Annotated in this window: 194 protein-coding genes, 6 tRNA genes, 3 rRNA genes, 2 pseudogenes and 1 riboswitch (2 of these 206 cut by a window edge); of the genes and pseudogenes, 142 read left to right on the forward strand and 63 right to left on the reverse strand. The window is 70.8% G+C overall.

From position 1 onward, the window contains the following. Together pruA and OG514_RS21090 are read left to right on the forward strand one after the other, a co-directional pair. Positions 1-651: the 3' end of an L-glutamate gamma-semialdehyde dehydrogenase gene (gene pruA, locus OG514_RS21085; protein WP_266897019.1), read on the forward strand. Its footprint begins 990 nt before the window's first position; the window shows 651 of its 1,641 coding nt (coding positions 991-1,641); the start codon falls outside the window, past its left edge; its stop codon occupies positions 649-651. Positions 652-780: 129 nt separating this feature from the next. Further along, positions 781-1,017, forward strand: coding sequence for a hypothetical protein (locus OG514_RS21090; protein ID WP_266897021.1), 237 nt, complete (start codon positions 781-783; stop codon positions 1,015-1,017). Here OG514_RS21090 and OG514_RS21095 read toward each other — a convergent pair. Further along, positions 1,007-1,900, reverse strand: coding sequence for an alpha/beta fold hydrolase (locus tag OG514_RS21095; RefSeq protein ID WP_266897023.1), 894 nt, complete (start codon positions 1,898-1,900; stop codon positions 1,007-1,009). The genes OG514_RS21090 and OG514_RS21095 overlap by 11 nt on opposite strands. A gap of 109 nt (positions 1,901-2,009) precedes the next feature. On the opposite strand from OG514_RS21095, the gene OG514_RS21100 reads away from it, so the two are divergent. Further along, positions 2,010-2,546, forward strand: coding sequence for a GNAT family N-acetyltransferase (locus tag OG514_RS21100; RefSeq protein ID WP_266897025.1), 537 nt, complete (start codon positions 2,010-2,012; stop codon positions 2,544-2,546). A 16-nt stretch (positions 2,547-2,562) separates the two neighbouring features. On the opposite strand, the gene OG514_RS21105 is transcribed toward OG514_RS21100, so the two are convergent. The 3 genes and pseudogenes from OG514_RS21105 to OG514_RS21115 form a co-directional block, all read right to left on the reverse strand. Further along, positions 2,563-3,306 carry a hypothetical protein gene (locus tag OG514_RS21105; RefSeq protein WP_266897027.1) on the reverse strand — a complete coding sequence of 248 codons (744 nt, stop codon included), beginning with the start codon at positions 3,304-3,306 and terminating at the stop codon, positions 2,563-2,565. Next, positions 3,303-3,644 (reverse strand): PadR family transcriptional regulator, encoded by a 342-nt coding sequence (locus OG514_RS21110; protein ID WP_266897029.1) that lies wholly within the window; start codon positions 3,642-3,644, stop codon positions 3,303-3,305. The genes OG514_RS21105 and OG514_RS21110 overlap by 4 nt, the downstream gene beginning before the upstream one ends. A gap of 55 nt (positions 3,645-3,699) precedes the next feature. After that, positions 3,700-3,849, reverse strand: a pseudogene (locus OG514_RS21115) (NADP-dependent oxidoreductase); the annotation flags it as partial. 4 nt (positions 3,850-3,853) lie between these two features. On the opposite strand from OG514_RS21115, the pseudogene OG514_RS21120 reads away from it, so the two are divergent. From OG514_RS21120 to OG514_RS21135, 4 genes and pseudogenes are all read left to right on the forward strand, one after another. Further along, positions 3,854-4,069, forward strand: a pseudogene (locus tag OG514_RS21120) (LysR family transcriptional regulator); the annotation flags it as partial. Positions 4,070-4,298: 229 nt separating this feature from the next. Beyond that, positions 4,299-4,430, forward strand: a complete 132-nt coding sequence (locus OG514_RS21125; RefSeq protein ID WP_266897031.1) for a hypothetical protein — start codon at positions 4,299-4,301, stop codon at positions 4,428-4,430. A 91-nt stretch (positions 4,431-4,521) separates the two neighbouring features. Next, entirely contained in the window at positions 4,522-5,562 is a 1,041-nt protein-coding gene (locus OG514_RS21130; RefSeq protein ID WP_266897033.1) for a 3-isopropylmalate dehydrogenase, read from the forward strand. A gap of 257 nt (positions 5,563-5,819) precedes the next feature. Beyond that, complete coding sequence (locus OG514_RS21135; RefSeq protein WP_266897035.1) at positions 5,820-6,908, forward strand: branched-chain amino acid aminotransferase; 1,089 nt, start codon at positions 5,820-5,822, stop codon at positions 6,906-6,908. A gap of 44 nt (positions 6,909-6,952) precedes the next feature. Here OG514_RS21135 and OG514_RS21140 read toward each other — a convergent pair whose 3' ends face one another. Next, positions 6,953-8,374, reverse strand: a complete 1,422-nt coding sequence (locus OG514_RS21140; protein ID WP_266897037.1) for a cytosine permease — start codon at positions 8,372-8,374, stop codon at positions 6,953-6,955. A gap of 133 nt (positions 8,375-8,507) precedes the next feature. Between OG514_RS21140 and ureA the strand changes: the two genes are divergently transcribed. From ureA to OG514_RS21155, 3 genes are read left to right on the forward strand one after another with little or no spacing between them, the layout of a single operon-like run. Beyond that, a complete protein-coding gene (ureA, locus tag OG514_RS21145) occupies positions 8,508-9,251 on the forward strand; it encodes an urease subunit gamma (protein ID WP_266897039.1) in 744 nt (247 codons plus the stop codon). Beyond that, entirely contained in the window at positions 9,251-10,933 is a 1,683-nt protein-coding gene (locus OG514_RS21150) for an urease subunit alpha (protein WP_266897041.1), read from the forward strand. Before ureA ends, OG514_RS21150 begins: the two co-directional genes overlap by 1 nt. A gap of 20 nt (positions 10,934-10,953) precedes the next feature. Continuing rightward, complete coding sequence (locus OG514_RS21155) at positions 10,954-11,970, forward strand: agmatine/peptidylarginine deiminase (RefSeq protein WP_266897042.1); 1,017 nt, start codon at positions 10,954-10,956, stop codon at positions 11,968-11,970. A 17-nt stretch (positions 11,971-11,987) separates the two neighbouring features. Here OG514_RS21155 and OG514_RS21160 read toward each other — a convergent pair whose 3' ends face one another. Continuing rightward, a complete protein-coding gene (locus tag OG514_RS21160; protein WP_266897044.1) occupies positions 11,988-12,485 on the reverse strand; it encodes a hypothetical protein in 498 nt (165 codons plus the stop codon). 194 nt (positions 12,486-12,679) lie between these two features. Between OG514_RS21160 and OG514_RS21165 the strand changes: the two genes are divergently transcribed. The 4 genes from OG514_RS21165 to OG514_RS21180 all read left to right on the forward strand — a co-directional run bounded on the left by OG514_RS21165 (position 12,680) and on the right by OG514_RS21180 (position 17,943). Next, positions 12,680-13,240, forward strand: coding sequence for a TetR/AcrR family transcriptional regulator (locus tag OG514_RS21165; RefSeq protein WP_266900911.1), 561 nt, complete (start codon positions 12,680-12,682; stop codon positions 13,238-13,240). Positions 13,241-13,315: 75 nt separating this feature from the next. Next, positions 13,316-14,644 carry an MFS transporter gene (locus OG514_RS21170; RefSeq protein WP_266897046.1) on the forward strand — a complete coding sequence of 443 codons (1,329 nt, stop codon included), beginning with the start codon at positions 13,316-13,318 and terminating at the stop codon, positions 14,642-14,644. 281 nt (positions 14,645-14,925) lie between these two features. Continuing rightward, on the forward strand, positions 14,926-16,542 hold the full coding sequence (cimA, locus tag OG514_RS21175; protein WP_266897048.1) for a citramalate synthase: 1,617 nt from the start codon (positions 14,926-14,928) through the stop codon (positions 16,540-16,542). 63 nt (positions 16,543-16,605) lie between these two features. Beyond that, positions 16,606-17,943: a hypothetical protein gene (locus OG514_RS21180; protein ID WP_266897050.1), complete on the forward strand. Its 1,338-nt coding sequence runs from the start codon at positions 16,606-16,608 to the stop codon at positions 17,941-17,943. Positions 17,944-17,951: 8 nt separating this feature from the next. Here the strand turns inward: OG514_RS21180 and dnaN are convergent, their stop codons facing one another. Further along, positions 17,952-19,055, reverse strand: coding sequence for a DNA polymerase III subunit beta (gene dnaN / locus OG514_RS21185; RefSeq protein ID WP_266897052.1), 1,104 nt, complete (start codon positions 19,053-19,055; stop codon positions 17,952-17,954). A gap of 180 nt (positions 19,056-19,235) precedes the next feature. On the opposite strand from dnaN, the gene OG514_RS21190 reads away from it, so the two are divergent. Then, a complete protein-coding gene (locus OG514_RS21190) occupies positions 19,236-20,402 on the forward strand; it encodes a serine hydrolase domain-containing protein (RefSeq protein WP_266897054.1) in 1,167 nt (388 codons plus the stop codon). Between the two features lie 151 nt (positions 20,403-20,553). On the opposite strand, the gene OG514_RS21195 is transcribed toward OG514_RS21190, so the two are convergent. Beyond that, a complete protein-coding gene (locus tag OG514_RS21195; protein ID WP_266897056.1) occupies positions 20,554-21,165 on the reverse strand; it encodes a YceI family protein in 612 nt (203 codons plus the stop codon). Between the two features lie 264 nt (positions 21,166-21,429). Here OG514_RS21195 and OG514_RS21200 point away from each other — a divergent pair, with 264 nt between their 5' ends. From OG514_RS21200 to OG514_RS21215, 4 genes are all read left to right on the forward strand, one after another. After that, positions 21,430-21,939, forward strand: a complete 510-nt coding sequence (locus OG514_RS21200) for a hypothetical protein (RefSeq protein ID WP_266897058.1) — start codon at positions 21,430-21,432, stop codon at positions 21,937-21,939. A 129-nt stretch (positions 21,940-22,068) separates the two neighbouring features. Beyond that, entirely contained in the window at positions 22,069-25,968 is a 3,900-nt protein-coding gene (locus OG514_RS21205; RefSeq protein WP_266897060.1) for an endo-alpha-N-acetylgalactosaminidase family protein, read from the forward strand. A gap of 458 nt (positions 25,969-26,426) precedes the next feature. Further along, positions 26,427-28,010: an acyl-CoA carboxylase subunit beta gene (locus OG514_RS21210; RefSeq protein WP_266897062.1), complete on the forward strand. Its 1,584-nt coding sequence runs from the start codon at positions 26,427-26,429 to the stop codon at positions 28,008-28,010. A 14-nt stretch (positions 28,011-28,024) separates the two neighbouring features. Beyond that, positions 28,025-28,228 (forward strand): acyl-CoA carboxylase subunit epsilon, encoded by a 204-nt coding sequence (locus tag OG514_RS21215; RefSeq protein WP_266897064.1) that lies wholly within the window; start codon positions 28,025-28,027, stop codon positions 28,226-28,228. 165 nt (positions 28,229-28,393) lie between these two features. On the opposite strand, the gene OG514_RS21220 is transcribed toward OG514_RS21215, so the two are convergent. From OG514_RS21220 to OG514_RS21255, 8 genes are all read right to left on the reverse strand, one after another. Further along, positions 28,394-28,975 carry an ATP/GTP-binding protein gene (locus OG514_RS21220; RefSeq protein WP_266897066.1) on the reverse strand — a complete coding sequence of 194 codons (582 nt, stop codon included), beginning with the start codon at positions 28,973-28,975 and terminating at the stop codon, positions 28,394-28,396. Further along, positions 28,956-29,507 (reverse strand): DUF742 domain-containing protein, encoded by a 552-nt coding sequence (locus OG514_RS21225; protein ID WP_266897068.1) that lies wholly within the window; start codon positions 29,505-29,507, stop codon positions 28,956-28,958. Before OG514_RS21225 ends, OG514_RS21220 begins: the two co-directional genes overlap by 20 nt. A gap of 93 nt (positions 29,508-29,600) precedes the next feature. Beyond that, positions 29,601-30,014, reverse strand: coding sequence for a roadblock/LC7 domain-containing protein (locus tag OG514_RS21230; RefSeq protein WP_053725133.1), 414 nt, complete (start codon positions 30,012-30,014; stop codon positions 29,601-29,603). A 7-nt stretch (positions 30,015-30,021) separates the two neighbouring features. Then, a complete protein-coding gene (locus OG514_RS21235; protein WP_266897070.1) occupies positions 30,022-33,264 on the reverse strand; it encodes a nitrate- and nitrite sensing domain-containing protein in 3,243 nt (1,080 codons plus the stop codon). A 340-nt stretch (positions 33,265-33,604) separates the two neighbouring features. After that, positions 33,605-34,186: an ATP/GTP-binding protein gene (locus OG514_RS21240; protein ID WP_017235981.1), complete on the reverse strand. Its 582-nt coding sequence runs from the start codon at positions 34,184-34,186 to the stop codon at positions 33,605-33,607. Then, on the reverse strand, positions 34,167-34,571 hold the full coding sequence (locus tag OG514_RS21245; protein ID WP_030206207.1) for a DUF742 domain-containing protein: 405 nt from the start codon (positions 34,569-34,571) through the stop codon (positions 34,167-34,169). The genes OG514_RS21240 and OG514_RS21245 overlap by 20 nt, the downstream gene beginning before the upstream one ends. A 156-nt stretch (positions 34,572-34,727) precedes the next feature. Further along, on the reverse strand, positions 34,728-35,141 hold the full coding sequence (locus tag OG514_RS21250) for a roadblock/LC7 domain-containing protein (RefSeq protein ID WP_030325548.1): 414 nt from the start codon (positions 35,139-35,141) through the stop codon (positions 34,728-34,730). A gap of 9 nt (positions 35,142-35,150) precedes the next feature. Beyond that, positions 35,151-39,032, reverse strand: a complete 3,882-nt coding sequence (locus OG514_RS21255) for a nitrate- and nitrite sensing domain-containing protein (RefSeq protein WP_266897078.1) — start codon at positions 39,030-39,032, stop codon at positions 35,151-35,153. A 569-nt stretch (positions 39,033-39,601) separates the two neighbouring features. Here OG514_RS21255 and OG514_RS21260 point away from each other — a divergent pair. The 9 genes from OG514_RS21260 (at position 39,602) to OG514_RS21300 (ending at position 43,577) form a co-directional block, all read left to right on the forward strand. Continuing rightward, positions 39,602-39,802: a hypothetical protein gene (locus OG514_RS21260; RefSeq protein WP_266897080.1), complete on the forward strand. Its 201-nt coding sequence runs from the start codon at positions 39,602-39,604 to the stop codon at positions 39,800-39,802. Positions 39,803-39,931: 129 nt separating this feature from the next. Beyond that, complete coding sequence (locus tag OG514_RS21265; RefSeq protein WP_266897082.1) at positions 39,932-40,726, forward strand: fumarylacetoacetate hydrolase family protein; 795 nt, start codon at positions 39,932-39,934, stop codon at positions 40,724-40,726. Beyond that, on the forward strand, positions 40,719-42,194 hold the full coding sequence (gene gltX / locus OG514_RS21270; RefSeq protein ID WP_266897084.1) for a glutamate--tRNA ligase: 1,476 nt from the start codon (positions 40,719-40,721) through the stop codon (positions 42,192-42,194). The genes OG514_RS21265 and gltX overlap by 8 nt, the downstream gene beginning before the upstream one ends. Before the next feature lie 26 nt (positions 42,195-42,220). Then, the gene (locus OG514_RS21275; protein WP_266897086.1) at positions 42,221-42,943 is read left to right on the forward strand and encodes an HAD family hydrolase; all 723 of its coding nucleotides are present in this window, start codon (positions 42,221-42,223) and stop codon (positions 42,941-42,943) included. A gap of 92 nt (positions 42,944-43,035) precedes the next feature. Continuing rightward, a tRNA-Gln gene (locus OG514_RS21280) sits at positions 43,036-43,107 on the forward strand. A gap of 42 nt (positions 43,108-43,149) precedes the next feature. Next, a tRNA-Glu gene (locus tag OG514_RS21285) sits at positions 43,150-43,222 on the forward strand. An 84-nt stretch (positions 43,223-43,306) separates the two neighbouring features. Beyond that, positions 43,307-43,379, forward strand: a tRNA-Glu gene (locus OG514_RS21290). Positions 43,380-43,393: 14 nt separating this feature from the next. Next, positions 43,394-43,465 (forward strand) — tRNA-Gln (locus OG514_RS21295). A gap of 39 nt (positions 43,466-43,504) precedes the next feature. Continuing rightward, positions 43,505-43,577, forward strand: a tRNA-Glu gene (locus OG514_RS21300). A 155-nt stretch (positions 43,578-43,732) separates the two neighbouring features. On the opposite strand, the gene ndgR is transcribed toward OG514_RS21300, so the two are convergent. Then, the gene (gene ndgR, locus OG514_RS21305; RefSeq protein ID WP_015036427.1) at positions 43,733-44,449 is read right to left on the reverse strand and encodes an IclR family transcriptional regulator NdgR; all 717 of its coding nucleotides are present in this window, start codon (positions 44,447-44,449) and stop codon (positions 43,733-43,735) included. Positions 44,450-44,589: 140 nt separating this feature from the next. Between ndgR and leuC the strand changes: the two genes are divergently transcribed. From leuC to OG514_RS21325, 4 genes are all read left to right on the forward strand, one after another. Then, entirely contained in the window at positions 44,590-46,014 is a 1,425-nt protein-coding gene (gene leuC, locus OG514_RS21310; protein WP_266897088.1) for a 3-isopropylmalate dehydratase large subunit, read from the forward strand. A gap of 6 nt (positions 46,015-46,020) precedes the next feature. Then, entirely contained in the window at positions 46,021-46,614 is a 594-nt protein-coding gene (gene leuD, locus OG514_RS21315; RefSeq protein WP_266897090.1) for a 3-isopropylmalate dehydratase small subunit, read from the forward strand. Positions 46,615-46,718: 104 nt separating this feature from the next. After that, positions 46,719-46,946 carry a hypothetical protein gene (locus tag OG514_RS21320; protein WP_030325570.1) on the forward strand — a complete coding sequence of 76 codons (228 nt, stop codon included), beginning with the start codon at positions 46,719-46,721 and terminating at the stop codon, positions 46,944-46,946. Between the two features lie 143 nt (positions 46,947-47,089). Further along, a complete protein-coding gene (locus OG514_RS21325) occupies positions 47,090-47,791 on the forward strand; it encodes an HU family DNA-binding protein (protein WP_266897092.1) in 702 nt (233 codons plus the stop codon). 90 nt (positions 47,792-47,881) lie between these two features. Here the strand turns inward: OG514_RS21325 and OG514_RS21330 are convergent, their stop codons facing one another. After that, positions 47,882-48,091, reverse strand: a complete 210-nt coding sequence (locus OG514_RS21330) for a hypothetical protein (RefSeq protein WP_266897094.1) — start codon at positions 48,089-48,091, stop codon at positions 47,882-47,884. A gap of 10 nt (positions 48,092-48,101) precedes the next feature. After that, positions 48,102-48,758, reverse strand: a complete 657-nt coding sequence (gene cofC, locus OG514_RS21335; RefSeq protein WP_266897096.1) for a 2-phospho-L-lactate guanylyltransferase — start codon at positions 48,756-48,758, stop codon at positions 48,102-48,104. A 127-nt stretch (positions 48,759-48,885) separates the two neighbouring features. Here cofC and OG514_RS21340 point away from each other — a divergent pair, with 127 nt between their 5' ends. From OG514_RS21340 to OG514_RS21350, 3 genes are all read left to right on the forward strand, one after another. Further along, positions 48,886-49,638, forward strand: a complete 753-nt coding sequence (locus tag OG514_RS21340) for a 1-acyl-sn-glycerol-3-phosphate acyltransferase (protein ID WP_266897098.1) — start codon at positions 48,886-48,888, stop codon at positions 49,636-49,638. Next, positions 49,635-50,636: an NAD(P)H-dependent glycerol-3-phosphate dehydrogenase gene (locus tag OG514_RS21345; RefSeq protein WP_266897100.1), complete on the forward strand. Its 1,002-nt coding sequence runs from the start codon at positions 49,635-49,637 to the stop codon at positions 50,634-50,636. Before OG514_RS21340 ends, OG514_RS21345 begins: the two co-directional genes overlap by 4 nt. Positions 50,637-50,776: 140 nt before the next feature. After that, positions 50,777-51,916 carry a D-alanine--D-alanine ligase family protein gene (locus tag OG514_RS21350; protein ID WP_266897102.1) on the forward strand — a complete coding sequence of 380 codons (1,140 nt, stop codon included), beginning with the start codon at positions 50,777-50,779 and terminating at the stop codon, positions 51,914-51,916. A gap of 35 nt (positions 51,917-51,951) precedes the next feature. On the opposite strand, the gene OG514_RS21355 is transcribed toward OG514_RS21350, so the two are convergent. Both OG514_RS21355 and OG514_RS21360 read right to left on the reverse strand, forming a co-directional pair. After that, positions 51,952-52,431, reverse strand: a complete 480-nt coding sequence (locus OG514_RS21355; protein ID WP_266900912.1) for a DUF3515 domain-containing protein — start codon at positions 52,429-52,431, stop codon at positions 51,952-51,954. 23 nt (positions 52,432-52,454) lie between these two features. Beyond that, entirely contained in the window at positions 52,455-52,688 is a 234-nt protein-coding gene (locus OG514_RS21360) for an Lrp/AsnC family transcriptional regulator (RefSeq protein WP_015036438.1), read from the reverse strand. A 233-nt stretch (positions 52,689-52,921) separates the two neighbouring features. Here OG514_RS21360 and OG514_RS21365 point away from each other — a divergent pair, with 233 nt between their 5' ends. Continuing rightward, positions 52,922-53,884, forward strand: coding sequence for a thiamine-phosphate kinase (locus tag OG514_RS21365; RefSeq protein ID WP_266897104.1), 963 nt, complete (start codon positions 52,922-52,924; stop codon positions 53,882-53,884). Then, the gene (gene thiD, locus OG514_RS21370) at positions 53,881-54,681 is read left to right on the forward strand and encodes a bifunctional hydroxymethylpyrimidine kinase/phosphomethylpyrimidine kinase (protein ID WP_266897106.1); all 801 of its coding nucleotides are present in this window, start codon (positions 53,881-53,883) and stop codon (positions 54,679-54,681) included. Before OG514_RS21365 ends, thiD begins: the two co-directional genes overlap by 4 nt. Positions 54,682-54,817: 136 nt before the next feature. Here the strand turns inward: thiD and rpmB are convergent, their stop codons facing one another. Next, positions 54,818-55,003, reverse strand: a complete 186-nt coding sequence (gene rpmB, locus OG514_RS21375) for a 50S ribosomal protein L28 (RefSeq protein WP_015036441.1) — start codon at positions 55,001-55,003, stop codon at positions 54,818-54,820. 237 nt (positions 55,004-55,240) lie between these two features. Here rpmB and OG514_RS21380 point away from each other — a divergent pair, with 237 nt between their 5' ends. The 9 genes from OG514_RS21380 to mutM all read left to right on the forward strand — a co-directional run bounded on the left by OG514_RS21380 (position 55,241) and on the right by mutM (position 64,260). Further along, a complete protein-coding gene (locus tag OG514_RS21380; RefSeq protein ID WP_266897108.1) occupies positions 55,241-56,857 on the forward strand; it encodes a DAK2 domain-containing protein in 1,617 nt (538 codons plus the stop codon). A 59-nt stretch (positions 56,858-56,916) separates the two neighbouring features. Continuing rightward, a complete protein-coding gene (gene recG, locus OG514_RS21385) occupies positions 56,917-59,112 on the forward strand; it encodes an ATP-dependent DNA helicase RecG (RefSeq protein WP_266897110.1) in 2,196 nt (731 codons plus the stop codon). Positions 59,113-59,179: 67 nt separating this feature from the next. Further along, positions 59,180-59,764: a 16S rRNA (guanine(966)-N(2))-methyltransferase RsmD gene (rsmD, locus tag OG514_RS21390; protein ID WP_266897112.1), complete on the forward strand. Its 585-nt coding sequence runs from the start codon at positions 59,180-59,182 to the stop codon at positions 59,762-59,764. 26 nt (positions 59,765-59,790) lie between these two features. Next, positions 59,791-60,270, forward strand: a complete 480-nt coding sequence (gene coaD / locus OG514_RS21395) for a pantetheine-phosphate adenylyltransferase (RefSeq protein WP_193384147.1) — start codon at positions 59,791-59,793, stop codon at positions 60,268-60,270. Positions 60,271-60,379: 109 nt separating this feature from the next. Further along, positions 60,380-61,429 carry an ATP synthase F0 subunit B gene (locus OG514_RS21400; protein WP_266897114.1) on the forward strand — a complete coding sequence of 350 codons (1,050 nt, stop codon included), beginning with the start codon at positions 60,380-60,382 and terminating at the stop codon, positions 61,427-61,429. A 160-nt stretch (positions 61,430-61,589) separates the two neighbouring features. Then, positions 61,590-62,273, forward strand: coding sequence for a DUF177 domain-containing protein (locus OG514_RS21405; RefSeq protein WP_266900913.1), 684 nt, complete (start codon positions 61,590-61,592; stop codon positions 62,271-62,273). Between the two features lie 2 nt (positions 62,274-62,275). Next, positions 62,276-62,449, forward strand: coding sequence for a 50S ribosomal protein L32 (rpmF, locus tag OG514_RS21410; protein ID WP_015036448.1), 174 nt, complete (start codon positions 62,276-62,278; stop codon positions 62,447-62,449). Between the two features lie 20 nt (positions 62,450-62,469). Then, entirely contained in the window at positions 62,470-63,282 is an 813-nt protein-coding gene (rnc, locus tag OG514_RS21415; RefSeq protein ID WP_266897118.1) for a ribonuclease III, read from the forward strand. Positions 63,283-63,399: 117 nt separating this feature from the next. Continuing rightward, a complete protein-coding gene (gene mutM, locus OG514_RS21420; RefSeq protein WP_266897120.1) occupies positions 63,400-64,260 on the forward strand; it encodes a bifunctional DNA-formamidopyrimidine glycosylase/DNA-(apurinic or apyrimidinic site) lyase in 861 nt (286 codons plus the stop codon). Between the two features lie 21 nt (positions 64,261-64,281). Here mutM and OG514_RS21425 read toward each other — a convergent pair whose 3' ends face one another. Further along, positions 64,282-64,668 (reverse strand): helix-turn-helix domain-containing protein, encoded by a 387-nt coding sequence (locus OG514_RS21425; RefSeq protein ID WP_266897122.1) that lies wholly within the window; start codon positions 64,666-64,668, stop codon positions 64,282-64,284. A 134-nt stretch (positions 64,669-64,802) separates the two neighbouring features. Here OG514_RS21425 and OG514_RS21430 point away from each other — a divergent pair, with 134 nt between their 5' ends. Continuing rightward, complete coding sequence (locus OG514_RS21430) at positions 64,803-65,387, forward strand: flavodoxin family protein (protein ID WP_266897124.1); 585 nt, start codon at positions 64,803-64,805, stop codon at positions 65,385-65,387. 267 nt (positions 65,388-65,654) lie between these two features. On the opposite strand, the gene OG514_RS21435 is transcribed toward OG514_RS21430, so the two are convergent. Then, positions 65,655-66,620, reverse strand: coding sequence for a CAP domain-containing protein (locus OG514_RS21435; protein ID WP_266897126.1), 966 nt, complete (start codon positions 66,618-66,620; stop codon positions 65,655-65,657). Between the two features lie 201 nt (positions 66,621-66,821). On the opposite strand from OG514_RS21435, the gene OG514_RS21440 reads away from it, so the two are divergent. The 4 genes from OG514_RS21440 to OG514_RS21455 all read left to right on the forward strand — a co-directional run bounded on the left by OG514_RS21440 (position 66,822) and on the right by OG514_RS21455 (position 73,118). Continuing rightward, positions 66,822-67,103 (forward strand): acylphosphatase, encoded by a 282-nt coding sequence (locus OG514_RS21440; RefSeq protein WP_030325609.1) that lies wholly within the window; start codon positions 66,822-66,824, stop codon positions 67,101-67,103. A 389-nt stretch (positions 67,104-67,492) separates the two neighbouring features. Further along, positions 67,493-67,711, forward strand: a complete 219-nt coding sequence (locus OG514_RS21445) for a hypothetical protein (protein WP_015036455.1) — start codon at positions 67,493-67,495, stop codon at positions 67,709-67,711. A 204-nt stretch (positions 67,712-67,915) separates the two neighbouring features. Continuing rightward, entirely contained in the window at positions 67,916-71,503 is a 3,588-nt protein-coding gene (gene smc, locus OG514_RS21450; RefSeq protein ID WP_266897130.1) for a chromosome segregation protein SMC, read from the forward strand. Between the two features lie 181 nt (positions 71,504-71,684). Next, a complete protein-coding gene (locus OG514_RS21455; RefSeq protein ID WP_266897132.1) occupies positions 71,685-73,118 on the forward strand; it encodes a sugar porter family MFS transporter in 1,434 nt (477 codons plus the stop codon). Between the two features lie 133 nt (positions 73,119-73,251). Here OG514_RS21455 and OG514_RS21460 read toward each other — a convergent pair whose 3' ends face one another. Both OG514_RS21460 and OG514_RS21465 read right to left on the reverse strand, forming a co-directional pair. Beyond that, a complete protein-coding gene (locus tag OG514_RS21460; RefSeq protein WP_266897134.1) occupies positions 73,252-74,223 on the reverse strand; it encodes an LLM class flavin-dependent oxidoreductase in 972 nt (323 codons plus the stop codon). Positions 74,224-74,280: 57 nt separating this feature from the next. Beyond that, positions 74,281-75,738 (reverse strand): cytosine permease, encoded by a 1,458-nt coding sequence (locus OG514_RS21465; protein WP_266897136.1) that lies wholly within the window; start codon positions 75,736-75,738, stop codon positions 74,281-74,283. Positions 75,739-75,823: 85 nt separating this feature from the next. Here OG514_RS21465 and ftsY point away from each other — a divergent pair, with 85 nt between their 5' ends. Beyond that, complete coding sequence (gene ftsY, locus OG514_RS21470) at positions 75,824-77,029, forward strand: signal recognition particle-docking protein FtsY (protein ID WP_266897138.1); 1,206 nt, start codon at positions 75,824-75,826, stop codon at positions 77,027-77,029. Between the two features lie 126 nt (positions 77,030-77,155). On the opposite strand, the gene OG514_RS21475 is transcribed toward ftsY, so the two are convergent. Next, the gene (locus tag OG514_RS21475; RefSeq protein ID WP_266897140.1) at positions 77,156-77,809 is read right to left on the reverse strand and encodes a bifunctional DNA primase/polymerase; all 654 of its coding nucleotides are present in this window, start codon (positions 77,807-77,809) and stop codon (positions 77,156-77,158) included. Between the two features lie 426 nt (positions 77,810-78,235). Between OG514_RS21475 and OG514_RS21480 the strand changes: the two genes are divergently transcribed. The 6 genes from OG514_RS21480 to ftsH all read left to right on the forward strand — a co-directional run bounded on the left by OG514_RS21480 (position 78,236) and on the right by ftsH (position 88,165). After that, positions 78,236-79,711, forward strand: a complete 1,476-nt coding sequence (locus OG514_RS21480; protein WP_266897142.1) for a hypothetical protein — start codon at positions 78,236-78,238, stop codon at positions 79,709-79,711. Between the two features lie 513 nt (positions 79,712-80,224). Continuing rightward, a complete protein-coding gene (locus OG514_RS21485) occupies positions 80,225-81,571 on the forward strand; it encodes an ammonium transporter (protein ID WP_266897144.1) in 1,347 nt (448 codons plus the stop codon). Further along, positions 81,568-81,906, forward strand: coding sequence for a P-II family nitrogen regulator (locus tag OG514_RS21490; RefSeq protein ID WP_069170469.1), 339 nt, complete (start codon positions 81,568-81,570; stop codon positions 81,904-81,906). The genes OG514_RS21485 and OG514_RS21490 overlap by 4 nt, the downstream gene beginning before the upstream one ends. Positions 81,907-81,948: 42 nt before the next feature. Then, a complete protein-coding gene (locus OG514_RS21495) occupies positions 81,949-84,432 on the forward strand; it encodes a [protein-PII] uridylyltransferase (RefSeq protein ID WP_266897146.1) in 2,484 nt (827 codons plus the stop codon). 118 nt (positions 84,433-84,550) lie between these two features. Next, complete coding sequence (gene ffh / locus OG514_RS21500; protein ID WP_266897148.1) at positions 84,551-86,104, forward strand: signal recognition particle protein; 1,554 nt, start codon at positions 84,551-84,553, stop codon at positions 86,102-86,104. A gap of 138 nt (positions 86,105-86,242) precedes the next feature. Next, the gene (gene ftsH / locus OG514_RS21505) at positions 86,243-88,165 is read left to right on the forward strand and encodes an ATP-dependent zinc metalloprotease FtsH (protein WP_266897150.1); all 1,923 of its coding nucleotides are present in this window, start codon (positions 86,243-86,245) and stop codon (positions 88,163-88,165) included. A gap of 123 nt (positions 88,166-88,288) precedes the next feature. On the opposite strand, the gene OG514_RS21510 is transcribed toward ftsH, so the two are convergent. Continuing rightward, positions 88,289-89,014 (reverse strand): class I SAM-dependent methyltransferase, encoded by a 726-nt coding sequence (locus OG514_RS21510; protein WP_266897152.1) that lies wholly within the window; start codon positions 89,012-89,014, stop codon positions 88,289-88,291. A 383-nt stretch (positions 89,015-89,397) separates the two neighbouring features. Here OG514_RS21510 and OG514_RS21515 point away from each other — a divergent pair, with 383 nt between their 5' ends. The 17 genes from OG514_RS21515 to OG514_RS21595 all read left to right on the forward strand — a co-directional run bounded on the left by OG514_RS21515 (position 89,398) and on the right by OG514_RS21595 (position 102,440). Continuing rightward, on the forward strand, positions 89,398-89,991 hold the full coding sequence (locus OG514_RS21515) for a hypothetical protein (RefSeq protein ID WP_024755886.1): 594 nt from the start codon (positions 89,398-89,400) through the stop codon (positions 89,989-89,991). Between the two features lie 155 nt (positions 89,992-90,146). Further along, on the forward strand, positions 90,147-90,590 hold the full coding sequence (gene rpsP, locus OG514_RS21520) for a 30S ribosomal protein S16 (RefSeq protein WP_187623038.1): 444 nt from the start codon (positions 90,147-90,149) through the stop codon (positions 90,588-90,590). Positions 90,591-90,592: 2 nt separating this feature from the next. Further along, positions 90,593-90,832, forward strand: a complete 240-nt coding sequence (locus tag OG514_RS21525) for an RNA-binding protein (protein ID WP_003980229.1) — start codon at positions 90,593-90,595, stop codon at positions 90,830-90,832. A gap of 115 nt (positions 90,833-90,947) precedes the next feature. After that, a complete protein-coding gene (gene rimM / locus OG514_RS21530; protein ID WP_266897161.1) occupies positions 90,948-91,541 on the forward strand; it encodes a ribosome maturation factor RimM in 594 nt (197 codons plus the stop codon). Next, positions 91,538-92,359 carry a tRNA (guanosine(37)-N1)-methyltransferase TrmD gene (gene trmD / locus OG514_RS21535; protein WP_266897163.1) on the forward strand — a complete coding sequence of 274 codons (822 nt, stop codon included), beginning with the start codon at positions 91,538-91,540 and terminating at the stop codon, positions 92,357-92,359. Before rimM ends, trmD begins: the two co-directional genes overlap by 4 nt. Positions 92,360-92,491: 132 nt before the next feature. Continuing rightward, positions 92,492-92,842, forward strand: a complete 351-nt coding sequence (gene rplS / locus OG514_RS21540; RefSeq protein WP_053644504.1) for a 50S ribosomal protein L19 — start codon at positions 92,492-92,494, stop codon at positions 92,840-92,842. A gap of 69 nt (positions 92,843-92,911) precedes the next feature. Then, positions 92,912-93,760, forward strand: coding sequence for a signal peptidase I (lepB, locus tag OG514_RS21545; protein ID WP_266897168.1), 849 nt, complete (start codon positions 92,912-92,914; stop codon positions 93,758-93,760). Beyond that, a complete protein-coding gene (lepB, locus tag OG514_RS21550) occupies positions 93,753-94,748 on the forward strand; it encodes a signal peptidase I (protein WP_266897170.1) in 996 nt (331 codons plus the stop codon). Before lepB (OG514_RS21545) ends, lepB (OG514_RS21550) begins: the two co-directional genes overlap by 8 nt. After that, positions 94,717-95,652 (forward strand): signal peptidase I, encoded by a 936-nt coding sequence (gene lepB, locus OG514_RS21555; RefSeq protein ID WP_266900914.1) that lies wholly within the window; start codon positions 94,717-94,719, stop codon positions 95,650-95,652. The genes lepB (OG514_RS21550) and lepB (OG514_RS21555) overlap by 32 nt, the downstream gene beginning before the upstream one ends. A 75-nt stretch (positions 95,653-95,727) precedes the next feature. Next, a complete protein-coding gene (gene lepB, locus OG514_RS21560) occupies positions 95,728-96,495 on the forward strand; it encodes a signal peptidase I (protein WP_266897172.1) in 768 nt (255 codons plus the stop codon). Beyond that, on the forward strand, positions 96,492-97,091 hold the full coding sequence (locus tag OG514_RS21565; RefSeq protein WP_266897174.1) for an NUDIX hydrolase: 600 nt from the start codon (positions 96,492-96,494) through the stop codon (positions 97,089-97,091). Before lepB (OG514_RS21560) ends, OG514_RS21565 begins: the two co-directional genes overlap by 4 nt. A gap of 55 nt (positions 97,092-97,146) precedes the next feature. Further along, the gene (locus OG514_RS21570; RefSeq protein ID WP_005311352.1) at positions 97,147-97,455 is read left to right on the forward strand and encodes a DUF2469 domain-containing protein; all 309 of its coding nucleotides are present in this window, start codon (positions 97,147-97,149) and stop codon (positions 97,453-97,455) included. A gap of 120 nt (positions 97,456-97,575) precedes the next feature. Then, positions 97,576-97,941 carry a YraN family protein gene (locus OG514_RS21575; RefSeq protein WP_266897176.1) on the forward strand — a complete coding sequence of 122 codons (366 nt, stop codon included), beginning with the start codon at positions 97,576-97,578 and terminating at the stop codon, positions 97,939-97,941. A 1-nt stretch (position 97,942) separates the two neighbouring features. Then, the gene (locus OG514_RS21580; protein ID WP_266897178.1) at positions 97,943-99,565 is read left to right on the forward strand and encodes a YifB family Mg chelatase-like AAA ATPase; all 1,623 of its coding nucleotides are present in this window, start codon (positions 97,943-97,945) and stop codon (positions 99,563-99,565) included. After that, positions 99,562-100,743: a DNA-processing protein DprA gene (gene dprA, locus OG514_RS21585; protein WP_266897180.1), complete on the forward strand. Its 1,182-nt coding sequence runs from the start codon at positions 99,562-99,564 to the stop codon at positions 100,741-100,743. Before OG514_RS21580 ends, dprA begins: the two co-directional genes overlap by 4 nt. Before the next feature lie 239 nt (positions 100,744-100,982). Continuing rightward, entirely contained in the window at positions 100,983-101,819 is an 837-nt protein-coding gene (gene whiG / locus OG514_RS21590; protein ID WP_266897182.1) for an RNA polymerase sigma factor WhiG, read from the forward strand. A 54-nt stretch (positions 101,820-101,873) separates the two neighbouring features. After that, positions 101,874-102,440, forward strand: coding sequence for a TetR/AcrR family transcriptional regulator (locus tag OG514_RS21595; protein WP_266900915.1), 567 nt, complete (start codon positions 101,874-101,876; stop codon positions 102,438-102,440). 106 nt (positions 102,441-102,546) lie between these two features. Here OG514_RS21595 and OG514_RS21600 read toward each other — a convergent pair whose 3' ends face one another. Further along, complete coding sequence (locus OG514_RS21600) at positions 102,547-103,005, reverse strand: murein hydrolase activator EnvC (RefSeq protein WP_266897184.1); 459 nt, start codon at positions 103,003-103,005, stop codon at positions 102,547-102,549. 254 nt (positions 103,006-103,259) lie between these two features. On the opposite strand from OG514_RS21600, the gene rpsB reads away from it, so the two are divergent. From rpsB to OG514_RS21655, 11 genes are all read left to right on the forward strand, one after another. Continuing rightward, complete coding sequence (gene rpsB, locus OG514_RS21605; protein WP_266897186.1) at positions 103,260-104,177, forward strand: 30S ribosomal protein S2; 918 nt, start codon at positions 103,260-103,262, stop codon at positions 104,175-104,177. Positions 104,178-104,279: 102 nt separating this feature from the next. Further along, a complete protein-coding gene (gene tsf / locus OG514_RS21610) occupies positions 104,280-105,116 on the forward strand; it encodes a translation elongation factor Ts (protein ID WP_266897188.1) in 837 nt (278 codons plus the stop codon). A 163-nt stretch (positions 105,117-105,279) separates the two neighbouring features. Then, a complete protein-coding gene (pyrH, locus tag OG514_RS21615) occupies positions 105,280-106,044 on the forward strand; it encodes a UMP kinase (RefSeq protein ID WP_266897190.1) in 765 nt (254 codons plus the stop codon). A 94-nt stretch (positions 106,045-106,138) separates the two neighbouring features. Further along, entirely contained in the window at positions 106,139-106,696 is a 558-nt protein-coding gene (frr, locus tag OG514_RS21620; protein WP_055598433.1) for a ribosome recycling factor, read from the forward strand. Beyond that, positions 106,696-107,799, forward strand: a complete 1,104-nt coding sequence (locus tag OG514_RS21625; protein WP_266897194.1) for a phosphatidate cytidylyltransferase — start codon at positions 106,696-106,698, stop codon at positions 107,797-107,799. The genes frr and OG514_RS21625 overlap by 1 nt, the downstream gene beginning before the upstream one ends. 109 nt (positions 107,800-107,908) lie before the next feature. Next, positions 107,909-109,525 carry an MFS transporter gene (locus OG514_RS21630; protein ID WP_266897196.1) on the forward strand — a complete coding sequence of 539 codons (1,617 nt, stop codon included), beginning with the start codon at positions 107,909-107,911 and terminating at the stop codon, positions 109,523-109,525. A 47-nt stretch (positions 109,526-109,572) separates the two neighbouring features. After that, positions 109,573-110,679 (forward strand): 23S rRNA (adenine(2503)-C(2))-methyltransferase RlmN, encoded by a 1,107-nt coding sequence (gene rlmN, locus OG514_RS21635; RefSeq protein WP_030322331.1) that lies wholly within the window; start codon positions 109,573-109,575, stop codon positions 110,677-110,679. Between the two features lie 29 nt (positions 110,680-110,708). Then, positions 110,709-110,819, forward strand: a riboswitch (TPP riboswitch). Positions 110,820-110,916: 97 nt separating this feature from the next. After that, positions 110,917-112,011, forward strand: coding sequence for a thiamine ABC transporter substrate binding subunit (locus OG514_RS21640; RefSeq protein ID WP_266900916.1), 1,095 nt, complete (start codon positions 110,917-110,919; stop codon positions 112,009-112,011). 38 nt (positions 112,012-112,049) lie between these two features. Next, positions 112,050-113,663, forward strand: a complete 1,614-nt coding sequence (locus OG514_RS21645) for an iron ABC transporter permease (protein WP_266900917.1) — start codon at positions 112,050-112,052, stop codon at positions 113,661-113,663. Then, positions 113,663-114,691: an ABC transporter ATP-binding protein gene (locus OG514_RS21650; protein ID WP_266897200.1), complete on the forward strand. Its 1,029-nt coding sequence runs from the start codon at positions 113,663-113,665 to the stop codon at positions 114,689-114,691. The genes OG514_RS21645 and OG514_RS21650 overlap by 1 nt, the downstream gene beginning before the upstream one ends. A 114-nt stretch (positions 114,692-114,805) precedes the next feature. Beyond that, positions 114,806-115,453 (forward strand): dihydrofolate reductase family protein, encoded by a 648-nt coding sequence (locus OG514_RS21655; protein WP_266897202.1) that lies wholly within the window; start codon positions 114,806-114,808, stop codon positions 115,451-115,453. A 13-nt stretch (positions 115,454-115,466) separates the two neighbouring features. Here OG514_RS21655 and OG514_RS21660 read toward each other — a convergent pair whose 3' ends face one another. The 6 genes from OG514_RS21660 to OG514_RS21685 all read right to left on the reverse strand — a co-directional run bounded on the left by OG514_RS21660 (position 115,467) and on the right by OG514_RS21685 (position 121,697). Beyond that, entirely contained in the window at positions 115,467-116,453 is a 987-nt protein-coding gene (locus OG514_RS21660) for a hypothetical protein (RefSeq protein ID WP_266897204.1), read from the reverse strand. Positions 116,454-116,544: 91 nt separating this feature from the next. After that, positions 116,545-117,684, reverse strand: a complete 1,140-nt coding sequence (locus OG514_RS21665; RefSeq protein ID WP_266897206.1) for an LOG family protein — start codon at positions 117,682-117,684, stop codon at positions 116,545-116,547. Between the two features lie 65 nt (positions 117,685-117,749). After that, positions 117,750-118,901 (reverse strand): hypothetical protein, encoded by a 1,152-nt coding sequence (locus OG514_RS21670; RefSeq protein ID WP_266897208.1) that lies wholly within the window; start codon positions 118,899-118,901, stop codon positions 117,750-117,752. After that, complete coding sequence (locus tag OG514_RS21675) at positions 118,883-119,611, reverse strand: ABC transporter ATP-binding protein (RefSeq protein ID WP_266897210.1); 729 nt, start codon at positions 119,609-119,611, stop codon at positions 118,883-118,885. The genes OG514_RS21670 and OG514_RS21675 overlap by 19 nt, the downstream gene beginning before the upstream one ends. A 215-nt stretch (positions 119,612-119,826) precedes the next feature. Next, positions 119,827-121,206 (reverse strand): aspartate aminotransferase family protein, encoded by a 1,380-nt coding sequence (locus OG514_RS21680; RefSeq protein ID WP_266897212.1) that lies wholly within the window; start codon positions 121,204-121,206, stop codon positions 119,827-119,829. Then, positions 121,191-121,697 carry an Lrp/AsnC family transcriptional regulator gene (locus OG514_RS21685; RefSeq protein ID WP_266900918.1) on the reverse strand — a complete coding sequence of 169 codons (507 nt, stop codon included), beginning with the start codon at positions 121,695-121,697 and terminating at the stop codon, positions 121,191-121,193. Before OG514_RS21685 ends, OG514_RS21680 begins: the two co-directional genes overlap by 16 nt. A 189-nt stretch (positions 121,698-121,886) precedes the next feature. On the opposite strand from OG514_RS21685, the gene OG514_RS21690 reads away from it, so the two are divergent. The 4 genes from OG514_RS21690 to OG514_RS21705 all read left to right on the forward strand — a co-directional run bounded on the left by OG514_RS21690 (position 121,887) and on the right by OG514_RS21705 (position 125,814). Continuing rightward, positions 121,887-123,323, forward strand: a complete 1,437-nt coding sequence (locus OG514_RS21690; RefSeq protein ID WP_266897214.1) for a gamma-aminobutyraldehyde dehydrogenase — start codon at positions 121,887-121,889, stop codon at positions 123,321-123,323. 157 nt (positions 123,324-123,480) lie between these two features. Beyond that, positions 123,481-124,647: a spermidine/putrescine ABC transporter substrate-binding protein gene (locus OG514_RS21695; RefSeq protein WP_266897216.1), complete on the forward strand. Its 1,167-nt coding sequence runs from the start codon at positions 123,481-123,483 to the stop codon at positions 124,645-124,647. Between the two features lie 12 nt (positions 124,648-124,659). Further along, on the forward strand, positions 124,660-125,244 hold the full coding sequence (locus OG514_RS21700; protein WP_266897218.1) for an HXXEE domain-containing protein: 585 nt from the start codon (positions 124,660-124,662) through the stop codon (positions 125,242-125,244). A gap of 30 nt (positions 125,245-125,274) precedes the next feature. Continuing rightward, positions 125,275-125,814: a hypothetical protein gene (locus OG514_RS21705; RefSeq protein WP_266897220.1), complete on the forward strand. Its 540-nt coding sequence runs from the start codon at positions 125,275-125,277 to the stop codon at positions 125,812-125,814. Here the strand turns inward: OG514_RS21705 and OG514_RS21710 are convergent. From OG514_RS21710 to OG514_RS21735, 6 genes are all read right to left on the reverse strand, one after another. Further along, positions 125,811-126,974, reverse strand: a complete 1,164-nt coding sequence (locus OG514_RS21710) for a serine hydrolase (protein WP_266897222.1) — start codon at positions 126,972-126,974, stop codon at positions 125,811-125,813. The two genes, OG514_RS21705 and OG514_RS21710, sit on opposite strands and share 4 nt — an antisense overlap. Before the next feature lie 96 nt (positions 126,975-127,070). Continuing rightward, positions 127,071-127,790: a response regulator transcription factor gene (locus OG514_RS21715; RefSeq protein ID WP_266897224.1), complete on the reverse strand. Its 720-nt coding sequence runs from the start codon at positions 127,788-127,790 to the stop codon at positions 127,071-127,073. After that, complete coding sequence (locus OG514_RS21720; RefSeq protein ID WP_266897226.1) at positions 127,787-128,959, reverse strand: sensor histidine kinase; 1,173 nt, start codon at positions 128,957-128,959, stop codon at positions 127,787-127,789. The genes OG514_RS21715 and OG514_RS21720 overlap by 4 nt, the downstream gene beginning before the upstream one ends. Beyond that, positions 128,959-129,744: an SAM-dependent methyltransferase gene (locus OG514_RS21725; RefSeq protein WP_266897228.1), complete on the reverse strand. Its 786-nt coding sequence runs from the start codon at positions 129,742-129,744 to the stop codon at positions 128,959-128,961. Before OG514_RS21725 ends, OG514_RS21720 begins: the two co-directional genes overlap by 1 nt. Beyond that, entirely contained in the window at positions 129,741-130,466 is a 726-nt protein-coding gene (locus tag OG514_RS21730; protein ID WP_266900919.1) for a glycerophosphodiester phosphodiesterase, read from the reverse strand. Before OG514_RS21730 ends, OG514_RS21725 begins: the two co-directional genes overlap by 4 nt. A gap of 37 nt (positions 130,467-130,503) precedes the next feature. After that, the gene (locus OG514_RS21735) at positions 130,504-131,535 is read right to left on the reverse strand and encodes an adenosine deaminase (protein WP_266897230.1); all 1,032 of its coding nucleotides are present in this window, start codon (positions 131,533-131,535) and stop codon (positions 130,504-130,506) included. Positions 131,536-131,610: 75 nt separating this feature from the next. Here OG514_RS21735 and OG514_RS21740 point away from each other — a divergent pair, with 75 nt between their 5' ends. Continuing rightward, a complete protein-coding gene (locus OG514_RS21740; protein WP_266897232.1) occupies positions 131,611-132,300 on the forward strand; it encodes a DUF4190 domain-containing protein in 690 nt (229 codons plus the stop codon). A gap of 67 nt (positions 132,301-132,367) precedes the next feature. On the opposite strand, the gene OG514_RS21745 is transcribed toward OG514_RS21740, so the two are convergent. Further along, positions 132,368-132,919, reverse strand: coding sequence for an NADAR family protein (locus tag OG514_RS21745; RefSeq protein WP_266897234.1), 552 nt, complete (start codon positions 132,917-132,919; stop codon positions 132,368-132,370). Positions 132,920-133,094: 175 nt separating this feature from the next. Here OG514_RS21745 and OG514_RS21750 point away from each other — a divergent pair, with 175 nt between their 5' ends. The 8 genes from OG514_RS21750 to OG514_RS21785 all read left to right on the forward strand — a co-directional run bounded on the left by OG514_RS21750 (position 133,095) and on the right by OG514_RS21785 (position 142,837). Beyond that, complete coding sequence (locus OG514_RS21750; RefSeq protein ID WP_266897236.1) at positions 133,095-134,609, forward strand: gamma-aminobutyraldehyde dehydrogenase; 1,515 nt, start codon at positions 133,095-133,097, stop codon at positions 134,607-134,609. A 50-nt stretch (positions 134,610-134,659) separates the two neighbouring features. Next, complete coding sequence (locus OG514_RS21755; protein ID WP_266897238.1) at positions 134,660-135,907, forward strand: PotD/PotF family extracellular solute-binding protein; 1,248 nt, start codon at positions 134,660-134,662, stop codon at positions 135,905-135,907. Positions 135,908-135,953: 46 nt separating this feature from the next. After that, positions 135,954-137,123 (forward strand): ABC transporter ATP-binding protein, encoded by a 1,170-nt coding sequence (locus tag OG514_RS21760; RefSeq protein ID WP_266897240.1) that lies wholly within the window; start codon positions 135,954-135,956, stop codon positions 137,121-137,123. Beyond that, positions 137,120-138,049, forward strand: a complete 930-nt coding sequence (locus OG514_RS21765) for an ABC transporter permease (RefSeq protein ID WP_266897242.1) — start codon at positions 137,120-137,122, stop codon at positions 138,047-138,049. The genes OG514_RS21760 and OG514_RS21765 overlap by 4 nt, the downstream gene beginning before the upstream one ends. Then, on the forward strand, positions 138,049-138,843 hold the full coding sequence (locus OG514_RS21770) for an ABC transporter permease (RefSeq protein ID WP_266897244.1): 795 nt from the start codon (positions 138,049-138,051) through the stop codon (positions 138,841-138,843). The genes OG514_RS21765 and OG514_RS21770 overlap by 1 nt, the downstream gene beginning before the upstream one ends. 36 nt (positions 138,844-138,879) lie before the next feature. Further along, positions 138,880-140,298: an FAD-binding oxidoreductase gene (locus tag OG514_RS21775; protein WP_266897246.1), complete on the forward strand. Its 1,419-nt coding sequence runs from the start codon at positions 138,880-138,882 to the stop codon at positions 140,296-140,298. A gap of 129 nt (positions 140,299-140,427) precedes the next feature. Further along, positions 140,428-140,898: a hypothetical protein gene (locus OG514_RS21780; RefSeq protein WP_266897248.1), complete on the forward strand. Its 471-nt coding sequence runs from the start codon at positions 140,428-140,430 to the stop codon at positions 140,896-140,898. Positions 140,899-140,986: 88 nt separating this feature from the next. After that, a complete protein-coding gene (locus tag OG514_RS21785; protein WP_266900920.1) occupies positions 140,987-142,837 on the forward strand; it encodes a chitinase in 1,851 nt (616 codons plus the stop codon). Between the two features lie 105 nt (positions 142,838-142,942). Here the strand turns inward: OG514_RS21785 and OG514_RS21790 are convergent, their stop codons facing one another. Both OG514_RS21790 and gabT read right to left on the reverse strand, forming a co-directional pair. Continuing rightward, the gene (locus OG514_RS21790; protein ID WP_266897250.1) at positions 142,943-143,713 is read right to left on the reverse strand and encodes a phosphatase PAP2 family protein; all 771 of its coding nucleotides are present in this window, start codon (positions 143,711-143,713) and stop codon (positions 142,943-142,945) included. Between the two features lie 175 nt (positions 143,714-143,888). Beyond that, a complete protein-coding gene (gene gabT, locus OG514_RS21795) occupies positions 143,889-145,223 on the reverse strand; it encodes a 4-aminobutyrate--2-oxoglutarate transaminase (protein WP_266897252.1) in 1,335 nt (444 codons plus the stop codon). Positions 145,224-145,868: 645 nt separating this feature from the next. Here gabT and OG514_RS21800 point away from each other — a divergent pair. Together OG514_RS21800 and OG514_RS21805 are read left to right on the forward strand one after the other, a co-directional pair. Continuing rightward, complete coding sequence (locus OG514_RS21800) at positions 145,869-147,947, forward strand: ATP/GTP-binding protein (protein WP_323181662.1); 2,079 nt, start codon at positions 145,869-145,871, stop codon at positions 147,945-147,947. 190 nt (positions 147,948-148,137) lie between these two features. Further along, positions 148,138-149,691, forward strand: a complete 1,554-nt coding sequence (locus tag OG514_RS21805) for a PucR family transcriptional regulator (RefSeq protein ID WP_266897256.1) — start codon at positions 148,138-148,140, stop codon at positions 149,689-149,691. A 226-nt stretch (positions 149,692-149,917) separates the two neighbouring features. On the opposite strand, the gene OG514_RS21810 is transcribed toward OG514_RS21805, so the two are convergent. After that, positions 149,918-150,130 (reverse strand): hypothetical protein, encoded by a 213-nt coding sequence (locus OG514_RS21810; RefSeq protein WP_266897258.1) that lies wholly within the window; start codon positions 150,128-150,130, stop codon positions 149,918-149,920. 188 nt (positions 150,131-150,318) lie between these two features. Between OG514_RS21810 and OG514_RS21815 the strand changes: the two genes are divergently transcribed. Further along, positions 150,319-151,302, forward strand: coding sequence for an EamA family transporter (locus OG514_RS21815; RefSeq protein ID WP_266897260.1), 984 nt, complete (start codon positions 150,319-150,321; stop codon positions 151,300-151,302). A gap of 197 nt (positions 151,303-151,499) precedes the next feature. Further along, positions 151,500-152,945, forward strand: a complete 1,446-nt coding sequence (locus OG514_RS21820; RefSeq protein WP_266897262.1) for an aldehyde dehydrogenase family protein — start codon at positions 151,500-151,502, stop codon at positions 152,943-152,945. A 123-nt stretch (positions 152,946-153,068) separates the two neighbouring features. Here the strand turns inward: OG514_RS21820 and OG514_RS21825 are convergent, their stop codons facing one another. Next, on the reverse strand, positions 153,069-153,371 hold the full coding sequence (locus OG514_RS21825; protein WP_266897264.1) for a putative quinol monooxygenase: 303 nt from the start codon (positions 153,369-153,371) through the stop codon (positions 153,069-153,071). 134 nt (positions 153,372-153,505) lie between these two features. Here OG514_RS21825 and OG514_RS21830 point away from each other — a divergent pair, with 134 nt between their 5' ends. The 8 genes from OG514_RS21830 to OG514_RS21865 all read left to right on the forward strand — a co-directional run bounded on the left by OG514_RS21830 (position 153,506) and on the right by OG514_RS21865 (position 163,920). Beyond that, the gene (locus tag OG514_RS21830) at positions 153,506-155,428 is read left to right on the forward strand and encodes an acyl-CoA dehydrogenase family protein (protein WP_266897266.1); all 1,923 of its coding nucleotides are present in this window, start codon (positions 153,506-153,508) and stop codon (positions 155,426-155,428) included. Positions 155,429-155,498: 70 nt separating this feature from the next. Then, entirely contained in the window at positions 155,499-156,734 is a 1,236-nt protein-coding gene (aroA, locus tag OG514_RS21835) for a 3-phosphoshikimate 1-carboxyvinyltransferase (RefSeq protein WP_266897268.1), read from the forward strand. 49 nt (positions 156,735-156,783) lie between these two features. Next, positions 156,784-158,034 (forward strand): 1-deoxy-D-xylulose-5-phosphate reductoisomerase, encoded by a 1,251-nt coding sequence (dxr, locus tag OG514_RS21840; protein WP_266897270.1) that lies wholly within the window; start codon positions 156,784-156,786, stop codon positions 158,032-158,034. Beyond that, positions 158,031-159,338, forward strand: coding sequence for an RIP metalloprotease (locus tag OG514_RS21845; RefSeq protein ID WP_266897272.1), 1,308 nt, complete (start codon positions 158,031-158,033; stop codon positions 159,336-159,338). The genes dxr and OG514_RS21845 overlap by 4 nt, the downstream gene beginning before the upstream one ends. Before the next feature lie 104 nt (positions 159,339-159,442). Continuing rightward, entirely contained in the window at positions 159,443-160,600 is a 1,158-nt protein-coding gene (ispG, locus tag OG514_RS21850) for a flavodoxin-dependent (E)-4-hydroxy-3-methylbut-2-enyl-diphosphate synthase (RefSeq protein WP_266897274.1), read from the forward strand. Positions 160,601-160,731: 131 nt separating this feature from the next. Then, positions 160,732-161,577 (forward strand): GNAT family N-acetyltransferase, encoded by an 846-nt coding sequence (locus OG514_RS21855; RefSeq protein ID WP_266897276.1) that lies wholly within the window; start codon positions 160,732-160,734, stop codon positions 161,575-161,577. Between the two features lie 28 nt (positions 161,578-161,605). After that, positions 161,606-162,151: a GNAT family N-acetyltransferase gene (locus tag OG514_RS21860; protein WP_266897278.1), complete on the forward strand. Its 546-nt coding sequence runs from the start codon at positions 161,606-161,608 to the stop codon at positions 162,149-162,151. 68 nt (positions 162,152-162,219) lie between these two features. After that, positions 162,220-163,920: a proline--tRNA ligase gene (locus OG514_RS21865; protein WP_266897280.1), complete on the forward strand. Its 1,701-nt coding sequence runs from the start codon at positions 162,220-162,222 to the stop codon at positions 163,918-163,920. A 66-nt stretch (positions 163,921-163,986) separates the two neighbouring features. Here OG514_RS21865 and OG514_RS21870 read toward each other — a convergent pair whose 3' ends face one another. From OG514_RS21870 to OG514_RS21885, 4 genes are read right to left on the reverse strand one after another with little or no spacing between them, the layout of a single operon-like run. Next, positions 163,987-164,910, reverse strand: coding sequence for a slipin family protein (locus tag OG514_RS21870; RefSeq protein ID WP_266897282.1), 924 nt, complete (start codon positions 164,908-164,910; stop codon positions 163,987-163,989). 45 nt (positions 164,911-164,955) lie between these two features. Beyond that, positions 164,956-165,855 (reverse strand): aminoglycoside phosphotransferase family protein, encoded by a 900-nt coding sequence (locus OG514_RS21875; RefSeq protein WP_266897284.1) that lies wholly within the window; start codon positions 165,853-165,855, stop codon positions 164,956-164,958. A 31-nt stretch (positions 165,856-165,886) separates the two neighbouring features. Then, positions 165,887-166,303: a ferritin-like domain-containing protein gene (locus tag OG514_RS21880; RefSeq protein WP_266897286.1), complete on the reverse strand. Its 417-nt coding sequence runs from the start codon at positions 166,301-166,303 to the stop codon at positions 165,887-165,889. After that, positions 166,300-166,845: a hypothetical protein gene (locus OG514_RS21885; protein ID WP_266897288.1), complete on the reverse strand. Its 546-nt coding sequence runs from the start codon at positions 166,843-166,845 to the stop codon at positions 166,300-166,302. Before OG514_RS21885 ends, OG514_RS21880 begins: the two co-directional genes overlap by 4 nt. A gap of 179 nt (positions 166,846-167,024) precedes the next feature. Here OG514_RS21885 and rimP point away from each other — a divergent pair, with 179 nt between their 5' ends. The 9 genes from rimP to OG514_RS21930 all read left to right on the forward strand — a co-directional run bounded on the left by rimP (position 167,025) and on the right by OG514_RS21930 (position 178,701). Beyond that, positions 167,025-167,522 (forward strand): ribosome maturation factor RimP, encoded by a 498-nt coding sequence (gene rimP, locus OG514_RS21890; protein ID WP_266897290.1) that lies wholly within the window; start codon positions 167,025-167,027, stop codon positions 167,520-167,522. A 2-nt stretch (positions 167,523-167,524) separates the two neighbouring features. Beyond that, positions 167,525-168,520: a transcription termination factor NusA gene (gene nusA, locus OG514_RS21895; protein WP_266897292.1), complete on the forward strand. Its 996-nt coding sequence runs from the start codon at positions 167,525-167,527 to the stop codon at positions 168,518-168,520. A 74-nt stretch (positions 168,521-168,594) separates the two neighbouring features. Further along, complete coding sequence (locus OG514_RS21900; RefSeq protein ID WP_266897294.1) at positions 168,595-168,876, forward strand: YlxR family protein; 282 nt, start codon at positions 168,595-168,597, stop codon at positions 168,874-168,876. A 151-nt stretch (positions 168,877-169,027) separates the two neighbouring features. Continuing rightward, the gene (gene infB / locus OG514_RS21905; protein WP_266897296.1) at positions 169,028-172,144 is read left to right on the forward strand and encodes a translation initiation factor IF-2; all 3,117 of its coding nucleotides are present in this window, start codon (positions 169,028-169,030) and stop codon (positions 172,142-172,144) included. A 162-nt stretch (positions 172,145-172,306) separates the two neighbouring features. After that, the gene (locus OG514_RS21910) at positions 172,307-172,600 is read left to right on the forward strand and encodes a DUF503 domain-containing protein (protein ID WP_266897298.1); all 294 of its coding nucleotides are present in this window, start codon (positions 172,307-172,309) and stop codon (positions 172,598-172,600) included. 31 nt (positions 172,601-172,631) lie between these two features. Next, on the forward strand, positions 172,632-173,072 hold the full coding sequence (gene rbfA, locus OG514_RS21915; RefSeq protein ID WP_266897300.1) for a 30S ribosome-binding factor RbfA: 441 nt from the start codon (positions 172,632-172,634) through the stop codon (positions 173,070-173,072). After that, positions 173,069-173,968, forward strand: coding sequence for a tRNA pseudouridine(55) synthase TruB (gene truB / locus OG514_RS21920; protein WP_266897302.1), 900 nt, complete (start codon positions 173,069-173,071; stop codon positions 173,966-173,968). Before rbfA ends, truB begins: the two co-directional genes overlap by 4 nt. 202 nt (positions 173,969-174,170) lie before the next feature. After that, the gene (locus tag OG514_RS21925) at positions 174,171-177,710 is read left to right on the forward strand and encodes a serine protease (protein ID WP_266897304.1); all 3,540 of its coding nucleotides are present in this window, start codon (positions 174,171-174,173) and stop codon (positions 177,708-177,710) included. Positions 177,711-177,741: 31 nt separating this feature from the next. Further along, positions 177,742-178,701, forward strand: a complete 960-nt coding sequence (locus tag OG514_RS21930) for a bifunctional riboflavin kinase/FAD synthetase (protein ID WP_266897306.1) — start codon at positions 177,742-177,744, stop codon at positions 178,699-178,701. 52 nt (positions 178,702-178,753) lie between these two features. Here the strand turns inward: OG514_RS21930 and OG514_RS21935 are convergent, their stop codons facing one another. The 8 genes from OG514_RS21935 to eccE form a co-directional block, all read right to left on the reverse strand. Next, positions 178,754-179,767 (reverse strand): ABC transporter ATP-binding protein, encoded by a 1,014-nt coding sequence (locus OG514_RS21935; protein WP_266897308.1) that lies wholly within the window; start codon positions 179,765-179,767, stop codon positions 178,754-178,756. Next, positions 179,764-180,738 (reverse strand): ABC transporter ATP-binding protein, encoded by a 975-nt coding sequence (locus tag OG514_RS21940; RefSeq protein ID WP_266897310.1) that lies wholly within the window; start codon positions 180,736-180,738, stop codon positions 179,764-179,766. The genes OG514_RS21935 and OG514_RS21940 overlap by 4 nt, the downstream gene beginning before the upstream one ends. Beyond that, entirely contained in the window at positions 180,735-181,649 is a 915-nt protein-coding gene (locus OG514_RS21945; RefSeq protein WP_266897312.1) for an ABC transporter permease, read from the reverse strand. Before OG514_RS21945 ends, OG514_RS21940 begins: the two co-directional genes overlap by 4 nt. Continuing rightward, positions 181,646-182,707 carry an ABC transporter permease gene (locus tag OG514_RS21950; protein ID WP_266897314.1) on the reverse strand — a complete coding sequence of 354 codons (1,062 nt, stop codon included), beginning with the start codon at positions 182,705-182,707 and terminating at the stop codon, positions 181,646-181,648. The genes OG514_RS21945 and OG514_RS21950 overlap by 4 nt, the downstream gene beginning before the upstream one ends. Positions 182,708-182,710: 3 nt before the next feature. Next, positions 182,711-184,546 (reverse strand): ABC transporter substrate-binding protein, encoded by a 1,836-nt coding sequence (locus tag OG514_RS21955; RefSeq protein WP_266900921.1) that lies wholly within the window; start codon positions 184,544-184,546, stop codon positions 182,711-182,713. A gap of 192 nt (positions 184,547-184,738) precedes the next feature. Beyond that, positions 184,739-188,146, reverse strand: coding sequence for an SCO5717 family growth-regulating ATPase (locus OG514_RS21960; RefSeq protein WP_266897316.1), 3,408 nt, complete (start codon positions 188,144-188,146; stop codon positions 184,739-184,741). Between the two features lie 217 nt (positions 188,147-188,363). Further along, a complete protein-coding gene (locus tag OG514_RS21965) occupies positions 188,364-189,191 on the reverse strand; it encodes a hypothetical protein (RefSeq protein ID WP_266897318.1) in 828 nt (275 codons plus the stop codon). Next, the gene (gene eccE, locus OG514_RS21970; protein ID WP_266897320.1) at positions 189,191-190,492 is read right to left on the reverse strand and encodes a type VII secretion protein EccE; all 1,302 of its coding nucleotides are present in this window, start codon (positions 190,490-190,492) and stop codon (positions 189,191-189,193) included. The genes OG514_RS21965 and eccE overlap by 1 nt, the downstream gene beginning before the upstream one ends. A 189-nt stretch (positions 190,493-190,681) precedes the next feature. Between eccE and eccB the strand changes: the two genes are divergently transcribed. From eccB to OG514_RS21990, 4 genes are all read left to right on the forward strand, one after another. After that, complete coding sequence (eccB, locus tag OG514_RS21975) at positions 190,682-192,235, forward strand: type VII secretion protein EccB (RefSeq protein WP_266897322.1); 1,554 nt, start codon at positions 190,682-190,684, stop codon at positions 192,233-192,235. Positions 192,236-192,247: 12 nt separating this feature from the next. Then, entirely contained in the window at positions 192,248-193,552 is a 1,305-nt protein-coding gene (mycP, locus tag OG514_RS21980; protein WP_266897324.1) for a type VII secretion-associated serine protease mycosin, read from the forward strand. Between the two features lie 190 nt (positions 193,553-193,742). After that, positions 193,743-194,078: a WXG100 family type VII secretion target gene (locus OG514_RS21985; RefSeq protein WP_266897326.1), complete on the forward strand. Its 336-nt coding sequence runs from the start codon at positions 193,743-193,745 to the stop codon at positions 194,076-194,078. A gap of 53 nt (positions 194,079-194,131) precedes the next feature. After that, on the forward strand, positions 194,132-194,422 hold the full coding sequence (locus OG514_RS21990) for a WXG100 family type VII secretion target (protein ID WP_266897328.1): 291 nt from the start codon (positions 194,132-194,134) through the stop codon (positions 194,420-194,422). A gap of 78 nt (positions 194,423-194,500) precedes the next feature. Here OG514_RS21990 and OG514_RS21995 read toward each other — a convergent pair whose 3' ends face one another. Next, entirely contained in the window at positions 194,501-194,740 is a 240-nt protein-coding gene (locus OG514_RS21995; protein ID WP_323181663.1) for a DUF397 domain-containing protein, read from the reverse strand. Positions 194,741-194,961: 221 nt separating this feature from the next. After that, the gene (gene eccCa, locus OG514_RS22000) at positions 194,962-198,930 is read right to left on the reverse strand and encodes a type VII secretion protein EccCa (RefSeq protein WP_266897332.1); all 3,969 of its coding nucleotides are present in this window, start codon (positions 198,928-198,930) and stop codon (positions 194,962-194,964) included. 183 nt (positions 198,931-199,113) lie between these two features. Between eccCa and eccD the strand changes: the two genes are divergently transcribed. The 6 genes from eccD to OG514_RS22030 all read left to right on the forward strand — a co-directional run bounded on the left by eccD (position 199,114) and on the right by OG514_RS22030 (position 206,180). After that, entirely contained in the window at positions 199,114-200,592 is a 1,479-nt protein-coding gene (gene eccD / locus OG514_RS22005; protein WP_266897334.1) for a type VII secretion integral membrane protein EccD, read from the forward strand. A 181-nt stretch (positions 200,593-200,773) separates the two neighbouring features. Continuing rightward, positions 200,774-201,064, forward strand: a complete 291-nt coding sequence (rpsO, locus tag OG514_RS22010; protein ID WP_231071434.1) for a 30S ribosomal protein S15 — start codon at positions 200,774-200,776, stop codon at positions 201,062-201,064. A 283-nt stretch (positions 201,065-201,347) separates the two neighbouring features. After that, a complete protein-coding gene (locus OG514_RS22015) occupies positions 201,348-203,567 on the forward strand; it encodes a polyribonucleotide nucleotidyltransferase (protein WP_266897343.1) in 2,220 nt (739 codons plus the stop codon). Continuing rightward, positions 203,564-204,943, forward strand: a complete 1,380-nt coding sequence (locus tag OG514_RS22020; protein WP_266897345.1) for a pitrilysin family protein — start codon at positions 203,564-203,566, stop codon at positions 204,941-204,943. Before OG514_RS22015 ends, OG514_RS22020 begins: the two co-directional genes overlap by 4 nt. Before the next feature lie 26 nt (positions 204,944-204,969). After that, the gene (gene dapB, locus OG514_RS22025; protein ID WP_266897347.1) at positions 204,970-205,722 is read left to right on the forward strand and encodes a 4-hydroxy-tetrahydrodipicolinate reductase; all 753 of its coding nucleotides are present in this window, start codon (positions 204,970-204,972) and stop codon (positions 205,720-205,722) included. 5 nt (positions 205,723-205,727) lie between these two features. Continuing rightward, positions 205,728-206,180, forward strand: a complete 453-nt coding sequence (locus tag OG514_RS22030; protein ID WP_266897349.1) for a hypothetical protein — start codon at positions 205,728-205,730, stop codon at positions 206,178-206,180. On the opposite strand, the gene OG514_RS22035 is transcribed toward OG514_RS22030, so the two are convergent. Together OG514_RS22035 and OG514_RS22040 are read right to left on the reverse strand one after the other, a co-directional pair. Next, on the reverse strand, positions 206,170-206,730 hold the full coding sequence (locus OG514_RS22035; RefSeq protein WP_266897351.1) for a hypothetical protein: 561 nt from the start codon (positions 206,728-206,730) through the stop codon (positions 206,170-206,172). The genes OG514_RS22030 and OG514_RS22035 overlap by 11 nt on opposite strands. A 54-nt stretch (positions 206,731-206,784) precedes the next feature. Then, positions 206,785-207,024, reverse strand: a complete 240-nt coding sequence (locus OG514_RS22040) for a hypothetical protein (protein ID WP_266897353.1) — start codon at positions 207,022-207,024, stop codon at positions 206,785-206,787. Between the two features lie 155 nt (positions 207,025-207,179). Between OG514_RS22040 and thyX the strand changes: the two genes are divergently transcribed. The 7 genes from thyX to OG514_RS22075 all read left to right on the forward strand — a co-directional run bounded on the left by thyX (position 207,180) and on the right by OG514_RS22075 (position 216,512). Next, a complete protein-coding gene (gene thyX, locus OG514_RS22045) occupies positions 207,180-207,920 on the forward strand; it encodes an FAD-dependent thymidylate synthase (protein WP_189831016.1) in 741 nt (246 codons plus the stop codon). A 179-nt stretch (positions 207,921-208,099) separates the two neighbouring features. Then, positions 208,100-208,999: a 4-hydroxy-tetrahydrodipicolinate synthase gene (dapA, locus tag OG514_RS22050; RefSeq protein ID WP_266897357.1), complete on the forward strand. Its 900-nt coding sequence runs from the start codon at positions 208,100-208,102 to the stop codon at positions 208,997-208,999. A gap of 99 nt (positions 209,000-209,098) precedes the next feature. Then, the gene (locus OG514_RS22055) at positions 209,099-210,784 is read left to right on the forward strand and encodes a ribonuclease J (protein WP_266897359.1); all 1,686 of its coding nucleotides are present in this window, start codon (positions 209,099-209,101) and stop codon (positions 210,782-210,784) included. Between the two features lie 521 nt (positions 210,785-211,305). Then, positions 211,306-212,831: ribosomal RNA gene (locus tag OG514_RS22060) — 16S ribosomal RNA — on the forward strand. 287 nt (positions 212,832-213,118) lie between these two features. Continuing rightward, positions 213,119-216,241, forward strand: a 23S ribosomal RNA gene (locus OG514_RS22065). A 74-nt stretch (positions 216,242-216,315) separates the two neighbouring features. Next, positions 216,316-216,432, forward strand: a 5S ribosomal RNA gene (gene rrf / locus OG514_RS22070). Together the 16S, 23S and 5S rRNA genes with 1 tRNA gene alongside form the textbook arrangement of a ribosomal RNA operon. 4 nt (positions 216,433-216,436) lie before the next feature. After that, a tRNA-Thr gene (locus OG514_RS22075) sits at positions 216,437-216,512 on the forward strand. A gap of 108 nt (positions 216,513-216,620) precedes the next feature. Here OG514_RS22075 and OG514_RS22080 read toward each other — a convergent pair. Next, positions 216,621-219,266, reverse strand: coding sequence for a SpoIIE family protein phosphatase (locus OG514_RS22080; protein ID WP_266897361.1), 2,646 nt, complete (start codon positions 219,264-219,266; stop codon positions 216,621-216,623). Between the two features lie 269 nt (positions 219,267-219,535). Between OG514_RS22080 and OG514_RS22085 the strand changes: the two genes are divergently transcribed. From OG514_RS22085 to rimO, 5 genes are all read left to right on the forward strand, one after another. Then, positions 219,536-225,022, forward strand: coding sequence for a HAMP domain-containing protein (locus tag OG514_RS22085; protein WP_266897362.1), 5,487 nt, complete (start codon positions 219,536-219,538; stop codon positions 225,020-225,022). A gap of 429 nt (positions 225,023-225,451) precedes the next feature. Next, complete coding sequence (locus OG514_RS22090; RefSeq protein ID WP_266897363.1) at positions 225,452-226,126, forward strand: two-component system response regulator; 675 nt, start codon at positions 225,452-225,454, stop codon at positions 226,124-226,126. Positions 226,127-226,263: 137 nt separating this feature from the next. Next, complete coding sequence (locus tag OG514_RS22095) at positions 226,264-229,110, forward strand: DNA translocase FtsK (protein ID WP_266897364.1); 2,847 nt, start codon at positions 226,264-226,266, stop codon at positions 229,108-229,110. Between the two features lie 265 nt (positions 229,111-229,375). Next, on the forward strand, positions 229,376-230,203 hold the full coding sequence (locus tag OG514_RS22100) for a helix-turn-helix domain-containing protein (RefSeq protein ID WP_266897365.1): 828 nt from the start codon (positions 229,376-229,378) through the stop codon (positions 230,201-230,203). Between the two features lie 101 nt (positions 230,204-230,304). Next, on the forward strand, positions 230,305-230,686 hold the 5' portion of the coding sequence (rimO, locus tag OG514_RS22105) for a 30S ribosomal protein S12 methylthiotransferase RimO (RefSeq protein ID WP_266897366.1). Its footprint extends 1,127 nt past the window's final position; only the first 382 of its 1,509 coding nucleotides appear in the window; the start codon lies at positions 230,305-230,307; its stop codon lies beyond the right edge, outside the window.

Consider the following 230,686-nt stretch of genomic DNA (forward strand, 5'->3'; position numbering starts at 1 on the left):
TCCTCGCGCGCCTACGTTCCGGCCTCCATCTGGAACGACGGCTTCAAGGAGGAGTTCGCGGCCGAGGTCGACGGCATCACCATGGGTGACGTCACCGATCTGTCGAACTTCATCGGCGCCGTCATCGACGAGCGCTCGTTCGCCAAGAACAAGGCCGCGATCGACCGTGCCGCGGCCGACCCGACCTGCACGATCATCGCCGGTGGCACGTACGACGACTCGGTGGGCTACTTCGTCCGTCCGACCGTCATCGCCTGCACCGACCCGGAGAACGAGGTCTTCAAGGCCGAGTACTTCGGTCCGATCCTCGCGATCCACGTTTACGACGACAGCTCGGCCGAGAAGTACGACGAGATGCTGACCCAGATGGAGTCGGTCTCGGACTACGCCCTCACCGGCGCGGTCATCTCCGGTGACCGCGCGGCGGCCGCGTACACGATGGAGAAGCTCCGCTTCGCCGCGGGCAACTTCTACATCAACGACAAGTCGACCGGCGCCGTCGTCGGCCAGCAGCCCTTCGGCGGCGGCCGTGCCTCGGGTACGAACGACAAGGCCGGTGCCCCGCAGAACCTGATGCGCTGGACGCTGACCCGCGCCATCAAGGAGACGCTGGTTCCGCCGACCGAGTACGGCTACCCCCACATGGGCTGACGCCCCCCGCCTCTGACACGGAGGCCCCCTGACACCGCCCCCCTCCTCGGTCCCCCAACTGAGGACGGGGGCGGTTCTCATGCGGCGGGCTTACGCTGCTGGGAGGGGGCTTCGGTGAGGAGGCACGACATGCCTGGTTCGACGACGATCCGGCCGGGGCACGGGGCCGACGCGGTCGAGCACCTCGACGCGCTGCGGATGACGTCCCTGATGAAGGAGCTGGGCCGGCTGCTGACGGCGACGGGACCCGACCGGATCACCGACGCGCAGGTCGCGGCCCTGTGCGGGGGCGAGGCCGGCCGTCGGGAGGATTTCACCGACTGGGTGGAGCGCGTCGTCCGCGATCTGGAGAAGGCTACGGCCTGACCGGAACGTGCCGCGCGAGGAAGTCGCCGATCAGCGAGGCGATCTGCGGCGCGTGGGTCTCCAGGGCGAAGTGGCCCGTGGGGAGGAGGTGGATCTCGGCGTCCGGGAGGTCGCGGCGGAAGGCTTCGGCGCCCGCCGGGACGAAGACCTGGTCGCCTTCGCCCCAGACCGCGAGGAGCGGGACCCGGCTGGTGCGGAAGTACTCCTGGAAGGCCGGGTAGAGGGCGAAGTTGGACCCGTAGTCGGCGATCAGGCCGAGCTGGATGTCGTCCTGCCCTTCGCGGGCCATGAGGCCGGCGTCGTGGTGCCAGGCGTCGGGGCTGAGCAGGTCGCGGTACTCGGCCGGGACGCCGGTCTCGTACTGCCAGCGGATGCCGTCGAGGGAGCGGATGGCGCGGACCGGCTCCTCGGTCTCGGGGGTGCGCTCCTCGATCAGGGCGAGGACCGGTGCCCAGGCCTCGGCGCCGAGGCCCTCCTCGTACGCGTTGCCGTTCTGGCTGATGATCGCGGTGATCCGCTCCGGGTGGGCGAGGGCGAGGCGCAGGCCGATGGGGGAGCCGTAGTCCTGGATGTAGAGGGCGAACCGGTCGAGGCCCAGGGCCTCGGTGAACTCGGCGGTGAGCGCCGCCAGTTCGGCGAAGGTGTAGTCGAAGTCGGCCGCCGAGGGGGCGGCGCTGCGGCCGAAGCCCAGGTGGTCCAGGGCGATCAGCCGGTAGTTCCCGGCGAGCAGCGGGATCAGGTCGCGGAACATGTGCGAGCTGGTGGGGAAGCCGTGCAGCAGCAGGAGTACGGGGGCGTCGGCCGGGCCCGCCTCACGGTAGGCGATCTCGTGGTCACGGACCTTGACGGTGCGGTGGTGCGTCGGCAGCACGGTCGTCGCCATCTCTAACCCCTTAAGTGCGTGTGACTGGTTATGAGATGACTCAATCAGGTGCTGGCTAACCTGTCAATGGATTATGAGAGGTTAGTACTGGGTGTGGGAGCCTGGGCGCATGACCGTGAGGATCGCGCCCACCCATGAACTCGGGGCCGCCCGGCTCCACTCCGTACGCGAGCTGCTCGACACCGCCTTCGACGGCGACTTCTCCGACGACGACTGGGACCACACCCTCGGCGGTGTCCACGCCTGGGTCGAGGACGAGCGGGGCGTCGCCGCCCACGGCGCCGTCGTGATGCGCCGCGCCCTCCACCGGGGCCGCTCCCTGCGCGTCGGTTACGTCGAAGGGGTCGCCGTCCGCGCCGACCTCAGGCGCCAGGGGCTCGGCGGGGCCGTGATGGAGGAGCTGGAGCGGGTCATCGACGGCGCGTACGTCCTCGGGGCGCTCGGCGCCTCGGACGCCGGGGCCGCGCTCTACCGGGCACGCGGCTGGCGCGTCTGGGAAGGCCGCCTCGAAGCCATGGGGCCCGAGGGGATCGTCCGCCTCGCGGAGGAGGAGGGGCACGTCCTGCTGCGCCGGGCGGCCGGTCGGGCACTGCCCGATCCGGCCGCCGCGCTCGTCTTCGACTGGCGGGACGGCGACGTGATGTGAGGGAGAGCGGGCAGGGTCAGGAGGACTTCGAGCGGTCCTGGTCCACCCGCCCCTTGGTCGTCTCCAGGTGCGAGGTGAACAGGGCGGAGAACATCGACGCCAGAGCGACGGTGATCGCGAGCCCGCCCATGCCGAGCGTCCCGATGAAGCACATCGCCATCGCGCCGCCGACGATGACGGCCCACACCGCGAGCGCCACCTTGCCGCGGCGGCTCAGGAACAGCCACCGGTGCGGGGCGGCGGGCCGGGCCTCCAGGGCCCCCGCCGGTCCCGCCGTCGCCGCGCGCGGCCGCTTGAAGTAGCCGTACACCAGCCACTCGCCGCACAGCTCCCAGCCCTCGGGCTCCAGCTCGGCCAGGACCTTGACGCGGCGCCGGGCGCCGATGACCTCGCGGCGGTACTCCCAGCGCAGTGTCGCCGTCGCGGAGCGGCGGCAGACGAACCGGCCGAGCGAGTCCAGGGACTCCACCTCCCAGCCCTGGTCGCCGTGGACGGTGAGCATCCGGCGGTCGTTGAAGAGGTCCGCCGTCCAGGTCCAGCTCTCCGCCTTCCCGTCCGGCTCGCCCGGCAGCGGCGCGAGCCCGCCGAGCTGGGCGGCGAAGGCGGCGGCCGGCCCGAACTCCTCCTCCGGACGCGTCCCGGTCCCGGCGAGATGCCCGCGCAGGTCCTCGACGGTGGCGGCGATCTGCTCCTCCGGCACTCCCGTGGTGCGCAGCGCGTCGGTGAGCTCTCCGAAGTAGCGGTCGGATTCCGTGGTCATGTGGTGCTTCCCCCTGGGTGGAGCGTGGTCTCGACTGCGCGGTGGAAGCGCAGCCAGTCGCGGCTCTCGGTGGCGAGGTGCTCGCGCCCCTGCGCGGTGAGTCGGTAGTAGCGGCGTCCGGGGCCGCGTTCGGCGGCGCGGAACTCGGCTTCCACCAGACCGGCTTCCTCCAGGCGGTTCAGGACGGGGTAGAGCGTCCCGCCCTTGATCTCGCCGAGTCCCGCCTCGGCGAGTGCCTTGGCGATCTCGTACCCGTAGCTCTCCCCGTCGGTCAGGCGGGAGAGGACGAGCAGGTCGAGGACTCCCTTGAGCCAGCTGGATCTGCGGTCTGCGGCCATGGATGTATTGGAGCACCAGCTAGGTAGGACTGCAAACTAGATAGGTGAGCCGATCTCATCGCGCGACCAGCATCTTCCCCAGGTTCTCGCCGCGCAGCATCCCCAGGAACGCGCTCACGATCCGCTCGAAGCCCTCCACGACCGTCACGTCCAGGGGCAGCGATCCGTCGCGCAGGTGCGGGACGACCAGCTCGTACAGCTCGTCGAGGGCGGTGCTCTCGATGGTGAGCAGTGGCTTCGGGATGGCCGTGATGCCGGAACTGTCCCTTGTCGGAGCATCGCCCTCGGTGGCGATCACCGATCTCGGCGCGGCCCGCCCGACGCGCTCGGTCGGCTATGTCACCACTCCTGAGCTGGGGCGATCCCTCGCCGTCCGGGCACTCATCAGGGAACTGCGGGGTGGCGAGGGCGCGAAGGCGCGCTGATCGCCGTCTCAGATAGTAGGAAGTCCGAGTAATTGTGGAGACAGATGAGGAGAGCTGTCCTAGCTTTGTAGGAGCCGAACGTCTCGCTCCATCAGCGAATGGCGGTCGAGAGCGCGACGCCCCTGTGCAGGCAACCCCTGCGGCGACGCTCCCCGCCCCTGCCGGCGCCTTCGATCATCACTGATCTCCGCACTTCGGATCACCACTGATCTCAAGGAGTCGATCCCTCATGGCAACTCAGACCGCCCCCCGCGTCCGCCACTCCGCCAACCGTCCCAGCGACGAGGCCCGCCAGAACGCCGCCGCGGCCCTCCAGCGCGCCCTCGACCGCCGTGACAACGGCGGCTCCACCGGCCACTGACCCGCCTCCGACACGTCTTCACCCGGATGGCGCTTCGTCCACATGATGGACGTGACGTGTCAGACGATGGGACGAAGAGTAGGGTGCCGACATGTCTCACAGCATCAATCTCGCAGTCATTCCCGGCGACGGCATCGGCCAGGAGGTCGTGGCCCAGGGCCTCAAGATCCTCGCGGCCGTCCTTCCCCAGGACGTGAAGCTGGAGACCGAGGAGTACGACTTCGGCGCCAAGCGCTACCACGCCACCGGTGAGACCCTCACCGACGCCGACCTCGACTCCCTCAAGAAGCACGACGCCATCCTGCTGGGCGCCATCGGCGACCCGTCGGTGCCCTCCGGCGTCCTGGAGCGCGGCTTCCTCCTGAAGCTCCGCTTCGCCTTCGACCACCACGTGAACCTGCGTCCCTCGAAGCTGCTCCCCGGCGTGGCCACCCCGCTCGCCGGGCAGCCCGAGATCGACTTCGTCGTGGTCCGCGAGGGCACCGAGGGCCCGTACACGGGCAACGGCGGCACCATCCGCAAGGGCACCCCGCACGAGGTCGCCACCGAGGTCTCGGTCAACACCGCCTTCGGTGTCGAGCGGGTCGTCCGTGACGCCTTCGCCCGCGCCCAGGCCCGCCCGCGCAAGAAGCTCACGCTGGTCCACAAGAACAACGTGCTGACCTTCGCCGGCCACCTGTGGACGAACATCTTCACCAAGGTCGCGGCCGAGTTCCCCGAGGTCACCACCGACTACCTGCACGTCGACGCCGCGACGATCTTCCTCGTCACCGACCCGGCCCGCTTCGACGTGATCGTCACCGACAACCTCTTCGGCGACATCATCACCGACCTCGCCGCGGCCGTCTCCGGGGGCATCGGCGTCGCCGCCTCGGGCAACATCAACCCGAGCGGCGAGTTCCCGTCGATGTTCGAGCCGGTCCACGGCTCCGCGCCGGACATCGCGGGCCAGGCCAAGGCCGACCCCACGGCCACGGTCCTCTCCGTCGCGCTCCTGCTGCGCCACCTCGGCTACGAGGCCGAGGCCGTGCGGGTCGAGGAGGCCGTCGCCGCCGACCTCACCGAGCGCGGCGACAGCGTCCGCACGACGGACGAGATCGGCGACGCGCTCGCCGCGCGAGTAGCGAGCTGACCCGCGCCGACTGACATCGACAGCAGCCGCCGGGTCGCACAGCGCCCGGCGGCTGTCCCATGCGCGGCCCCGGGTGCACCCCATCGAACCTGGACCGCGTTCACCCGTTTCCCGCACCGGTCCCCGCGAGCGATAATCGAACGTGGGGCCGCGGCATGCGGGCATGCTCGGACGTCCACCTCGTCAGGGACAGCAGTCTCCGAGAGCAGGCGTGCGCGCGCGGTCCTACCCACACAACCGGTGAAGGACACGCACTCATGACGACGCCCACGATCGAGCTCAAGCCCTCCTCCAGCCCGCTGTCCGCCGCGGAGCGCGAGGCGATCCTGGCCAACCCGGGATTCGGCCGCCACTTCACCGACCACATGGTCACCATCCGGTGGACCGAGGGCCGCGGCTGGCACGACGCCCAGCTCGTGCCGTACGGCCCGCTCGCCCTCGACCCGGCCACCAACGTCCTGCACTACGCGCAGGAGATCTTCGAGGGCCTGAAGGCCTACCGCCGCCCCGACGGCTCGGTCGCCAGCTTCCGCCCCGACGCCAACGCCCGCCGCTTCCAGGCCTCCGCCCGCCGGCTCGCCATGCCCGAGCTGCCCGTCGAGACCTTCGTCGAGGCCTGTGACGTCCTCGTCCAGCACGACAAGGCGTGGGTCCCGGAGCACGGTGGCGAGGCCTCGCTCTACCTTCGGCCGTTCATGATCGCGACCGAGGTCGGCCTGGGCGTCCGCCCGGCCAACGAGTACCTCTTCGTCGTCATCGCCTCCCCGGCCGGCCCGTACTTCCCCGGCGGCGTGAAGCCCGTCTCCATCTGGCTCTCGGAGAACCGCGTCCGTGCCGTCCCCGGCGGCGTCGGCGACGCCAAGACCGGCGGCAACTACGCGGCCTCCCTGCTCGCGCAGGCCGAGGCGGCCCAGAAGGGCTGCGACCAGGTCGCCTACCTCGACGCCGTGGAGCACAAGTGGGTCGAGGAACTCGGCGGCATGAACCTGTACTTCGTGTACGGGAACAAGCTGATCACCCCCACCCTCACCGGTTCGCTGCTCGCCGGCATCACCCGTGACTCGCTGCTCAAGCTCGCGGCGGACCTCGGCCTGGAGCCGGAGGAGGGCCGCGTCTCCATCGACCAGTGGCAGGCGGACAGCGCGAACGGCACCCTGACCGAGGTCTTCGCCTGCGGCACCGCCGCCGTGATCACCCCGGTCGGCACGGTCAAGTCCGAGCGGGGCGAGTGGCAGCAGTCGGGCGGCCGGCCCGGCGAGATCACGATGAAGCTGCGCGACGCGCTGCTCGCCGTCCAGACCGGCAAGGCCGAGGACGTCCACGGCTGGATGCACGAGCTGGGCTAGTCGTACGGGTCGGCCCGGCCGGGTGAGCCGGGCCGGGCCGGTCGCTACTCCGCCTGCGCCAGGGCTTCCGGGGCCGTCACGGTCCCGGGAGCCCTGTTCGGCGTCAGGACCGCGTACAGCGCCCCGCCCACGAGCCCCGACAGCACGAAGCTGCAGTCGATGCCGCCGGTCAGGGCCAGCAGCGGACCCTCGTACAACGGCGTCGACACCCCGGCGAGGCCGACCGCCGCGCCGATCGCCCAGGAGGCGGTGGCACGCGGGTGCCAGCCCGCCGAGAACCAGTAGATCCCGCCGCGCGAGCGCCGGTTGTAGACCTGGAGCGCCTCCGGGTCGTACGACCCTCCGCAGCGCACGTGGCCGATCAGGGTGATCACCGCCCACGGCGTGCCGATGGCGGTGAGCAGCAGGACGAACGAGGTCATCGCCGACTGCGCGTCCGAGGCGAAGTGGCCGAGGAAGACGAAGGCCGTCGCGACCGCCGCGACCACGAGGGTGGCACGCGCGCGGGTGGCCTTCGGCAGGATCGCGTCGAGGTCGAGCCCCATCGAGTAGAGCATCAGACCGGCGTTGCCGACGGAGCCGGCGGTGGCCGCGATCAGCAGCGGCACGAGGTACCAGACCGGGGACGCGGCGACGAGCGGTCCGGCGTAGTCGAGGCCGCCGCGCGCCGCCAGGGCGGTGAACGTACCGAAGAGCTGGGGGATCAGCAGCCCGACGACCAGGCCCAGGCAGGTGGCCCGCCACACGGTCTTCGCGCTGTGCCGCCGCGGCGAGACGTACCGGGTGTAGTCGCCGAGCAGGGTGATGAAGGCGACCGGTCCGCTGAGGCCCGCCGCGACCGCCGAGAGCAGCCAGGTCGGCCAGAACGAGCCGAGCAGATACGGGGTGTCCGGCACCGCCGCCGTCGTGAAGTCCCCGGCGTACGCGAGGAGTCCGAGGGCCAGGAGCACGGTCATGCCGACGGCGAGCGCCTTGCTCAGCTTGAGCAGCAACCGGTAGCCGTACACCGCGGCGACCGCCGTGCAGGCGGCGAGCAGCGCGTAGACGACGGCGTGCGTGGCGCCGCCGGTCGGCAGGCCGGTCAGCCGGGCGAGCGTGCCCACCATGACGTCGCCGCCGATCCAGAGGGTCAGCGCGGTGTATCCGAGCGAGAGCAGCAGTCCGACCACCGAGCCCACCAGCCGGCCCCGTACGCCGAAGAAGGCGCCGGAGGAGGTGGAGAGGTTGGTGGCGGTGCGGAGCGACACGAGGGCCAGCGGGGCGGTGACGGCGACACCGACGAGGGTGCCGGTGACGACGGAGGTCACCGAGGCCCAGAGGTCGAGGCCGAAGGAGACCGGGAGCCAGCCGAAGACGATCACCCCCAGGCAGAGGTTGGACCCGAGCAGGATCGCGACGAGATCCCGGGGGCCACTGGTGCGTTCGGCCTCGGGGACGGTGTCGACTCCGCGCTGTTCGATCGGCATGGGGCCTCCTGGGGGCGGTAGCGGCGAGATTTAGAGTGGCGCTCAATGTGACCTGCGGCAGTGCCTCGCGTCAATGCTTGGAGAAGTGCGTCTCAACATTTAGAGTGTCGCTCAAACAGGAGGTGTTTCGGACGTGCGACTGACTCCCACGGAACGCGACCGGCTGCTGCTCTTCGGCGCCGCCGAGCTCGCCCGGGCCCGCCGGGCCCGGGGCCTGCGGCTCAATGTCCCCGAGACGACCGCGCTCATCGCGGACACGGTCTGCGAGGCCGCCCGCGACGGCAAGCGACTCGCCGAGGCGATCGAGGCCGCCCGCTCGGTCCTCGGCCCCGACGACGTCCTCCCCGGCGTCGCCGACGTGGTCACCGAGGTCCATGTCGAGGCCGTCTTCGACGACGGCTCGCGGCTCGCGGTCGTCTCCGCCCCGATCGGGGGAGGCGGTCTCGGCGCGGCGGCGCCGGGCGCACTGCTGCCCGGGCCCGGGCACCCGGAGTCCGAGCCGACGCTCACGCTCCCTGTACGGAACACGGCGACCGTCCCCGTGAGCGTCACCTCCCACTTCCACTTCTTCGAGGTCAACCCGCGCCTCGACTTCGACCGCGCCGCCGCCTACGGCATGCGGCTGGCCATCCCGGCCGGCGCCTCCTTCCGCTTCGACCCGGGCGGCGAGGCGGAGGTCGGGCTCGTACCGATCGGCGGCGCCCGCGTGGCCATCGGCTTCGCGGGCCTGGTCGACGGACCCCTCGACGCGCCCGGAGCGAGGGAAGAGGCCCTGCGGCGAGCGGCGGCCTGCGGCTACCTGGGAGTCGAGAGCGGAGACGACCGGTCCGACGGCGTTCGGTCCGACGGCGTTCGGTCCGACGAGGAGGGCAACTGATGGACCCGTACGAGTACGCATCCGTGCACGGCCCCCGCGCCGGCGACCGTGTCGTCCTGGGCGACTCCGGGCTCGTCGTCCGCGTCGAGTCGGACTCGCAGCAGCCGGGCGACGAGTTCCTGGCCGGCTTCGGCAAGACCGCCCGCGACGGACTGCACCTGAAGGCGGCGGCCGTCCGTGAGACCTGTGACGTCGTGATCAGCAACGTGCTGGTCATCGATGCCGTCCTCGGCATCCGCAAGGTGTCGATCGGCATCCGCGAGGGCCGCATCCACGCGATCGGCCGGGCCGGGAACCCCGACACCCTCGACGGCGTGGACGTCGTCGTCGGCACCGGCACCTCGATCGTCTCCGGCGAGGGCATGATCGCCACCGCCGGAGCCGTCGACACCCACGTCCATCTGCTCTCGCCCCGGATCATGGAGGCGTCGCTGTCGAGCGGTGTCACCACGGTCATCGGGCAGGAGTTCGGCCCGGTGTGGGGCGTCGGGGTGAACTCGCCGTGGGCGCTGCGCCATGCGTTCAACGCGTTCGACGCCTGGCCGGTCAACATCGGCTTCCTGGCCCGTGGTTCGTCCTCGGACCCGGCGCCGCTGGTCGAGGCGCTGGCCGAGGGCGGTGCGTCCGGCTTCAAGGTCCACGAGGACATGGGCGCCCACACCCGGGCCCTCGACACCGCCCTCCGGGTGGCGGAGGAGCACGACGTCCAGGTCGCCCTGCACAGCGACGGCCTCAACGAATGCCTCTCGGTCGAGGACACCCTGCGGGTCCTGGACGGCCGGACGATCCACGCCTTCCACATCGAGGGCTGCGGCGGCGGGCACGTACCCAACGTCCTGAAGATGGCGGGCGTGCCGAACGTCATCGGCTCCTCCACCAACCCGACCCTGCCCTTCGGCCGTGACGCCGTCGCCGAGCACTACGGGATGATCGTCTCCGTCCACGACCTGAAGACCGACCTCCCCGGTGACGCCGCCATGGCACGTGACCGGATCCGGGCCGGGACCATGGGGGCGGAGGACGTCCTGCACGACCTCGGCGCGATCGGGATCACCTCCTCCGACGCGCAGGGGATGGGAAGGGCCGGCGAGACCGTACGCCGGACCTTCGCCATGGCCGGGAAGATGAAGGCCGAGCTCGGACCCATGGAGGGCGACGGCGCGCACGACGACAACGCGCGCGTGCTCCGCTACCTGGCCAAGCTCACCATCAACCCGGCGATCGCCCACGGCCTCGCCCACGAGATCGGCTCGATCGAGGTCGGCAAGCTGGCCGACATCGTGCTGTGGAAGCCGCAGTTCTTCGGCGCCAAGCCGCAGCTGGTGCTGAAGTCCGGCTTCCCCGCGTGGGGGGTCGTGGGCGACCCGAACGCCGCCACCGACACCTGCGAACCGCTCGTCCTCGGACCGCTGTTCGGCGCGCACGGCGCCACGGCCGCCGACCTCTCGGTCGCGTTCGTCGCCCAGGCGGCCGTCGACCTCGGCGCCGACAAGATGCCGACCCGCCGCCGCCGCGTCCCCGTCCGCGGCACACGCGGCATCGGTCCGGCCGACCTGCGGCTCAACTCCCGTACCGGAGACGTCCAGGTCGACGGCGACACCGGCCTCGTCTCGCTCGACGGCTCGCCGATCCGCTCCGAGGCGGCCGACTCCGTCTCGCTCAACCGCCTCTACTTCCTCTAGTTCCTCTAGGACCCGTCACCATGACCTACCGCATGCCCGCCGAGTGGATGCCGCACGAGCGCACCTGGATGGCCTGGCCAAGCCCCAACCCCACCTTCACCAACGCGGACGAGCTCGCCGAGGCCCGCACGGCCTGGGCGTCCGTGGCCCGCGCCGTACGCCGCTTCGAGCCGGTGACGATGGTGCACGGCCCCGGCGACGCCGAGTCCGTGCGCGCCCTCCTCGGGGAGGACGTCGACCTGGTCGAGCGGGACCTCGACGACGCCTGGATGCGGGACATCGGCCCGACCTTCGTCACCGACGGCACCGGACTGGCGGCCGTGGACTGGGTGTTCAACGGCTGGGGCGGCCAGGACTGGGCCCGCTGGGAGCACGACTCCAAGATCGCCCGCCATGTCGCGGACACGGCCGGCGTCCCGGTCTTGTCCTCCCCGCTCGTCAACGAGGGCGGCGCGATCCACGTCGACGGCGAGGGCACGGTCCTGCTGACCGACACCGTCCAGCTCGGCGCCGGCCGCAACCCCGAGTGGACCCGTGAGCAGGTCGAGCACGAGATCCACGCCAAGCTCGGCACGACGAAGGCGATCTGGCTCCCCCACGGCCTCGCCGGCGACTACGGCCTCTACGGCACCCAGGGCCACGTCGACATCGTCGCCGCCTTCGCCCGCCCCGGCACGGTCCTCGTCCACAGCCAGCAGGACCCGGCCCACCCGGACTACGAGCGCTCCAGGACGTACGTGAACATCCTGCGCGGCCAGACCGACGCCCAGGGCCGCCCCCTGGAGGTCGTCGAGATCCCCGCCCCGACCGTCCTCAAGGACGAGGAGGGCGAGTGGGTCGACTACTCGTACATCAACCACTACCTGTGCAACGACGGCGTGGTCCTCTGCGCCTTCGACGACCCGCACGACGAACTGGCGGCCGAGATCTTCCGCCGCCTCTTCCCGGAACGCGAGGTCGTCCTGGTCGACGCGCGCACGATCTTCGCGGGTGGAGGCGGCATCCACTGCATCACGCAGCAGCAGCCGGCGGTGTAGCCGGCCGCCCCCTCGGATCACTCGTCCGACGGGGGCCGGCGCCTCGCCACCATGATCGCCGCGACGCCGCTGCACGCGCCTCCCACGGCGGAGATGCACGCGGCGGCGACGAGCGCGAGATCCGTCCCGCTGGTCCTGTCCTCCTGAGCGGTGCTCTCGGTGAAGGGATTCTCGGTCTCTTCTCCGGCCGGCTGGAGAAAGGTCTCGCCCGCGCTCGCGGTCGTCGCCGCGGGCACGGGGTCACTCCCGCTGGCGGCCATCGGGGCGCTCGACGGGGTGTCCGGCCACAGGCTCTCGCTCGTGTCGCTCTCGCCCGAGGTCCTCTCGGGTGACGGGCTCCCGCTCGTGGTGGCCTCCGATGACGGGCTCTCGCTCGTGGCGGGCACCGGGGGCGTCGGCGGCTCGCCGAGGTCGCCGCTCGGCGCGAGCGCGAACAGGGAGACGGCGACGCCCAGGCTCAGGGCGCAGGCGACGGTCAGCATGACGACGAGCGTCCTCGACCCTGCTCCAGCCATGACCCAGCCCTTCGACAGGCATTCCGCGGCGAACGGCAGGATCCCTACCACCCGGGGGTCGCGCCGTCCCACGCGTCACCTCCGCGGATGGGCCCGACGGCCGCATCCTGTAGAACGTACGAGTGAGTCAGAGCAGCAATCCCACCCCCTCCCACCCCCGCCGGCGCAACCAGGCCGCCCCTCCCCGTGAGGAGCTGCTCGCCGCCGCCATGGACACCATCGCCGAGCGAGGGCTCGACGGGCTGACCATGGCCGGGCTCGGGCGGCAGGTCGGGATGAGCAGTGGGCACCTGCTCTACTACTTCCGCACCAAGGACGAGCTGCTGCTCCAGACCCTGGAGTGGAGCGAGGGGCGGCTCGGCGCCGAGCGGAGTGCGCTGCTGTCCCGGCCGGGGACCGCGCGCGAGCGGCTCGACGGGTACGTGGACGTGTACGTGCCCGACGGCCCGCGCGATCCGCACTGGACCCTGTGGCTGGAGGTCTGGAACCGGTCCCAGAACGCCGACGCCGACGCCCGTGCCCGCCAGGCCGCCATCGAGGGGGCCTGGCACCGGGACCTGGTCGCGATCCTCGCCGAGGGGGTCTCGCGCGGCGAGTTCCGACCGGTCGACCCGGACCGGTTCGCCACCCGTACGAGGGCCCTCCTGGACGGCTTCAGCGTGCACGTCGCGGTCGGTGTACCGGGTACCGGTCGCGAGCAAGTCCTTTCGCACGTACGGGAGTTCATCGAGCAGGACCTGTTGCCGCGACCGTAACGCACGTAAGTACACAGGATCGTTGTCCGCTGCACCCTTGTTGACCGAAGGGCGGCTCCGGCACGGTTCCTGCCCATGGGACGAGAGCACTGGAAGAAGATCTGGGTCGGCTCCGCGGGCAACATGGTCGAGTGGTTCGACTGGTTCGTGTACGCGAGCTTCGCCACCTACTTCGCGGGGGCGTTCTTCCCCGAGGGCAACGACACCGCCAAACTCATGAACACCGCCGGCATCTTCGCCGTCGGCTTCTTCATGCGGCCCGTCGGCGGCTGGCTGCTCGGCCGGGTCGGTGACCGCAAGGGCCGCAAAGCCGCCCTCACGCTCACCGTCACCCTGATGTCCGCCTCCGCGCTCCTCATCGCCGTCGCGCCCACGTACTCCGTCGCCGGATACGGCGGCGCCGCCGTCCTCCTGATCGCCCGCCTCCTCCAGGGGCTCTCCGTCGGCGGGGAGTACGCCGCCAGCGCCACCTACCTCACCGAGGCCTCGGCCCCGGAGCACCGCGGCTTCGCCTCCAGCTTCCAGTACGTGTCGATGACCGCCGGCCAGATCCTCGGCCTCGGCCTGCTGCTGATCCTCCAGCACACCCTGTCCACCGAGGCCCTGCACAGCTGGGGCTGGCGCATCCCGTTCGTGATCGGCGCCCTCGGCGCGGCCGTCGTCTTCTATCTGCGCCGCACCATGCTGGAGACGGAGGTGTACGAGACCTCCGCCGACGACGGGGTCGAGAGCAGCCAGAAGGGCACCCTCAAGGCCCTGTGGGCGCACCGCCGCGAGGCCTTCCTCGTCATCGCGCTCACCATGGGCGGGACCGTGGCGTACTACACGTACACCACGTACCTCACGAAGTACCTCTCCAACTCGGCCGGCCTGCCCAAGCAGACCGCGACCCTGGTCTCCTTCTGCGCTCTCATCGTCTTCGCCTGCCTCCAGCCGCTGGCCGGCCGGCTCTCCGACCGCATCGGCCGCCGCCCGCTCCTCATCACCTTCGCGGTCGGCTCCACGCTCCTCACCGTGCCGATCCTGACGATGCTCAAGCACGCGGGCTCCTTCTGGCCGGCCCTCGGGCTCTCCCTCCTCGCCCTCCTCGTCATCACCGGCTACACCTCCATCAACGCCTGCGTGAAGGCCGAGCTCTTCCCGACCGGCATCCGCGCCCTCGGCGTCGCCCTGCCGTACGCCATCGCCAACGCGCTCTTCGGCGGCACCGCCGAGTACGTGGCCCTCTGGTTCAAGGACGCCGGGATCGAGTCGGGCTTCTACTGGTACGTGGCGGGCTGCGCGGCCGTCTCGCTGGTCGTCTACCTCGTGATGCGGGAGACCCGGGACATCGACCTGGGCCGGGTCGGGACGGACGGCACCACCGTGCCCGGGCAGACGAGGGACCAGCTGCCCGTATCGTGAGACCGGCGTCCCGTTGATCTTCCACCTGTGTCAGACTTCCGGCGTGCTTGCTACCACGATGATTATCGGCAGCAGCGCGCCGGTCCGCAGTGGCCACTGATTCGCGGCACAACCCCGCGGCAGTGGACACCGTGCCCCAGACCCGCGCGCAGACCTCTCGCACCCGCGAGGGGTTTTTTCGTTTTCCGGCCCCACCCACGCCGGAAGCGGACGCCGCGTGAGAATGGGGGCAAGTGGATCCATACCTTCCGGAGCCACATCCGACAGGAGCCATCACAGTCATGACCACGGAGAACGCCGAGAGCTCGCGCCTCGACGACAGCTTCCATGTCTTCGACACGACGCTGCGCGACGGGGCGCAGCGTGAAGGCATCAACCTCACCGTCGCGGACAAGCTGACCATCGCCCGGCACCTCGACGAGTTCGGTGTGGGCTTCATCGAGGGCGGCTGGCCCGGAGCCAACCCGCGCGACACGGAGTTCTTCGCCCGCGCGCAGCAGGAGATCGTCTTCAAGAACGCGCAGCTCGTCGCGTTCGGCGCGACCCGCAGGGCCGGCGGCAACGCGGCCGAGGACCCGCAGGTCAAGGCTCTCCTCGACTCCGGCGCGCCCGTCGTCACACTGGTCGCCAAGTCCCACGACCGGCACGTGGAACTCGCCCTGCGCACCACGCTCGACGAGAATTTGGAGATGGTCCGGGACACCGTCTCCCACCTGGTCTCCCAGGGCCGCCGCGTCTTCGTCGACTGCGAGCACTTCTTCGACGGCTACAAGGCCAACCCCGACTACGCCAAGGCCGTCGTCCGTGCCGCGCACGAGGCCGGCGCCGATGTCGTCATCCTCTGTGACACCAACGGCGGCATGCTCCCCGCCCAGATCCAGGCCGTCGTCGCCACCGTCATCGCCGACACCGGCGCCCGCCTCGGCATCCACGCCCAGGACGACACCGGCTGCGCCGTCGCCAACACCCTGGCCGCCGTCGACGCCGGCGCCACCCACGTCCAGTGCACCGCCAACGGCTACGGCGAGCGGGTCGGCAACGCCAACCTCTTCCCGGTCGTCGCGGCCCTGGAGCTGAAGTACGGCAAGAGGGTGCTGCCCGACGGCGCCCTCGCCGAGATGACCCGCATCTCGCACGCCATCGCCGAGGTCGTCAACCTCACCCCCTCCACCCACCAGCCGTACGTCGGCGTCTCCGCGTTCGCGCACAAGGCCGGGCTCCACGCCTCCGCGATCAAGGTCGACCCCGACCTCTACCAGCACATCGACCCCGAGCTGGTCGGCAACACCATGCGGATGCTGGTCTCCGACATGGCGGGCCGCGCCTCCATCGAGCTCAAGGGCAAGGAGCTCGGCGTCGACCTGGGCGACGACCGCGCCCTCATCGCCCGGGTCGTCGAGCGGGTCAAGGAGCGCGAGCTCCAGGGCTACACGTACGAGGCCGCCGACGCCTCCTTCGAGCTGCTCCTGCGCGAGGAGGTCGAGGGCCGGGCCCGCCGCTACTTCCGTACGGAGTCCTGGCGGGCGATCGTCGAGGACCGCCCCGACGGCACCCATGCCAACGAGGCCACCGTGAAGCTCTGGGCCAAGGGCGAGCGGATCGTCGCCACCGCCGAGGGCAACGGCCCCGTCAACGCCCTCGACCGCGCGATGCGCCTGGCCCTGGAGCGGATCTACCCGCAGCTCGCCAAGTTCGAGCTGGTCGACTACAAGGTCCGCATCCTGGAAGGCCGCCACGGCACCGAGTCCACGACCCGCGTCCTGATCACCACCAGCGACGGCAACGGCGAGTGGTCGACGGTCGGCGTCGGCGAGAACGTCATCGCCGCCTCCTGGCAGGCCCTGGAGGACGCCTTCACGTACGGGGTGCTGCGGGCCGGGATCGACCCCGCCGAGTAGCCCGCCCGATGCCGGGAGCGGCCCTCTATGTCTTGTTTGTCGTGCTTCAGGTAGCGTCGAACCATGAGGACCAGGCCGCTCTCCGTACTGTCGGCCCTCGGCGGGCTGATACTGCTGCTGCTCCTGGTCCTGGCTCCCTCCGCGGGCGCCAGGGCCACGGGGATGTCCGACGCGGCCGCCGCCCTGAAACAGGGCCCGGTGTACGTCGACCCGGGCGCCGCCGACCAGCTGTCGAAGTCCCAGGCGGACTCCCTCGCTCAGAAGATCAAGGACGCGGACAAGCCGCTGTTCGTGGCGGTCCTGCCCGCGAACGCGCAGTTCCCGCCGGACAACCTCCTCCAGAACCTGCGGACCCAGACCGGAATCACCGGCCTGTACGCGGTCCGCCTCGGTGCCGGCTTCGACGCGGGCGCCGACCGCGCGGTCATGTCCCGGCAGGCCGTGCAGAACCTGGTCACCTCCGTGAAGCAGCCGGGGGTCGACGCGGCCACCGAACTCAACAACTTCGTCGACCAGGCCCTGCCCACCCTGCGTGGCTCCGCCCCCGCGAGCTGGGGCTCCGTCGGCACCGACGACGGCGTCCCCGTCGCCGGCCTGGTGACCCTCGGCGCCGTGGTCGTCGCCGGAGGCGCGGGCGCCTACGCGGTCGTCCGCCGCAACCGGCTCCGCAAGGAGGCAGAGGAGCGCGCCGCGCTCGACAAGCTCCGGGTCGTCGTCGACGAGGACATCACCGCCTTCGGCGAGGAACTCGAACGCCTCGACTTCCACCCCGCGGAAGCGGGCGCCGACGACGTCATGCGCGGCGACTACGAACGCTCCCTCGACTCGTACGACAAGGCGAAGTCCCTGATGGCCTCCGCGGCCCGGCCCCATGACGTCCGCGCGGTCACCGAGGCCCTGGAGGACGGCCGCTACTCGCTCGCCGTCCTGGCCGCCCGCCGCGAGTCCCGGCCGCTGCCCGAGCGCCGCGCCCCCTGCTTCTTCGACCCGCGTCACGGCCCTTCCGCCGAGGACCGCACCTGGACCCCGGCCGGCGGTACCGCCCGCCAGGTCCCGGTCTGCGCCGCGGACGCGGCCCGCCTCGACGGCGGCCTGGACCCGATGGCCCGCACGGTCGACGTGGACGGCGTGCGCCGCCCGTACTGGGAGGCGGGACCGGCCTACGGCCCCTGGGCCGGCGGCTACTTCGGCGGCGGCATCCTCCCCGGCCTCCTCATGGGCACCGTCCTCGGCTCGATGCTCTCCACCCCGGCCTACGCGGCCGAGTACGGCGGCAACGACTTCTCCGGCGGCGACTTCTCCGGCTCCGACTTCAACTCCGGCGACTTCGGCGACGGCGGCGGCTTCGGTGGCGGCGACTTCGGCGGGGGCGGCGGATTCGACGGCGGCGGCGGGTTCTAGGCGGCCCGTCAGACCAGCGGCTTCACCGACATCAGCAGGTGGCGGTGGTGCGCGTCCGGGCCGTCGGTGAGGAGGGCTCTCTGGCCGGGACCCAGGAGGTGGAAGTGGACCTCCGGGCTGTCCAGGGTGGTCAGGGCGTCCAGCAGGTAGCCGGGGTTGAAGGCGACCGTCAGGGTGTCCGGGCCGGTGAGGGTGGACGGGAGGTCCTGGGAGGCCACGTCGTCCTCGTAGCCCGCCTGGAGGTGGATCGACGTGGGGGTGAAGGTCAGCTGGACCGGGCTGTCGCCCTCGGCGACGACCGCGACCCGCTTCACGGCCTCGGTCAGCGGGGCGCGGTCGGTGGTGGCCAGTGCGTGGTCGCCGAGGGCGAAGAGCTTGTCGTGGCGGGGGAGGCGGCCGTCGAGCAGACGGGTGGTGGTGCGCAGACCGTCGCTCTCGAAGCCGATCGAACCGCCGTCCAGGGCGAGCCGGGCCGGGCCCGTGCCCGCGAGGGAGCGGGCGATCTCGGTGAGACGGCGGGCCGGGACGACCACGTCGGCGGGTTCGTCGTGGCCGTCCGCCCCCGGCTTCCATTCCAGGGTGCGGACCGCGTAGCGGTAGCGGTCGGTGGCCGCGAGCGTCATGGTCGTGCCGTCCAGGGCGAGCCGTATCCCCGTCAGCACCGGCAGGGAGTCGTCCCGGCCCGCCGCCACCGCCACCTGGCCGACCGCCGCCGCGAAGGCGTCCCCGTCCACCTCGCCGCGGACTTCGGGCAGTGCGGGCGGGGCCGGGTAGTCGTCCAGGGGCAGCAGGGAGAGGCCGAAGCGGGCGTCGCCGGAGGTCACCGAGAGGCGGGCGCCCTCCACGACGAGTTCCGTGCGGCCCCGGGGGAGCACCTTGCAGATGTCGAGCAGACGCCGCCCCAGGACCAGGGCCCGGCCCTCGACGTCCGTGTCGGCCTCGACCTCGACCCGGGCCGAGGCCTCGTGGTCGAGGCCGGAGACGCGCACCCGGCCGTCCGCCGCCTCCAGGAGTAGGCCGCCGAGGACGGGCATGGGGGAGCGGGCCGGGAGGACGCGCGCGGCCCAGGTCACGGCATCGGTCAACACGCCGCTGTCGATACGGAATTCCATGCCGCCGACGCTAGCCGCCGCCACTGACAATGCCGTTGACCAGCGGTTCAGGCGTCCTGAAGCGGGACGGGACGGGGACGGGACGCGGGGCGCGTTGCGGGACGGTGCCCGGGAAGGAAAGCGCGCCCTCGATCGTTCCGGGTCTGAGACAAGTCAGCCGCTTTCAGGGGGAGTACTGCGATGAGTGACGTCCGCGTCCACGGCACGGTGGAGTCCGGATTCGAGGCCGTGAGGGAGGAGTTCGCCACGGTCGTGGCGAACGAAGCACGCGACGGCGGAGCCCAGCTCGCCGTGCACCACCACGGCCGCCTCGTCGTGGACCTCTGGGGCGGCGACGGGGTCGACGGGGACTCGCTCCTCGGCCTCTACTCCTCCTCCAAGGGCGCCATGGCCCTGGTCGCCGCCCTCCTCGTCCAGGAAGGCGCCCTCGACCTGGAGCGCGAAGTCTCCTCCTGGTGGCCGGAGTTCGCCGCCGAGGGCAAGGGGAAGCTGACCCTGCGCCAGCTGCTCGCCCACCGCTCCGGCGTGATCGGCGCCGACGGAGGTTTCAGCCTCGACGAACTCGCCGACGACCGTGCGGTGGCCGCCCGGCTCGCCGGCCAGCGCCCCTTCTGGGAGCCCGGCACCGCCCACGGCTACCACGCCCTCGTGATCGGTGCCCTGGTCGGCGAGGTCGTGCTGCGGGCCACCGGCCGGACGATCCGGGAGACGTTCGAGGAGCGGGTCCGCGCCCCGTACGCACTCGACTACTACCTCGGCCTGCCCGAGGAACTGGAGCCCCGCTTCCGTACGGCCCTGCCGATGCTGCCCACGCCCGCCGAGCAGGCGCTCCTCGCGGAGAACCCGATCGCCCCCGACAGCCTCATGGCCATCGCGTTCAACCTCCACGCGGACCCGCCGTTCGACGGTTGCGGGTACGCCAACTCCCGTACGGTACGGGCGCTGGCGCCGCTCTCCGGCGGCGGCATCGGCTCCGCGCGCGGCCTCTCCCGGATGTACGCCGCCATCGCCGGCGAGCTCGACGGGCACGCCCCGCTCCTGAAGCCGGACACCCTGGCCGAGGTCGCCCGGATCCACTCCACCGGCACGGACCTGGTGACCGGCGAGAAGAACGCCTTCGGCCTCGGCTTCGTCCCGCTGGCCACCCGGTACCCGGCCCTCACCCCGGCCGCCGTCGGCCACAGCGGCGCCCCCGGCTCCCAGGCCTTCGCCGACCCGGCCACCGGCCTCGCCTACAGCTACACCCGCCGCCGCTTCGCCTTCGGCGGCGGCCCCGGCGCCGCCGAGAACGACCGCCTGATCCCGGCGGTGGCAGCGGCGGCAGCGGCGGCCGGGAGCCGGAGCTAGGGGGTGTCTTGCCGATCAGGCCGCGAGCCCGGTCTGATCGGCGAGACACCCCCCAGGAGCGCCGCCGCGCAACGCCGAGCGCCCGCCTTCCGCTGTGGCGGAGGGCGGGCGCGCTCGTGTGACCGGGGAGGGTTCCCGGGGATGATCAGGCTCAGGCGGCGTTCTTGATCGCGGAGATGTCGAAGTTCAGCTTGACCTTGTCGCTGACCATCACGCCGCCGGTCTCCAGGGCCGCGTTCCAGGTCAGGCCCCAGTCGGAGCGCAGGATCTCGGCGGAGCCCTCGAAGCCGACGCGCTCGTTGCCGTACACGTCCGTCGCGGAGCCGTTGAACTCCAGGTCGATGGCGAGCGGCTTCGTGACGTCCTTGATGGTCAGGTCGCCGGTGATCCGGTACTTGTCGCCGCCCAGCTGCTCGGCGGTCGAGGAGCGGAAGCTCATCAGCGGGAACTGCTCGGCGTCGAAGAAGTCGCCGCTGCGCAGGTGACCGTCGCGGTCGCCGATGCCCGTGTCGATCGAGGCGATCTTGACGTCGATGGAGGCGGTGGAGGCGTCCGGGTTCGCGCCGTCCAGCGTGAGGGCGCCCTCGTGCTCGGCGAAGGTGCCGCGGACGTTGGTGACCATGGCGTGACGGACGGTGAAGCCGATGCTGCTGTGGGCCGGGTCGATGGTGTACGCGCCGGTCAGGGCGGCCAGGGCCGGGTCGACGGGGAGGGTGGCGACGGCGACGGCGGACTCGTTGCTCTTGCGGTTGAAGAGACCCATGACTGACTGCTCCTTGATCGAAGATGTGTCGTTGATCGGCACTTGTTGAACCTTCAACGAGAATGACTGTAGACGTATTCCGTTCAACTTTCAACATCTAGGGAGGATGTTCATCCGGATGAGGCGAACCGGAAGCCGACGCCCCCTTTCGGACGCGCGTAGAACTGCGGCACCATCTCCCTGCGCCACGGTTCCATCAGCGCCACCGGCACCACCTGCACTGCCGTCCCCAACCGTCACGGTCACCAGCAGGAGGCACTCCCGATGAAGTTCCGCTCCGTCCTCACCGCCCTGGCCCTCGTCCTCGGCGCCCTCTTCGCGCCCGGCGTCGGCGTCCTCACCGCCGCAGGCGAGGCCCACGCGGTCACCAAGATCAGCCACGCCACCGCGACCTCGATGTTCCGGTCCTCCGGGATCACCTGGTCCTCGTCCGGCAACTGCTCCAACCGCAACGTCTCCACCTGCACGTCCTTCGACCAGCTCAACCTGGCCACCGCCCAGGGCGCCCAGACCCTGAAGAGCGCCAGCGGCTGCGCCCTGAACATCACCGGCGGCACCGAGACGGGCCACGCGAGCGGCACGTACTCCCACTGGAACGGCTACAAGCTCGACTTCGGCAAGGCCACCTGTGTCACCAACTACGTGAAGAACACATTCACGTACATCGGTGTACGCGGGGACGGCGCGCCGCAGTGGAAGTCCGGCGCGGGCAACGTCTACGCCGACGAGGGCAACCACTGGGACGTGACCTTCTACAACTGCGGCGGCTGCTGACCGGCCGCCGGCCTCAAGGAAACCCCTTCGGTGGTCACTTGGACTAACCGAAGGGGATTCTTGGACTGGAGGGGCCCGCGCGGCTCGATCTCGTTGACGGTGCCGCCGGGGCGGGGCCAACTAGTGCGCATGTCCCTCCCCCCTTCGCGAAGAATCCGTGCAGTCTGCGCGCTCGCCGTCGCTTCCTCCGCCGTGTTCGCCCTGGCCGGGCCTGCCCTCGCCGAAGGCACCGAGGCCGGGGGCACCACGGCCGGGGGCGCTCCGGCCGGAGGCGCCGCAGCCGCCACCGCGGCCGCCGACAGCCCCGTCATCGCCTCCGGCCGGCTCTCCGTCGCCGTCGCCGAGGACTTCCCCCGCGTCCTCTCGTACACCGACCGCACGACCGGTGCCCGCCTCCTCGGCAGTACGGCCCCGATCACGGAGATCGTCCTCAACGGCACCGCCCGCACCGTACGGGCCAAGGGCGCCCCCGTCCTGACCGCCTCCTCCGCCGTGTACACCCTCACCTTCCCCGAGCTGCCCGGCGTCGAGATCGACGCGCGCCTCGGCGTCGAGGGGCGGACCACCACCTTCAAGGTGACCGCCGTCCGCGACACCGAGGCCTTCCGGGTCGGCACCCTCGACATACCGGGCCACGACCTGGTCTCCGTGGGCTCCTCGGACGCCGGCGCGGCGACCGCCTTCACCCGGCTCGACCCCGACTCCACCCGTACCGCCGATGTCTTCGCAGGGGTCACCGACGCGACCGCCGCCGACGCGAACCCGGTCGGCGCGAGCTACGCGATCGTCAGCACCGGGCAGCTCGCCGCCGCCGTCGAGTCCAACTCCAGCTACGACAAGCCCACCGGGGCGTCCGCCCGCGACGGCGCCCGCTTCTGGCACCAGGCCCGCAAGAGCGGCACCGAGACCCGCGTCGGCGTCTGGTCCGGCCAGTGGACCTACCGCGGCGAGGGTGCCCCGAAGCCCGCGAGCGGTGACGGCCTGCCCTGGGCCAAGGTCGTCGTCACCCCCGACGCCAACGCCGACGGCGCCACCGACTGGCAGGACGGCGCCGTCGCCTTCCGTACGATCGGGATCAAGGCCCCCGGCAGCGAGCAGACCCCCGACCGGGTCGTCGCCCACATCCCGTTCAACTTCGCCTCCCAGGCCACCCATCCCTTCCTGCGCACCCTCGACGACGTCAAGCGGATCTCGCTCTCCACCGACGGACTCGGCCAGTTCGCGCTGCTCAAGGGGTACGGCTCCGAGGGCCACGACTCCGCCCACCCCGACTACGGCGGCAACTACAACAAGCGGGCCGGCGGCCTCGCCGACCTCAACGTCCTCCTCAAGGAGGGCCGGAAGTGGGGTGCGGACTTCGGCGTCCACGTCAACGCCACCGAGTCGTACCCCGAGGCGAAGAACTTCAGCGAGACCCTCGTCGACAAGACGAAGCCCGGCTGGAACTGGCTCAACCAGAGCTACTACATCGACCAGCGCCGCGACATCAACAGCGGCGACCTCGCCCGCCGCTTCCAGCAGCTGCGCGACGAGACCGACCGCAACCTCTCCACGCTCTACATCGACGTCTACTACACCCATGGCTGGATCGCCGACGAGACGATGCGCGCCGTCCAGGCACAGGGCTGGAACGTCGCCACCGAGTGGTCCGAGAAGTTCGAGCGGGCCTCCCTCTGGTCCCACTGGGCCAACGACCTCGACTACGGCGGCGCCACCAACAAGGGCATCAACTCGCAGATCGTCCGCTTCATCCGCAACGGCGAGAAGGACATCTGGAACAACCACCCGGTCCTCGGCCAGACCGCCCTCGTCGACTTCGAGGGCTGGACCGGCGAGACCGACTGGAACGCCTTCACCGCCAACATCTGGCAGCGGAACCTGCCCGCGAAGTACCTCCAGCAGCAGAAGATCACCCGCTGGAACGGCAACGACCTCACCTTCACCGGCGGGGTCCGCGGCAGCGTCGAGGACGGCCGCCGCACCTTCTACGACAACGGCCGCAAGGTCCTGGACGGCGAGAACTACCTGCTGCCCTGGGACGGCGGAAAGGACGGCGCCAAGAAGCTCTACCACTACAACAAGGCCGGCGGTACGACCAGTTGGGCCGTCCCGGCCGGTGCCGGCTCGTACTCCGTCTACAAGCTCACCGACAACGGGCGGGTGAAGACCGCCACCGTGCGGCCCACCGGCGGGAAGATCACCCTCGACGCCGTCGCCGGGCAGCCCTACGTCCTCTACCCCGACCGCGCGCCCGACCAGGCCGCCGCCAAGTGGGGCCAGGGCACCCCGGTGAAGGACCCCGGCTTCAACGACGCGAAGCTCACCGGCTGGACCAAGACCGGCACCGTCGCCCGTGACACCGACGAGCAGGGCCGCAACAGCGCCAAGCTCTCCGGCACCGCCACCGCCTCGGTCCGCCAGCAGATCACCGGACTCACCCCCGGCAAGCGGTACACCGCCTCCGCCCTGATCGAGGTCGCGGCGGGCGCCACCCGGCCCACCACCCTCTCGGTCGGCGGGCGGGCCGTCACCGTCGAACGCTCCTCGCTCCAGGACCGGGTCGCCGCCTCCGACTGGAACGGCACCCGCTTCCAGCGCGCCAAGGTCACCTTCACCGCACCGGTCGGCGGCACCACCCCGCTGCGGATCCAGGCCGCGAGCGGCAGCGCCGCCACCGTCCGGATCGACGACGTCCGGATCGTCGCCAACTCCCCCGCCGGCAAGGCCGGAACGCTGGTGTACGAGGACTTCGAGGCCGTCGACCAGGGCTGGGGCCCCTTCCTCAAGGGCGACTCCGGCGGTACGACCGACCCGCGCACCCACATCGCCCAGCTGCACGCCCCGTTCACCCAGGCCGGCTGGAACGGGAAGCTGATCGACGACGTCATCGGCGGTTCCGAGTCCCTCAAGTCCCACGACGAGAACAGCGGACTGGTCTACCGGACCGCGCCCTGGACCGTCCCCATGGAGGACGGCCGCACCTACCGCGTCGAGTACGACTACCGGTCGAGCCACGCGGGCGCGTACGAGTGGGTCACCGGCTACGACCGTGCGAACGGGACCTCCGTGGAGACCCGCCGCACCCCCATCGGGCAGCAGAGGGCCGACGGGCACTTCTCCGAGACCGTCACGGCCGGCTGCGGCGACACCTGGACGGGCCTGCGCAAGCGCGGTGACGCCCCGGACGGCGCCGACTTCGTCCTCGACGCCTTCACCGTCACCGACCTCGGCCCGGCCGCCGAGCGCGCCGCCTGCGGCACGCTCACCGTCGCCGCGCCCGAGACCCTGGAGCCGGGCCGCCCGAACGAGGTCACGGCCACCTTCGCCAACGACGAGGCGGGCGAGGTCTCCGGCGCCCGGGCCGAACTCACCCTCCCGGCCGGCTGGACCGCCGAACCGGCCGCACCCGTCACCCTGGGCACGGTCGCGGCGGGCGGGAAGGCCACCGCCACCTGGCAGGTGACACCTCCGGTGGACGCGGCCTACCGGCCGTACACGCTCGACGCCTCCGTCGCCTACGCGATCGGGGGAGGGGAGCGGAAGCTCACCGCCGCCACCACCGTCCGTACGCTGCCCCCGCCGCCCACCGCCGACAGCTGGGCCAGTGACCTGGACTGGACCTCGGCCGCCAACGGCTGGGGCCCCGTCGAGCGCGACCTCTCCAACGGCGAGACGGGCACCGGCGACGGCTCCCCACTGCGCATCGGGGGAGTGACGTACGCCAAGGGCCTCGGCAGCCACGCGCCCGCGAAGGTCCGCTACTACCTGGGCGGCCGCTGCACCTCCCTCACCGCCGAGGTCGGGGTGGACGACGTCCAGACCAGCCGGGGCAGCGTCCAGTTCAGCGTCCTCGCCGACGGAACGGAGAAGGTGAAGTCCCCGGTCCTCAAGGCCACGGACACGGCCTGGTCGCTCACCGCCGACGTCACCGGCGCCACCTGGGTCGACCTGGTGGTCGGCGATGGAGGCGACAGCAACGGCAACGACCACGCGGACTGGGGGAACGCCCGCTTCCACTGCGGAAGCTGAAATGGCCGAGAAGAGCCGACGTGAGCCGAGAAGAGAGCTGACGTGAGCTGACCGGAGTGCACAGAGGAGGTCACCCGCACGGGCCAACCCGTACGGGCCTGCTCAGAGAGCACCCCCAGGGGGCACGGCGAGGCGCCGCACACGTCTCGCCGTGCCCCTTCTTCAGGGGAGCGGGGGTGCCGCGGTCGATGGCCCACCCGGTCGGCGGCGCCGCGGAAGATGCCATGCTGGTGCGGAGCACGGCCGCGGCGATCCGCCGCCCACGCGCATGACGGGCAGTGCCCGAATCATCCCGACTCGCTGAGGTCGGTGTCGGAACCCTACAAACACGGGGGGTCCCTGGCTGTTCACTCGCGCTGGTCGGGTCATCGTTCTGTCCAGCCCCACCAGGAATCGACACGGGAGACTGTACGGAGTCGACGGCGGGGTTTTCTTGTCCGACTTCGTAGGGTCGGAACATGACCGTTGTGGATCAGATCCCGAGCGAGCCCGCCGACGCCCGTGGCCGAGTGGCCGAGCTGCACGTCCTGCGCGAGCAGGCCCTGCGTGGCCCGAGTGAGCGCGCGACCGAGGCCCAGCACGCGAAGGGCAAGCTGACGGCGCGCGAGCGCATCGAGCTGCTGCTCGACCCCGGTTCCTTCAACGAGGTCGAGCAACTGCGCCGGCACCGCGCCCAGGGCTTCGGCCTGGAGGCGAAGAAGCCGTACACCGACGGTGTGATCACCGGATGGGGCACGGTCGAGGGCCGGACGGTCTTCGTCTACGCGCACGACTTCCGGATCTTCGGCGGCGCGCTCGGCGAGGCGCACGCGACGAAGATCCACAAGATCATGGACATGGCCATCGCGGCCGGTGCCCCGCTGGTCTCCCTGAACGACGGCGCCGGCGCCCGCATCCAGGAGGGCGTCTCCGCCCTCGCCGGCTACGGCGGCATCTTCCAGCGCAACACCCGCGCCTCGGGCGTCATCCCGCAGATCTCGGTGATGCTCGGCCCGTGCGCCGGCGGCGCGGCCTACAGCCCGGCCCTCACGGACTTCGTCTTCATGGTCCGCGAGACCTCGCAGATGTTCATCACCGGACCGGACGTCGTCAAGGCGGTCACCGGCGAGGAGATCACCCAGAACGGCCTCGGCGGCGCCGATGTCCACGCGGGTGTCTCCGGTGTCTCCCACTTCGCTTACGACGACGAGGAGACCTGCATCGCGGAGGTCCGCTACCTCCTGTCGATGCTCCCGCAGAACAACCGCGAGAACCCGCCGACCGTCGCCTCCGAGGACCCGGCGGACCGCCGTTCCGACGTCCTGCTCGACCTGGTCCCGGCCGACGGCAACCGCCCGTACGACATGCACAAGGTCATCGAGGAGCTCGTCGACGACGGCGACTACCTGGAGATCCACGAGCGCTGGGCCCGCAACATCATCTGCGCCCTCGCCCGGCTCGACGGCCAGGTCGTCGGTCTCGTCGCCAACCAGCCCCAGACGCTGGCCGGTGTCCTGGACATCGAGGCCTCCGAGAAGGCCGCCCGCTTCGTGCAGATGTGCGACGCCTTCAACATCCCGATCGTCACCCTTCTGGACGTACCCGGCTTCCTGCCGGGCGTCGACCAGGAGCACGGTGGAATCATCCGCCACGGCGCGAAGCTGCTGTACGCGTACTGCAACGCGACCGTGCCCCGGATCAGCCTGATCCTGCGCAAGGCGTACGGCGGCGCATACATCGTCATGGACTCCCAGTCCATCGGCGCCGACCTGACGTACGCCTGGCCCACCAACGAAATCGCGGTCATGGGCGCCGAGGGCGCCGCCAACGTGATCTTCCGCAAGCAGATCGCCGAGGCCGAGGACCCCGAGGCCATGCGAGCCCGCATGGTCAAGGAGTACAAGGCCGAGCTGATGCACCCGTACTACGCGGCGGAGCGCGGCCTGGTCGACGACGTCATCGACCCCGCCGACACCCGCCAGGTGCTCATCAGGTCCCTCGCGATGCTCCGCACCAAGCACGCCGACCTGCCGTCCCGCAAGCACGGCAACCCGCCTCAGTAAGAGGAGTCATCCACGTGACAACCCCTGCCAACCTTCTCCGTGTCGAGAAGGGCCTCGCCGACCCCGAGGAGCTGGCCGCCATCACGGCGGTGCTGCTCGCCCGCGCCGCCGCCCGGTCCGACGAGGACGCGACGACGGACCACCACGCCCGCACCACGGCCGGCTGGCGCCGACTGGAGCGCGAGCACGGCTTCCGCGCGCCGCACAGCTGGCGCTGATCGCACGATCGGCCCGAGGAGGGCCGGAACCCGGTATCACCGGGTTCCGGCCCTCCTTCGCGCTGTCAGGGCCCTGGCGGCGCCGCGAGGCCGCGCTCCGGACACGCCGAAGGCCGCGCTCCCCGGGGGGGAACGCGGCCTTCGGTACGAAACGCCGGGGGACAGCTACCGCAGGCGGGCCATGAGGGCGTGCTCGACGAGTGTGATGAGCGCGCTCTTGGCGTCCGCGCGGTGGCGGGCGTCCGTGGTGATGATGGGGGTGTCGGGGCCGATCTGGAGGGCCTCGCGGACCTCCTCGGGCTGGTACGGCTGGGCCCCGTCGAAGCCGTTGAGGGCGATGACGAACGGCAGTCCGCTGTTCTCGAAGTAGTCGACCGCGGGGAAGCAGTCGGCGAGACGGCGGGTGTCGACCAGGACGACGGCGCCGATGGCGCCGCGGACGAGGTCGTCCCACATGAACCAGAAGCGGTCCTGGCCCGGCGTACCGAAGAGGTACAGGATCAGGTCCTGGTCCAGCGTGATGCGGCCGAAGTCCATGGCGACAGTCGTCGTCGTCTTGTCGCCGGTGTGCGTGAGGTCGTCGATGCCCGCGGACGCGGACGTCATGACGGCCTCGGTACGCAGCGGGTTGATCTCCGAGACGGCGCCCACGAACGTGGTCTTGCCCACGCCGAAGCCACCCGCCACCACGATCTTCGCGCTGGTGGTTGAACGGGCCGCGCCGCCGCTAGAGCTTGCGAAGTCCACTGAGCACCCTTTCGAGCAGTGTCACGTCTGGCTGACCGCCGGCGGCTTCGTCGCCGCCCGGCTGGTGGATGGCGACAAGTCCGGCCTCTGCCAGGTCGGCGACGAGGATTCGGGCGACGCCGAGGGGGATGGAGAGAAGGGCCGAGATCTCCGCGACCGACTTGATCTCGAAGCACAGCCGGCAGATCCGTTGGTGCTCGGGCAACTGCCCCTGCAGCCGCGCCGGATCGGCCGTGGTGCTGACCAGCGCCTCGATGGCGAGCTGGTAGCGCGGCCGGGTCCGGCCGCCGGTCATCGCGTACGGACGCACCAGCGGGTTGTGCCCGCCCGAGCTGCTGGAACCGGCGGCGGAAGGAGCACGCGAGGAGCCCTGCGCACCCGCAGGCTGGGCGTGAGGCTGCCGGTAGGGCTGCGACACACCCTGTCTGCTCGGCGTGGAGGGAAAGTTGAACCGGTTCTGCGTGGTGTCGCCGAGCGGCGCCTGGTACGCGTCATAACCGTTGTAGGGGCTTGAGCCCGGTGGTGTTCCCACGTCTCCTCCTCCGACTGCCTCGCGGTCCATGTCCCTTGGAAACCGCGCCACCGCACCTTACGGGGCGGTGGCGCGAAACGCACTGTCTGTCTGTTAGTTGAGAAGACTTCCCTGAAGCTCCGCCCGGAGGTCAGGAGTCAGGACGCTGCCCGCGCGGTCCACGAGCAGAGCCATCTCGTAGCCCACGAGACCGATGTCGGCCTCCGGGTGGGCGAGGACGGCCAGCGAGGAGCCGTCCGAGACCGACATGATGAAGAGGAAGCCGCGCTCCATCTCCACCACGGTCTGATTGACCGCACCACCCTCGAAGATCCGGGACGCGCCCGCGGTCAGCGAGGTCAGTCCGGAGGCGACGGCCGCCAGCTGGTCGGCGCGGTCCCGGGGGAAACCCTCGGACATCGCCAGCAGGAGTCCGTCGGCGGAGACCACCACCGTGTGCGACACCCCGGGGGTGTTGTCCACGAAGTTGGTGATCAACCAGTTCAGATTCTGCGCCGCCTGGCTCATGCTCACACTAACGCTCCTGGTTGTAGGTACTGCCCGGGCCGAGGCCCGATCCGTTCGTGTCCGTTCCCGCGCTGCGTCCCTGCTGGACACCACGGCGCAGGTTGCTCAACCTGCCCCGTACGTCCTCGGGTGCGCGGGAGACCTGGGGGCCGCCCTGCGGGGTCTGCTCAGCCGTGCCCTCGACCAGGTTGGCCTTCGGGACCCGGCGGGGGAGACCGGACGAGGTGACCCCGCCCGCCTTCGGGTCCTTGAGCTTCCCGGCCCGCTGCCAGCGCTCGTCGTTGGTCGAGCGCCATTCGTCGGTGGCGGTGGCGTCGTTCTGCTGCTCCTGCGCCGGCTGCGCGGGCTTCACCTGCTGCGGTGCCTGCTGCTGCGGCGCCTGCTGGGTCGGCGAGGCGACGCTGCCGCGGCGCGGCAGTCCGGCGTCGGTCAGCGCGTGACCGGCGTCCGGGGCGGCACTGGGGGTCGGACCCGGACGGTCGAAGCCTACGCGGTCGGGGGCCTGTTCGGGAGCGCTCGGAGCAGATTCCGATTCCGCTCCGTACTGCTGCTGGTAGCCGCCCTGGTAAGCGCTCTGATCCTGCCAGTCTGCCTGGTGGGACTGGGGATCGAACGCATTGCCGTACTGCTGGTGTTCGGTTGCCGGGGTCTCGTACGAAGCTTCCGCATAGCCCTGCTGGGGGTACGCCTCGTAGCCCTGCTGCGGGTACGCGTAGCCGTCCTGCTGCTGCGCGAAGCCGCCCGCGTACTCCTGGCCGTACTCCTGCGTCCCCTGGGGCTGCTGCTGTCCGTAATCCTGCGCCGGGGCGTACTGCTCGGCCGGGTACTCCTGGGCCTGCTGCTGCCCGTACTCCTCCGGCTGCTCCGCCTCGTCGCGGAAGAGCGGCCGGTCGCCACCCTGCGCCTGGGCCTCCAGGGCGGCACGCCGCCCCTCGCGCTTCAGCGAGCGGTCGACCGGGTCGAGCTGGCGCTCCTCCTCGGCCGGCTGCTCGTAACGCGAGTCGTCGAAGCCGAGGTCGGCGGCGGTCAGCATCGGCTGCTGCTGCTGCGGTGCGCTCTCGAAGGCGCTCGGCTGCTGCTGCTGCTGCGGAATGATCTGCGAGACCGTGAAGTCGCCCTGGAGCGGCTGCTCGCCACCACCACCGTGGGTGATCGCGTCCGGCAGCATGACCAGCGAGGTCGTACCGGCCTGCTCGCCCGAGGGGCGCAGCTGGACCCGGACGCCGTGGCGGTCGGCGAGCCGGCCGACCACGAAGAGGCCCATGCGCTGCGAGACGGCGGCGTCGACGGTCGGCGGGTTGGCCAGCTTGTGGTTGATGTCCGCGAAGTCCTCGGCGGTGAGGCCGATGCCCTTGTCGTGGATCTCGACCATCACACGGCCGTCGGGGAGACGGGTCGCGGTGACGCGGACCTTGGTCTGGGGGGAGGAGAACGTGGTGGCGTTCTCCAGGAGCTCGGCGAGCAGGTGCACGAGGTCGGTCACGGCCTGGCCGTGGATCTCGGCCTCCGGGACGCCTGCCAGCTCGATGCGCTCGTACTGCTCCACCTCGGAGGAGGCGGCGCGCATGACGTCGACCAGCGGGACCGGCTGGTCCCAGCGGCGGCCGGGCTCCTCGCCCGCGAGGACGAGGAGGTTCTCGCCGTTGCGGCGCATACGGGTCGCGAGGTGGTCCAGGCGGAAGAGGTTCTCCAGCTGGTCCGGGTCGGCCTCGTTGTTCTCCAGGTCGGTGATGAGGGTCAGCTGGCCCTCGATCAGCGACTGGTTGCGGCGCGAGAGGTTGGTGAAGATCGCGTTGACGTTGCCACGGAGCATGGCCTGCTCGGCGGCGAGCCGGACGGCCTCGCGGTGGACCTGGTCGAAGGCGCGGGCGACCTCGCCGATCTCGTCCTGCGTGTCGATCGGGATCGGCTGGACGCGGGTGTCGACACGGCCCGGCTCGGTACGCGAGAGCTGGTCGACCAGCATCGGCAGGCGCTGCTCGGCGATGCCGAAGGCGGCGGTGCGCAGCTGCTGCATCGAGCGGCTCATCTGGCGGGCCATCATCCCGGCCAGGATGAAGGCGGCGAGCAGGGCGATGACGACGATGCCACCGATGACCCAGGCGTCGGTCTTGGCCTCGTCGGAGATCTTGATCGCCTCGGCCACGGCCTTGTCGACCAGGGCCTTCTCCACCTGGGAGTAGCCGTCGAACTTGGCGGTGGCGACGGCCATCCAGGTCTCGGCCGTGACGCCCTTGGACTTGAGCGCCGCGAGGGCCTCGGGGTCCTTGGCGGTGCCGATCGCGGTGGCGGAGCCGGAGTAGACGGAGCCGTCCTTGCCCTTGGGCAGGTCGACGCCGGCGGCCTGCATCTGCTTGGCGCCCTCGGCGGCCTTGCCCGCCATGACCTTCTTCAGCATCTCGACGTCCTCGGGCATACCACCGGAGGAGAACTCGCCGAGGGCGATCTGCTCCAGGTAGTTGTACGAGTTGAACGCCACGGACTGCTGGGCGAAGACGGCTTCGGTGCGGCTGGGCCGGACCAGGAGCTGGGTGCCGATGGAGCGCTGGAGCGACTCGGCGCCCTTGGCCAGCTGGATGGCGTAGACGCTACGGCCGTAGGCGGTGACGTTGCCGGTGCCGAGGCCGAGCTCGTTGGAGAACTCGGTGAGGTAGTGCTGGACGCCGGTGTACCCGAGCTGGGTGTTCACCGGGTCGAGGGAGCGGGTGTACGCGGCCTTGCGCAGCGCGTCGAGCTTCGGCTCCTCGTCCTTGAAGAGCCGGAGGCGGCGCTCGAGACCCTGGCCCGAGGGCAGGTTCTTGGCGGCCTCGTCGAACTTGATCCGGGCGGCGTCGGTCGCGGCGTACGCCCGCGTGACGTCGTCGCTCTTGCGGTCCTCGGCGGACTTGGCCGCGAGCAGCGGGCCCGCGGTGAGGTCCCGCTCGTTGAGGAGGGCGGTGCTGTACTCCGAGGCGGCGCGCACGATGAGCGCCGTCTTCTCGGCGTCCTGCGCCTCCTGCCAGGTGTCGATCGCTCCCTTGACCTGGAAGCCGCCCATGACGAGGCCGACCAGCACGGGTATGAGGAGGATCGCGTTCAGCCTGGTGGGCACGCGCCAGTTGCGGGGCGAAAGCTTGCTGGAGCTGCCCGGGGTGGCGACCACGGCGGGCTGCGTCACGGGCACGTCCGCGGGCGACATCACCGTCCGCGACGGCGGGGTGAAGTTGCCCCGTGTCTCCTGCTCCGCGGAGCTTTCCTTGCTGCGCCTCACTCGACCAACAACCTCTCGGCGTCGGCACCTACGTTGTGCCGGTGTTTCGTTCAGGGCCGTACTACTCGGGAGTTCATGAATTGCAGCACGTGAAGGGGGTCGGTTCCAAACAGTGGGCACTGGCGGCTTTCGCCGGTCCAGACCTCGTATAAAACGGGCATAAAGAGCGAGCCCCGCCAAATGGCGGGGCTCATGTGAGCGCAGTGACACCGATCGGATGCGTCGGGTGTCCGAGGCGCCCCAATTCTCTGTCGAAATGTTATGAACGCGCGGGCGGCCGTGTCGAAGGACACAGACCGCCCCTGGCGGTGGCATATGACAACCGCCCCGGTTGGTCCCGTTACTTGAGGCGGGCCATGAGGGCGTGCTCGACGAGCGTGATGAGCGCGCTCTTGGCGTCCGCGCGGTGGCGGGCGTCCGTGGTGATGATGGGGGTGTCGGGGCCGATCTGGAGGGCCTCGCGGACCTCCTCGGGCTGGTACGGCTGGGCCCCGTCGAAGCCGTTGAGGGCGATGACGAACGGCAGTCCGCTGTTCTCGAAGTAGTCGACCGCGGGGAAGCAGTCGGCGAGACGGCGGGTGTCGACCAGGACGACGGCGCCGATGGCGCCGCGGACCAGGTCGTCCCACATGAACCAGAAGCGGTCCTGGCCCGGCGTACCGAAGAGGTACAGGATCAGGTCCTGGTCCAGCGTGATGCGGCCGAAGTCCATGGCCACGGTCGTCGTCGTCTTGCCACCCGTGTGCGTGAGGTCGTCGATGCCCGCGGACGCGGACGTCATGACGGCCTCGGTACGCAGCGGGTTGATCTCCGAGACGGCGCCCACGAACGTGGTCTTGCCCACGCCGAAGCCACCCGCCACCACGATCTTCGCGCTGGTGGTTGAACGGGCCGCGCCGCCGCTAGAGCTTGCGAAGTCCACTGAGCACCCTTTCGAGCAGAGTCACGTCCGGCGTGCCGCCGGTCTCTCCGTTGCCCGGCTGGTGGATCGCCACCATGCCGGCCTCCGCCAGGTCGGCGACGAGGATGCGGGCGACACCGAGGGGCATCGACAGCAGAGCCGACACCTCGGCCACCGACTTGACCTCACGGCACAGGTGGCAGATCCGCTGGTGCTCCGGGAGGAGCGTGGCGAGGTGCGCCGGGTCGGCCGTGGTGCTGACCAGCGCCTCGATGGCGAGCTGGTAACGCGGCCGGGTCCGGCCGCCGGTCATCGCGTACGGACGCACCAGCGGCTGGTCGCCCTCATGTCCGTACTCGTCGACTGAATTGCCGTACGGATCGTGAGAGGCGGGGGGCGGGGTCATGAATCCTCCGGGCGTGACGGCAAACGATCTGCCGTCTGATGGGGCCGGTGGGGGGCCGGGTGGGGCGGCCGGACGGATAACGGTGCCAGGGCGGTACGGAGGGGCGTACCGCCCTGTCGGTCGGTGGTGCGGTGGGTTTTCCGTGAGGCAACCCGGCTAGTGGAGCAGGCTGCCCTGGAGCTCCGCGCGGAGATCCGGGGTGAGGACACTGCCGGCCCGGTCGACCAGCAGCGTCATCTCGTAGCCCACGAGGCCGATGTCGCACTCGGGGTGGGCGAGCACGGCCAGCGAGGAGCCGTCGGAGACCGACATGAGGAAGAGGAAGCCGCGCTCCATCTCCACCACGGTCTGCGCGACGGGACCCCCCTCGAAGATCCGGGACGCACCCGCGGTCAGCGAGGTCAGTCCGGACGCGACCGCCGCCAGCTGGTCGGCACGGTCGCGGGGGAATCCTTCGGACATGGCCAGCAGGAGTCCGTCGGCGGAGACCACCACCGTGTGGGACACCCCAGGGGTGTTGTCCACGAAGTTGGTGATCAACCAGTTCAGATTCTGCGCCGCCTGGCTCATCGCGTTCAACTAACGCTCCTGCTGATGGTTCGGACCGAGGTGGTGATTACCCGTGGTCGAGTTACCTGCCTGACGGCCCTGCTGGATGCCGCGGCGCAGATTGGTCAGCCGGCCGCGGACGTCGTCGGGTGCACGCGAGACCTGGGGGCCGGCGGTGTGCGCCTGCTCCTGAGCGGTCCCGGGTACGAGGTTGGCCTTCGGCACTCGCCGGGGAAGACCAGAGGTGGTGACACCGCCGGCCGCGGGCTTGCGCACCCGCTCGGCCTGGCGCACCAGCTCGTCGTTGGGCGAGGTCCGCCAGGCGGCCCCGCCGTTCTGGCGGCCGTCGGCCGGGTCACCGGCCGGACGCTGAGCCGGAGCGGACGGCTGCGACACGACCGGGGTCTGCGTCGTCTGCTGTGCCTGCTCCTGCGCCTGCTCCTGGTTGAACCAGTTGGTCTCCAGCGTGTCGTACAGGGGGGTACGACCGTCGCCGGCACCGGCCGGCGGCAGGGCCTCCGGACGGCGCGGCTGCTGGAGCTGCGGCTGACGCGGCTCGGCGCCCTGGCGCGGAGCGCCGAAGTCGCCACTGCCACCACCGGTGCGCTGACGCGGGGCCGGCGGCTGCGGGGCCTGCTGCTGTGCCTGCGGTACGAAGGGCTGCCGGCCGAACTGCTGCTGCTGGCCGCCCTGGTACGCCTGCTGGTTCTGGCCCTGCTGCTGGCCCTGCTGCGGGGCGTACTGGTTCTGGCCCTGCGGCTGCTGCTGCGGGGCACCGAAGTCGGGCCGCGCGAACTGGCCGGTGGAACCGGGACCCTGGGGGGCACCGAAGTCCGGGCGCGGGAACTGCGCCGTCGAGGCCGGGTCCTGGACCCCGCCCTGGTACACCTGCGGGGCCTGCTGCGGGCGACCCTGCGACTGTCCCCCTGGGCCCTGCGGCCCGGGAGGTGCCCCCAGCGGGGCACCGAAGTCGGGGCGCGGGAACTGGCCCGTGGAGCCGGGGCCCTGGGGGGCCGACGGCGCCGCGAACCGGCCCGACGTCTCCGGGTCCTCGTGACCGCGCGGGGCGTCCAGCGGGGACATCTCCTGCTGCGGGCGCCGGACCGGCTGCTGCGCCTGGTCGTTGCCCCAGCTCGCGGCCTGCGGGCGCTGCGGCTGGGGGTTGCCCCCCGGCAGCTCGGCGCGCGGGAACTCGTACCCACCGGTCTGGTCGGCCCCCGGGGCCTGGCCCTGCGGAGCGTGCTGCGGCGCGCCGGGTCCGGCCTGCGGGCTGCCCTGGCTGCCCCACACGTCCGTGCGGGAGGGGATGGCGCTCGCGGCGCCGCCGATGAGACCGCCACCGGGGCCCGGCCGCTGCGGGTCGTTGTTCCCGGGGGCCTGAGGGGCCTGCGGGGTCTGGGGGATCTGCGGCAGCTGACCGGTCCGGTCCAGCTGCGCGTTCTGCGGCTGCGGGGTCCGGGACTGCGGGGCGCCCTGCGGGCCACCCGTGAGCGGGGCACCGTCACGGGCGGGCAGCGCGGCCCGGGGGCCGCTCGTACCGACCTGACCGCGCGGCGCACCGGTGCCGAGGCGACCGGCCGCCGAGGACGGCGCACCGCCCTGGCCCGGACGTCCGCCGGCGGGGCCACCGGCCGCGCCGGGACCGGCGGGAAGGCGGCCGCCCGGGGCGGAGGCGCCGGGCGGCATGGCGCCCTGGCCACCGCCACCCTGCTTGGGCATCGGCTTCTTGTTTCCCTGGGCGACGTCGACCGGCAGCATGACGAGCGCGGTGGTACCGCCCGAGTCGGACGGACGCAGCTGGATGCGGATGCCGTGTCGCAGGGACAGACGGCCGACCACGAAGAGGCCCATGCGGCGGGAGACCGAGACGTCCACGGTGGGCGGCGAGGCGAGCCGCTCGTTGATCGCGGCGAGGTCCTCGGGGGAGAGGCCGATGCCGGTGTCGTGGATCTCGACGAGCACCCGGCCGTCGGGCAGCGCGTGACCGGTGACCCGGACCTTGGTCTGCGGCGAGGAGAACGAGGTGGCGTTCTCGAGCAGCTCGGCGAGGAGGTGGACGAGGTCGTTGACGACCCGGCCGGCGACCTCGGTCGCGGGGACCGAGGCCAGTTCGATGCGCTCGTACTGCTCCACCTCGGAGGCGGCGGCACGGAGCACGTCGACCAGCGGGACCGGGCGGGTCCAGCGGCGGCCCGGCTCCTCACCGGCGAGGACGAGGAGGTTCTCACCGTTACGGCGCATGCGCGTCGCGAGGTGGTCGAGCTTGAAGAGCGAGGACAGCTGGTCCGGGTCGGCCTCGCGCGACTCCAGTTCGGAGATGAGCGAGAGCTGACGCTGGATGAGGCCCTGAGAACGGCGCGAGAGGTTGGTGAACATCGCGTTGACGTTGCCCCGGAGGAGGGCCTGCTCGGCGGCGAGACGCACGGCCTCGCGGTGCACGTCGTCGAAGGCCGCGGCCACCTGGCCGATCTCGTCCCGGGAGTGCACACCGACGGACTCGACGGAGGTGTCGACGTCCTGCGGGTCGGACTCGGAGAGCTGCTTGACCAGCTCGGGCAGGCGTTCCTGGGCGACCTTGGTCGCGGTGTCCTGGAGCCGGCGCAGCGAGCGGATCATGGACCGGGCCACGACGAAGGCGCCGATGAGCGAGACACCGAGGACGAGGAGGATCAGCGCACCGTTGACGATGGCGTCCCGCTGCGACTCCTGGCGGAGTTCACGGGCCATGGTCTCCATGTCACCGAGCAGCTCGCGCTCGATGCGGTTCATGGCGGTGATCTTGGTGCCGTACTCGTCGGTGAAGTTCAGGTGACCGCGCTTGGGGCCGCCCGGCATCGTGGCGTCGGAGTTGAGGACGCGCTCGGCGTACTTCTCGGCGGCGGTGATCGACGGGTTGCCGGTGTTCAGGGAGGCGGTCCGCTCGGTGGCGTCACCGCCGGCCGACTCGTAGATCGCCTGGAAGGACTTGAGCTCGACGCCCTCGGAGTTGAGCGCGGCCTCGGCGTAGAGACGGTCACCCGGCTGGATCCTGCCGGAGGTCCGGTCGCTCGGGGGCAGCGCCGCCGCGATGATCGCCTGCTGGATGGAGGCGTACTCCTTGGCGGACGAGAACGCGGCGAGCGCTCGGGTCCGCTTGATCATCTCGGGGTTGCTGGTCGCCTGTGCCATGTCCTGGGACAGACCGAGCAGCGAGCGGATGAGGCGGCTGTACGCCTCGACCGTCACCGAGTGGGAGACGCCCTTCTCATAGGCGTTCCGCCGGATCGTGTGGAGCTGGCTGACCTGCGAGGCGATCTGGTTGACGTTCTGCCGGATGCTGCGCAGCGCCTCGTCGCCCTCGGTGGCCGGGACGTCCTCGGTGGCCTGGAGGAAGGCCTTGTACTCAAGGTCCGTCCTGCGGCGCGGGTTGGCGACCTGGTAGTCGCTGACCGGGCGGCCGTTGGCCAGCGGACCCGCGGACAGGTCGCGCTCGGACTGCAGGGCCTGCGCGAGGTCGGTCGCCTCACGGGTCAGCTTGGTGAGCAGCTGCATGTGGTCGAGCTGCTCCATGTCCTGGAGCGACTCGCTGATGCGGATGCCGCCCAGGGTGGTCGCGGCGACCACGGGGAGGGTGAGGAGCGCGACCAGGCGCGTGGAGATGCGCCAGTTGCGCAGGGCTATTCGGGGGCCGACCTCGTTCTCGGCCTTGGGCTTGGGGGGTGCGTCGGACGGCTCGGCGGAAGCGGCCGCGGCGCTCGTGCGCCTGCCGCCGTCACCACCCTCGCCGGACGGTCCCTGACCCTGGTTCGGGGTGCGCGAGGCCGAGGGACCGCGGTCGGTCCCGGCACGCGGTTCCTGCTCCGCCGGAGTATCCGCTCGGCCCTGGCGGGCCTGGGGAGACCCCGAGCCATCCCTCTTGAAACGTCCCTGCACTAGCGTCGCAACCTCTGGACCAGGCGTCCTTCCGGATGAACGGAGAGGACGGTGTCGGCGTCAATCGGGGTGCGGAGAGCACCCCAGGTGGTCGTCGGTGACCGGCGCAGTTCCCCCTTCCCCGCCACATGGCCGACGCTGCGTTGCGCCTCCTGCGTGTCGGCTTGAAACCCGCGGCGGTGCGTGGAATTCCAGCACAGTGCCGGATCTCCAACAAGGGCCGCGTGTCGCGCCGGGAGGGTCATGACAACCCGTGCGCACAACGTCACCGCACGTAGAACATGATCACGGAGGATTCGGACTTTTCCTCTCCAATGGCTGCGCGTACCCGTGTGTCCCAGTCGCCATGATCAGGAGCGGAATAGAGCATTCAGTGGCGGAATGTCCCTTTCCGTGGCGACAGGCGACAGTCCGTAATGCCCGGTATATGTCACCAGTGGTGAGCAAACTCACACGATGATCGATGTCTTAGCCATGCATTCGAAGGGAATCGCATGTTTAGCCTGACGCTTTACACCCCCTCGCGCCCGAACGCGGCGCCCGTTCCGGAACAAGGTCAGATCACCGCGATGAAGACGACGCCCGGCTCCACGGCCAACCCCCGCCGTTCCACCCTCGTCCACCTCTCGGACGCCGCAGACCTCGGCCGGGTCGCCCTGCCCGAGTACGCGGCCGAGCTGCCGGCGAAGACGGCCAACCCGCGCCGCACCGTCCTCATGCAGCCCCCGGCCCCGTACCAGCCCCAGCCGTACGCCTCCGCGTCCCGCTGACCCCGTCCCGGGACCCACCCGCGTCATCCTTGTCACGAGCCCGGCGCCAACGCCGGTCGGCCGCCCCCGCGCCGCGTTAGCCTGGAGCGTCAGACTCCAGCCAGCATCAAGTGAGGGGCGAAAGCACTCGTGCGCATCGCCAGATTCTCCATCGACGGCAATGTGGCCTTCGGCGCCGTCGAGGGCGAGGGAACCGTCGAGTCCGGCGGCCTCGTCCTCGACATCATCAAGGGCATCCCGTACACCGACTTCGAGCTCAGCGGCACCAAGGTCCCGCTGAGCAAGGTACGGCTCCTGCCGCCCGTGCTCCCCAACAAGGTCGTGGCCATCGGCCGCAACTACGCGGAGCACGCCGCCGAACTCGGCAACGAGGTCCCCGACGTCCCCGTCGCCTTCTTCAAGCCCACCACCTCGGTGATCGGCCCCGGCGACGCCATCGAGTACCCCTCCTTCTCCAACGAGCTGCACCACGAGGCCGAGCTGGCCGTGGTCATCGGCCGCATGTGCCGCGAGGTGCCCCGCGAGCGCGTGAAGGACGTCATCTTCGGCTACACCTGCGCCAATGACGTCACCGCCCGCGACGCCCAGCAGCGCGAGAAGCAGTGGGCCCGGGCCAAGGGCTTCGACACCTCCTGTCCCCTGGGGCCCTGGGTGGAGACCGGCTTGACCACGGCTGCCGCGAGCGACCTGACCATCCAGGCGACGGTCAACGGCGAACAGCGCCAGCTGGGTCGTACGAGCGACATGATCCGCTCCATCGAGGACCTGGTCGTCCACATCACCGAGGCCATGACGCTGCTCCCCGGCGACGTCATCCTCACCGGCACTCCCGCCGGGGTCGGCCCCCTCAACGTCGGCGACGAGGTCGCCGTCACCATCGAAGGCATCGGCACTCTCACCAATAAGGTGATCAAGCGTGGCTAACGCGAACATCCGCGTCCGTTTCTGTCCCTCGCCGACCGGCAACCCCCACGTGGGTCTGGTCCGCACCGCTCTCTTCAACTGGGCCTTCGCCCGGCACAACGAGGGCACCATGGTCTTCCGCATCGAGGACACCGACGCCGCTCGCGACTCCGAGGAGTCGTACGACCAGCTGCTCGACTCCCTGAAGTGGCTCGGCCTCGACTGGGACGAGGGCCCGGAGATCGGCGGCCCGCACGCCCCGTACCGGCAGTCGCAGCGGATGGACATCTACAAGGACGTCGCCGACAAGCTGCTCGCCGGCGGGTACGCGTACCCCTGCTACTGCACCACCGAGGAGCTCGACGAGCGCCGCGCCGCCGCCCGCGCCGCCGGCCGCCCCTCCGGCTACGACGGCCACTGCCGCGACCTCACCGACGAGCAGAAGGCCGCGTACGAGGCCGAGGGCCGCGCGTCGATCGTCCGCTTCCGGATGCCCGACGCCCCGATCACCTTCACCGACCTGGTCCGCGGCGAGCTCACCTTCACCCCGGAGAACGTGCCGGACTACGGCATCCTCCGGGCCAACGGCGCCCCGCTGTACACCCTGGTCAACCCGGTCGACGACGCCCTGATGGAGATCACCCACGTCCTGCGCGGCGAGGACCTGCTCTCCTCCACCCCCCGCCAGGTCGCGCTCTACAAGGCGCTGATCGAGCTGGGCGTCGCCAAGGAGATCCCCTCCTTCGGACACCTGCCGTACGTGATGGGCGAGGGCAACAAGAAGCTCTCCAAGCGCGACCCGGAGGCCTCCCTCAACCTCTACCGGGAGCGCGGCTTCCTCCCCGAGGGCCTGCTGAACTACCTGTCGCTCCTCGGCTGGTCCTTCTCTGCCGACCAGGACATCTTCACCATCCCCGAGATGGTGGCGAAGTTCGACATCGCCGACGTCAACGCCAACCCGGCGCGCTTCGACCTCAAGAAGGCCGAGTCGATCAACGCCGACCACATCCGCATGCTGGACGTGAAGGCCTTCGCCGAGGCCTGTGAGCCCTGGCTGCGGGCCCCCTTCGCCAACTGGGCGCCCGAGGAGTTCGACCGGACCGCCTGGGAGGCCATCGCGCCGCACGCCCAGACCCGTGTCACCGTCCTCTCGGACATCACGGCCAACGTGGACTTCCTCTTCCTGTCCGAGCCGGTCTTCGACCAGCCCTCGTGGGACAAGGCGATGAAGGGCGAGCCCGCGGCGCTCCTCACCACCGCCCGCGAGAAGCTCGAAGGCGCGGACTGGAGCGACCCCGAGTCGCTCAAGAACGCGGTCCTGGCCGCCGGCGAGGCCCACGGCCTCAAGCTCGGCAAGGCCCAGGCCCCGGTCCGCGTCGCGGTCACCGGCCGCACGGTCGGCCTGCCCCTCTTCGAGTCCCTGGAGATCCTGGGCAAGGAGAAGACCCTGACCCGCATCGACGCGGCTCTGGCGAAGCTCGCCGCCTGACCCCTTCCGGGCGGTACGGTCGTTCCATGACCATCCGCGCGGTGCTGTGGGACGTCGACGACACGATCTTCGACTACGCCCGCGCCGACCACGTCGGCATGAGCGCGCACCTGACGGCCGAGGGTCTGGTGGACGGATTCGACTCCGTCCACCAGGCCCTCCGTCGTTGGCGGGAGCTGACCGCGCTCCACTGGCGCCGTTTCGAGGCCGGCGGGGTCGACTTCCAGGAGCAGCGGCGGGAGCGGGTGCGGGACTTCCTCGCGGAGCCTTCGCTCACCACCGCCGAGGCCGATCGCTGGTTCGAGCGGTACGTCTCCCATTACGAGGCGGCCTGGGAACTCTTCCCCGACGCCGTCCCCGTGCTGGACCTTCTGGCCGATGACTATCGTCACGGGATTCTGTCCAACTCCAGCCTCCACAACCAGGAGCGCAAGCTCCGGGTCCTGGGCGTACGGGACCGCTTCGAGGCCGTCCTCTGCGCCGCGGAGCTCGGGGTGGCCAAACCGGCCCCGGAGGCCTTCCACGCCGCCTGCACTGCTCTTGACCTGCGGCCCCGCGAGGTCGCGTACGTGGGGGACCAGCCGGACATCGACGCCCGGGGCGCGATGGAGGCGGGGCTGCGGGGCATCTGGCTGGACCGCGCGGGCAGCGGCGGCAGGCCCGAGCTGAACCGGATCACGGACCTCCGCCAGCTCCCGGCCCTGCTCGGAGGGCATACCCGTTTTGGAGCACCGTCCACCTTCGGGTAATGTTCTTTCTGCGCCGAGGGGAACAAGCCGAAAGGCAAGAACCCGAAAAGCGCAAGCCGAGCAAGATCCCCCTGGTGGGGACGTTGTTCCGGTGGCCTATGGTGTAATTGGCAGCACGACGGTTTCTGGTTCCGTTAGTCTTGGTTCGAGTCCAGGTAGGCCAGCTCGCAGAGCTCATCTGCAACCCGTGGATAGGCATCCACAAAGCCCCCGTTGTGTAGCGGCCTAGCACGCCGCCCTCTCAAGGCGGTAGCGCCGGTTCGAATCCGGTCGGGGGTACTGATCCATCCTGTAGGTCACTTGGGTAGCTCCCGGTGGATCTACGGTGACATCACCCGGTTCCGACCGGGTGGGATCGCTAGGGCCCCCGTTGTGTAGCGGCCTAGCACGCCGCCCTCTCAAGGCGGTAGCGCCGGTTCGAATCCGGTCGGGGGTACGGTGTAACCACCATGGCCTATGGTGTAATTGGCAACACTACGGTTTCTGGTACCGTCATTCTTGGTTCGAGTCCAGGTAGGCCAGCTCGCAGAGCTCATCTGCACCGCGGATCTGATCCGCAAGGCCCCCGTTGTGTAGCGGCCTAGCACGCCGCCCTCTCAAGGCGGTAGCGCCGGTTCGAATCCGGTCGGGGGTACAGAACGAAGAAGCCCTTCCCTTCGGGGGAGGGCTTCTTCGCTGTTCGGCGCGGGCCCGTCATTGACCGGAAATGGACCGGAAGCGGGTACAACTCCGGCTCACCGCTGCGGCGTTGAAGCGGTGGGCCGGGACGAACAGAGGACAGGGAGAACGTCAGCCGGTGCGGCGGAGCGCCTCGGAGAGACGGGCGGCGGCGTCGATGACCGCCTGGGCGTGCATACGGCCCGGGTGGCGCGTCAGACGCTCGATCGGACCCGAGACCGACACGGCGGCCACCACGCGGTTCGACGGGCCGCGTACGGGCGCGGAGACGGACGCGACGCCCGGCTCCCGCTCACCGATCGACTGGGCCCAGCCGCGGCGCCGTACGCCCGACAGGGCCGTCGCCGTGAAGCGGGCGCCCTGGAGGCCGCGGTGGAGCCGCTCCGGCTCCTCCCAGGCCATCAGGATCTGCGCCGACGAGCCGGCCTTCATCGTCAGCGTCGAGCCGACCGGGACGGTGTCCCGCAGGCCCGAGAGACGCTCGGCCGCCGCCACGCAGATGCGCATGTCGCCCTGGCGCCGGTAGAGCTGGGCGCTCTCGCCGGTGACATCGCGCAGATGCGTCAGCACCGGGCCGGCGGTCGCGAGCAGGCGGTCCTCGCCGGCCGCGGCGGCGAGCTCCGCGAGGCGCGGTCCGAGGATGAACCGGCCCTGCATGTCACGCGCCACCATCCGGTGGTGTTCCAGTGCCACGGCCAGTCGGTGTGCCGTGGGTCGTGCGAGTCCCGTCGCCGCGACCAGTCCTGCGAGGGTGGCCGGACCGGACTCCAGGGCGCTCAGGACAAGGGCTGCCTTGTCGAGAACGCCTACGCCGCTAGAGTTGTCCATGCAACGATATTCGCGTCTCACTCTGTGAAACGCAAGTTCAATTTCCTGCGGAACTTGTCACTCTGGTGAGGCGGCCGCACAACGGCCCGCGAAACGGGTCTCTAGTTGTGCCGGCGTAGACGTCGGCCGGAGGGAAAGCGATGGGTAGGACACTCGCGGAGAAGGTCTGGGACGACCATGTCGTCCGGCGCGCCGAGGGCGAGCCCGACCTCCTCTTCATCGATCTGCACCTGCTGCACGAGGTGACCAGCCCCCAGGCCTTCGACGGCCTGCGCCAGAACGGCCGGCAGGTGCGGCGCCTCGACCTCACCATCGCCACCGAGGACCACAACACCCCGACCCTCGACATCGACAAGCCGATCGCCGACCCGGTCTCCCGCGCGCAGCTGGAGACCCTCCGTAAGAACTGTGCCGAGTTCGGCGTCCGGCTGCACCCGCTGGGCGACGTCGAGCAGGGCGTCGTCCACGTGGTGGGACCGCAGCTGGGCCTGACCCAGCCGGGTACCACCGTCGTCTGCGGCGACTCGCACACCTCCACGCACGGCGCCTTCGGCGCGCTGGCGTTCGGCATCGGCACCAGCCAGGTCGAGCACGTGCTCGCCACCCAGACGCTGCCGCTGGCCCGCCCCAGGACCATGGCCATCACGATCGACGGCGAGCTGCCCGAGGACGTCACCGCCAAGGACCTGATCCTGGCGATCATCACCAAGATCGGCACCGGCGGCGGCCAGGGCTACATCCTGGAGTACCGCGGCTCCGCCATCGAGAAGCTCTCGATGGAGGCCCGGATGACCATCTGCAACATGTCGATCGAGGCCGGCGCCCGCGCGGGCATGATCGCCCCCGACGAGACCACCTTCGACTACCTGAAGGGCCGCGCCCACGCCCCCGAGGGCGAGGACTGGGACGCCGCCGTCGCGTACTGGAAGACCCTGAAGTCCGACGAGGACGCGGTCTTCGACGCCGAGGTCGTCATCGAGGCCGCCTCCCTGGCGCCGTTCGTCACCTGGGGCACCAACCCCGGCCAGGGCGCGCCGCTTTCGGCGAACGTCCCCGACCCGGCTTCGTACGAAGACGCTTCGGAGCGCCTGGCCGCCGAAAAGGCCCTGGAATACATGGGGTTGACCGCCGGGCAGCCGCTGCGCGACATCAAGGTCGACACCGTCTTCGTAGGCTCCTGCACCAACGGCCGCATCGAGGACCTGCGCAACGCCGCCGGTCTGCTGGAGGGCCGCAAGGTCGCCGACGGCGTCCGCATGCTGGTCGTCCCCGGCTCGGTCCGGGTCGCCCTGCAGGCCGTCGAAGAGGGTCTGGACAAGGTCTTCAAGGAGGCCGGCGCCGAATGGCGGCACGCGGGCTGCTCGATGTGCCTGGGCATGAACCCCGACCAACTGGCTCCCGGTGAGCGCTCCGCGTCCACCTCGAACCGCAACTTCGAGGGCCGGCAGGGCAAGGGCGGCCGGACCCACCTGGTCTCGCCCCAGGTAGCCGCCGCCACCGCCGTCCTGGGCCATCTGGCCTCCCCGGCCGATCTGTCCGACGTCGCCACCACCGCGGGGGTCTGAGGAACCATGGAAGCTTTCACCACGCACACCGGCCGGGCCGTCCCGCTGCGCCGCAGCAACGTCGACACCGACCAGATCATCCCGGCGCACTGGCTCAAGAAGGTCACCCGCGACGGCTTCGAGGACGGTCTCTTCGAGGCCTGGCGCAAGGACTCGGAGTTCATCCTCAACCGCCCCGAGCGGCAGGGTGCCTCGGTCCTGGTCGCCGGCCCCGACTTCGGCACCGGCTCCTCCCGTGAGCACGCCGTCTGGGCGCTCCAGAACTACGGCTTCCAGACGGTCATCTCGGCCCGCTTCGCCGACATCTTCCGCGGCAACTCGCTGAAGAACGGCCTGCTCACCGTGGTCCTGCCGCAGGAGACGGTCGACGCGCTCTGGGAGCTGACCGAGGCCGACCCGACCGCCGAGATCACCGTCGACCTGGAGCAGCGAAAGGTCCTGGCCGCCGGGATCGACGCCGACTTCGAGCTCGACGAGAACGCCCGCTGGCGGCTGCTGAACGGACTCGACGACATCAGCCTCACCCTTCAGAACGAAGCCGACATCGCCACCTATGAGGCGGCACGACCGGCCCACAAGCCCCGTACAATTACGGTCTGAGCAGCGCTTTTCCAAGACTGCGCCCCCCACCGCCCGGTGGGGGGCGCAGTCGCTTGTTGAGACCCTGTCGGGCGACAACTCGCCCTAGATGGCACAATCGGTGCATGGAACGCGACAGCCAACTCGAGCTCTACGAGTCAGTCGCCGCCCGATTGAAGGAAGCGCACACAAGAGTGCGCTCACTGCAAGTCCCGGAGGGCGTAAGGATGGCGCTGTCCCGGAAGCTGCTGGTCGTGACGGCCGCGGCGAAGCACGATCTCAAGGACGCGGCAACGCGTCTGGACCGGTTGATGAAGGACCTCGACGAGGGCCGATTCCCAGAGGACGACTGACACCAAGAACTCCGCAGCGGATCTTCTGCGTTGCGGCACTAGGGTGATTAGCCCGTTTCGTGTTTGATTTGCGGTATATACATGCCTAACGTGCGAAAAAGCTTGAACACTTTCGTTCTGGCAATGTCTCCGAAGGGGAAGACGTGAACAAGGCGCAGCTCGTAGAAGCGATTGCCGACAAGATGGGCGGTCGCCAGCAGGCCGCCGAAGCCGTCGACCACGTGCTCGACGCCATCGTGCGTGCCGTGGTCGGGGGCGACCGGGTCTCGGTGACGGGTTTCGGCTCGTTCGAGAAGGTCGACCGTCCGGCCCGCTACGCCCGCAACCCGCAGACGGGTGAGCGGGTGCGGGTCAAGAAGACCTCGGTCCCGCGCTTCCGTGCCGGTCAGGGCTTCAAGGACCTGGTCAGCGGCTCGAAGAAGCTCCCCAAGGGCGGCGAGGTCTCCGTCAAGAAGGCTCCCAAGGGCAGCCTGACCGGTGGCGCCGCCTCCGCGACCGTGAAGAAGGCCGCCGCCAAGAAGGCCAGCACCGCCAAGAAGGCCGCCGCGAAGAAGGCGACCCCGGCGAAGAAGGCGACGACGGCGGCCGCGAAGAAGGCGACCCCCGCGAAGAAGGCCACCACGGCGGCCAAGAAGGCGACTCCCGCCAAGAAGGCCACCACGGCCGCCGCGAAGAAGACCTCCGCCGCCGCCAAGAAGACCACCACGGCCGCCGCGAAGAAGGCGACCAAGGTCACGGCCAAGAAGACCGCGCCGGCCGCGAAGAAGGCCACGGCGACGAAGGCGCCCGCCAAGAAGACGACGGCGCGCAAGACGACCGCCAAGAAGGCCGCCGCCAAGAAGTAGGACGAGCGGTAGACACCCGCCGGGCCGGGCTCCCCCCAGGGAGCCCGGCCCGCGGCGCGTCCGGGGCCCCAATGGCGGGGACCGGGCGCGTCAGAACGTCTGGAGCGTCACCAGGGTGATCCGCAGACCGGCGCCCGAGGTGCCCGGCTCCGCCTCGATCCGCACCCGCTGCCCCGGCCGCAGCAGCCGCAGCCCGCCCGCCTCGAAGGCCGCCACCCCGAACTCCACGGGGGTGCCGTCGTCGAGCAGCACACTGCCGCTGCGGGTCTCGGGGTCGTACGTGAACGCGGTCGCCTGCATGGACCGCAGCCTATCCGGCCGCCGACAGCCACCGGGCGGCCGTCCGCGGGCCGAGCCCCAGCGCCTCCGCCGCCGCCAGATCCTCACCGGTGTCCACGTCCCGGCGTACGGAATCCACCCCCGACAGCCGGATTTCCACGGCACCCGACGACAAATGCCGGAGCCGTGACGCACCTCCGAATGCCGGTTCCAATTCCACCCCCGGGCCCGCCGAGAGGAATGTCGTACCTATTTCGGCGGCATCCGCGAGAAAAGCCCTCGGAAATTTCCGGGCCGCGTCCAGGACCAGGGTGAGCTCCGCCGGCCGCAACGCCGGCAGGTCCGCGTTGAGCGTGGCCACGCGCGCGTACGGCCGCCGGGACCGTATGGCGCGGACCCCGTGCGCCAGCGCCGCGTTGAGCCCCGCCGCAGGGGCGTCCGGGACGGTCCGCGCTCCCAGGGCGGCGAGCGCCTCGGAGGCCGTCGGATCGTCCGTGACGACCACCACATCCCGTACCCGCGCGCAGTTCAGCACCGCACCCACGGTGTCCTCGGCGAACGCGAGCGCCAGCCGCGGGCGCAGCAGGGACCCGGCCGCCGCGGCCAGTCTGCTCTTCGCCAGGGCGAGGGGCTTCAGGGGCACGACCAGGGACCAGCCGTCGTCCGCATCCGTGTGTATGGCGTTCATCGGCCTCCATTCTGTCCCGCCCACGCGGTCCCGCGGGGGGCCCGGGGCGTACGGTGTCACTCGACAGAGCAGGAGCATGGGGCGACACTTGACCCCCTGCCAGCCAGTCCCGGAGAAAGGTGTACGAGTGCCCCGCCGCAGAATCGGCTTCTGGTACCGCCTCGCGGCGGTCATCGCCAAACCCCCCCTGGTGGTTCTGTTCAAGCGGGACTGGCGCGGTATGGAGCACATTCCGGCCGACGGCGGTTTCATCACCGCGGTCAACCACAACTCCTACCTGGACCCGCTGTCCTACGCGCATTACCAGTACAACACCGGCCGCGTCCCGCGCCTTCTGGCCAAGGCGGGCCTCTTCAAGACCCCCTTCGTCGGCATGATGCTCCGCGGCACGGGCCAGATCCCCGTCTACCGTGAGACGACCAACGCGCTCGACGCGTTCCGCGCCGCCGTCGACGCCATCGAACGCGGCGAGTGCGTCGCCTTCTACCCCGAGGGCACCCTGACCCGGGACCCCGACATGTGGCCCATGGCCGGCAAGACCGGTGCCGCGCGCGTCGCGCTGCTCACCCGGGCCCCCGTCATCCCGGTGGCCCAGTGGGGCGCCAACCTCGCGATGCCGCCGTACGCCAAGGAGAACAAGCTCAGCCTGTTCCCCCGCAAGACCCTGATCGTGCAGGCCGGTCCGCCCGTCGACCTCTCCCGCTTCTACGGACTCGAACCCACACCCGAGGTGCTCCGCGAGGCGACCGAGGTCATCATGGCCGCGATCACCGCGATCCTGGAGCAGGTCCGCGGCGAACAGGCGCCCGCCGAACCGTACGACCACCGCAAGGCGCGCCTGGAGCAGCGGCGCAAGGCCGCCGAAGGGGGCACCAAGTGACCAAGGCAGCCGTCTTCGGAAACGGATCCTGGGGTACCGCCTTCGCGATGGTGCTCGCCGACGCGGGCTGCGAGGTGAGCCTCTGGGGCCGCCGCGCCGAACTCGCCAAGGAGATCAACGCGACCCGGGTCAACCCCGACTACCTGCCGGGCGTCGAACTCCCCGCGGCGATCACGGCCACCGCCGACCCCGCCGAGGCCGCCCACGACGCCGACTTCACCGTCCTCGTCGTGCCCTCGCAGACCCTGCGCGGCAACCTCGCCGTCTGGGCGCCGATGCTCGCGCCCGACACGGTCCTCGTCTCCCTCATGAAGGGCGTCGAACTCGGCACCGCCAAGCGCATGAGCGAGGTCATCACGGAGGTCGCCGACGTGCCCGCCGAGCGCGTGGCCGTCCTCACCGGCCCCAACCTGGCCAAGGAGATCGCCGCCCGGCAGCCCGCAGCCGCCGTCGTCGCCTGCGTCGACGAGACGGTCGCGCAGCGGCTCCAGACCGCCTGCATGACCCCGTACTTCCGCCCGTACACCAACACCGACGTGGTGGGCTGTGAACTCGGCGGCGCGGTCAAGAACGTCATCGGGCTCGCCGTCGGCATCGCCAACGGCATGGGCCTCGGCGACAACTCCAAGGCCACGCTCATCACCCGGGGCCTCGCCGAGACCACCCGGCTCGGCCTCGCCATGGGCGCCGACCCGCTCACCTTCTCCGGCCTCGCGGGCCTCGGCGACCTCGTCGCCACCTGCTCCTCGCCGCTCTCCCGGAACAACACCTTCGGCACCAACCTCGGCCGCGGGATGACCCTCCAGGAGACGATCGCGGCCACCAAGCAGACCGCGGAGGGCGTCAAGTCCTGCGAGTCCGTGCTCGATCTGGGCCGCCGCCACGGCGTCGACATGCCCATCACCGAAACCGTCGTCTCGATCGTCCACGACGGGAAGCCGCCGGTCGTCGCCCTCAAGGAACTGATGTCGCGCAGCGCCAAGGCCGAGCGCCGCTGAGCGTCACCGGGCGCCGCCGAGCCCCCTCGGCCCTCGCCCGGTAGCCGCCCCGTGCCCCCTGCGCGCCGCTGAGCCGGACGCGCGCGAGGGGACCGGGGCCGCAAGGTCGTTCGGGACTCGCAAGGTACGCTCATCGCGATATGAGCGAGAACACCCAGAGCCCCCGTAAGCCGCGCGTGGCCGTCGTCTTCGGCGGACGCAGCTCCGAGCACGCCATCTCCGTCGTCACGGCGGGCGCCGTCCTGAGCGCCATCGACCGGGACAAGTACGACGTGCTGCCCATCGGCATCACGACGGACGGGCGCTGGGCGCTCACCGCCGACGCCCCCGAGCGCATGGCCATCGCCGACCGCGCCCTGCCCAACGTCGCCGACCTGGCCGAGTCCGAGGAGGGCGGTGTCGTCCTCTCCGTCGACCCCGCCAACCGCGAGGTCGTCCTCACCGAGCCCGGCGCCGTGCCGAGGGCCCTCGGCGAGGTCGACGTGGTCTTCCCGATGCTCCACGGCCCGTACGGCGAGGACGGCACCCTCCAGGGCCTCCTGGAGCTCTCCGGCGTCCCCTACGTCGGCGCCGGCGTCCTCGCCTCCGCCGTCGGCCAGGACAAGGAGTACATGAAGCGGGTCTTCGTCTCCTTCGGTCTGCCGGTCGGCCCGTACGAGGTCATCCGGCCGCGCGAGTGGGAGCAGAACCCCGCCGCCGCCCGAAAGAAGATCGTCGAGTTCGCCGCCGAGCACGGCTGGCCGCTCTTCGTGAAGCCGGCCCGCGGCGGCTCCTCCATGGGCATCACCAAGGTCGACGACCTCTCCGGCCTGGACGAGGCCATCGAGGAGGCCCGGCGCCACGACCCCAAGATCCTCGTCGAGTCGCTGCTGCGCGGCCGCGAGATCGAGTGCGGCGTCCTGGAGTTCGAGGACGGCCCCCGGGCCAGCGTGCCGGCCGAGATCCCGCCGGTCACGAACCACGACTTCTACGACTTCGAGGCCAAGTACATCGACTCGGCCTCCGGCATCGTGCCCGCGCCCATCGGGGACGATGCCACCGCCGAGATCCAGCGCCTTGCCGTCGCCGCCTACGAGGCGGTCTCCTGCGAGGGTCTGGTCCGCGCCGACTTCTTCCTCACCGAGGACGGCGACTTCGTCATCAACGAGATCAACACCATGCCGGGCTTCACGCCGATCTCCATGTACCCGCGCATGTGGCAGGAGAGCGGCGTGAGCTACCCGGAGCTCGTCGACCGCCTCATCCAGGCCGCGCTGAACCGCTCCACGGGCCTGCGCTGATCCGTAGCACCACGAAAAGACCGTGCCGCCGCCTCTCAGAGGCTGGGCGGCACGGTCTTCCCTACGGGCTCGGCGAGATCGGCGAGCGGCGTGATGTCGTGCGCGTACCGCTTGTCGAGCTGTACCTCGACGTACGTCTTCCGATACGTCGAGGTGAACCGGGGTCCGGCGCCCTCGGGGCGTTCCAGCATCCAGTTCACGCCGTTCGCCTCGATGCCCTGCGCCTTGGGATCGCTCATCTTTTCGGGCCGGGGCACCCCGCAGCGCAGTACGATCGCACCGTCACCCCAGCCGGCGGTCAGCTCGGAGCCGGGCTCCGGGTCACTCCGTTCCAGCCCCGCCAAGGTGTCGGGAAGCTCCTTCGCCAAGGCCTGGCAGAAGGCGGCCTCCGCCGCCGGTGGGCTGGGAACCTCGACGGACGCCGCGGCGTCCGACGAGGAGCAGCCGGCGACGGCCAGCAGCGAAACGACTGCCGTGACGGCGGCGGGCAGGCCGAAGGGCCGGTGGGAAGACATCACCGGCCAAGCGTAGACGGGGGCTACAGATGAACGACCGGGCAGGTGAGTGTGCGCGTGATGCCGTCCACTTGCTGGACCTTGGCGACCACCATGCGGCCGAGCTCGTCGACCGTGTCCGCCTGCGCGCGCACGATGACGTCGTACGGACCGGTCACGTCTTCCGCCTGGAGCACCCCCGGAATCTTGGAGATGGTGTCGGCGACGGTCGACGCCTTGCCCACCTCGGTCTGGATGAGGATGTACGCCTGAACCACGGAACCTCCAGGGCGACCACGAGGATCTTGTGGGAGAAAGGGACGCCACGGTACCGCGTCGCCGCGGGCCGCGGGGAGACCTGCGTGTCCCGAGGCGCTCGCGGGGTGGCGTACGCAGGACAGAAGTTGACGGTCTACTTGACGGTACCCAGCACGGTGACGGCCCGCGACCCGCGGCGCGAACAGACGCGCCCCCGCCCGCCGGCCGGCACGAAGACACGAGGTGAGGCGCGGTGAAGGGCACAGTCGGAGAGCTGGGCGAGTTCGGGCTCATCAGGGAGCTCACGTCCCGGCTCACCTCCACCCCGGCGGTACGGATCGGGCCCGGCGACGACGCCGCGGTCGTCTCCGCCCCCGACCGGCGCGTGGTGGCCAGCACGGACATCCTCCTCGAAGGACGTCACTTCCGCCGCGACTGGTCGACGGCGTACGACGTCGGCCGCAAGGCCGCGGCACAGAACCTCGCCGACATCGCGGCCATGGGCGCGGTCCCCACCGCGCTCCTCCTCGGCCTGGTCGTCCCCGCCGAACTCCCCGTCACCTGGGCCACCGAACTCATGGACGGCCTGCGCGACGAATGTCAGGTCGCGGGCGCGGCGGTGGTCGGCGGCGACGTCGTCCGGGGCGACACGATCATGGTCTCCATCACCGCCCTCGGCGACCTCCGCAACCACGACCCGGTCACCCGGGGCGGCGCCCAGCCCGGCGACGTCGTCGCCTACACGGGCTGGCTCGGCTGGTCCGCCGCCGGATACGCGGTGCTCTCCCGGGGCTTCCGGTCCCCGCGCGCCTTCGTCGAGGCCCACCGCAGGCCCGAACCGCCGTACCACGCGGGTCCCGCCGCCGCCGGGCTCGGCGCCACCGCCATGTGCGACGTCAGCGACGGCCTCATCGCCGACCTCGGGCACATCGCCGAGGCCAGCAAGGTCCGCATCGACCTGCGCTCCGGCCTCATCGACGTCCCCACCCAGATGAACGACATCGGCCAGGCCGTCGGTGTCGACCCCATGCAGTGGGTGCTCACCGGGGGAGAGGACCACGCCATCGTGGCCACCTTCCCGCCCGACGTGAAGCTGCCCGCCCGCTGGAAGGTCATCGGCGAGGTCCTCAACCCCTCGGCGCTGCCGCAGGTCACCGTGGACGGCGCGCCCTGGCACAGCGTGGGCGGCTGGGACCACTTCGGGGAGACCGAGTGACCTCCCGGCCCCCGCTCGTGCTGACCGTCGCCGGATCCGACTCCGGCGGCGGCGCCGGCATCCAGGCCGACCTGAAGACGATGCTCGCGCTCGGCGTCCACGGCATGAGCGTGCTCACCGCTGTCACCGCCCAGAACTCGCGGGGTGTCCAGGGTGTCTGGGAGCTGCCCGTGGAGGCCGTACGCGCCCAGTACCGGGCCGTCGCCGACGACATCGGCGTCCAGGCCGTCAAGACCGGCATGCTGGCTTCCGCGGCCCTCGTGGAGACCGTCGCCGAGCTGCTCGGCGACACCGGCGCCCCGGTCGTCGTCGACCCGGTCGGCGTCTCCAAGCACGGGGACTCCCTGCTCGCCGCGAGCGCGCTCGACTCCGTCCGCACGAAACTGCTGCCCCGGGCCACCGTCGCCACCCCCAACCTGGACGAGGTGACACAGCTCACGGGCGTCCACGTCGTCCACGAGGCCGACATGCGGGTCGCGGCCGAGGCGATCCTGTCGTACGGGCCGCGCTGGGTCCTCATCAAGGGCGGCCACCTGCCCACCGGCCAGGAGGCCGTGGACCTGCTCACGGACGGCTCGGAGGAGCACTGGCTGCGCGCCCCGCGCCACGACAACCGGCACACCCACGGGACGGGCTGCACGCTCGCGTCCGCGGTGGCGTCCGGGCTCGCCAAGGGACTCCCGGTACCGGAGGCGGTGCGGGAGGCCAAGGAGTACGTGACGGGGGCGATCGGCGCCGGATTCGCGCTGGGCGCGGGCATCGGGCCGGTCGATCACGGCTGGCGGTTCAGGGACTGAGGGTTTCCGGAGGTCTCCGAAAGGGGCCTTCGGCCGCTCGACCGTTTCCGGGCAAGGCAAAAGGCCGGTTCACCTAGGTGAACCGGCCTTTCAAGGCAACCGCAGGGGCTGCGCTACGACAGAACACGCGTCGCAATTAGCGCGAGACCTTGCCGGCCTTGATGCACGAGGTGCAGACGTTGAGCCGCTTCGGCGTCCGACCGACCACGGCACGCACACGCTGGATGTTCGGGTTCCAGCGACGGGGCGTACGGCGGTGCGAGTGCGAAATGTTGTTGCCGAAGCCCGGCCCCTTGCCGCAGACGTCGCAGTTGGCAGCCACGGGTCACTCCAAAGACTTCAGAATTACAGTGAAATCCGGCGCACCGGAATCAGGAGTCTGAAGTGGCTTGCCGGGGGATGGCCCGGTGTGGAACCGGGCAACCGAAGCAGCATACAACGCCTGCTTCGGTGGAACGAAACTACCACGGTCTCGGCCGACCTCGCCTCGGGCCCAGGTCACGAGCCGGACACCTCGGGTCTACCCTGCGGTGAGCTCACCGCCGAAGGAGGACCCCCGTTGTCGCGAGCCCTTCAGCCCTTCGAGGAGCTCGTCGAGCTCGACGCCGAGGCGGTCAGGTCCTGGTGCGCGCGGGCGCTCGACGCGCTCGGCCGGGAGCGCGAGGAGATCGACGCGATCAACGTCTATCCCGTGGCGGACGGGGACACCGGCACCAATCTGTACCTGACGGCGGAAGCCGCCCACCAGGCCGTCGAGGCCGTCTTCACCGCCTCCGCACCCGAACCCGACACCGCCGAGACGGTACGGGCCATGGCCCACGGCGCCCTGCTCGGCGCCCGCGGCAACTCCGGCACGATCCTCTCCCAGCTCCTGCGCGGCATGGCGGGCGTCCTCGCCGAGGGATGTGACGGTGATCACCTGGCCCGCGCCCTCGCCGAGGCCGCGAGCGCGGCCCGGCAGGCCGTCGCCCACCCCGTCGAAGGCACCATCCTCACCGTCGCGAGCGCCGCCGCCGGGGCCTGCGCCGCCGGCGGAGGACTCGTCGACGTGGCCAGGAACGCCCACCACGGGGCCAGGACGGCCCTCGCGGCCACCTCCGGGCAGCTCGACGTCCTCGAACGCGCCGGAGTCGTCGACGCGGGCGGCAGGGGCCTGGTGACGGTCCTCGGCGCCCTCCTCGAAACCGTGACCGGCCAGACCCCGCCCCCCGCCGCCACGGCCCCGCTCATGCCCGCGCCCCGCGAGGAGTGCCCCGCCGAGGACGGGCCCGCCTACGAGGTGATCTACCTCCTGGAGGCCGAGGACGCGGCCGTGGAGCTGCTCCGGTCCCGGCTCGACGCCCTGGGGGAGTCCCTCGTCGTCGTCGGCGGCGACGGACTGTGGAACGTCCATGTGCACGTCGACGACGCCGGCGCGGCCGTCGAGGCAGGAGTCGAGGCCGGCCGGCCGCACCGCATCCGGATCACCCACTTCGCCGCCGACGCGACCGCCACCGCAGGACGCGGGGAACGCGCCCAGCGCGCGGTCGTCGCCGTCGTCCCCGGCGAGGGCCTCGCCGGGCTCTGCGCCGAAGCGGGCGCGACCACCGTACGGACCATGCCCGGCGAACAGCCCGCCGGCGACGAACTCCTCGACGCGATCCGACGGGCCCACGCGCGCGAGGTCGTCCTCCTGCCCAACGACACCGACCTGCGCCGGACCGCCGCGGCCGCCGCCGAACGCGCCAGGGCCGAGGGCATCCGCGTCGCCCTCATCCCCACCAGGGCCGCCGTCCAGGGCATCGCGGCCCTCGCCGTCCACGAACCCGACCGGCGCTTCGACGAGGACGTCGTCGCCATGACGGCCGCCGCCGGAGCGACCCGCTACGCCGAACTCGCCGTCGCCGAACGCCAGTCCTTCACCTCGGCCGGCGTCTGCCAGGCCGGCGACATCCTCGGCCTCATCGAGGGCGACGTCGCCGTCATCGGCAAGGACCTCACCGACACGGCCCGCACGGTCCTGGACCGGATGCTCTCCGCGGGCGGCGAACTCGTCACCCTCGTCGTCGCCGACGACACCCCGCCCGGACTCGCCCCCGACCTGGAGGCCCACGTCCGGCGCGGCTACCTCGCCGTCGACACCACCACGTACCACGCGGGCGAGGGCGCACCGCCCCTGCTCATCGGGGTGGAATAGGCGCCGTTCCGGGAGGTCGTCCACAGCCTTCCGCACGCGTGTCAGTCCCGTGGTGTGCAATGGATGGCGTGCCCGCGCTCGACGAACCACTCAGCAAGAAGTCCCTCGGCCCCGCCACCGCAAAGGTCCTGGCCGAGGCACTCGACCTGCACACGGTCGGGGACCTGCTCCACCACTACCCCCGCCGGTACGCCGAGCGCGGGGAGCTGACCACCCTCTCCGACCTGCCGCTCGACGAGCACGTCACGGTGGTCGCGCAGGTCGCCGACGCCCGTGTGCACACCTTCAACGGCTCCAAGGGGCGCGGCCAGCGCCTCGAAGTGACCATCACCGACGGCAGCGGCCGCCTCCAGCTGGTCTTCTTCGGCAAGGGCGTCCACAAGCCGCACCACGACCTGCTGCCCGGCACCCGCGCGATGTTCGCCGGCAAGGTCTCGCTCTTCAACCGGCGCCTGCAGCTCGCCCACCCGTCGTACGAACTCCTCCGCGGCGACGGCGAGGAGGCCGTCGACGTCTGGGCCGGCGCGCTCATCCCGATCTACCCGGCCACCACCAAGATGGAGTCCTGGAAGATCGCCAAGGCGGTCGACGCCGTCCTGCCCAGCGCCGTCGACGCCGTCGACCCGCTCCCCGACGCCCTGCGCGAGGGTCGCGGCCTCGCCGAGCTGCCCGACGCCCTCCGGCTCATCCACCGGCCCCGCACCAAGGCCGACATCGCCACCGCGCGCGAGCGCCTCAAGTGGGACGAGGCCTTCGTCCTCCAGGTCGCCCTCGCCCGCCGCCGGCACGCCGACACCCAACTCCCCGCCGTCGCCCGGCGACCCGCCCCCGACGGCATCCTCGACGCCTTCGACGCCAAGCTCCCCTTCACCCTCACCGACGGCCAGCAGAAGGTCTCCAAGGAGATTTTCGACGACCTCGCCACCGAACACCCCATGCACCGCCTGCTCCAGGGCGAAGTGGGCTCCGGAAAGACGATGGTGGCGCTGCGCGCCATGCTCGCCGTCGTCGACTCCGGGGGACAGGCCGCCATGCTCGCCCCCACCGAGGTCCTCGCCCAGCAGCACCACCGCTCGGTCACCGAGATGATGGGCGAGCTCGCCGAGGGCGGGATGCTCGGCGGCGCCGAGCGGGCCACCAAGGTCGTCCTGCTCACCGGGTCCATGGGGGTTCCCGCCCGCCGGCAGGCCCTGCTCGACCTGGTCACGGGGGAGGCCGGCCTCGTCATCGGCACGCACGCGCTGATCGAGGACAAGGTCCAGTTCCACGACCTGGGACTGGTCGTCGTCGACGAGCAGCACCGCTTCGGCGTCGAGCAGCGCGACGCCCTCCGGGGCAAGGGGAAGCAGCCCCCGCACCTCCTGGTGATGACCGCCACCCCCATCCCGCGCACGGTCGCCATGACCGTCTTCGGCGACCTGGAGACCTCCGTCCTCGACCAGCTGCCCGCCGGACGCTCCCCGATCGCCAGCCATGTCGTCCCCGCCGCCGACAAACCGCACTTCCTCACGCGCGCGTGGGAGCGGGTCCGCGAGGAGGTCGAGAAGGGCCACCAGGCCTACGTGGTCTGCCCCCGCATCGGCGACGAGGAGGACCAGAAGAAGAAGGCCAAGGCGTCCGCCGAGGACGAGGCCGAGAAGCGCCCGCCGCTCGCCGTCCTCGACATCGCCGAGAAGCTCCGCACCGGCCCCCTCACCGGACTCCGGATCGCCGTCCTGCACGGCCGGATGCACCCGGACGACAAGGACGACGTGATGCGCCGCTTCGCCGCCGGCGAGCTCGACGTCCTGGTCGCCACCACCGTCATCGAGGTCGGCGTGAACGTCCCCAACGCCACCGCCATGGTGATCATGGACGCCGACCGCTTCGGCGTCTCCCAGCTCCACCAGCTCCGCGGCCGCGTCGGCCGCGGCTCCGCCCCCGGCCTCTGCCTCCTCGTCAGCGAGATGCCCGAGGCCACCCCCGCCCGCCAGCGCCTCGCCGCCGTCGCCGCCACCCTCGACGGCTTCGAGCTCTCCCGCATCGACCTCGAACAGCGACGCGAGGGCGACGTCCTCGGCCAGGCCCAGTCCGGCGTCCGTTCCTCCCTGCGGGTCCTCACCGTCATCGAGGACGAGGAGGTCATCGCCGCCGCCCGCGAGGAGGCCACCGCCCTCGTCCTCGCCGACCCCGACCTCACCGCCCACCCCGGCCTGCGCACCGCCCTCGACGCCCTGCTCGACAAGGACCGGGAGGAGTACCTGGAGAAGGGCTGACCACACGGTGTGGACCGCGGTCATATCCTGAGACGTACGCACTGGACGACGCAGGACGAGGACACCGATGACTCGCGTGATCGCCGGCACGGCCGGCGGGCGCCGCCTGGCAGTGCCGCCCGGCAACGGCACCCGACCCACCTCCGACCGGGCGCGCGAGGGCCTCTTCTCCACCTGGGGAGCGTTCCTCGGCACCCTCGACGGGACACGGGTCGCCGACCTGTACGCGGGCTCCGGCGCCGTCGGCCTCGAAGCGCTCTCCCGGGGAGCCGCCCACGCCCTCCTCGTCGAGGCCGAACCGCGCGCCGCGAAGACCATCCGCGAGAACATCTCCTCGCTCGGTCTGCCCGGCGCCGAACTCCGCACCGGCAAAGCGGAACAGATCGTGACGGGACCGGCGCCTTCCGACCCGTACGACCTGGTCTTCCTCGACCCGCCGTACGCCGTCTCCGACGAGGAACTCCGCGAGATTCTCCTCACACTGCGCTCGGGGGGCTGGCTGAGCGAGGATGCCCTCGTCACCGTGGAGCGCAGCACCAGAGGCGGAGAATTCGGCTGGCCGGCCGGTTTCGAACCACTGCGGGCCCGTCGTTACGGCGAGGGAACGTTTTGGTACGGTCGCGCCGCCTCTACGTGCGAAGACGCACGATGACCGGACCGGAGAGCGAGGGACCCAAGTTGCGCCGCGCCGTCTGTCCGGGGTCATTCGACCCCATCACCAACGGACACCTCGACATCATCGCCCGCGCCTCCAAGCTGTACGACGTCGTACATGTCGCGGTGATGATCAACCAGTCGAAGAAGGGCCTGTTCACGGTCGACGAGCGGATCGAGTTGATCCGCGAGGTGACCGCCGACTTCGGCAACGTCGAGGTGGAGTCCTTCCACGGACTGCTCGTCGACTTCTGCAAGCAGCGCGACATCCCCGCCATCGTCAAGGGACTGCGCGCGGTCAGCGACTTCGACTACGAGCTGCAGATGGCCCAGATGAACAACGGCCTCACGGGCGTGGAGACCCTCTTCGTCCCCACCAACCCGACCTACAGCTTCCTCTCCTCCTCACTGGTCAAGGAGGTCGCGGCCTGGGGCGGCGACGTCTCCCACCTGGTCCCCCCGACGGTCCTTCCCCGGCTCACCGAGCGCCTGGCGCAGAAGTGACGCGCGGCCACCGTCGCTGACGCTCCGTCATCTGGTGTCGGACGGGCGCCGACTGCCCTTACAGTCGTCCCGTCCGTCTCCATCCAGCTGAGAGAGTGGCGAGCACCCGGTGGACGTACAGAAGAAGCTCGACGAGATCGTCGCGACCGTGCAGGGCGCCCGCTCCATGCCCATGTCGGCATCCTGCGTGGTCAACCGGGCCGAGCTGCTCGCCCTGCTCGAAGAGGTACGGGAGGCCCTGCCCGGCTCCCTCGCCCAGGCCCAGGAGCTGATCGGCGGCCGCGAGCACATGGTCGAGCAGGCCCGCCAGGAGGCCGACCGGATCATCGAGGCCGCCCACGCCGAGCGCGGCTCGATCGTCTCCGACACCCAGGTCGCCCGGCAGTCGCAGGAGGAGGCCGACCGGATCCTCTCCGAGGCCCGCCGCGAGGCGGAGGAGGTCCGCGCCGAGGCCGACGACTACGTCGACTCCAAGCTCGCCAACTTCGAGGTCGTCCTCAACAAGACCATCGGCTCCGTCGACCGGGGCCGCGAGAAGCTCCTCGGCCGCGGTCCCGGCCTCGACCAGGACGGCTACGCGGACGAGGACGCCCCCGAGTACAGCGCCGACCCGCAGACTCTGATCCACCGGGCCGACGAGTACGTCGACGCCAAGCTCGGCGCCTTCGAGGCGGTGCTCAGCAAGACCCTGGAGGCCGTCGGGCGGGGCCGTCAGAAGCTGCACGGCCGGATCGCCAGCGACGCCCTGGGCGAGCACATGGCCGCCCAGGACGGTCTCGGCGGCACCGTGCACACCAGTGACTCGGACTACCTCGCCGGACTCGCGGAGCTCTCCGACCCCGAGCCGGTGCAGATCCCGGCCCAGCAGCAGCCCCAGCCCGACCCGTACGCGGGCTACCAGCAGGTGCAGCAGCCCGACCCGTACGCCGGCTACCAGCAGGTCCAGCAGCAGCCCGACCCGTACGCGTACCAGCAGCAGCCGCCGCAGCACACCGACCCGTACGGCTACCAACAGCAGGACCCGTACGCGTACCAGCAGCCGGTCCAGCAGCAGGTCCACCAGCAGCAGGGCGCCTCGCTCGACGAGACGAGCTTCTTCGACACGAGCATGATCGACCTGGAGCAGCTCCGACGGTACGAGCAGGGCCAGGGCCACTAGGGCCCGTCCGGCGGATCAAGGCCGGACCGTCCCGGGCAGGGGCAGGGGCGGTAAGCCCTCAAGGCCCGGATTGGGCCCTGAGCGAAGCGTCCAGTATCCTGGCTCTTCGGTCGCGCGTAGTCCGCGATCCTTGCTGCCCACGTTCGGCAGCCTCCTCACGATGCGACACGATTCGAAAGCAGGAAGAGCCCTGAGCACGCGCCTTGACCACCGCAACCCCCTCGTGTTCGACACGCACGAGCTCGGGCGGCGTCCTGGTGCCCTCCTGCGGCTCTCGCGTTCGATCGAGGCCCCCAGGGACCTGGGCGTCGAAGGAGTGATCGGAGTGCCCGAGGGCGCTCCGGTGGAAATCGATCTCCGTCTTGAGTCGGTCATGGAAGGGGTGCTTGTCACAGGCACCGCCCGTGCATCGGCCGAGGGGGAGTGCGTAAGGTGTCTGGAGCCCGTCGAGCTGGAGCTCGATGTGGACTTCCAGGAGATGTTCTCGTACCCCGACTCCGACGACCGGGGCCGCTCCAAGGCGGCCGCGGACGACGAAGCCGAGGCCGACGAGGACATGATCCCCCTCGAGGACGGCATGTTCGACCTCGAACCCGTGCTGCGTGATGCGGTGGTGCTCGCACTTCCGATGCAGCCGGTGTGCCGGGAGGACTGTGCAGGCCTGTGTTCCGAGTGTGGAACCAACCTGAACGAGAACCCGGGCCACCACCATGATGCCGTCGACGCTCGTTGGGCGGCATTGCAGGGACTCGCCGGTTCGCTGGGAACCGATGAGAAGGACAACATGAGCGGCAAAGCCTCTGACGGGGACGTCCGAAGCGCCGCCGAGAAGCAGGAGAAGTAGCCGTGGCTGTTCCGAAGCGGAAGATGTCGCGCAGCAACACGCGCCACCGCCGGTCGCAGTGGAAGGCTGCGGTCCCCACCCTGGTTTCGTGTGAGCGTTGCCAGGAGCCGAAGCTGCAGCACATCGCGTGCCCGAGCTGCGGCACCTACAACAAGCGCCAGGTCCTCTCGGTCTGATTGGGCTGGTGAGAGGCGCAATGTCTGAGTCCCGCAAGACGGACGACAAGACGGACCATGCCTCGTCCCACACGCTTCTGGAAGGGCGGCTCGGCTATCGGCTCGAGTCCGCCCTTCTGGTGCGTGCGCTGACCCACCGTTCGTACGCGTACGAGAACGGCGGTCTGCCCACCAACGAGCGGCTGGAGTTCCTCGGGGACTCCGTGCTCGGCCTGGTGGTCACGGACACGCTGTACCGGACCCACCCCGACCTGCCGGAAGGCCAGCTGGCCAAACTGCGGGCCGCGGTGGTCAACTCTCGTGCGCTGGCGGACGTGGGGCGCGGACTTGAACTCGGCTCCTTCATCCGGCTCGGCCGGGGCGAAGAGGGCACGGGTGGCCGGGACAAGGCGTCCATCCTCGCCGACACCCTTGAAGCGGTGATCGGTGCGGTCTATCTCGACCAGGGCCTCGATGCGGCGTCCGAGCTGGTGCACCGGCTCTTCGACCCGCTGATCGAGAAGTCCTCGAACCTCGGTGCCGGCCTGGACTGGAAGACCAGTCTCCAGGAGCTCACCGCGGCCGAGGGCCTGGGTGTTCCGGAATACCTCGTCTCCGAAGAGGGCCCGGACCACGAGAAGACGTTTACTGCTGCCGCCCGCGTCGGTGGTGTCTCGTACGGCACCGGCACCGGCCGCAGCAAGAAGGAAGCGGAACAGCAGGCGGCGGAGTCCGCATGGCGCGCGATTCGCGCGGCGGCGGACGAACGCGCGGCGGCGGCCAAGGCCGCGGCCGAGGCGGGAACGGGAGCGGTCTCCGACCCCTCTACGACCGCCCACCGGGCATCGGCCTGACGGCCGAAACCCTCGCTTCCCGAGAACCCCGCCCCAGGGCGGGGTTCTCGTCTTTTCCGCCGATTGCGCGGCGGTAGGGTTGAACCGCTGTCGAAGACGTACGTCCGGAGGAGTCCCGTGCCCGAGCTGCCCGAGGTCGAGGTCGTACGGCGCGGTCTGGAGCGCTGGGTCGCCGGGCGGACCGTGACCGAGGTCGAGGTGCTGCACCCCAGGGCCGTACGGCGTCATCCGGCGGGTGGCGCGGACTTCGCGGCCCGGCTGAAGGGACAGCGCTTCGAGGTGGCGCGCCGGCGCGGCAAGTACCTCTGGCTGCCGCTCGCCGAGACCGGCGTCTCCGTCCTCGGACACCTCGGCATGAGCGGGCAGCTGCTCGTCCAGCCGGAGGACGCCGCGGACGAGAAGCACCTCCGCATCCGGATCCGGTTCGACGATTCCGCCGGCACCGAACTCCGCTTCGTCGACCAGCGCACCTTCGGCGGGCTCTCGCTCCACGACCAGACGCCCGACGGGCTGCCGGACGCCATCGGGCACATCGCCCGTGACCCGCTGGACCCCGAGTTCGACGACGCCGCCTTCCAGAGCGCGCTGCGCCTGCGCCGTACGACGGTCAAGCGGGCACTGCTCGACCAGTCGCTGATCAGCGGCGTCGGCAACATCTACGCCGACGAGGCGCTCTGGCGCTCCCGGCTGCACTACGACCGGCCGACGGCCACCCTCACCCGCCCGCGCTCGGCCGAACTCCTGGGGCACGTCCGGGACGTGATGAACGCGGCCCTCGAAGTCGGCGGCACCAGCTTCGACAGCCTGTACGTGAACGTCAACGGCGAGTCCGGCTACTTCGACCGCTCGCTCGACGCCTACGGTCGCGAGGACGAGCCCTGCCACCGCTGCGGTACGCCGATGCGGCGCAGGGCGTGGATGAACCGCTCCAGCTACTTCTGCCCGCGCTGCCAGCGCCCCCCGCGCGCGAGCGCCTGAGGAATCAGGCGCCTGAGGGAATCAGGCGCCGACCGGCGCCTCGCGCTCCGCGTCGTAACTCTCCCGGGCCGCCTCGACCTGGGGCATACGGCCCTCCACCAGCTGGATCAGGCCGATCAGCCGCTCCGCGATCTCGCGGCCGAGCGGGGTGAGCCGGTAGTCGACCCGCGGCGGGTTCGTGGGCTGCGCCTCGCGATGGACGAGTCCGTCGCGCTCCAGGGCGTGCAGGGTCTGCGACAGCATCTTCTCGCTCACGCCGTCGACCCGGCGCCGCAGCTCGTTGAACCGGAACGTCCCGTCGTGCAGGGCGCCCAGCGTCAGGCTGCCCCAGCGGCCCGTCACGTGCTCCAGCGTGCCGCGCGAGGGACAGGCCCGGGCGAACACGTCGTAGGCGAGGTCGTCAGTCATGCCCTCCACCGTACTCCCGCGCAGCGCTTACCGCCATGAGTGCGCTCACCGATAGGTTGCGCTATCGAAAAGTTAGTGCTCTACTTCTGGTCATCCGGTCCCCACGGATCCGTCCCCGCTCAAAGGAGCCTCTTGTGACCACCCCCGTCGTCTCCATCGCCTACCACTCCGGCTACGGCCACACCGCGGTCCTGGCCGAGGCCGTCCGTGACGGCGCCGCCGACGCGGGCGCCACCGTCCACCTGATCAAGGTCGACGGCATCACCGAGGCCGAGTGGGAGCTGCTCGACTCCTCCGACGCGATCGTCTTCGGCTCCCCGACCTACATGGGCACCGCCTCCGGCGCCTTCCACCAGTTCGCCGAGGCCTCCTCGAAGCGCTGGTTCGCCGACGCCTGGCTGGACAAGCTCGCCGCCGGCTTCACCAACTCCGGCTCCAAGAGCGGCGACAAGCTGCACACCCTGCAGTTCTTCCAGATCCTCGCCGGTCAGCACGGCATGACCTGGGTCAACCTCGGCCTCAAGCCCGGCTGGAACACCAGCGAGGCCTCCGAGAACGACCTCAACCGCCTCGGCTTCTTCTCGGGCGCGGGCGCCCAGACCCACAGCGACCTGGGCCCCGAGGGCGTCCACAAGGCGGACGTCGCCACGGCCGAACACCTCGGCCGCCGCGTCGCCCTGACGGCCCGCACCTTCGCGGCCGGCCAGGCCGCCGCCTGACCTCCCCGCACACCACCGCGTACGCGAACGGGCCCCGCCACCGGGAAGGTGACGGGGCCCGTTCGCGTATCCGGCCGGTCCGCCGGCGCAGTTGCCGAGGTGGTGAGGGGGTCTCGGACTCCATCCTGGAGAACGACCCTTTGGTGCGGGGGCACATCTACGGCCGCTAGGCCGGCGGATCGCAGACGCGGAATGGGCCGCCCCGGGTGCCGATCACGGCCCCGGGACGGCCCACACGCATGCTGAGAGCTCTGACCTGCGGGAGGCTCAGTAGCCGAAGTCCTGGGTCCACCAGGGGCCGCCGTCGCCGAAGTGGACGCCGACGCCCAGGGTGGTGAAGTCGCAGTTCAGGATGTTGGCGCGGTGGCCGTCGCTGTTCATCCAGGACTCCATCACGGACGCCGCGTCCGCCTGGCCGCGGGCTATGTTCTCGCCGCCGAGGCCCGAGATGCCCGCCTTCTCGGCACGTGCCCACGGCGTTGCGCCGTCCGGGTCCGTGTGGTCGAAGAAGCCGCGGGCCGCCATGTCCGAGCTGAACGCCCCGGCCAGTGCGGCGAGCCGCGCGTCGGCGCTCACCGGTGAGCAGCCCACCTTGGCGCGCTCGGCGTTGACCAGTCGGACGACCTCCGCCTCGGCGGCCACGCCGCGGTCGGCGGTGGAAGGGGCCGAGGTCTTCTCGACCGGGGCCTCGGTCGTCGGGTCCGGCTTCGGCGCCGGGGCCTTCGTGGAGGGCGCGGCCGTGATCCGCGGGGCGGCCGGCTTGGTGGTCGGCGCCTTGGTCGGGGCCTTGGTCGGCGCCTTCGAAGGGGTCTTCGACGGGGTCGGCGTCGCCTTCGGGGTCGGCTTCGCGGACGGGGTGGCCGACGGCGAGGTCGTCTTGCCCTTGTCCGTACCCGCGCTCGCCTTCGTGCTCGTACGGGCGCTGCCCGAGGAGGCCGAGTCGGAGGTCGGGGTCTCGGTGGACCCGCCCTGGGTGGTCAGCTCCGGGGCCTGCCGCGACTGGCTCGGGCGCTCGCTCGTGCCGGCGCTGCCGACCGTGAAGGTGTCCCCGCCGGGCAGCAGGCCCGAGGTGACGGCGATGGCGCCCACCGCGACGGCGGCGGAGGCCCCGAGCAGGCCGGTGCGCAGGGGCGCACCGCGCCGCTTGCGGCGGGTACCCCGGTGCCGGCGGTCCGTACCGTCCGCGTAGTCTTCGGCGGCGGGTGCGGCTCCGGCGCGACGGTGGCGTCCCATCTGGTCTGCCTTCCTCTGCTGGTCCTGTGCGGGTCCTGCTGGCCTTTGCTGATCTTTGCTGGCCTTTGCTGTCGGCACCGCTTCGGGCCGCCAGTCGAACAGCGCACGCCCGAACGGGTGGGGCGTGTTCGGTCGGGACTGTAGTCCATGCGGGCCGGGGGCGATGTGCTCATCTGGCAATCCGCCCGATAACGTGCAGTCATGAGTGACGACGTTCGGATGACCGCCTGGGTACGCGGCCGGGTACAGGGAGTGGGCTTCCGCTGGTTCACCAGGGCAAACGCTTTGGAGATCGGCGGCCTCGTGGGCTTCGCCCTGAACCTCGACGACGGCCGGGTACAGGTGGTGGCCGAAGGGGCGCGTGAGAATTGCCACCGTCTGCTCGCCTGGCTCCACTCCGCCGACACACCCGGGCGCGTGGACGGCGTCACTGAGATCTGGGCCACCCCGCGCGGTGGCTACGACGGCTTCGCCATCCGCTGACGATCACTCTCCGACACCTCTTCCGGTGACCGAGAGAGGTGCCGGGAAGACGCGCGGTAACAGCCGTGCAGCGGGGAAAGCGCCTGGTGGTTGCCAAGAAGCGCCCGTCGTGGAAGGCTGCCCGGTAAGGAAGATCGCGACGCCCTGAGGCACCGAGTTCCCGAGGCCCGCCGCCCGTTGAGCGGCCGTGGACTCCTCGGTCGCCCCTTCGCACGGGGCGTGATCGTGTTGACCGTCAAACTTTTTGGTGAGACGCTGGAATCCCCGCGCACCTTAGCTGTTTGGCAGTGGAACCGGCACGACAAGCAGTACTGCCGAGCACCGCGGGTGCGAAATCCCTCACGACCCAACCGCTTCGGTCGGTCACTCATTGTGGAGGACCATCCATCATGGCAAAGGCGCTTCTCGGTTACGTCGGCGGCTCCGACCCGCGACTCCTCGCCGAGATGCGACGGCTTCAGCAGCGCGTCCAGGACCTGGAATCCGAGCTGGTACGGATCCAGTCCGAGAACGACTCGCTTGCCGCTGCCGCCGCTCAGCACCAGGGAGAGTCACTGCTGAACAGCATCGACCTCGACGTACCCCAGGCGGAGCCTGCGCTCACCTGACAACCCAGCCCCGACGGGCCAGGTGGGAAACACTCACGCCGGCACAGCTCGACACACAACCGGCAGAGACAGACACGCAAGGGGCGCTACGGCGTCCCTTCTTTCTTTCACCCGCTGTTTCCCCCACGTACCACCCCTCCTCATCCGAGGATCTGCCCTGCACCTTCGCGGGTGAAACGCACGGGCCCCGGTAGAGTCCCCGGGGTGCACCTCAAGGCCCTGACCCTCCGCGGATTCAAGTCGTTCGCCTCGGCCACGACCCTGCGGTTCGAACCAGGAATCACCTGTGTCGTGGGCCCCAACGGATCGGGCAAGTCCAACGTCGTGGACGCCCTGTCCTGGGTCATGGGCGAGCAGGGCGCCAAGTCGCTGCGCGGCGGCAAGATGGAAGACGTCATCTTCGCCGGCACGACCGGGCGCCCACCGCTCGGCCGTGCCGAGGTGTCCCTCACCATCGACAACTCCGACGGCGCGCTGCCCATCGACTACGCCGAGGTCACGCTCACCCGGATCATGTTCCGCGGCGGCAGCAGCGAGTACCAGATCAACGGCGACACCTGCCGGCTGCTCGACTTCCAGGACCTGCTCTCCGACTCCGGCATCGGACGGGAGATGCACGTCATCGTCGGGCAGGGCCAGCTCGACTCCGTGCTGCACGCCGACCCGATGGGCCGCCGCGCCTTCATCGAGGAGGCCGCCGGCGTCCTCAAGCACCGCAAGCGCAAGGAGAAGGCGCTGCGGAAGCTCGACGCGATGCAGGCCAACCTCGCGCGCGTCCAGGACCTCACCGACGAACTGCGCCGCCAGCTCAAGCCCCTCGGCCGGCAGGCCGCCGTCGCCCGCCGCGCCGTCGTCATCCAGGCCGACCTGCGCGACGCACGGCTCCGCCTCCTCGCCGACGACCTCGTCCGCCTCCAGCGGGCCCTCACCGCCGAGGTCGCCGACGAGGCGGCCCTGCTCGCCCGCAAGGAGACCACCGAGACGGAACTCCGGGCCGCGCTCGCCCGCGAGGCCGCACTCGAAGCCGAGGCACGCGCGCTCGTGCCCCGCCTGGAGCGCGCCCAGCAGAACTGGTACGCCCTCTCCCAGCTCGCCGAACGCGTCCGCGGCACGGTCTCCCTGGCCGACGCGCGCGTGAAGAGCGCCACCGCCGCGCCCGCCGACGAACGCCGCGGCCGCGACCCGGAGGACCTGGAGCGCGAAGCGGCCCGCGTCCGCGAACAGGAGGCGGAGCTGGAAGCCGCCCTGGAAGCGGCCGAACGCGCCCTGGAGGACACCGTCGCCCACCGGGCCGAGCTCGAACAGGCACTGGCGGCCGAGGAGCGCCGCCTCAAGGACCTGACCCGCGCCCTCGCCGACCGGCGCGAGGGCCTCGCCCGCCTCCACGGCCAGGTCAACGCCGCCCGCTCGCGCGCCGCCTCCGCCCAGGCCGAGATCGACCGCCTCGCCGCCGCCCGCGACGAGGCGGGGGAGCGGGCGGTCACCGCCCAGGAGGAGTACGAGCAGCTCAAGGCGGAGGTCGACGGCCTCGACGCCGCCGACACCGAGCACAGCGAACGGTACGAGGCCGCCCGCCGCGAACTCGCCGACGCGGAGGCCGCGCTGAGCGCCGCCCGCGAGGCCGCCGCCACCGCCGAACGCCGCCGCGCCGCGACCCGCGCCCGGCACGAGACCCTCGCCCTCGGGCTGCGCCGCAAGGACGGCACGGGCGCGCTGCTCACCGCCGGACTCAGCGGACTGCTCGGCCCGGCGGCCGAACTCCTCACCGTCACCCCGGGATACGAGATCCCCGTCGCCGCCGCCCTCGGCGCCGCGGCGGACGCGGTCGCCGCGTCGGGACCCTTCGCCGCCGCCGAAGCCCTCCGGCTGCTGCGCAAGCAGGACGCGGGCCGCGCCTCGCTGCTGCTGACCGGAGCACCGGAGGCCGCACCCTTCCCAGAGGACGGACTCCCCGCGGCCCAGGGGTACCCGTACGCCGCCGACCTGGTCCGGGGGCCCGACGAACTCATGAGCGCCGTCCGCCGGCTGCTCGCCGGCGTCGTGGTCGTCGGCGACCTGGACGAGGCCGCCGAACTGGTCAGGACCCGGCCCGCGCTGACCGCCGTCACCGCCGAAGGGGACCTGCTCGGGGCGCACTTCGCCCAGGGCGGCTCCGCCGGGGCCCCGAGCCTTCTCGAAGTCCAGGCCTCGGTCGCCGAGGCCGCCGCCGAACTCGACGAACTGGCCGTACGGTGCGAGGAGTTGGCGAACGCCCAGAGCGAGGCCGGCGAACGGCGCCGTACCGTCGCCGCACTCGTCGAGGAACTCGACACCCGACGCCGTACCGCCGAGCGCGAGAAGTCGGCCGTCGCCCAGCAGCTCGGCCGGCTCGCCGGCCAGGCCAGGGGAGCCGCGGGGGAGGCCGAACGGACCGCGGCCGCCGCCGCCCGTGCCCAGGAGGCCCTGGAGAGGGCGACCGCCGAGGCGGAGGAGCTCGCCGAACGACTCCTCGTGGCCCAGGAGACCTTCGGCGACGGCGGGGACGAGGAGCCCGACACCGCCACCCGCGACCGGCTCGCGATCGACGGCTCCAACGCGCGCCAGACCGAGATGGAGGCGCGGCTCCAGGTCCGTACCCACGAGGAGCGGGTCAAGGGGCTCGCCGGGCGGGCGGAATCGCTCGACCGGGCCGCCCGCGCCGAACGGGAGGCACGCGCGCGTGCCGAGCAGCGCCGGGCCCGGCTGCGCCACGAGGAGCGGGTCGCGGGAGCGGTCGCGGTCGGCGCCCGGGGCCTCCTCGCCCATGTCGAGGTCTCGCTCGTCCGCGCCGAGCAGGAGCGGGTGGCGGCCCAGGCGGCGCGGGCCGACCGGGAGGAGGGCCTGACGGCCGCCCGGACCCGGGGCCGGGACCTCAAGGCCGAACTCGACAAGCTGACCGACTCCGTGCACCGGGGCGAGGTCCTCGGCGCCGAGAAGCGGCTGCGGATCGAGCAGCTGGAGGCGAAGGCCCTGGAGGAGTTCGGCGTGGAGGCGACCGCGCTGGTCGCCGAGTACGGCCCGGACCAGCCCGTACCGCCGTCGCCGGCGGCAGCCGACTCCGCCGAGGCCGACGCCGACGCCGACGCCGACGCCGAGGGCGCGGAAGCCGAAGAGCCGCGCCCCTTCATCCGTTCGGAGCAGGAGAAGCGCCTCAGGGCCGCCGAACGGGCGTACCACCAGCTCGGCAAGGTCAATCCGCTGGCCCTTGAGGAGTTCGCGGCCCTGGAGGAGCGGCACCGCTTCCTCTCCGAGCAGCTGGAGGACCTGAAGAAGACCCGGACGGACCTGCTTCAGGTCGTGAAGGAGGTCGATCTGCGGGTCGAGCAGGTCTTCACGGAGGCGTACCGGGACACGGCCCGCGAGTTCGAGGGCGTCTTCTCGCGGCTCTTCCCGGGCGGCGAGGGTCGGCTGATCCTCACCGACCCCGACAACATGCTCACCACCGGCGTCGAGGTGGAGGCCCGCCCGCCCGGCAAGAAGGTCAAGCGGCTGTCGCTGCTCTCCGGCGGCGAGCGCTCGCTGACGGCCGTGGCGCTGCTGGTCTCGATCTTCAAGGCCCGGCCCAGCCCGTTCTACGTGATGGACGAGGTCGAGGCGGCGCTCGACGACACCAACCTCCAGCGGCTGATCCGGATCATGCAGGAGCTCCAGGAGTCCTCGCAGCTGATCGTGATCACCCACCAGAAGCGAACGATGGAGGTCGCGGACGCGCTGTACGGCGTGTCCATGCAGGGTGACGGCGTCTCGAAGGTGATCAGCCAGCGACTCCGCTGAGGCTATTTCGTTCAAGTGTTGAAGTCAGACACCCTTGTGATGCTGATTAAGTCACATGACATCGCCTCTTGACTTCGAAACTTGAAGGCATAGTGTCTGCAACGTTGCTTTTACCTTCACGTGGTGGGCGGCGTGATGTTGTGCGCCACTGGAAGGGCTTGCCCCCCACCGAGGAGTCCATGTGCCCCACACCGCGCAGGCGCCCACGCCGCCGCCTTCCGAAGGCCGAGCCGCCCACCCGGACCACCTCGGCCACGTCATCTTCATCACGGCCTCCGCCGCGATGGGCGGTTTCCTCTTCGGATACGACAGCTCCGTCATCAACGGCGCCGTCGAGGCGATCCGCGACCGCTACGACATCGGCTCCGGCACGCTCGCCCAGGTCATCGCCATCGCCCTGATCGGCTGCGCCATCGGCGCCGCCACCGCCGGCCGGATCGCCGACCGCATCGGCCGCATCCGCTGCATGCAGATCTCCGCGGTGCTCTTCGCCGTCAGCGCCGTCGGCTCCGCGCTGCCCTTCGCCCTCTGGGACCTCGCGCTCTGGCGGATCATCGGCGGCTTCGCCATCGGCATGGCCTCCGTCATCGGCCCCGCGTACATCGCCGAGGTCGCCCCCGCCGCCTACCGCGGCCGCCTCGGCTCCTTCCAGCAGGCCGCGATCGTCATCGGCATCGCGATCTCCCAGCTGGTCAACTACGGCATCCTCCAGCTCGCCGACGGCGACCAGCGCGGCGAGATCGGCGGCCTGGAGGCCTGGCAGTGGATGCTCGGCGTGATGGTCGTGCCCGCGCTCCTCTACGGCATGCTCTCCTTCGCCATCCCCGAGTCGCCCCGCTTCCTCATCTCCGTCGGCAGGATCGACCGGGCCAAGGAGGTGCTCGCCGAGGTCGAGGGTCACGGCATCGACCTCGACCACCGCGTCGCCGAGATCGACCGGGCCATGCGCGGCGAGCACAAGTCCACCTTCAAGGACCTGCTCGTCGCCGGCGGCCGCTTCAAGCTGCTGCCCATCGTCTGGGTCGGCATCGGACTCTCGGTCTTCCAGCAGCTCGTCGGCATCAACGTCGCGTTCTACTACTCCTCGACGCTCTGGCAGTCCGTCGGCATCGACCCGTCGAGCTCGTTCTTCTACTCGTTCACCACGTCGATCGTCAACATCATCGGCACCGTGATCGCGATGGTCCTGGTCGACCGCGTCGGCCGCAAGCCGCTCGCCCTCGTCGGCTCCGTCGGCATGGCGATCGCCCTCTCCTTCGAGGCCTGGGCCTTCTCCGCCGACCTCGTCGACGGCAAACTGCCCGAGACCCAGGGCGTCGTGGCCCTCGTCGCGGCCCATGTCTTCGTGCTCTTCTTCGCCCTCTCGTGGGGCGTGGTGGTCTGGGTCTTCCTCGGCGAGATGTTCCCCAACCGGATCCGTGCGGCCGCCCTCGGCGTCGCCGCCTCCGCCCAGTGGATCGCCAACTGGGCCATCACCGCCAGCTTCCCGTCCCTCGCGGACTGGAACCTCTCCGGGACCTACGTCATCTACACGGTCTTCGCCGTGCTCTCGATCCCCTTCGTGCTCAGGTACGTCAAGGAGACCAAGGGCAAGGCGTTGGAGGAGATGGGCTAACCCCCCGCTGCCCCTCTCCTCACCAACGGCACTGCTCCGGCCCGAGGCCTCACGCCTTGAGCCGGGGCAGTACGCCGTTGCGCCACGTGCCCTGTGCCGTGAGCCGGGGCGGTACGGCTTCGTGCCGCGCGCCCTACGCCTTGAGCCGGGGCAGTACGTCCTCGCAGAACAGCCGCAGGCTGCGCCACCCCTCCTCGACCGGCATCCCGCCGCACAGCGGATGCAGCACCAGGCTCTCCAGGCCGAGCGCCACGCACTCCTCCGGGGTGACGACCCGGTAGACCCCCTCCGCGCGCAGCTCCGCCACCGTCGTCGCCGTCGACCGCACCGCCGAGCGGATGTCCTTCGACTGCCAGGAGGCGTACGTCCGCGCCTCGTGCAGGAAGTGCTCCCCGTACTCCGCCCAGGTCCGGTCCGGGTCCTCCGACAGATGCAGCAGCGGGGTCACCTCGGCCGGCATCATCGTCCAGCCCTCCGTGCCGTACTCCGCGCACCGTTCCCGGTAGTACGCCTCCAGCTCCGGCAGGTGCGCGCTCGGGAAGAACGGCAGCCCGAGCCGGGCCGCCCGCCGCGCCGCCGCCCGCGACGAACCCCCGACGAGCAGCATCGGATGCGGCTGGGTGAGCGGCCGCGGGGTGACCCGTACCGTACGGCCCTGATACGTGAAGGGCTCGCCCTTCCAGGCCGTCAGCAGGGTCTCCAGGAGCAGGTCCTGGAGCTTGCCGCGCCGACCCCAGTCGACCCCGCGCTCCTCGTACTCCTCCGGCCGGTAGCCGATCCCCGCCACCGTCACCAGCCGGCCGCCGCTCAGCAGGTCCAGGACCGCGATGTCCTCGGCCAGCCGCAGCGGGTCGTGGAGCGGCCCGATGATCGCCGAGACGGTCACCGCGATCCTCTTCGTCGCGCCGAAGACCGCGCCCGCGAAGGCGAAGGGGGAGGGCAGCCAGTTGTTCTCGACGCCGTGGTGCTCCTCGGTCTGGACGGTGTCGACCCCGTGCGCGTCGGCGTGGGCGGCCATCTCGACGGCGGCCCGGTAGCGGGCCGCGAGGGAGACGGGGGTCGCGTGCGGGTCGACGAGGTTGAACCGTACGACTGTGAAGGGCATGGGAAGTCCCCCTCCGCTCGTGGGATCCGGCGAAGGGGGACGTTATCTGACGTAGCGTCAGATGGAAACGGTCTCGCGCACCTCGGCGGGCTCCACCGGGGCCTTCGCGGGCGTCCGCGGAAGCACCGCGTACAGCACGCCCGCCACCACGATCGTCGCCGCCCAGCCCAGGCCGTTCTCGCCGATCCAGGAGGAGGCGAGCGGACCGGAGAACCAGTCGACCTTCGTGAAGAGCAGCCCCACGACCAGCGCCATCGCCCACGACGTCATCGCCTGCCAGGCGAAACCGCCGCGGTACCAGTAGGCGCTGGTCCGGGTGGTGTCCATGAGCGCCACCGCGTCGTACGACCGGCGCCGCAGCATGTCCACGCCGAAAACGCCGATCCAGGCCGAGAACGCCACCGCGAGCAGGGTCAGGAAGGAGATGAACGAGCCGATGAAGCTGGTCGCCACCACCATGAGCAGGAAGCCGAAGATCAGACTGATCACCGCGTTGACACTGACCGCCGCGGCGCGCGACACCTTGATGCCCAGGGTCTGCGCCGTGAACCCGGCCGAGTACATCGACATCGAGTTGATCAGCAGCATCCCGATCAGGGCGATCACCAGGTACGGCACGGAGATCCACATCGGCAGCAGCTCACCGATGAAGGAGACCGGGTCCTGCGCCGAGGCCAGGTCAGGCGTCGACACCGCCATGACCGCGCCCATCAGGACCATCGGCAGGACGACGATCCCGGCGCCGCCGACCGTCGAGCCGACCATCGCCTTCGAGGAGGCCGTACGGGGCAGATAGCGGGTGAAGTCGGGGCCCGAGGGCACCCAGCTGATGCCGCCGGCCGCGATCGTGCCGATGCCCGCGATCATCATCGCCGTCGAACCGGCCGGCTTGTCGAAGACCGCCGACCAGTCGGTGTTCGCCACCAGATAGACCAGGACGAGGACCGAGAAGGCGCCGAAGAGGTACGTGGACCACTTGCTGCACACCCGCAGCGCGTTGATCCCGAGGCCCGAGACGAGGAAGGTGCAGGTGACGAAGAGCAGCAGCGTCACCACGATGAGGAACGTGTTCGACTTCACCCCGAAGAGCAGGTCGAGGACGGTCAGCACGGCGTAGGCGCCGGTGACCGCGTTGATGGTCTCCCAGCCCCAGCGGGCGACCCAGATCAGCGCTCCGGGAAAAAGGTTTCCCCGCTGACCGAACACGGCTCGCGACAGCGCCATCCCGGGCGCGCCGCCCCGCTTGCCCGCGATCGAGATCAGACCGACGATCCCGTACGAGAGGACGGGCGCGGCGACCGCCACGGCCAGGACCTGCCAGAAGTTCAGGCCGTTGAAGACGATCAGGCCGGCGCCCATCGTGAGCAGCAGCACACTGATGTTCGCGGCGACCCAGGTCGGGAAGAGCTCGCGGACCCGCCCGGTCCGCTCGGCGTCGGGGACGGGTTCGAGACCGCGGGTCTCCATGGCGCCGTCGTGCGTCGCGCCTGCGGCTTCGGAGGCGTCGTGGGGCATGGGGGTACTCCGTACAGATGTGGGGGGACCCACCCAGCCTACGTGCTCCTTCTCCGGTCGCTTCTTGGCCGATACTGGTCGAGTTATGGAACTCATCCTTGCTGTAGTCATCGCTCTGGTCGTCGCGGTCGCCGTGACGAGCGGGCTCGTGATCAGCGGCCGCAAGAAGAAGCAGCTGCCGCCGGCCGAGCCGCCGTCCACCACGCCGACCATCACCGCTCCGCCCGCCGAACCGCACGTCGGCGAGGAGGCGGAGACGCCGCGGGAGGAACCACGCCGCACGGTCGAGGAGGTCGAACTCCCCGCCGAAGTGGCCCCCGAGGCCCCGGTCGTCGAGGAGCCCGCGGCCCCCGAGATCGAGGTCCCGGAGCCCACCGCGGGCCGTCTCGTACGGCTCCGGGCCCGCCTCGCCCGCTCCCAGAACTCGCTCGGCAAGGGGCTGCTCACGCTCCTGTCCCGCGAGCACCTCGACGAGGACACGTGGGAGGAGATCGAGGAGACCCTTCTCACGGCCGATGTCGGCGTCGCTCCCACCCAGGAGCTCGTCGAGCGGCTGCGCGAGCGGGTCCGGGTGCTGGGCACCCGCACGCCGGAGGAGCTGCGCGGTCTGCTCCGCGAGGAGCTCGTCGCCCTCCTCGGCCCCGACCTCGACCGCACGGTGCACACCGAGAGCCCCGCGGACGTGCCGGGCGTGGTCATGGTCGTCGGCGTCAACGGCACCGGCAAGACCACCACCACCGGCAAGCTGGCCCGCGTCCTCGTCGCCGACGGCAAGTCCGTCGTCCTCGGCGCGGCCGACACCTTCCGCGCCGCCGCCGCCGACCAGCTCCAGACCTGGGGCGACCGGGTCGGCGCCAGGACCGTCCGCGGTCCGGAGGGCGGCGACCCGGCGTCGATCGCCTTCGACGCGGTCAAGGAGGGCATCGCCGAGGGCGCCGACGTCGTCCTCATCGACACCGCCGGCCGGCTCCACACCAAGACCGGCCTGATGGACGAGCTCGGCAAGGTCAAGCGGGTCGTCGAGAAGCACGGCCCGCTCGACGAGATCCTGCTCGTCCTCGACGCCACCACCGGCCAGAACGGTCTGATCCAGGCCCGGGTCTTCGCCGAGGTCGTCGACATCACCGGCATCGTGCTCACCAAGCTCGACGGCACCGCCAAGGGCGGCATCGTCGTGGCCGTCCAGCGCGAGCTGGGCGTCCCGGTCAAGCTGGTCGGCCTGGGCGAGGGCCCGGACGACCTGGCGCCCTTCGAGCCGGGCGCCTTCGTCGACGCGCTGATCGGCGACTGACGTCTCGCACGACACGCGGAAGGGCCCTCGCCACCCGGTGGCGAGGGCCCTTCCGTATGACGGGCCTCAAATCGACGGGCCTCAAATCGACGGGCCTCAAATCGACGGGTGTCAGAACGACGGGTCTCAGAAATGGGTGCGATGGCAGATGTACGCCAGCGTGCCGAGCAGCAGTCGCGCCTGCGGCGGCGCGCCCGCCGTGTCCAGCGTCGGGGGCCGCAGCCACCGCACCGGACCGAGCCCGCCCAGGTCCGACGGGGGAGCGGTGACGTAACTCCCCGGCCCCAGACAGTGCAGATCCAGATCGGCGTCGTCCCAGCCCATCCGGTAGAGGAGCTGCGGCAGCTCGGCCGCCGCCCCGGGCGCCACGAAGAACCGCGCCCGGCCGGTCGGTGTCGCGCACACCGGGCCCAGCGGCAGCCCCATGCGCTCCAGCCGGACGAGCGCGCGGCGGCCCGCCGCCTCCGCGACCTCGATCACGTCGAAGGCCCTGCCCACCGGCAGCAGCAGCGCCGCGCCCGGGTACTCCGACCACGCCTTGGTCGCGTCGTCGAGGGCGACGCCGGCCGGGACCGGTTCCGCGAAGGAGAGGGGGTGCGCGCCCGGGGCCGTACACGCCGGATCCCCGCAGGAGCACTGGCCGGAGACGGCCCGCGCTCCGGGCACCACGTCCCAGCCCCACAGTCCTGTGTACTCGGCCACCGCTGTGCACTCCGTGGTGCGTACGCGGCGGCGTGCGCCGGACCGCATCTCACGAATGCCGCCGATCGTGAAACCCATGCCCCCTCCAACGGGTCGAGCGCGCCGGTGGTTACGACCCGGAGCACCGTCGTCACCCTTCGTCACGGGTTCGTCGCCGAATGTGGCGCGCGGTCGTGCGCGGGGTGGTGCGGGCCGGTGCGCGCGCCTCTCCGCGCCTCCGTCCGCCGACTCCGGTTCGTCGCATGTCAAGTGAATCGCGTTCCACGCGCGGCGAGTTCATTCGAAGGGGTGGCGAATGGTGGCGTTTCTTGAATCGCCCTCGTGGACGGGTGATCGTAGGATTACTTTCGGTACTCGAACCCCGGGGCCGCTTGCGCACGCGGGTATGCCGGAGGCAAGCCGGTTTCCAGTTCGAAGGTGCGCGAACACAGGACGGGTGCCGCGAGACACGGCATTCTGATAGGGGTTCGCACGACAGGCAATCAGGTGGATGGGGGCGTTCCAGTGGGCGGCAACGGCGCAGACGGTACGACTGCCGGCAAGCGCCCGAACGAGCAGCTGGGCTCGTGGTTCGTGCGCAGCGGCTGGTCCAAGGGCGAACTCGCGCGCCAGGTGAACCGCCGGGCGCGCCAGATGGGCGCGCACCACATCTCCACCGACACCTCGCGCGTGCGCCGCTGGCTCGACGGCGAGCAGCCCCGCGAGCCCATCCCGCGCATCCTCTCCGAGCTGTTCTCCGAGCGCTTCGGCTCCGTCGTCGCCATCGAGGACCTCGGACTGCGCACCGCCCACCAGTCGCCCTCCGTCTCCGGCGTCGACCTGCCCTGGGCCGGACCGCAGACGGTCGCCCTGCTCAGCGAGTTCTCCCGCAGCGACCTCATGCTCGCCCGCCGCGGCTTCCTCGGCTCGTCCCTGTCGCTCGCCGCGGGACCCGCCCTCATCGAACCGATGCAGCGCTGGCTCGTCCCCATCCCCGTCGGCGACGCCGAGCGCCCCGACCCGCTCGCCGAGGCCCGCCGCCCCAACCGGCTCTCCGAGATCGAACTCGACCTCCTCGAATCCACCACCGCCATGTTCCGCAAGTGGGACGCCCAGTGCGGCGGCGGACTGCGCCGCAAGGCCGTCGTCGGCCAGCTCCACGAGGTCACCGACCTCCTCCAGGAGCCCCAGCCCTTCGCCACGGCCAAGCGCCTCTTCACCTGCGCCGCCGAACTCGCCGAACTCGCCGGCTGGATGAGCTACGACGTGGGCCTCCAGCCCACCGCCCAGAAGTACTTCGTGCTCGCCCTGCACGCCGCCAAGGAAGCCGGCGACAAGCCCCTCGGCTCGTACATCCTGTCCTCGATGAGCCGCCAGATGATCCACCTCGGCCGGCCCGACGACGCCCTCGAACTCATCCACCTCGCCCAGTACGGCAGTCGGGACTGCGCCACCCCGCGCACCCAGGCCATGCTGTATGCGATGGAGGCCCGCGCCTACGCCAACATGGGCCAGCCCTCCAAGTGCAAGCGGGCCGTCCGGATGGCCGAGGACACCTTCGCCGACGTCGGCCTCGACGGCGAGCCCGAGCCCGACTGGATCGGCTTCTTCTCCGAGGCCGAACTCAACGGCGAGAACTCCCACTCCTACCGCGACCTCGCCTACGTCGCCGGGCGCTCCCCGACGTACGCCTCGCTCGCCGAGCCCGTCATGGAGCGGGCCGTCGAGCTCTTCGAGAAGGACCCCGACCACCAGCGGTCCTACGCGCTCAACCTCATCGGCATGGCCACCGTCCACCTCCTCAAGCGCGAGCCCGAGCAGTCCGTCGTCCTCGCCGAGAAGGCCCTGGGAGTCGCCCGCAGCATCCGCTCCGAGCGGGTCAACACCCGACTCCGCAAGACCGTCGACCATGCCGCCCGCAACTACAGCGACGTCGCCGAGGTCGTCCAGCTCACCGACCGGCTCACCCAGCTGCTCCCCGAGGCCGCCGAAGCGGTCTGACCCCACCCGGCGCCCACGCGCCCCCGCACTCCGGCCGCGCCGGACGTCCCGTACTGCCCGACTCGGCTCCCCCGCCGCAAGGTCACACGGACGCCAGGCGCGGCCGGTTCTCATGTGCCGTGGACGCCGGGCCGAGCCGGTCCACGTGCGCCACGGGCGCCGGGCCGAACCAGTGCTCGTGTACCACGGGCGCCGGGACCCAGCCGGCTTTTCGTCTGCCGTGGACGCGGACGCGGACGCGGACACGGGCGCAAGCCGCCCTGCCCTGCGCCACGGCCTCCGGTCAGCCCCGTATCTCCTGCGCGGAGGACCCGGGCGTTACCTCGTCGTGACACGGCCGTTCACGGTCGCGTAACACGCCCCACCCCTTCGTCACCGCTCGGAAACATCGAGCGGCATCGGCGGAAACCGCCCTGCGCGAATCTCTGGGCCATAACCGGCCACCCCTCACGGCCGCAGCCGCTCTCCGGCCCCGCCCCCGCACAGGCCGCATTCGACGACGAGGAGACGCCGATGGCACCAGCCATCACGACCCTGGCAGCAGACGCCCCCGAGCTGTCCGCCGCCAACACCGGGTTCATGCTCATCTGCTCCGCCCTGGTCATGCTGATGACCCCGGCACTCGCCTTCTTCTACGGAGGCATGGTCCGCGTCAAGTCCACCCTCAACATGCTGATGATGAGCTTCATCAGCCTCGGGATCGTCACGATCCTCTGGGTGCTCTTCGGCTTCAGCCTCGCGTTCGGCACCGACTCCGGCTCGATCATCGGCTGGTCCTCCGACTACGTCGGCCTCAGCGGCATCGGCGTCACCGAGCTGTGGGACGGCTACACCATCCCGGTGTACGTCTTCGCCGTCTTCCAGCTGATGTTCGCCATCCTCACCCCGGCCCTGATCAGCGGCGCCCTCGCCGACCGCGTCAAGTTCACCGCCTGGGCCCTCTTCATCACCCTCTGGGTCACCGTCGTCTACTTCCCCGTCGCCCACTGGGTCTGGGGCGCGGGCGGCTGGCTCTTCGAGATGGGCGTCATCGACTTCGCCGGCGGAACGGCGGTCCACATCAACGCCGGCGCCGCCGCCCTCGGCGTCATCCTCGTCATCGGCAAGCGCGTCGGCTTCAAGAAGGACCCGATGCGCCCGCACAGCCTCCCGCTGGTCATGCTGGGCGCCGGTCTCCTCTGGTTCGGCTGGTTCGGCTTCAACGCCGGATCCTGGCTCGGCAACGACGACGGCGTCGGCGCCGTGATGTTCGTCAACACCCAGGTCGCCACCGCCGCCGCGATGCTCGCCTGGCTCGCGTACGAGAAGATCCGCCACGGCTCCTTCACCACCCTCGGCGCGGCCTCCGGCGCCGTCGCCGGCCTCGTCGCCATCACCCCGTCCGGCGGCGCCGTCAGCCCGCTCGGCGCCATCGCCATCGGCGTCATCGCCGGCCTCCTCTGCGCCATGGCCGTCGGACTCAAGTACAAGTTCGGCTACGACGACTCCCTCGACGTCATCGGCGTCCACCTCGTCGGCGGTGTCCTCGGCTCCCTCCTCGTCGGCCTCTTCGCCACCGGCGGCGTCCAGTCCGACGCCAAGGGCCTCTTCTACGGCGGCGGTCTCGACCAGCTCGGCAAGCAGGCCGTCGGCGTCTTCGCCGTTCTCGCCTACTCTCTGATCGCCTCCGCGATCCTCGCGCTGATCATCGACAAGACGATGGGCATGAGGGTCAGCGAGGACGACGAGGTCTCCGGCATCGACCAGGTCGAGCACGCCGAGACCGCGTACGACTTCAGCGGAGCCGGCGGCGGCGCGTCCTCGCGCTCCACCGCCGTCGCCGCCCCGGCCGTCACGGAGAACAAGAAGGTGGACGCATGAAGCTCATCACCGCGGTCGTGAAGCCGCACCGGCTCGACGAGATCAAGGAGGCCCTCCAGGCGTTCGGCGTCCAGGGCCTCACCGTCACCGAGGCCAGCGGCTACGGCCGCCAGCGCGGCCACACCGAGGTCTACCGGGGCGCCGAGTACACCGTCGACCTGGTCCCCAAGATCCGCATCGAGGTCCTCGTCGAGGACGAGGACGCCGAACAGCTCATCGACGTCGTCGTGAAGGCCGCCCGAACCGGCAAGATCGGAGACGGCAAGGTGTGGAGCGTGCCGGTCGAGACCGCCGTACGCGTCCGCACCGGCGAACGCGGTCCGGACGCCCTGTAGCCGGCGGTCCGGACGCACCGTAAGCAACGAAGGAGCCGCCGGGTGACGAGCCTCGAAGTCAACGAAGAGACCGAAGATTCGGGACCCGGCGGTTACGCGGCGGCCCGGCTGCTCCTCCTCCACGAGAAGGAGCGGTCCGGGCCGCCGCGCCGTGCCGCCCTCGCCCGGCTCACCGACGAATGGCTGGCCGCGCTCTTCACGGCCGCCGCACCACCCCGCGGGGTCGCCCTCGTCGCCGTCGGCGGCTACGGCCGCGCCGAACTCTCCCCCCGCAGCGACCTCGACCTCCTCCTGCTCCACGACGGCAGCGCCGACAAGGCCGCCGTCGCCGCCCTCGCCGACCGGCTCTGGTACCCCGTCTGGGACCTCGGGCTCGCCCTCGACCACTCCGTCCGCACCCCCGCCGAAGCCCGCGCCACCGCCGCCGACGACCTCAAGGTCCACCTCGGGCTCCTCGACGCCCGGCCCCTCGCCGGAGACCACGGACTCGTCGCCGCCCTGCGCACCACCGTCCTCGCCGACTGGCGCAACCAGGCCCCCAAACGGCTCCCCGAACTCGACGAACTCTGCCGCGAGCGCGCCGAACGCATGGGCGAACTGCAGTACCTCCTCGAACCCGACCTCAAAGAGGCCAGAGGCGGACTCCGCGACGCCCAGGCCCTCCGCGCCGTCGCCGCCTCCTGGCTCGCCGACGCCCCCCGCGAAGGCCTCGACAGCGCCCGCCGCCGCCTCCTCGACGCCCGCGACGCCCTCCACCTCACCACCGGCCGCGCCACCGACCGGCTCGCCCTCCAGGAACAGGACGCCGTCGCCGCCGAACTCGGCCTCCTCGACGCCGACACCCTGCTCCGCGAGGTCTACGAGGCCGCCCGGACCATCTCGTACGCCACCGACGTCACCTGGCGCGAGGTCAACCGCGTCCTCAAGGCCCGCTCCGCCCGGCCCCGCCTGCGCGCCCTCCTCGGCGGCCGGGCCGGCGCCGGGCGGGCCGGTGCGGGCCGGACCGCCACCGGAAAACCGCCCGTCGAACGCACCCCGCTCGCCGAAGGCGTCGTCGAGATGGACGGCGAGGTCGTCCTCGCCCGCACCGCCCGGCCCGAACGCGACCCCGTCCTGCCCCTGCGGGCCGCCGCCGCGGCCGCCCAGTCCGCCCTCCCGATCTCCCTGCACGCCGTACGCCGCCTCGCCGCCACCGCCAAACCCCTCCCCGTGCCCTGGCCCGCCGAGGCCCGCGAAGAACTCGTCACCCTGCTCGGCGCCGGCGAGGCCACCGTCCCCGTCTGGGAAGCCCTCGAAGCCGAAGGACTCATCACCCAGCTGCTCCCCGACTGGGAACGCGTCCGCTGCCGCCCCCAGCGCAACCCCGTCCACACCTGGACCGTCGACCGCCACCTCGTCGAGACCGCCGTACGCGCCTCCTCGCTCACCCGCCGCGTGGGCCGCCCCGACCTCCTCCTCGTCGCCGCACTCCTCCACGACATCGGCAAGGGCTGGCCCGGCGACCACTCCGTCGCCGGCGAGACCATCGCCCGCGACCTCGCCACCCGCATCGGCTTCGACCGCACCGACGTCACCACCCTCGCCACCGCCGTCCGCCACCACCTGCTCCTCGTCGAGACCGCCACCCGCCGCGACCTCGACGACCCCGCCACCGTCCGCGCCGTCGCCACCGCCGTCGGCACCGTCGGCACCCTCGAACTCCTGCACGCCCTCACCGAGGCCGACGCCCTCGCCACCGGACCCGCCGCCTGGTCCTCCTGGCGCGCCTCGCTCGTCGCCGACCTGGTCAAACGGGTCGCCGGCGTCCTCGCGGGGGAGGCCCCGCCCGACCCCGAGGCCGCCGCCCCCAGCGCCGAACAGGAACGACTCGCCATCGAGGCCCTGCGCACCGGCGAACCCGTCCTCGCCCTCCACACCGAACCGGTCGCGGCGGAACCCGAGGAACCCGAACCCGTCGGCGTCGAACTCGTCATCGCCCTGCCCGACCAGCCCGGCGTCCTCCCCGCCGTCGCCGGCGTCCTCGCCCTGCACCGGCTCACCGTCCGCGCCGCCGACCTGCGCGCCGTCGAGCTCCCCACCGGACTCGGCACCGGCTCGGGACCCGTCCTCGTCCTCGACTGGCGGGTCGCCGCCGAATACGGCTCCCTCCCCGAGGCCGCCCGGCTCCGCGCCGACCTCGTCCGCGCCCTCGACGGCTCCCTCGACATCCCCGCCCGCCTCGCCGAACGCGAAGCCGCCTACCCCCGCCGGCGCGGCCTCACCGCCCCACCGCCCCGCGTCACCGTCGCCGCCGCGGACTCCCGCCTCGCCACCGTCATCGAGGTCCGCGCCCAGGACGCCCCCGGCCTCCTCCACCGCATCGGCCGCGCCCTGGAGGGAGCGGCGGTACGGGTACGGAGCGCGCACGTGTCCACGCTCGGCGCCAACGCCGTCGACACCCTGTACGTGACCCGCCCCGACGGCTCGCTGCTGCCGGACGAGGAGGCGATCGACCTGGCCCGGACCCTGGAGTCGGCGCTCCGCTGATCCGTGGTTCACACCGCTCCCGCGCGCCGGATTCGGCGGGCGGGGGCACACACTTCGAGCGGCCCGATACCCTGGAGGGCAATCCGACCGCCCCCGACACCGAGGATCCGCGACCGCCGTGTTCGATACCCTCTCCGACCGCCTTGCAGCGACCTTCAAGAACCTCCGCGGCAAGGGCCGTCTGTCCGAGGCGGACATCGACGCCACCGCGCGCGAAATCCGTATCGCGCTGCTCGAAGCGGATGTCGCCCTGCCGGTCGTCCGGTCCTTCATCAAGCAGGTCAAGGAGCGCGCCCTCGGCATCGAGGTCTCGCAGGCCCTGAACCCGGCCCAGCAGGTCATCAAGATCGTCAACGAGGAGCTCGTCGGCATCCTCGGTGGCGAGACCCGCCGCCTGCGGTTCGCCAAGACCGCCCCCACCGTGATCATGCTCGCCGGTCTCCAGGGTGCCGGTAAGACCACCCTCGCCGGAAAGCTCGGCCTCTGGCTCAAGGGCCAGGGCCACTCCCCGCTGCTCGTCGCCTGCGACCTCCAGCGCCCCAACGCCGTCACCCAGCTCGGCGTCGTCGCCGAGCGCGCCGGCGTGGCCTTCTACGGCCCGCAGCCGGGCAACGGCGTCGGTGACCCGGTCCAGGTCGCGAAGGACTCCATCGAGTTCGCGCGGACCAAGATGTACGACGTCGTCATCGTCGACACCGCCGGCCGCCTCGGCATCGACCAGGAGCTGATGCAGCAGGCCGCGGACATCCGCGACGCCGTCAGCCCCGACGAGGTCCTCTTCGTCGTCGACGCCATGATCGGTCAGGACGCGGTCAACACCGCCGAGGCCTTCCGCGACGGCGTCGGCTTCGACGGTGTCGTGCTCTCCAAGCTCGACGGCGACGCCCGCGGTGGTGCCGCGCTCTCCATCGCGCACGTCACCGGCAAGCAGATCATGTTCGCCTCCAACGGCGAGAAGCTGGACGAGTTCGACGCGTTCCACCCGGACCGCATGGCGTCCCGCATCCTCGGCATGGGCGACATGCTCTCCCTCATCGAGAAGGCCCAGCAGACCTTCGACGAGGAAGAGGCCGCCAAGATGGCCTCGAAGCTCGCGTCGAAGAAGGGCCAGGACTTCACGCTCGACGACTTCCTGGCGCAGATGGAGCAGGTCCGCAAGATGGGCTCCATCTCCAAGCTCCTCGGCATGCTCCCGGGCATGGGCCAGATGAAGGAGCAGATCGCCAACATCGACGAGAAGGATGTCGACCGCACGGCCGCCATCATCAAGTCGATGACCCCGGGCGAGCGCCACGACCCGACCATCATCAACGGCTCGCGCCGCGCCCGTATCGCCAAGGGCTCCGGCGTCGAGGTCAGCGCCGTCAAGGGCCTCGTCGAGCGGTTCTTCGAAGCCCGCAAGATGATGTCCCGCATGGCCCAGGGCGGCGGCCTCCCCGGCATGCCGGGCATGCCCGGCATGGGCGGCGGCCCCGGCCGGCAGAAGAAGCAGATCAAGCAGGCCAAGGGCAAGCGCAAGAGCGGCAACCCGATGAAGCGGAAGGCCGACGAGCAGGCCGCAGCCGAGCGCCGCGACCAGGCACAGCAGGGCGGTGCGTTCGGCCTCCCGGCGCCGGGCCAGACCCCGAAGGACTTCGAGCTCCCGGAGGAGTTCAAGAAGTTCATGGGCTGACACCCATCGGACGGTGAAGAGGGGCCCGAGGCGGTACGAAACCGCCCCGGGCCCCTTTTCACCCCTCCGGACCGCCCGCGATGCCGGGTTCGTCCCGCTCTTCGATACTGGGGCCACAGCCGCCCCGAGGAGAGCCACGTGGCCAACCCCGTCCCCCCGCGCGACCGGACCGACCAGCCCTGGCGCTCGGAAGGGGCACCGCCACCCCCGTCGCCGAAGAAGCGGATGCCGGGAGGCTGGGGCGGCCTCATCCTCACCGCGCTCGTCGTGTACCTGCTGGCCAACATCGTCCTGTCGTTCTTCAACGAGGGCGACGGGCCGACGATCTCCTACACCGAGTTCGACAAGCAGGTCGCCGCCGGGAACGTCACCAAGATCTACTCCAAGGGCGACGCGATCCAGGGGCAGCTGAAGAACAAGCAACCCGTCCCCGACGGCGACGGCGACTACACCAAGTTCACCACCCAGCGCCCCGCCTTCGCCGACGACGACCTGTGGGCGCAACTCACCAAGCAGAACGTCACCGTCACCGCCGAACCGGTCGTCCAGGAACGCAGCTTCCTCGCCAACCTCCTCATCTCGCTCGCGCCGATGCTGCTGCTCGTCGTCCTGTGGGTGTTCATCGCCCGCCGGATGAGCTCCGGCATGGGCGGCGCCGGCGGCATGCTCGGCCGCAAGGCCCCGCCCAAACCCGTCGAGCTGGAGGCCGGCGCCAAACGCACCACCTTCGCCGACGTCGCAGGCATCGACGAGGTCGAGGGCGAGCTCAACGACGTCGTCGACTTCCTCAAGAACCCCGCCGCCTACCGCGAGATGGGTGCCAAGATGCCCCGCGGCGTACTCCTCGCCGGCCCGCCCGGCACCGGAAAGACCCTGCTCGCCCGCGCCGTCGCCGGCGAGGCCGGAGTGCCGTTCTTCTCCGCTTCCGCGTCCGAGTTCATCGAGATGATCGTGGGCGTCGGCGCCTCCCGGGTCCGCGAACTGTTCGCCGAGGCCCGCAAGGTCGCCCCCGCGATCATCTTCATCGACGAGATCGACACCATCGGCCGGGCCCGCGGCGGCGGCTCCGGCATGGGCGGCCACGACGAACGCGAGCAGACCCTCAACCAGATCCTCACCGAGATGGACGGCTTCACCGGCTCCGAAGGAGTCATCGTCCTCGCCGCCACCAACCGCGCCGACGTCCTCGACCCCGCCCTCACCCGGCCCGGCCGCTTCGACCGGATCGTGCACGTCAACCCGCCCGACCGAGGAGGCCGCGAAGCCATCCTCAAGATCCACACCCGGGAGATCCCGCTCGCCAAGGACGTCGACCTGCAGCACGTGGCCCGGACGACCCCGGGCATGACCGGCGCCGAACTCGCCAACCTCGCCAACGAGGCCGCCCTCCTCGCGGTCAAGCGCGAGCAGAAGGCCGTCACCCAGTCCGACCTGTCCGACGCCCTGGAGAAGGTCCAGCTCGGCGCGGAACGCCCGCTCGTGATGCCAGCCGAGGAACGCCGCCGCACCGCCTACCACGAGAGCGGCCACGCCCTCCTCGGCATGCTCCAGCCCGGCGCCGACCCGGTCCGCAAGATCACCATCGTGCCGCGCGGCCGCGCCCTCGGCGTCACCCTCTCCACCCCCGACTCCGACAAGTACGCCTACACCGAGGACTACCTGCGCGGCCGGATCATCGGCGCCCTCGGCGGCATGGCCGCCGAACAGGTCGTCTTCGGCGTGATCACCACCGGCGCCGAGAGCGACCTCGAACAGGTCACCAACATCGCCCGGGGCATGGCCGGACGCTGGGGCATGAGCGAACGCGTCGGCCGCCTGACCGCCATCCCGAGCGACGCCCAGCAGGCGTACGGCCTCTCGGCGGCCCCCTCGACCCTCGACACCGTCGACGCGGAGATGCGCCGCATCGTCGACGAGTGCTACGAGAGCGCCGTACGCCAGCTCCGCGACCACCGCGACCAACTGGACGCACTGGCCGCCGCGCTCCTGGAGAACGAGACCCTGGAAGAAGCGGCCGCCTACCGCGCGGCGGGCATCACGCGCGCGGCCAAGGAGGACTGAGCCCGCCGCACGCGGCGCTCCCGGGCCGGGCTTCCACGGCACCGCCCGGCGCAGACCTCCCGGGCCCCGCCTCCACGACACCACCCGGCGCAGGCCTCCTGAGCCGGGCTTCCGCGACGGCTTCTACGACACCCGGGCGATCACGTACCGGAACACGTTCGGCATCCACACCGTGCCGTCCGCGCGCACATGCGGGGCGAGCGCCTCCTCGATCTCCTTCTCCACCTGGGAGAGCTCCGTCGCCCGTACGGCCTCGTCGAACGCGCCCGTCGACAGCAGGCCCCGCACCGCGCTGCCCTCGTTCGCGTACCCGAAGGGGCAGGCCACCCGCCCCGAACCGGCCGGCCGCAGCCCCGCCCCCGCCACCAGCCCGTCCAGATCCGTCCGGAGGCCCGGCCGACGGTCCGCGAGTCGCTCCGCGACCCGCAGCACCGGCTCCGTGGCACACCGCTCCGGCGGCCCCCATCCGGCGAGCACGACCGTCGTCCCCGGTTGGGCCGTACGAGTGAGCGCCGCCAGCTCCGGCAGCAGCGCGTCCGTCGTGTGGAAGGCCGTGATCACGTCGTACGAGGCACCCTCCACGGGCTCCTCCGTGACCGGCACGTCCTCGGGGAGCCGCTCCCTGGCCAGCTCCACGCGCGCGTGGTCCCGGTCCACGCCTGCCACCCGGGCGCCTCGCGCCGCCGCCATGAGAAGCGCCAGGCCGGAGCCGCAGCGGAGGCCCAGAACCCGGGTCCCGGTGCCCACACCGAGGCGGTCGTACACCGCCTCGTAGAGCGGGACGAGCATCCGTTCCTGGATCTCGGCCCAGTCACGCGCGGGGTGGTGCGGGACGAGCGTAGGTGTCATGGAAAAGTGCCCCAATCCGTGCTCGGACGACAACCCCCCGTAGTCAGGGAACTGCGCATCCCGGGCCGCGTCCAGTGCTCGCGCCGCACCGATTCGCCCGGGGGAGGGGTGCGTGGGCGAGCGGGCGCGCCGACCCGGTAATGTCCCTGCAACACTTCCCGGTCCGAACGGGGAGCCGTTCCCCCAGAGGCGCGCGCACGACGCATACGCGCCGGGGCGTATGCGCCACTACGCACCAGCTTGACGTCCCCTGCGTGACTTCTCCGCAGATCGGCGCACTGGGCCCTCGTCACGACACATCAACGGCAACTGACGGGTACGTGCAAAATATTTGGGATGCCCCGGAATGGAACCCGGGGGCACTTCGGCTCGTTGTACGCGACGTGAGCACGACACCACCTGTTCTCGCCGCAGAGCTGGCACAGGCGTGGGCCGACATTCAGCGGCACCACCCCGAGCTGCCCGATCTTGCCGCGCCCGAGTCCCTGATCGGAGAGTCCTCGTCCGCCTGCGGCGCCGAGCTCTCCTTCGAACGACTGCTCCACGAGGCAGTCCACGGCATCGCCGCCGCCCGGGGTGTCCGCGACACCTCCCGAGCCGGCCGCTACCACAACCGCAGATTCCTCGCGATCGCCGAGGAGATGGGCCTCGACCACCCCGAGGAGCCACACGCCAGCAGCGGCTTCTCCCTGGTCACGCTCAACCCCGAGGCGCGGCGGCGCTACCGCCCCACCATCGAGCGGCTCCAGCGCGCCCTCAAGGCCCACACGGTCGCCACCGCGGCCGACACCAAGCGCTCCTTCCGCGGACCGGCCGCCCGGCACGGCTCCTCGGGCGGCGGCGTCCGCGTCAAGGCCGTCTGCGACTGCGGACGCAACGTACGCGTGGTGCCATCGGTCCTCGCTCAGGCCCCGATCGTCTGCGGCGGCTGCGGCAAGCCCTTCCGCATCCCGGAGACCGTGGGCGCCGCGAGCTGACCTCGCGGTGTGTGGCACAATGGCTAGCTGTACTCGACAGTCGCACAGGACCCCTCTCTCCTCCGGCTGACGCGTCCATCGGGCATCCGAGTACCGCAACCCCACGTGGCATCTCAAAGTGCCCAACCACGTCAAGACCAGGAGACACCACTCCAGTGGCAGTCAAGATCAAGCTCAAGCGCCTCGGCAAGATCCGCCAGCCCCACTACCGCATCGTCGTCGCCGACTCCCGCACCCGTCGGGATGGTCGCGCGATCGAGGAGATCGGCCTCTACCACCCGACGTACAACCCGTCGCGTATCGAGGTCGACTCCGAGCGTGCGCAGTACTGGCTGTCCGTCGGCGCCCAGCCGACCGAGCCGGTTCTCGCCATCCTGAAGCTCACCGGCGACTGGCAGAAGGCCAAGGGCCTCCCGGCCCCCGAGAAGGCCCTGCTCGTCCCGGCGACCAAGGAAGCCAAGCGCGCCTCGTTCGACGAGTTCGCGAAGGCCCTCGAGGGCGACGAGGCCAAGGGTGAGGCCATCACCCCGAAGGCCAAGAAGGCCGACAAGAAGGCGGACGAGGCCGAGGCCGCGTCCACCGAGTCGACCGAGGCCTGATCATGCTCGAGGAGGCTCTCGAGCACCTCGTGAAGGGCATCGTCGACAACCCCGACGACGTGCAGGTCGCCTCGCGCACCCTGCGCCGTGGCCGCGTGCTGGAGGTCCGGGTCCACCCCGACGACCTCGGCAAGGTGATCGGCCGCAACGGCCGCACCGCGCGTGCGCTGCGAACCGTCGTGGGCGCCATCGGCGGCCGTGGCATCCGGGTCGACCTCGTCGACGTGGACCAGGTCCGCTGAGCAGGCCGGCAGCATCACCTTAGTTGTGCCGGCACGGGCCGGGGAGGGCTTACGAGCCCACCCCGGCCCGTTGTCGTTTGTGTCGTACGAGCGTGTGACAGGAGAGTGTGGAGCAGTGCAGTTGGTAGTCGCGCGGATCGGCCGCGCCCACGGGATCAAGGGCGAGGTCACCGTCGAGGTGCGCACGGACGAGCCCGAACTCAGGCTCGGCCCCGGTGCCGTACTGCTCACCGACCCGGCCTCCGCCGGGCCGCTGACCATCGAGACCGGCCGGGTGCACAGCGGCCGGCTGTTGCTGCGCTTCGAGGGCGTCCGCGACCGCAACGGCGCCGAAGCCCTGCGCAACATCCTCCTCATCGCCGAGGTCGACCCCACGGAGATGCCCGAGGAGGAGGACGAGTACTACGACCACCAGCTCATGGACCTGGACGTCGTCCTCGCCGACGGCACCGAGATCGGCCGCATCACCGAGATCTCCCACCTGCCGTCCCAGGACCTCTTCATCGTCGAGTGTCCCGACGGCACCGAGCTGATGATCCCGTTCGTCGAGTCGATCGTCACCGAGATCGACCTGGAGGAGCAGCGGGCCGTCATCGACCCGCCGCCCGGCCTGATCGACGACCGCGCCGAGATCGTCTCCTCCCGCGAGGACTCCGACGAAGAGTCCGCCGAGGAGTCCGCCGAGAAGCCCGGCGAGGCGAAGGCATGAGGCTCGACGTCGTCACGATCTTCCCCGAGTACCTCGAACCGCTGAACGTCTCCCTCGTCGGCAAGGCACGCGCCCGCGGACAGCTCGACGTCCACGTCCACGACCTGCGGGACTGGACGTACGACCGGCACAACACGGTCGACGACACCCCGTACGGCGGCGGCCCCGGCATGGTCATGAAGACCGACCCCTGGGGCGACGCGCTCGACCAGACGCTCGCCGACGGCTACGAGGGCGGCGCCCACGGCCCCGTCCTCGTCGTCCCCACCCCCAGCGGCCGCCCCTTCACCCAGGAGCTGGCCGTCGAGCTGTCCGAGCGGCCCTGGCTGATCTTCACCCCGGCCCGCTACGAGGGCATCGACCGTCGCGTCATGGACGAGTACGCGACCCGGATGCCCGTCTACGAGGTCTCCATCGGCGACTACGTCCTGGCCGGCGGCGAGGCCGCCGTCCTCGTCGTCACCGAGGCCGTCGCCCGCCTCCTGCCCGGCGTCCTCGGCAACGCCGAGTCCCACCGGGACGACTCCTTCGCCCCCGGCGCCATGGCCAACCTCCTGGAAGGCCCCGTCTACACCAAGCCCCCCGAGTGGCGCGGCCGGGGCATCCCCGACGTCCTCCTCAGCGGGCACCACGGCAAGATCGCCCGCTGGCGACGCGACGAGGCCTTCCGGCGCACCGCCGTCAACCGGCCGGATCTCATCGAACGCTGTGACCCGGCCGCCTTCGACAAGAAGGACCGCGAGATCCTCTCCATGATGGGGTGGGCGCCCGAGCCCGGCGGCCGATTTTGGCGCAGGGTCGACGGCGTGGAAGAATAGGCCGCTGTCGTCCGTCCGGCGCACGCCCCTGCCACAGGGGGAACGATGCCGCCAGAAACGGACGACGCTCCGAAACATCATCTTCGAACGCACCGCTGATGACCTGTGGCATCAGCGAGGAAAGAGACCTCCATGGCCTCCCTGCTCGACCAGGTCAACGCGGGTTCGCTCCGCTCGGACCTCCCCGCCTTCCGCCCCGGCGACACCGTGAACGTCCACGTGCGCGTCATCGAAGGCAGCCGCTCGCGTATCCAGCAGTTCAAGGGCGTCGTCATCCGCCGCCAGGGTTCGGGCGTCAGCGAGACCTTCACGGTCCGCAAGGTCTCGTTCTCCGTCGGCGTCGAGCGCACCTTCCCGGTGAACAGCCCGATCTTCGAGAAGATCGAGCTCGTGACCCGCGGTGACGTCCGTCGCGCCAAGCTCTACTACCTGCGTGAGCTGCGCGGCAAGGCCGCCAAGATCAAGGAGAAGCGCGACCGCTGAGCTTCGGCTCCCGGCACGCTCCACGCTTCCGAGCCCTCGCACAGGCAGTCCGGATAGGCTCTGCCACCGATGGACACCGAAGCACAGCACACGGAGCGCGACCCCTCTTCCGACACGGAGGACGGGTCGCGCTCCGCGCGCGTTTCCGAGGACGCGAGAAGTACGGGGAGCACCCCCGAGGACGCGAGGAGCACGCCCGAGGGTGAGAGCGATTCGCCCGCGGACGTGAGGAGTGCGCCCTCCTGGCGGCGCACGGCCCTCGTGGGCGGCGCCTGCGTGGCGTTCATGCTGCTCCTGAGCCACTTCGTCATGCAGCCCTTCCTGATCCCCAGCGGCTCCATGGAACCGACCCTGCAGGTCGGCGACCGGATCCTGGTCGACAAGCTGGCGTACCGTTTCGGCAGCGAGCCGGGCCGGGGCGACGTCGTCGTCTTCGACGGCACCGGATCCTTCGTACGGGAACAGCCGAAGGACAATCCCGTCACCGGGCTCCTGCACGACGGCGCGGCCGCCCTCGGGCTGGCCGAACCCGACGAGACCGACTTCGTGAAGCGGGTCGTCGGCATCGGCGGCGACCGGGTGGTCTGCTGCGACAAGGACGGCCGGCTCACCGTCAACGGCGTCTCCGCCCGGGAGCGGTACCTGATGCCCGGCGACCAGCCCTCCAGCGTGCCCTTCGACATCGTCGTCCCGCAGGACAAGCTCTGGGTCATGGGCGACCACCGCAGCCAGTCCAGCGACTCCCGCGACCATCTCGGCAGCCCCGGCGGCGGCATGGTCCCCGTCGACAAGGTCGTCGGACGCGCCGACTGGATCGTCTGGCCCTTCGGCCGCTGGTCCACGGTCCAGGAGACCGACGCCTTCGACGCCGTACCGGCCGCGCCGGCCGCCGGACACGGGGCGGGGCCCCATGGGTAGCCGGGGACGGCCGCCCGGCGGCACCGGACGCGCCTCCGCCCAGGGACCCGGCGAGGCCGCACCGCTGCCCGGCCGGGCCGAGCGGCGCAGAATCGCCCGCAAGGTCAAACGGCGCAGGCAGCGCTCCGCGATCCGCGAGATCCCCATCCTGGTCACGGTGGCGGTCCTCATCGCGCTCGTACTGAAGACCTTCCTGGTCCAGGCGTTCGTGATCCCGTCCGGCTCCATGGAACAGACGATCCGGATCTCCGACCGGGTCCTCGTCGACAAGCTGACGCCCTGGTTCGGCTCCCGGCCGCAGCGCGGCGACGTCGTCGTCTTCAAGGACCCCGGCAACTGGCTCCAGCAGGAGGCCGCGCCGGCCGACGACGACCCCGTCGGCATCAAGCAGGCCAAGCAGTTCCTCACCTTCATCGGCCTGCTGCCCTCCGCCGACGACCGCGACCTCATCAAGCGGGTCGTCGCCGTCGGGGGCGACACCGTCCGCTGCTGCGGCAAGGACGGGCGGATCACCGTCAACGGCGTACCCCTGAACGAGCCGTACCTGCACCCGGGGAACCAGCCGTCCACCATCCCCTTCGAGGTGAAGGTCCCGCAGGGCCGGATCTTCGTCCTCGGCGACCACCGCTCCGACTCGGCCGACTCCCGCTTCCACCTCGACGAGAAGGACCACGGAACCGTCTCCGAGGAGCAGGTCGTGGGGCGGGCCGTGGTGATCGCCTGGCCCATCGGACACTGGCGAGGCCTGGAGGAACGGGAGACCTTCGCCGCCGTGCCGGACACCAGTACGAGTTCCGACTCCGCGCTCGGTCTGTCGCATAGTGTGTCCCAGCGGAATCTGAACGGATTCCCCGGGCTCCCGACCCCTGCGGAACTTCTGCTCGTTATGGGAGTGGTGGGCCTGTCCCTGTTCCGGGGCAGGCGATCGCACGGACTGAGGAGTGGATGTGGGGGATTTGGCCGTCGGCGCACGATCCGGACACGATGAGCCCGACAAGAGGGCCGACGGGGCCTTCGGCGATGATGCGACGGGTGACGACGTGACGGGTGACGGGCAGACGCAGCCGCCGGGCGGCGGCACGCCGGACGACGGGGACGACGACGCGGCGGGCGGCTCCGGCCGGGCCCCCAAGAAGCAGCGTTCCTTCTGGAAGGAACTGCCCCTCCTCGTCGGCATCGCGCTCGTACTCGCCCTGCTGATCAAGACCTTCCTGGTGCAGGCGTTCTCGATTCCCTCGGAATCGATGATGAACACCCTCCAGCGAGGAGACCGGGTTCTCGTCGACAAGCTGACCCCCTGGTTCGGCTCCGAGCCCGAGCGCGGCGAAGTCGTCGTCTTCCACGACCCGGGCGGCTGGCTCGAAGGCCAGACCACCCCCACGCCCAACGTCGTCCAGAAGTTCCTCAGCTTCATCGGCCTCATGCCGTCCGCCGAGGAGAAGGACCTCATCAAGCGCGTCATCGCCGTCGGCGGCGACACCGTGTCCTGCAAGGAGGGCGGCAAGGTCATCCTCAACGGCGTCGCCCTGGACGAGACCTCGTACCTCTACCCAGGCTCCGTCCCCTGCCAGGACTCCTTCGGCCCGATCAAGGTCCCCGAGAACCGCATCTGGGTCATGGGCGACAACCGGCAGAACTCCCTGGACTCCCGCTTCCACCAGCAGCTCCCCGGTGGCGGAACCGTCTCCAACGACGAGGTCGTCGGCCGCGCGGTCGTGATCGCCTGGCCCGTCACCCGCTGGGCCACCCTCCCGGTGCCCGACATCTTCGACAACCCCGCGCTCAACAAGGCCATGGCCGCCGCCCCCCTCGGCGCGGCCGGTCTCGCCGGAGCGCTCCCGCTGGTCCTGTGGCGCCGGAAGAAGGTCGCCGCACGGCATACCGCCGAGTAGCGACCCGCGGGTAGGGTGCCGTCCCGGGCCGTCGACAGACCAGCGGTCCGCCGACAGACCTACGGGGTGCCCGACATGAGCGGAAACATACGGACCAAGGGCGGCCACGGCCGCCTCGGCAGCACGCTGTCGGGGCTGGCCGTGGCCGTCGGCTGTGTGCTCTTCCTCGGCGGCTTCGTCTGGGGAGCCCTGCTCTACCAGCCGTACTCCGTCCCCACCGACTCCATGACCCCCACCATCGACGTCGGATCCAAGATCCTCGCCCAGCGCGTCGACGGTGACGAGGTGCGGCGCGGAGACGTCGTCGTCTTCACCGACCCGCTCTGGGGCGGCTCGCCCATGGTCAAGCGGGTCGCCGCCGTCGGCGGCGACACCGTCGCCTGCTGCGACCGCGACGGACGCCTCACCGTCAACGGCAAGCCCGTCGAGGAGCCCTACCTGAGCCCGGGACCGGGGGGCCGGACCGTCGCCTCCCGCACGGACTTCTCCGTCACCGTCCCGGCCGACAACCTCTTCCTCCTCGGCGACGACCGGTTCACCTCGCTCGACTCCCGTTCGCACATCGAGGACGCCGGACAGGGCTCCGTACCCCGCTCGTACGTCGTCGGCAGGGTCGACGCCATCGTCTGGCCCGCCAAGGGCCTCCTGGAGCGGCCGACGGGCTTCGCGGGACTTCCGGGCGGCATCTCCGAGCCCGGGCCCGTACGCCCCCTCCTCATCGCGATCGCGGCCGGAGCCGTACTGGTCCTGGTCGGCGGCGCGTACGGACCGGTGGCCCGCCGGACCACGAAGCGTCGGCCGTCGGGCACCGCCCCCGGGACCCGGGAGAAGGTGGACGCATGACGGACTCCGACGAGCGGACCGCGGCAGGTACGGAACCGAAGGCCGACGTGCGGCTTACGGATTCCAAGGCCGACGCGCAACGTACGGAACCGAAGGCCGACGCGTCGCCCGAGCCGCGGCGGGTCGCCCGGGTCGTACTGCTCGACGCCGACGACCGCGTCCTCCTCATGCACGGCTACGAGCCCGACCACCCGGAGCAGACCTGGTGGTTCACCCCCGGCGGCGGCCTGGAGGGCGACGAGAGCCGGCAGGAGGCGGCACTGCGCGAGCTCGCCGAGGAGACCGGCATCACCGACGTCGACCTCGGACCGGTCCTCTGGACGCGGTACTGCTCCTTCCCCTTCGACGGGCGACGCTGGGACCAGGACGAGTGGTACTACCTCGCCCGCACCCGCAAGACCGAGGCCACCCCCCGGCCCCAGGCCCTCACCGAGCTGGAGAACCGCAGCCTCGCGGGCCTGAGATGGTGGACCTCCGCCGAACTGTCGGCAGCCCATGAGACGGTGTACCCGACCAGACTCGCCGAGCTGCTCCGCACACTGCTCGACGAGGGACCTCCGAGTGCTCCGGTGGTTCTCGCCCCGGAAATCGTTTAGGGGCGCGTCCGCCTGGCGCACAATAGGGGGACGCACGGCTGAAGGGGAACATGCCATGAGCGCCGAGGACCTCGAGAAGTACGAGACCGAGATGGAGCTGAAGCTCTACCGGGAGTACCGCGATGTCGTCGGGCTGTTCAAATACGTGATCGAGACCGAGCGGCGCTTCTACCTCACCAATGACTACGAGATGCAGGTGCACTCGGTCCAGGGTGAGGTCTTCTTCGAGGTCAGCATGGCCGATGCCTGGGTCTGGGACATGTACAGACCGGCCAGGTTCGTCAAGCAGGTCCGCGTCCTCACCTTCAAGGACGTGAACATCGAGGAGCTCAACAAGAGCGACCTCGAACTCCCCGGCAGCTGAGAGCCCCGCACCCCGCCTCACCCCCACGAGTGAGGCGGTTCTCCACAACCCCCCGGCCGTCCACAGCGCCACACGCGATCCACCCCACTCCGTCACAGTCGGTGACGGAGGTGGTACCGCATGAACAAGACCCAAGCACTCGGACGGTACGGAGAAGAGCTCGCCACCCGCCTGCTCACCGCGACCGGCATGCACATCCTCGCCCGCAACTGGCGCTGCGGCCGCACAGGCGAGATCGACATCGTCGCCCGCCACGGCGACACCCTCGTCATCTGCGAGGTCAAGACCCGACGCCACGGCGCGTACGAACACCCGATGGCCGCCGTCACACCCCGCAAGGCCGACCGGCTCCGCCGCCTCGCCGCCTGCTGGCTCGACCGCAACGACACCCCCGCCCCCCTCGGCGGCGTCCGCATCGACCTCGTCGGCATCGTCCTGCCCCGCAAGGGCGCCCCCGTCATCACCCACGCCCAGGGGGTGGCCTGAGATGGGATTCGCCCGCACCTGCTCCGTCGCCCTCGTCGGAGTCGAAGGCGTCGTCGTCGAGGTCCAGGCCGACCTCGAACCCGGCGTCGCCGCCTTCACCCTCGTCGGCCTCCCCGACAAGAGCCTCACCGAGAGCCGCGACCGGGTCCGCGCCGCCGTCGTCAACTCCGGCGCCGAATGGCCCCAGAAGAAACTCACCGTCGGCCTCAGCCCCGCATCCGTCCCCAAAGGCGGCTCCGGATTCGACCTCGCCGTCGCCGCGGCCGTACTCGGCGCCGCCGAACGCATCGACCCCCGCGCCATCGCCGACCTCGTCCTCATCGGCGAACTGGGCCTCGACGGACGCGTCCGCCCCGTCCGCGGCATCCTCCCCGCCGTCCTCGCCGCCGCCGACGCCGGATACCGCCAGGTCGTCGTCCCCGAACAGACCGCAGGCGAAGCCGCCCTCGTCCCCGGAGTCTCCGTCCTCGGCGTCCGCAGCCTCCGCCAACTCATCGCCGTCCTCACCGACGAACCCGTCCCCGAAGAAGAACCCACCGAAGCCGGCCGACCCGACGCCATGCTCGCCGGACTCCTCATCCCCGGCGCCGGCATCGGCACCGGACTCAGCCCCGACCCCACCGACCCCACCGAAGGCCCCGACCTCGCCGACGTCGCCGGCCAGCACCGCGCCCGCCGCGCCCTCGAAATCGCCGCCGCGGGCAGCCACCACCTCCTGCTCTCCGGCCCACCCGGCGCAGGAAAAACCATGCTGGCCGAACGCCTCCCCGGCATCCTCCCGCCCCTCACCCGACAGGAATCCCTCGAAGTCACCGCCGTCCACTCCGTCGCCGGCATCCTCCCGCCCGGCGAACCCCTCGTCCGCCGCGCCCCCTACTGCGCGCCCCACCACTCCGCCACCATGCAGTCCCTCGTCGGAGGCGGAAACGGCCTCCCCAGGCCCGGCGCCGTCTCCCTCGCCCACCGCGGCATCCTCTTCCTCGACGAAGCACCCGAATTCTCAGGGAAAGCCCTCGACGCCCTCCGCCAACCCCTCGAATCCGGACACGTCGTCATCGCCCGCGCCGCCGGAGTCGTACGCCTCCCCGCCCGCTTCCTCCTCGCCCTCGCCGCCAACCCCTGCCCCTGCGGACGACACACCCTGCACGGCGCCGGCTGCGAATGCCCGGCCGCCCTCGTCCGCCGCTACCAGGCACGCCTCTCCGGACCCCTCCTCGACCGCGTCGACCTCCGCGTCGAAGTCGAACCCGTCACCCGCGCCGACCTCCTCGGCCAGGGCGGCCGCGGCGAAACCACCGCGGCCGTCGCCGAACGCGTCCGCGAAGCACGCGCCCGCACCGCCGCACGCCTCGCCGACACCCCCTGGAACGTCAACAGCGAAATCCCCGGCCACGAACTCCGTACCCGCTACCTCGCCGCCCCCGGAGCCCTCGCCACCGCCGAACGCGACATCGAACGCGGACTCCTCACCGCCCGCGGCCTCGACCGCGTACTCCGCGTCGCCTGGACCGCCGCCGACCTCGCCGGACACGACCGCCCCGACAGCGAGGACATCGCCCTCGCCCTCGAACTGCGCACCGGCATCGCCCGCGGAGTGCCCGTCGGAGCGGGACACCGCGCATGACCACCCCCACCCCCACCTCCACGGACGAACGACTCGCACGCGCCGCACTCAGCCGCGCCGTCGAACCCGGCGACGAACACGCAGGCCGCTGGCTCCACCGCTACGGAGCCAAGGGCTTCCTCGACCGACTCCTCGGCGACGCCGGATCCACCGCCGCAGACGACCCCTTCCCCGGCACCGGACAGAAACGCGTCGCCTCCTGGCGACTCCGCGCCACCGCCGCCGAACCCACCCGCGACCTCGCCACCATCCACGACCTGGGCGGCCGCTTCCTCATCCCCGGCGACACCGAATGGCCCCGACAACTCGACGACCTCGCAGACGCCCGCCCCCTCGGCCTCTGGGTCAGAGGCCCCGCCGACCTGCGCACCTGGGCCCTCCGCTCCGTCGCACTCGTCGGCGCCCGCGCCTGCACCCCCTACGGCGCCCACACCGCCGCCGACCTCGCCACCGGCCTCGCCCGCCACGGCTGGGTCGTCGTCTCCGGAGCCGCCTACGGCATCGACGGCGCCGCCCACCGCGGCGCACTCGCCGCAGGCGGAGCCACCGTCGCCGTCCTCGCCTGCGGCGTCGACACCCCCTACCCCCGAGGCCACGACCAACTCATCCGACGCGTCGCCCAACAAGGCCTCGTCGTCGGGGAACTGCCACCCGACACCCACCCCACCCCCAGCCGCTTCATCCTCCGCAACCGCGTCATCGCCGCCCTCACCCGAGGCACCGTCGTCATCGAAGCCCAGCACCGCAGCGGCTCCCTCGTCACCGCCCGCGCAGCCGCCCGCCTCGGCCGCCACACCATGGGCGTCCCCGGCCCCGTCACCAGCGCACTCTCCGCCGGTGTCCATGAACTCCTCCGGGGCGACGCCACCCTCGTCAGCGACGCCGACGAGATCATCGAACTCGTCGGCGACATGGGTCAGCTCGCCCCGGCGCGCCGAGGACCCGTACTTCCTCGCGACCTCCTCGCCCCCGCCACGGCACACATCCTCGAAGCGATCCCCGCCCGAGGCCCCACCCCCACCACCGTCATCGCCCGTCGCGCCGGAACCACCCCCGACGACACCCTCGTCAAGCTGTACGAACTCCACTCCCTCGGCTTCGTCGAACGACACGGAGAAGGCTGGCAGTTGACGAACAGGACAACGCCGACGTCGAACGCGCGGCGAGGCGGTACTTGACCTGGAGCATTCGGGTGAAAGGGTGAAGGCGATGAACAATCGAGTTCTCTCGGCCGCACCCGAGGGGCCGACACGCGCCACGGCCCGGGTTCGAAGATGTGGCCGACGGCGTCCACCCGGACCGGCGCGATCCGCCGATGTTCGCGCACCGCGACCGCGCACTCACGCTACGCTCACCAGGATTCCGTCCAGGACGCCTCCATCGACACACCCGACAGCAGAACGGCTCAAGGCAACGCATGCCCCAGCACACCTCCGGGTCTGACCGCGCTGCGGTGCCCCCAGCAGCCCGGGGCACCGTGCGACCACCCGCACCGACCTCCCTCGACGAACTGTGGCGGTCGTACAAGGACACGGGCGACGAGCGGCTGCGCGAACAGCTGATCCTGCACTACTCACCGCTCGTCAAATACGTCGCCGGCCGAGTCAGCGTCGGGCTGCCGTCCAACGTCGAACAGGCCGACTTCGTCTCCTCCGGCGTCTTCGGCCTCATCGACGCCATCGAGAAGTTCGACGTCGAGCGCGCCATCAAATTCGAGACGTACGCCATCACCCGCATCCGCGGCGCCATGATCGACGAACTCCGCGCCCTCGACTGGATCCCGCGCTCCGTCCGCCAGAAGGCACGCAACGTCGAGCGCGCGTACGCCACCCTCGAAGCCCAGCTCCGGCGCACCCCCTCCGAGACCGAGGTCGCCACGGAGATGGAGATCACGCTGGAGGAACTACACGCGGTTTTCAGCCAGTTGTCCCTGGCGAACGTCGTCGCCCTCGAAGAGCTGCTGCACGTCGGCGGAGAGGGCGGCGACCGCCTCTCCCTGATGGACACCCTCGAGGACACCGCCGCCGACAACCCCGTCGAGGTCGCCGAGGACCGCGAGCTGCGCCGACTGCTCGCCCGCGCCATCAACACACTCCCCGAGCGCGAGAAGACCGTCGTCACCCTCTACTACTACGAGGGCCTCACCCTCGCCGAGATCGGCCACGTCCTCGGCGTCACCGAGAGCCGCGTAAGCCAGATCCACACCAAGTCCGTCCTCCAGCTCCGGGCCAAGCTGGCCGACGTCGGACGCTGAACCCGCGCGAGCCGGTCGTACAGTGGAGCCGTGCCCAGGATTCGAGCGGCCTCGGTGGCCGAGCACCGGACGATGCAGCGCGGCGCCCTCCTGGACGCCGCGCGTTCCCTGCTGTCCGAGGGCGGTACGGAGGCGCTGACCTTCCCCGCACTCGCCGAGCGCACGGGCCTCGCCCGCTCCTCGGTATACGAGTACTTCCGATCGCGCGCGGCCGTGGTCGAGGAGCTGTGCGCCGTCGACTTCCCCGTCTGGGCAGCCGAGGTCGAGTTCGCCATGGACAGCGCGGACACCCCCCAGGGCAAGGTCGAGGCCTACGTCCGCAAGCAGCTGGAGCTGGTCGGTGACCGCCGGCACCGCGCGGTCGTCACCATCTCGGCGAGCGAGCTCGACGACGGCGCCCGCGAAAAGATCCGCGCGGCCCACGGCGGCCTCGTCGCCATGATCGTCGAAGCCCTCGCCGCCCTCGGCCAGCCCCAGCCCCGCCTCGGCGCCATGCTCCTCCAGGGCGTCGTCGACGCCGCCGTCCGCCGCATCGAACTCGGCGCGGCCGAGAATCCGGCGGACATCGCGGAGGCGGCGGTCACGATGGCCCTCTACGGCGTCAACGGCACCGCGACCTGATCGCCCGGGGGAGGGGCCTCCCCCCTCCCCCTCCCCACCCACCCCGCCCCCGCCCGCCACGCACACCCCTCCGCCTGGCCGTGCTCCCGTGCGCCTGCCCGTCCCGTCAGTCCTCGACCGGCAGTAGGCGTGCCGGGACGCGTTTCGTCAGGAGCAGGGGGTTCAGGTACTGGTCGCCCCTGAGGAGGCCCCAGTGGAGGCAGTTCCTCGGGCAGTGGGTGCCGGGGGTGACCCGGGCGATCGGGGTGCCTGCGCGGACCCGGGTGCCGGTGGTCACCAGGGGGGTCACGGGGGTGAAGGTGGTGCGGAGTGGGGGAGTGCCCGTAGCCGGGAGGGTGAGGGTGAGGGCCCCGCGGCCGCCGACGGGGCCCGCGAAAGTGACGGTCCCGTCGATGGGGGCCAGGACCTGGGTGCCCGGTGGGGCGGCGAGGTCGACGCCGCGGTGGCCGGCGGCGTACGGGCCCGGTGGGGGCTGCCAGCCGCGGAGGATCTCCGGGGGCGGCGGGCCCACCGGCCACAGCAGGCCGAGGGCCAGGATCAATGCGGTGAGGTGTGTGACGTGCATGGGGCAAGGTTTCCCGGGCCGTCCGGTGCGCGGGGGTCGCGGACGGGATCTGTGGACTACTCGCGGGTTGTGGACAGCGCCGTCACCCGCTGCTCCCGGGGTCCCGTACACTTCCTATGGCGACCCGGGTCACCGGGTCGACTTCGCACGCCCCGCCACTGCCCTCGCCGGTCGTGGCAGCGCCTTTCGGTCCCTCGCGGGCATGGCGCGTTCGGGGCGTCAGGAACACAACCGAGAAACCCAAGGAGATGGCCATGGCCGTCGTCACGATGCGGGAGCTGCTGGAGAGCGGCGTCCACTTCGGTCACCAGACCCGTCGCTGGAACCCGAAGATGAAGCGCTTCATCTTCACCGAGCGCAACGGCATCTACATCATCGACCTGCTCCAGTCGCTGTCGTACATCGACCGCGCCTACGAGTTCGTCAAGGAGACCGTCGCGCACGGCGGCTCCATCATGTTCGTCGGTACGAAGAAGCAGGCCCAGGAGGCCATCGCCGAGCAGGCGACGCGTGTCGGCATGCCGTACGTCAACCAGCGTTGGCTCGGTGGCATGCTCACCAACTTCTCGACCGTCTACAAGCGTCTGCAGCGCCTCAAGGAGCTTGAGCAGATCGACTTCGAGGACGTCGCGGCGTCGGGTCTCACCAAGAAGGAGCTTCTCGTGCTCTCGCGCGAGAAGGCCAAGCTGGAGAAGACCCTCGGCGGTATCCGCGAGATGTCCAAGGTTCCCAGCGCCGTCTGGATCGTGGACACCAAGAAGGAGCACATCGCCGTCGGCGAGGCTCGCAAGCTGAAGATCCCGGTCGTCGCGATCCTCGACACCAACTGTGACCCCGACGAGGTCGACTACAAGATCCCGGGCAACGACGACGCGATCCGCTCCGTCACCCTGCTCACCCGCGTGATCGCCGACGCCGTCGCCGAGGGCCTCATCGCCCGCTCCGGCGCCGCGACCGGCGACTCGAAGCCGGGCGAGAAGGCCGCCGGCGAGCCCCTCGCCGAGTGGGAGCGCGACCTGCTCGAGGGCGAGAAGAAGGCCGACGACGCCGAGGTCCAGACCTCCGCCGAGACCGCCGAGGTCGCCGCCGCCGAGACCACCGAGGTGGCCGAGGCCGTCGAGACCGTCGAGGCTGTCACCGAGGCTCCGGCCGCGGACGCCGAGCAGGCCTGACCCTTCAGGACCTTCGGGTGAGGACGGCGGGGGCCCACGAAGCCCCCGCCGTCCACCCGTGGACCCGCCCGATCTTTCAGACTTCGAGAGAGAAACAGACTCATGGCGAACTACACCGCCGCTGACGTCAAGAAGCTCCGCGAGCTCACCGGCGCCGGCATGATGGACTGCAAGAAGGCCCTGGACGAGGCCGACGGCGACGTCGACAAGGCCGTAGAGGCCCTGCGCATCAAGGGCCAGAAGGGTGTCGCCAAGCGTGAGGGCCGCTCCGCCGAGAACGGCGCCGTGGTCTCCCTCATCGCCGACGACAACACCTCCGGTGTCCTCGTCGAGCTGAAGTGCGAGACGGACTTCGTCGCCAAGGGTGACAAGTTCCAGGCCGTCGCCGACCAGCTCGCCGCCCACGTCGCCGCCACCTCCCCGGCCGACCTGGAGGCGCTGCTCGCCTCCGAGATCGAGGCCGGCAAGACCGTGCAGGCGTTCGTCGACGAGGCCAACGCCAACCTCGGCGAGAAGATCGTCCTCGACCGCTTCGCGCAGTACACGGACGGCTTCGTCTACGCGTACATGCACCGCACGATGCCGGACCTCCCGCCGCAGATCGGTGTCCTCGTCGAGTTCGACAAGGCCGACGCCGCCGTCGCCAAGGGTGTCGCCCAGCACATCGCCGCCTTCGCGCCGAAGTACCTCACCCGTGAGGACGTTCCGGCCGAGGTCGTCGAGACCGAGCGTCGCGTCGCCGAGGAGACCACCCGCGCCGAGGGCAAGCCCGAGGCCGCGCTCCCGAAGATCGTCGAGGGTCGCGTGAACGGCTTCTTCAAGGACGCGACGCTGCTCGGTCAGCCGTACGCCCTTGACAACAAGAAGTCCGTCCAGCAGATCCTGGACGAGGCCGGTGTCACCCTGAAGCGCTTCACCCGCATCAAGGTCGGCATCTGAGTCCGTACGCGAACGCGACGGACACCGGACCCCGATAGGGTCTGAGGCAGTCGTCCGCGTACGCGCAGGACGACCGCAGATCTGACGAGGAGGCCATTGCCATACGGGAAACCGCGAGGACCCAAGGCAATGGCCTCCTTCGTATGTGCACGAGGAGATCTCCATGAACCAGGGCGCCGTACAGGGCGACGACAACAACGGCAGCAAGGCCGGCCGCTACATGCTGAAGCTGTCCGGAGAAGCCTTCTCCGGCGGTACGGGCCTGGGTGTCGACCCCAATGTCGTGCACGCCATCGCGCGTGAAATCGCAGCCGTCGTCCGCGACGGCGCGGAGATCGCGGTGGTGATCGGCGGCGGCAACTTCTTCCGTGGCGCCGAGCTCCAGCAGCGCGGCATGGACCGGGCCCGCTCCGACTACATGGGCATGCTCGGCACCGTGATGAACTGCCTCGCCCTCCAGGACTTCCTGGAGAAGGAAGGCATCGACTCCCGCGTCCAGACCGCCATCACCATGGGCCAGGTCGCCGAGCCGTACATTCCGCTGCGCGCCGTGCGCCACCTGGAGAAGGGCCGTGTGGTCATCTTCGGTGCGGGCATGGGCATGCCGTACTTCTCCACGGACACCACCGCCGCTCAGCGTGCCCTGGAGATCGACGCCGAGGCCCTGCTGATGGGCAAGAACGGCGTGGACGGCGTCTACGACTCCGACCCGAAGGCCAACCCCGACGCGGTCAAGTTCGACGCACTGGAGTACAGCGAGGTGATCTCCCGCGACCTCAAGGTCGCCGACGCCACCGCCATCACCCTGTGCCGGGACAACAACCTCCCGATCCTCGTCTTCGAACTCCTCACCGAGGGCAATATCGCTCGTGCGGTGAAGGGTGAGAAGATCGGCACGCTCGTGAGCGACCAGGGCACCCGGGCCTGACCCGAACCGGGGAACCGCCCCGCAAGGGGATGGACAGAGCCCTGCCGGTCGTACACCGTGCAGGACACAACGCGACGACACGCAGGAGCATGTGGTGATCGAAGAGACCCTCCTCGAGGCCGAGGAGAAGATGGAGAAGGCCGTCGTGGTCGCCAAGGAGGACTTCGCCGCGATCCGCACCGGCCGTGCGCACCCGGCGATGTTCAACAAGATCGTGGCGGACTACTACGGTGCCATCACCCCCATCAACCAGCTGGCGTCCTTCTCCGTCCCGGAGCCTCGGATGGCCGTGGTGACCCCGTTCGACAAGAGCGCGCTGCGCAACATCGAGCAGGCCATCCGTGACTCGGACCTCGGCGTCAACCCGAGCAACGACGGCAACATCATCCGGGTGGTGTTCCCCGAGCTGACGGAGGAGCGCCGCCGCGAGTACATCAAGGTCGCCAAGAGCAAGGCCGAGGACTCGAAGATCTCGATCCGCTCGGTCCGCCGCAAGGCCAAGGAGACCATCGACAAGCTCGTCAAGGACGGCGAGGTCGGCGAGGACGAGGGCCGCCGCGCCGAGAAGGAGCTCGACGACACCACCGCGAAGTACGTCTCGCAGGTGGACGAGCTGCTCAAGCACAAGGAAGCCGAGCTGCTCGAGGTCTGATGAACGACTCTTCCTGGGGTGCCCCGGCCGGTTCCGGCCGTGGGGGACCCGACCAGGGTCCCGCACCGGCGGGTCCCGCATACGATCGGCATCAGGCGGCGCAGACTCGGCCCATGCCCATCGTGCCCGACGTTCCCGCCGGCGGATTCCAGGACGGTTACGGCCGGGGGGCCGCTCACCCGAGCGGTCCCCTGTTCCGTGACGAGACGCCGCACGAGCACCCGCAGGAGCCCATGCCCAGCCCCACCCCGCCTCCGCCGCCCGCGCCGACGGCGCCCCGGCAGAAGAAGAGCGCGGGGCGTGACCTGGGCGCGGCCATAGGGGTCGGGGTAGGTCTCGGCGCCGTCATCATCGCCTCGCTGTTCATCTGGAAGCCCGCGTTCGTCGGGGTGATCACGGTCGCCGTGGTGGTCGGGCTCTGGGAGCTGACCTCGCGCCTCCAGGAGCGCAAGGCGATCAAGGCTCCGCTGGTTCCGCTCGCGGTCGGCGGCGCGGCGATGGTCGTCGCCGGTTACGTCCGGGGTGCCGAGGGTGCCTGGGTGGCGATGGCGCTGACGGCGCTCGCCGTGCTCGTGTGGCGGATGACGGAGCCTCCCGAGGGCTATCTGAAGGACGTCACGGCGGGTGTGTTCGCGGCGTTCTACGTGCCGTTCCTGGCGACGTTCGTGGCCATGATGCTCACCGCCGAGGACGGTCCGCAGCGGGTGCTGACGTTCCTGGTGCTGACGGTGGTCAGCGACACGGGTGCGTACGCGATCGGCTGGCGCTTCGGCAAGCACAAGCTGGCGCCGAGGATCAGCCCCGGGAAGACCCGTGAGGGTCTGTTCGGTGCGGTGGCCTTCGCGATGGGGGCGGGTGCGCTGTGCATGGAGTTCATGATCGACGACGGCACCTGGTGGCAGGGTCTGCTGCTGGGTCTCGCGGTGGCGGCGAGTGCGACGCTCGGCGACCTCGGCGAGTCGATGATCAAGCGGGACCTGGGCATCAAGGACATGGGCACGCTGCTTCCGGGCCATGGCGGGATCATGGACCGGCTGGACTCGCTGCTGCCGACCGCGCCGGTCGTGTGGCTGCTGTTCGTGATCTTCGTCGGTTCGGCCTGATCCGTACGTCCGTGTCGTAAGGGCCCGTCACCCTCCGGGGGTGGCGGGCCCTTACGCGTGTGAGCGTGGTCGCCGAGCCGAAAGAGTCATATGTGGGCACAATTCGGTCATGGCATCCAAGGCAGGCGCCGGCGGCGCACCCGCAGGGGCACGTACCGTCCTGCTGACGCTCGCGGCGGGCCAGTTCCTGATGGCCCTCGACAGCTCCGTCATGAACGTCGCGATCGCGACCGTGGCCGACGACGTGGGCACGACGGTGACCGGGATCCAGGGCGCGATCACCGCCTACACGCTGGTGATGGCGATGTTCATGATCCCCGGGGGCAAGGTCGGGGTGCTGATCGGCCGCAGGCGCGCGTTCATGATCGGCTGCGTGATCTACGGCTGCGGCTCGCTGACCACGGCGCTCGCGCCGAACCTGCCCGTGCTGCTGTTCGGCTGGTCGTTCCTCGAAGGCATCGGGGCGGCGCTCATCCTGCCGTCGATCGTGGCGCTGGTGGCGGGCAACTTCCCCACCGAAGGCCGCGCCGCGGCGTACGGCATCGTGGCAGCGGCGGGCGCCGTGGCGATCGGGCTCGGGCCGCTCATCGGCGGTGTCGCCACGACGTACTTCTCCTGGCGCTGGGTCTTCGCCGGCGAGGTCCTGGTGGTGCTCGTCATCCTGGTGTTCGCCCGCCGCATCGCCGACACCGTCGACGAACAACGCCCGCGCATCGATCTCGTGGGCGCCGTCCTGTCCGCCGCCGGGCTCGGGGTCTTCGTCTACGGCGTGCTCCGCTCGGACGAATGGGGCTGGGTCCAGCCGAAGCCCGACGCGCCCGCATGGCTCGGGGTGTCGCTGACCGTATGGCTGATGATGGCGGGCCTGCTCCTGCTGTATCTGTTCCTCCGCTGGGAGGCCCGGCTCGTCAAGCGCGGCAAGGAGCCGCTCATCCACCCGGCGATGCTGCAGAACAAGCAGCTCACCGGCGGTCTGACGATGTTCTTCTTCCAGTACCTCGTGCAGATGGGCGTCTTCTTCGTCGTCCCGCTCTACCTGTCCGTGGCCCTGGGCCTGTCCGCGCTGCAGACCGGCGCGCGGATCCTGCCGCTCTCGCTGACGCTGCTGGCCGCCGCGGTCCTGATCCCGCGCTTCCTCCCCGACGTCTCGCCGCGGCGGGTGGTACGGCTCGGGGTGGTGGCGCTGCTCGCCGGTGCGGTCGTCCTGATGGCCGCGCTGGACGCGGAGGCCGGAGCGGAGATCGTCACCCTCCCGCTGCTGCTGATCGGACTCGGGATGGGGGCGCTGGCGTCCCAGCTCGGATCGGTCACAGTGTCCGCGGTCCCGGACCGGGAGAGCGCGGAGGTCGGAGGGATCCAGAACGCCGTCACCAACCTCGGCTCGTCCATGGGCACGGCGCTCGCGGGTTCGCTGATGATCGCCGCGCTCACGTCGTCGTTCCTGGGCGCCGTGGAGCGGAACGACGCGATCCCGGCCGAGGTCAAGAGCCAGGCCGTCGTCGAGCTGCAGAGCGGCGTCCCGTTCCTCTCCGACGCCCAGCTGACGACCGCCCTCGACGAGGCGGGCACCGACGAGGAGGTGGCCACGGCCGCCCTGGACGCGAACGAGGCTGCCCGGCTCGACGGCCTGAAGGCAGCCCTCGCGATCCTGGCCGGCGCGTCCGTCACGGCGCTCTTCTTCACCCACCGCATCCCCCGGACACAGCCCCGGGCCCCCGCCCCCTGATTCGGTGAACCGGGCCACGCGTGCGCGTCTGCGACACTGGTAGCACCATGCCCAAGCCCGGAGAACTCACTTTCGTCGCCCCCCGCGGAGCCAAGAAGCCGCCGCGGCACCTGGCCGACCTCACGCCCGCCGAGCGGAAGGAGGCCGTCGCCGCGATCGGCGAGAAGCCCTTCCGCGCCAAGCAGCTGTCCACCCACTACTTCGCGCGGTACGCGCACGATCCCGCCGAGTGGACGGACATTCCGGCCGCCTCGCGGGAGAAGCTGGCCGGGGAGCTGCTGCCCGATCTGATGTCCGTGGTGCGGCACATCTCGTGTGATGACGACACCACCCGTAAGACCCTGTGGCGGCTGCACGACGGCACGCTCGTCGAGTCGGTGCTCATGCGCTACCCGGACCGGGTGACGATGTGCATCTCCTCGCAGGCCGGCTGCGGGATGAACTGCCCGTTCTGTGCGACGGGGCAGGCGGGGCTCGATCGGAACCTGTCGACCGCCGAGATCGTGCACCAGATCGTGGACGGCATGCGCTCGCTGCGGGACGGGGAGGTGCCCGGGGGACCGGCGCGGCTCTCCAACATCGTGTTCATGGGCATGGGGGAGCCGCTCGCGAACTACAAGCGGGTCGTCGGTTCCATTCGGCGCCTCACCGATCCCGAGCCGGACGGTCTCGGGCTCTCGCAGCGCGGGATCACCGTGTCCACCGTCGGGCTCGTGCCCGCGATGCTGCGGTTCGCCGACGAGGGCTTCAAGTGCCGTCTCGCGGTCTCGCTGCACGCCCCGGACGACGAGCTGCGGGACACCCTGGTGCCGGTCAACACGCGCTGGAAGGTGCGTGAGGTCCTCGACGCGGCCTGGGAGTACGCAGAGAAGTCCGGGCGCCGGATCTCCATCGAGTACGCGCTGATCCGGGACATCAACGACCAGGCGTGGCGCGGTGACCTGCTGGGCCGGCTGCTCAAGGGGCGTCGGGTCCACGTCAACCTGATCCCGCTGAACCCGACGCCGGGTTCGAAGTGGACGGCGTCGCGTCCGGAGGACGAGAAGGCCTTCGTCGAGGCCATCGCCCGCCACGGCGTGCCGGTGACCGTGCGGGACACCCGAGGTCAGGAGATCGACGGTGCCTGTGGACAGCTGGCCGCCGCCGAGCGCTGACCTTGTAGTCTGAGCTCGAACACATCTCCATATTCCGACAGGGGAGCGCCACAGCGCTGAGAGTGCGGTCACCGTAGGACCGCAGACCCTCTGAACCTTGCCCAGGTCATTCTGGGTAGGAAGTTCGGTCGTTAACTCAAGCTGTTGCGCCCTGCCCGCGTCCGGTTCGCCGGTCGTGGGCAGGGCCGCGTCTCTTCCTGGTCATACCCAGGAGGAATCTCAGTGAGCACCAATCCGGTGAGCATCAAGAAGGCCGCTGCCGCCGCGCTCGTCGCGGCGCTGGGCGTCACCACCCTTGCCGCCTGCGGCACGGAGGACGTCCGGGACGCCGCGGGCAAGTCCGGCGCGCCCGCGCCGAAGACCGTGACCCTCGTGAGTCACGACTCGTTCAACGCCTCCAAGGAGGTGCTGGCCGAGTTCACGAAGCAGACCGGCTTCACCGTGAAGGTGCTGAAGAGCGGTGACGCCGGCGAGGCCGTCAACAAGGAGATCCTGACCAAGGGGTCCCCGCAGGGCGATGTCTTCTTCGGCGTCGACAACACGCTGCTGTCCCGCGCCCTCGACAACGGGATCTTCGTGCCGTACGCGGCGAAGGGCCTGGACCGGGTTCCGGCCGAGTACCAGCTCGACAAGGAGCAGCGGGTCACGCCGATCGACTCCGGTGACATCTGCGTCAACTACGACAAGAAGTACTTCGCCGACAAGAAGCTGGCGCCGCCGGTGACCTTCGACGACCTGGCGAAGCCCGCGTACAGGAACCTGCTCGTCGTCGAGAACCCGGAGCGGTCCTCCCCGGGTCTCGGCTTCCTGCTCGGTACGGCGGCGAAGTTCGGCGACGACGGCTGGCAGGGCTACTGGTCGAAGCTGAAGGCGAACGGTGTGAAGACCGTCGACAGCTGGGAGCTCGCCTACAACCAGGAGTTCTCCGGCTCGGCCGGCGGCAAGCAGGCCAAGGGCGACCGGCCGCTCGTCGTGTCGTACGCCTCCAGCCCGCCGGTCGAGGTGCTCTACGGCGAGCCGCAGCCGAAGGTGGCGCCCACCGGGGTGTCCACCGGGACCTGCTTCCGGCAGACGGAGTTCGCGGGTCTGCTGAACGGGGCGAAGAACCCCGAGGGCGGCAAGGCGCTGATCGACTTCCTGATCTCGAAGAAGTTCCAGGAGGACATGCCGCTCCAGATGTTCGTCAACCCGGTGGCGAAGGACGCGGCCCTGCCCGAGCTCTTCACCAAGCACGGCGTGGTCGTCGACAAGCCGGAGACCATGGCGCCCGAGAAGATCGCCGAGAAGCGTGACCCGTGGATCCAGCAGTGGTCGTCGCTCGTTCTGAAGTAGTCCCCGACCGCAGGGGAAGTGCGGCGCGGCTCGGCCTGATGGTCGTGCCCGTCGCCTTCTTCGCGCTCTTCTTCGCCTGGCCCGTCGTCTCGATCGTCGAGCGCGGGCTGCGGGTCGACGGGGCGTGGCAGTTCGGCCGGTTCGGCGAGACGCTGAGCCGGCCGGAGATCCTGGACGTCCTGTCGTTCACCTTCTGGCAGGCGCTCGCCTCCACCGGGCTGACCCTGTTGGCCGCCCTGCCCGGGGCGTACGTCTTCGCGCGCTTCGACTTCCGCGGCAAGGGGTTGCTGCGGGCCGTCGTCACCGTGCCCTTCGTGATGCCGACCGTCATGGTCGGTACGGCGTTCCTCGCGCTGGTCGGGCGCGGCGGGCTGCTCGACGAGCTGTGGGGCCTGCGGCTCGACAGCACGGTCTGGGCGATCCTGATCGCCCATGTGTTCTTCAACTACGCGGTCGTCGTGCGGACCGTCGGAGGCCTGTGGGCGCAGCTCGACCCGCGCCAGGAGGAGGCCGCCCGGGTCCTCGGCGCGTCCCGGTGGAGGGCGTGGCGGACCGTGACGCTTCCGGCGCTCGCCCCGTCCGTCGCCGCGGCCGCGCTGATGGTGTTCCTCTTCACCGCGAGCTCCTTCGCCGTCGTCCAGATCCTCGGCGGATCCACGTACTCCACTCTGGAGACGGAGATCTACCGGCAGACCGTGGTCCGCTTCGATCTGACGACGGCGGCCGTCCTCACGATGGTGCAGTTCTTCGCGGTCGGCGTCGTCCTCGCCGTGCACGCCCGGATCGTGCGCCGTCGGGAGACCGCGCTGAAGCTGGTCGCGCCCGAGCACACCGCGCGCAGGCCCCGGGGCCTCGGCCAGTGGGCGCTGTTCGCGGGTGTCCTGCTGTCGGTCGCCCTGCTGATCGTGCTGCCGCTCGGGGTGCTCGTCGAGCGGTCCTTCGCCACCTCTCACGGATACGGGCTCGACTACTACCGGGCGCTGCAGACCCCGGATCCCTCCGGCACCTTCCTCGTGCCGCTGCTCGACACGATTGGGAACTCGCTCCGGTACGCCGTCGTCGCCACCCTCATCGCCCTCGTCATCGGCGGACTCGCGGCGGCCGCGCTGACCCGGCGTGCCGGGCGGCTCGTGCGGGGCTTCGACGCGCTGCTCATGCTGCCGCTCGGGGTGTCGGCGGTGACCGTCGGCTTCGGGTTCCTCATCACGCTCGACGAGCCGCCGTTCGACCTGCGGGCCAGCTGGATCCTCGTACCCCTCGCGCAGGCGCTGGTCGGCGTGCCCTTCGTCGTCCGGACGATGCTGCCGGTGCTGCGGGCGGTGGACGAGCGGCTGCGGGAGGCGGCGGCGGTGCTCGGTGCCTCGCCGTGGCGGGCCTGGCGGGAGGTGGACCTGCCGCTGGTGCGGCGGGCGCTGCTGATCGCCGCCGGGTTCGCGTTCGCCGTGTCGCTCGGCGAGTTCGGTGCGACGGTCTTCATCGCCCGGCCCGACACTCCGACGCTGACCGTGGCGGTGGCCCGGCTCCTCGGCCGGCCCGGCGAACTCAACTACGGCCAGGCGATGGCCCTCTCGACGATTCTCATGGTGGTGTGCGCGGTGTCCCTGCTGCTGCTCGAACGGCTTCGGACCGAACGCACCTCGGGGGAGTTTTGATGCTGAGACTCGACGGGGCGACCGTACGGTTCGGGGCGCGGGCTGTCCTCGACGCCGTGGACCTCGACGTCGCCGACCACGAGATCGTGTGTGTGCTCGGGCCCAGCGGCAGCGGCAAGTCCACGCTGCTGCGGGCCGTCGCCGGACTCCAGGCCCTGGACGGCGGGCGGGTGCTGCTCGGCGGCGCCGACCAGCGCGGGGTGCCGGTGCACCGGCGGGGCGTCGGCCTGATGTTCCAGGACCATCAGCTGTTCCCGCAGCGGGACGTCGGCGGCAACGTGGCCTTCGGGCTGCGGATGCGCGGGGCCGGGAAGGCCGAGCAGGCCGGGCGGGTGAGGGAGCTGCTCGACCTCGTCGGTCTGCCCGGCGCCGAGCGGCGGTCCGTCGCCGCGCTCTCCGGCGGCGAACAGCAGCGGGTGGCGCTGGCCCGGGCCCTGGCGCCCCGGCCCCGGCTGCTCATGCTCGACGAACCCCTCGGCCAGCTCGACCGGGGGCTGCGGGAGCGGCTCGTCGTGGAGTTGCGGCAGCTCTTCGAGAGCCTCGGGACGACGGTCCTCGCCGTGACCCACGATCAGGGCGAGGCGTTCGCGCTCGCCGACCGGGTCGTGGTCATGCGGGACGGCCGCATCGCCCAGTCGGGTGCCCCCGTCGACGTGTGGTCGCGGCCGGCCTCCGAGTTCGTGGCCCGCTTCCTGGGCTTCGACAACGTGGTGGCGGCGCTGGTGACCGGACCGGTCGCGGACACCGTGTGGGGGAAGGTCCCGGTGCCGGAAGGCTCGCCGCAGGGCGAGCGCCGGCTCCTCGTCCGGCCCGGCGGGGTGCGGCTGGTACCCGTGGAGGAAGGGCCGGCGTGGACGGTCGAGTCCCGGACCTTCCGGGGCAGCCATGTGGCCGTACGGCTCCGCCCGACGGACGGACCGCCACTGGACGCGGAGCTTCCGCTGCGGGAGGTGCCGGGGGAGGACGCCGAGGTGGGGGTGGAGTTCCGAGCGGAGGACGTGGTGGTGCTCGGCGACGACATTCCGTAGAGACACGTCGTGGTGGGTGCGATGAGTTTTCCCCTCCGGGGGAGTCTCCTTGGTGTTGTTCTGTTCCGGCGTCGTCGTCCCGGCGCCTTTCGTCGAACGCACAGGAGGAAAGTCATGGGCCAGCTGCTCAAAGTCCAGAATTTCATGGTCTCGTCCGACGGTTTCGGTACCGGTGAGGGCCAGAGCCTGGAGCACCCCTTCGGGCACGCGGATCCCGGGGCGATGTTCTCCTGGGCGGGTGCCACGGCGAGCTGGCCCAACCGCACCGACCCCGGGGGCAGTCGAGGCCTCGACGACTACCTCACGCGGGACTTCTCCCACAACATCGGTGCCGAGATCATGGGCCGCAACAAGTTCGGGCCCCAGCGCGGGCCCTGGGAAGACTACGCATGGCAGGGCTGGTGGGGTGGCGAGCCGCCGTTCCACACGCCGGTGTTCGTGCTGACCCACCACCCGCGTCCCTCGTTCACGCTCTCCGACACGACGTTCCACTTCGTCGACGCCGACCCGGCGACGGTCCTGGCGCAGGCGCGGGAGGCGGCCGACGGCAAGGACGTCCGGCTCGGCGGCGGGGCGACCGTCATCCGTGAGTTCCTCGACGCCGATCTCGTCGACACCCTGCACGTCGCGGTCGCGCCGGTGAAGCTCGGAGCCGGGGTACGGCTCTGGGACTCGCCCGACGAGCTGCTCGACCGCTTCCACTGCGACGTCGTGCCCAGTCCGAGCGGTGACGTGACGCACCACCTCTTCTGGCGGAAGTGACCCGGGGGCGTTTCTAGCAGCGGTCGCAGGTCTTGAAGGCCGATCGCTGGTGGAGGAGCGTCGCGCGGCCCAGGGCGAGTCCGTAGCAGGAGAAGCCGCCGTAGGCGACGACGAACACCCAGGGGGCGTGGTCGGCGAGGCCAGGGTTGATCGCCCCCGCCCAGGCCAGTACGCCGGTCACGGCCAGGAAGGCCCCGAACGGGGCGAGCGCGCCGGCCCCGGCCCAGCCGAGCGCGAGCAGCGGCAGCCGGGGCAGCCGCCGCCCCCAGGGGCGGGTCAGGGCGAGCGCGAGGAGCATGCCGAGGACGGCGAGGACCGCGGTGATGTCGACTCCGTGGTCGTACAGCCATAGGCCCAGGTCGCTGGTGTACTTCGGGTCGGCGCCGGGGCGGCCGGTGCCGGTGAAACCGGGGGTGATGCCGAACGCCCAGGCCGTCTTCAGGGCGGCGTAGGGGAAGAGGGCGGCGACGGCGACCAGGCCGGCGCGGGTGCCGCTCGCTTGTGCCGCCGGTACGGGGGCGCGTCCGCCGCAGTGGAGGCAGGTGCCGCGCGCCCTTCGGCGGTGGGCGAGGGCCGCGTACCCCCACAGGACCGCGCCGAGGACGGCGACACTCTGGTTGGCCAGGGCCGCCCAGTCGATCGGCGGCTGGTTGCGGGACAGGAAGAACAGCAGGTGGACCGGGCTGAGGAGGGCCCCGAAGCCCGAGGTCAGACAGAGCGCGACGACCGCCCACGCCGCCGTGGACAGCCACCTCGCGTCGGGGCGGTGGATCAGGGCGTACGCGAGGACGGCGGTGGTCCCGTACAGCGCCGCCGCGGCCGCTTCGGCGGCCGTGCCCGTCCCCTTGGCGAGGAGCGCGTAGCCGAACGCGGGCCCGGTGAGGGCGGCGAGGGCCGCGCCCGTGGCGTACAGCAGCGACCAGAGGAGGGCGGCGTGAGCCGCCCAGGAGGGTCGGTCGGCCCAGGACGGCCGGCCGGCCGGGAGTGTCTTCGGCGTCATGGCCCGAGCCTCCCGGGGCGGGCCCCGCCGCACGTCGGTCCGTGGTCGCGTCCCGCTCCGCCGTGCGGGGGAGGAGGTTGAACCGCCGGTGCTACTCCTTCGCCAGCCGTTGCAGCGCGTCCGGGGCCTCGTCGATCGAGTCGACGAGGGCGATGCGGGCCGCCATCGGGCGGCCCGCCGACAGGCTTTCCAGGAGGGGCCAGGCCGGGAGGCGTTGCGTCCAGTGGGCGCGGTCCACCAGGACCATCGGGGTCGGCGCGCCCAGGGAGGCGTAGTAGTTCGGGGTCGCGTTGTCGAAGATCTCCTGGACGGTGCCCGCCGCACCCGGCAGGAAGACGACGCCCGCCGTGGAGCGGGAGAGGAGGCCGTCCTCCCTCGTGGCGTTGGCGAAGTACTTGCCGATGTGGCCCGCGAAGGCGTTCGGCGGTTCGTGGCCGTAGAACCAGGTGGGGATGCCGACCGAGTCGCCGCCGTGCGGCAGACGGGCCCGTACGGTGAAGGCCGCGCGGGCCCAGTCCGTCACCGACGGTTCGAACGACGGGACCTCGGCGAGCAGGGCGAGCGCCTCGGTCAGGGCTTCGTCGGGCAGCGGCGCCGTGTACGCGCCGAGGTTCGCGGCCTCCATCGCCCCCGGGCCGCCGCCGGTCGCCACGGTGAGACCGGCCCGCGCCAGCGATCTGCCGAGCCTGGCGGCTCCCGCGTACGCCTCGGTGCCCCGGCCCATCGCGTGGCCGCCCATCACGCCGACGACCCGGGCGCCGTCGAGGTGTTCGTCGAGCGCGTCGGAGACGGCGTCGTCGTGGAGCGAGCGGAGCATCGAGGCGAGGATGTCGCCGTCGGCCCGTGTCCGGCCGAACCACTCGTACGCCAGGGCGTCCGGCGTTCCCTCGTACCCCGTGTCGGAGATCCCGTCGAACAGTTCCTCGGGGGAGTAGAGCGTCGCCCGGTACGGGTCGAAGGGCAGGTCGGGCACGGGCGGGAAGACGAGCGCCCCGTCGGCACGGACCTTGGCGGCGGCCTCCGGCTGCATGGCGCAGCCGAGGAAGACGGCGTCGGCGGTGACCGCGGTGAGCAGGGCGAAGGTCCGGTCGGTGAGGTCGACCGACTGCACGCGGTGCCCGGCGAGTGAACCGGGCCGGGCGACCGCCTCGTCGAACTCGTCGAGCGTGTGGATCTCGCGCCCGTGCCCGCGCGGTCCGGGCGGCCGGTGTGCCGGAGGAAGCGTCGCCATGGGCCCACGATAGGGGCGGCACCCGTGGTGCCGCCCCCTTGGAGCGTGTGCGGCCGCGCCGTCGCTCAGCCGGTCAGCGGCAGTGCCGCCAGTTCCGCCACCGCCCATGTCAGCGGGAGGAAGACCGCGAGCAGGATGCCCGCCCGGAGCAGGGCCGCCGAGCGGAGGACCGTGGGCGGGGCGCCGATGCGGAGGAGGGCCTCGGTGGTGTGGGCGCGGCCCTGCTTGGATTCCAGGGCCGCGGTGAGCAGGGTGGCCGTGGTGCAGGCCAGGATCAGGGCCGCGCCGAGGCCGGTGAGCGGGCCGAAGGCGCCGGGGCCGGTGCCCGTGTCGTGCAGGGCCGCCGCCGCGAGGGTTCCGGAGATCACCGCGCTGACCACGCCCAGCGGGCGGCCGATACGGCGGGACTCGTCCATCAGGACGCGGCCCGCGAGCAGCCGGGTGGCGCCGGGCCGGACCGCCTGGAGGAGGCGGCCGCAGCCGTGGACGATGCCCGGTCCCGCCATCGCGAGGCCGACGGCGGTGAGGACCCAGCCGGCCAGGACGCCCGCCGGGTTGCCGTCGAAGCGGCCCGGCAGCGGGAGTCCGCCGACGGCGCCGCTGCGGCCCGCGTACGTCTCGATGGCGAGGCCGACCGCGACCAGGGCGATGCCCCAGGGCAGCCCGGACGGCACCGGTCTCTCCGCGTCCTCCGGTGCGGTGGGCGCGGTGCGGGGGCGCAGCGCGAGGCCCGCGGCCGTGGCGGCGACGACCGGGAGGACCGCGAGCAGGGTGAGGGCGGCGGCGAGCGGGATGGGCTGGTCGGCGGCGAGGAGCTCGGCGGCGGCCCCGTCGAAGGGCAGGCCGGTGATGTCGCCGCGCAGGTGCAGGTAGAACAGCAGCGCGACCATCGAGCCGAGCGTGCAGGCGACGGCCGTCGAGGCGGCGGCGATGGCGGTGAGGCGGGCGGGGCCGAGGCCGACGGCCGAGAGCCCGGGGCGCGGGCGGGTGCTGGGATCGGTGCGGGCCACCGCGACCGCGAACTGCACGGTCGCGGCGAGCGGCAGGACGCACCAGAGCAGCCGCAGCACGGACGCCGAGGACCGCTCCGGGTGCCCGACCGCGTACCCGAGGGTGCAGAGCAGGAGGAAGCCCACCCCCGCGGCCGCGGCGGCGACGAGGAGCCGGCGCGTCAGGACGAGGGGGTGGGCCCCGCGGGCTAGACGGAGAGCGAGCACGCCGCGACGCCCTCCGCCCCTGACGCCGGGGGTACGGTGCCGACCCGGCGTCCGTCGAGGAGCGCGACCGAGCGGTCGGCGAGCGTTGCGACCTCGGCGTCGTGGGTGGCGAGGAGCACGGTGATGCCGTGGGAGCGTGCGGCGGCGGTCAGGGTGCGCAGGACCTGGGCGCCGTCGGCCCGGTGCAGGGTGGCGGTGGGTTCGTCGGCGAACAGCACCGACGGGGTGGTGACGAGGGCGCGGGCGATGGCGATGCGCTGGCGCTGGGAGTGGGTGAGGGCGTGCGGCCGTTTGCGGGCGGCGGCACCGATGTCCAGGCGTTCCAGCCATTCCACGGCGGCGGTCTTCGCGGCGCGGTGGGAGACCCTGCGGAGCAGCAGCGGCAGGGCCACGTTCTCCCAGCCGGTGAGCTCGGGGACGAGGCCGGGCTCGGGGTCGATCCAGCCGAAGCGGTCGCGCCGGAGCCGTTCGCGGTCGGCGGGGCCCAGGGTGTGCACGGGGCTGCTGTTGAACCAGACCTCGCCCTGCTGGGCGAGGAGCTGGCCGGACAGGCAGCGCATGAGGGTGGTCTTGCCGCTGCCGCGCGGGCCGACGAGGGCGAGGATCTCGCCCTCGCGGACGCCGAGGGAGACGCCGCTGAGGGCGTCCGAACCGCCCAGGGCGCAGTGCAGGGAACGCGCCCAGAGCACGTCGTTGTCCGGTGGGGCCATCGCGTACACCTCGATGTCGGATCCGATCTGTGTCCCCCGTCCGGGGGAACGAAGGGAAGGGCCTGTCGGTCACTGGGCACCGTAAGGATTCAGATCCGGTTGTACGGACAGCACACGGCCCGGGCCGCCTCCATCCACTCGGATGGAGGCAGACCCGGGCCGGGGTCACGCCATGAGGGTGGCGTGATGTCGTGTGCCTCGCGGGGCGGGGACCGTTACAGCTTGGTCCAGGCCTCGGTGAGCACCGAGCGCAGGATGCCTTCGATCTCGTCGAAGGTGCCCTGGTCGGCGATCAGCGGCGGGGCGAGCTGGATGACCGGGTCGCCACGGTCGTCGGCGCGGCAGTACAGGCCGTTCTCGAAGAGCGCCTTGGAGAGGAAGCCGTACAGGACGCGCTCGGTCTCCTCGTCCGTGAAGGACTCCTTGGTGACCTTGTCCTTGACGAGCTCGATGCCGTAGAAGAAGCCGTTGCCGCGGACGTCGCCGACGATCGGGAGGTCGTGCAGCTTCTTCAGGGTGTTGAAGAAGTTGCCCTCCTGGTCCAGCACGTGCTGGTTCAGGCCTTCCTTGTCGAAGATGTCGAGGTTGGCGATGGCGACCGCCGACGACACCGGGTGGCCACCGAAGGTGTAGCCGTGGAGGAAGGTGTTGTCGCCCTTGTAGAAGGGCTCCGCGATGCGGTCCGAGACGATGCAGGCACCGATCGGGGAGTAGCCCGAGGTCATGCCCTTGGCGCAGGTGATCATGTCGGGCACGTAGCCGAACTTGTCACAGGCGAACATCGTGCCGAGGCGGCCGAAGGCGCAGATCGTCTCGTCGGAGACGAGCAGCACGTCGTACTGGTCGCAGATCTCGCGGACGCGCTGGAAGTAGCCGGGCGGCGGCGGGAAGCAGCCACCGGCGTTCTGCACCGGCTCCAGGAAGACGGCCGCGACGGTGTCGGCGCCCTCGAAGAGGATCTCCTGCTCGATCTGGTCGGCGGCCCAGCGGCCGAAGGCCTCGGGGTCGTCACCGTGGATCGGGGCACGGTAGATGTTGGTGTTCGGCACCTTGTGCGCGCCGGGGACCAGCGGCTCGAAGGGGGCCTTCAGGGCCGGCAGGCCGGTGATGGACAGGGCGCCCTGCGGGGTGCCGTGGTAGGCGACCGCACGCGAGATGACCTTGTACTTGGTGTGCTTGCCCTGCAGCTTGAAGTACTGCTTGGCGAGCTTCCAGGCGGTCTCGACGGCCTCTCCGCCACCGGTGGTGAAGAAGACCTTGTTCAGGTCGCCCGGGGCGTAGTCCGCGAGACGCTCGGCGAGCTCGACGGCCTTGGGGTGCGCGTACGACCACACCGGGAAGAACGCGAGCTCCTTGGCCTGCTTGTACGCGACCTCGGCCAGCTCCTCGCGGCCGTGTCCGGCGTTGACCACGAAGAGACCCGCGAGACCGTCGAGGTAGCGCTTGCCCTTGTCGTCGAAGATGTAGGTGCCCTCACCACGCACGATGGTGGGAACGGGCGAGTTCTCGTAGGACGACATGCGGGTGAAGTGCATCCACAGGTGGTCGTACGCGGTCTTGGAGAGGTCCTGGGTCACGATTATCGGGTTCCCCACATATAGGTCTGCTTCTTGAGCTTGAGGTAGACGAAGCTCTCGGTCGAGCGGACGCCCGGCAGAGTCCGGATGCGCTTGTTGATCACATCCAGCAGGTGGTCGTCGTCCTCGCAGACGACCTCCACCATCAGGTCGAACGAGCCCGCGGTCATCACCACGTACTCGCATTCGGCCATGCCTGTCAGGGCTTCCGCAACCGGATCAAGGTCACCCTCGACGTTGATGCCGACCATCGCCTGCCGTCGGAAACCCACGGTGAGCGGGTCGGTGACGGCGACGATCTGCATGACGCCCTGATCGAGCAGCTTCTGGACGCGCTGCCGTACGGCCGCTTCGGAGAGGCCTACGGCCTTGCCTATCGCCGCGTAGGGACGGCGACCGTCCTCTTGGAGCTGTTCGATGATCGCCAGGGAGACGGCGTCGATCGTCGGGGACGAACCGGTTCCGGTTCTGGAGTCTGTGCTTCGACTGGCCACGACTTCACTGTGCACCGAGAATGTCGGTCTTGCAACCCCGGAGCGATGTAATTCGTTGTCGAGGAGCTCAAAACTCACGGAATCCGAAGTTGCAGGGGGGTGGGCCTGTTGAAAGCGTCAGCCGAGCGACTAGGCTGAGGTGTCTCGCCCATCGGGACGCCGCACAAGGACGTGCGACCCAGAACGTGACAGGAGGGGTGGCAAGTGACCACCGAGCTGCGCCGGCTGCGTAACTACATCAACGGGGAGTTCCGCGACGCGGCCGACGGCCGCACCATCGACGTGGTCAACCCGGCCACCGGCGAGGTGTACGCCACCTCCCCGCTCTCGGGGCAGGCCGACGTCGACGCCGCCATGGAGGCCGCCGCGGCCGCCTTCCCCGCCTGGCGTGACAGCACCCCGGCCGAGCGCCAGAAGGTGCTCCTCAAGATCGCCGACGCCTTCGAGGAGCGCGCCGAGGACCTCATCGCCGCCGAGGTGCTGAACACCGGCAAGCCGACCGCCCTCGTCGCGAGCGAGGAGGTACCGCCGATGGTGGACCAGATCCGCTTCTTCGCCGGTGCCGCCCGCATGCTCGAAGGCCGCTCGGCCGGCGAGTACATGGAGGGCATGACCTCCATCATCCGCCGCGAGCCCGTGGGCGTCTGCGCCCAGGTCGCGCCGTGGAACTACCCGATGATGATGGCCGTGTGGAAGTTCGCCCCGGCGCTCGCCGCGGGCAACACCGTCGTCCTCAAGCCCTCGGACACGACCCCCGCGTCGACCGTCCTGATGGCCGAGATCATCGGGCAGATCGTCCCCAAGGGCGTCTTCAACGTCATCTGCGGTGACCGCGAGACCGGCAAGGCCATGGTCGAGCACCCCACCCCGGCGATGGCCTCCATCACCGGCTCGGTCCGCGCCGGCATGCAGGTCGCCGAGTCGGCGGCCAAGGACGTCAAGCGCGTCCACCTGGAGCTGGGCGGCAAGGCGCCGGTCGTCGTCTTCGAGGACACCGACATCGACAAGGCCGTCGGGGACATCTCCGTCGCGGGCTTCTTCAACGCCGGCCAGGACTGTACGGCCGCCACCCGCGTCCTCGTCCACGAGTCCATCCACGACGAGTTCGTTGCCGCGCTCGCCAAGGCCGCCGCCGAGACCAAGACCGGTCAGCCGGACGACGAGGACGTGCTGTACGGCCCGCTCAACAACGCCAACCAGCTGAAGCAGGTCACCGGCTTCATCGAGCGCCTCCCGGCCCACGCCAAGGTCGAGGCCGGCGGTCACCGCGTCGGCGACAAGGGCTACTTCTACGCCCCGACCGTCGTCTCCGGCCTCAAGCAGGACGACGAGATCGTCCAGAACGAGGTCTTCGGCCCGGTCATCACGGTCCAGCCCTTCACGGACGAGGCCCAGGCCCTCGCGTTCGCCAACGACGTCGAGTACGCCCTCGCCTCCTCCGTCTGGACCAAGGACCACGCGCGCGCGATGCGCATGTCCAAGGCCCTCGACTTCGGCTGCGTGTGGATCAACACCCACATCCCGCTCGTCGCCGAAATGCCCCACGGTGGCTACAAGAAGTCCGGCTACGGCAAGGACCTCTCCGCGTACGGCTTCGAGGACTACACGCGCATCAAGCACGTGATGACCTCCCTGGGCTGAACTCCGGCCTGAACTTCGGTCCGAACGGACCACGCGGCCCCGGCACCCCGGTCGACAGGGTGTCGGGGCCGCGTCGCGTCGCTCGACGGACCGTCCATTGCCGCACGTGGTGGCGGGCCGCGATGCTGCACGGGTGAGAGCGACAGCCAGGAACAACATGTCCCGCCGGTCCCTGCTGCGCGGCATCGGGGGTGCCGGGGCCGCGAGTCTGCTCGCCGCCGGGTGCGGGGTCCCCGCCGCGTACGTCGACGAGGGCGAGCGGGCCGGCCGCGACCTCTCCGCACGCGACCGGACCGTCGACTTCGCCAACTGGCCGCTCTACATCGACACCGATGACGAGGACCCCAGGAAGCGCCCGACCCTCGACGCCTTCCGGAAGCGCACCGGGATCTCCGTCCGGTACACCGAGGAGATCAACGACAACGACGAGTTCTTCGGCAAGATCAGCCCGTCCCTGACGAACCACCAGGAGACCGGACGCGATCTGATCGTCGTCAGCGACTGGATGGCCGCCCGCTTCGTCCGTCTCGGCTGGGTCCAGGAGATGAACCGCGCCACCCAGCCGAACGTCGCCGAGAACCTCAACCAGCAGCTCCGCTCGCCCGCCTTCGACCCGGGCCGGCTGCACAGCGTGCCCTGGCAGTCCGGGATCACCGGCATCGCGTACAACCGCAGGAAGCTCGGCCGGGAACTCCGCTCCACCAAGGAGCTGTGGGCCGACGACCTGCGCGGCAAGGTCACCCTGCTGTCCGGGCTCGACGAGTCCTTCGCGCTGCTCATGATGGGCCGGGGCGTCGACGTCACCCGCTGGACCGGCGACGACTTCCACGCCCTGTGCGAGCAGGTCGAAGGCCTCGTCAAGACCCGGCACATCCGCCGCTTCACCGGCAACGACTACATCAAGGACCTGTCGACCGGCGATGTGCTGGCCTGCCAGGCGTACTCGGGCGACGTCATCCAGCTCCAGGCCGACAACCCGGACATCGAGTTCGTCGTCCCCGAGGAGGGCGCCGAACTGTGGGCCGAGTCCCTGATGATCCCCAACCTCGCACATCACAAGACCAACGCCGAGAAGCTCGTCGACTACTACTACGAGCCCGAGGTCGCGGCCGAACTCGCCGCCTGGGTCAACTACGTCTGCCCGGTACCGGCCGCCCAGCAGGTCCTCGCGGACTCCGGCGACGAGGAACTCGTGGCCCTCGCCGAGGACCCGCTGATCTTCCCGGACGCGGACATGCGGGGGCGGCTCGCGATCGCCCGGGACATCACGGCCAAGGAGCGGCAGGAGTTCACCAAGAGGTGGAACGCCATCGTGGGGCTGTGAGTTGAGCCGGATGTGACCACATCGAACGTGAACCCGCTCGTCGGGTATGGGCTGTTCCTCGCCTGGGCCGTCCACGACACCGAGGAACTGGCCTTCGGGCCGCGATGGCTGCGGGAGAACCTGCCCCTGCTGCGCGAGCGCTTCCCCGGGGTGCCGGAGGCGGTGTGGAAGGCCGCCGAGTCCGTCGACGAGCGTGAATTCGCTCTCGCCGTCGGGGTGATGGCGACCGTCGTCGGCGCCGCCGCCGTGGCCGGGGCACGCTCCGGCGGCCGGTCCGCCTTCTACCAGGGGGCGTTGAACGGCTTCGGCCTGCACGCCCTCGTCCACCTCGCCCAGGCCGCCGCCGTGCGGGGGGTGACCCCCGGCTCCGTCACCTCGCCGCTCGTGGTCATCCCCTTCACCCTCTGGGCGCGCGGCCGGCTGCGCCGCGCGGGGGTGCTCCGCCCGACCGGGCTCCGGGACGTGGTCACGGGCCTGGGGGTGGCGGCGGGCGCGACCGTCGTCGCCCACGCGGTGGGGCGTCGACTGGCACCGCACATGGCGGGGCGCCGACCGGCGCCGCACATGGTGGGCCGTCGACCGGAACCCCGTTTCTGAACACGTTCAAGAGGGGCGTACGCTGGCCCCATGAGCGACACGAACGGGCCGAGAGCCCTTCTCAAGCGCATCCGCGTCTGGCTGATCGTCTTCGTCGTCTGCCTGGTCCTGAGCGGGGCCACCGCCTTCCCGCTCGTCACCGAACTCCGGCTGCTCGACTCCTCGCTGGACGGCTGGGCGGCGCCCGTGGCAGACCTCTTCCCCGGGCTCGCCGAGTGGATCGACCGAGTGCGCGGCGGGATCGAGGACGCCGACGAGCAGGCCCCGTACCTGCTCTACGGCACCGACTGGCTGGCCTTCGCCCACCTCGTCATCGCGGTCGCCTTCTACGGGGCCTACCGCGACCCCGTCCGCAACATCTGGGTCGTCGAGTTCGGCATGATCGCCTGCGTCGGCATCATCCCGCTCGCCCTGATCTGCGGCCCGATCCGGGACATCCCCTTCTGGTGGTCGGTCATCGACATGTCCTTCGGCGCCATCGGGATCCTGCCGCTGCACCACGTCCGCCGGATGATCAAGCGGCTTGAGGCCGAGACGGCCGCGGTCGCACCGGTGGCCGCACCTGCCTAGTCCGGCAGACCGTACGTCGCCACCATCACGTTCAGCGCGGTCCGGTTCATGTCCTGGCCCTTCGCGTCGGTGGAGTTGACGCTGTAGACGAGGGTGCGCGCGCCGTCGCGGGTCGAGGCGATGGCCGTGTTGTAGCCCCAGCGGCCGCCCGTCTTGCCCCACACCTCGCGCCCGCCGAGCCGCTTCATCGACAGGCCGGCCGCATAGGCGGCCGGGGCGCCGGTCTTCGCGTCCGGCACCTTCGGCAGGGTGAACATCTCCTCCAGGAGCGGTCCGCGCACCACCCGGCCCGCGAACAGCTCCCGGGTGAACCGTTCCAGATCGGCGGTGGTCGAGATGATGTCCCCGGCCGCCCAGCCGTCCGTCGCCCTCCAGACGGAGACGTCGCGCAGCCCCGTCGTCCCGTCGTCGAGCAGCATGGTCTGGTAGCCGTGGTTGTACGGCCCGGTGATTCCCGCGGCCTTGCCGGGGGAGTAGGTGTCCCGCAGGCCGAGCGGGCGCAGGATCCGCCGCTCCACCTGGTGCTCGTACGAGTCGCCCGTGACCCGCTCGACGATCAGTCCGGCGACCGTGTACCCGATGTTCAGGTAGTGCTGCCGGGTACCGGGCCGGAACTCCCGGGGCTTCGCCGTCGCCGAGCGGACCATCCCCTCCGGGGTGTGCACGTCGAAGCGGTGCGCGTACCACTCCTCCACGGTCTCGCCCGGGAAGTCCGGGGCCGGGATGCCGTGGGTGTGGTTCAGGAGCTGGCGGACGGTCACCGTGGCGTACCGGCCGGGGATCAGCTCCGGCAGGTACGAGCGGGCCGTGCGGTCCAGGTCGATCCGCCCCTCGGCGGCCAGCTGGAGGACGGTCGCCGCCGTGAACACCTTCGTCACCGAACCCGCCCGGAAGCGGGCGGCCGGGTTCGCCGGGGCGCCGGACTCCAGGTCGTGGACACCGGAACTGCCCTGCCAGGAGCCCTCGGTGCCGCCGACGCGGACGAGAGCGGCCGTGGCGTCGGCGCGGGGGAGACCCGCGATGGCCTTCTCCAGGGCCGAGTCGGCCGCCCGGGTGCTGCTCGACGGGACGGCCGTCGCGAAGGCCGGGGACAGGGCCGGGCCCGCCGCGACGCCCAGGACCAGGGCGGCGGCGAGCAGCGCGCGGGTGGACTTCCTCATGGTCAACTCCATTGGTGTGAGCCGTTGTTCTCGATGGCTCCATCCTGCTGACCTGCGGCGATCCGCGGATCGCCCGCACCGGCGGTCTTGCGCCGGTCAGTTCCTCGCCGACGCGGGGGAGGAACCCCGTCCCCCGTCTCCCCCGGGCGGGGGAGAGCCCGCCGCGACCAGCCCCGTCTCGTACGCGCAGATCACCGCCTGGATGCGGTCGCGCAGCCCCAGTTTGGCGAGCACATGGCCCACGTGGGTCTTCACCGTGTGGTCGCTGACCACCAGCTCCGCCGCGATCTCCGCGTTGGACAGACCGCGGGCGAGCAGGAGGAGCGTCTCCCGCTCCCGGCCCGTCAGCACGTCCAGACGGGGGTCGGGTCCCTGGGCCGTCCTGCGGGGTCCGCCCGCCGTGTACTGCTCCACGAGACGGCGCGCCACGGACGGCGCGAGGAGCGAGTCGCCCCCCGCCACCACCCGTACCGCGTGCACCAGGTCGTCCCGTCGTACGTCCTTGAGGAGGAAACCGCTCGCGCCCGCGTGCAGCGCCTCGTACACGTACGCGTCGGTGTCGAAGGTCGTCAGGATCACCGTCCGGCAGGCCGACTCCGCGCTGATCGCCCGGCAGGCCTCGATGCCGTCGGTGCGGGGCATCCGGATGTCCAGCAGCGCCACGTCGGGCGCGTGCCGGCGCACCGCCTCGATCGCCTCCGCGCCGTCCCCGGCCTCCGCCACCACCTCGATGTCCGGCTGCGCGTCCAGGATCATCGCGAAACCGCTGCGGACCAGTTCCTGGTCGTCCGCGACCACCACCCGGATCGTCGTCATGTCCCCACCTTCGTCGTCGCGGGTACGGGGAGCAGGACCCGCACCTCGAACCCCCGGCCGCCCGGACCCGGTCCGGTCGTCGCCGTCCCGCCGTGCGCGGCGGCCCGCTCTCGGATGCCGGTCAGCCCGTGGCCGCCGGAGCCGCGGGCGGCCGCCCCCGGTCCGGGCCCGCGGCCGTCGTCCGTCACCGTGATCCGCAGGACGCCGTCCGCGTGGACGAGCCGGACGTCGGCCGTGCGGGCGTCCGCGTGCTTGACGACGTTCGTCAGCGCCTCCTGGACGATCCGGTAGACGCCGGCGCCGGTCGCCGCGGGCAGCGCCCGTACCCCGCCCTCCGTCGTGTACTCCACCTCCAGGCCGCTGGCCTTCACCCGCTGCACCAGCCCGGGGAGTTCGGCGAGGTCCGGCTGCGGCTCGCGGGGCGCCGCACCCTCGGAACCCTCCCGCAGCAGCCCCAGCATCTGCCGCAGCTGTGTCATCGCCTCGCGGCCCGTCTCCGAGATCGCCTCGAACGCCGCCTCGGCGCGCTCGGGCGCCGCCCGGACCGCCACCGGGCCCGCCTCCGCCTGCACGACCATCAGGCTCACCGCGTGCGACAGGATGTCGTGCATCTCCCGCGCGATCCTGGCCCGTTCACGTGCGGCGGCCCGCTCGGCCTCGACGAGATGGGCCCGCTGCCGGGCGTCCTGGAGGCGCCCGAAGACATAGGCGGCGCCGAACACGAAGAGGGAGAAGGTCAGTTCGCGGGCCGACTGGGTGTTGAGCCACACCGAGGCCGGCACCGCGACGACCAGGAGTCCCGCCGTCGCGAGCCGTTTCCACGCCGGCGAGAGCAGCGCGATCGTGTAGACGACGACGAGCCCGGTGTACGGCAGCGGCTGCCCCGGTCCTTCGAGCGCCAGCTTGTACAGCGCGCTCGTCGCCAGGATCGCCAGGAGCACGGCGAGGGGCGCGCGCCGCCGCCAGACGAGCGGGAGCACCGTGAGCGTGGTCAGTCCGTACGCGGGCCAGGTCGCCGGTTCGAGCTCCGGCCCGCGCGGCACCACGAACGGCATGGTCATCGCCGCCTGGACGAGCAGCGCGATCCCCAGGTCCACCGCCCACGGGTTCGCCGCGCCCCAGGTGCGCGCCCGCTCCCACCGGCCGCGTACGTCCCCCCGTATGCCCATTACGGCTTGCGGCCCACCGCGCCGAACTGCGCCACCGTGTACGCCTCTTCGGAGGCGGGGCGCCAGCTCGCGCAGGAGACGATGCCGGGCTCCAGGAGGTCGAGGCCCTCGAAGAAGGAGGCGAACTCGGCGCGGCTGCGGGCGGTGATCGGCGGGGTGGCGTTCTCGTTCCAGAAGGCCATCGCGGCCTTGTTGCCCTCGCCGCCGAGCTCCGGCTCCAGAGTGGGGTGGGTGAGGACCAGATAGCTGCCGGAGGGGACGGCGGCCATCAGGGTGCGGACGATCGACCGCGCCTCGTCGGTGTCCAGGACGAAGTTGAGGATGCCGAGCATCATCACCGCGACCGGCCGCGACAGGTCGAGCGTCGCGCCGGCCGCCGCCAGGATCTTCTCCGGGTCGTGGGCGTCGGCGTCCACGTACTCGGTGACCCCCTCCGGCGCGCTGGTCAGGAGCGCACGGGCATGGGTGAGGACGATCGGGTCGTTGTCGACGTAGACGATCCGGGCGTCGGGCGCGGTCCGCTGGGCGACCTCGTGGGTGTTGTCGGCGGTCGGCAGGCCCGTACCGATGTCGAGGAACTGGCGGACGCCCGCCTCGGCGGCGAGATGGGTCACGGTGCGGCCGAGGAACGCCCGGTCCGCGCGGGCCACTTCGCCGATGCTCGGGTAGAAGCCGGTGACCTGGTCGCCGACCGCGCGGTCGACCGGATAGTTGTCCTTGCCGCCCAGCCAGTAGTTCCACACCCGGGCGTTGTGGGCGATGTCGGTCCGGATCCGGTCGTTCATGCCTGGGCCTTTCGCAGGACGGTGGCGAGTGCGTCGACCCGGTTCGTGGTGATCGAGTCGACCCCGTTCTTGATCAGCTTACGCATGGTGCGCGAGGTGTCCGCGGTCCAGGCCGAGACGAGCAGTCCGTCCTTGTGCACGCGGTCGGTCAGCTCCCGACTCACCAGGCCGAAGCGGTAGTTGAGCCACCGGGGACGGACCGCTTCGAGCAGCACCGCGCGGGGCGGGGCGAGCGACGTCCAGGTCAGGGCGATCTCGGCGGCCGGGTCGGCGGCCCGCACCTGGAGCATGGCGACGCCCCCGGCGCAGTAGTACACCCGCTCCCCGGCGCCGCACTCGCGGACCGTACGGACGATGGTGCGGACCGAGTTCTCGTCGCCGCCGGGCAGGTCCAGCATCAGCCGCTTCTCGCCGGCGGTGAGCAGCGCCTCGCGCAGCGTCGGGACCCCGCCGTACGTCAGCTCGGTGAGCTGCTCGTACGAGAGCGCGGAGAGCGGCCGGTCGTGGCCCCACAGGCGCTTCAGGGTGTCGTCGTGGAGGAGGACGGGCACCCCGTCCTTCGTCAGCCGTACGTCGATCTCGACGGCGTCCGCACCCCGCTCGATCGCCGAGGCGATCGAGCGGAGCGTGTTCTCGCGGACGCGGTACGGGTCGCCGCGATGGGCCACGACGGTGACGGGGCCCCTGGCCCTCGCGGCTTTCACGACGGCGGTCGGGTCCATGGCGGTGTCGGAGTCCATGGCCCCATTCTCGCCGTCGTCAGCGCGCGAGCCAGTTGTCGGTGTACGTGTCGATCTCGGCGGCGATCCGGGCTTTCCCGGCCGGGTCGAGGAAGGAGGCCTCCACCGCGTTCTTCGCGAGGGAGGCGACACCGCGCTCGTCGAGGCCGAGGAGCCGGGCGGCGACCGCGTACTCGTTGTTGAGGTCGGTGCCGAACATCGGCGGGTCGTCGCTGTTGATCGTGACGAGGACTCCGGCGTCGACCATCTGCCGGATCGGGTGCTCGTCCAGGGTGGCGACGGCCCGGGTGGCGATGTTCGAGGTCGGGCAGACCTCCAGGGCGATCCGGTGCTCCGCCAGGTGCGCGAGGAGCGCCGGGTCCTGGACCGAGCTGGTGCCGTGGCCGATGCGCTCGGCGCCCAGGTCGTTGATCGCGTCCCAGATCGTCTGCGGGCCGGTCGTCTCGCCCGCGTGCGGGACGGAGCGCAGACCGGCCGCCCGCGCCCGGTCGAAGAACGGCTTGAACTGCGGACGCGGCACACCGATCTCCGGGCCGCCGAGGCCGAAGGAGACGAGGCCCTCGGGGCGGATCCCGTCGGTGGTGGCGAGGCGCGCGGTCTCCTCGGCGGAGACCAGGCCGGCCTCGCCCGGGATGTCGAAGCACCAGCGCAGGATCGTGCCGAACTCGGCCTCGGCCGCCTTGCGGGCGTCCTCGATGGCCGCCATGAAGGCGCGCTCCTCGATGCCCCGGCGGGTGGAGGAGTAGGGGGTGATGGTCAGCTCGGCGTACCGGATGTTCTGCCGGGCCATGTCACGGGCGACCTCGAAGGTCAGCAGCCGGACGTCCTCGGGGGTGCGGACCAGGTCGACGACCGACAGATAGACGTCGATGAAGTGCGCGAAGTCGGTGAACGAGAAGTAGTCGGTCAGCGCCTCCGGGTCCGTGGGGACCTTGGAGTCGGGGTGCCGGGCGGCGAGCTCGGCGACGATCCGGGGCGAGGCGGAGCCCACGTGGTGGACGTGCAGCTCGGCCTTGGGAAGGCCCGCGATGAAGGGATGGAGGTCGGTCATCCCGTCATCGTAGGCCGGACGGTTCCCCCTCAAGGGGGAGGCCGTAGCATGGCGGAACCATGATGGGGGAGGCCCATGTCTGACAACCAAGACCAGTCGCGGGGCGGATACGACCCGACGGACCCGTGGGCTCCGCCGAACCGTGACGGGGTGGAACTGAGCAAGCCGGCGACTCCGTCGCCCTCGCCGGTGCACGACCAGCAGACCGTCACGTCCGTTCCGCTCGCGTCGCCCGGCCCCGGCGAGGTACCGCCGCCACCGGTGGCACCCGGCGGCCCGGCGGCCACGCCCGGCGCGTACGGCTACCCGGCGGCGAACGCCTCCGGCGGGTACGGCTACCCGACGGCCCCGACCCCGGCGCCGGTCGCCCCGGCACCCTCCGGCTACGGCTACTCCGGATACCCGGCGGCCGGCGGCTACGGCGGCCAGCCCGGCTGGCAGCAGTCCCCGTCCAACGGCATGGGCACGGCCGCGATGGTGCTCGGCATCATCTCGGTGGCGGGCTTCTGCATGTGGGGCGTGGGCACGATCCTGGGCATCCTGGCGCTGATCTTCGGCATCATCGGACTGAAGAAGGCCGGCCGGGGCGAGGCGACCAACCGGGGCATGGCGGTCGCGGGTGTCGTGCTCGGCGTGATCGGCCTCCTGATCAGCGCCGTCTTCCTGGGCTTCCTCATCTGGGCGGCCAGTCAGGACTCCTCCTCCTTCGAGGAGGGTTACAACGACCCGTTCGCGTCGGTCCTGGAGGTCGAGGGCAGCCGCTGAGCGACGCGCACGACAGGGCCCCGCACCTCGTGAGGTGCGGGGCCCTCGGCGTCCCTCGGGATCCTTCTCATGCGCCGGCGAGCAGTCGCTCCCGTGCCTCCATCAGGGCGAAGCCCAGGAGGTTGTCGCCGCGCCAGCGGGCGGGGTCGTGGGCGCGGGGGTCGTCGGCCGCGAGGCCGATGCCCCAGACGCGGTCCAGCGGGCTGGCCTCCACGAGGACCCGGCCGTGCGTGCCGAGGAGGTAGGCGCGCAGGGCCTCGTCCGAGGAGAACTTGTGGACGCTGCCCTCGACGACGATCCCGAAGCGCTCCCGCGCCCACACCGTGTCGTCGAAGCCCCGCACCAGGCGGCCCGCCTTCTTGGCCTCCGCCGGGGTACGGGCGGACAGCGCGGCGCGCTCCGCCTCGGCGTCCCCGAAGAGCCGGGCCTTGGCCGCCATCATCCAGTGCTCGGCCGTCGCGTACGACACGCCGTCGACCACGAAGGGGGCCGGCCACCACTGGCTCAGGCAGCTCGCCGAGAGGCGCCCGTCGGGGTGCGGACGGTGGCCCCAGAAGTGCAGCCACTTCACTCGGTCACCCCTGCTGACCTGCTGTGTCAGTGCCTCGATCGCGCTCATGCATGCGAGTGTGGCATTCGCCACGGACACTCCGTACGGAGATTTTCCGGCCACCTCGACACATGGTCGACCGATTCCGTCGCGTAACCAAAAGGCAACAACGGAATCACTTGTTGGGCCATCATCACTCTGTCAGGATCGGCACTCAAATCGAGCTGGGACAACGGAGAGCGTCATGGGCAACCGCTTCCAGGTGACGGACCGCTTCGCGGACGGCGCACAGTACATCGGCGGGCGGCTCCGGGCCGGAACCTCCGGTCAGGAACACAGCGTGATCGATCCGGCGACCGGGGAGAGCGTGTACACCTACACCCTCGCCTCCACCGCCGACGTGGACGAGGCCGTCGCCGCCGCCAAGGCCGCGTTCCCCGGCTGGGCGGGCGCGACCCCCGGTGAGCGCTCCGACGCCCTGCACCGCTTCGCGGGCGTCCTCGCCGAGTGGGCGGACGACTTCGCCCGGGTCGAGTCGCTCCAGTGCGGCAAGCCCCTCAAGCTCACCACCGAGTTCGACGTACCCGGCACGGTCGACAACACCGCCTTCTTCGCGGGGGCCGCCCGCCACCTCCAGGGCCAGTCGGCCGCCGAGTACAGCGGCGACCACACCTCGTACATCCGCCGCGAACCCCTCGGTGTCGTCGGCTCCATCGCCCCCTGGAACTACCCGCTCCAGATGGCCGCCTGGAAGATCCTCCCGGCCATCGCCGCCGGCAACACGATCGTCCTCAAGCCCGCCGAGCTCACCCCGCTGACCTCCCTGATGTTCGCGCAGGCGGCGAAGGAGGCCGGCATCCCCGACGGTGTCGTCAACATCGTCAACGGCGCCGGGCGGACCGTCGGCGAACACCTCGTCGGCCACCCCGACGTCGTCATGACCTCCTTCACCGGCTCCACCCCCGTCGGCAAGCGGGTCGCCGAGATCGCCACCGCCACCGTCAAGCGCCTCCACCTCGAACTCGGCGGCAAGGCACCCTTCGTGGTCTTCGACGACGCCGACCTGGAGGCCGCCGCCCACGGCGCCGTCGCCGCCTCCCTCATCAACAGCGGCCAGGACTGCACCGCCGCCACGCGCGCGTACGTCCAGCGCCCGCTCTTCGACGCCTTCGTCGCGCGCGTTGCGGAACTGATGGAGACCGTACGGCTCGGCGACCCCTTCGACCCGGCGACCGACCTCGGCCCGCTCGTCAGCCACCGCCACCGCGACAGCGTCGCCGCCTTCGTCGAGCGCGCCCGCGGCTACGCCACCGTCGTCACCGGCGGTGAAGCCCCGGGCGGGGACCTGAAGGACGGTGCGTACTATCGTCCGACCCTGATCACCGGCGCCGCGCAGGACAGCGAGGTCGTGCAGTCGGAGATCTTCGGCCCGGTCCTGGTGGCCCTGCCCTTCGACAGCGACGACGAGGGCATCCGGCTCGCCAACGACACCCCGTACGGCCTGGCCGCCTCGGCCTGGAGCCGGGACGTCTACCGGGCCAACCGCGCCACCCGGGAGATCAAGGCCGGCTGTGTCTGGGTCAACGACCACATCCCGATCATCAGCGAGATGCCCCACGGCGGCACCAAGGCATCGGGCTACGGGAAGGACATGTCGGCGTACTCCTTCGAGGAGTACACGCAGGTCAAGCACGTGATGTTCGACAACACCGCGGTCGCCGCGAAGGACTGGCACCGCACGATCTTCGGGGACCGATAGCAGCTCGTCCGCCCGACCGGCGGCGTAACCATCCCGAAAGGGCACAGCGCATGGAGCAGTACGAGCCCGACAGCCTGTCCGCCGCGCAGACGGCGGCGATACGCCGCAGTCTGACCAGTGGCCGGGGCGCCCTCACCCGCCGTTCGATGCTGCGCGCGGGCGGTGTCGGCGCGCTCACCGTCGGCGGCCTCGCGTCGTTGAGCGCCTGTGGCATCCCGCCGGCCAAGCGGGAGGGCCAGGGGCCCGCCTCCACCGACGTGTCGGCCAAGGAGAAGAGCGTCGCCTTCTCCAACTGGACCGAGTACATGGACGTCAGCGAGGACGAGAAGTCCCGCCCGACCCTGGAGGCGTTCGCGAAGCGCACCGGGATCAAGGTCAAGTACACCGAGGACATCAACGACAACGTCGAGTTCTTCGGCAAGATCAAGCCGCAGCTCGCGGCCGGCCAGGACACCGGCCGCGACCTGATCTGCGTCACCGACTGGCTCGCCGCCCGGCTGATCCGGCTCGGCTGGGCCCAGAAGCTCGACCCGGCCAACCTCCCCAACGCGTACGCGAACCTGTCCGCACAGTTCCGCCGCCCCGACTGGGACCCGGGCCGGTCCTACTCGTACCCGTGGACCGGTATCTCCACGGTCATCGCGTACAACGTCAAGGCGACCGGCGGAAAGAAGGTCGACTCGGTCACCCAGCTCCTGGACGACCCCTCGCTCAAGGGCCGGGTCGGCTTCCTCACCGAGATGCGCGACTCCGTCGGCATGACCCTGCTCGACCTCGGCAAGGACCCGGGCGACTTCACCGACGCCGACTACGACGCGGCGATCGGACGCCTCCAGAAGGGCGTCGACAAGAAGCAGATCCGCCGCTTCACCGGCAACGACTACACCTCCGACCTGGACAAGGGCGACATAGCCGCCTGTCTCGCCTGGGCCGGCGACATCATCCAGCTCCAGGCGGACAACCCGGACATCAAGTTCTCCATTCCGTCCGCCGGTTACATCACCTCCAGCGACAACCTGCTCGTCCCCGCCCAGGCCCGGCACAAGACCAACGCCGAGAAGCTCATCGACTACTACTACGAGCTTCCCGTCGCCGCCCAGCTCGCCGCGTACATCAACTACGTGTGCCCCGTCGACGGGGTGAAGGACGAGCTGGCCAAGATCGACCCCGACCTCGCGAACAACACGCTGATCCTCCCGGACAAGGCCATGGCCAAGAAGTCGCACGCCTTCCGCTCGCTCACCAGCGCGGAGGAGACGGCGTACGAGGAGAAGTTCGCCAAGCTCATCGGCGCCTGAGGCCCCCGTCGTCCACCTCTCTCTCACTCCCCTGGGACCACAACCCATGACTGACAAGACTGCTCACACTGGAAAGAACGCGGGCGGCGGCGACGTCCGTCTCACCGGGATCAGCAAGACGTACGGCTCCTTCACCGCCGTCCACCCGCTCGACCTGACCGTCCCTCAGGGCTCCTTCTTCGCCCTCCTCGGCGCCTCCGGCTGCGGCAAGACCACCACCCTGCGGATGATCGCCGGCCTGGAGGACCCCAGCACCGGCACCGTCTTCCTCGGCGACAAGGACGTCACCGACCTCCCGCCGTACAAGCGGCCGGTCAACACCGTCTTCCAGTCCTACGCGCTCTTCCCGCACATGGACATCACCGAGAACATCGCCTTCGGCCTGCGCCGCCGCGGCATCAAGTCGGTGAAGAAGCAGGTCGACGACATGCTGGAGCTCGTCCAGCTCGGCGACAAGGCCCGGCACAAGCCGCACCAGCTCTCCGGCGGCCAGCAGCAGCGCGTCGCCGTCGCCCGCGCCCTCATCAACCACCCGCAGGTGCTGCTCCTCGACGAGCCGCTCGGCGCCCTCGACCTCAAGCTGCGCCGCCAGATGCAGCTGGAGCTCAAGCGGATCCAGACCGAGGTCGGCATCACCTTCGTCCACGTCACCCACGACCAGGAGGAGGCCATGACGATGGCCGACCAGGTCGCGGTGATGAACGGCGGCCGCGTCGAGCAGCTCGGCAACCCGGCGGACCTGTACGAGAACCCGCAGACCACGTTCGTCGCCAACTTCCTCGGCACCTCCAACCTCATCGAGGCCGAAGTCCTGGAGACCGGTTCCGACGTGCTCGTCACGGCGGGCGGCGGCAAGCTCCGCGTCCCCGGCGACCGCTGTACCTCCGCCGTCCGCCAGGGCGGCAAGGTGCTCGTGGGCGTACGCCCCGAGAAGATCTCGCTCGCGCACGCCGACGACGCGGGCTCGATAGCCGACGGCCGCAACCGGGTGACCGGCCGGATCGTCGACTCCTCCTTCATCGGCGTCTCCACCCAGTACGTGGTGAACTCGCCGGCGGGCGCGGAGCTCCAGGTGTACGAGCAGAACATCGAGCGCGACACCCGCCTGGTCCCCGGCGCGGAGGTCGTCCTGCACTGGAACCCGGCGCACACCTTCGGGCTGGACGCCGCCCAGGACATCGACGCGGGCGTGGAGACGGTGGAGGACGCCGGATGAGCACTCCCACGCTGACGAAGGAAGCGCCTCCGATAGCGGAACCGGTTCTGCGCAAGCCTTCGACCCGCAAGCGGCTCGTCCCGTACCTGCTGCTGCTCCCCGGCATCATCTGGCTGCTCGTCTTCTTCGCGCTGCCGATGGTCTACCAGGCCTCGACCTCCGTCCAGGAGGGCAGCCTGGAAGCGGGCTTCAAGGTCACCTGGCACTTCCAGACCTATGTGGACGCCTTCACGGAGTACTGGCCGCAGCTCCTGCGCTCGGTGCTGTACTCGGGCACCGCGACCCTGCTCTGCCTGCTGCTCGGCTACCCGCTCGCGTACCTCATCGCCTTCAAGGCGGGCCGCTGGCGCAACCTGCTCCTCGTCCTCGTCATCGCGCCCTTCTTCACCAGCTTCCTCATCAGGACGCTCGCGTGGAAGACGATCCTGGCCGACGACAGCATCGTCGTGGACCTGCTGAACGCCCTGCACGTCCTCGACGTGACCAGCTGGCTCGGCTGGACCGACGGCGAGCGGGTGCTCGCCACCCCCATGGCGGTGGTCTGCGGTCTCACGTACAACTACCTGCCGTTCATGATCCTGCCCCTCTACACCTCCCTGGAGCGGATCGACGGCCGGCTGCACGAGGCCGCGCAGGACCTCTACGCGTCCCCGTCCACCACCTTCCGCAAGGTGACCTTCCCGCTGTCGATGCCCGGCGTCGTCTCCGGCACGCTGCTCACCTTCATCCCGGCGAGCGGCGACTACGTCAACGCCGAACTGCTCGGCTCGACCGACACCAAGATGATCGGAAACGTCATCCAGTCGCAGTTCCTCCGCGTCCTCGACTACCCGACGGCGGCCGCGCTCTCCTTCATCCTCATGGCGATCGTCCTGGTGATCGTCAGCCTCTACATCCGCAAGGCGGGAACGGAGGACCTGGTCTGATGCGCTGGCTCCGAAAGAACCTCGTCGTCCTGGCGGGCCTGTTCACGCTCGCCTACATGATCGTCCCGAACGTCGTGGTCATGGTGTTCTCGTTCAACAAGCCGAACGGGCGCTTCAACTACTCCTGGCAGCGGTTCTCGCTCGACGCCTGGAAGGACCCCTGCGGCGTCGCCGACATGTGCGAGTCGCTCTCGCTCTCGCTCCAGCTCGCCGCCTGGGCGACGATCGGCGCGGTCGTCCTCGGCACGATGATCGCCTTCGCGCTGGTCCGCTACCGCTTCCGGGCGCGCGGCGCGATCAACTCGCTGATCTTCCTGCCGATGGCGATGCCCGAGGTCGTCATGGCCGCCTCGCTGCTCACCCTCTTCCTCAACATGGGGATCGAGCTGGGCTTCTGGACGGTCCTGATCGCCCACATCATGTTCTGTCTGTCGTTCGTCGTGACGGCGGTCAAGGCCCGGGTCATGTCGATGGACCCGCGTCTGGAGGAAGCCGCGCGCGATCTCTACGCGGGACCGACGCAGACCTTCCTGCGCGTGACCCTGCCGATCGCGGCCCCCGGCATCGCCGCCGGCGCCCTGCTGGCCTTCGCGCTCTCGTTCGACGACTTCATCATCACCAACTTCAACGCGGGCTCCACCGTCACCTTCCCCATGTTCGTCTGGGGCTCGGCGCAGCGCGGAACCCCCGTTCAGATCAACGTCATCGGCACCGCGATGTTCGTCCTCGCGGTACTGATGGTCGTGGCCGGGCAGATCATCGCGAACCGGCGCAAGAAGACAGCAACAGCCTGAGCGAAGGCCGCTCAGGCACCGAAGGAGTTGGAAACCATGGCCCCAGTCGCCATGCGTCTCGCTGCACAATCTCTCTCCGACGCCCAGCCCGTCCCCTTCTGGCTGGAAGACCCCGGCAAGCCCGGCGCCCTGCCCGCCCTCACCGGCACCGAGAAGTGCGATCTCCTCGTGGTCGGCGGCGGTTACAGCGGACTGTGGACCGCGCTCCTCGCCAAGGAGCGCGACCCCGCCCGGGATGTCGTACTGATCGAAGGCCGCGAGGTGGGCTGGGCCGCCTCGGGCCGCAACGGAGGCTTCTGTGCCGCCTCCCTCACGCACGGCTTCGGCAACGGGCTCGCCCGCTGGCCGGGCGAGCTCCCGAAGCTGGAGGAGCTCGGCGAGCGCAACCTCGACGGCATCGAGGAGGCGGTCGCCCGCTACTCCCTGGACTGCGACTTCGAGCGCACCGGCGAGATCGACGTGGCCACCGAGCCGTACCAGGTCGACGAACTCCACGAGATGTACGAGGAGATCGACCGGCTCGGTCTCGCGGACGGTCTCGAACTCCTCGACCGGGACGCGGTCCGCGCCGAGGTCGACTCGCCGACCTTCCTCGGCGGCCTCTGGGACCGCCGCGGCGTCGCCATGCTCAACCCCGCCAAGCTGGCCTGGGGCCTGAAGCGCGCCTGCCAGGACCTGGGCGTCCGGATCTTCGAGAACACCCCGGGGCTCGAACTGGTCTCCGTCGGCGCCGGCATGGGCGTGCGCACCCCGTACGGCAAGGTCCTCGCCCGCCGGGTCGCCCTCGGCACCAACGTCTTCCCGTCGCTCGTCAAGCGCGTCCGCTCGTACACCGTCCCGGTCTACGACTACGCCCTGATGACCGAGCCGCTCAGCCCCGAGCAGCTCGCCTCCGTCGGCTGGAAGAACCGGCAGGGACTCGGCGACTCCGCCAACCAGTTCCACTACTTCCGGATCACCGCCGACCACCGCATCCTCTGGGGCGGCTACGACGCGATCTACCCCTTCGGCGGCAAGATCAGCGCCGAGATGGACCACCGCCCGGAGACGTACCTCAAGCTCGCCGAGCACTTCTTCCGCTGCTTCCCGCAGCTGGAGGGGCTGCGCTTCAGCCACGCCTGGGGCGGCGCGATCGACACCTGCTCCCGCTTCTCGGCCTTCTTCGGTACGGCGTACCAGGGCAGGGTGGCGTACGCGGCCGGCTTCACCGGCCTCGGCGTCGGCGCCACCCGCTTCGGCGGGGACGTGATGCTCGACCTGCTCGCGGGGGAGCGCACCGAGCGCACGGAGCTGGAGATGGTCCGCCGCAAGCCGCTGCCGTTCCCGCCCGAGCCGGTCGCCTGGGCCGGAATCGGCATCACCAAGTGGGCGATGGCGCGCGCCGACGAGAACGGCGGCCGCCGCAATCTGTGGCTGAAGGCGATGGACCGGATGGGCCTCGGCTTCGACAGCTGAGCCCTCTTCCCACTCCCCTCTCCTGTGACCTACATCACAACTGATCAGTAGCTGAAACCGCGTAAGAGTCGCCGACCGAATCGCTCTCTCCGTACGGACAGCGTGTCCACACGGAAGGAGACCGCTGCGATGACTGGTACGGGGGCCTCGGGCGCCAAGAGTGCGGTGGAGTGGCTGGTTTCGGTCGCACCCGATCCCGACGCCTGCCGGTGGGAGTGGGAGCGCAACCCGCACGGGGTCGCGCTGCTGCCCGCCGGCAGGCGCTGGGACGTCCTGATCCTGCCGGCGGAACTCGGCTACCCCACGCTCGATGTGCTGACCCGCCTGGTGGACCGGCCGGGCCCGGTCCTCGCCGACTTCGGCGACGCCCGGATGGGTTTCTTCGTCCCGCCGGGCACCGCGACCCGCTGGCTGGGCACCGGAGTCCGCGGCGCGGGCGCCGGGACCTGGATCGTCGTCCCCTACCCGGGCCGGGCCGCCGGCGGGGTGCGCTGGCTGGTGGCGCCGGACGGCGCGGGCACCCTCACCGACGCGGCGCTCCTGGAGATGGCGATGCACGAGGCGGCGGGGCAGATCGGCCGGGCGGGAGGAGGGGCATAGAGGGTGTGGTCCGTACGGTGGGCGGACCGGCCCGTCCGCCGTGCGGACGTCGTATACAGAGGTCTTGACCACTCGATTGGTCTGGACCATGCTGTGGCGCGCTCCCACCTCGATTCCCCCACCCCCGGAGGCAGTTGTGGACCGCGCCAGACCTCTCACCCTGCTCCTCGCGGGCGTCCTAGCCGCCGGAGGGCTCGCCGCACTCGGCCCCGCCGCCCAGGCGGCCGACGCCGAACTCGCCCGCAATGGAGGCTTCGAGGCCGGCCTCGACGGCTGGACCTGCACCGCCGGCAGCGGCGCCGTCGTCTCCACCCCCACCCACAGCGGTACGAAGGCGCTCCAGGCGACCCCCGCCGGCAGCGACAACGCCCGCTGCTCCCAGACCGTCGCCGTCAAGCCCAACTCCTCGTACACGCTCAGCGGTTGGGTGCGCGGCAGCTACGTCTACCTCGGCGCCTCCGGCACGGGCACCACCGACGTCTCCACCTGGACCGGCTCCGCGCCCGACTGGCAGCGGCTCGCGACCACGTTCACGACGGGCGCCTCGACCACCTCGGTCACCCTCTACACCCACGGCTGGTACGGCACCCCCGCCTACCAGGCCGACGACCTCTCCCTCTTCGGCCCCGGCGGCGACCCGGTGCAGCTCCCGGCCGCCCCCACCGGCCTCGCGGCGGGCTCCCCGACCTCCACCACCGTGCCACTGACCTGGTCCGCGGTCTCCGGCGCCACCTCGTACAACGTCTACCGGGGCACCACCAAGGTCCAGACGGTCACCGGCACCTCGGCCACCGTCACCGGACTCACCGCCTCCACCGCGTACACCTTCCAGGTCAGCGCCGTGAACAGCGCGGGCGAGTCGCCGAAGTCGGCCACCGTGAGCGCGACGACGACCAGCGGCGGCGGGGGCGGCAACCCCGGCCTGCCCGCGCACGCCCTCGTCGGCTACCTCCACGCCAGCTTCGCCAACGGCTCCGGCTACACCCGGATGGCCGACGTCCCCGCCTCCTGGGACGTCATCAACCTCGCCTTCGGCGAGCCGACCTCGGTGACCTCCGGCGACATCCGCTTCAGCCTCTGCCCGGCGACGGAATGTCCGAACGTCGAGTCGGTCGCCGACTTCAAGGCGGCCATCAAGGCCAAGCAGGCCGCCGGCAAGAAGGTCCTGATCTCCATCGGCGGCCAGAACGGCCAGGTGCAGCTCTCCACCACCGCCGCCCGTGACATGTTCGTCTCCTCCGTCTCGAAGATCATCGACGAGTACGGTCTCGACGGCCTCGACATCGACTTCGAGGGCCACTCGCTGTCGCTCCAGACCGGCGACACCGACTTCCGGAATCCGACGAGCCCCGTCGTCGTCAACCTGATCCAGGCGGTCAAGACCCTCAAGGCCAAGTACGGCCAGAACTTCGTCCTGACGATGGCCCCGGAGACCTTCTTCGTCCAACTCGGCTACCAGTACTACGGCTCCGGCCCCTGGGGTGGCCAGGACCCGCGCGCCGGCGCCTACCTGCCGGTCATCCACGCCCTGCGCGACGACCTCACCCTGCTGCACGTCCAGGACTACAACTCGGGCTCCATCATGGGCCTGGACAACCAGTACCACTCGATGGGCGGCGCCGACTTCCACATCGCGATGACCGACATGCTGCTCACCGGCTTCCCGGTCGCGGGCAACACCGACCGCGTCTTCCCGGCCCTCCGCCCCGACCAGGTCGCGATCGGCCTCCCGGCCTCCACCCAGGCGGGCAACGGCCACACGACCCCGGCCGAGGTCAACAAGGCCCTGGACTGCCTGACGAAGAAGACCAACTGCGGCACTTACCAGACCCACGGCACCTGGCCCGCCCTGCGGGGCCTGATGACCTGGTCGATCAACTGGGACCGCTACAACCAGTGGCAGTTCTCGAACAACTTCGACGCCTACAGCTGGAGCTGACGGTCTGCGCGTTCCAGGCACCCCCTGGGACACGACCTCGCGCGACGACCTGCCGCGCCGAACAGAGCCGGGCCGGAACCCCTCAGGGGTTCCGGCCCGGCGCCGTCACAGAGGACCGTCGGAGTCGGGACGCGGGGGAAGCCGGTCCGGCCCGCGCCGCGCCGCAAGGGCGGGCCAGGTCATCAGGGGAACGCACAGGGCGAGCGAGGCCAGCACGTCCAGCGGCCAGTGGAAGCCGCGCAGGATCAGCCCGGCTCCCGTCAGCGCCGTCAGGAGGGCGGCGACCGGGATCAGCCGGTTCGAGACGAGGAAGGCGGCACCGAAGTACGCGACCGCCGCCGTGGCCGTGTGGCCCGAGGGGTAGTAGCCGTGGGCCCAGGGCTCCAGCGGGCCGGGGCGGGCCGTCCACTCCTTCAGGGGCACCACCAGGAGCGGTACGAGCGCCATCGCGAGGCCCGCGTACAGGGCGGCGATCCTTCGGCCGCGCCACACCGCGTACGCCATCGCGCAGGCGAGGACGGGGAGGGCGACGGTCATGTTGCCGAGGTCGGAGGCGAGTTCGGAGAGGGACCGGGGGACCGAGTCCACCACGGCCCGGGACACCCGCTCGTCGAGCCTGGCCAAGGGGCCGTGGACGAGCACCTGCCAGGTCACGACGACGAGGGCGACGAGCGCCGAGAAGAGAGCCGGCCGCCCTGGAACAGGGGGGGTGGTTCCAGGGCGGCCGAGGGGATCGGATCGCCGCACGCCCCGGGGGGTGTGGGGCGGGCGGCCGTCCGATCGGTGAGGAGTTCCGGAGCACGAGGCTCCAGGGGTGTGCGCGACGGCACGGTGTGGGCGGGGCTGGGGAGGCTCCGCCCGGGGTGTTTCTCTCATCTGCAGAAACCGTACGTCAGAGAAGGGGGGACCGACAGCAGGAAACGCGTCCCGCCATCGGCCCCCCACAGAGTCTTCACACGGGGTGTCAGATCGCCGATCGGATCCGGGATCTGCGATCGGATCTCGGATCCAGATTCGTGATCCGTGATCCGTGATCGGATCCGATCTCGGATCAGATCTGGGCGAACGCGCTCTCGAGGACGTCGAGGCCCTCGTTGAGCAGGTCGTCGCCGATGACCAGCGGCGGCAGGAAGCGCAGCACGTTGCCGTAGGTGCCACAGGTCAGGACCAGCACGCCCTCGGCGTGGCAGGCCTTCGCGAGCGCGCCCGCGGCCTCCGGGTTCGGCTCCTTGGTCGCGCGGTCCTTGACCAGCTCGATGGCGATCATGGCGCCGCGGCCGCGGATGTCACCGATGGCGTCGAACTTCTCGGCCATCGCCGTCAGGCGGGCCTTCATGACGGACTCGATGTTCTTCGCCTTGGCGTTGAGGTCGAGCTCCTTCATGGTCTCGATGGAGCCGAGCGCGCCGGCGCAGGCCACCGGGTTGCCGCCGTAGGTGCCGCCCAGACCGCCGCCGTGGACGGAGTCCATGATCTCGGCGCGGCCGGTGACGGCGGCGAGCGGCAGACCGCCCGCGATGCCCTTGGCGGTGGTGATGAGGTCCGGGACGATGCCCTCGTCCTCGCACGCGAACCACTGGCCGGTACGGCAGAAGCCGGACTGGATCTCGTCGGCGACGAAGACGATGCCGTTGTCGTTGGCGAACTTCACGATCGCCGGCAGGAAGCCCTTGGCCGGCTCGATGAAGCCGCCCTCGCCGAGGACCGGCTCGATGATGATCGCGGCGACGTTGTCGGCGCCGATCTGCTTGGTGATGTTGTCGATCGCCTGGGCGGCGGCCTCGGGGCCGCAGTTCTCGGCACCGGTGGGCCAGCGGTAGCCGTAGGCCACCGGCACGCGGTAGACCTCGGGGGCGAACGGACCGAAGCCCTGCTTGTACGGCATGTTCTTCGACGTCAGCGCCATCGTGAGGTTCGTACGGCCGTGGTAGCCGTGGTCGAAGACGACGACGGCCTGGCGCTTGGTGTACGAGCGGGCGATCTTGACGGCGTTCTCGACGGCCTCGGCGCCGGAGTTGAACAGCGCGGACTTCTTGGCGTGGTCGCCCGGGGTCAGCTCGGCGAGCGCCTCGCAGACCTCCACGTAACCCTCGTACGGCGTCACCATGAAACAGGTGTGGGTGAAGTCCTGCAGCTGCGCGGAGGCGCGGCGCACGACGGCCTCGGCGGAGGCGCCGACCGAGGTCACGGCGATGCCGGAACCGAAGTCGATCAGACGGTTGCCGTCGACGTCCTCGATGATGCCGCCACCGGCCCGCTTCGTGAAGACGGGGAGCGTGGAGCCCACGCCACCGGCGACCGTGTCGAGACGGCGGGCCTGAAGCTCCTGCGACTTCGGACCGGGGATGGCGGTGACGATGCGCCGCTCCTGCGGGACAGCGTTCATGCGGGGCTCCTGGGGGTGTTCTGGACGCACTTGCGGGTTTCCTCCGCAGGCTAGGCGCGGGGGAGGGGCGGAGGCATGCGCCGATCGGGAGTGGTGGGGGGTGTGTCGTTGTCCGAGATGGACATGGGGCCCCGGTTGTGGTGCCTGGGGCGGGCGGGGCGGGTCCGTTTCCCCGCCCCTGGGCAGCCTCTCCGTGTATGTCCGCAGGTGCACGGGCACACGGGTGGGTGAAACCCCTCCGGGGCGTCCCCGGGCCACTAGATTGACGGTGGCACAGAGACGGCGACCTGGCTGGTCAGGGGGCAGGGGTTCATGGAGACCGACGGCACGTACGAGTCACGCGACACGCGGGGGAGCGCGGTCCCGCGGCCGGCGGGTCCGCCCGTGCCGCCCGCGTCGCCGCCTCAGGGGCCGCACCCCGTGCCGCACACCCGGCAGACAGGCCAGGCGCCCCAGGCCGGACAAGCGGGTCGGGCCGGGGCCGGTCCACGGCCGGCCGCGGACCGGCCGGCCGTCCCGCAACCGCCCGCGCAGGCGCCCACCAGGCTCGGGGTCGCCGAGTGGCTCCGGATCCCCCGCCCTGCCGCCGCCCCCGGCGTCTGGCGGCTAGGGCACCGTGAGCGGCCCGAGCAGGCACCGGACGTCGTGCCCGGCCGTCAGCTGATCACCGGCGCGTTGATCGCGTACCTCTGCGGCTGGTTGCTGTGGTCGCTGCTGTGGAACGGCTATCTGGAGGGAGGATGGATCTTCGTCGACAAGTGGTGGCAGCTGCCGATGCTGTGGCTCGTGCCCACCGACTGGCGGAACCAGGACAGCCCCGACTTCGAGATGTACATCGCCGCGCAGTACCTCTGGTACGCCGTCCTCCTTGTCCTGTTCGCCGTCGGCTTCGGCCGCGCCGGCAACTGGCGGGAGGTCTGGCAGCGCTACGGCGTTCCCGTGTGGCCCCTGTTCGTGCTCCTGCCGGGAGTCTGGCGCGAGATGCCCCGCACGGCCGAGTGGCCTTGGCTCACCTGGGCCTCCAACCTCTATTACGTGCTCCTCATTGCCGCCGTCGTCGCGGCCGTCGGCCGGGTCGGCGCCTGGCCCCCCGTGCGGCGACGCTTCGGAACCGGGGGCTCCACGGCCGCCGTTACGCCCCCGTCACCTCGCCCCGCCGCCGACCCCGCCGAGTGGCCCGAGCTGCGCGACGCCGGTCTGAGCGAGACCGCCGCCCAGCTTGCCGAGGCCACCCGCCAAGGCGTGCTCGGGGACGTCGACTACGCCCGGATCCGCCGTGCGTGGCAGGGCGTACGGACGCGGCCGGAGCGGCTCGCCGCCTTCACCGAGGCCGTACGCAGCCGGGGCGCCGCGGCCTGCGGCCATCCCTCGGGTCTGCGTGACCTTCCCGTCCGTACCGCCACCCACGACCTGGCCACCGAGCAGGTGCTCATCGGGACGGTCGCCGACCACCCCCGCAATCCTTACGTCCGCCGCACCACGGGTGTCGCCCTGGAACCGGGGCTTCTCGGGACCTCCTTGCTCGCGGTCGGGCCGGCAGGGGCGGGGAAGACGGTGCGGCTCGTGCGCCCCGTCGTCGAGTCGCTCTGCCTCCAGGCCCTCGCCAACCGGGCCGTCGTCGTGGCCGTCACCGCCCATGGTGCTTCGGTCGGCCCTGACGGGGCCTTCGACGTGGTCGTCTCCGTCGGGCGACCCGAGTCCACCCACGACCTCGACCTGTACGGCGGGGCCGACGACCCCGACGAAGCCGCCCGGATCCTCGCCGAAGGGCTCGTCGGAGATCTGGTCGCCGACAGCCGTCGGGCCGCCACCGCGCTTGCGCAGCTGATCGGTCCGTTCCTGGCGGCGTACGGCCGATTCCCCGGCGTGCCCGAGCTGCGCGAGCTGCTCGGCGGGACGCCCGAGGCGCTCGCCGCGCTGCGCGAAGCCGTCGCCGGAGACCCCGCCCAACTGCGTGAGCTCGACGCCCGGCAGCGTCAGGCGGACCGCGGCGACGAGGTCGGCGTCCTGCTTGCCGAGCGCATCGCGTTCCTCGACCGGCCCGCCTTCGCCCACTTCTTCCGACCGGAGCACTCCGAAGACGCGAAGCCGCAGTTCTCCCTCCGCGCCGTCGAGCACCCCCTCCGCGTCCGGGTCGACCTCCCCGAGCGCGGCCACGCCGAAGCCTCCCGGATCGTCTCCCGGCTGCTGCTCGCCCAGTTCGCCGAGGCGGCCCTCGCCCGCCGCGACCGTTCCCTCTTCGCCTGCCTGGTCCTCGACGACGCCACGTACACCGTCACCGGCGAATCCGTACGGGCCGTCCAGCGGCTGCGCTCCGCCAACGCCGGCGTCGTCCTCGCCCTGCGCAGCCTGGAGGACGTCCCCGAGGCGCTGCGTGAGCCGCTGCTCGGGGCGGTCGGCTGCCGGATGGCTTTCGCCGGGGTCGCGCCCTGGGACGGAGGACGGTTCGCGGAGACCTGGGGCACCGAATGGGTGCAGACCCGGGACGTCACCAATCGCCAGATCATCTCCGACGAGCCGCTCACCAAGGCCCTGCACTTCATGCGGCGCCTCGTGACCGGCAAGGCGACGACGGCCGAGGCCGTCACCGTACGGGAGGTGGAGCGGCAGCGATGGTCGGCCTCCGACCTCGCCCACGACGTCCCCGCCGGGCATGCCGTGCTGTCCCTCACCCATGTGCGGGGCGAGCACACGCCACCCCTGCTGGTGGATCTGCGGAGCTGAGGCAGCCGGGAGCACAGGGGGAAGGCGGCCGGGAGCCGGATCGGATCCGGTCGGGCCCGGGGTCGCGCGCGGCGCGGAGCCGGGGTTGCGTGCGGCGCGGAGCCGGAGCGGGCATCGGCTTGCCCTGGCACAATCGGGGTCGCCGCTCGGCTGGGCGGCGACCCCTCGCTCAAAGGTCCGACGGTCCCCAATGCCGCCCACCCTCGCCTCGCTCGTCCAGCACTCCTCGCTGAAGCTCGTCGTCCGGGCCGGTGAGGACCGCCTGGACACCCCTGTCCGCTGGGCGCACGTCAGCGAGCTCGCCGACCCCGTCCCGTACATGGAGGGCGGCGAACTCCTCCTCACCACCGCGCTCACCCTCGACGCCGAGGACCTGGAGGCGATGCGCCGTTACGTGCGGCGGCTGCTCGGCGCCGGTGTCGTCGGGCTCGGCTTCGCCGTGGGCGTCAACTACGAGGAGATCCCGCCGGCCCTGCTCGAAGCGGCCCGCGAGGAGCATCTGCCCCTCCTCGAAGTGCCCCGCCGGACCCCCTTCCTCGCCATCAGCAAGGCCGTGTCCGCGGCCATCTCCGCCGACCAGTACCGGGCCGTCACCGCCGGTTTCGAGGCACAGCGCGAGCTGACCCGCGCCGCGCTCGCCGAGGGCCCCGAGGCCGTCGTCGCCCGGCTCGCCGCGCACGTCGACGGCTGGGCCGCCCTCTACGACACCGCCGGCACCGTCGTCGCCGCCTCACCCGACTGGGCGGCACGCCGGGCCGCCCGCCTCACCCCCGACGTGGAGCGGCTGCGCGACCGGCCCGCACCCGCCAGCGCCGTCGTCGGCGGTACGGACGACCGCGTCGAACTCCAGTCGCTCGGCTCCGGACGCCGGGTCCGTGGCGCCCTCGCGGTCGGTACCGGCGCGCCCCTCGGGACGGCCGAGCGGTACGCCGTGCACTCGGCGATCGCCCTGCTCACCCTCACGACGGAGCGTTCCCGTTCGCTGCAGGCCGCCGAACAGCGGCTCGGCGAGGCGGTCCTGAAGATGATGCTCGCGGGCCAGCCGGACCACGCGCGCGCGGTGGCCGGCGATGTGTACGGCGGGCTCCTCGACGCCCCCTTCCGGCTGCTCGTCGCGGAACCCGCCGGCGGCGACCCGACCGGCGAACCGGCGCTGCACGTGCTCGCCGAGGCTCTGGAGTCGGCGGCCGCACGGGCGGGCGAGGCGGTGCTCACCGTCCCCGAGAGCGAGCAGCGGCTCGTCGTCCTCGCCGGGGACGCGGGCGCGGTCGTCGCCGCCTGCGAGGGGTACGCGGAACGGGACGCGGAGGAGTCCGGCGTCACCATCGGCCTCTCGGCCCCCGCCGGACCGATCACGGCCGCCGCGGCGTACAAGCAGGCGGAACAGGCGCTCTCGGTGGCCAGGCGGCGGGGCAAGGCGCTGGTCGAGCACGAGGACCTCGCGGCGGGCTCGGTCCTGCCGCTCCTCGCCGACGACGCCGTCCGCGCCTTCGCCGACGGGATGCTGCGCGCGCTGCGGGACCACGACGCGACGGGCCGCGGCGACCTGGTCGCCTCCCTGCGCGCCTGGCTCTCCCGGCACGGCCAGTGGGACGCGGCCGCGGCCGACCTGGGCGTCCACCGGCACACCCTGCGCTACCGGATGCGGCGCGTGGAGGAGATCCTCGGCCGCTCCCTCGACGACCCGGACGTACGCATGGAGCTGTGGCTGGCGCTGAAGGCGACGGGGGAGGGCACGGAGTAGGAGACGGGGCAGGGCGGGGCGGTCCGGGTCCCCTCCCCGTGGTGGGGGTGCCGTGGTGCGGGGCCAGGACATCAAGGGCCTTCGGACCCCCGGCCTCCGGACCCCCGGCCTTCGGACCCCCGGCCTTCGGACCCCCGGCCTCCGGACCCCCGGCCTCCGGATCTCCCTGGGCCTCCGCCCCCGGCCTCCGGACCTCCGGCCCCCGGCCCCCAGCCCCTTCGGCCCGTCAGCCGTCCGCGCTCGCGCCCCCGTCGCCGCTGTAGTTGTTGTTGTTCGACCCCAGGCCGCGTCGCCGGTTGCTGCGCACCACGCTTCCGGCCGCCAGGGTCACGGCGGCGACCCCGCGGACCCACCGGGGCCCGCCCCGCGCGGCCCAGACCACGCAGACGCACCCTCCGACGGCGAGCACCAGGACGCCGATCAAGGCGAGCAGGACCATGTGTTTCCCCCTACCTGTCGTCTACTTCTTCCGCTGCTTTCCCCAGGGGACGACTGCTTCCCCCACGGGTCGGGACATCCTGCCATTCCCCCTGAACGGCCTCCACACGCCCGCCCATCCGCCCCCGCCTGCCCGAATGCGGGCAATTTTCTTGGTCATCGGGCCCCTGACTCCTTACTCTCCTGCTCATGACAAGCCCCGCCGTCGATCCGGCCCCCGAGGCGCCCCCGGCCACCACCGAGCCCCGTACCGAGATTCCCGCCGCCACTCCCGCCGTTCCAGTCCGTCGGATCACCGGGGCCGTGTGGGCCGCGCTCGGCATCGTGTACGTCGTCTGGGGCTCCACGTACCTCGGCATCCGGATCGTCGTCGAGACGATGCCGCCGTTCCTCTCCTCGGGCGCCCGCTTCGTCACCGCCGGTCTGCTCCTCGCCGGGATCATCGCCTGGCGCCAGGGGCCCGCCGCCCTCAAGGTCAACCGCCGGCAGCTCGGTTCGGCCGTGCTCGTCGGTCTGCTCCTGATCCCCGGCGGCAACGGCCTCGTCGTCCTCGCCGAGACCTCCATACCCTCCGGCCTGGCCGCCCTGCTGATCTCCGTCGTCCCGGCCTGGGTCGTCGTCATGAAGGCCGCGACCGGCCAGCGGCCGAGCGTCGGCGGGGTCGCCGGTGTGCTTCTGGGGCTCGCGGGCCTCGCCGTGCTGACCCTGCCGGGTCTCAGCGGTGACGTGAAGGTCGTCGGGGTCGTCCTCGTCGTGGTCGCGACCTTGATGTGGTCAATCGGTTCGTTCTCCTCCGCGCGTCTCCCGATGCCCGCGAACCCCTTCACGGCCAGTGCGTACGAGATGGTCGTGGGCGGTCTCGTCGGCGTGGCCATCGGCCTGTTCCGGGGCGAGCAGCACGGTCTCGACCTGGCGGAGATCTCGACCCGTTCCTGGGCCGCGCTCGCCTATCTGATCGTCTTCGGCTCGCTGCTGGCCTTCACGGCGTACGCCTGGCTCCTCCAGGCCGCACCGCTCTCGCTCGTCGCCACCTACGCGTACGTGAACCCCGTCGTCGCGGTCGCCCTCGGCGCCCTCGTCCTCAACGAGGCCCTGTCGTGGCCCATCGTCCTCGGCGGCGCGATCGTCGTCGGCGGAGTCTGTCTGATCGTCTCCACGGAGCGGCGCGGATGATCACCGCCCGCCGGCCTGACCGGGTTTCATCGACCCCGGGCCTCCTGATACGCGACTACCGGCCCTGCTTCGGCCAATTCGGACAGCGGTCCGGACCCATCACTCCACACCGGACAAGCCCACCCTCGCCGCCTCGGCCCTAACGTGTCACGAGAGCAATCGCTCGCACCCCCCGATACGGAAAGGGCCGGGACGCAATGACGACCACCCACGCCTTCTGGCTCGCCGGCCGCGAGGCCACCGGCGAGGCCACCTTCGACGTCACGAACTCCTTCGACGGGCGTCTGGTCGGCAAGGTCAGCGTGCCCACCGAGGCCCAGGTCGAGGAGGCCGTCGCCGCCGCGCACGCCGTCGTCGACGAGTTCGCCGCGACCCCGGCGCACGTCCGTGCCGCCGCCCTCGACCACGTGTCGAAGCGGCTCGCCGAGCGCACCGAGGAGATCGCCCTGCTGATCTCCGCCGAGAACGGCAAGCCCATCAAGTGGGCCCGCGGCGAGGTCGGCCGTGCCGTCTCCGTCTTCCGTTTCGCCGCCGAGGAGGCCCGCCGCTGGAACTCCGGCGAGGCCCAGCGCCTGGACACCGAGGCCGGCGGCGCGGGCCGCCTCGCCCTCACCCGCCGTATCCCCAAGGGCGTCGTCCTCGGCATCGCGCCGTTCAACTTCCCGCTGAACCTCAGCGCCCACAAGGTCGCTCCGGCCATCGCCGTCGGCGCCCCGATCATCCTCAAGCCGGCCCCGTCGACGCCGATCTCCTCCCTGATCCTGGGCGAGATCCTGGCCGAGACCGACCTGCCGGCCGGCTCCTGGTCGATCCTGACCGTGCCGAACGACCGCATGCCCGCCCTCGTCCAGGACGAGCGCCTCCCGGTCATCTCCTTCACCGGCTCCGACACGGTCGGCTACGCCATCCAGCAGTCGGTGCCGCACAAGCACTGCACCCTGGAGCTCGGCGGCAACGCCGCGGCCGTGGTCCTCCCCGACTGGTCCTCCGAGGAGGACCTGGACTGGGCGGCGAGCCGTATCGCCACCTTCTCCAACTACCAGGGCGGCCAGTCCTGCATCTCCGTCCAGCGCGTGATCGTCGACTCCTCCGTCCACGACCGCCTGCTGCCGAAGATCGTCGCCGCCGTCGAGGCCCAGGTCACCGGTGACCCGTCCGACGCCGCCACCGACGTCGGCCCGCTGGTCGACGAGGCCGCCGCGAAGCGCGTCGAGTCCTGGGTGGACGAGGCCGTCGCCGCCGGCGCCAAGCTCCTCGCGGGCGGCAAGCGCGAGGGTGCGACCTACGCCCCGACCGTGCTCGCCGAGCTTCCGGCGGACGTCACCCTGGCCCGCGCCGAGGTCTTCGGCCCGGTCCTGACGATCGCCAAGGTCGACGGTGAGGCCGAGGCCTTCGCCGCGGTCAACGACTCCGACTTCGGCCTCCAGGCCGGTGTCTTCACCCACGACCTGCAGGCCGCCTTCCGCGCCCACCGCGCCCTGGAGGTCGGCGGCGTGATCGTCGGCGACGTCCCCTCGTACCGCGCCGACCAGATGCCGTACGGCGGCGCCAAGCGCTCCGGCGTCGGCCGCGAGGGCGTCAAGTTCGCGATGGACGACTACACCTACGAGCGTGTCCTCGTCCTGACGGGCCTCGCCCTCTAAGGCGCCTTCCGAGGCCCTCCGGGGCGCGCCCTCCGAAGCCTTCCCCGAGGTGCCCTCCGAGGCGTACGCCTCACCGAACCAGGCGGTCCGAGCCCACTGTGCGGGGGCTCGGACCGCCTTTCGTCATGCGACGGGTGCGTCGACGAGGCGGACGACCTCGGCGGGCCCGGCCCGGAAGGCCTTGTTCGCGGCGTCGGCCGCGGCCATGTGCGGGGCGGCGTCGTGCGCGGCGAGGGCCTCGGCCGAGGCCCAGCGCTCGATCAGGGCGAAGCGGTCGGGGTCGTCCGCCACCCGGTGGAGGTCGTACTGCAGGCAGCCGTCCTCCGCCCGTACGAGGGGTGCGAGCGCCTCGAAGGCGGCGACCTGTTCCGCACCCCGGCCGGGCAGCGTGGCGACGAGGACGATGAGCTTGATCGACTGAGACATGCCGCGGACCCTACGCGCGCCCCTCCCGGACGGTCGGGGCGTCTCAGCAGGAGGACGCGGGCGGAGCGGCGTCCCTCCTCTTTCCGAAATGCCAGAAATCGGGTACGACGGACACGAAGCCCAAGGAGGTGTCCATGTCCGCCCCCACCCAGCGGCCCAAGGTCACAGCGCACGAGGCCCGGCAGACCGCCGAGGCCGCACGCGAGCGGGACTGGCACAAGCCCAGCTTCGCCAAGGAGCTGTTCCTCGGCCGGTTCCGGCTGGACCTCGTCCATCCCCACCCGCTCCCCGCCGAGGAGGACGCCCGGCGCGGCGAGGCCTTTCTCGCCACCCTCCGCGCGTTCTGCGAGACCCGGATCGACGGCGCCCGCATCGAGCGCGAGGCGCGCATCCCCGACGAGACGCTCACCGGGCTCAAGGAACTCGGCGCGCTCGGGATGAAGATCGACCGGAAGTACGGCGGCCTCGGCCTCACCCAGCTGTACTACAACCGCGCCCTCGCCCTCGTGGGCTCCGCCAGTCCCGCCGTCGGCGCGCTGCTCTCCGCGCATCAGTCGATCGGCGTACCGCAGCCGCTTAAGCTTTTCGGCACCCAGGAGCAGAAGGACGCGTTCCTGCCGCGGCTCGCCCGTACCGACCTCTCCGCCTTCCTGCTCACCGAGCCCGACGTCGGCTCCGACCCGGCGCGCCTCGCGACCACCGCGGTGCCCGACGGGGACTCGTACGTCCTCGACGGGGTCAAGCTCTGGACCACCAACGGGGTCGTGGCCGACCTGCTCGTCGTCATGGCCCGCGTGCCCGCCTCCGAGGGACACCCCGGCGGCATCACCGCCTTCGTCGTCGAGGCCGACTCGCCCGGCATCACCGTCGAGCACCGCAACGCCTTCATGGGCCTGCGCGGCCTGGAGAACGGCGTCACCCGCTTCCACCGCGTGCGCGTGCCCGCCGCCCACCGCATCGGCCCCGAGGGCGCCGGTCTCAAGATCGCCCTCACCACCCTCAACACCGGCCGCCTCTCGCTCCCCGCGGCCTGCGCGGGCGCCGGGAAGTGGTGCCTGAAGATCGCCCGCGAATGGGCGGGCGTCCGCGAGCAGTGGGGCGGGCCGGTCGGCCGGCACGAGGCCGTCGGCACCAAGATCTCCTTCATCGCGGCCACCACCTTCGCCCTGGAGGCGGTCGTCGACCTCGCGTCGCAGATGGCCGACGAGGACCGCAACGACATCCGGATCGAGGCCGCCCTCGCCAAGCTGTACGGCTCCGAGATGGCCTGGCTCATCGCCGACGAACTCGTCCAGATCCGGGGCGGCCGCGGCTACGAGACCGCCGACTCGCTCGCCGCCCGCGGCGAACGCGCCGTCCCCGCCGAGCAGGTCCTGCGCGATCTGCGGATCAACCGGATCTTCGAGGGCTCGACCGAGATCATGCATCTGCTGATCGCCCGCGAGGCGGTCGACGCCCACCTCTCCGTCGCCGGTGACCTCATCGACCCCGGGAAGTCTCTCGCCGACAAGGCGAAGGCCGGTGCGCGGGCGGGCGGCTTCTACGCCCGCTGGCTGCCCGGCCTCGTCACCGGGCCCGGACAGCTGCCGGGGGCGTACGGGGAGTTCGGCGAGCTGGCGGGGCACCTCCGGTACGTCGAGCGGACCTCCCGCAAGCTCGCCCGCTCCACCTTCTACGCGATGTCCCGCTGGCAGGGCCGGATGGAGCTCAAGCAGGCCTTCCTCGGCCGGATCGTCGACATCGGCGCCGAACTCTTCGCGATGAGCGCCGCCTGCGTACGGGCCGAACTCCTGCGCACCACCGGAGACCACGGCCGCGAGGCCCATCAGCTCGCCGACGCCTTCTGCCACCAGGCCCGGCTGCGGATCGAGGAGCTCTTCGGGCGGCTCTGGTCCAACACCGACGACCTCGACCGGCGGGTCGCCGACGGCGTCCTCGCCGGCCGGTACACCTGGCTGGAGGAGGGCATCGTCGACCCGAGCGACGACGGCCCCTGGATCGCGGACGCCACCCCCGGCCCCTCGACGCAGGAGGACGTCCACCGCCGCATCCCATGAACGACCCGCCCGCGTTCCGCCATGCGGAACGCGGGTCCACCGGGCGGGACGGAACGGCAGGATGTGGGACGTGACCGTCATCGACATCCCCGGCTCCAAGTCCGTCACCGCCCGCGCGCTCTTCCTCGCCGCCGCGGCCGAGGGCACCACCACCCTCCTCAGGCCCCTCGTCTCCGACGACACCGAGGGCTTCGCCGAGGGCCTCGCCGCCCTCGGCTACGCCGTCCGCCGCGAGCCCGACGCCTGGCACATCGAGGGCCGCCCCGCCGGCCCCGGCGCGGACACCGCCGACGTCTACTGCCGCGACGGCGCCACCACCGCCCGCTTCCTGCCCACCCTCGCCGCCGCGGGCCACGGCACCTACCGCTTCGACGCCTCCGCGCAGATGAGACGGCGGCCCCTCGCCCCGCTGACGGAGGCCCTGCGCACCCTCGGCGTCGACCTGCGGCACGGCGAGAAGGAGGGGCACCACCCCCTCGACGTCCACGCCCACGGTGTGAAGGGCGGCGCGCTCACCCTCGACGCCGGCCAGTCCTCCCAGTACCTGACGGCCCTGCTCATGCTGGGTCCGCTCACCGCCGAGGGCCTCGACATCACCGTCACCGACCTGGTCTCGGAGCCGTACGTCGAGATCACGCTGGCGATGATGCGGAGCTTCGGCGCCGAGATCCGCCAGGAGGGACGGACCTACCGGGTCGCCCCCACCGGCTACCGGGCCAGGACGTACGGCATCGAGCCCGACGCCTCCACCGCCAGCTACTTCTTCGCCGCCGCGGCCCTCGAACCCGGGCGCTCCGTCACCGTCCCCGGCCTCGGCACCGGCGCGCTCCAGGGCGACCTCGGCTTCGTCGACGTGCTGCGCCGCATGGGCGCCGACGTCGAGATCGGCGACACGGGCACCACCGTCCGCTCCACCGGCACCCTGCGCGGCCTCACGGTCAACATGCGGGACATCTCCGACACGATGCCGACGCTCGCCGCGATCGCGCCCTTCGCCGACGGGCCGGTCCGCATCGAGGACGTCGCCAACACCCGGGTCAAGGAGTGCGACCGCCTCGACGCCTGCGCCGAGAACCTCCGCCGCCTCGGCATCACCGTCCGCACCGGCCCCGACTGGATCGAGATCCACCCCGGCACGCCCACCGGACCCGTCGAGATCGCCACCCACGGCGACCACCGGATCGTCATGGCCTTCGCGGTCACCGCCCTGCGCACTCCCGGCATCACCTTCGACGACCCCGGCTGTGTGAAGAAGACGTTCCCCGACTTCCACCGGGTCTTCGACACGTTCGTCCGCAACCGGTGAAGCCCGCCCCCGTGAAGACCGGCCGGCGTTTGCGGCAAGAATGGGGGGCATGAGCGACCGCCCCTCTCCTCTCGCCGATCCCCATATCGCCTTCGACGTCTCCGAAGGACGCCGGGACATCGTCGTCCTCGGCTCGACCGGGTCCATCGGTACCCAGGCCATCGACCTGGTGCTGCGCAACCCCGACCGCTTCCGGGTCACCGCCCTGGCCGCCTCGGGCGGCCGGGTCGCGCTGCTCGCCGAGCAGGCGTACCGGCTGAAGGTCGCCGCGGTCGCCGTGGCCCGCGAGGAGGTGCTGCCGGAGCTGCGTGACGCGCTGAAGGCGCTGTACGGCTCCGAGCCGCTGCCCGAGCTCCTCTCGGGCCCCGACGCCGCCACTCGGCTCGCCGCCTCGCCGTGCCACACCGTCCTCAACGGCATCACCGGCTCCATCGGCCTGGCGCCGACCCTCGCCGCCCTCGAAGCCGGCCGCACCCTCGCCCTCGCCAACAAGGAGTCGCTGATCGTCGGCGGCCCCCTGGTGAAGGCGCTCGCGAAGCCCGGTCAGATCATCCCGGTCGACTCCGAGCACGCCGCCCTCTTCCAGGCGCTGGCCGCGGGCACCCGCGCCGACGTCCGCAAGCTGGTCGTCACCGCCTCCGGCGGCCCCTTCCGCGGCCGTACGCGCGCGCAGCTCGCCGACGTCACCCGCGAGGACGCGCTCGCCCACCCGACCTGGGCCATGGGCCCGGTGATCACGGTGAACAGCGCCACCCTGGTCAACAAGGGCCTGGAGGTCATCGAGGCCCACCTGCTCTACGACATCCCCTTCGACCGCATCGAGGTCGTCGTCCACCCGCAGTCGTACGTGCACTCGATGGTGGAGTTCACGGACGGCTCCACGCTCGCCCAGGCCACCCCGCCGGACATGGGCGGGCCGATCGCCATCGGCATCGGCTGGCCCGAGCGGGTCCCGGACGCGGCCCCCGCGTTCGACTGGTCCAAGGCCTCCACCTGGGAGTTCTTCCCGCTCGACACCGAGGCGTTCCCGTCGGTCGGCCTGGCCCGGCACGTCGGCGAGCTGGGCGGCACCGCCCCCGCCGTGTTCAACGCCGCCAACGAGGAGTGCGTCGAGGCGTTTCTCGCGGGACGGCTGCCGTTCAACGGAATCATGGATACGGTCACAGCGGTCGTCACCGAGCACGGAAAGCCCGGCGGGGGAACCTCGCTCACGGTGTCGGACGTCCTCGAAGCGGAGACCTGGGCACGCGCCCGGGCCCGAGAGCTCGCAGCGAAGGCAACAGCGGAGGCCCGCGCATGAACGAAATGCTCCTGTACGCCCTGGGCATCGTGCTGTTCGCCCTCGGCCTCCTCGTCTCCATCGCCTGGCACGAGCTGGGCCACCTCTCCACGGCCAAGCTCTTCGGCATCCGCGTGCCGCAGTACATGGTCGGCTTCGGACCCACGGTCTGGTCGAGGAAGCGCGGCGAGACCGAGTACGGCATCAAGGCCATCCCCGCCGGCGGCTACATCCGCATGATCGGCATGTTCCCGCCGGGCGAGGACGGCAAGATCGAGGCCCGCTCCACCTCGCCCTGGCGCTCCATGATCGAGGACGCCCGGGAGGCCTCGTACGAGGAGCTCAAGCCCGGCGACGAGACCCGGCTCTTCTACACGCGCAAGCCGTGGAAGCGCGTGATCGTGATGTTCGCCGGACCGTTCATGAACCTGGTCCTGGCGGCGGCGCTGTTCTTCGGCTCGATGATGACGCTGGGCATCGAGGGCCAGACGACGCAGGTCGCGGGCGTCCAGAAGTGCGTGATCAAGCAGAGCGAGAAGCGCGAGAAGTGCGCGGCGAGTGACCCGGTCTCCCCGGCGTTCAAGGCCGGCCTCAAGGAGGGCGACAAGATCGTCGCCTTCAACGGCACCCCGGTGAGCGACTGGGACACCCTCTCCGACCGCATCCGCGACACCATCGGCCCGGCGACGGTCACCATCGAGCGGGCCGGACAGCGCATCGACCTGCACCCCACGCTCGTCTCCAACCAGGTGCCGAAGAAGGACGAGGACGGCAACGTCGTCCGGCCCGTCGCGTACGGGCCCGCCGGCTACCTCGGCTTCTCCTCCAAGACCGAGGTCGCGCCCCTCTCCTTCGGTGAGACCACCGACCGGATGACCGAGCTCCTGGAGACCGGTGTCCACTCCGTCATCGCCCTCCCGCAGAAGATCCCCGGCCTGTGGGACGCCACGTTCGGCGACGGCGAGCGCGCCGACGACTCGCCGGTCGGTGTCCTGGGCGCCGCCCGGATCACCGGCGAACTGATGACCGTCGAGGCCCCGCCCGAGCGGATCCTCGTGTATTTCATGAACATCCTGGTGATGTTCAACGTCTCGCTGTTCCTGTTCAACATGCTCCCGCTGCTGCCGCTCGACGGCGGTCACATCGCGGGCGCCCTGTGGGAGTCCGTACGCCGCCACACGGCCCGGATCTTCAAGCGCCCCGACCCCGGCCCGTTCGACGTGGCCAAGCTGATGCCCGCCGCCTACGTGGTGGCCGGTGTCTTCGTCTGCTTCACGCTGCTCGTCCTCGCCGCCGACATCGTCAATCCGGTGAAGATCACGTAGTTCCCAGGGGAGGCCGGACCCCGTGGTGTCCGGCCTCCCGCCCCCGGGGCGGTAACCTCGGAGACCTGAGCCCGCCGACGCACAACCTTGAGGTTGCACAAAAGATGACCGCGATTTCTCTCGGTATCCCGACCGTCCCGACCCGGCTCGCCGAGCGGCGCAAGAGCCGCCAGATCCAGGTCGGCAGCGTGGCCGTCGGCGGTGACGCACCCGTCTCCGTGCAGTCGATGACCACCACCCGCACGTCCGACATCGGCGCCACGCTGCAGCAGATCGCCGAGCTGACGGCCTCCGGCTGCCAGATCGTGCGCGTGGCCTGCCCCACCCAGGACGACGCCGACGCCCTCGCGGTCATCGCGCGGAAGTCGCAGATCCCGGTGATCGCCGACATCCACTTCCAGCCGAAGTACGTCTTCGCGGCGATCGACGCGGGCTGCGCGGCGGTCCGCGTCAACCCCGGCAACATCAAGCAGTTCGACGACAAGGTCAAGGAGATCGCCAAGGCGGCCTCCGACGCCCGCACCCCGATCCGCATCGGCGTCAACGCCGGCTCGCTCGACGCGCGCCTGCTCAAGAAGTACGGCAAGGCCACCCCCGAGGCGCTCGTCGAGTCCGCCCTCTGGGAGGCCTCCCTCTTCGAGGAGCACGGCTTCCGCGACATCAAGATCTCGGTCAAGCACAACGACCCGGTGATCATGGTCGAGGCCTACCGCCAGCTCGCCGCCCAGTGCGACTACCCGCTGCACCTCGGCGTCACCGAGGCGGGCCCCGCCTTCCAGGGCACCATCAAGTCGGCCGTCGCCTTCGGCGCGCTGCTCTCCCAGGGCATCGGCGACACCATCCGGGTCTCCCTCTCCGCGCCGCCGGCCGAGGAGATCAAGGTCGGCATGCAGATCCTGGAGTCGCTGAACCTGCGCCAGCGCCGCCTGGAGATCGTCTCCTGCCCGTCCTGCGGCCGCGCCCAGGTCGACGTCTACAAGCTGGCGGAGGAGGTCACCGCCGGGCTCGACGGCATGACCGTCCCGCTGCGCGTGGCCGTCATGGGCTGCGTCGTCAACGGCCCGGGCGAGGCCCGCGAGGCCGACCTCGGCGTCGCCTCGGGTAACGGCAAGGGCCAGATCTTCGTCAAGGGCGAGGTCATCAAGACCGTCCCCGAGTCGAAGATCGTCGAGACCCTCATCGAAGAGGCGCTGAAGATCGCCGAGCAGATGGAGAAGGACGGCGTCGCCAGCGGCGAGCCGTCGGTCGCCGTCGCCGGCTGACCCCCGGCCTCCCACGTCGAAGCCCCTCCACCCCACCGGGCGGAGGGGCTTCGTGTGCGTGAAGGGCCCCGCCACAGGCGAGCGGGGTAAAGTGCTGGGACCACGTAGAACCGTACGGTGAGGCCCCCTTCGTGCTGACACAACCCGCCACCCGGGTCCTCGAACCCGCCGACCTCGGCGCCGCACTCGCCGTTCTGGAGAGCGCCCCCGTCGAGAACGCCTTCGTGACCGCCCGCGTCCAGGTCGCCGGGCTCGACCCCTGGCGCCTCGGCGGCGAGATGTGGGGCTGGTACAGCGAGGGCCGGCTGCGCTCCCTCTGCTACTCCGGCGCCAACCTCGTGCCCCTCTGCGCGACCCCCGAGGCCGTCCGCGCCTTCGCCGACCGGGCCCGCAGGATCGGCCGCCGCTGCTCCTCGATCGTCGGCCCCGCCGAGCCCACCACCGAACTGTGGCGGCTCCTGGAGCCCAGCTGGGGGCCGGCAAGGGACGTCCGCGCCCGGCAGCCGCTGATGGTCGCCGAGGAAACCTCCGTCACCGTCGCCCCCGACCCGCTGGTGCGCCGCGTCCGCAAGGACGAGATGGACGTGATCATGCCCGCCTGCGTGGCCATGTTCACCGAGGAGGTCGGCATCTCCCCGCTCGCCAACGACGGTGGACTGCTCTACCAGGCCCGGGTCGCCGAGCTCGTCGGCGCCGGCCGCTCCTTCGCCCGCATCGAGGACGGCAAGGTCGTCTTCAAGGCCGAGATCGGCGCCGCCACCCGCCAGGCCTGCCAGATCCAGGGCGTCTGGGTCGCCCCCGAGCACCGCGGCAAGGGCCTCTCCGAATCGGGCATGGCCGCCGTCCTCCGGTACGCCCTGGCGGATGTCGCACCCGTCGTCAGCCTGTACGTGAACGACTACAACACCCCCGCGAGGGCCTCGTACCGCCGCGTCGGCTTCCAGGAGACCGGCGCCTTCATGAGCGTGCTGTTCTGAGGCCCCGGCCGCTTGTAGGGTGCGCCGCATGGATGACGCAGAAGTCATGATCGGACCGGTCAATCTCGCCGCCCGCGTGGACGAGGCACTCGCCGTGCAGGCGCTCGCCTTCGGCCTGGACGAGGACGAGATCGCCGTACGCCGGCACATCGTGCTGCGCCACCTGATGAGCCCCGGCGCCCGCGCCTACGGGGCCACCACCACCGACGGGAAGCTCGTCGGATTCGTGTACGGGATGCCCAACGACCGCGGTCACTGGTGGTCCACCGTCGTCGAGTCCTATCTGCGCGCCACCGGCACCACCGACTGGCTCGACGACTCCTTCGTCATCACCGAACTGCACGTCCACCCGGACCACCAGGGGCGCGGCGTGGGCCGCGAGCTGATCACCACCATCACCGACAGCGCCGCCGAGCCGCGCTCGATCCTCTCCGCGATCGACACCGAGAGCCCGGCCCGCGGCCTCTACCGCTCGCTCGGCTACGAGGACCTCGCCCGCCAGGTCCACTTCCCGAGCGCCGCTCGCCCGTACGCGGTGATGGGCGCGCCCCTGCCGCTCAAGCGCCGGAACTGATTTCTCCGACTCGGGGCGGCCCGGCTAATCTCGGGGCACCATCCTTACCCGGCAGGAGTACGAGAACCATGGCCAACGCACCGGTCCAGCGCATGTCCCAGTTGATGGCGAAGACGCTGCGCGACGACCCGGCCGACGCCGAGGTCCTCAGTCACAAGCTCCTCGTCCGTGCCGGTTACGTGCGCCGCACCGCCGCCGGCATCTGGAGCTGGCTGCCCCTCGGCAAGAAGGTCCTCTCCAATATCGAGCGCATCGTCCGCGAGGAGATGGACGCGATCGGCGCGCAGGAGGTCACCCTCCCCGCGCTGCTGCCGCGTGAGCCGTACGAGGCGACGGGCCGCTGGGACGAGTACGGCGCCGAGCTCTTCCGCCTCCAGGACCGCAAGGGCGGCGACTACCTCCTCGGCCCGACGCACGAGGAGATCTTCACCCTCCTGGTCAAGGACCAGTGCTCGTCCTACAAGGACCTGCCGGTCATCCTCTACCAGATCCAGAACAAGTTCCGTGACGAGGCCCGCCCCCGCGCCGGCATCCTCCGCGGCCGCGAGTTCCTGATGAAGGACTCGTACTCCTTCGACACGGAGGACGAGGGCCTCGCCCAGTCCTACGCCCTGCACCGCCAGGCCTACCAGCGGGTCTTCGAGCGCCTCGGCCTCGACTACCGCATCGTCGCGGCCACCGCCGGCGCGATGGGCGGCTCGAAGTCCGAGGAGTTCCTCGCCCCGGCCGAGGCCGGCGAGGACACCTTCGCCGACTGCCCGAACTGCGACTTCGCGGCGAACACCGAGGCGATCTCGTACGAGCTGCAGCCGGTCGACGGCTCCGCCGTCCCGGCCGCCGAGGAGATCCCCACCCCCGACACCCCGACCATCGAGACGCTGGCCGCCTCGCTCGGCGTCCCCGCCTCCGCCACGCTGAAGAACCTCCTGGTCAAGGTCGACGGCGAGATCGTCGCCGTGGGCGTGCCCGGCGACCGCGAGGTCGACATGGGCAAGGTCGAGGAGCACTTCGCCCCGGCGACCGTCGAGATGGTCACCGAGGCGGACTTCGCCGAGCGCGCGGACCTCGTACGGGGCTACGTCGGCCCGCAGGGCCTGGAGAAGGTCACGTACATCGCCGACCCCCGGGTGGCCCCGGGCACCGCGTGGATCACGGGTGCCAACAAGGACGGCATGCACGCGAAGAACGTCGTCGCGGGCCGTGACTTCGAGGTCGAGGAGTACGTCGACGTCGTCGTCGTGCAGGAGGGCGACCCGTGCCCCAAGTGCGGCACCGGCCTGAAGCTGGACCGCGCCATCGAGATCGGCCACATCTTCCAGCTGGGCCGCAAGTACGCCGACGCCCTCAAGCTCGACGTCCTCGGCCAGAACGGCAAGCCCGTCCGCGTGACCATGGGCTCGTACGGCATCGGCGTCTCGCGCGCCGTCGCCGCGCTGGCCGAGCAGTCGGCCGACGAGAAGGGCCTGTGCTGGCCCGCCGAGGTCGCCCCGGCCGACGTCCACGTCGTCGCGGCCGGCAAGGCCCTCCAGACCGAGCTGGCCCTTGAGGTCTCCGACAAGCTGTCCGCCGCGGGCCTCCGCGTCCTGGTCGACGACCGCGCGGGCGTCTCCCCGGGCGTCAAGTTCACCGACGCGGAGCTGATGGGCGTCCCGAAGATCCTGGTCGCGGGCCGTCGCTCGGCGGAGGGCGTCGTGGAGCTCAAGGACCGCCGCACGGGCGACCGTGAGGAACTGACGGTGGACGAGGCGATCGCCCGCCTGACCGCCTGACGGTGGGAAGCGTGAGGGAGGGGCGGGGCCCCGAGGCCCCCGCCCCTCCCTCGCGTCGTGGAACCCTCAGGCGCCTTCCTCCGGTGGCGCCGGCTCCACCGACGCCCCCGCCAGGTCCTCCACCGGCTCCACCCCTTCCGCCGCGTGGGCCGCGCCCTTCAGATACGCGTCACTGACCGGCGGCGGCGTCGGCGTCACGGCGCGTTCCTCGTTCACGGCGGCCGGAGCCCCCAACGTCGACCGCTCCAGGAACCTCAGCAGCTCCACCGGGAACGGCAGTACCAGCGTCGAGTTCTTCTCCGCCGCCACCGCCACCACCGTCTGCAGTAGGCGCAGTTGCAGCGCCGCGGGCTGGTCGGACATGACCGCTGCCGCCTCCGCCAGCTTCTTCGAGGCCTGGAGTTCCGCGTCCGCGTTGATGACCCGCGCCCGGCGTTCCCGGTCGGCCTCGGCCTGCCGGGCCATCGAGCGCTTCATCGTCTCCGGGAGGGAGACGTCCTTGATCTCGACGCGGTCGATCGCGACGCCCCAGCCCATCGCCGGGCTGTCGAGCATCAGTTCAAGGCCCTGGTTGAGCTTCTCGCGGTTGGACAGCAGGTCGTCCAGATCGCTCTTGCCGATGATCGACCGCAGCGAGGTCTGGGCCATCTGCGAGACCGCGAACTTGTAGTCCTCGACCCGTATGAGGGCGTCCGCCGCGTCGACGACCTTGAAGTAGACGACCGCGTCGACCCGCACCGTCACGTTGTCCCGGGTGATGCCCTCCTGTGCGGGCACGGGCATCGTGACGATCTGCATGTTCACCTTGTGCAGGCGGTCCACGCCCGGAACGATCATCGTGAAGCCGGGCGCCCGCACGTCGTCGCGCAGCCGGCCGAAGCGGAAGACGATTCCTCGCTCGTACTGCTTCACGACGCGCGCCGCCGCAGCCGCGTACACGGCGGCCGCCGCGGCCACGCCGGCCGCAGCCACCAGCAGGTCTTCGATCATCACGGCCCCCTGGATTGAGCCGAACGGTACAAAAAGGGTATTCCCCTACAGCCAGCTCGCGAACTCCAGGAGCAGCTCGGCATCCTGTCGGCGTCCCGCCGTCAGCGCCCGCGTGCCCGACTCGACCGCGCGGAACAGCGTCCAGCCGCGCAGCCGCTCCCGGTCCAGGTCCAGGGAGTCCGCCAGTTTGTTGACCCGCCGCCGGGCCGCGGAGGCGCCCGAGGACGCGGCCACCAGGTCCTCGACCCGGTCCCGTACGAGCCGGGCCAGATCGTACGCCCGCTCGCCGACCAGCGGCTCCGGGCCGACGGCCAGCCAGGGCGCACGATCGCCGCCGAGCACCTTGCCCTGCCGGAAGTTCCCGTGCAGCAGCATCGACTCCGAGGAGGCCGCCACCAGCTCCTCGCGCGCCGCGAGCGCCGCCGCCGTCAGCTCGGCGGTCGCCGCCTCGGACCGGTACGGGACCATCGCCGCCGCCTGCCGGGCGGTCCATCCGGTCACGGTCTCGAAGCCGTGCTCCGCCGCGGGCTCGACCCACAGCTTGCGTACGGTCCCCGCCGCTTCCAGCAGCGCCTTCGCCTCGGGCAGCGAGCGCAGGGAGACCTCGGGGTGCAGTCGTTCGAGGACGAGCGCGCCCTCCTCGGCCTCGCCGAGGAGCTGGACCGCGCCCCAGCCGTTCCAGTGCGCGAGCGCGTCCCGCTCCAGGTCCGGCCGGGCGAACGGGGGCGCGATCTTGAGCGCGGCGGGGGAGCCGTCGGGCCGCCGGACGAGCACGACCAGGCTGCTCCGTCCGCCGGGCGCCATCACCCGTTCGGTGTCCAGCGAGGCGTGGTCGAGCACCTGATCGGCGAGCTCGGGCAGTTTCCCGAGCCACTCGGCCGCCGCGGCGTCCCCGTACGTCTCACCGAGCGTCCTGATCAGTCGCTGCGGCGGTTCGAAACCCATGCGTACGTTGTTCCTTCGGTCGGGGCGGGACTCACACCCGCTCGGCGAGCCCAGGAAAGGTTACGTCGCTGCCGCGCCAGCGGACGGCGCGTACCGCCGCCTCCCTCAGCGCGGCGGCCGCCTCGCGCCGCCCGGGGCCCTCGGTGGCCCGGACCAGGTCGGAGTAGATCCCGGCCACCCGGTCCTCCAGGACGGCCGCCAGGCGCACGGCGCCGGCCGGGTCCGTGACCCGGAACGGCAGCTCGTACGCGGCCTCCGCCGCGACCGGTGTGCCGCCGAGGTCGCGCACGCTCCGGCGCAGCGCCTCCCGGCGCGCCCGGTGCGCCTCGTACGCGGCGCTGGCCTCGGCCCGCCGTTCGGTACCGATCCGGCCGCCGACGACCCCGTACCCGTACACCGCCGCGTGTTCGGCGGCCAGCGCGGCCTGGGTCGCGTCGAGGGCGCTCATGCCCGTGCTCCTTCGGTCAGCAGGTACGCGTGCGCGGCGCCGGCGGCGGCCACGGAGGCGAGCAGCCGGGCGTACTCGGGCGGGGCCGTGACCAGCGCGGCGGTGTGCGCGTCGGAGGCGGTGCGTTCGGCCGCCGCGAGCTCCTTGAGCGCGGTCCGGGGGTCGGCCGCGACGGTCACGGGGACGGGGGAGGGCGCGGGCTTCGCGGAGGTGGCGCTCGGTGAGGCCGTCGCGGGCCGTACGGTCGTGCCGCCCTCGCCGAGGGCCTTGGCGTGCGCCGCCACCGAGCGCCGCAGCGGGTTCAGCCGGGGCGCGAGGGCCGGGTGCGCGGCGAGGGCCGCGTCGTAACGTTCCAGCAGGGTCCTGGAGGCGGTCACGGAGCGCAGCCGCAGGTTCGCCTCGGCCCGTGCCATCCGTTCGGCCTCCACTTCGGCGGCGCTGGGCTTCCGGGGGCCGGGGGCCTCGGAGGTGCAGCCCGACAGTGCCGCCGCGGCGGCGGAGATCCCCGCCGTCAGGAGTGCGCGCCTGCCCGTCGTCGTCACACTCTCTCCCTCGGCTGTGCTACGTGGTCGAAGATCGTCGGGATCACCGCAGGCGAGCGTACCCGCGGGCCCCGGGGCGATGGACGGCAACACCCTCCCGGACCGGATACCCTTTGGTCTGACACGCGACGAACACGCGGCGAACCCACAACAGCACACGCGGCCGAGGAGTCACCCGGATGAGCACCACCCAGAGCGACAGGCTGCGCGGACTCGTGGAGCCGCTCGTCCACGCGAAGGACCTGGATCTGGAAGAGATCGAGGTGTCCCGGGCCGGCCGTCGTGGACTGCTGCGGATCGTCGTCGACTCGGACGAGGGCGTGGAGCTGGACGTCTGTGCCGAGCTGAGCCGCGCGATCTCCGAGAAGCTCGACGAGACCGACGCGATGGGCGAGGGCGAGTACGTCCTCGAAGTCAGCTCCCCCGGCGCCGACCGCCCCCTGACCCAGCACCGCCACTACGTACGGGCCACCGGCCGGCTGGTCAAGCTCCAGCTCGCCGAAGCCGAAGAACTGGTCGCGCGGATCATCGCCGTGGACGACGACGGCCTCGACCTCGAAGTGCCGGGCGTGAAGGGGCGCAAGCCCACCGCCCGCCGGGTCGAGTTCGCCGACGTCGTCAAGGCGCGTGTCGAGATCGAGTTCAACCGCAAGGACAAGAAGGAAGAGGAGGCGTAGCCGTGGACATCGACGTGAAGCTGCTCAAGGGCTTGGCGAATGAGAAGGAGATCTCCTTCGACCTGCTGGTCGAGGCGATCGAGTCGGCCCTCCTCATCGCCTACCACCGCACCCCCGACGCCCGCCGCCACGCGCGTGTGGAGCTGGACCGGCTCACCGGTCACGTGACGGTGTGGGCGAAGGAAGACCCCTCCGACCTGGAGGAGGGCCAGGAGCCCAAGGACTTCGACGACACCCCGTCCGACTTCGGCCGGATCGCGGCGAGCACCGCCCGCCAGGTGATCCAGCAGCGACTGCGGGACGCCGAGAACGACGTGACGTTCGGCGAGTACGCGCGCCGCGAGGGCGATGTCGTCGCCGGTGTGGTGCAGCAGGGCAAGGACCCGAAGAACGTCCTGGTCCGGCTGGACGACAAGCTGGAAGCCATTCTTCCGGTGCAGGAGCAGGTGCCGGGCGAGGACTACACGCACGGTCTGCGTCTGCGGACGTACGTCGTCCGGGTGGCGAAGGGCGTCCGCGGTCCGTCCGTCACCCTTTCGCGCACCCACCCCAATCTGGTGAAGAAGCTGTTCGCCCTGGAGGTGCCCGAGATCGCCGACGGTTCCGTCGAGATCGCGGCCATCGCCCGTGAGGCCGGCCACCGCACCAAGATCGCCGTCCGCTCCACCCGTTCGGGCCTGAACCCCAAGGGCGCCTGCATCGGCCCGATGGGCAGCCGTGTCCGCAACGTGATGGCGGAGCTGCTCGGCGAGAAGATCGACATCGTCGACTGGTCGGACGACCCGGCCGAGATGGTGGCGAACGCGCTCTCCCCGGCTCGGGTGTCCAGGGTCGAGGTCGTCGACATGATGGCCCGCTCCGCCCGGGTGACGGTGCCGGACTACCAGCTGTCGCTGGCGATCGGCAAGGAGGGCCAGAACGCCCGCCTCGCCGCGCGCCTCACCGGCTGGCGGATCGACATCCGGCCGGACACCGAGCTGGACGGTCCGGAGAACTGAGACCGTTTTTGGCCAACAACTGTTCGATTCTTGCCCCAAACAGGTGAGGTCGGTACGGGGAGGTAGACTTAACCGTGTCTGGCCGGACGCATGCCTGCGCGTGCCCTGAGCGAACCTGTGTGGGATGCCGGGAGCGAGCGGCCAAGAGCGATCTACTGCGGATCGTGGTGAGCGAGGACGAGTGCGTTCCTGATCATCGCGGTACGCTGCCCGGCCGGGGTGCGTACCTGCACCCCGCCGTGGCTTGTCTCGATCTGGCGGTCCGCCGCCGAGCGTTCCCGAGGGCCTTCAAGGTCCAGGGCCCGCTCGAAACAGCGGAACTACGTCATCACATCGAACAGCCGGCACCGCAGTGAACAAGAAGTACGGCACGGAACACCGTGCGGTCAGGTACCTCGCGAGTTGGAAGTAGGTCGAGATTGCGATGAGCACTCGATGAGTACGCGATGAGTACGCCCATGAAGTAGCGACGGTCCGGCGGTAACCCGGACCTCACAAAGGAGCAAAGTGGCTAAGGTCCGGGTATACGAACTCGCCAAGGAGTTCGGTGTGGAGAGCAAGGTCGTCATGGCCAAGCTCCAAGAACTCGGTGAATTCGTCCGTTCGGCGTCCTCGACGATCGAGGCGCCGGTCGTGCGCAAGTTGACTGACGCTTTGCAGGGTCCCGGCGGCAACGCCGGCAAGACCGCTGCCAAGCCCGGCGCGCCCCGCAAGGCGGCGCCTTCCCCCGCGGCGCCGTCTCCGGCCGCCGCGGCTCGTCCCGCTGCCCCGAAGCCCGGCGCCCCGGCCCCCAAGCCGGCCCCCGCCGCGCCTGCGGCGCCGGCCCCGGTCACTCCGGCCGCGCCCGCCGCGAGCAGCACCCCCTCCACGGCTCCGGCCGCCTCGGGCCCCCGCCCGGGCCCGAAGCCCGCGCCCAAGCCGGTCACGCCGGCTCCGGCCGCACCCGAGTTCACCGCGCCCCCGTCGGCTCCCGCCGCCGGTCAGCGCCCCGGTGGCGCCGCCCAGGGACCCCGTCCCACCGGCGACCGCCCCGAGCGTCCCGCCCGTCCGCAGGGTCAGGGCGCGCCGCGTCCGCAGGGCCAGGGTGCCCCGCGTCCGCAGGGCCAGGGCGCTCCCCGTCCGGGCGGTGCCCGTCCGGCCGGTCCGCGTCCGGGCAACAACCCCTTCACCTCGGGTGGCTCCACCGGCATGGCGCGTCCGCAGACGCCCCGTCCGGGTGGCGGCGCTCCCCGTCCCGGCGGCCCCGGTGCCGCTCCGGGCGCCCCGCGTCCGCAGGGTGGCCCCGGCGGCGCTCCGCGCCCGCAGGGTCAGGGCGGCGCGCGTCCCACCCCCGGTGGGATGCCTCGCCCGCAGGCTCCCCGTCCGGGCGGCGCGCCCGGCGGTAACCGTCCCAACCCGGGCATGATGCCGCAGCGTCCCGCTGCCGGCCCGCGTCCCGGTCCCGGCGGCGGTGGCCGTGGTCCCGGTGGCCCCGGCGGCCGTCCGGGTGGTCCCGGCGGTGGCGGCGGCGGTCGTCCCGGCTTCGCCGGTCGTCCGGCCGGTCCCGGCGGTGGCGGCGGCGGCTTCGCCGGTCGTCCCGGTGGTCCCGGTGGTGGCGGCGGCGGTCGTCCGGGTGGTCCCGGCGGCGGTGGCGGCGGCTTCGGCGGTCGTCCCGGTGGCTTCGGTGGCCGTCCCGGCGGTCCGGGTGGACGTGGTGGCACGCAGGGCGCCTTCGGTCGCCCCGGCGGTCCCGCGCGTCGCGGTCGCAAGTCGAAGCGTCAGAGGCGCCAGGAGTACGAGGCCATGCAGGCCCCGTCCGTGGGCGGCGTGATGCTGCCTCGCGGCCACGGCGAAGCCATTCGCCTGTCGCGCGGTGCTTCCCTCACCGACTTCGCCGAGAAGATCGGCGCCAACCCGGCGTCGCTCGTCGCGGTGATGATGAACCTCGGTGAGATGGTCACGGCCACGCAGTCCGTCTCCGACGACACGCTGACGATGCTCGGCGAGGAGATGAACTACACCGTTCAGATCGTCTCGCCGGAGGAAGAGGACCGCGAGCTCCTCGAGTCCTTCGACATCGAGTTCGGCGAGGACGAGGGCGGCGAAGAGGCTCTGGTCTCCCGTCCGCCGGTCGTCACCGTCATGGGTCACGTCGACCACGGTAAGACCCGACTTCTCGACGCGATCCGCAAGACGAACGTCGTCGCGGGCGAGGCCGGTGGCATCACCCAGCACATCGGTGCCTACCAGGTGGGTACCGAGGTCAACGGCGAAGAGCGTCGCATCACCTTCATCGACACCCCGGGTCACGAGGCGTTCACCGCCATGCGTGCCCGTGGTGCGAAGTCGACCGACATCGCGATCCTCGTGGTCGCGGCCAACGACGGTGTCATGCCGCAGACGATCGAGGCGCTCAACCACGCCAAGGCCGCCGGCGTCCCGATCGTCGTCGCGGTCAACAAGATCGACGTCGAGGGTGCGGACCCGACCAAGGTCCGCGGTCAGCTGACCGAGTTCGGTCTGGTGGCCGAGGAGTACGGCGGCGACACGATGTTCGTCGACATCTCCGCCAAGCAGGGTCTGCACATCGACTCCCTGCTGGAGGCCGTCGTCCTCACCGCCGACGCCTCGCTCGACCTGCGGGCCAACCCGAACCAGGACGCGCAGGGTATTGCGATCGAGTCCCACCTCGACCGTGGTCGCGGTGCCGTCTCGACCGTCCTGGTCCAGCGCGGAACGCTGCGCATCGGCGACACCGTGGTGGTCGGCGACGCGTACGGCCGTGTCCGGGCGATGCTCGACGACAAGGGCAACAACGTCGAGGAGGCGACCCCGTCGACTCCCGTCCTGGTCCTGGGTCTCACCAACGTCCCGGGTGCCGGCGACAACCTCCTGGTTGTCGACGAGGACCGTACGGCCCGTCAGATCGCCGAGAAGCGCGCTGCGCGTGAGCGCAACGCCGCCTTCGCCAAGCGCGTCCGCCGGGTGTCCCTCGAGGACCTCGACAAGGTGCTCAAGGCCGGTCTCGTCCAGGAACTCAACCTCATCATCAAGGGCGACGCGTCCGGTGCGGTCGAGGCCCTGGAGGCTTCGCTGCTCCAGCTCGACGTCGGCGAAGAGGTCGACATCCGTGTCCTGCACCGCGGTGTGGGTGCGGTCACCGAGTCGGACATCGACCTGGCCATGGGCTCCGACGCCATCGTCATCGGCTACAACGTCCGTGCGGCCGGCCGTGCCGCGCAGATGGCGGAGCGCGAGGGCGTCGACGTCCGGTACTACTCGGTCATCTACCAGGCGATCGAGGAGATCGAGGCGGCGCTCAAGGGCCTCCTCAAGCCGGAGTACGAAGAGGTCGAGCTCGGTACGGCGGAGATCCGCGAGGTCTTCCGCTCGTCCAAGCTGGGCAACATCGCCGGTGTCCTCATCCGCTCCGGCGAGGTCAAGCGCAACACCAAGGCGCGCCTCGTCCGCGACGGCAAGGTCATCGCCGAGGACCTCACGATCCACGGTCTGCGCCGCTTCAAGGACGACGTCACCGAGATCCGCGAAGGCTTCGAGGGCGGTATCAACCTCGGAAACTTCAACGACATCAAGATCGACGACGTCATCGCGACGTACGAGATGCGCGAGAAGCCGCGCAACTGATCGCGTCGGGTCGGAGCGATCCGATCGCAGCAGTGAGCCGGGGCCGGTCGGCGGAAAGTATTCCGTCGATCGGCCCCGGCCGTTGCGTGTACGGTTTCGGATGTCCCCGCCGAGCGGTCGGCGGGCACACCGAACCCGAACCGGCGGGACATCCGGACACCTATGTATGTGGGGACACTGTCCTTCGATCTGCTCCTCGGCGACGTACGTTCGTTGAAGGAGAAACGCTCCGTCGTCAAGCCGATCATCGCCGAGCTCCAGCGGAAATTCGCGGTGAGCGTGGCGGAGGTCGGCGGCCAGAACCTCCATCGACGGGCCGAGATCGGCGTCGCGATGGTGGCGGGGGACACGGGACACCTCAGCGACGTACTGGACCGGTGCGAGCGGCTCGTCGCCGCCCGTCCCGAGGTGGAGCTGCTGTCGGTGCGCCGCAGGCTCCACACTGATGAAGACTGATTTTGAGCAAGGCAAAGAAGGAGAAGGACCAGTGGCCGACAACGCGCGGGCGAAGAAGCTGGCAGACCTCATCCGGGAGGTGGTCGCCGAGAAGCTGCAGCGCGGCATCAAGGACCCCCGCCTGGGCACGCACGTGACCATCACGGACACCCGCGTCACCGGCGACCTGCGGGAGGCCACGGTCTTCTACACGGTCTACGGCGACGACGAGGAGCGGGCGAGCGCCGCCGCCGGCCTGGAGAGTGCCAAGGGCATCCTCCGTTCGGCCGTGGGCCGCGCGGCCGGGACCAAGTTCACCCCGACGCTGGCCTTCGTGGCCGACGCCCTCCCGGAGAACGCCAAGACCATCGAGGACCTCCTCGACAAGGCGCGGGCCTCGGACGCCCAGGTGCGGGAGGCGTCCTCGGGCGCCGCCTTCGCGGGCGAGGCCGACCCCTACAAGAAGCCGGGCGAGGACGAAGCCGCCGAATGAGCAACGCAGCACGCACGCCCGACGGCCTTGTCATCGTGGACAAGCCGTCGGGCTTCACCTCGCACGACGTCGTGGCCAAGATGCGCGGGATCGCGAAGACCCGCCGGGTGGGCCACGCCGGCACGCTCGACCCCATGGCCACCGGCGTCCTCGTCCTCGGTGTGGAGCGGGCGACCAAGCTTCTCGGTCACCTCGCGCTGACCGAGAAGGAGTACCTGGGCACCATCCGCCTGGGTCAGACGACGGTCACCGACGACGCCGAGGGCGAGATCACGGCCTCCGTCGACGCCTCCAAGGTGACCCGTGAGGGTATCGACGCGGGCGTCGCCGAGCTGACCGGCGCCATCATGCAGGTGCCGTCGAAGGTCTCCGCGATCAAGATCGACGGCAAGCGGTCGTACGCGCGCGTGCGGGGCGGCGAGGAGTTCGAGATCCCGGCCCGCCCGGTCACCGTCTCCTCCTTCCGGGTGTACGACGTCCGTGAGGCGACAGCAGAGGACGGCACCCCCGTCGTCGACCTGGTCGTCTCCGTCGTCTGCTCCTCCGGTACGTACATCCGGGCGCTCGCCCGGGACCTCGGCGCCGGGCTCGGCGTGGGCGGTCACCTGACCGCGCTGCGCCGCACCCGGGTCGGCCCGTACAAGCTGGACTCGGCGAAGACGCTCGACCAGCTCCAGGAGGAGCTCACGGTCATGCCGGTCGCCGACGCGGCCTCGGCGGCGTTCCCCCGGTGGGACGTCGACGAGAAGCGGGCCAAGCTGCTGCTGAACGGCGTGCGCCTGGAGATGCCGGAGTACCCGGCGGGTCCGGTCGCGGTCTACGGACCCGACGGGACGCTTCTCGCGCTCGTCGAGGACCATCGGGGCAAGGCCAAGAGCCTCGCCGTCTTCGGCTGATCCCAGCGGTTCATCGTGGGGCGGGCACGCGCGCGTGCCCGCCCCACGTTGTTCCCCCACCTTTCCCCCGGGAGAGCCTGTCCGGTGGAACGCCGAAGAATCACCCGATCAGGGAGGCGCTCGGAGTGAACGGGGGAGTGCCAGGGGGCGCGTTTCCCTTCCTGGTTCTTCGTGTGATCACCGGCGGCCTACCGTCGACACCATGGGACGCGGGGACCTGGCGACGCTGGTACGGATCTGCGATCTGGCGGGCCGGCCTCGCGGTACCGGATTCCTCGCCGACCACCACGGAACGGTCGTCACCAGTCACGAAGCCGTCGACGGGCTCAGCCGTGTCGTCCTGCACGCCCCGGGCGACCGGACCTGGCTCGCCGAGGCCGAGGCCGTCACCCCCCTGCCGGAGAGCGGCCTCGCGCTCGTACGGACCGAAGGGCTCGACGTACGCCCGCTGCCGCTCGCGACCCGCGCCGAGATCGAACCCGGCACGTACGTACGGATCGCCGCCCACGGCTGGCGCGAGGCCCGGGTGCTCGGGCCCGCCGCCGTCACGTACACCGCCACCGACCGCTTCCACGCCCTCGCCGACGCCCTCGAACTCGCCATCGGCACCGAGGGCGCCGAGGCCCTCCGCCTCGGCGGACAGGCCGCCGGCGGGCCCGTCCTCGACACCACCACCGGCACCGTCCTCGCCGTCCTCGGCACCGCCCTGCACGGCGACCGCCAGGCCGCCGGATACGCCGTGCCGCTCCGGCCCGAAGGCCCCCTCACCGCCCTCCTCCGGCGCAACGCCGCCACCGTCCCCGCCTACGGACCCGACCTCAACCTCGCCGGAATCCTGGAACTCACCGCCACCTCCACCGGCCCCGTACGAGAACCCGGACCCTGGCCCGAACCGGTCGAACGGCCCGAGTGCGTCCGCGAGTTCGCCCGCTTCACGGCGGGCGGGACGCCGGTCCTCGCCCTCGTCGGCGCCCCCGGCACCGGCCGCACCACGGCCCTCGCCGCCCTCTGCGCCCGCCGCGCCCGGGGCGTCGCGCCCGCCCCCACCGTCCGGCTGCGCGGCGCCGACCTGCGCGCCGAGGACGGCTCGCTCGCCGACGCCGTCGGCCGCGCGCTCCAGCAGGCCGGCCGGATCGTCGCTGCCTCGGGGGCTCTGGGCGACCCCGCCACCGCCACCCCGGAACGGGCCGCCGCCCTCGCCCACGAGGCGGGCCGGCCGCTCCTCGTCGTCCTCGACGGCCCCGAGGAGATGCCGCCGCTCCTCGCCCACCGGCTCGTCGAGTGGACGGCGGCCACCGAGGACTGGCTCCGCGCCCACCACGCCCACCTCGTCACCGCCTGCCGCCCCGAGCACTGGGAACGGGCCGGGGCCCTCTACGGCCCGGGCGCGCTGCACAAGCCGACGCCAGGCCCCCGGGACGGACTGCCCGCCGCACTGCCCGCCGCCCTCGTCCTCGGGCCGTACTCCGCGACGGAGGCACGGGCCGTACGCGAGGGGTACGGGCTCGGGGAGACGGACCTCGCCGAGGCCGACGCCCGCCACCCGCTGGCCCTGCGCCTGCTCGCCGAGGTACGGGCCGCACTGCCCGGAGACGTACCAGGGCGGCCGGGCCGCGAGGAGATCTTCACCGCCCATCTGGACCTGATGTGCCTGCGGATCGCCGTCCGGATCGCCGCGGGCACCCGGCCCCTCCTCCGGGGGAACGGCGTCCGCCGCCTCGCCGCGCGGGTGACCGGCCAGGTCCACGAGGCGGCCCGCCGCTGCCTCGGCCCCGGGCACGGCGTCCTCGACCGGGCCTCCTTCGAGGAGCTTTTCCCCTGGCGGGAGGGCTGGGCCCCGGCGGTGCTCACGGAAGGACTGCTGGTGCCCGCGGGCTCCGGCTACCGCTTCGCCCACGAGGAGTTGGCGGACTGGGTGCAGGCGGCACACCTGGACCTGGACGGCGCCCTGGAGGCACTCCTCTCCCCGGGGCTCGGATCCCCTCCGGCGTGCCCCTCCGGCCCACTCGCCGGTCCTGAAGCAGCTGCCCGACCCGCCGACCCCACCGACCCGTCCGCCGTCCCCCGGCAACGCACCCCCGACGAAGCGCCCCCGCCCGTTCCGCGCCACCGCATCGGCCCCGTCCTCCAGGCGCTCCTGTTGCTCCACCGGGAGCGCGGCCCGGCCGCCCTCGCCCCCCGTCTCGCCGCGCTGGCCGAGGCCCTCGCCGGCTTCGCGGACGAGGAGCGCGGGGCACCTGGCGACGGGCCCTGGTGGGCCGCCCGGCTGCTCGGGGAGAGCGTGCGGCGGCTGCCGGACCCCCGGCCGTACCTGCCCGTGCTGCGGCTGCTCGCCGACCGGATCGGGGCCCGCGCCGAGCGGCACGCCGTGTTCGCCGCGTTCGGCCCTGAGTTCTGGCTGGGGCTTCCGCTCGGGGAGGACGAGCGGATCGATCTGCTGCGGCGGCTCGTCCCCGCCGACCGGCCGGCCGGCCCGGAACCCCGCGAAGACCGGTCGCTCGACGCCGTCGCCGCCCTGCTCGCCGCCGACCCCCGGGGCGTGCAGCCGCTGCTCTGCCGCTGGTTCGGCGATGAGCGCCCCCTCCCCGGCGCCCCGCACGCCACCGTCGCCACCGCCGCCCAGGCCCTCCTGCACACCCATCGGGGGCTCGCCGTCGACGACCTGTGCGAGGCGCTCGTCGCCACCGCCCACCCGCTCGCCGACGGACTCCTCGCCGCCCTCGCCGAGGACGAGCCCTCGGCCGTCTGCCGGGCCGTCGACCGCTGGGCCCACGACGACGGGCGCCCGGAGCGGCGCGTCGCGGCCGCCACGTACGGGCAGCTGGTCGCCGGTCACGCCACCGGCGCCACCGACCGGGAACTCCTCCGCTACGCCGCCCTCGCCCTGCTCGCCCGACCAGGCGACCGGACCCTCCACGGCGCCGCCCTCGGCCTGCTGATCCGCGACCCGCACACCCGGGACCGCCATCTGCCCCGCGCCCTGGCCGAGTCCCAGGTGCCCGCGAGCGCCCTCGCCGAGGCCCTGGCGGCCGACCCCGGGCCGGTCCTGGCCGCCTTCGGGGGGCGGCTGCACGGCACGGGCGAGGTCCCGGCCGCCGCCCTGCGCGCCCTCGCCGAGGTCGACACGCCCGCCCTCGCCCGCCGGGTCGCCTCCCTCGTCCGCGAGTACGTCGCCCGCCACCCCGAGGGCGCCGGGCACGTGGCCGACTTCGTCGACCGGCGGTTCGAGTACGGCCCGGCGGCCCGCACCGTCCTCTTCCCGCTCGTCTCGGGCCTGATCCGGGGCCGCCCCGCGCGGGTCCGCCGCGCCCTCGCTCCCGTCCTCGCCGCCCCCGGCACCGGCGCCTCCCGGCATCTGCGGGCCGAACTGCTCGACGTACTCCTGGAGCACGAGCGGTACGAGTCCGAATCGGGGGAGTTCACCGTCCTGGACGCCCTCCTGACGGCCGCCGCGGAGGGCGCGGAGCGGCGCAGCGAGCCGCGCACCCGGGCACTCACACACCGGGTCGGCGAGCTGTGGGCCCGTACCCCCGAAGGCGCCGGGCTGCTCGACCCGGTCCTCGCGGGACTCGTCCGCACGCGGCCCGCCTTCGCCGCGCTGCTCGCCGCCTGGACGGTTGCCGACCCCGCCCGCTGGGCGCCGCTGCTCGGTCAGGAGACCCTCCGGACGATGCTGAGCCACGGCACTTCCATGCCGATGCGAACCGATGGCCGTGGGCATGGCAGTCTTAGACCTGCGTAATCGGCGAACAGGCGGACGAGGAGCGGTCACAGTGCAGCGCTGGCGTGGCTTGGAGGACATCCCCCAGGACTGGGGGCGCAGCGTCGTCACCATCGGCTCCTACGACGGGGTGCACCGCGGGCACCAGCTGATCATCGGGCGTGCCGTCGAGCGCGCCCGGGAACTCGGCGTCCCGTCCGTCGTGGTCACCTTCGACCCGCACCCCTCCGAGGTCGTACGGCCCGGCAGCCATCCGCCGCTGCTCGCCCCGCACCACCGGCGCGCCGAGCTGATGGCCGGCCTCGGCGTGGACGCGGTGCTCGTGCTGCCGTTCACCGCCGAGTTCTCGCAGCTGTCCCCGGCCGACTTCATCGTCAAGGTGCTCGTCGACAAGCTGCACGCGAAGGCCGTCATCGAGGGCCCCAACTTCCGCTTCGGACACCGGGCCGCCGGAAACGTCGCCTTCCTGTCCGAGCTCGGCGCCACCTACGACTACGAGGTCGAGGTCATCGACCTGTACGTCAGCGGCTCCGCGGGCGGCGGCCAGCCCTTCTCCTCCACCCTCACCCGCCGGCTCGTCGCCGAGGGCGACATGGCCGGGGCCGCCGAGATCCTCGGCCGCCCGCACCGGGTCGAGGGCATCGTGGTCCGCGGCGCGCAGCGCGGCCGCGAGCTCGGCTTCCCGACGGCCAACGTCGAGACCCTCCCGCACACCGCGATCCCGGCGGACGGCGTCTACGCCGGCTGGCTGACGGCCGACGGGGAGCGGATGCCGGCGGCCATCTCGGTCGGCACGAACCCGCAGTTCGACGGCACGGAGCGGACGGTCGAGGCGTACGCGATCGACCGCGAGGGCCTCGACCTGTACGGGCTGCACGTGGCCGTGGAGTTCCTGGAGTACGTCCGCGGAATGCTCAAGTTCGACACCCTGGACGACCTCCTCGAAGCGATGGCCGGCGACGTGAAGCGCTGCCGCGAGCTGACGGAGGCGTACGACCTGGAGAACCCCTAGGCCTGTCAGGGCGAGCCGCCCGCCAACCCCGTCACCCCCTGAGCCGACCGGCTCAGACCGCCGCCTCCCGCGTCACCCAGTGGCAGGCCACCGCCTGTTCCCCGCCGCCGCCCAGGACCGGCAGGCTCTCGCCGCGGCAGCGCTCCGCGACCGCTGCCGCCTCGCCCGAGGCGAGGACCTGGCAGCGGGCGTGGAAGCGGCAGCCGGACGGGATGCGGGACGGGTCCGGGGGCTCACCGGTCAGCACCACCGGAGCTCCACCGGACTCCGGAAGCACCGACAACAACGCCTGTGTGTACGGATGTCGAGGCCGGGTCAGGACGGACTCCACCGTCCCCGTCTCCACGATCCGGCCCAGGTACATCACCGCCACCCGGTCCGCGATGTTCCACGCGAGCCCCAGGTCGTGCGTCACCACCAGGGCGGACAGGCCGAGTTCGTCCCGCAGGCGCAGCAGCAGCGCCAGGATCTCGCCCCGTACGGACGCGTCCAGCGAGGCCACCGGCTCGTCGGCGACGATGAGTTCGGGCTCCAGGACCAGCGCGCCCGCGATGACCACCCGCTGCCGCTGCCCGCCGGACAGCTCGTGCGGGTAGCGAAGGAAGAAGCGCTCCGGAGGACGGAGTCCGGCCCGTGCGAGGGCGCCGGCGACCGCCTCCCGTTCGTCGCCCGCGTATCCGTGGATCCGCAGCCCCTCCGCCACCGCGTCGTACACGGTGTGCCGGGGGTTCAGCGAGCCGCTCGGGTCCTGGAGGACCAGCTGCGCCCGCTTCCGGTAGGCCTTGAGGGCCCCGGAGGAGTAGGCGAGCGGCTTCCCGTCGAAGGCGATCGTCCCCGAGGTGGGACGGACCAGGCCGAGGAGCGAGCGGGCCAGGGTCGTCTTGCCGCAGCCCGACTCCCCGACGAGGGCCACGATCTCGCCCGCGCCGATGTCCAGGTCCACCCCGTCGACGGCGCGCGCGGGCGGCGCGCCCCGCCGCCCGGGGAAGGTGACATGCAGTCCACGTGCCGACAGCAGCGACCCGGTGGACGTCTCCGTGGGCGCGGTGGATGTCTCCGTACTCATGACGCACTCCCGACGTGGACGCAGGCGGCCCGGTGTCCCGCGCCGGCGTCCCGCAGTTCCTGGTCGAGCTCCGTGCAGGCGTCCACCGCCACCGGGCAGCGCGGATGGAAGGTGCAGCCGGCGGGAAGCTCCGCCGGGTCCGGCGGGTCGCCGGGCAGTCCGCGCGGTGCCCGCCGGGACGCGAGGTCCCCGACGCGGGGGAACGCCGAGGACAGCGCCCGGCCGTAAGGGTGGTGGGCGGACTCGTACACCGCCCGCGCGGGCCCCTCCTCGACGACCCGGCCCGCGTACATCACGGCGAGCCGGTCGCAGGTGTCGGCGAGGACCGCCAGGTCGTGGCTGATCATCAGGAGGCTGATGGACTGCTCGGCGACGAGCCGCTCGATCAACCGCAGGATCTGCGCCTGGATCATCACGTCGAGCGCGGTCGTCGGCTCGTCCGCGACGATCAGCCGAGGGTCGCAGGCGAGCGCCATCGCGATCATCACGCGCTGCCGCTGCCCGCCGGACAGCTCGTGCGGATAGGCGGCCGCGCGCGCGGCGGGCAGACCGACGTGTTCGAGCAGCTCGCCGACCTTCCTGCGGGCCGCCGCCGGGGTCGCGCGCCCGTGTACGAGCATCGGTTCGGCGATCTGCTCCCCGATCCGGTGCACGGCGTTCAGCGAGTGCATCGCGCCCTGGAAGACGATCGACGCGCCCGCCCAGCGCACGGCCCGGAGCCGCCCCCACGTCATGGCGAGGACGTCGTCGCCGTCGAGCAGGATCTGCCCCTCGATCCGCGCCGACGCGGGAAGGAGGCGCAGCAGCGCGAGCGCGAGCGTGGACTTGCCGCAGCCGGACTCGCCGGCCACGCCGAGCTTGCTGCCCGCCTCCAGGGTCAGGTCGACCCCGCGGACGGCGGGCACGGCGGCCGCGCCCGACCCGTACGTCACCCTCAGGTCCCGTACCTCCAGGAGGCTCTGCGCAGTCATCGACCCACCCCCAGCTTCGGGTTGAGCACGGACTCCACGGCCCGGCCGCAGAGCGTGAACGCCAGCGCGACCAGGGCGATGGCGATGCCGGGCGGGGCCAGGTACCACCAGTGCCCGGAGGAGACCGCGCCGGCCTCGCGCGCGTCCTGGAGCATCCCGCCCCAGGAGACGACCGTCGGGTCGCCGAGCCCGAGGAAGGCGAGGGTCGCCTCGGTGAGGATGGCGGTCGAGATGCCGAGGGTGGTCTGTGCGAGGACCAGCGGCATCACGTTCGGCAGCACGTGCTTGCTCATGACGTGGCCGTGGCCGCCGCCGAGCGCGGTCGCCCGCTCGATGTACGGGCGGGACTCGACGGCGATCGTCTGGGCCCGCACCAGGCGGGCGGTGGTCGGCCAGGAGGTCACCCCGATGGCGATGACGACCGTCCACATCGACCGGGACATGACGGTGGCGAGCACGATCGCCAGGACCAGCGTCGGCATCACCAGGAACCAGTCGGTGATCCGCATGACGACGGTCGAGAACCAGCCGCCGTAGTGCCCGGCGATGATCCCCACGAGGGTGCCGATGGCGACCGAGAGCGCCGCCGCCAGCAGCCCCACGAGCAGCGAGATCCGCGCTCCCCAGATCAGCAGACCGAGCAGCGAACGCCCGAACTGATCGGTGCCCAGCGGGAATTCGGCGCTCGGTGACTCCAGCGCGGTGCCCGGGGCCTGCGTCACGGACTGCACGTCGGCGCCGACGGTCCACGGGGCGGTCAGCGCGAGCAGCGCGATGAGGGCGAGTCCGGCGAGGCCGAAGAGCCCGGCGCGATGGGTGCGGTACGCCTGCCAGAAGCGGGCCACCGAGCTGCGGCGGCGTTCCCACCGCAGAGAGGCCGCCGACGACAGCGTCGGCTCGGTCGAGGTCATCGGCCCACCCTGGGGTCGAGCAGCGGATAGAGCAGGTCGGCGATCAGGTTCATCAGGATCATCGCTCCGGCGAAGACCACGAACAGGCCCTGGACGAGCGGCAGATCGGGCACGCTCAGGGCCTGGTAGAACAGCCCGCCGAGCCCCGGCCAGGAGAACACCGTCTCCACCAGGATCGAACCGGCCGCCACATGGCCCAGGTTGATGAAGATCATGGTCACGGTCGGCAGGAGCGCGTTCGGCACGGCGTGCCGGCGCCGCACGTCGTCGTCGCGCAGCCCCTTCGCCCGCGCCGTCGTCAGATAGTCGCCGCCCATCTCGTCGAGGAGCGAGGAGCGCATCACGAGCAGGGTCTGCGCATAGCCGACGGCCACGAGCGTGACGACGGGGAGGACGAGGTGGTGGGCGACGTCGAGGACGTACGCGAAGCCGGTCTCGCCCGTGCCCGACTCCATGCCGCCGGTCGGGAAGAGCCCGGGGACCGGACCGATGCCGACCGAGAACACGATGATGAGCAGCAGCCCCAGCCAGAAGGAGGGCACCGACCACAGGGTCAGCGCGATCCCGGTGTTCAGCTTGTCGCCGAGACCGCCGTGGCGCCAGGCCGAACGGGTGCCGAGCCAGAGCCCGAGCGCCGAGTAGATCACCACGGCGACGCCGGTGAGCAGCAGTGTCGCGGGCAGCTTCTCCGCGATCAGCTCGCCGACCGGGGCGCGGAACTGGAACGAGGTGCCGAGGTCGCCGCTGAGCGCCTTGGCGCAGTAGTCGGTGAACTGCTGCCACAGCGGCAGATCGAGGCCGAACTGGCGTCGCAGTGTGGCGAGTTGCTCGGCGGAGGTGGGGATGCCGTGCGTCATCGCCTTCACCGGGTCACCGGGGATGATCCGGAAGAGGAAGAAGCTGGTGACGAGGACGGCGAAGAGGGAGACGAGCGCGCCGCCCAGCTTGCCCGCCGCGTGGCGGAGATAGCCGAGGGAGGAACCGGTGCGGGGTGCGCCGTCCGTGGCGCGGGCCTCTTCGGCCCGCGCCACGTCGGCGGGGGTGCTCGCTGTCGTCACGGACTACTCGCGGTCGTCGGCGGTGGTGCGACGTCGGCGGGCGGTCCAGACGCCCACGGCGACGAGGACGAGCGCGGCGGGGCCGAGGATCAGCCAGATGTTCGCCGAGGAGCCGGAGCTGTCGCTGTCGGACGAGGCGGTGGTGGGCACGGCCGACCACCAGCTCCAGTAGCCGTCCTGGCCCCACAGGTTTCCGGCGGCCTCGGGCATGGTCGTGATGGACTTGATCTGGTCCGTGCGGTACGCCTCGAGGGCGTTCGGGTAGGCCATGATGTTCATGTACCCCGTGTCGTACAGCCGGGACTGCATCCGCTTGACCAGATCCGCCCGCTTGGCGGTGTCGTACTCCACCGCCTGCTGTGCGTAGAGCCCGTCGAACTGCTGGTCGCAGATGAAGTTGTCGGTGGCCCCGGAGTCCTTCGGCGTCGAGGGGAGCGTGCCGCAGGTGTGGATCGACAGGACGTAGTCCGGGTCGGGGTTGACCGACCAGCCGTCGAACGCGAGGTCGTAGTCACCCTTGACCCACGGGTCCGAGACGCTGTCCAGGCATTCGACCTTCAGACCGATGCCCAGCTTGCCCCACCACTCCTGGAGGTACTTGCCGACCGCCTTGTCGTTCGGGTCGGTGGCGTGACAGAGGATCCGGAACTCCAGCGGCTTGCCGTCCTTGCCGACCCGCTTCCCGTCGGCGTTCTTCCGATAGCCGGCCGCGTCGAGGACCTTCTCCGCCCCGACGGGGTCGTACGCGCGCTTCTGTCCGCCCTCCGGCTTCCAGAAGTACGAGCCGAAGCGGGGCGGGATGTAGCCCTCGCCCTCGACCGCGTGCCCCTGGAAGACCTTGTCGACGAGGGTGGTGCGGTCGACCGCGAGGAAGAGTGCCTTGCGCACCTCCGGGTCGAGCAGCGCCTTGTGGCCGTTGCCGAAGGTCTTGCCGTCCTGGGCCTTCGCGCCCGGGTTGGTGGCGATGGCGTAGAAGCGGCGCCCGGGGGCGTCGTTGACCTTGACGTTCTTCTGCGTCTTGAGCGCCGTGGCCTGGGCGGGCGTCAGGTTCGGTACGAAGGACACCTCACCCTTCTGGAGCGCGGCGACAGCGGCGTCCCCGTCCTTGTAGTACTTGAAGACCAGCTCGTCGAACTTCGGCGCGCCCCGCCAGAACGTCTTGTTCGGCCTGAGCTTGATGTACTGGTCGACCTTGAAGTCCGTGATGACGAACGGACCGTTGCCCACGATGGGGAACTGCTTGTCGTTGTTGAACTTCGAGAAGTCGCCGACCTTCTCCCAGACGTGCTTGGGCACGATCGGCACGTCGAGCGCGGTCATCGTCGCCTGCGGCTTCTTCAGCCGGATGACGAGCGTCTTCGGGTCGGGCGCGGTGACCTGCGCGAAGTTGGCCGTGAAGCTGCCGTTGGCGGTGGCGGCGTTCGGGTCGGTCATCATCTTGTTGAAGGTCCAGGCCGCGTCCTCGGCGGTGGCCGGCTTCCCGTCGGACCACTTCGAGTCCTCGCGGATCGTGTACGTCCACGTCAGCTTGTCCGCCGAGGGGGTCCACGCGGTCGCCAGGCCCGGGATGGTGCGGGCGTCCTTGGCGTCGTAGTTGGTGAGGTACTCGTAGGCCAGCCGGTGGATGCTGGTCGAGGTGAGCTTCTGGGCGAGGAACGGGCTCAGCGAGTCGATGCTCTGCGAGACGGCGACGGTGAGCGTGTTCCCCGCGGACTTGTCGTCCTCCGCGACGGCGGTACCGGGGACGGCCACGAGCGAGACGGCGGTGACACCGGAGGCGAGCAGCAGACGGAGGGCTCTGTGGGCGGGGGCGGGACGGGGCGGAACCTTCGTGACCATGACCATGGGACGTGACCTCGCGTCGGGGGATCTGTCGTGGATCTTGGGCTGACGGTGAGTGAAGCGAAGGTTTATCAGCGGTGGTCTGCCGTCGTCAACGATCCCTCAAACCCCTTGTGGGCTGCGGGAATGCCAAGAGGCCCCGTACCGGTGAACCGGTACGGGGCCTCATTGGTCTACTCCTGTGACGCCTTACTGCTGAGGGGCTGGCGGAGCCTGCGGAGGCTGCTGCTGATGCCAGTTCGGCGGCGGGACCTGCCCCTGTCCCTGGTCATGGCCCTGACCCTGCCCCTGCGGCTGTCCCTGACCGTGATCCTGCGGGTCGGCCTGCGGAGGCAGCGGCTGGCCGGGCTGCGGCTGCTGCCAGCCCTGGGGCATGCCGGGCTGACCGGGAGGCGCGCCGTACGGCTGTCCGGGCGCGGGCTGTGCTCCATACGGCTGACCCGGCACGGGCTGGCCGGGCATCGGCTGACCGGGCATGGGCTGCGACCCGTACGGCTGTCCGGGCGCGGGCTGCGCGCCGTACGGCTGCCCCGGCGCCGGCTGCTGGCCGTAGGGCTGCTGCGGCGGGTACGGCTGACCGGGGACGGGCTGGCCGGGCGCCTGCTGACCGGGCATCGGCTGGGCCCCGAACGGCTGACCGGGCACGGGCTGACCGGGCGCGAACTGCCCCGGCAGCGGCTGACCGGGCATCGGCTGCCCCGGCGCCTGCTGACCGGGCATCGGCTGACCGGGCATCTGGTGGCCCGGCATCGGCGGGGCCATGTGCGGCGGCATCGCGCCCTGACTGTCGCCGGTCCACAGGCCCTGCACCTGCTGCGCCCGTACGAAGTCCTCGGCGACCATCGCCGAGAGGTGGAAGTACGCCTCCCGGGTCTTCGGCCGCATCATGTCGAGGTCCACCTCGGCGCCGGCCGACAGGTGCTCGTCGAAGGGCACGACCACGACACCGCGGCAGCGGGTCTGGAAGTGCTGCACGATGTCTTCGACCTTGATCATCTTGCCGGTCTCGCGGACCCCGGAGATGACCGTGATCGAGCGCTGCACCAGGTCCGCGTAACCGTGCGCGGAGAGCCAGTCCAGTGTCGTCGAGGCGCTGGACGCGCCGTCCACGGAGGGCGTGGAGATGATGATCAGCTGATCGGCGAGGTCGAGCACCCCGCGCATGGCGCTGTACAGCAGACCCGTGCCCGAGTCCGTGAGGATGATCGGGTACTGCTTGCCCAGGACGTCGATCGCCCGCCGGTAGTCCTCGTCGTTGAAGGTCGTCGAGACGGCCGGGTCCACGTCGTTGGCGAGGATCTCCAGACCGGACGGCGCCTGCGAGGTGAACCGGCGGATGTCCATGTACGAGTTCAGGTACGGGATCGCCTGCACCAGGTCACGGATGGTCGCCCCGGTCTCGCGCCGCACCCGGCGGCCCAGGGTTCCGGCGTCCGGGTTGGCGTCGATCGCCAGGATCTTGTCCTGCCGCTCGGTCGCCAGGGTCGCGCCCAGCGCGGTGGTCGTCGTGGTCTTGCCGACACCGCCCTTGAGCGAGATGACCGCGATCCGGTAGCAGGAGAGGACGGGGGTCCGGATCAGCTCCAGCTTGCGCTGCCGCTCCGCCTCCTCCTTCTTCCCGCCGAGCTTGAAGCGGGCGGCGGCGCCACCGGGCGTCCGGCTGGACTTGGGCTTCTGCTTGTTGTTCCGCAGGAGCCGGTCGGAGGACAGCTCGACCGCCGCGTTGTACCCGAGCGGGGCGCCCGGCACGGACCGCTCCCGCTGGTCGTGTGTCACGGGCGAGGGCCAGGCGGCCCCGGTCCGCGGATCGACGGGCTGCCCGTCGTGCGGGTACTGGGGGACCTGGGGGGCCTGGGCCTGCGGGGGTACGGCGGCGGGGTGCGGGTAGCCGTAACCGCCCTGGGCCTGCGGCGGCACGCCACCGGGAGCGCCGGGCTGCTGCGGGTAGCCGTAACCGGCCTGCTGCGGAGGCGTGCCGGGCTGCGGGAAGCCGTAGCCGCCCTGGGGAGCGGGGGCCTGCGGCTGGGGCTGGGGCTCCGGGGCCTGGGGGGCCTGGGGCGCCTGCGGGTAGCCGTAGGCGCCGGCCTGCTGCGGCTGCGGCTGGCCGGGCTGCGCCTGCTGGGCGTGCGGGTAGCCGTACGCGCCGGGCGTCTGGGGCTGCGGCTGCGCCTGCGGCGGTACGGGACCGGTGGCCTCGGGAGTCGCAGGCGCCGACCAGGCGGCGGGCGGCAACGGCGCGGCCTGGGGGGCCGGCTGGGCGCCCGGGCCCGGCTGCGCGGGCCACTGCTGGGCGGGCCCGGGAGCGGCCGGCTGGAAGGACGGCGGCAGCGGGGGCAACCCGGCACCGGCCTGCGGACCGGCGGCCGGGAAGGGCTGCTCGGGCGCGGGCGCGGCACCCGGGAAGGGGCCGGGAGCCGTACCGGGACCGAAGCCCTGCGGCGCGGCGTCGGTGGCCGACGGGTAGAGGGTGGGGGCCGGGGGCTCCGTCAGGGCTTCGGGAGCGGCGGGGAGGGCGTCCGGGGCCACGGAGTCGCGGGAGGCGTCCGCGGGTGCGGCGTCGGTGACCGCCGGGTCGGCGATCGGCGCATCGGTGGCCGACGCATCGGTGACCGCTGCGGAGTCCGTCATGGCGTCCCCGGCAGCCCCGGAGTCGTCCGCGTGCGCACTCGCCACGGCATCGGCGGCCGCCTCGGTCGCCGACTCGTCGTGGACCTCCGGCACGCCCGCGGAAGCGGGGCTCTCGGCGCCGCCGGAGCCCGTCTCGTCGGTCGCGTCGACCTGGGCGGACGCGCTGCCGTCCGCGCTCTCGGTGGGCTGCGCGGCGCTGTCGTCGGCGGTCCCGGTCGGCTCCCCGGCGGCGGACTCGGCCGGTGCGGGGGCGTCGACCTGCTCCTGGCCCTGGTCCGTCACGTCCGCGGCGCCGCCTTCGGGCGTCGCCGTGGCCGCGGTGGCCTCCGCCGTCCGCTCCGCGATCTCACGCTGGAGCGAGGCGGGGGAGAAGCGCATGGTCGCGCCGCTCTCGACGTTCCCGCCCCCGAACGGCGTCGCGGGCGCGGCCGCTTCGGGCGCAGGCGTGTGCGCCGGCCCCGGAGTGCCCGGCAGCGGGGCGGGCGGCGGGAAGGCACCCGGCACCGAAGCACCGGCAGCGGCGACCGGCCCCCCGACGACGGGAGGCGTGACGATCGGGGGCGTCATGGCGGGAGGTACGACAGCCGGAGGTACGGCCACCGGAGGCACCCCCGCCGGAGGCACTCCGTATCCGTCGACCGGAGGCGCACCCACGGCAGGTCCACCCGCCGCAGGAGTACCTGCCGCGGGCGTACCCCCCTGGGGCCCGCCCACCGGCGGAGCCGCCGCGTTCCAGCTCGGCTCGAAGCCGCTGCCCGCCGGGAGCCCCGGTACGGGGACCGGCGCTCCGCTCGGCGGCGGGGGAGTGGCACCGCCGGCGCCCGCACCGCCCGACGCGTTCTGCGTGTACCAGGCAGGCGGGGTGTAGTCGATGGTGAACTCACCCGTCATCTCGGCGGGATCCGCGTCGGACTGATCGTCGGCGGGCGGACTCCAACCCCCGCGGATCTCGTCGCGATCGCCGTTCACTTTGCCTCCTGGTGTGGTCGAGCACCCTTGTGCCTTTGTGGGCGGGGCTCTTCCACCCTAATCGGCGCGGGCAACCCCCGGGCAGGCCCGACGGCCCCTCCGCGCCCGTCCCCGTGACCCGGTTCGGTCACCAAGTGACCTGGCCGCGCCGCAGAGTGAGAACCCCGACCGTTCAAAACGATGCAAAAAGGGACGTACTTGAACGACTTCGTGCCGTTCAGTCCATCCGGCGCGCGCCGCCCAACAATCCGGTCTCGGCGTCGGTCCCCTGCGTCATGACGAACTGGCGGTCGCTCGGCGTACACCACAGCGTCACTCCGTCCGCGAGCGTGGACAGCGCCTCGTACTCGTGGCGGGGCAGGCTCATGATGCGGCCGATCTGCGCGGCCTCGTCGGGGGACACCCGCTGGACGCCGACGAGGGAGGACTTCTCCAGGAGCCGGGGCGCGACCGGACTCAAGTACGGCAGCAGCGTCACCACCGACTGCCAGGGCGCCGACACGACACGGCCGCGCGGCGGCCGCATGCCGCAGTCTCGGACCACGACCACCGGACTGCCCGCGGACGCGCCCTGCGGCGGCACGCGCCCCACGTCGTGCAGCGAGATGCACGGCTGCCCGCCGCCGGCGGCCTGCGCCAGCGCCGTCCAGGCCTGCGCGCGGCCGGTCTCGACCGCCACCCGGGCACCCGTCGCGGCGGCCCGGAGGGCCAGCACCTGCGCGGTCCACAGACCGCCGATGAGCGTGATGTCGTACGGAACGGGCCGGTTGATGCCGAGCACCGCCGGCCAGCTCTCGGCGTCGACGCCGATCACCATGCCGTCGTCGCCGACCGGCAGGGCCAGTGCTTCGAGTTGGTCGAGGGGGACGGCGTGCCGGTCGCGGCGCGGCCCGACGAGCCCGAAACCGAACCGGGGCTTCGTGGCGCGCCCCGTACCCCGGGAACCCGTCCCCCGGGAAGCGGACCTGCCGGACCTGCCGGAGCCGGCGGAATCGCCGGAACGAGCCGGTGTGCCGAAGGACGGAGAGGAAGCGGAGTGGGACATCAGCGCGCACCTCCCAGCGGAAGCGTCGCGAGCATGCCGGGAACCTGTTCACGGTCGAGTCGCACGAGTCCCGTCCTCACCCCGCGCGCCGCGCGCTCCAGTTCGTGCCGCGCGGCGACCAGTTCCTCGTCGCTGCGCCCGGTGATCCGTACGTGTCCGGCCACCGTCACCTCCTGCCGGTCCCCGCCGCTCAGCGTCAGGCTGAACGTCGTCGCGAGCGCGGGCAGCGAGGTCAGCAGGGCCACCAGCTGCGGCATCGAGGCCCCCGCGCCGCCCTGACCGCCGAGCTGGGGCCAGCGCCCCACCCAGTACGTCGTGTGCCGCCGGTCGTCCACCCGCCAGGTCCGCGCGGTCTCCTGGGTCCTGCGCCCCTGCGTCTGTCCCCGGCCGGCCTGCGCTATCGCCATCGGGCTGGCACAGGTCGAGGTGGCGAGCGCCGAGGTGAGTTCCTGCTCCGTCAGCACGCTCGCACTGAACCCGGCGCCCGCGAGCCGGCTGGCCAGCTGGTCCGCCGCGCGCACCACGCACTTCTGCGCGCCCGCGAGACCGCCACCGCGCGCGGCGACCGCCTCCGGGCAGAGTTCGGGGTCGAGTTTGAGCGCGATCCAGGTGATCCGTACGGCGGGCGAACCCGTCTGCGCCTGGAGCGGCCCGTAGTTGCGGGCGGCCATCGACTGCGCGGGCAGGTGCGGCGCGGGAGCGGGCTGCGTGTGCTGCACGATCTGCGCCGACTCCAGACGGATGCCGTCCACGCTCAGCACGTCACGGACGAGCCCGACGGGCAGCGGCCGCGCGCCGCGGTCCGGGCGCAGCGCCGTGCCGTCCGACTCGACCCGCAGCACGGCGGTCAGGAAGGTGCCGTCGCCGATCATGCCGACCGGTCGCCGGTCGCGGTCGCTGTACGCGTAGGTCCGCAGCGCCGGGTCGCACTCCACGACCGGAGCGAGTCCCGGCTCGGTGCCCTCCGGCACCGTGAACGAGGACGCCCGGCGGCTACGGGCCCGTAGCGCGAAGAACGTACCGAGCCACTCGGGCAGCGAGCGGCGGTGCCGGCGGACGACCGCGAGCAGGACGAGCACGACGGCGACGACGCCGGCGGGCGCGAGCAGCACCGGCTCGACGACCCAGGCGACAAGGAGCAGCGCCGCCGCCACCTCGACCAGTACGAGCTGTTGCAGTTGAAACGAACCGAAGTGTCCCGGGCGCGCCTGGAGCCTCGGTGAGACCGAGGAAACGGGTCCCGTGGACGGGGGTTCTGAAGTGGTGGCCGCGGCGGGCCGCGTCCGCGTCGCGGAAGCCATGATGGAGAATCCCCCTCAATTCATCCCGATCACCCTGGCCCGCCAGGGCTTTGGCGGCCGGATCACCCTACCCGCCCCACGAACCCCACGGGACAGCAGGCATAGTAGGGGGCCGGTCCGACGGCCGGGGCCAGGGTGTCACCTCCCTGGCTCCCGCGCGAAGATCGCGCCTGACGAGAATGGGGACTCATGGCATCGCGGCGGGATGAGCTCAACGCGTACACCTTTGCGAAGAAGCGCACGGTGGCGGCATTCCTCCAACCCTCGCCCTCCGGCACGGAGGAGGGGGCACCGAAGCCGCTGCGCGCGCTCGTTCCCGGGATGATCGTCGCCGCACTGGTCGTCGCGGGCTTCGGCGCCTGGGGCATGTTCAAGCCGCAGGCCCCCAAGAACTGGGACATGCCCGGCACCCGGGTCATCGTCGGCAAGCAGTCGACCACCCGGTACGTGGTCCTGCAGACCGGCAAGGGCAAGGACGCGAAGACACTGCTCCACCCGGTCCTCAACCTCGCCTCCGCGCGACTCCTCCTCAACCCCGACCAGTTCCAGGTCGTTCAGGTCTCCGACACGGAGCTGGACAAGGGCACACCCCCGCGCGGCCCGATCCTCGGCATCCCGTACGCCCCCGACCGGCTGCCCACCGCGGACGAGGCGGGGAAGCCCAAGCGCTGGGCGGTCTGCGAGCAGCCCGGTGGTGGCGCGGGCGCCAGCGTCCAGAAGGCGACCTTCGTCTTCGCCGAGCGGGACCTGAAGCTCACCCAGGACGACAACCGGCTCGACGACGGGGAGATCCTGTACGTCAAGGGGCAGAAGGGCGCGGCCCAGTTCCTCGTCGACCACACCGGCACCAAGTACCCGGTGAAGGCCGACTCCACCGGACTGCTCACCGCGCTCGTCGGCCTCGGCAGAGAGCCGCAGTCGGTCACCGACGACTGGCTCGCCACGCTGAACACCGGCGACGAGATCGACTTCCCGCGCATCAACAGCGGCGATGTCGGCCGCACCACCCAGATCCCCGGCGCCACCCTGACCGAGACCGAGAGCCGGATCGGCAACGTCCTCCTCGCGCCGACCGGCTCCGGGCCCCAGAACTACGTCGTACTCCCCGGCAAGGTGCAGCCGGTCACGCCGTTCACCGCCTGGCTGCTCATCAACGCCCCGCAGACCCGCTCGCTCGACATGGACGGCAAGGCCACTCCCGCCGACGCCTCCTCCTTCGTCCCGGACCCGACCGTCTTCAACGGCGGGGCGAAGTGGCCGAAGAAGCAGACGACCAAGGTCGTCAACTCCGTCACCGGAGTGGGTGCCCGCGACACCGTCTGCAGCGTCCTCACCGGCGTCGGCGAGAGGGGGCAGACGACCCTCACGACCTGGGCGGGCACCAAGTACCCGGCCGACATCACCGCGGGCGGCAGCAGCACGTACGTCACGCCCGGCACCGGTCTGCTCTACACCCAGATCCAGGGCAAGCAGAAGACGCCCGACGGCTCGCTGTTCCTCGTCACCGACACGGGCCTCCGCTACGCGGTCCAGGCCAACGGCGACAGCGACTCCGCCCGTTCCGAGATCGGCACCGGGGACAAGGAGAAGTCGGCCGACGGACGCCCGGAACCCAGCGACGCCCAGAAGCGTCTCGGCTACGAGAAGGTCGTGCCGGCGCGGATCCCCATCGAATGGTCCGAGTTCCTTTCGAAGGGTCCCCGGCTCGACGCCAACAGCGCGCGTCAGCCGCAGGGTTCCTAGGGGGTGGCACCGGTGACGAAGAACTCCCGCACGACGCTCCGCGCGGCGACCCGTACGCCGTCCCGCGCCGCGGCCCTCCTCGCCGCGGGCACCCTCGGCGCGCTCCTCGCCGCCCCGGGCGCGGCCTCGGCCGCCCAGTCCGTCCCGGAGCGCGGCGACGGCCCTGTCCTCGACGGCAGCGGCGAATGCACCTTCCCGATGAAGAAGCAGATCGCGGACACCCCCTGGCCGCTCCAGCGGGTCCTCCTCGACGAGCTGTGGCAGGACACCAAGGGCAAGGGCGTCAAGGTCGCGGTCATCGACACGGGCGTCGACGACGTCAACCCGCAGCTGCGGAGCGCCGTCGACCCCAAGCTGGGCAAGGACTACCTCAAGCCCGACAAGAAGAACCCCGGCTTCGGCGACGAGCAGCGCGGCAAGACCGACGGCACCGTCGACCAGGTCGGCCACGGCACCAAGGTCGCCGGCATCATCGCCGCCCGCCCCCGCAAGGGAACCGGCTTCGTCGGCCTCGCGCCGGAGGCGACGATCATCCCGATCCGTCAGAACGACGAGAAGAACAGCGGCAAGTCCGACACGATGGCGCAGGCCATCACGTGGGCCGTCGCCAAGGGCGCCCACGTCATCAACATCTCGCAGGACACCACCGAGCCGCTCACAGCGGATTCGGACATGGCCAAGGCGGTGGCCGAGGCGATCAAGAAGAACGTCGTCGTCGTCGCCTCCGCCGGCAACGACGGCATGGACGGCACCTTCAAGAAGACCTACCCGGCCGCCTTCCCCGGCGTCCTCGCCGTCGCCTCCTCCGACCGGAACAACGAGCGCGCCGCGTTCTCCCAGGCCGGCGACTTCGTGGGCGTCGCCGCCCCCGGCGTCGACGTCGTCTCCACGGTCCCCGGCGGCGGCCAGTGCGTCGACAACGGCACCAGCTTCTCCGCGCCGTACGTCGCCGGTGTCGCCGCCCTGCTCCGCGCCGAGCACGACGACTGGTCCGCGGCCCAGATCGTCGCCCGGATCGAGCAGACCGCCGTCCGCTCGGTCAACGGACGTGACAACTACGTCGGTTGGGGTGTCGTCGACCCGGTGCGGGCCCTGGCGGACGCCCCCGGGGCGCCGCCCACCGCGCCCACGCCCGACCCTCGCCCGCCCAAGCCGCCGGCTCCCGAGCCGGCCCGCCTGGCGCTGTCGGAGACGCCTCAGGAGCGCTCCGAACGGCTCGCCACCTACACGTTGGGGATCGGTGTCGTCCTGGTGGCCGTGGTCGCCGGGACCGCCACCGTGATCCGCGACAGCCGCCGCAGAAGGGGGGCACGTTGACCCGCGTAGAGGTCAAGTATCCCGACCCTCCTTTGCAGTTGGAACTGCCGCCGTCAATGGCTAAAGTGACCGCTGGGCGCACGGCAGTGCGATCCCAGCACGGGGGCGGCATCAGAAGATTCCCGTCCGCATCACGACCGGATGGCCCGATGGCCCAGCCGTCGACGTCACCGAAGGAAGAAGGGGCAAGATGTCGAAAGACCTGAACGTAACCAGTGCCGAACAAGTCAAGCTCGCCGGCCGGATCCAGGACTTCTCCGACGAGCTCCAGTCCCGCATCACCAACCTCAACGGCGTGGTCGACCGCGTCCAGGCGGGCTGGCAGGGCGCTGCGAGCAAGGAGTACGACCGGGTCCAGAACGACCTGAACCAGCGTCTGCGCAGCATGCGTGCCGAGCTCAGCAAGCTCGAGGAGATCATGCGCATGAGCGCCGACGGGTTCACGCAGGAGGAAGAGGACCGTCTGCGGTCCTTCAAGACCATGGACTCCAGCGGCGGCGGCCAGAGCGCCATCCTGGGCGTCTGAGCAGCCCGGTCCCCACAGTCCTCCGCGCCACTCTCACTTCAGGAGTCATCATCATGACCACTGCGGTCAATTACGACACCGTGACGCAGGCGGCGGCCGACACCCGCCTGACCTCCACCACGCTCACCCAGAAGCTCGACGACCTCATGGCCGAGGTCAACCGTGTCGCCTCCAACTGGGAAGGCGAGGCGAAGGTCGCCTACCGCGAGAGCCAGGACCGTCTGACCCGCGACATGGCCGGCATGAACCAGGACCTGGCACGCATCGCCCAGCTCCTCGACGAGTCGGTCATGGGCTACCAGGACACCGACAAGGGCAACGCCGCCCGGTTCCGCATGATGTGAGCGACTCTGCCGACCGGCAGAGACACGCGTGAGGGGGTGGCCCGTCCGACGGGTCACCCCCTCACGTGCGTCCGCGGGTCACCGCAGGTCGAACTCGCCGTCCCTGGCGCCGAGGACGAACGCGTCCCACTCGGCCTTCGTGTAACGCAGCACCGTCTCCTTGTCGAGGGACGAACGCATCGCCACCGCGCCCTCGGGGAGCCGGGCGATCTCCACCCGCTCCTCGTCCGGGCTCGTCCCGGGAGCGCCCTCCCACGCGACGCCGGAGATGTCGAGCGCGTACAGCTCGTCCTTCTGGCGCTGCTTCTCGGCGGCCAGAGCGCTGTCGGCTGCGCTGCCCGCGGCGCTGTCGGAGCTGCTCGTGCTGATGTCTGCGTCGGTCATCGGCGCGTTCCCTTCGCGGTGGTACGGCGGTCCCTCCCACAGTAGTGGGACCGCCGTACCCGATCAGCGGGAATTCCCGCGCCCGTCAGACCCGCTCCGTCAGTGCCGTTCCGTCGGACCTGCACTGACGGACCCGCCCTGACGGACCCGCTCCGTCAGTGCCGTTCCGGCAGCCAGCCCAGCTGGACCAGCGGCGTGCCCCGCTTCCGCGACACGAACGTGCCCCGGCCCGGAGGCATCGGCCGCGCCCGGACGTTGCCGAGGATGTCGCCCTCGCCCGGGTCGCCGGAGAGCAGCACGCCCTGCGCGCCCAGCTCCCTCATGCGCTGCATGAACGGCTCGTACATCGCCCGCGACGCGCCCGCGGCGCTGCGCGCCACGATGAACCGGATCCCGACGTCCCGCGCGAACGGCAGGTTCTCCACCAGGACCGCCAGCGGGTTCCCCGAGTTGGTGGCCACCAACTCGAAGTCGTCGACCAGGACGTACAGTTGCGGACCCGTCCACCAGCTGCGGTCCCGCAGCTGCTGCGGCGTGATGTCGGGCTTGGGCGCCCGCTTCGTCATCACCGTGTTGATGGCCTCCATGTGCATCTGCATGGCGGAGGCCATCGGCGCGTACTCCAGGAGGTGCGAGGGCGCGACCGCCTCCAGCATCGTGCGCCGGTAGTCACCCACCACGATCCGCGCCTGCTCCGGCGTGTACCGCTCGCACAGCTGCTTGGCGATGAGCCGGAGCAGCGCCGTCTTGCCGGACTCGCTCTCGCCGAAGACCAGGAAGAACGGGTCCGACTCGAAGTCGACGAACACCGGCTCCAGGTTCGTCTCGTCGATGCCGATCGCGATGCCGTGCTGCGGGTACTCGAAGCCCTTCGGCAGCCGCTCCGCCGGCAGCTTGCGCGGCAGCAGCCGCACCGCGGGGGCCGGGGCCCCCGTCCAGGACGCCTGCACCGACCGTACGAACGCCGACGTGCCGTCCGACAGGTCCACGGACGAGCTCGACCCGTCGATGCGCGGCAGCGCCCCCATGAAGTGGAGCTTCTCCGGCACCTGGCCGCGACCCGGCACGCCGGGCGGCACGTTCGCCGCGACCTTGCGGTCGAACTCGGAGTCCATGACGTCACCGAGCCGCAGTTCGAGCCGGCCCAGCATCTGGTCCTTGAGCGCCGCCCGCACCTCCATGTACCGGGAGGCGGTGATCACCACATGGATGCCGTAGCCCAGACCGCGCGCCGCGATGTCCGCGACGATCGGCTCCAGCGTGTCGTAGTCGTTGCGGAAACCGCCCCAGCCGTCCACGACCAGGAAGACGTCGCCCCAGGCCTCGCCCGGCAGTTCGCCCGCGGCCCGCTTGCGCCGGTAGGTGGCGATCGAGTCGATGGAGTTCGAGCGGAAGAACTCCTCCCGCCGGTTCAGCACGCCCATCACCTCGGCGACCGTACGCCGCACCCGCTCCGGGTCGAGCCGGGACGCGACCCCGCCGACATGCGGCAGATCGGCGAGCGAGACCATGCCGCCGCCACCGAAGTCCAGGCAGTAGAACTGCACCTCGGCCGGGGTGTGGGTGAGCGCGAACGACGAGATGAGCGTCCGCATCATCGTCGACTTGCCGGACTGCGGACCGCCGACCACCATCATGTGACCGGCCGCACCCGAGAAGTCCCGGTACAGGACCTCACGCCGCTGCTCGAACGGCTTGTCGATGAGGCCGAGCGGCACCGTGAGCCCGCCCTGACGCGTGTACTCCGTCGCCGTGAGCCCCCGGTCCGCGGTCTGCGCCAGACCCGGAAGCAGCTGGTCGAGCGAGGGCGCCTGGTCGAGCGGCGGCAGCCACACCTGGTGCGCCGGCACGCCCTGACCCTCCAGACGGCGCACGATCACGTCGAGGACGGTGTCCGCGAGCGCGTCGTCCTCCTCCGCCCGCTGCGCCGTGAGGTACGCCGGGTCCGGTGCCGCGTACACCACCGGCACCGGCGCCGCCGTGAACACCGCGGGACGCCGCTCCACCGGCAGCTGTCCGATCTCCAGACGCGGCCCGCCGGTCCGGTACGTCCCCGAGACGTACGCCGCCTTGAAGCGGGTCATCTCGTCCGTACCGAACTTCAGATAGCCCGAACCGGGCACCGACGGCAGGTGGTACGCGTCCGGCACACCGATCGCCGTCCGCGACTCCGCGGCCGAGAACGTCCGCAGACCGATCCGGTACGAGAGGTACGTGTCCAGGCCGCGCAGCTTGCCCTCCTCCAGGCGCTGCGACGCGAGGAGCAGATGCACACCCAGGGAGCGGCCGATGCGGCCGATCTGGATGAACATGTCGATGAAGTCCGGCTTGGCGGTGAGGAGCTCGGAGAACTCGTCGATGACCAGGACGAGCGAGGCCAGCGGTTCGAGCGGGGCACCCGCCGCACGTGCCTTCTCGTAGTCGTGGATGTTGGCGTAGTTGCCCGCCGACCGCAGCAGCTCCTGGCGCCGCTGCAGCTCGCCGCGGATCGCGTCGCCCATGCGGTCGACCAGCGTCAGGTCGTCGGACAGGTTGGTGATGACCGCCGCCACGTGCGGCATCTGCGACATGCCCGCGAAGGTCGCGCCGCCCTTGAAGTCCGCGAGGACGAAGTTCAGCGTCTCCGAGGAGTGCGTCACCGCGAGACCGAGGACCAGCGTCCGCAGCAGCTCCGACTTTCCGGAACCGGTGGCGCCCACGCACAGACCGTGCGGGCCCATGCCCTCCTGCGCGGCCTCCTTGAGGTCCAGCATGACCGGCTGGCCGTCCTCGCCGACACCGATCGGCACCCGGAGCCGTTCGGCCACCGAGCGGGGCCGCCAGGTCCGTGCCACGTCCACCGAGGCGGCGTCGCCCAGGTTCAGCAGATCCGTGAAGTCCAGATTGGCGAGCAGCGGCTCGTCGTCGTCCCCGCCGCCCATCCGCAGCGGCGCCAGCTGGCGCGCCAGGGCCTCCGCCGCGGGCAGCGAGATGCCGTCCGGCAGCCCCTCGTACGCGAAGCCGCCTCCCGACTCCAGCCGCAGCCGGCCCGGCCGAACCACCACCGAGAGACCGCCGCGCGGCTCGTCGAGGTCGCCGGAGACCACCTCGACGATCGTCACGCCCTGGAGGCCCTCGGCCGCCGCGAGCAGGGAGTCCGGCGGCACCATGCCACCGCGCGTCGAATCGGAGTCCAGGACCACGACCACGTGCGGCTGGTCGAGGACCGGCTGGTTCTCCCGGGAGAACCGCGGCCGCCCGTCCAGCTTCGAGCGGATCAACTGCTCCAGTTCATTGAGGTCGTCGCCGAACAGGCGCTTCGTGCCCGCCCCGTCGACCTGCCCCGGCACCTGGGTGTGCGGCAGCCACTTCGTCCAGTCCCAGCGCTCCTGCGCGGGCCGCGTCGCGACCACGGCGAGCATCAGGTCGTCGGGGGAGTGCAGGGTCACCAGCTGCGACACCAGGGCACGCGCCGTCGCCTGCGCCGACTCCGCGTCACCCGACACCGTCACGTGGTAGAACGCCCGCATCGAGACCGCCATCGGCAGCCCGTCCAGGGTGCCGTGCACCGCGAGGAACTGCTGCATGGCACCCGCGCACAGCGGCTCCAGCTCGTCCACCGGAGCCGTGTCCGGCGCCACCAGCGGCGTCGCCAACTGCTGCGCCCCCAGCCCGATCCGCGCCTGCCCGAAGTCATGGTCGCCGACCCGGCGCTCCCACACCCGCGAGCCCTCGGCCACGACCGACCACAACTGCTCGGGGGAGGGGTGCAGATACAGCTGCGCGTCCCGCTGCTTGCGGGCCGTGCGCCGCACCGTACGACGGGTCTGCGCGAGGTATTTGAGGTAGTCGCGGCGGACATCTGACATTTGCCCCTGCGTACCGCGACGGAATCTGACGAACTGGGCGACGGCCATAGCGACCGTCGACACCAGCATCAGCGTGCCCATGATCTTCATGATCGCCGACGGCGTCATGAAGAAGAACACGACCGAGGAGCCCATGCCGAGCATCGGCAGGAGCTGCATCAACGCCGACTCCTGCTGTCCCCGCGGGAGTTCCGGCGGAGACTCCAGGATCAGTTCCTCACCGGGCACTTCCGGCGGAAGTGACCTCGGCGGGCGTTTGACGACGATCTGGCTCACCGGCGCATCAATCCCTCGTTGGAGGCGGGCTCGTGGCGGGAGCATCCGCACGGCACCCCTGTCGGCAGTCGAGCGCACGGACTTCCCCCATGGGACGGCGATCCTACTTGCAGCCCCCACCCCCCGTCCCCGGTAGGGTGGCGCGCGCATCGTGCGCAACCGCGAATCAGGGGGTCCAGACACGTGAGTACGACCGCAGCGACCGGCTTCTGCCGCGTCACCGTCGTGGCGCCGGACAGCCGCATCGACGTCGCACTCCCCGAGGACATCGCCGTCGCCGACGTCTACCCGGAGATCCTGCGGCTCACCGGACAGACACAGGCCGCCGGTACGCCCACGGGCTACCACCTGGTCCGCCGGGACGGATCCGTCCTCGACGGGGCCCGCACCCTCGCGGCCCAGCAGGTCCTCGACGGCGAGGTGCTCTCCCTGCGCCCGTTCGCCCAGTCCCTGCCGCCGGCCGTCTACGACGACGTGTCCGACGCCGTCGCCTCCGCCGTCACCCGCGACCGGCATCTGTGGAGCGACGAACTGCTGCGCGGCGCCGGACTCGTCGGCGGCGTGCTGCTCCTCGTCCTGATGGGCTTCGTGCTGTGGTTCGCCGACCCGGTCCGCCACGACATGCACAGCCTCCCCGGGATCATCGCGGGCGCCGCGGGATTCCTCCTCACCGCCTTCGCCGGAGTGCGTGCCCGCGTGTACGGCGACCGGGCGACCGCCGTCGCCCTCGGCCTCGGCGCGCTGCCGCTGCTGCTCATCGCCGGCTCCGGCATCGTCGGCCCCGACGCCGGCCAGGGCCCCGGCCGCCTGCAGTTCCTGCTCGGCTCCGTCACCGTCCTCGTCGCCTCGGTGGCCCTGGTCGCGCTCACCCCCAGCGGTGACGCACCCTTCGTCGCCGCCACCTTCCTCGCCACCGTCGGCACCCTCGCCACCTTCGTGGCGATCCTCACCGAGTCGACCGCCACCGAGACGGCCGCCGCCTGCGCCCCCGTCGCCATCGGCCTCGTCGCCTTCCTGCCCGGACTCTCCGCCCGCTTCGCCCGGCTCCCCATCGGCTACGCCGCTCCCCGCAGCGCCACCGACGACGAGTTCCACGGCGACCCGCAGCAGCCCTCCGGCGAGGAGCTCCAGCCCGTCGACGGCGAGCGCATCGCGCTCCAGGCCCGCCGCGGCCACGAGATGCTCCTCGGCCTGGTCGGCGGCTGCGCGGCGGTCGTCGTCGGCTCCGCCGCCGTCCTCGGCTTCGCCGGAAACGTCTGGGGCCAGTTCCTCGCCCTCGCCGCCGGCCTGGCGATGCTGCTGCGCGCCCGCCTCTTCCGCTACACCTCGCAGGTCGCCTGCGTCCTGGTCGCCGGCCTCGCCGCCATCGCGCTGCTCGTCCTCGGCCTCTCCCTCAACCCGCCGGTGGACCTGATCAAGGACTTCCTCATGTACGGGGACCGGGGCCCCCTGGACATCCGTACGATCTGGCTCACCGCGGCGGTCGCCGCCGGAGCCGCGCTGATCACCGCGATCGGCCTGATCATCCCGAGGAAGGGCCTCTCCCCGTTCTGGGGCCGGCTCCTCGACCTGGCCGAGGGCGTCGTCCTGCTCTCCCTCGTCCCGCTCTGCCTCGCCGTCCTCGACGTCTTCACCACGGTCCGGTCCTTGACCAGCAAGTAGAGGTCTGCTCCGGGGGCGCTCCGGCGAGCTGGTACGCTGTGTGACGGCCGTTTGTGTACGCGCTCCCGGAATCCTCTGGAAGCTGCGCCCATCGGACCTTCGCCCGTCGAGTCACGGAAGCTTCTCCTGAGATCAAGACCAGGGGCACTCACGGGCGCACGAATACCTAGAGGAGATCCGCGTGGCTCTCGACGCCGCTGTCAAGAAGCAGATCATGACCGAGTTCGGCACCAAGGAGGGCGACACCGGCTCCCCCGAGGTCCAGGTCGCCATGCTTTCCCGTCGCATCTCGGACCTGACCGAGCACCTCAAGCAGCACAAGCACGACCACCACTCCCGTCGTGGTCTGCTGATCCTGGTCGGCCAGCGCCGCCGCCTGCTGCAGTACCTGGCCAAGAAGGACATCGCGCGCTTCCGTACGCTCGTCGACCGGCTCGGCATCCGCCGTGGTGCGGCCGGCGGCGCCAAGTAAGTCGCCGTTGAGGGAGCGGTTCCCCCTTTCAGGGGGCCGCTCCCTTTGCTGTACGTGCACAAAGTGCGCATCGGCCCGTAGGCTGGTCGCACAACCCCCATAACGACGAGCGAGGAGCCGCCGGCTCGCCGCCGGTCCTCGGTAGTGGCCCCCGGAACGAATCCCCGGGTGCTTCGATCGAAGACCGGCCAGCACCCGAGGCGCGCTTCTCCGCCACCGTCGCACACCGTCCCCGGCCACACGGGCCCCGGACGCAAAGACGAACACGTAGGAGAAACCGCTAGTGGAGAACGAGACCCACTACGCCGAGGCCGTCATCGACAACGGCGCCTTCGGTACCCGCACCATCCGCTTCGAGACCGGCCGTCTGGCCAAGCAGGCCGCCGGCTCCGCCGTCGCCTACCTGGACGACGACACGATGGTCCTTTCGGCGACCACCGCCTCGAAGCGCCCCAAGGACCAGCTCGACTTCTTCCCCCTGACGGTGGACGTCGAGGAGCGGCAGTACGCGGCCGGCAAGATCCCCGGCTCCTTCTTCCGCCGGGAGGGCCGCCCCTCCGAGGACGCGATCCTCACCTGCCGCCTGATCGACCGCCCGCTGCGCCCCTCCTTCAAGAAGGGCCTGCGCAACGAGATCCAGATCGTCGAGACGATCATGGCGCTCAACCCCGACCACCTGTACGACGTGGTCGCGATCAACGCCGCCTCGGCGTCCACGATCCTGGCGGGCCTGCCCTTCTCCGGCCCCATCGGCGCCACCCGCGTCGCCCTGATCAAGGGCCAGTGGGTCGCCTTCCCGACGCACACCGAGCTTGAGGACGCCGTCTTCGACATGGTCGTCGCCGGTCGCGTCCTGGAGGACGGCGACGTCGCGATCATGATGGTCGAGGCCGAGGCCACCGAGAAGACCATCGAGCTCGTCAAGGGCGGCGCCGAGGCGCCGACCGAAGAGGTCGTCGCCGCCGGTCTCGAAGCCGCGAAGCCCTTCATCAAGGCCCTCTGCAAGGCCCAGTCGGACCTCGCCGCCAAGGCCGCCAAGCCCACCGGCGAGTTCCCGGTCTTCCTGGACTACCAGGACGACGTCCTGGAGGCGCTCACCGCCGCCGTCAAGGGTGAGCTCACCAAGGCGCTCACCATCGCCGGCAAGCAGGAGCGCGAGGCCGAGCTCGACCGCATCAAGGAGCTCGCCGCCGAGAAGCTTCTCCCGGCCTTCGAGGGCCGCGAGAAGGAGATCTCGGGCGCCTACCGCGCGCTGACCAAGAAGCTGGTCCGCGAGCGCGTCATCAAGGACAAGGTCCGCATCGACGGCCGTGGCCTCACGGACATCCGTACGCTCGCGGCCGAGGTCGAGGCCATCCCGCGCGTGCACGGCTCGGCGCTGTTCGAGCGTGGCGAGACCCAGATCCTGGGCGTCACCACCCTCAACATGCTCCGTATGGAGCAGCAGCTGGACACCCTCTCCCCGGTGACCCGCAAGCGCTACATGCACAACTACAACTTCCCGCCGTACTCCGTCGGTGAGACCGGCCGCGTGGGCTCGCCCAAGCGCCGCGAGATCGGCCACGGCGCGCTCGCCGAGCGCGCCATCGTGCCGGTCCTTCCGACGCGCGAGGAGTTCCCCTACGCGATCCGTCAGGTGTCCGAGGCCCTCGGCTCCAACGGTTCGACGTCCATGGGCTCGGTCTGCGCCTCCACCATGTCGCTGCTGAACGCCGGTGTGCCGCTCAAGGCCGCCGTCGCCGGTATCGCCATGGGTCTGATCTCCGAGGAGATCGACGGCCAGACGCACTACGTCGCCCTCACCGACATCCTCGGTGCGGAGGACGCCTTCGGCGACATGGACTTCAAGGTCGCCGGCACGAAGCAGTTCGTGACCGCGCTCCAGCTCGACACCAAGCTCGACGGCATCCCCGCCTCGGTCCTGGCCGCCGCGCTGAAGCAGGCCCGCGACGCGCGTCTGCACATCCTCGACGTGATGAACGAGGCGATCGACGTTCCGGACGAGATGTCCCCGAACGCGCCGCGCATCATCACCGTCAAGATCCCGGTGGACAAGATCGGTGAGGTCATCGGCCCCAAGGGCAAGATGATCAACCAGATCCAGGAGGACACCGGCGCCGAGATCACGATCGAGGACGACGGCACCATCTACATCGGTGCCCAGCAGGGCTCGCAGGCCGAGGCCGCCCGCGCCACGATCAACGGCATCGCCAACCCGACCATGCCGGAGGTCGGCGAGCGCTACCTGGGTACGGTCGTCAAGACCACCACCTTCGGTGCCTTCGTCTCCCTGCTCCCGGGCAAGGACGGCCTCCTGCACATCTCGCAGATCCGCAAGCTCGCCGGTGGCAAGCGCGTGGAGAACGTCGAGGACGTGCTGGCGATCGGCTCCAAGGTCCAGGTCGAGATCGCCGAGATCGACCAGCGCGGCAAGCTGTCCCTGATCCCCGTGATCGCGGACGAGGACGCTGCCGAGGGTGACAAGGACGACGCTGCCAAGTGACGTCCCGTAGTTCCCGCGCGACGGCCCGCCCCTCTTCGGAGGGGCGGGCCGTCGCCCGTACCCAAACGCTTCTCCCGGGCAAGGACGGCATCGGCACGGTCCGCCGTACGACCCTCCCCGGCGGCCTCCGGATCGTCACCGAGACCCTCCCCTCCGTGCGCTCCGCCACCTTCGGCATCTGGGCGCACGTCGGATCCCGCGACGAGACCCCTTCGCTGAACGGCGCGACCCACTACCTGGAGCACCTCCTCTTCAAGGGCACCCACAAGCGGTCCGCCCTCGACATCTCCGCCGCGATCGACGCGGTCGGCGGCGAGATGAACGCCTTCACGGCGAAGGAGTACACCTGCTACTACGCCCGGGTCCTCGACACCGACCTGCCGCTGGCGATCGACGTCGTCTGCGACATGCTCACGGGCTCGCTCATCCTCGACGAGGACGTGGACGCCGAGCGCGGTGTCATCCTCGAAGAGATCGCGATGACCGAGGACGACCCCGGTGACGTGGTGCACGAGCTGTTCGCGCAGACCATGTTCGGCGACACCCCGCTGGGCCGCCCGGTCCTCGGCACCGTCGACACGGTCAACGCCCTCACCCGCGGCCAGATCGCCCGCTTCTACAAGAAGCACTACGACCCGACCCACCTGGTCGTCGCCGCCGCGGGCAACGTCGACCACGCCACGGTGGTACGCCAGGTCCGCCGCGCCTTCGAGAAGGCCGGCGCGCTCACCCGTACCGACGCGGTCCCCGTCGCCCCCCGCGACGGCCTGCGCACCCTGCGCGCGGCGGGCCGCGTCGAGCTCCTGAACCGGAAGACCGAGCAGGCCCACGTGGTCCTCGGCATGCCGGGTCTGGCCCGCACCGACGAGCGCCGCTGGGCGCTGGGCGTACTGAACACCGCCCTCGGCGGCGGCATGTCCTCCCGTCTCTTCCAGGAGGTCCGCGAGAAGCGCGGCCTGGCCTACAGCGTGTACTCGTACACCTCGGGCTTCGCCGACTGCGGCCTCTTCGGGGTGTACGCGGGCTGCCGGCCGGGCCAGGTCCACGACGTCCTGAAGATCTGCCGCGACGAGCTCCACAAGGTCGCCTCCGACGGCCTCACGGACGACGAGATCGCCCGCGCCGTCGGCCAGCTCTCCGGTTCGACCGTGCTCGGCCTGGAGGACACCGGCGCGCTGATGAACCGCATCGGCAAGAGCGAGCTGTGCTGGGGCACCCAGATGTCCGTCGACGACATGCTGGACCGGATCGCGGCCGTCACCCCGGACGACGTCCGGGAGGTCGCCCGCGATGTACTGGACCAGCGGCCCTCGCTCTCGGTGATCGGCCCGCTGAAGGACAAGCAGGCGGACCGCCTCCACCAAGCGGTCTCCTGACCCCGATCCGTAAGGAAGACGAAGCAATGAGCAAGCTGCGCGTGGCAGTCCTCGGTGCACAGGGCCGTATCGGCTCCGAGGCCGTGAGGGCCGTCGAGGCCGCCGAGGACATGGAACTGGTCGCGGCCCTCGGCCGCGGGGACAAGCTGGAGACGCTCACCGAGGCGGGCGCCCAGGTGGTCGTCGAGCTGACGACCCCCAGCTCGGTCATGGAGAACCTCGACTTCTGCGTGCGCCACGGCATCCACGCGGTCGTCGGTACCACCGGCTGGACCGAGGAGCGCCTCGCGCAGCTGCGGACCTGGCTCGCCGCCTCCCCGGAGACCGGCGTCCTCATCGCTCCGAACTTCTCCATCGGCGCGGTCCTCACCATGAAGTTCGCCCAGATCGCGGCCCCGTACTTCGAGTCCGTCGAGGTCGTCGAACTGCACCACCCGCACAAGGTGGACGCACCCTCCGGCACCGCCGCCCGGACGGCCCAGCTGATCGCCGCCGCCCGTGCCGAGGCCGGTCTCGGAGCCCAGCCGGACGCGACCGCGACCGCCCTGGACGGCGCGCGCGGCGCGGACGTCGACGGCGTCCGTGTCCACTCGGTACGCCTGGCGGGCCTGCTGGCCCACCAGGAGGTGCTGCTCGGCGGCGAGGGCGAGACCCTCACGGTCCGCCACGACTCGCTGCACCACTCCAGCTTCATGCCGGGCATCCTTCTGGGCGCCCGCCGTGTCACCAGCACTCCGGGCCTCACCTTCGGCCTGGAGAACTTCCTGGACCTGGGCTGACGGCCATGGGCGGAAAGATCACGTACGTCTTCCTGGCCACCGTGCTCGTCCTCGTCTTCGGCGTGGTGGCGATGGAGGGCGTCCTGCTACTCCTCACGGGCGAACCGGCCGCCATGGGCATGGGCGCGGTGGCGTTCCTGCTGCCCGCCGTCGGCGGCTGGTTCCTCTGGAAGAACACCCGGTTCGCCCGCCAGGCGGGCCGCCTCGCCACCGAACTGGAGGCGGAGGGCGGCCTGCCCGTCGACGAGCTGAAGCGCACGGAGGGCGGCCGGATCGACCGCGACTCGGCCGACGAGGTCTTCTCCCGGCGCAAGGCCGAGACGGAGGACTCGCCGGACGACTGGCGCTGCTGGTTCCGGCTCGCGGTCGCGTATCACGACGCCCGCGACACCCCCCGCGCCCGCAAGGCGATGCAGAGGGCCATCGCCCTCCACGAGGGGCGTCCGGTCAGCGCGTAGCGGCCTGGGGCCGGCCGTACTCGGCGTTCCAGGCCTCGACCGTGTCGGCCGCCCGGTCGAAGGCCTCGACACGGGAGAGGAAGTCGGCGTTGTGGTCGGTGAGCAGCGCCAGCTGCTCACCACCCTGCCGGCCGAGCACCAGGGCCTGGCCCTGGACGGTACGGGGGAGCCCCAGCCAGCGCACCGGCTGCTGCACGGTCCGTACGTGGGTCACCTTCGCCCACGGCACGGTGACGGTCGAGAAGAAGGCCACGCGCCGGATCCCGGCGCGGCTCACCCAGGTGCCCATACGGAGCATCCGCAGGGCGGCCAGGATGACCAACACGGCGATGGTCAGGGTGGCGGCCCCGCCGCTGAAGCCTCCCGCCGCGGCGATGATCACCGCGGCGAGGAGTACGAACGAGGCCAGCAGCAGCGCGAGCGCCGCCGCTCCGACCCGCCAGGACCCGGGCCGGTACGGACGACGCCACTGGTCGTGGTCGTCGAACGGCAGGGCGACGTGGTCGGTCGTGTCAAAAGCACGGTCCGCCGTCAGAAAGGGCAGGGGCACGACAGGTCCTCACTCACAAGCACGCTCGAAGGGGCAGTGCCCGGTGAGGCTACCTCAGCGGTTGTCGGAGGCTTCGGACTGCTGCTGGCTCCGGGCGGAGTCGCCCGATTGCAGGGACGGCATCCCGAAGATCAGCGACCCCACGAGACCGGCCACGACCGTCAGCCCGATCAGGGTACGGCCCACGATCTGTGAGGCGCCGAGGCGCTCCCGGGGTGGCGGAGTGACGTTACTGCGGAATTGGTCGGCCTCCGCGACGAACGCGAACGGTACGGCCTCGTTCCGGCTGAACATCAGGGCCACTCTCCTCGGGTTGTGTTCATGTGTCACAGGGAGAGACGACAGAACCGGGGTTTTGGTGCCCTATTTCACCAAAGCGGCCGAATCTCATCCTCCGGTAGGACGTCGTTAGAGTGGGCGACTGCAACAGCCGATTGGAAGGACCGCTGGTGACCGACAGCCCCACCGAGAACGTGAAGATCGACTTCCGGAGCGACGTCACCGTTGATCTGGTCAAGAGCGCGGCGGCCGACTCCGACGTCCTCTGGGCGGCGCGGGTCTCCACGGCCGGCGAGCAGTCCCTCGAAGAGCTCCAGAAGGACCCGGAGCGCTCGAAGGGCCTCATCAACTACCTGATGCGCGACCGCCACGGCAGCCCCTTCGAGCACAACTCGATGACGTTCTTCATCAGCGCCCCGATCTTCGTGTTCCGAGAGTTCATGCGGCACCGTGTCGGCTGGTCGTACAACGAGGAATCGGGCCGCTACAGGGAGCTCCAGCCGGTCTTCTACGTCCCCGACGCCTCCCGCAAGCTCGTCCAGGAAGGCCGCCCCGGAAAGTACGTCTTCGTCGACGGCACCCAGGAGCAGCACGACCTGGTCAGCCGCACGATGGAGGACTCGTACCGTCAGGCGTACGCCACCTACCAGGAGATGCTGGCCGCCGGCGTCGCCCGCGAGGTCGCCCGCTCGGTCCTCCCCGTCGGTCTCTTCTCCTCGATGTACGCCACGTGCAACGCGCGCTCGCTGATGCACTTCCTCGGTCTGCGCACCCAGCACGAGCTCGCCGCGGTCCCGTCCTTCCCGCAGCGGGAGATCGAGATGGTCGGCGAGAAGATGGAAGAGCACTGGGCCCGGCTGATGCCGCTGACCCACGCGGCCTTCAACAAGAACGGCCGTGTGGCCCCATAGAGCACAGATGTCCGAACACCCCGAGCGAAGTGTCCGTATTGCGACGTTTCACGAAGTTCATCTAGGCTGATCAAACGGACCCGGCGCTGCCTGAACCCCCGAGCAGGCAGCGCCGGGCTCCCTTTCTCCTGTCCCCCCAGGGGGACCCCCGGCGCTGAGCAGCGAGTAGCGTGTTACCCATGGCTCCGATCTCCACTCCGCAGACCCCCTTCGGGCGGGTCCTCACCGCCATGGTCACGCCCTTCACGGCGGACGGCGCACTCGACCTCGACGGTGCCCAGCGACTGGCCACCCACCTGGTGGACGCAGGCAACGACGGCCTCGTCATCAACGGGACCACCGGCGAGTCCCCCACCACCAGCGACGCGGAGAAATCGGAGCTGGTACGAGCGGTACTGGAGGCGGTCGGCGACCGCGCCCACATCGTGGCCGGCATCGGCACCAACGACACCCACCACTCCATCGAGCTGGCCCGCACCGCCGAGCGTGACGGCGCACACGGCCTGCTCGCCGTCACCCCGTACTACAACAAGCCCTCACAGGAGGGCCTGTACCGGCACTTCTCGGCCATCGCCGACGCCACCGAGCTCCCGGTGATGCTCTACGACATCCCCGGCCGCAGCGGCGTCCCGATCGACACCGAGACGCTCGTCCGGCTCGCCGAGCACCCGCGCGTCGTCGCCAACAAGGACGCCAAGGGCGACCTCGGCCGCGCCAGCTGGGCCATCGCCCGCTCCGGCCTCGCCTGGTACTCCGGCGACGACATGCTCAACCTGCCCCTGCTCTCCGTCGGCGCCTGCGGCTTCGTCTCCGTCGTGGGCCACGTCGTCACCCCGGAGCTCCGCGCCCTCCTCGACGCCCACCTGGGCGGCGAGGTCCAGAAGGCCACCGAGATCCACCAGAAGCTGCTCCCGGTCTACACCGGCATGTTCCGCACCCAGGGCGTCATGACGACCAAGGCCGCCCTCGCCCTCCAGGGCCTCCCGGCCGGCCCCCTGCGGCTGCCGCTCGTGGAGCTCTCCCCCCAGGAGACCGAGCAGCTCAAGGTCGACCTGGCCGCCGGCGGGGTAGAGCTCTGACAACGGACTTCACAACTGAACACTGACAACAGCAAGTGCACGAATGTCATGCGCGCCACGTGCCAAGGGGTACGTGGCGTGCGTGGTGAGGAGAGTCTTTTGAGTCATCCGCATCCTGAACTCGGCGCCCCGCCGAAGCTGCCGAAGGGCGCCCTGCGCGTCATCCCGCTCGGCGGGCTCGGCGAAATCGGCCGGAACATGACGGTCTTCGAATTCGACGGCCGTCTGCTCATCGTCGACTGCGGCGTCCTCTTCCCCGAAGAGGAGCAGCCCGGCGTCGACCTGATCCTCCCGGACTTCAGCATCATCCGGGACCGCCTCGACGACATCGAAGGCATCGTGCTCACGCACGGCCACGAGGACCACATCGGTGCCGTCCCCTACCTGCTCCGGCTCAAGCCGGACATCCCGCTCATCGGCTCCAAGCTGACCCTCGCCCTGATCGAGGCCAAGCTCCAGGAGCACCGCATCCGCCCCTACACCCTTGAGGTGAAGGAGGGCGACCGGGAGGTGCTGGGTTCGTTCGACTGCGAGTTCATCGCGGTCAACCACTCCATCCCGGACGCGCTGGCGGTCGCCATCCGCACCCCCGCGGGCATGGCCGTCGCCACCGGCGACTTCAAGATGGACCAGCTCCCGCTGGACGGCCGCCTCACCGACCTGCACGCGTTCGCGCGGCTCAGCGAGGAGGGCATCGACCTCCTGCTGTCCGACTCGACGAACGCCGAGGTCCCGGGCTTCGTCCCGCCGGAGAAGGACATCTCCAACGTCCTGCGCACGGTCTTCGCGAACGCCCAGAAGCGCATCATCGTGGCCAGCTTCGCCAGCCACGTGCACCGCATCCAGCAGATCCTCGACGCCGCCCACGAGTACGGCCGCAGGGTCGCCTTCGTCGGCCGCTCGATGGTCCGCAACATGGGCATCGCCCGTGACCTGGGCTACCTCCGGGTCCCGGCCGGCCTCGTCGTGGACGTGAAGACCCTCGACGACCTGCCGGACGACGAGGTCGTGCTGGTCTGCACGGGTTCCCAGGGCGAGCCGATGGCGGCCCTGTCCCGCATGGCGAACCGCGACCACCAGATCCGGATCGTCCCCGGTGACACCGTGATCCTGGCGTCGTCCCTGATCCCGGGCAACGAGAACGCGGTCTACCGCGTGATCAACGGCCTGACCCGCTGGGGCGCGAACGTCGTCCACAAGGGCAACGCCAAGGTCCACGTCTCGGGCCACGCCTCGGCCGGCGAGCTGCTGTACTTCTACAACATCTGCCGCCCGAAGAACCTCATGCCGGTCCACGGCGAATGGCGCCACCTGCGCGCCAACGCCGAGCTCGGCGCGATGACGGGTATCCCCAAGGACCACATCGTCATCGCCGAGGACGGCGTCGTCGTCGACCTGGTGGACGGCCGCGCCCGGATCACCGGCAAGGTCCAGGCGGGTTACGTGTACGTCGACGGCCTCTCGGTCGGCGACGTCACCGAGGTCCACCTCAAGGACCGCCGCATCCTCGGCGAAGAGGGCATCATCTCGGTCTTCGTGGTGGTGGACTCCTCCACCGGCAAGATCGTCAGCGGGCCGAACATCCACGCCCGGGGCTCCGGCATCGAGGACTCGGCGTTCGACGCCGTACTCCCGAAGGTCGACCAGGCGCTGAACAAGTCGGCTCAGGACGGCGTGCTCGAACCCCACCAGCTCCAGCAGCTGATCCGCCGCACCGTCGGCAAGTGGGTCTCCGACACCTACCGCCGCCGGCCGATGATCCTCCCGGTCGTCGTCGAGGTCTGACGGGTCTGACCAGCGACGCACCGGAGCGGGGCCCCTCGATTTGCATCGGGGCGCCCCGCTCCAGTACGTTTACGGCTCCGCCAGAACGGGAAGCCCCGGCGCCGACGTGCGCCTGAACGCTTCTCCGGGAGGCGGGAAATCCGGCTCAGATCTTCTGATAAAGTCGGAAACGCCGAAAGGCCCCCGGAGTGAAAACAAAAGGGACCGGAAAGCACCGAGGAAATCGGATCGGAAAGATCTGATAGAGTCGGAAACGCAAGAACGAAGGGAAGCCCGGAGGAAAGCCCGAGAGGGTGAGTACAAAGGAAGCGTCCGTTCCTTGAGAACTCAACAGCGTGCCAAAAATCAACGCCAGATTAGTTGATACCCCGTCCATCTTCGGATGGCGAGGTTCCTTTGAAAGTCCTGCCCGCCCTTGTGGCGGGTAGGCAACATACACAGCGAGGACGCTGTGGACAGTCGGCCTTATTCCGGCCTGACTGTCCCGCTCAACGCGAGTGTCACCCGATTACGGGTAAACATTCACGGAGAGTTTGATCCTGGCTCAGGACGAACGCTGGCGGCGTGCTTAACACATGCAAGTCGAACGATGAAGCCCTTCGGGGTGGATTAGTGGCGAACGGGTGAGTAACACGTGGGCAATCTGCCCTTCACTCTGGGACAAGCCCTGGAAACGGGGTCTAATACCGGATAACACCGGCTTCCGCATGGGAGCTGGTTGAAAGCTCCGGCGGTGAAGGATGAGCCCGCGGCCTATCAGCTTGTTGGTGGGGTAATGGCCTACCAAGGCGACGACGGGTAGCCGGCCTGAGAGGGCGACCGGCCACACTGGGACTGAGACACGGCCCAGACTCCTACGGGAGGCAGCAGTGGGGAATATTGCACAATGGGCGAAAGCCTGATGCAGCGACGCCGCGTGAGGGATGACGGCCTTCGGGTTGTAAACCTCTTTCAGCAGGGAAGAAGCGAAAGTGACGGTACCTGCAGAAGAAGCGCCGGCTAACTACGTGCCAGCAGCCGCGGTAATACGTAGGGCGCAAGCGTTGTCCGGAATTATTGGGCGTAAAGAGCTCGTAGGCGGCTTGTCACGTCGGGTGTGAAAGCCCGGGGCTTAACCCCGGGTCTGCATCCGATACGGGCAGGCTAGAGTGTGGTAGGGGAGATCGGAATTCCTGGTGTAGCGGTGAAATGCGCAGATATCAGGAGGAACACCGGTGGCGAAGGCGGATCTCTGGGCCATTACTGACGCTGAGGAGCGAAAGCGTGGGGAGCGAACAGGATTAGATACCCTGGTAGTCCACGCCGTAAACGTTGGGAACTAGGTGTTGGCGACATTCCACGTCGTCGGTGCCGCAGCTAACGCATTAAGTTCCCCGCCTGGGGAGTACGGCCGCAAGGCTAAAACTCAAAGGAATTGACGGGGGCCCGCACAAGCAGCGGAGCATGTGGCTTAATTCGACGCAACGCGAAGAACCTTACCAAGGCTTGACATATACCGGAAAGCATTAGAGATAGTGCCCCCCTTGTGGTCGGTATACAGGTGGTGCATGGCTGTCGTCAGCTCGTGTCGTGAGATGTTGGGTTAAGTCCCGCAACGAGCGCAACCCTTGTCCTGTGTTGCCAGCATGCCCTTCGGGGTGATGGGGACTCACAGGAGACCGCCGGGGTCAACTCGGAGGAAGGTGGGGACGACGTCAAGTCATCATGCCCCTTATGTCTTGGGCTGCACACGTGCTACAATGGCCGGTACAAAGAGCTGCGATGCCGCGAGGCGGAGCGAATCTCAAAAAGCCGGTCTCAGTTCGGATTGGGGTCTGCAACTCGACCCCATGAAGTCGGAGTTGCTAGTAATCGCAGATCAGCATTGCTGCGGTGAATACGTTCCCGGGCCTTGTACACACCGCCCGTCACGTCACGAAAGTCGGTAACACCCGAAGCCGGTGGCCCAACCCCTTGTGGGAGGGAGCTGTCGAAGGTGGGACTGGCGATTGGGACGAAGTCGTAACAAGGTAGCCGTACCGGAAGGTGCGGCTGGATCACCTCCTTTCTAAGGAGCACAGTACCGATTGCAGGCAAATGTTCTGCACGGTCAGCTCATGGGTGGAACGTTGATTAGTTGGCACGATCTTGAGGATCACTTCACAAGTACTGCTTCGGCGTGGAACGTGATGATGATGCGACGGGTCGTGCTTGGCACGTTGTTGGGTATCTGAGGGTACGGCCGTAAGGTTTGTATCTTCGCGATGCCGGCCCCAGTGAACTCGCTGCTTATGTGGCGGGGTGATGGGTGGCTGGTCGTTGCTTGAGAACTACACAGTGGACGCGAGCATCTGTGGCCAAGTTTTTAAGGGCGCACGGTGGATGCCTTGGCACCAGGAACCGATGAAGGACGTGGGAGGCCACGATAGTCCCCGGGGAGCCGTCAACCAGGCTTTGATCCGGGGGTTTCCGAATGGGGAAACCCGGCAGTCGTCATGGGCTGTCACCCATGCCTGAACACATAGGGCATGTGGAGGGAACGAGGGGAAGTGAAACATCTCAGTACCCTCAGGAAGAGAAAACAACCGTGATTCCGGGAGTAGTGGCGAGCGAAACCGGATGAGGCCAAACCGTATGCGTGTGATACCCGGCAGGGGTTGCGCATGCGGGGTTGTGGGATCTCTCTTTCACAGTCTGCCGGCTGTGAGACGAGTCAGAAACCGTTGATGTAGGCGAAGGACATGCGAAAGGTCCGGCGTAGAGGGTAAGACCCCCGTAGCTGAAACATTAACGGCTCGTTTGAGAGACACCCAAGTAGCACGGGGCCCGAGAAATCCCGTGTGAATCTGGCGGGACCACCCGCTAAGCCTAAATATTCCCTGGTGACCGATAGCGGATAGTACCGTGAGGGAATGGTGAAAAGTACCGCGGGAGCGGAGTGAAATAGTACCTGAAACCGTGTGCCTACAAGCCGTGGGAGCGTCGCTCATTGAGTTTACTCAATGGGTCGTGACTGCGTGCCTTTTGAAGAATGAGCCTGCGAGTTTGCGGTGCGTTGCGAGGTTAACCCGTGTGGGGAAGCCGTAGCGAAAGCGAGTCCGAATAGGGCGATTCAGTAGCGCGCTCAAGACCCGAAGCGGAGTGATCTAGCCATGGGCAGGTTGAAGCGGAGGTAAGACTTCGTGGAGGACCGAACCCACCAGGGTTGAAAACCTGGGGGATGACCTGTGGTTAGGGGTGAAAGGCCAATCAAACTCCGTGATAGCTGGTTCTCCCCGAAATGCATTTAGGTGCAGCGTCGTGTGTTTCTTGCCGGAGGTAGAGCACTGGATAGGCGATGGGCCCTACCGGGTTACTGACCTTAGCCAAACTCCGAATGCCGGTAAGTGAGAGCACGGCAGTGAGACTGTGGGGGATAAGCTCCATGGTCGAGAGGGAAACAGCCCAGAGCATCGACTAAGGCCCCTAAGCGTACGCTAAGTGGGAAAGGATGTGGAGTCGCAGAGACAACCAGGAGGTTGGCTTAGAAGCAGCCACCCTTGAAAGAGTGCGTAATAGCTCACTGGTCAAGTGATTCCGCGCCGACAATGTAGCGGGGCTCAAGCGTACCGCCGAAGTCGTGTCATTGCAGCAATAGGGCCAACGCCCGCTGTGATGGGTAGGGGAGCGTCGTGTGCCGGGTGAAGCAGCCGCGGAAGCGAGTTGTGGACGGTTCACGAGTGAGAATGCAGGCATGAGTAGCGATACACACGTGAGAAACGTGTGCGCCGATTGACTAAGGGTTCCTGGGTCAAGCTGATCTGCCCAGGGTAAGTCGGGACCTAAGGCGAGGCCGACAGGCGTAGTCGATGGACAACCGGTTGATATTCCGGTACCCGCTTTGAAACGCCCAATATCGAATCAGGCGATGCTAAGTCCGTGAAGCCGTTCCGGACCCTTCGGGGAAAGGAAAGTGGTGGAGCCGACGAACCAGACTTGTAGTAGGTAAGCGATGGGGTGACGCAGGAAGGTAGTCCAACCCGGGCGGTGGTAGTCCCGGGGTAAGGGTGTAGGGCGTTGTCCAGGTAAATCCGGACAGCACATAGCCTGAGACCTGATGCCGAGCCGATTGTGGTGAAGTGGATGATCCTATGCTGTCGAGAAAAGCCTCTAGCGAGTTTCATGGCGGCCCGTACCCTAAACCGACTCAGGTGGTCAGGTAGAGAATACCGAGGCGTTCGGGTGAACTATGGTTAAGGAACTCGGCAAAATGCCCCCGTAACTTCGGGAGAAGGGGGGCCACGTCTGGTGATCGGATTTACTCCGTGAGCTGGGGGTGGCCGCAGAGACCAGCGAGAAGCGACTGTTTACTAAAAACACAGGTCCGTGCGAAGCCGTAAGGCGATGTATACGGACTGACGCCTGCCCGGTGCTGGAACGTTAAGGGGACCGGTTAGCTCTGTTTCGACAGGGCGAAGCTGAGAACTTAAGCGCCAGTAAACGGCGGTGGTAACTATAACCATCCTAAGGTAGCGAAATTCCTTGTCGGGTAAGTTCCGACCTGCACGAATGGCGTAACGACTTCTCGACTGTCTCAACCATAGGCCCGGTGAAATTGCACTACGAGTAAAGATGCTCGTTTCGCGCAGCAGGACGGAAAGACCCCGGGACCTTTACTACAGTTTGATATTGGTGTTCGGTTCGGCTTGTGTAGGATAGGTGGGAGACTTTGAAGCCGTGACGCCAGTCATGGTGGAGTCGCCGTTGAAATACCACTCTGGTCGTGCTGGATGTCTAACCTCGGTCCGTGATCCGGATCAGGGACAGTGTCTGATGGGTAGTTTAACTGGGGCGGTTGCCTCCCAAAGGGTAACGGAGGCGCCCAAAGGTTCCCTCAGCCTGGTTGGCAATCAGGTGTTGAGTGTAAGTGCACAAGGGAGCTTGACTGTGAGACCGACGGGTCGAGCAGGGACGAAAGTCGGGACTAGTGATCCGGCGGTGGCTTGTGGAAGCGCCGTCGCTCAACGGATAAAAGGTACCCCGGGGATAACAGGCTGATCTTCCCCAAGAGTCCATATCGACGGGATGGTTTGGCACCTCGATGTCGGCTCGTCGCATCCTGGGGCTGGAGTCGGTCCCAAGGGTTGGGCTGTTCGCCCATTAAAGCGGTACGCGAGCTGGGTTTAGAACGTCGTGAGACAGTTCGGTCCCTATCCGCTGCGCGCGTAGGAATATTGAGAAGGGCTGTCCCTAGTACGAGAGGACCGGGACGGACGAACCTCTGGTGTGCCAGTTGTCCTGCCAAGGGCATGGCTGGTTGGCTACGTTCGGGAGGGATAACCGCTGAAAGCATCTAAGCGGGAAGCCTGCTTCGAGATGAGTATTCCCACCTCCTTGAGAGGGTAAGGCTCCCAGTAGACGACTGGGTTGATAGGCCGGATGTGGAAGCCCAGTAATGGGTGGAGCTGACCGGTACTAATAGGCCGAGGGCTTGTCCTCAGTTGCTCGCGTCCACTGTGTTAGTTCTGAAGTAACGAACCGTGCCGATATCCAGTTGGTTAACTTCATAGAGTTTCGGTGGTCATAGCGTTAGGGAAACGCCCGGTTACATTCCGAACCCGGAAGCTAAGCCTTTCAGCGCCGATGGTACTGCAGGGGGGACCCTGTGGGAGAGTAGGACGCCGCCGAACACCCGCCCTTTTAGCTCAGTCGGTAGAGCGTCTCCATGGTAAGGAGAAGGTCAACGGTTCGATTCCGTTAAAGGGCTCCAAGTAAGAAGGCCCCCGCCTTATGGCGGGGGCCTTTTTGCGTTCCCGTCGTTTCCCCTGGGCGGGCAGCTGTGGCCGGCGATCCCCTTTCGGGGATCGCCGGGACGTTGTCAGCGGTCGTCGGGCTCCCGGAGGCGCATCGCGAGGATGGCCATGTCGTCGGAGGCGGGGGCCTGGGCGAAGCGCTCCACCGCGCGCAGCACTCGGGAGGCGACCGCGCCGGCCGTCAGGCCCGTACAGGTCTTGAGGACCTCTGCCAGGCCGTCGTCGCCGAGCATGCGGGTGCCTTCGCGGCGTTCCGTCACGCCGTCCGTGACGCAGAGGAGGACGTCGCCCGGGTCGAGCGTGATGGTCTCCTCGTACAGTTCGAGGTCTTCCATCACGCCCAGGAGCGGCTGGGGTTCGGCCGCGGACGTCACCGTGCCGTCGGGGCGGAGCCGCAGCGGGAGCGGGTGGCCGGCGCAGACGACCTTGAGGATCGCGGAGCCGTCGTCCTGCGGACGCATTTCGCCGTACAGGAGGGTGAGGAAGCGGCTGCGGGCGCCCTCGTCGAGGATCGCCGCGTTCAGCCGTTCCAGGACGGCCGGGCCGCCGAAGCCCTCGCGGGCCAGGAGGCGCAGGGCGTGGCGGGCCAGGCCGGTGACGGCGGCCGCCTCCGGGCCCGTACCGCAGACGTCGCCGATGGCGAAGCCGTAGGCGCCGTCGCGGATGGGGAAGAGATCGTAGAAGTCGCCTCCGACCTCGTTGCCCTCGCCGGCCGCGCGGTAGATCACGTCGACCTCGACGCCCGGGATGTGGGGAAGGCCGGGCGGCAGGAGGCTGCGCTGGAGGGACTGGCTGATCGCCATGCGCTCCGAGTACAGGCGGGCGTTGTCCAGGGCCAGGGCGGCCCGGCGAGAGAGGTCCTCGGCGAGCTCCAGGATCTCCTGGCGGAAGTGGTCCTCCGAGGGCCTGCCCAGGGTCAGCATGCCGATGACGCGGTTGCGGGCGACCAGGGGCAGGACGACCGTCTCGCCGGCGACCGTGGTCGCGGTGGCCAGGGTGGTGTCGATGCCGGAGGAGAGCGGGCTCGTGGGGTGGTCGAGGGCGCGGACCGAGGCGGTGAGCGCGGCCCGGTGGGCGGCGTCGCCCGGCGCGGTCCAGACGCGGGCGCCGGGGGTCGGCACCGGGTCGGGCGGGGAGATGGAGGAGAGCAGGTCCTTGAGGCCGTCGATGCGGTCCTCGTCCTCGTGGAGCACATACGAGAGGTACGGGTCGGAGGCCTGGTCGGCGATCGTGTAGACCGCGCACCAGGTGGCGAGGGTCGGGACCGTCATCTGGGCCATCAGGGCCAGGGTCTGGTCGCGGTCGAGGGTGCCGGCCAGCAGGTCGGAGGCCTCGACGAGGAAGCTGAGGGAGCCGCGGCGCAGGCGCTCGAGTTCGCCGAGGCGGGCGGACTCCACGGCCAGGGCGATGCGGTCGGCGGCGAACTGGAGGCGGAGGGCCTCTTCGTTCGAGTAGCGGTTCGCGGTCTCGGCGGCCACGCCGAGGGAGCCGGTGAGCCGGCCCTCGACCTTGAGGGGGACGGTGACCACCGAGCGCATGCCGGTGCCTTCGAGGAGCGGGACGGCGCCGGGGACGGCGGCCAGGTCCTCGTGGACCGCGGGCATGCGGGCGGAGCCGTAGCGGCTGGCGCCGGTCTCGACGGGGACGCGGGCGAAGCGCTGGCGGGCGGCCGGGAGGCCGGTGGTCGCCCGTACCTCCAGTTCCGTCTCGTCGTCGGTGGCGAGGAGGAGGAAGGCGGCGTCGCCGTCGAGCATGTCGCGGGCGCGTTCGACCGTGCGCTGGAGGAGGCCGTCGAGGTCGTCGGGGGCCGGGGAGCCGATGAAGACCTCGAAGGGATCGGCGGTGCGGCTCTCGGAGCCCGGCTCGGCCGCGGGGCGCTGCGGGGTCTGGAGGACGGCCCGCTCGTGCTCGCGTACCAGGAGGCAGACCGTGGAGGGTTCGCCCTGGGCGTCGCGGACCCGCAGGTGTGCGGCGTAGACGGGGATGACGCGGCCGTCGGCGCAACGGATGCCGTAGCTGCCCTCCCAGCGGGAGAGGCGGAGGGCCTCGGCGAGGCCGGTGCCGATGCCGGGGGTATGGGGCCAGGCGGCGAGGTCGCCGAGGGGTTTGCCGGTGACCTGCTCGGAGGCGTATCCGAAGAGTTCGTCCGCGTCCTCGTTCCAGGCGGTGATCGCTCCGCCGCGGTCGATCTGGACGACGGCGACGCGGACGCGGCTGTCGGTGACCGGGAGGAGGGCGTCGGGGAGGACGGGGCCCGCGGAGCGGGTGCCGACCGGGCGCTGGGCGAGGTCGAGGTGGAACCAGACGTGCTTGCGGGTGGGGGAGTAGTCGACGCCCCAGCGGTGGGCGAGGGCGGCGCAGAGCAGCAGCCCGCGGCCGTTCTCGCGGTCGGGGCTGCCGAAGGTGCGGCTGCTCTGGAGAGGGATCTCGCGCTCGGGGTAGCGGTCGGCGACCTCGACGCGGATGCTGTCGTCGGCACGGAGGCAGAGGACTTCGGCGGAGGTGCCGGCGTGGATGACGGCGTTGGTGACGAGCTCGCTGGTGAGGACGACGGCGTCGTCGACGAGTTCGGGGTGTCCCCAGCCCTGGAGGGTGTCCCGGACGAAGGCGCGGGCGGCCGCGACGGACCGCCCGACGGGCTCGAAGCTGGCAGTCGCCCGCGCGGTGATCACAGCACTCCTCGTACGCGTCTCGACGCCCGGCTCTGCCATGCTCGGTCTGTCCCTCCCGCTGCCCGGTGGTCGTACGCGCACCACACCGCCCCCGCCGGGCGGACCGGGGCGGTTGGACAGCCGGAAGCCAGGTTACTTACCTTCGCTGTCCGAGCGGATGCCGGTCATCGCTGAATCCGTCCCCAGGGGGTAGGGACGCTGTGCGAAGCTGCCGAACTGTTATCGCCTGGTTCGGTGGCGGTGAAACACTGGGCAGGCTACCGGCGGAAGCCGGAGCGGTACGGTCGACCCCTTTCGGGAGGGACACGGTGGAACCTGGCACGGCGGCGCGACGCGGCGGAGGCAGCGGTACGCGCGCGAGGGGCGGGCGTTCCCGTGGGGGGACGGTGCAGGTGGACGCGGCGGCGCTGGAGCGGCTGCTGGCCGCACTGGTGTCCATGCGGGACGGCAACCTTCGCAGGCGGCTCACGGTGTCCGGCGACGGGGTCATGGCGGAGATCTCCGCCGTGTTCAACGAGGTCGCTGACCGGCAGATGCATGTGACGGGGGAGCTGTCGCGGGTCCGCCGGGTGGTGGGACGCGAGGGCAAGCTGTCCGAGCGACTGGAGGCGGGCGCCACCGAGGGGGCGTGGGCCGCGGCGATCGAGGCCGCGAACGCGCTCGTCGACGATCTGGCCCGGCCCGTGTCCGAGGTGGGACGGGTGCTCTCGGCGGTGGCCGAGGGTGATCTGGAACAGCGGATGGACCTGCGTTCGGAGGGTGCCGACGGGACGGTCCGGCCGCTGCGCGGGGAGTTCCTGAAGGTCGCCCGTACCGTCAACAACCTGGTCGACCAGCTGTCGGTGTTCGCCTCCGAGGTGACCAGGGTCGCCGTCGAGGTGGGTACGGACGGCAAGCTGGGCGGGCAGGCGCAGGTGCGTGGGGTGTCCGGTTCGTGGAAGGACCTCACGGACTCGGTCAACACGATGGCGAACCGGCTGACGGCCCAGGTGCGGGACATCGCCCTGGTGACGACCGCGGTGGCCGACGGCGACCTGTCGCAGAAGGTCACCGCGAACGTGGCCGGCGAGATGCTGGAGCTGAAGAACACCGTCAACCGGATGGTGGACCAGCTGTCGTCGTTCTCCTCCGAGGTGACCCGTGTCGCCCGCGAGGTGGGTACGGAGGGCGAGCTCGGCGGTCAGGCCGAGGTGGCCGGGGTCGCCGGTGTGTGGAAGGACCTCACGGACTCCGTCAACACGATGGCGGGCAACCTGACCAACCAGGTGCGGGGCATCGCCGAGGTGACCACGGCGGTCGCCAACGGCGACCTGTCGCAGAAGGTGCGGGTGTCGGCGCGCGGTGAGATCGCGCAGCTGGCGGACACCATCAACCAGATGACGAAGACGCTGCGGATCTTCGCCGACGAGGTCACCCGGGTGTCGGGCGAGGTCGGCGCGGAGGGTCTGCTCGGCGGGCAGGCGCAGGTGCCGGGGGCGGCGGGGACGTGGAAGGATCTGACCGACTCCGTCAACACCGTCTTCCGGAACATCACCACGCAGGTGCGTGACATCGCGCAGGTGACGACGGCGGTGGCCAACGGTGACCTGTCGCAGAAGGTCACCGTGGATGTGGCCGGCGAGATGCTGGAGCTGAAGAACACCGTCAACACGATGGTGGACCAGCTGTCGGCGTTCGGTTCCGAGGTGACCCGGGTGGCCCGGGAGGTCGGTGTCGAGGGTCTGCTCGGTGGTCAGGCCGAGGTGCCGGGCGCGGCGGGGACCTGGAAGGACCTCACGGACTCGGTGAACACGGCCTTCCGGAACCTGACCGGCCAGGTGCGTGACATCGCGCAGGTGACGACGGCGGTGGCCAACGGCGATCTGTCGCAGAAGGTCACCGTGGATGTGGCCGGCGAGATGCTGGAGCTGAAGAACACCGTCAACACGATGGTGTCGCAGCTGTCGTCGTTCGCGGACCAGGTGACTCGGATGGCCCGGGACGTGGGCACCGAGGGCCGCCTCGGCGGTCAGGCGCGGGTGGACGGTGTGTCGGGGCGCTGGCGGGAGCTCACCGACTCGGTGAACTTCATGGCCGGCAACCTGACTTCGCAGGTGCGGCAGATCGCGCAGGTGACGACGGCCGTGGCCCGTGGTGACCTGTCGCAGAAGATCGACGTGGACGCGCGGGGCGAGATCCTGGAGCTGAAGAACACCATCAACACGATGGTCGACCAGCTCTCCGCGTTCGCCGAGCAGGTGACCCGGGTGGCCCGCGAGGTGGGTACGGACGGGCGGCTCGGCGGTCAGGCGCAGGTGCCCGGTGTGGCCGGTGTGTGGCGTGACCTGACGGACTCGGTGAACGGCATGGCCGGGAACCTCACCACCCAGGTCCGTAACATCGCGCAGGTCGCCACGGCGGTCGCGCGCGGTGACCTGTCGCAGAAGATCGACGTGGACGCGCGGGGCGAGATCCTGGAGCTGAAGAACACCCTCAACACGATGGTGGACCAGCTGTCGAACTTCGCCGAGCAGGTGACCCGGGTGGCCCGCGAGGTGGGCACCGAGGGCATTCTGGGCGGTCAGGCCGAGGTGCAGGGGGTCTCGGGCACCTGGAAGGACCTCACCCAGTCCGTGAACTTCATGGCGAACAACCTCACCATCCAGGTGCGGAACATCGCCGAGGTCACGACGGCGGTCGCCAAGGGCGACCTCTCGAAGAAGATCACGGTGGACGCCCGGGGCGAGATCCTGGAGCTGGTGACGACCGTCAACACGATGGTCGACCAGCTGTCGAACTTCGCGGACGAGGTCACGCGCGTGGCCCGTGAGGTGGGTACGGAGGGCATCCTCGGCGGCCAGGCGCGGGTCCGTGGCGTCACCGGCACCTGGAAGGACCTCAGCGACAACGTCAACCTGATGGCCAACAACCTGACCAGTCAGGTGCGGAACATCTCCCGGGTGTCGGCGGCCGTCGCCAACGGCGACCTGACGAAGAAGGTGACGGTCGAGGCGCGCGGCGAGGTCGCCGAACTCGCCGAGACCGTCAACACGATGGTGACGACCCTGTCGTCCTTCGCGGACGAGGTCACGCGCGTGGCGCGTGAGGTGGGTACGGAGGGCGAACTGGGCGGCCAGGCCCGGGTGCCGGGTGTCTCGGGCACCTGGAAGGACCTCACCGAGTCGGTGAACTCGATGGCCGACAACCTCACCGGTCAGGTGCGGCAGATCGCCGCGGTCACCACCGCCATCGCCAAGGGCGACCTCACCAAGAAGATCGACATCGACGCGCGCGGTGAGATCCAGGAGCTGAAGAACACCATCAACACGATGGTCGATCAGCTGTCGAACTTCGCGGAGGAGGTCACCCGCGTGGCCCGCGAGGTGGGTACCGACGGGCAGCTCGGCGGCCAGGCCCGGGTCCGGGACGTGGAGGGCACCTGGAGCGATCTGACCGAGTCCGTGAACGAGATGGCCGGGAACCTCACCCGCCAGGTGCGGGCCATCGCGGCCGTCGCCACCGCGGTGACCCGCGGCGACCTCAACGTCAAGATCGACGGTGTGGACGCGGCCGGTGAGATCCAGGCGCTCCAGGACAACATCAACACGATGATCGCCAACCTGCGCGACACCACCCTCGCCAACGACGAGCAGGACTGGCTCAAGAGCAACCTGGCCCGCATCTCCGGCCTCATGCAGGGCCGCCGGGACCTCGACGACGTGGCCTCGCTCATCATGAGCGAGCTGACGCCGGTGGTCTCCGCCCAGCACGGCGCCTTCTTCGTGGCCGTACCGACCGGGTCCGCCCACAACGACGCCGAACTCGTCGGTGGGGGCGACGGCTCGTACGAGCTGCGGATGCGGGGGAGTTACGGATACTCCACCGGGTCCATGCCGACCTCGTTCCGGCCCGGGGAGACGCTCATCGGGACGGCGGCCGACGAGAAGCGGACCATCCAGCTCCATGTGCCGCCCGGCTATCTGAAGATCTCCTCCGGGCTCGGCGAGGCCTCGCCGGCGCACGTGATCGTCCTTCCGGTCCTCTTCGAGGGCAAGGTCCTCGGCGTGATCGAGCTGGCCTCCTTCCAGCCGTTCACCCAGATCCAGCGGGACTTCCTCAACCAGATCGCCGAGCTGATCGCGACCACCGTCAACACCATCAGCGTCAACACCAAGACCGAGGTGCTGCTCCAGCAGTCGCAGGAGCTCACCGAGCAGCTCAAGGAGCGCTCGGCCGAGCTGGAGCACCGGCAGAAGGAACTCCAGGGTTCCAACCTGGAGCTGGAGGAGAAGGCCGAGCTGCTGGCTCGGCAGAACCGTGACATCGAGGTGAAGAACACCGAGATCGAGGAGGCCCGGCAGGTCCTGGAGGAGCGTGCCGAACAGCTCGCGGTCTCCATGCGCTACAAGTCCGAGTTCCTGGCGAACATGTCGCACGAGCTGCGCACGCCGCTCAACTCGCTGCTGATCCTCGCCAAGTTGCTCGCGGACAACGCCGAGACGAACCTGACGCCGAAGCAGGTCGAGTTCGCGGAGACCATCCACGGCGCCGGTTCGGACCTGCTCCAGCTGATCAACGACATCCTCGACCTGTCCAAGGTCGAGGCGGGCAAGATGGACGTCTCGCCGACCCGGATCGCCCTCGTCCAGCTCGTCGACTACGTGGAGGCCACCTTCCGGCCGCTCACGGCGGAGAAGGGGCTCGACTTCTCGGTGCGGGTCTCCCCCGAGCTGCCGGCGACGCTCCACACCGACGAGCAGCGGCTGCTCCAGGTGCTGCGCAACCTCCTGTCCAACGCCGTGAAGTTCACCGACACGGGCGCGGTGGAGCTGGTGATCCGGCCGGCCGGGATCGATGTGCCGCAGTCGATCCGCGAGCAGCTCCTGGAGGCCGGGTCGCTGCGCGATCCGGAGGCCGATCTGATCGCGTTCTCGGTCACCGACACCGGGATCGGGATCGCCGCGAGCAAGATGCGGGTCATCTTCGAGGCGTTCAAGCAGGCCGACGGCACGACCAGCCGGAAGTACGGCGGTACAGGTCTGGGTCTGTCGATCAGCCGGGAGATCGCGCGGCTGCTCGGCGGCGAGATCTTCGCGGCGAGCGAGCCGGGCCGCGGTTCGACGTTCACGCTCTATCTGCCGCTGAGCCCGACGGAGTTGCCGTCGGGCGCCTACGGGCAGGGGGCGCAGGACGCCGACGACCCTCAGCACGGCATCGAGGAGGGGGCGGCCGGCGCCGTCCACCCGTTCCCGCACTTCCCGCCGCCGCCCGTACGGACGGAGGCGCGGTCCGGGGCCGGGGCGCTGTTCCGGCACCGGCGGAAGGCGGCCGCGGAGGCGACGGGGGCGCGGACGGCGGTGCCGGGGCAGTCCGGGCAGCAGATCGCGGCCGGTCGGGCGGAGCAGGAGGTGGAGCCCGAGCCGCGCCGTACCTTCAGCTTCTCCGGCGAGAAGGTGCTCATCGTCGACGACGACATCCGTAACGTCTTCGCGCTCACCAGCGTCCTGGAGCAGCACGGGCTGGCGGTGCTCTACGCGGAGAACGGGCGGGAGGGCATCGAAGTCCTGGAGCAGCACGACGATGTGACGATCGTCCTGATGGACATCATGATGCCCGAGATGGACGGATACGCGACGACGACCGCGATCCGGCGCATGCCGCAGTTCGCGGGGCTGCCGATCATCGCGCTGACGGCGAAGGCGATGAAGGGCGACCGGGAGAAGGCGATCGAGTCGGGTGCCTCGGACTATGTGACGAAGCCGGTCGATCCCGATCACCTGCTGTCCGTGATGGAGCAGTGGATGCGGGGGGAGTGACGCCGCGCGGGCCGTGGTGCACGGGGGTGTGCTTCCCTGCCCGGGGCCGTGGTGCGGGGGAGCGCCCCCGGCGTCGCGGCCCTGGCGTGGGAAGGGTGCCCTGCCGCCACGGGCTCGTGGTGTGGGACGGTGCCTCCGCGACGGGGGTCCGCCGGGTGGCGTCGCGTGGGCTTCCGGGCGCTCGCTGACGGACTGTCGCCACGGGGGTGTGAGAGGCCGGGATACGGGGAACCTTCTGGTCTCCCACCGCGTTTCCGGTACGTGCACTGTGACATCGCGGTGACAGGGTGTGGCGACGGGCGGGGTGCGGCTACGATGACCGGCACAAGGACGGACGGCGTTAGGGAGTCGTCTTCAGGGGCGGCGCCCGGTGCTTCCCCCGGTTCCGGGAGCCGGGGAGAGCCGTTGCCGGGGCGAGGAGGACGGGGCATGGTGCAGAAGGCCAAGATCCTCCTGGTCGATGACCGGCCGGAGAATCTGCTGGCGCTGGAGGCCATTCTCTCCGCGCTCGATCAGACGCTGGTGCGGGCATCGTCCGGGGAGGAAGCGCTCAAGGCGCTGTTGACGGACGACTTCGCGGTCATCCTGCTCGACGTCCAGATGCCGGGGATGGACGGTTTCGAGACCGCCGCCCACATCAAGCGGCGGGAGCGGACCCGGGACATCCCGATCATCTTCCTCACCGCCATCAACCACGGCCCCCACCACACTTTCCGTGGGTACGCGGCCGGGGCGGTCGACTACATCTCGAAGCCGTTCGACCCGTGGGTGCTGCGCGCCAAGGTCTCCGTCTTCGTCGAGCTGTACATGAAGAACTGCAAGCTGCGCGAGCAGGCCGCCCTGCTGCGGCTGCAGTTGGAGGGTGGCGGCGAGGCCGGTCACGGCAAGGAGGCCGCCGGTCTGCTCGCCGAGCTGTCGGCCCGTCTCGCGGCCGTCGAGGAGCAGGCGGAGGCGCTGTCCAAGCAGCTCGACGACGACTCCGCCGACGCGGCCGCCGTCGCCACCGCCGCGCATCTGGAGCGCAAGCTCACCGGTCTGCGCCGGGCGCTGGACGCGCTGGAGCCGGGCACGGGCGCCGCGCCGACGCTGCCGGCCCAGAGCTGACGTACCGTCACCGCCTGTTCCGGACCGCCGCGATCCGGCGGAGGCAGGCGTGAGGCGGCGTCAGCATCGCGCCCTGGTAGGGGCGACACGAACGGGTGAGGCGGACAGCCGGTCTTCACAACGGTAACCTCGGCATCATGGCTTCACGTACGTCCGGCAAGGGTTCCCAGAGCACGGCGGGCACCGCAAAGCCGCGCGCCGGCCGTACGACGGGCGCCGCGAAGAAAGCGGCACCCGCGAAGTCCCAGGCGAAGGCACCCGCCAAGCCGCCCGCGAAGAAGGCACCGGCCAAGAAGGCGGCGCCCGCCAAGCGTGCGCCCGCGCGGAAGACGGCGGCGAAGAAGCCCGCCCCCCGGCCCGCGCCGTCGCCTACCGGGGGCATCTACCGGCTCGCGCGCGGCGCCTGGCTCGGCCTCGCCCACGCGGTGGGGGCGATGTTCCGGGGGATAGGGCGTGGCGCCAAGGGCCTCGACCCGGCCCACCGCAAGGACGGGCTCGCGCTGCTGCTCCTCGGCCTCGCGCTCATCGTCGCCGCGGGCACCTGGTCCAACCTCCGCGGCCCCGTCGGCGACCTCGTCGAGATGCTGGTGACCGGCTCCTTCGGCCGCCTCGACCTGCTCGTACCGCTGCTCCTCGGCGCGATCGCCATCCGGCTGATCCTCTACCCGGAGAAGCCCGAGGCCAACGGCCGGATCAGCATCGGCCTCTCCGCCCTCGTCATCGGAATCCTCGGCCAGGTGCACATCGCGGTCGGCTCGCCGGGCCGCGGCGACGGCAGCGCGGCCATGCAGGACGCGGGCGGTCTCGTCGGCTGGGCCGCGTCCCAGCCGCTCGTCTTCATGATGGGCGAGGTCCTCGCCGTCCCGATGCTGGTCCTGCTCACGATCTTCGGGCTGCTCGTCGTCACCGCCACCCCGGTCAACGCGATTCCGCAGCGGCTGCGCGCCCTCGGCGCCAAGCTCGGCATCGTCGAACCCGCGTACGACCCGGAGGAGGCCGAGGCCCACGGGGCCTCCTCCGAGGAGTACGAGGGGTACGACGAGGAGTGGCGGGAAGCCCGGCCGCAGTCCCGGACCGCCCGGCCCGTACGACGCCGCGGCCCGGCGGATCCGTACGACGTGGACCGCGCCGAGGCCGAGATGCTCGAACGGCGCAACCGCCTGGCGCGACCGCCGGCCGAGCGGTCCGTCTTCGACCACGGCCTCGACCCGGTCGACGTCGCCGCGGCCGCGGCCGCCGCACTCGACGGCGCGGTCCTCAACGGCATGCCGCCCTCCCCGATCGTCGCCGACCTCACCAGGGACGTCACCGCCGACCGCAAGGCCGCCGTGGAGGCCGCCGCCGCGAAGGCCGCTGCCAAGGCCGCCGAATCGGGGGCTCCGGCCGCTCCCGTGCCGCCGGCCCGTGGTGGGGACCAGCGGCCCGGCGGAGGCGTACCGGATCTGACCAAGCCGGCGCCCGAGCCGACCGATCTGCCGCCCCGGGCCGAGCAGCTTCAGCTGTCCGGGGACATCACGTACTCGTTGCCTTCGCTGGACCTCTTGGAGCGGGGTGGGCCGGGTAAGACGCGTAGTGCCGCCAATGACGCCGTGGTGGATTCGCTCTCCAACGTCTTCACCGAGTTCAAGGTCGACGCGGCCGTCACCGGTTTCACCCGGGGGCCGACGGTCACGCGGTACGAGGTCGAGCTCGGGCCCGCCGTGAAGGTCGAGAAGATCACGGCCCTGACCAAGAACATCGCGTACGCCGTGGCCTCCCCGGACGTGCGGATCATCTCGCCGATCCCGGGAAAGTCCGCGGTCGGCATCGAGATCCCCAACAGTGACCGGGAGATGGTCAACCTCGGCGACGTGCTGCGGCTCGCGGCCGCGGCCGAGGACGACCACCCGATGCTGGTGGCGCTCGGCAAGAACGTCGAGGGCGGCTACGAGATGGCCAACCTGGCGAAGATGCCGCACGTCCTGGTCGCCGGTGCCACCGGCTCCGGCAAGTCCTCGTGCATCAACTGCCTGATCACCTCGATCATGATAAGAGCGACCCCCGAGGACGTCCGGATGGTCCTGGTCGACCCCAAGCGGGTCGAGCTCACCGCCTACGAGGGCATCCCGCACCTGATCACCCCGATCATCACCAACCCCAAGCGGGCCGCCGAGGCCCTGCAGTGGGTGGTGAAGGAGATGGACCTCCGCTACGACGATCTGGCGGCGTTCGGCTACCGGCACATCGACGACTTCAACCAGGCCATCCGGGACGGGAAGATCAAGCTGCCCGAGGGCAGTGAGCGGGAGCTCAAGACGTACCCGTACCTGCTGGTCATCGTCGACGAGCTCGCCGACCTGATGATGGTCGCGCCCCGGGACGTCGAGGACTCGATCGTGCGCATCACGCAGCTCGCGAGGGCCGCCGGCATCCACCTCGTGCTCGCCACCCAGCGGCCGTCCGTGGACGTCGTCACCGGCCTCATCAAGGCCAACGTGCCCTCCCGGCTCGCCTTCGCGACCTCCTCGCTCGCCGACAGCCGCGTCATCCTCGACCAGCCGGGCGCCGAGAAGCTCATCGGAAAGGGTGACGGTCTGTTCCTGCCGATGGGTGCCAACAAGCCCGTCCGCATGCAGGGCGCGTTCGTCACCGAGGCCGAGGTCGCGGCCGTCGTGCAGCACTGCAAGGACCAGATGACCCCGGTCTTCCGGGAGGACGTCACCGTCGGCACCCGGCAGAAGAAGGAGATCGACGAGGACATCGGCGACGACCTCGACCTGCTGTGCCAGGCCGCCGAACTGGTCGTCTCCACACAGTTCGGCTCCACGTCGATGCTCCAGCGCAAACTCCGCGTCGGCTTCGCGAAGGCCGGACGGCTGATGGACCTGATGGAGTCGCGGAACATCGTCGGACCGAGCGAGGGGTCCAAGGCGCGGGACGTACTGGTCAAGCCCGACGAGCTGGACGGCGTGCTCGCCGTGATCCGGGGGGAGTCGGGGGTGTAGGGCCCAGGGGCCCGGAGGGCGTGGGCGGGGACCGGTCGGAGTAGCGGCCGGGGAGCGGGGTACACGATCGAGACCGGGCCGAGACTCACTCGTAAGGGAACGGAGGGCAACCGTTTCCCCTGGCCGTACGTCAAGTTGAGCGGAGGGACAGAAGGATGTCCCAGCCTCATGGCGTACAAACAGCACCCGCCCGGTTGCCCCACCCTTTCGTACCACCCATAGACTGAACGTCCAGCAGGTGGCTACACGCTCGAAAGGCGCTCTCGTGTCCATCGGCAACTCCCCCGAAGACGACCGGATCTTCCCGGCAGACGACCGGGACTCGATCGGTCGCGCTCTCCAGCAGACCCGCATCGCCGCCGGTCTCACCGTCGAAGAGGTCAGTGCCTCCACCCGTGTCCGGATTCCGATCGTTCAGGCGATCGAGGAGGACGACTTCTCCCGCTGCGGCGGCGACGTCTACGCCCGCGGCCACATCCGCACGCTCGCGCGTGCCGTCGGCCTCGATCCGGCCCCGCTGATCGAGCAGTACGACGCCGAGCACGGTGGTCGTCCCGCGCCCACCCCCGCCGCCCCGCTGTTCGAGGCGGAACGCATCCGCCCCGAGCCGCGTCGGCCCAACTGGACCGCCGCGATGGTCGCGGCCATCGTCGCCGTCGTCGGTTTCGTCGGCTTCACGATGTTCAACGGCAACGACGGACCCAAGGGCACCACCACCGCCGACGGCGGCCCGGCGCCCGCGCCGGAGAAGGCGACCTCGGCCGCCAAGCCCAAGCCGGTCAAGCCCGTCGCCCCGAAGCCCACCGAGAGCGCGATCGCCGCGGTCCCGCAGGACAAGGTGACGGTGAAGATGACCGCCATCGACGGCAAGAGCTGGATCTCGGCCAAGGCCGCCGACGGCAAGATCCTCTTCGACGGGCTCCTCATGGAGGGCGAGTCCAAGACCTTCCAGGACGACGAGCGCGTCGATCTGGTGCTCGGCAACGCCGGCGCCGTCGAGCTCTACGTGAACGGCAAGAAGGTCGCCGACAAGTTCGAATCCGGCCAGGTCGAGCGGCTGACCTACACCAAGGGCGACCCCGAGGCCGGATGAGCCCGTGGTACGGCCCGCGCCAGGGCCCGTGATGTGACCTCTGTCGCGCAGGTGAACCCTGCGCGACGGGGGAACGGCCGGGACGAAGTAGTCTTGAGCCCATGCCCGAACGCCGTACCGTCGCCCTTGTCACTCTTGGCTGCGCCCGTAACGAGGTGGACTCGGAGGAGCTCGCAGGCCGCTTGGCAGCGGACGGCTGGGAGCTCGTCGAGAACGCCGAAGATGCGGATGTCGCCGTCGTCAACACCTGTGGATTCGTCGAAGCCGCCAAGAAGGACTCCGTCGACGCCCTCCTCGAAGCCAATGATCTGAAGGACCACGGCCGCACCCAGGCCGTGGTCGCCGTCGGCTGTATGGCCGAGCGGTACGGCAAGGAACTCGCCGAAGCCCTCCCGGAGGCCGACGGCGTCCTCGGCTTCGACGACTACTCCGACATCTCCAACCGCCTCCAGACCATCCTCAGCGGTGGCAGTGTCGAGGCGC

The organism is Streptomyces sp. NBC_00572, assembly GCF_026341815.1.
Classification (GTDB): domain Bacteria; phylum Actinomycetota; class Actinomycetes; order Streptomycetales; family Streptomycetaceae; genus Streptomyces.

Coding starts and splice junctions, on each gene's coding strand:
- OG514_RS21090 (WP_266897021.1), top strand. CDS start 781: ATGCCTGGTTCGACGACGATCCGGCCGGGGCACGGGGCCGACGCGGTC.
- OG514_RS21095 (WP_266897023.1), bottom strand. CDS start 1,900: ATGGCGACGACCGTGCTGCCGACGCACCACCGCACCGTCAAGGTCCGT.
- OG514_RS21100 (WP_266897025.1), top strand. CDS start 2,010: ATGACCGTGAGGATCGCGCCCACCCATGAACTCGGGGCCGCCCGGCTC.
- OG514_RS21105 (WP_266897027.1), bottom strand. CDS start 3,306: ATGACCACGGAATCCGACCGCTACTTCGGAGAGCTCACCGACGCGCTG.
- OG514_RS21110 (WP_266897029.1), bottom strand. CDS start 3,644: ATGGCCGCAGACCGCAGATCCAGCTGGCTCAAGGGAGTCCTCGACCTG.
- OG514_RS21125 (WP_266897031.1), top strand. CDS start 4,299: ATGGCAACTCAGACCGCCCCCCGCGTCCGCCACTCCGCCAACCGTCCC.
- OG514_RS21130 (WP_266897033.1), top strand. CDS start 4,522: ATGTCTCACAGCATCAATCTCGCAGTCATTCCCGGCGACGGCATCGGC.
- OG514_RS21135 (WP_266897035.1), top strand. CDS start 5,820: ATGACGACGCCCACGATCGAGCTCAAGCCCTCCTCCAGCCCGCTGTCC.
- OG514_RS21140 (WP_266897037.1), bottom strand. CDS start 8,374: ATGCCGATCGAACAGCGCGGAGTCGACACCGTCCCCGAGGCCGAACGC.
- OG514_RS21150 (WP_266897041.1), top strand. CDS start 9,251: ATGGACCCGTACGAGTACGCATCCGTGCACGGCCCCCGCGCCGGCGAC.
- OG514_RS21155 (WP_266897042.1), top strand. CDS start 10,954: ATGACCTACCGCATGCCCGCCGAGTGGATGCCGCACGAGCGCACCTGG.
- OG514_RS21160 (WP_266897044.1), bottom strand. CDS start 12,485: ATGGCTGGAGCAGGGTCGAGGACGCTCGTCGTCATGCTGACCGTCGCC.
- OG514_RS21170 (WP_266897046.1), top strand. CDS start 13,316: ATGGGACGAGAGCACTGGAAGAAGATCTGGGTCGGCTCCGCGGGCAAC.
- cimA (WP_266897048.1), top strand. CDS start 14,926: ATGACCACGGAGAACGCCGAGAGCTCGCGCCTCGACGACAGCTTCCAT.
- OG514_RS21180 (WP_266897050.1), top strand. CDS start 16,606: ATGAGGACCAGGCCGCTCTCCGTACTGTCGGCCCTCGGCGGGCTGATA.
- dnaN (WP_266897052.1), bottom strand. CDS start 19,055: ATGGAATTCCGTATCGACAGCGGCGTGTTGACCGATGCCGTGACCTGG.
- OG514_RS21190 (WP_266897054.1), top strand. CDS start 19,236: ATGAGTGACGTCCGCGTCCACGGCACGGTGGAGTCCGGATTCGAGGCC.
- OG514_RS21195 (WP_266897056.1), bottom strand. CDS start 21,165: ATGGGTCTCTTCAACCGCAAGAGCAACGAGTCCGCCGTCGCCGTCGCC.
- OG514_RS21200 (WP_266897058.1), top strand. CDS start 21,430: ATGAAGTTCCGCTCCGTCCTCACCGCCCTGGCCCTCGTCCTCGGCGCC.
- OG514_RS21205 (WP_266897060.1), top strand. CDS start 22,069: ATGTCCCTCCCCCCTTCGCGAAGAATCCGTGCAGTCTGCGCGCTCGCC.
- OG514_RS21210 (WP_266897062.1), top strand. CDS start 26,427: ATGACCGTTGTGGATCAGATCCCGAGCGAGCCCGCCGACGCCCGTGGC.
- OG514_RS21230 (WP_053725133.1), bottom strand. CDS start 30,014: ATGAGCCAGGCGGCGCAGAATCTGAACTGGTTGATCACCAACTTCGTG.
- OG514_RS21245 (WP_030206207.1), bottom strand. CDS start 34,571: ATGACCCCGCCCCCCGCCTCTCACGATCCGTACGGCAATTCAGTCGAC.
- OG514_RS21250 (WP_030325548.1), bottom strand. CDS start 35,141: ATGAGCCAGGCGGCGCAGAATCTGAACTGGTTGATCACCAACTTCGTG.
- OG514_RS21260 (WP_266897080.1), top strand. CDS start 39,602: ATGAAGACGACGCCCGGCTCCACGGCCAACCCCCGCCGTTCCACCCTC.
- OG514_RS21275 (WP_266897086.1), top strand. CDS start 42,221: ATGACCATCCGCGCGGTGCTGTGGGACGTCGACGACACGATCTTCGAC.
- ndgR (WP_015036427.1), bottom strand. CDS start 44,449: ATGGACAACTCTAGCGGCGTAGGCGTTCTCGACAAGGCAGCCCTTGTC.
- leuC (WP_266897088.1), top strand. CDS start 44,590: ATGGGTAGGACACTCGCGGAGAAGGTCTGGGACGACCATGTCGTCCGG.
- leuD (WP_266897090.1), top strand. CDS start 46,021: ATGGAAGCTTTCACCACGCACACCGGCCGGGCCGTCCCGCTGCGCCGC.
- OG514_RS21320 (WP_030325570.1), top strand. CDS start 46,719: ATGGAACGCGACAGCCAACTCGAGCTCTACGAGTCAGTCGCCGCCCGA.
- OG514_RS21330 (WP_266897094.1), bottom strand. CDS start 48,091: ATGCAGGCGACCGCGTTCACGTACGACCCCGAGACCCGCAGCGGCAGT.
- cofC (WP_266897096.1), bottom strand. CDS start 48,758: ATGAACGCCATACACACGGATGCGGACGACGGCTGGTCCCTGGTCGTG.
- OG514_RS21350 (WP_266897102.1), top strand. CDS start 50,777: ATGAGCGAGAACACCCAGAGCCCCCGTAAGCCGCGCGTGGCCGTCGTC.
- OG514_RS21355 (WP_266900912.1), bottom strand. CDS start 52,431: ATGTCTTCCCACCGGCCCTTCGGCCTGCCCGCCGCCGTCACGGCAGTC.
- recG (WP_266897110.1), top strand. CDS start 56,917: ATGGATGGCGTGCCCGCGCTCGACGAACCACTCAGCAAGAAGTCCCTC.
- rsmD (WP_266897112.1), top strand. CDS start 59,180: ATGACTCGCGTGATCGCCGGCACGGCCGGCGGGCGCCGCCTGGCAGTG.
- OG514_RS21405 (WP_266900913.1), top strand. CDS start 61,590: ATGCGACACGATTCGAAAGCAGGAAGAGCCCTGAGCACGCGCCTTGAC.
- rnc (WP_266897118.1), top strand. CDS start 62,470: ATGTCTGAGTCCCGCAAGACGGACGACAAGACGGACCATGCCTCGTCC.
- OG514_RS21425 (WP_266897122.1), bottom strand. CDS start 64,668: ATGACTGACGACCTCGCCTACGACGTGTTCGCCCGGGCCTGTCCCTCG.
- OG514_RS21435 (WP_266897126.1), bottom strand. CDS start 66,620: ATGGGACGCCACCGTCGCGCCGGAGCCGCACCCGCCGCCGAAGACTAC.
- OG514_RS21440 (WP_030325609.1), top strand. CDS start 66,822: ATGAGTGACGACGTTCGGATGACCGCCTGGGTACGCGGCCGGGTACAG.
- OG514_RS21445 (WP_015036455.1), top strand. CDS start 67,493: ATGGCAAAGGCGCTTCTCGGTTACGTCGGCGGCTCCGACCCGCGACTC.
- OG514_RS21460 (WP_266897134.1), bottom strand. CDS start 74,223: ATGCCCTTCACAGTCGTACGGTTCAACCTCGTCGACCCGCACGCGACC.
- OG514_RS21465 (WP_266897136.1), bottom strand. CDS start 75,738: ATGCCCCACGACGCCTCCGAAGCCGCAGGCGCGACGCACGACGGCGCC.
- ftsY (WP_266897138.1), top strand. CDS start 75,824: ATGGAACTCATCCTTGCTGTAGTCATCGCTCTGGTCGTCGCGGTCGCC.
- OG514_RS21475 (WP_266897140.1), bottom strand. CDS start 77,809: ATGGGTTTCACGATCGGCGGCATTCGTGAGATGCGGTCCGGCGCACGC.
- OG514_RS21485 (WP_266897144.1), top strand. CDS start 80,225: ATGGCACCAGCCATCACGACCCTGGCAGCAGACGCCCCCGAGCTGTCC.
- OG514_RS21490 (WP_069170469.1), top strand. CDS start 81,568: ATGAAGCTCATCACCGCGGTCGTGAAGCCGCACCGGCTCGACGAGATC.
- OG514_RS21510 (WP_266897152.1), bottom strand. CDS start 89,014: ATGACACCTACGCTCGTCCCGCACCACCCCGCGCGTGACTGGGCCGAG.
- OG514_RS21525 (WP_003980229.1), top strand. CDS start 90,593: ATGCTCGAGGAGGCTCTCGAGCACCTCGTGAAGGGCATCGTCGACAAC.
- trmD (WP_266897163.1), top strand. CDS start 91,538: ATGAGGCTCGACGTCGTCACGATCTTCCCCGAGTACCTCGAACCGCTG.
- rplS (WP_053644504.1), top strand. CDS start 92,492: ATGGCCTCCCTGCTCGACCAGGTCAACGCGGGTTCGCTCCGCTCGGAC.
- lepB (WP_266897168.1), top strand. CDS start 92,912: ATGGACACCGAAGCACAGCACACGGAGCGCGACCCCTCTTCCGACACG.
- lepB (WP_266897170.1), top strand. CDS start 93,753: ATGGGTAGCCGGGGACGGCCGCCCGGCGGCACCGGACGCGCCTCCGCC.
- lepB (WP_266897172.1), top strand. CDS start 95,728: ATGAGCGGAAACATACGGACCAAGGGCGGCCACGGCCGCCTCGGCAGC.
- OG514_RS21565 (WP_266897174.1), top strand. CDS start 96,492: ATGACGGACTCCGACGAGCGGACCGCGGCAGGTACGGAACCGAAGGCC.
- OG514_RS21570 (WP_005311352.1), top strand. CDS start 97,147: ATGAGCGCCGAGGACCTCGAGAAGTACGAGACCGAGATGGAGCTGAAG.
- OG514_RS21575 (WP_266897176.1), top strand. CDS start 97,576: ATGAACAAGACCCAAGCACTCGGACGGTACGGAGAAGAGCTCGCCACC.
- OG514_RS21580 (WP_266897178.1), top strand. CDS start 97,943: ATGGGATTCGCCCGCACCTGCTCCGTCGCCCTCGTCGGAGTCGAAGGC.
- dprA (WP_266897180.1), top strand. CDS start 99,562: ATGACCACCCCCACCCCCACCTCCACGGACGAACGACTCGCACGCGCC.
- whiG (WP_266897182.1), top strand. CDS start 100,983: ATGCCCCAGCACACCTCCGGGTCTGACCGCGCTGCGGTGCCCCCAGCA.
- OG514_RS21600 (WP_266897184.1), bottom strand. CDS start 103,005: ATGCACGTCACACACCTCACCGCATTGATCCTGGCCCTCGGCCTGCTG.
- rpsB (WP_266897186.1), top strand. CDS start 103,260: ATGGCCGTCGTCACGATGCGGGAGCTGCTGGAGAGCGGCGTCCACTTC.
- tsf (WP_266897188.1), top strand. CDS start 104,280: ATGGCGAACTACACCGCCGCTGACGTCAAGAAGCTCCGCGAGCTCACC.
- pyrH (WP_266897190.1), top strand. CDS start 105,280: ATGAACCAGGGCGCCGTACAGGGCGACGACAACAACGGCAGCAAGGCC.
- OG514_RS21625 (WP_266897194.1), top strand. CDS start 106,696: ATGAACGACTCTTCCTGGGGTGCCCCGGCCGGTTCCGGCCGTGGGGGA.
- OG514_RS21630 (WP_266897196.1), top strand. CDS start 107,909: ATGGCATCCAAGGCAGGCGCCGGCGGCGCACCCGCAGGGGCACGTACC.
- rlmN (WP_030322331.1), top strand. CDS start 109,573: ATGCCCAAGCCCGGAGAACTCACTTTCGTCGCCCCCCGCGGAGCCAAG.
- OG514_RS21645 (WP_266900917.1), top strand. CDS start 112,050: ATGGTCGTGCCCGTCGCCTTCTTCGCGCTCTTCTTCGCCTGGCCCGTC.
- OG514_RS21650 (WP_266897200.1), top strand. CDS start 113,663: ATGCTGAGACTCGACGGGGCGACCGTACGGTTCGGGGCGCGGGCTGTC.
- OG514_RS21655 (WP_266897202.1), top strand. CDS start 114,806: ATGGGCCAGCTGCTCAAAGTCCAGAATTTCATGGTCTCGTCCGACGGT.
- OG514_RS21660 (WP_266897204.1), bottom strand. CDS start 116,453: ATGACGCCGAAGACACTCCCGGCCGGCCGGCCGTCCTGGGCCGACCGA.
- OG514_RS21665 (WP_266897206.1), bottom strand. CDS start 117,684: ATGGCGACGCTTCCTCCGGCACACCGGCCGCCCGGACCGCGCGGGCAC.
- OG514_RS21675 (WP_266897210.1), bottom strand. CDS start 119,611: ATGGCCCCACCGGACAACGACGTGCTCTGGGCGCGTTCCCTGCACTGC.
- OG514_RS21695 (WP_266897216.1), top strand. CDS start 123,481: ATGTCCCGCCGGTCCCTGCTGCGCGGCATCGGGGGTGCCGGGGCCGCG.
- OG514_RS21705 (WP_266897220.1), top strand. CDS start 125,275: ATGAGCGACACGAACGGGCCGAGAGCCCTTCTCAAGCGCATCCGCGTC.
- OG514_RS21710 (WP_266897222.1), bottom strand. CDS start 126,974: ATGAGGAAGTCCACCCGCGCGCTGCTCGCCGCCGCCCTGGTCCTGGGC.
- OG514_RS21715 (WP_266897224.1), bottom strand. CDS start 127,790: ATGACGACGATCCGGGTGGTGGTCGCGGACGACCAGGAACTGGTCCGC.
- OG514_RS21720 (WP_266897226.1), bottom strand. CDS start 128,959: ATGGGCATACGGGGGGACGTACGCGGCCGGTGGGAGCGGGCGCGCACC.
- OG514_RS21725 (WP_266897228.1), bottom strand. CDS start 129,744: ATGAACGACCGGATCCGGACCGACATCGCCCACAACGCCCGGGTGTGG.
- OG514_RS21730 (WP_266900919.1), bottom strand. CDS start 130,466: ATGGACCCGACCGCCGTCGTGAAAGCCGCGAGGGCCAGGGGCCCCGTC.
- OG514_RS21735 (WP_266897230.1), bottom strand. CDS start 131,535: ATGACCGACCTCCATCCCTTCATCGCGGGCCTTCCCAAGGCCGAGCTG.
- OG514_RS21740 (WP_266897232.1), top strand. CDS start 131,611: ATGTCTGACAACCAAGACCAGTCGCGGGGCGGATACGACCCGACGGAC.
- OG514_RS21745 (WP_266897234.1), bottom strand. CDS start 132,919: ATGAGCGCGATCGAGGCACTGACACAGCAGGTCAGCAGGGGTGACCGA.
- OG514_RS21750 (WP_266897236.1), top strand. CDS start 133,095: ATGGGCAACCGCTTCCAGGTGACGGACCGCTTCGCGGACGGCGCACAG.
- OG514_RS21755 (WP_266897238.1), top strand. CDS start 134,660: ATGGAGCAGTACGAGCCCGACAGCCTGTCCGCCGCGCAGACGGCGGCG.
- OG514_RS21760 (WP_266897240.1), top strand. CDS start 135,954: ATGACTGACAAGACTGCTCACACTGGAAAGAACGCGGGCGGCGGCGAC.
- OG514_RS21765 (WP_266897242.1), top strand. CDS start 137,120: ATGAGCACTCCCACGCTGACGAAGGAAGCGCCTCCGATAGCGGAACCG.
- OG514_RS21770 (WP_266897244.1), top strand. CDS start 138,049: ATGCGCTGGCTCCGAAAGAACCTCGTCGTCCTGGCGGGCCTGTTCACG.
- OG514_RS21775 (WP_266897246.1), top strand. CDS start 138,880: ATGGCCCCAGTCGCCATGCGTCTCGCTGCACAATCTCTCTCCGACGCC.
- OG514_RS21780 (WP_266897248.1), top strand. CDS start 140,428: ATGACTGGTACGGGGGCCTCGGGCGCCAAGAGTGCGGTGGAGTGGCTG.
- OG514_RS21785 (WP_266900920.1), top strand. CDS start 140,987: ATGCTGTGGCGCGCTCCCACCTCGATTCCCCCACCCCCGGAGGCAGTT.
- OG514_RS21790 (WP_266897250.1), bottom strand. CDS start 143,713: ATGAGAGAAACACCCCGGGCGGAGCCTCCCCAGCCCCGCCCACACCGT.
- gabT (WP_266897252.1), bottom strand. CDS start 145,223: ATGAACGCTGTCCCGCAGGAGCGGCGCATCGTCACCGCCATCCCCGGT.
- OG514_RS21805 (WP_266897256.1), top strand. CDS start 148,138: ATGCCGCCCACCCTCGCCTCGCTCGTCCAGCACTCCTCGCTGAAGCTC.
- OG514_RS21810 (WP_266897258.1), bottom strand. CDS start 150,130: ATGGTCCTGCTCGCCTTGATCGGCGTCCTGGTGCTCGCCGTCGGAGGG.
- OG514_RS21815 (WP_266897260.1), top strand. CDS start 150,319: ATGACAAGCCCCGCCGTCGATCCGGCCCCCGAGGCGCCCCCGGCCACC.
- OG514_RS21820 (WP_266897262.1), top strand. CDS start 151,500: ATGACGACCACCCACGCCTTCTGGCTCGCCGGCCGCGAGGCCACCGGC.
- OG514_RS21825 (WP_266897264.1), bottom strand. CDS start 153,371: ATGTCTCAGTCGATCAAGCTCATCGTCCTCGTCGCCACGCTGCCCGGC.
- OG514_RS21830 (WP_266897266.1), top strand. CDS start 153,506: ATGTCCGCCCCCACCCAGCGGCCCAAGGTCACAGCGCACGAGGCCCGG.
- dxr (WP_266897270.1), top strand. CDS start 156,784: ATGAGCGACCGCCCCTCTCCTCTCGCCGATCCCCATATCGCCTTCGAC.
- OG514_RS21845 (WP_266897272.1), top strand. CDS start 158,031: ATGAACGAAATGCTCCTGTACGCCCTGGGCATCGTGCTGTTCGCCCTC.
- ispG (WP_266897274.1), top strand. CDS start 159,443: ATGACCGCGATTTCTCTCGGTATCCCGACCGTCCCGACCCGGCTCGCC.
- OG514_RS21860 (WP_266897278.1), top strand. CDS start 161,606: ATGGATGACGCAGAAGTCATGATCGGACCGGTCAATCTCGCCGCCCGC.
- OG514_RS21865 (WP_266897280.1), top strand. CDS start 162,220: ATGGCCAACGCACCGGTCCAGCGCATGTCCCAGTTGATGGCGAAGACG.
- OG514_RS21870 (WP_266897282.1), bottom strand. CDS start 164,910: ATGATCGAAGACCTGCTGGTGGCTGCGGCCGGCGTGGCCGCGGCGGCC.
- OG514_RS21875 (WP_266897284.1), bottom strand. CDS start 165,855: ATGGGTTTCGAACCGCCGCAGCGACTGATCAGGACGCTCGGTGAGACG.
- OG514_RS21880 (WP_266897286.1), bottom strand. CDS start 166,303: ATGAGCGCCCTCGACGCGACCCAGGCCGCGCTGGCCGCCGAACACGCG.
- rimP (WP_266897290.1), top strand. CDS start 167,025: ATGAGCACCACCCAGAGCGACAGGCTGCGCGGACTCGTGGAGCCGCTC.
- OG514_RS21910 (WP_266897298.1), top strand. CDS start 172,307: ATGTATGTGGGGACACTGTCCTTCGATCTGCTCCTCGGCGACGTACGT.
- truB (WP_266897302.1), top strand. CDS start 173,069: ATGAGCAACGCAGCACGCACGCCCGACGGCCTTGTCATCGTGGACAAG.
- OG514_RS21925 (WP_266897304.1), top strand. CDS start 174,171: ATGGGACGCGGGGACCTGGCGACGCTGGTACGGATCTGCGATCTGGCG.
- OG514_RS21935 (WP_266897308.1), bottom strand. CDS start 179,767: ATGAGTACGGAGACATCCACCGCGCCCACGGAGACGTCCACCGGGTCG.
- OG514_RS21940 (WP_266897310.1), bottom strand. CDS start 180,738: ATGACTGCGCAGAGCCTCCTGGAGGTACGGGACCTGAGGGTGACGTAC.
- OG514_RS21945 (WP_266897312.1), bottom strand. CDS start 181,649: ATGACCTCGACCGAGCCGACGCTGTCGTCGGCGGCCTCTCTGCGGTGG.
- OG514_RS21955 (WP_266900921.1), bottom strand. CDS start 184,546: ATGGTCACGAAGGTTCCGCCCCGTCCCGCCCCCGCCCACAGAGCCCTC.
- OG514_RS21965 (WP_266897318.1), bottom strand. CDS start 189,191: ATGTCCCACTCCGCTTCCTCTCCGTCCTTCGGCACACCGGCTCGTTCC.
- eccE (WP_266897320.1), bottom strand. CDS start 190,492: ATGGCTTCCGCGACGCGGACGCGGCCCGCCGCGGCCACCACTTCAGAA.
- eccB (WP_266897322.1), top strand. CDS start 190,682: ATGGCATCGCGGCGGGATGAGCTCAACGCGTACACCTTTGCGAAGAAG.
- OG514_RS21985 (WP_266897326.1), top strand. CDS start 193,743: ATGTCGAAAGACCTGAACGTAACCAGTGCCGAACAAGTCAAGCTCGCC.
- OG514_RS21990 (WP_266897328.1), top strand. CDS start 194,132: ATGACCACTGCGGTCAATTACGACACCGTGACGCAGGCGGCGGCCGAC.
- dapB (WP_266897347.1), top strand. CDS start 204,970: ATGAGCAAGCTGCGCGTGGCAGTCCTCGGTGCACAGGGCCGTATCGGC.
- OG514_RS22030 (WP_266897349.1), top strand. CDS start 205,728: ATGGGCGGAAAGATCACGTACGTCTTCCTGGCCACCGTGCTCGTCCTC.
- OG514_RS22040 (WP_266897353.1), bottom strand. CDS start 207,024: ATGTTCAGCCGGAACGAGGCCGTACCGTTCGCGTTCGTCGCGGAGGCC.
- dapA (WP_266897357.1), top strand. CDS start 208,100: ATGGCTCCGATCTCCACTCCGCAGACCCCCTTCGGGCGGGTCCTCACC.
- OG514_RS22080 (WP_266897361.1), bottom strand. CDS start 219,266: ATGGCAGAGCCGGGCGTCGAGACGCGTACGAGGAGTGCTGTGATCACC.
- OG514_RS22090 (WP_266897363.1), top strand. CDS start 225,452: ATGGTGCAGAAGGCCAAGATCCTCCTGGTCGATGACCGGCCGGAGAAT.
- OG514_RS22095 (WP_266897364.1), top strand. CDS start 226,264: ATGGCTTCACGTACGTCCGGCAAGGGTTCCCAGAGCACGGCGGGCACC.